The following is a 211,250-nucleotide window of genomic DNA, read 5'->3' as shown; positions in this document are numbered from 1 at the left end:
GCACAACGACGCGGAGGACGGCGTGGACTCCGTCCTGCGCGTCGTTGTGCGTGGCGCCGCCCCGGGCGGTCAGCCCGCCTGGGCTCCCGTGTGCAGTGCCAGCGCACCGCGGGCAGGCACCTCGGCCTGGACGGTGCCGTCGTCGCCGACCGTCACCGTGTTGCCGTCGCAGTCGTCCGGCGAGGCCTCGGCGACGTTGCAGTAGGTACCGCCGGGCAGGGACGTCGTGAACGACTCCGTCAGAGCGTCGTCCCCGTCGTTCAGTGCGACGAATCCCTTGTCGCCACGGCCGAACGCGATGGCGCTGCCGCCGTTGTCCCACCAGTCGGTCAGCTCGGCCGAGCCCACCTCGTTGCGGAAGCCGACCAGTCCGGTGATCACCTGCTGGGTGTGGGTGTTCGTCCAGCCGTCGCCGCCGCTCGGCGGGCCGGCGTCCGCGTCCGACCACTCGTAGCCGGAGTACACGTTCGGCGAACCGTACGGCGAGGCCAGCATGAAGACGTTCGCGAGGGAGTACACCGCGCCGTCCTTGTAGGACAGGGTGGAGCCGTTGCGTTCGGTGTCCCAGTTGTCGACGAACGTCCGCGCGGAGCCGCTGTCCAGCTTGCCGTCCGCGATGGACTTCAGCTGGGCGATGCTGCCGCCCTCGAAGGCGCTCTTGAGGTGGCCGCCGTAGCGGAATTCGTCCACGTCACCGACTTCGGTGTACTCCTCGGGCTGTACGGCTTCGCCGCCTCCCTGGATGACCTCCGAGACCCAGAAGCCCGGATCGCTCATCTTCCCCTTGATCGCGGCGACATCGTCGGCGGCGATGTGCTTGGCCGCGTCGATGCGGAAGCCGTCGGCCCCCAGGGACCGCAAGTTGTCGAGGTAGGCGGCGATGGTCGAGCGGACCCCGTCGCTGCCCGTGTCGAGATCGGACAGTCCCACCAGTTCGCAGTTCTGTACGTCGTCGCGGTCCGTGTAGTCCGAGATGTCGCTCCGGCAGGTGTGGAAGTCGGCGTCCCCGAAGTATCCGGGGTAGTCGTACTTCGTGTAGGCCGTCCCACCCGTGCCCGTCCCGGACCCGGCTGCCATGTGGTTGATGACGGCGTCGGCGATGACCTTGACGCCCGCGGTGTGACAGGCGTCCACCATGGCGGCGAAAGCGTCGCTGTCGCCGAGCCGTCCGGCGATCTTGTAGCTGACCGGCTGGTAGGACGTCCACCACTGGTCGCCCGCGATGTGCTCGCTGGCGGGTGACACCTCCACGTAGCCGTAACCGGCAGGGCCGAGCTGGTCGGTACAGGCGGTCGCCACATCCGCGAACGGCCGCTCGAACATGGTGACGGTGACGTCCTTCTCACCGGGCGGCGTCGCCTGCGACTGCCAGGGTGCGAGCGCGGCGAGACCGGCAACGGTCATGACTCCGGCGAGCGTTCCGCCGATCAGGCGGAATCGGTGCTGCATGTGCGGCTCCTTCGGCAACAGGGCACGGCTGTGCCCTCGAAGGCAGCCACGCGCCAGGCTGCCGTGGGGGGAACGAATGGGAGCCTGCCGCTCCGCCCGTACCGCCGTCAAGGACTTCTGCAAGTTCTTTCAGATTCTTGCGCAACCCCATCGGCCCCTCGGCTACCGTCAGTTCGCCCGCCCGGGTGGCCCGGGTCACGAGGACGGCGGCGGAAGGAGCCCGGCCGCCCGCCGCAACGACACCGCGTGCCGGGCCAGTTCGGGTTCGCTCCCGCGGTCCGCCGGCATCGACGCCATCAGGGCGAGCCGGTCGCGCCAGGTGCTTCCGGCCAGCGGCACGGCCACGGCGTGCATTCCGCACACCGACTCACCGGCACTGTCGGCGCGGCCGTCGGCGCGGATCCCGGCCAGCTCGGAGAGCAGGGCGGTACGGGAGACCAGGGTACGTCCCGTGACACCGGGCAGCCGCTCATCCGGGTAGAGAGCACAGACCTGTTCGCCGGTCAGCTGGGCGAGCAGCACCTTGCCCGCCGAGGTGGCGTGTGCGGGATGGACGCGTCCGGTCTCCAGGACGGCACGCACGGGGTGCGACGATTCCCGGCCATCGGTGATGATGACTTGGTCGCCGATCAGGGCGGCGGTACTGATCGTCTCCCCCGTGGCGGTGGCCGCCGCGTCCAGCACCACCTGCAGGCGCGTCCGGATCCCGGGGCCGTAACCCGCCGGGCGGCCCAGAGTGACCAGTTCGGGTCCCGCGGAGTAGCCGCGACCCGAGGTGTCACGGGTGGCGAAGCCGCGCGATTCGAGGGTGCTGAGCACGCGGTGCGCCGTGGAGCGGGCCACGTCCAGCTCCCTGGCCGCGTCGGTGACCGACAGGGTGTCGTGGGTCAGGAAGAGACGCATCAGGCGCAGCCCGGTGTCCAACGACTCGATGATGTAGCTCCTGGGGTCGGCCATGGGGTCCTCTCGGTCGTGTCACGGGCCGTGTTCCGACGCGGCGTCGGCCCCCATGATTCCGGGTCGGTGCCGTCACTGTCCGTCCGACCGTCCTGACCGGACTTCGGCCGTGCCGTTTGGATCGGCCTGAGCAGGGTGGACGTACGACCCGACGGCTCGGGCTGCCCCGCTCGTCCGGGACGACGCCCTGCGCTCGGCCGCCGTACCGAAGCTGTCGACGGCCGACCTCGCTCGCCGCCTTCCTCGCCCTCCACCGGCGGCCCTGACGGCCACCTGATCAAGACCGACACCTCTTCTTAGGTTAGGCTAAGCTTCCCGCGCCCGGGTTGGCCCAGGGTGTGCCATCAACGGAGGGACCTGATCCATGGACGTGGTCGTCGTCAAGTTCGGCGGCCACGCCATGGTCGACGCGGGCCTTCAACGCTCCTTCGCACTCGACGTGGTGGAGCTGTGGCGTGCCGGTCTGCGCCCGGTCGTGGTGCACGGGGGCGGGCCGCAGATCAACGCGATGCTCGATCGACTCAGCCTCGAAACCCGCTTCGAGGCGGGGATGCGGGTGACCACCCCGGAGATCATGGAGGTGGTGCGCATGGTGCTGACGGGGCAGGTCCAGCGAGACCTGGTCGGCCACATCAATGCCCATGGGCCCTTCGCCGTCGGCATGACGGGTGAGGACGCGCACACGATGACGGCCGTCCGGCGGCCGGTCTGGGTCGACGGCCGCCCCGTGGACATCGGCCTGGTCGGCGACATCGTGCACGTGAACCCGGCCATGCCGCGCCTGCTCCTGGAGCAGGGCAGCATTCCGGTGGTCTCCCCCGTGGCGCGCGGCGAGGACGGGCAGGTCTACAACGTCAACGCCGATCTCGCGGCGTCGGCCCTGGCCGTGGCACTCGACGCCGAGCGACTGGTCATGCTCACCGATGTGGAGGGCCTGTACGCGAATTGGCCGGACAGCACCGATGTGATCGAGCGGGTGACCGCCGAGGCACTGGACGATCTGCTGCCGGGGCTGACGAGCGGGATGCTGCCCAAGATGGAGGGCTGCCTGCGGGCCGTCCGAGGCGGCGTCCGCAGGGCGCACGTGCTCGACGGGCGCGTGCCGCACGCGGTGCTGCGCGGAGTCCTCGACGAGAACAGCCCGGGGACCACCGTGGTGCCCGACAGTGACGGGGGCCGTGGTCCGGGCGGCGTACGACCGCCGTGCACCGCGCGGGCCACACAGACCGCCGGCCGGAGCTGACGGCTCGCTCTCACCGAGTGAGTGCCCGCACCCGCGCGTCGCGCCGGGGGTCCGGGGGCTTCGCCCACGCCCGGGGCGCGCCGCTCACGGCCGCGAATCCGTGCCGCGGGAACAGGCCGCCGTAACCGGTCGTCGCCGTGAAGAGGGCCCCGAGGGACCGGCCGCGCGAACACGCCGGCACGGCGCGCGGGAGCCAGGCCCCCACGCCGCGTCCCTGACTGTGCCCGGCGTGCTCGTGCCGGAGTGGACGTCGGTGCCCGCCCCCGACGCGTCCGCCGCGTCGGACCGCCGGTGATTCAGGCGCCTGAGCTCATCCTCGGGAGCTGTCGATGGCATGCAGAGCGGGCGACATGACACCACTCCCCGTCAACAAGGCGCCGACGGCCCGCGCTCTCGTGTGCGTACCCGCGCCACTCCGGACAGAATTCGGAGGCACGATCCCGTCCGCCCGTCAGAAGGAGTGCACCATGTCCATCCGCCGCGTCATGCCGGACATCCACTCGCAGGACCTGGAGGAGAGTCGCGGCTTCTACGAACTCCTGGGGTTCCAGGAGGTCATGAACCTCGGCTGGGTCATGACGCTCGCCTCTCCCTCCAACCCCACGGCACAGGTCACCTTCATGAGCCGCGACAGGACGGCGCCGGTCATCCCCGACATGAGTGTGGAGGTGGACGATGTGGACGCGGCCTACGCGGTCATGCGGGAGAGCGGCGCGGAGATCGTGCACCCCCTGCGGGACGAGGAGTGGGGCGTGCGCCGGTTCTTCGTCCGCGACCCCGACGGCCACGTGGTCAACGTGGTGGGCCATCTCTGATCCCCCGCCCGTTGCTCCCCGTCGCCCGTACCCCCGGGCGTGCGCCGTTCGTGCGAAAGAGCCCGCCGGCCCGCGCGTCCGGAGCGGGAGGAGGAGGACTTCACCACCGGATGCGCGACTGTGGTGCCCGGAGCGAGCCGGATCCCCGGCTCCGGGTCCCAGAGCGTCCGGAGGTGTCGTGTGGCCGGCCTTCAGCTGTCGGTCGTCGTGCCCTGCTTCAACGAGGCGGAGGGCATCACCTCCTTCCACAGGGCACTGACCGCCGTCCTGGAAGGACTCGATGAGACCTTCGAGATCTGCTACGTCGACGACGGCAGCAACGACCGCACACGGCTGCTGATCGGCGCGTTCGCCGCGCGGGACGAACGGACCCGCTACACGGCGTTCAGCCGGAACTTCGGCAAGGAGGCCGCCATGCTCGCCGGTCTCCGCATGGCGCGGGGCGCCGCCGTGGTGATCATGGACGCCGATCTCCAGCACCCGCCCGAACTCGTCCCGCGCATGCTCGAACTGCACCGGCACGGCTACGACCAGGTCATCCCGCGTCGTGACCGAACCGGTGAGGGCATGGCCCGCAGCGCTCTCAGCCGTGCCTACTACGCCGTCGTACGCCGCTGTGTGGACGTGGAGCTCCTGGACGGAACCGGGGACTTCCGGCTGCTGTCCCGACGAGCGGTGGCGAGCGTCCTGTCCATGCCGGAGAGCAACCGCTTCTCGAAGGGGATCTTCTCCTGGATCGGCTTCGACACGGTCAGCTTCCGCTACCGGAACAGCGAGCGCGTGGCGGGCCGCTCGAAATGGGGAAGCCGGCGCCTGCTGAACTACGGCATCGATGGTCTCCTGTCCTTCAACAACCGCCCGCTACGACTCGCCATCTACACCGGCTTCTGGGTCTTCCTCTCGGCACTGGCGTACGCGGTGTGGACGGTGGTGACCGTCGTGCTGCACGGCGCCGACACCCCCGGATACGCCACCCTGCTCACCGCGGTGGTGGCTCTCAGCGGCATCCAGCTGGTCACCCTCGGGGTGATCGGCGAGTACGTGGGCCGCATCTATCACGAGGCGAAGCACCGTCCGCCCTACGTCGTGCGGGAGACCGACGAGAGCGGTCCCGTGCTGTCGGACCGCCCGCCGCCCCAGGTGAGCGACGGGCTGGACGCACTCGTCCCGCCCCGGACCCGCACCGCCCGCCAGTTCGGCAGTTTCGTCCTGGTGGGGTGCGTCAACACAGCGGTCTATCTGGGTGTCTACGCCGTCCTGAACCGATGGATCCCCTATCTGGCCGCCCATGTCATCGGCTACGCGGTCAGCATCGTGTGCTCGTTCCTGCTCAACTCCTATGTCACCTGCCGGACGAGACCTACGTGGCGTGCCTTCGTGCGCTATCCCGTGTCGAGCGCAGTCAATCTCGTGGCGTCGGGCGCTCTGCTCTACGGCGCCGTCACCGGTCTCGGCCTGGACAAGAATCTGGCCGCGCTCGTCGCCGGTGTCCTGGTCACCCCGGTCTCCTTCCTGCTGGCCCGGTGGGCGATCATGTCGGGCCGCCGGGAGGGCATGCCCCCAGGTGTACGGCCGCAGGAACAGCAGGTGGGCGCGCGGGACGGTGCCCTGGACGCCCCGGCCTCCGATCTCCCCCTCCACGCCACCGAGGACCGGTGAACACCGATGTCCGACAGCACTCCGGAATCCGCGGCACCTGACCGGCCGGACGCCACCGGGCGGCTGGATCTGCGGGACCCACGAGGCGTTGCGGGACGGCCGCGGCGCACCCTTGGGCCAGATGCGCGGACCTCGATCTGGGTGACCGCACTCGCGCTCCCGCCGCTCGCACTGCTCGCAGCCGCCGCCTGGTTCGGGCGGTCGGTGCGGCCGGGCGCGGACGACTGGTGCTTCCTGCCCGTCGTGCGGGACCACGGGGTCACGGGTCTCGTCGGAAAGTTCTACTTCGAGGACAACGGGCGGGTCGTCAACGCCGTGCTGGTCGGCGCCTATGCGAAATTTCAGGTCGCGGGCCACCAGTGGTTCGGCCTGGTCAGCGGTGTACTGACACTCACGGTGCTGTGGGCGGCGACCGTGCTCGCGCTGCGGCGACTGCGGCTCACCGTGCCGCGCGGACTGCCGCTGCTGGTCTCGGCGATGGCGACCGCGCTGTTCCTGTTCGTCACGCCCAACACCTACAAGACGTTCTACTGGCCGGCCGCGTCGGTCTCCCACACGATGCCACCGGTGCTGGCCTGCGCCGCGCTGCTCCCGTTCCTGGTGGCGCGATCGCGCCGGGGCAAGAGCGTTGCTCTCGCCGTGGCCCTGTGCGCCGGTGCGGTCATCGGCACGCTCTCGGAGGAGACCGCGATCGTCGTGGTGGTGGGGCTGGCCACGGTTTTTCTGCTCAGTTGCCGTGCCACCGCCCGGCCTTCGCGGCGCTTCCTGCGCCTCTGGTGCGCCGCGGGCATCTCCGGGGTCGTCGCCGGGGGCCTCGTCCTGATCGCCTCGCCCGGCTCGAACAGCCGACGGGGCAGGTTCGGGGCGGGTACGACGTCCATGGTCGCGCCCGAATCGCTCGCGTCCTCCCTGCGCGGATTCGGGGAGATCGCCCTGAGCGTCGCCAGCACCTGGCAATACGCCGGGGCGCTCGCGGTGGGGGTGCTCCTGGGGTTGTTGTGCGGACGCCCGGAAGGGAGCCCGCCCCGACCGCCCGCCGGGTGGTTTCTGACGGCCTGTGCCGCGGTGGCCGCGCTCCTGGTGTCGGGCTTCCTCTGCACCGTCATCGCCTACCCGGTGTTCCAGGACAGGGTGGCCGCTCCCAGCGCGGCCCGGCTCTGGAACGACTACCTGCTGGTGTACGTGGCCCTGCTCATCGGCGCCGGTGCGCTGCTGGGGTCGGCGGCCCGCCTGCGCACGCGGCGTACCGGCCCGTTGCAGGCCGTGTGCGCGGTGCTCTGCGTCCTGGTCTGCTTCGCACCCGCTCTCACGCTGCTCGACCTCGACACGGATCTGCGCGCACGGGCCGGGAAGTGGGACGCCCAGGACCGGCGGCTGCGCGAGGGTGCGAGCGCCGGTGCCCGGGTCCTCCCGTACGAGCCTCTGGTGATCAGCCAGATGCTGGAGCCGTTCAGCCGGCGTGGGCGCTCCTACTGGCCCGGTGGATGCGTCGCCGATTACTACCGGATCGACCGCGTCACCGATGCCTCCCGTCCCTCTGCCGGTGACTGACGGATCAGCTCGTCTCCCGGCTACTGCTATTGTTCTACTTGAATGCAAACAAGTAGAGGGGGGAGAAAGATGACTGCCATCAGAAGGAGCACTCTGACGGCCGTTCCGTTCGGCGTCGCCACCGCCGCCTACGCGGGTGTTTTCCTGGCGAACAACGACCGGTTGCCTGACCGGATCGCCACCCACTTCTCGACGGGCGGCGGCGCGGACGACTACATGAGCCGGACCACCGCCCTGTGGTTCGGGTGCGCTCTGCTCGTCGGTCTCGGGCTGCTGTTCGCCGTCCTGCCCCTGGTCTCCAGGGGCAGCGGTGGATCGAAGCTGAATTCCGCGGTCGGGGCCGGCACCGCGGTCACGGTCGGCTATCCGCTGATCCTCACCGTCCTGATCAACAGGGACGTACAGGACCCGTCCGAGGTGCACATGCCCGTGTGGCACATCGCGGTCATGCTCGCCGCGGGGGCGGCCACCGGCGCCCTGGCCTGGCGGCTGATGGGCCCTGAACCGCGCCCCGAGCCCGCACCACCGGCCCGCTCACTGCCGCTGGCCAAGGGGGAAGTGGCCGCCTGGAGCCGCACGGTCGTGTCCCGCGTGATGCTGAGCGTGGCCGGCGTGCTCACGGTCGCCGGGATCTCCGTCCTGACGTTCGGCCCCTTGGGGTCAGGGCTGCCGCCGCTCGTCATCGGCCTCCTCTGCGCCACGTTCACCGGCATCCGGGTCACCGTCGACCGGCGCGGACTCACCGTCGCGTCGACGATCCTGCCCAGGCCACGGCTCGCGCTGCCTCTCGACAGGATCGCCGGCGCCGACAGCGTCCGGATCAACGCGACGGCGGACTTCGGCGGCTGGGGCTACCGGATCCGTCCGAACAGGCGCGGCGTGATACTCCGTTCCGGAGAGGCACTCTCGGTCCGCACGGCACAGGGACGCGAATACGTGGTCACGGTCGACGATTCGGCCACCGCGGCCGCCCTCCTCAACAGCCTGACGGAACGCCACGCAAGGGAGCGGTACTAGTCGTGCTCTTCCGGGTACTCCCCGGCTCACCCGTGCCGCTGGGTGAGCAGATCGCCGCCTGCGTGCGGGGGGCGATCGCCGACGGTTCGGCGGCCCCGGGCGAGCGGCTGCCGTCCGCCCGTGAGGTCGCCGAGTCGTTGGGCGTCAATGTGCACACCGTGCTCCGCGGTTATCAGCGACTGCGCGACGAGAGCCTGATCGAGCTGCGCCGCGGCCGGGGCGCGGTGATCACCGCGGCGCCCGGCGCCGCCGGTCAGGCCAGGCTCACCGATGCGGTGCACGGCCTCATCGCCCAGGCGCGCGAACTCGGCCTCACGGACCAGGAGTTCCTTGCCCTGGTGCGCAGCGGCCTGGCGGGCGCGCCGGCGCCCGCCGCCCTCGGGGTTCACCCCTCGGATCAGTAACACGCGTGACACACGCGCCTGTTGAAGCAGGCCCGGAGTGATCATAGACTTCATCGCCGTCGGCTCCGGTTCTCGTCCGCGCCTGTGATCCAGCTCCGCGGACATGCGTGACCAGCGTGCGCTTCTCACGGCGGCCCGGAGTCCGCTGCTCGTGCCTGCACCACTGCGACACCCCGTATCCACCCAGCCGGGAGAAGCATGTGAGAGCACGTCGTACGGCCCCATGGGCCGCCTCCGCACTCGTCACCGCCCTCGCGCTGACCGGCGTACTCGCCGGCCCAGCGGCCGCCTCCGCGCCCACCGCGGCGCAGGACCGTGCGGGACAGGTCGCCACCGCGACCGGCCCCGTCACACATCAGGACAACGACCGCGTCCCCGAGGGCTCCCTCTGGACGCAGCACTATTTCCCGTCCTCGGACCGCTCGGGCACCGAACTGCACGCCGACGTGCTGCTGCCCGAGGCGCTGCCGAAGAAGGCGAAGGTGCCCGTCATCCTCTCGGTCGGCCCGTACTTCGGTCACTCCGGACAGTCGGACGCCGAAGGATGGACCCACACCGGCCCCTCCGACCGCTTCCAGGACTTCATCGAGGGCACCGACCTGTTCGATCAGGGCTACGCCTTCGTCATGGTGGACCTGCGCGGCTTCGGCGGTTCCACCGGCTGCCTCGACTGGGCCGGGCCCGGCGAGCAGGCGGACGTGAAGGCGGCCATCGACTGGGCGGCGAAACAGCCCTGGTCCACGGGCGCGGTCGGCCTGTACGGAAAGTCCTACGACGCGGTGACGGGCCTCATCGGCAACAATCTGGACCAGGGCGCGCTCAAGGCCGTCGTCGCCCAGGAGCCCGTCTGGGACATGTACCAGTACATCTACTCCAACGGCGTACCCCGTCCGAACGTCACAGGTACCGCCAACGCCTACAACTCCATCGCCACGCTCGGCCAGCTGCCGGACGACGACCCGCACTACCTGGCCAACTCGCGGTACGAGGAGGCTCATCCGGAGTGCCTGACGCAGAACGCGGCGGGGTACCGGATATCCGACCGGAGCGATCCGTTCTGGAAGTCGCGGGACCTGGCGAAGGCCGCCAAGGGCACCGACACCCCGCTCTTCGTGACCCAGGGGTTCATCGAGAACAACACCAAGCCCGAGGAGATGCAGGAGTACCTGGACAACCACAAGGGACCCGAGCGCGGCTGGGTCGGCCAGTGGGAGCACGTACGCGGCGGGGAGCGCACCGCTGACGGGCGGCTGTCCATGGGACGCGAGGGCTGGTACGACGAGACCCTCTCCTTCTACGACCAGTACCTCAAGGGCGTCAGGCCCACGGTCGGCCACCCGGCCTACTCCGTCGAGGACTCCACCGGCGCGTGGCGGGCCCAGAAGACCTGGCCGGTCGTGGACCGCTCCGTCACCCTCCCCGTCGGCGGCGGCTCGTACGTGGACGACGGCGGCCTCTCCTCGCTCGCCGCACTGGCCACGTCCGGCCTTACGGCACTACCGGAACGGCTGAAGGCCTCCGGTGACTGGGACATGGAGAACGCGCCCGCGACCGATCCGGCCGCACCGGAGAAACTGGCCGGCGGAGGGGACCTGCTCCGACAGACCGGCGCGGTCACATCGAGCTTCGTCGTCCGGTCCAAGGCACTCGAGAAGGACGTGCGGATCACCGGCACCCCGCGGATCTCCCTGACCGCGAAGGGACAGGGCAACGTCATGCTCAAGCTGTACGACGTGTCCCCGGACGGCAGCGCCGTGATGTTCGACGAGCAGGTCTCGCTGCTGAGCACCGGCAGGCTCACCGTCGATCTCAAGGCCACCGACTGGAAGCTGGCGGCCGGACATGTCCTGGCGGTGGAGATCGGGTCCATCCGGACGGGCTCATGGCGCGACACGCCTTCCGGCGAGAAGATCACGGTGAAGGGCGCACAGCTGCGACTCGCCCTGGACGACCCCTCCGACGACGTCCCCACCCAGGGAGACCGTTCGCCGTATCTGGACACCTATCTGAGTCAGTACACGGTGGACCTGCCGGCCGGTCCCGCCACGTTCACCGTGCTCCCCGGAGGCCGCCTCTGATCCTCGGCGCGTGTCCGGCGGTCGGGGCGTCGGCTGTAGGGTCGACGCCCCGACCGGCGGAAGGCGGCGGTATCGCATGCGGGTGACGATGACGAGCGCGTCCGCGGCACGGCCCGGCCGTGTGAACGAGGACTTCGCGGGCGCGGTGCCGACAGCGGCCGTGCTGGTCGACGGCGCGGGCATTCCCGGCTCCGGGTGGACCTGTTCGCACGGGGTGGCCTGGTACGCCACCCGCCTGGGAGGCAGCCTCCTCGGCCTCCTGTCACTCGTGCGGGACCGCAGCCTGCCGACGCTGCTCGCCGAGGCGATCGAGCAGGTGACGGACGTTCACCGGGACACCTGTGACGTCGCCGATGTCATCAGCCCGTCGGCGGCCGTGGCCGTCCTGCGTGTGTCCGGCGGCCTCGCCGAGTGTGCGGTCCTCGGCGACGCGACCGTCGTGCTCGACAGGACGGACGACGCTCCGCTCGTCCTCTCCGATCCCCGGGAGGTGGTCATCAGCCGGTCCTACGAATCCGCCCTCGACGCCGCAGCCCGGGGCAGTGACACCTACCTCCGGGTGCTCGGGGACCTGCGCTCCCACCGGAACCGGCCGGGCGGCTTCTGGGTGGCCAAGGACGACCCGCGGGCCGCGGACGAGGCGGTCACCGGAAGCTGCCCGGTCTCCGCACTGTCCGGTGCCGCCCTGCTCAGCAACGGCGCGAGCGGCATCGTGGACCGGTTCCGGCTGTGCGACTGGCCTGAGGTCATGACCGTCCTGGCGTCGGACGGGCCCGCCGAAATCATCCGCCGGGTCCGGCAGGCGGAGGCGCGCCACGCCGCGGCGGCGGACGATGCGACGGTGGCGTACTGCACCGGCCTCGGCGCGCCCTGACACCCGTACACCGGGACACCGGCCCTCACCCCACCGGGGGCAGGTCCAGGTGTTCCCGCAGGGTGGTGCCGGTGTATGCGGTGCGGTAGACGCCCCGTTCCTGGAGTTCGGGGACGAGCTTGTCGACGATGTCCGTGACGGAGGCCGGAAGCAGGTGCGGCAGGAGGTTGAAACCGTCGACGGCGCGGGTGCTGACATAGCGGGTCCACTCGTCGGCGATGGCCGAAGGCGTCCCGACGAACGACGAGTGTCCTGGAGACACCTCCAGCACCAACTCACGTATGGAAAGGCCGCGTTCGGCCGCCTGTTCCCGCCATTTCCGGATCAGGGCGGCCTTGCCGCTGCGGCGTTCGATGGAGATCGTGCCGCGTGAGGGGTCGAGCTCGCTCTCGCTCGGCTCGATGTCGGGCAGCGGACCGTCGGGGTCGTAGGCGGACAGATCGGTGCCCCAGTACTGCTCCAGGAAGGCGATCGCCCGCGGTCCGTTGACCTGCTCACCGCGCACCCAGCGTGCCTTCTCCTCCGCCTCGGCCGCCGTGTCGCCGAGTACGACGCTCGCTCCCGGCAGGATCCGCAGCGAGTCCGGGGTCCGGCCGTGGCGGGCAAGCCGGTCGCGCAGGTCGGCGGCGTAGGCCACAGCCTTGCCGTATTCGGTGTTGGCGGAGAAGACCACATCGGCGTGGCGCGCGGCGAGTTCACGGCCGCCGTCCGAGTCCCCGGCCTGGAACAGCACCGGGCGGCCCTGCCGGCTGCCCGGCACGGTGGCGGTGGCGCGCAGGGCCACGAGGTCGCTGTCGCGCTCCACCGGGCTGATCGAGCCGGGCCTGGCCCAGTTCGCGGCGTCACGGCCCTCGGGCGCGACGGCGTCCGGGTCCCAGGACGCCCACAGCTCCTTGGCCGCATCGACGAACTGCCCCGCGCGCTCGTAGCGGCGTTCGTGCTCCAGCCAGCCTCCGTGCCGGAAGTTGGCTCCGGTCCAGGCGTTGTCCGTGGTGACGATGTTCCAGCCGGCCCGGCCCTCGGACAGCAGGTCGAGGCTGGCCAGCCGACGGGCCAGGTCGGCCGGGTAGTTGTAGGTGGTGTTCTGGGTGGCCACCAGGCCGATCCGCTCGGTCACGGCGGCGAGCGCGGACAACTGCGTGATCGCGTCGGGCCGTCCGGCCACGTCGAGGTCGAAGACCTTGCCGCGGTTCTCGCGTACCCTCAGCCCCTCCCCGAGGAAGAACGCGTCGAACAGGCCTCGTTCCAGGACCTGCACGATCTCGGTGAACGTCTCGAACGCGGTGTGCGAGGGCGCTTGCGGATCCGCCCAGATGAGCTGCGGCCCGACGCCGGTGAAGAACACACCTAGGTGGAGCTGCGGACGGGGGTTCTGTTCGGTCATGACACTCACCTCAGGTGTTCGATGCGGCGGCGGCGAATCGGTTCGCGGGACGGGCAAGGCCGAGCGTGTCGCGCAGGGTGGCGCCTGGCCGGCGGTTCGGCCCTGGCCCGGCCACCCTCGGCAGCACGCGCTCGGCCAGGACGGGCAGGTCGACGGCGAGTACGGCCGGATGCAGCCGCACTCCGTCGACCGAGTCGGCCAGCTCGCGCAACAGCTCCAGCAGCGACTCCGGGGAGCCGGTGTGACGCAGCCTTCCGGACTCCGGCCGGCCGGCTGCGGCGTCCAGTTCGGCGAGCCGGTCCGTGGCCGGGACCGCGGCGTCCAGGACCACTTCCACCTCGGCGAAGACCAGGGGCGCGCCCGCTTCCCTCGCCGTGGCCGCGCGGGCCGCGACCTCGGCGACGCCGGGCCGCCCGACCAGGACCACGTCGGCGCGTGCGTCGGCGTCCAGCGCGTCGGGAACCAGTACGACGATCTGGCCCTGCGGCGGACGCGGGGTGATCAAGGGCCCCTTGACGGTGAAGGACGCGCCTTCGAAGTCGATGTGATGCACCCGTCGCGAGTCCAGGAACCGGCCGCTCGCCACGTCCTTGATGACCGCGTCGTCCTCCCACGAGTCCCACAGGGCGCGGGCGGCGCCGATGACGTCCGCCGTCTCACGGGCCAGCGCGACGGTGGAGAGTGCCGCTCCCCCGACGGTGGCGAGGTCGTCCTCGCCGGCCGCCGCACCGACCACCCAGCCGGCCCTGCCATGGGAGGCGTGGTCCAGGCTCGCCAGCTGGGTGGCGAGATGGAACGGTTCCGTGGTGGCCACGTGCAGGGTGGGCGCGAGGCCGATCCGGCCGGTCAGGGGCGCGACGTAGGAGGCGCGGGTCCCGGCCTCCAGTCGTCCTGCTGCCGCCGGGCCCGCCCCTGGTGGCAGGGGCGAGTCGGCGAAGGTGACGAGGGCGAACCCCGCGTCCTCGGCGGTGGCGACCACATCGCGCAGCGCGCGGGGGCCGAGGACGGCGCCCGGCGGACGTCCCGAGTGGCGCCAGGCGGCGGGATGGGCGCCGTCGCCGTCGGCTTCCAGGGCGATACGCAGGCCGGCGAGCCCGGCTGCTCGGTCAGTCATGGGGTGTACCTCCGGTCGGAGTGGAGCCGTTGACAAGAAAGTGGGCGGGGGCGCGGCAGGCCTGTGCGGCGGAGCTGGGGTGCGCAGGACACGGAGTTGACCGCGAACACCCCGCCGTGCCGATCAGGGTGATCAGCACTCCGGCGATCGCTGGGCCGATCAGCCGGGCCGCGTTCGGGGACAGGAGGTTCAGTCCTGCCGCGTCGGTGATCAGGGATCCGCCGACCAGCTCCGTGACGAAGGAGAGGGCCCACAGCAGCAGGGTGCGTCGGTCGTGCCGGTCTGCGAGCACCCCTCCCCACAGGCCGAACAGCAGAACCGGGGCGAACTGCAGACCGGCCGGCCATCCGACGGCGGTTCCGGTGTCGGAGATCAGCCCGGTGCTCCAGTAGGTCCAGGTAGTCACGCACCCGGAGTGCGGCGAACGCGCCGGGGCGTGCGGTGCTCTTGGGCACCGTGATCCTCTCGGTCAGGTATGCGGGCATGCCGGAAGCACCGGCTGCCGGGCACGGGAACAAGGGAAAGGAGGCGCGCGGGGAGCGCAGCCCGGGTGATCGTGAAACGCGCGTTCAGGGCGCGGTGAGGCCCGGAGCGAACAGCACGTACGCGCTCAGCGGCGCGGGGGCGTCCCCGGACACAGCGCGCTGCTCACCCTGAGCAGGTCGACGTGACGACGGGCGACCAGGAGTCCGAAGACCCCGGCGTGGGTCGGCATGCGGTCGTCGCGCTCGCGGACGGATCGCGCCTGCATGCCGGTCACCTCACAGCCGTGGGGTCGGTCAGCGGCTCGACGGGGGGCCGCTGATGCGTGTGGTCTCCTCACGTTAACCGTTGACCCACGGTTGAACAATGGCGTGCCGGGGGGCAGCCAAGGCCTTCTTCTCATACCGGTGTTCGGGCTGGTACGTTGCGTGGCAATGTCCCTGGTGGAGGATGCCAGGTGTTCGAAAGGACCGCGTTTCTCATGCCGCACCAGCCGACTGCCGCCGGGGCCCTGCCCCCGAGCCGCGTTGCTGGTATGCGCCGCGCGGGATTCTTCCTTCCGCGCCTCGCGGCCCGTCGCCACATCGATCTGCACCGCGTCTCCAGCGCCATCTGTCAGGCCTGACCTCACCCCTGCCTGACCGGCCCGCGTCACGGCCCCCGCCTGCCTCTGCTCACGCCCTTGTCCGAGCAGGTCAACCGCCGTGCCCCGGCATCCTCCCTTTTTCTGGAGAAACACTGATGTCCGGACCACGTCCGCAGCACCGTTCTGCCCTGGCCTCGCTCGCCGCCGTCACCGTCCTGTCGCTCTCGGCCACCGCCTGCTCCTCGTCCACCGCCGACAGTGCCGGCGGCTCCGCCCCGCACTCCGGGGGACAGCTGACCTTCGCCCTGGCATCCGACCCGATCTGCGTCGATCCGCAGCAGGCGGGCAACAACGACGCGATCTATCCGGCCCGCCAGTTGGTGGACTCACTGACCGACCAGGACCCCAGGACGGGGAAGATCGTGCCCTGGCTGGCGAAGTCCTGGGAGGTGAGCAAGGACGCGAAGACCTTCACCTTCCACCTGCGCGACGGGGCGACCTTCAGCGACGGCACCCCGGTGAACGCTGCTTCGGTGAAGAGCAACTTCGACGGCATCATCGAGCTGGGTGCGAAGGCGGTACTCGGCAGCAGCTATCTGGACGGCTACAAGAGCACCACCGTCGTCGACGAACAGACCGCCGAGGTCACCTTCTCCACCCCGAACGCACAGTTCTTGCAGGCCACTTCCACCTTCACACTCGGGCTGCTCGCCGAGTCGACGGTGAAACTGCCCGCCGACGAACGGTGCACGGACAACCTGGTGGGCTCCGGACCGTTCACGCTCACCGACTACACACCGAACAAGTCGGTGGAGGAGCGCCGGCGCTCCGGATACGACTGGGGATCCTCGCTGTGGAGCCGCAAGGGCCCCGCCTACCTGGAGAAGCTGTCCTTCAAGGTGATCCCCGAGTCAGGGGTGCGCACGGGCAGCCTGCAGTCGGGTCAGGTCGACGCGGTCGGCGGAGTGGCGCCGCAGGACGAGGACGGGCTGAAGGGCGCCGGTTTCACCTTGCTGAGCCGGGCGAACCCAGGGCTGCCGTTCGCCCTGTCGGCGAACGTGGCCCGGCCCATCACCAAGGACATCAAGGTCCGCCGGGCGATCCAGAAGGCCGTCGACCGGCAGGAGATCGTCGACACCGTCCTGAGCGGCAGCTACAAGCCGGCCACGAGTGCGCTCGCGAGCACCACCGCCGACTACACCGACCTGGGTGACCGGCTCGGCCATGACGCCGCGGGAGCGGCGAAGCTGCTCGACGAGGCGGGGTGGCGGACCGGCTCGGACGGCATCCGTACGAAGAACGGCAAGAAGCTCTCCCTCAAGGTCGTGTGGGCGTCCAACTTCGGCCCCAACCAGACCGCCCTGGAGCTGATCCAGCTGCAGCTGAAGAAGGTCGGCATCGACATCACCCTGCAGTCCACCACCATCGGGGACTTCGTCTCCCTCCGGCAGAAAGGTGACTACGACTTCTCCTGGGGCAACTCCACTCGGGTGGACCCCGACATCCTTCGTACCGGATTCTCCGGTCAGCTGCTCAACTTCGGCCATCTCTCCGACAGTGAGCTCGACGGCGTCCTGGACCAGCAGGCCGCCGCGAGCGACCCGTCGCAGCGCGGAGCGTACGTCGCTCAGGCCCAGAAGACCGTGCTGGACAAGGCCTACCAGATCCCGGCATTCGAACTGACCACCGTCCTCGGCCTGTCCGAGAAGGTCCACGAACTGGACTTCGAAGCCTCGTCCAGGCTGCAGTTCCACGACACGTGGCTGTCATGAGGAAGTATCTGGCACGACGGCTGGCGCAGTCGGTGTTCGTCCTGTGGGCGGCGTTCACCCTGTCCTTCGCCGTCCTGTACCTGCTGCCCGGCGACCCGGTGTCGATCATGGCGGCGGGCGGTGGTGAGACCAACGACATCGGCCCTGAACAGCTCGCCGAGCTCAGGAAGTCGTACGGGTTCGACAAGCCGGTCGTCGAGCAGTACGGCACGCAGCTCTGGCACGCGCTCCAGGGGGACTTCGGAAGCTCGGTGCAGAGCGGCGACGACGTCGGTCATCTGATCGCCTCGAACCTGCCGGCCACTCTGGAACTCACCTCGGCGGCCCTTCTGCTCGCGCTGGTCCTGGGCGCGGGCGTGGCACTCATCGGTACGTACACCCGGTGGCGCTGGCTGCGACAGGCGCTGCTCTCGCTGCCGGCACTCGGCGTCTCCGCACCGTCGTTCCTGGTGGGCCTGGTCCTGGTGCAGTTCTTCTCGTTCCGCTGGGGACTGCTGCCCGCCATCGGCAACGAGGGCTCCGGCAGCCTGGTCCTGCCGGTGATCACCTTGTCCCTGCCGACCGGCGCGGTGATCGCCCAGGTCTTCGCCAAGAGCCTGCGGACCACTCTCGCCGAGCCCTACGTCGAGACTGCCCTGGCCAAGGGCGCGAGCCGGGGGCGTGTGCACCTGCGGCACGCCGCCCGTAACGCGTCCATCCCACCGCTGACGGTGCTGGGCATACTGACCGGCAATCTGCTGGCGGGCTCGGTGGTCGTGGAGACGGTGTTCTCCCGGACCGGGGTGGGGCGGATCACCGCGACGGCGGTGAGCGCCCAGGACATTCCGGTGGTGCAGGGTCTGGTGGTGTTCGGCGCCCTGGTGTTCGTGCTGGCGAATCTGGCGGTCGACCTCGTCTATCCGCTGCTCGATCCACGGATAACGACGGCCGGGGCGGTGGCGCGATGACCGAGCTCATGACCGCCCGGGCACTGACCGGCGCGGCGCAGGGCACGCGCCCGCCGGCGCCCGACGGCTCCGTCCGCGAGGGGGCAGGGAAACGCGCACGGCGCCTGGCCGGGTTCCTGCTCCGCTCCCCCGGTCTCGTGCTGTCGGTCGTGCTGGTGACGCTGGTGATCGTGTCGGCGTTCTTCCCCGGGGTGTTCACCTCGCAGGACCCGCTCTCCGGGGTGCCACGCGACAGGCTTCGGAGTCCCGGTGCGGCTCATCTCTTCGGCACCGACCAGCTGGGCCGTGATCTGTTCGCCCGGGTGGTCCACGGCGCGGCGCTGTCGCTCCAGGCGACCGTGGTGGCGGTGGCCGTGGGCCTGGTGGTGGGATCGCTGCTGGGACTGCTGGCCGGGTTCATCGGTGGGCGCCTCGACGACATCCTGATGCGCGTGGTGGACGTCCTGCTGGCGATCCCGGGCCTGCTGCTGTCCCTGGCCGTGGTGACCGCGCTGGGATTCGGCACCGTCAAGGTCGCGATCGCGGTGGGCATCGCCAGTGTGGCGAGTTTCGCCCGTGTCATGCGCTCCGAGGTGCTGCGGGTGCGCAGCGCGGTGTACGTGGAGGCGGCACACTCCTCCGGAGCCCGCCACCTCTCGGTGCTGTTCCGTCATGTGCTGCCGAACTCCGCCGGTCCTGTACTGGTGTACGCCGCCGTCGACTTCGGCGCGGTCATCCTGCAGGTGTCCACGCTGAGCTTCCTCGGCTACGGAGCCGTCCCGCCGGCACCCGAATGGGGCTCACTGGTCTCGGGCGGGCGGGACTACCTGGCCACGGCGTGGTGGCTGACCACCCTGCCGGGCCTGACCATCGCGGCCACCGTGCTGGCCGCCAACCGGATCTCCCGGGCGCTCGACGGGGAAGGCAGGGAAAAGCGATGAGCGGCGAACCACTGCTCGACGTACGCGGGCTGCGGGTGTCCTACCGCACTCGTTCGGGCATCGTGCCGGCCGTGCGTGGGATCGATCTGACCGTCGGGGCGGGCGAAGTCGTCGCGGTGGTCGGTGAATCGGGCTCGGGCAAGAGCACGACGGCGCACTCGGTCATCGGGCTGATGCCGGCCGGGGGCGCACTGGAGGGCGGCGAAATCCTCTTCGACGGTGTCGATCTGGCCCGGGTGAAGGACAAGGAGCTCCGGGCGCGGCGCGGCCGGGACATCGGGCTGATCCCGCAGGATCCGATGGTGTCGCTCAACCCCGTGCAGCGCGTCGGGACCCAGGTCGCCGAGGTGCTGCTGATCCACGGGCTCGCCGACCGGGACACCGCGGCGGAGCGCGCTGTGGAGATCCTCGGGCAGGCAGGTCTGCCCGACCCCGGGGTTCGGGCCAGGCAGTATCCTCACGAGCTCTCCGGCGGTATGCGGCAGCGGGTGCTGATCGCCATCGCCGTGGCCGCCAGGCCCCGGCTGGTGATCGCCGACGAGCCGACCAGCGCCCTGGACGTCACGGTGCAACGGCAGATCCTGGACCACATCGGGAGCCTCACCCGGGAGTCGGGCACCGCCGTCCTGCTGATCACCCATGACCTCGGGGTCGCCGCGGACCGGGCTCAGCGCATCGTGGTCATGTCCCAGGGCGAGGCCGTCGAGACCGGCTCCACGGAGCAGGTGCTGAACGACCCGCGGCACGCCTGCACCAGGCGACTGCTGGCCTCAGCACCGAGCCTGGCGGGTGGCCGTCTCGTGGCCGAGCGCAGGGGTGCCACCGCGCCGTCCGGCGCACCCGGTGCATCCGGCGCACCCGGTGCATCCGGTGCACCGTCGGGAGGCGCACGGGAGGATCTGCGCAAGCGTGACGCGGCCACGGATCTCGTCGTCGCCCGGAACCTGGTGAAGGACTTCCCGCTGCCCGGCCGGACGGGTGGGGCCAGGACGCTGCGTGCCGTCGACGACGTCAGCTTCGCCATCGGCCACGGCGAGACGTTCGCGCTGGTCGGGGAGTCGGGCTCCGGCAAGTCCACCACGGCACGCCTGGTGGTGCGGCTGGCGGATCCCTCGCAGGGCGCTGTCACCTTCGACGGACAGGACATCACGGGCCTGCGCGGCGGCGCGTTGCGACGGCTGCGGCGGCGCATGCAGATCGTGTACCAGAGCCCGTACGCGTCCCTGGACCCACGCCAGTCCGTCGCCGAGGTGATCGCCGAGCCGCTGCGGGCGTTCGGTGTCGGCAGCCGCAGGGAACGCACGGAGCGGGCGTCCGACCTGCTGGAACGGGTGGCGCTCCCGGTCTCCGTGCTGCGGCGCAGGCCGTCCGAGCTGTCCGGCGGCCAGCGGCAGCGGGTGGCGATCGCCCGGGCGCTCGCCCTGGAGCCCGACCTGGTCGTGTGCGACGAGCCGGTGTCGGCGCTCGACGTGTCCGCGCAGTCGCAGATACTGGAACTGCTCGTGGATCTCCAGCGCGACCTGGGCCTGAGCTACCTCTTCATCTCCCACGACCTGGCCGTGGTACGCCAGATCGCCGACCGGGTGGGGGTGATGCGGCACGGTCGTCTGGTCGAGACGGGCACGACCGACGACATCTTCGCGGCGCCTGCCGATCCGTACACGAAGGAGCTGCTCGCCGCCATCCCCGGCGGCCTGCAGGTGGCCGCCGCCACCTGAATCCCGCACAGCCCCGCTCGACGCAAGGAGCACCGCATTGGACGTCCACGCATCGCTGACCGACGTGGTCGGCAACACGCCGCTGGTGCGGCTCAACCGCGTCACGGGCACGGTGTCCGTACCCGTCTACGCCAAACTGGAGTACGTCAATCCGGGCGGCAGTGTGAAGGACCGTATCGCTCTGTCGATGGTGGAGGCGGCCGAGGAGGCCGGGCTGCTCCTGCCGGGCGGCACCATCGTCGAGGGCACATCGGGCAATACGGGGGTCGGCCTGGCCATGGTCGCCGCGCAGCGCGGCTACCGCTGTGTCTTCGCGATCCCGGAGAAGAGCAGCACCGAGAAGATCGCCGTACTGCGCGCCTACGGTGCCGAGGTCATCGTCTGCCCCAGCGATGTGCCGCGCGAGGACCCCTCCCATGTGCACTCCGTGGCCGGCCGTGTGGCCGCCGAGACACCGGGCGGCTGGCTGGCCGACCAGTACGACAATCCGGCCAACCCTCTGGCCCACCACCGCACCACGGGGCCGGAGATCTGGCGGCAGACCGACGGGCGCATCACGCATCTGGTGTCCGGGATCGGCACGGGCGGCACCATCACCGGGACCGGCGGGTATCTCAGGGAGGTGAGCGGTGGCCGGGTGACGGTCGTGGGCGCCGACCCCGAGGCCTCGCTCTACTCCGGCGGCGACGGCAGCCCGTACGACGTGGAGAGCATCGGCCGGTTCCGCCACCCCGAGACGGTGGACGACACCTGGCCGCAGTCCTACGACCCGGGGGTCGTGGACCGGTTCGAGCGGATCAGTGACCGCGACTCCCTGCTGACCGCCCGGCGTCTGGCCCGGGAGGAGGGGCTGCTCGTCGGCGGCTCCGCGGGCACGGCGGTTGCGGCCGCCCTGCGGGTGGCGGCCGAACTGGGCCCGGACGACCTCGTGGTGGTGCTGCTGCCGGACTCCGGCCGCAACTATCTGTCCAAGGTCTTCGACGACGACTGGCTGCGCGGTCTCGGCCTGCTGGAGGACGACGACCCCGCCGGGGCCACGGAGACCGCTGGGACCGCCGGCCCGTCGGAGACCGCAGACTCGGCGGACGACCGGATCACGGACGGTGCCAGGTGAGCGCGGAGCAGTCATTCGACACGGACGTCCTGTCGTCGGGCGAGGGCACCGTGCGGTGGGTTGCCGCCGACTGGGACCACCCCGACGCGCTGGCCCTGCGCAACCGGATGGACACCGAACTGCGGCCTCGTTACGCCCCCTTCGACGCCGAACGTGCGGGCCGTCGGCCGGCGCCGCCGAGCGCGGCTGAGATAGCCGTCACCTGGCTCGCGTACAAGGGTGCGAGGCCGCTGGCGACGGCCTCCCTGAGGCTGCTGCGCCGGCGCGACGGTGCGGACCTCTACGAGGTCAAGCGCGTCTACGTGCACGACGAGCACCGCGGGCGGGGCCTTGCGAGCGCGGCGCTCGACGCCGTGGAGAACAGCGCCCGCGCGCTCGGCGCCGACCGGCTCCACCTGCAGACCGGGAAGCTCCAGCCGGAGGCCATGGGGCTCTACGAACGGCAGGGCTGGCACCGCGTCCCCTGCTATCCGCCCTACGACACCGACCCGTTCAGCGTCTGCTTCGGCAAGCACCTGTGACACGGCCGGGGCGGCCCACCAGCAACCACCTGAAGGAGCGAGGATGACAGTCAACGACGTCGACCAGGGCAATTTCGTCCAGGAATGGGAGCAGTGGCACCGTGAGCACGAGGAAGTGCTCTCCGCACCGCACGGGTTTCTCGCCATCACGAGCCTGCACTGGCTGAGCGCCGAACCGACCCGCTTCGAGGACGCACCCGGGACGTGGTCCAGCACGCCGGACGGGGTGGTGGTCGAGCTGGCGGAGGGCGAGGAACTCACCGTCGACGGCGTCGCGGTCCACGGCCGGCACGACTTCGGCATCATCGGTGAGCGGGACAGTCTGTTCCCCGGCTCCGGGGACGCGGTCATCGAGGTCGCCAAGCGTGGCGGACACGACATCCTGCGCCCGCGCCACCCCGAGAACGCGCTGCGCACCTCGTTCACCCGGACCCCCGCTTACGCGCCCGACCCCCGGTGGATCCGTTCCGGCCGCTTCGTTCCGTTCGATCCGCCGCGCCCGGTGACCGTCGGCGCGTCGGTCGAGGGCCTGGAGCATGTGTACGACTCCCCCGGCCAGGTCGAGTTCGAACTGGCCGGTGAGGTCCACCGGCTGACGGCGTTCAACGGCAAGCGCGCCGGCAGTCTGACGGTGCTGTTCACGGACAAGACGTCGGGGGTGACCACCTATGCGGCGAACCGCTCCCTCCAGGTCGCGCCGCCCGACGCCGAAGGGCGGGTGAGCATCGACCTCAATCGCGCCGCGAATCTTCCCTGTGCCTACACCGATCTGGCGACCTGCCCTCTGCCCCCGGCGGAGAACCGTCTGCCGGTCGCGGTAGAGACGGGCGAGAGGATCCCGCTGGAGCGCGGCGGACAGCCCTGATCCTGTCCGGCTGGCAGCCCGCTCGCCCTCGGCGCCACCCAGGACCTGCCCTCGGGCGATCCCGGCTCGGGCAATCACTGGATCAACGACGACGGCCGCTCCAGCGGATCGGGCAGCGTGACCTACGGCGGCGCCTGGAACTCCGGCACGGGCTGCGCGGCCCAGTGCTTCTGGGGCGACGACCACTGGAGCGACAGCACGGACGCCTCGGCCTCGTTCTCCTTCACCGGCACCCGTATCGTCCTGCTGTCCGTCAAGGACACGGGCAACGGCTACGCGGACATCAGTATCGACGGCGGAGCGGAACAGACGGTGGACTTCCACGGCCCCCTCCGCATCGGGGAGGCCGTGCAGTACAGGAGCCCGCGACTCGAGTCCGGGGCCCACACCCTCCGCGTGCGGGTGACCGGTCAGCACAACTCCGACTCCCAGGGGTCCTTCGTGAGCGTCGACCGTGCCGAGGTCTATGCCGACTGAGGCGGTCGGTCGGCCGGGGTGTGCGGATCCGGTCGGGACAACGTCTCGGACAGTGGCAGTCCGTCCCGCGCTGCGGCGAGCTCCACGCGCCCGCAGTGCGGCGCGCGTCCGCGGACGGTAGCCGGGCTCCCTGCCGCATCCGCACGCCGACCGGCCTTCGTAGCGCAGTCCTTCGCCGAGCAACGCCGTCACCACCGACCGAGCCCCGGCATCGCGCCTCGGCGGAGGAGCGAAATCATGACCGGCGCGGAGGAGAGGTCGGGCACAGTCCGGGCAGGGGTGCTCCCGGCTCGGATCCGGGTGCTGCTTGAAGCTGACACGGCATGAGACACATGCGAGTGCAGCTTTGTAGGAGGTCTCGGCGTAGAAGCGCACACGGTCGCCCTACCGAGCGGAAGCCACAGCCGTCCGAAGGTGCGCCGGACCGGAGCCGCACACGGGACCGTCAGGAGAAGTCCAGCACCAGGCGGCCGCGCAGCCCGCCGGCTTCCAGCCGGCGGTGGGCCTCGGCAGCGTGGTCGGCGGGCAGCACCTCGGCGACGCGCAGTGTCAGGATGCCTTCCTCGGCCTGACGGCTCAGCGTGCGCAGCCGCTCGGTGTCGGTCAGCGCGGTGGCCACCAGCACCGGATGCACTCGGATGCCGCGCCCCGACAGGGGCTCCGACGAGTCTGACCAGCCCCGCAGTTCGGCCAGTGCCCCGCCGTCGGCGACGGCGGGCAGGACTTCGGTGGTCTGTATCGAACCGTCCACGAGGCCGGCGACACCGTCGGGGGCCAACGCGCGGATGCGGGCGGCGACTCCGGCGCCGCGCTCGACGACGTGGTCGGCGCCCGTATCGCGCACCAGGTCGGTGTCCTTCGGGGCGGCGTCCGCGACGACCGTCAGCCCGTCGGCCTTGGCCAGCTCGATCGCGTACCCGCCGACGGCACCGGCCGCGCCGGTCACCGCCACGGTTCCGCCGGGCGGTACGGCCAGCGCGTCCAGAGCCATACGGGCGGTCAGGGCGTTCATCAGCAGGGTGCTCGCGGCGGGGAAGTCCGCGCCGTCGGGGGCCGGAACCACCGATGCGGCGGGTACCACGATCTGTTCGGCGTACGCCCCGCCGTGCGGGCCGGTGGGCAGCACCACTGCGACGACCCGCTGACCCACGGCGAGCCGGTCGTCGCTCCCGGGGCCGAGCTGATCGATCACACCCGCGGCGTCCATGCCGGGGACGTACGGGGGCCGGCTGTCCGGCGCCATATGCTCGGCGTACACACCGCTCCGCACCGCGATGTCCGTCGGGTTCACCGCGGCTGCCCGCACGCGGATGCGTACCTCGCCGGGACCTGCATGCGGCGCGGGCAGTTCAAGGACCTGCAGCGCTTCGGGACCGCCGAATTCGTACACGCCTATGCTCTTCATACCGGGGTGCAACCAGCCCCGCCCGCACGGCATTCCATGGAACCTGCCCCGTTTCCGGCGTCCGTGACGGCCGGGAACGGGGCAGGTGCGGGTCTACGGACGGTCAGGAGGCGACGAAGTTCGCGACCTGGCCCAGCACGACGGTGTCCGCCAGGTACCCGATGTGCGTCTGGCAGACGACGTTGTTGTTCGTCGCGCCGTCCAGCCGGGTGCTGGTGTACGGAAGGATGATGCCGTCGCAGGCCGAGTACCACGTCGCGTACTTGGTGTCACCCGGCGTTTCGTCACCCGAGGTGATCTGGGAGATGAACGAGGAGCCCGGGTACATCTGCTGGCAGGTCGTGTAGACGAGGCAGGCGCCGGCGTACGTGGTCCCGTGGTTCGCGCCCGCGATCGACGCGAGGTGGCTGACGCTGGTGTCACCGCCCAGCACCTTCAGGTAGTACTGGCTGACCAGGCCGCCCATCGAGTGGTTGACGATGGCGACCTTGCTCGCGCCGGTCCTGGACTTCACGTCATCGACGAAGGTGGCCAGGCCCTGGGCGTTGCTGATGTTGTTGCCGTAGGAGTTGTACTCGTAGGCGAAGAGGTCGGAGCTGGACCAGCCCTTGAGCTGGAAGACGCTTCTCGCGGTGACCCAGTTCGAGGCGTTGCCGGTGTACCCGTGGACGAAGACGACCGGCGTGCTGGTCGACAGCGGCCGGGCCGCGGCCTCGGTGGTCCGTGCTGCCGAGGTTGACGTGGCGTCCGCGGCAGGGGCCGCGCCGGCCGTCGGGGCCGAGGAGAACAGGGTGAACGCGACCGTGGCGGCCGCGAGGAAGCCGAGTAGCCGGCGGGGCGAACGACGCATGGAGCACTCCTGACGGGGATGCGGGTGCCTGACCCGACAAGAGTCGGGGCCCGCGGCGTCGGCGCCATCGGTGAAATCACCGGCGTTCGCCGGCGGCGCCCGGGGCTCCTGGACTTCTCGTCCTCGCCGGTGCGCGCAACGGCCCTTTTGCCGTCTCGGCGAGGACGTGGACACTGGGAGGAGCGAGGCGCCGGCCGCCGGATCGGAGGCAGAGGCCCCCTCTCCGCCCTCGGGGCCGGAGCATGGTCTGGAGGCCGGAGCATGGCCCGGAAGGCCGTGAGCGCCTGGAAGGCTGTGAGCGCATGTCCGCGATCGGGAGCCGACGGTGGCGTACGAATCCGCTGCGCCGGGGAATCGATGTCCTCGAGGCACGGCTGTTCCTTCTCCTGTGCGCCCTGGTTCTCGTATGCGCTTCGGCGATCGGCATGGCACAGGGCTGGGGCGCCCTCGACGAGGGGCGGTCGGTCGCCGCCGAACAGCGCGCGGACCGGCACCCCGTGCGCGCCGTGGTCCTGCGCGACGCCGCCAGGTCCGGCCCGTGGGCGGACGAGTCGGGGCGTTCCGAACGCGTCTCGGTGCCGGTTCGCTGGGCCTCCTCCCCCGGTGGCGACTCCACCGGGGGGAACGCGCTGGTCGCCCCGGGGACCAAGCGCGGGGAGAGCACGAAGGTCTGGCTGGACAGCCAGGGCCGCCACACCTCCGCCCCTCTCGGGGACAGCGACGTGTGGGCGGACGCGCTGCTGGAGGGCGGGGGCGGCGCGGCCGTCACCATCGGCGTCGGCGTACTGACCGGGCTCGGGATCCGGGTGGTGTGCAACCGGCGGCGGGCGGCCGGCTGGGAGACGGAATGGAGCAGGGTGGAACCGCAGTGGAGCCGACGTGTCTGAACCCCGACGCGTGATTCAACCTCTCCCGTTCATCCCCTGTCCCTCGCCCTGCGCGGCTCGCCGGGCACGGTGATCACCGGGCATTCCGCGGATCTGCCCGTATCCACCTTCGCGGAGACGGCCGTCCCGGGAAACGCCGCGCGGTCCCGCTCCTCTGATCTGAGCCTGCCGCGCCGCGGCTTCCAGCCAGTCCTCATCGGTGTCGCACCGAACGGCCGCCGTCACCTCAAGACCCACGGAACCGACCATGATCGCGCCGGATCCGCCGCGTCCACGGTTACCCACGACGATGGAGTCGTGGGGGCCGGTCGCTTCGTGCAGGGCCGGGACCGGCTCCCTGCGACTGAGCCGCAGGCATGCGTCTTCCCTGGCGGGCCACGCTCAGTGGCCGCGGACGACGATGCGCCGCCCCGTCACCCTGTCGGGTGTCACCACGATCCATTGATCCCGCTGCCCACCGGCCCACGGAGAGGAGGTGTGTGCGGCCGTCTCGAGCCGCTGGACGGCCTCCGGCTCGGTGACGGCCCGTGCCTCACCGACGATCAGCACACTCCATCCCCGGCTGAAGGCGTCGTCGATGTGGTCCACCTCGAAGGCGGTCTCGTGCCCGGCCGCCTCCACCGGGCCGGAGTCGGGTGAGGTCCGGTAGGCGACCTCTTTCCGGGTCGCGACGTAGTTGACGGGGAAGACGGCGGGGCCTCGCTCGTCGCCGACCACCACGCGCCCCACACCGTGGGTCCCGAGCAGTTCCCAGCACTCCTCCTGGTCCAGCTCCACCAGCTCCGGGTGGTAGGCCGCCCGGCCCACACCCGGTGGCAGGCCGACCGTGCCCCCGGTGAGCTCGTCCACCGTCGTCTCGAGCGCATTGGCCAGCCGCACCATGAAGCCCATCCCGTGGGCTCCGGGCTGGGTCTCCACGTACTCGATGTATCCGGGTGCGGAGGCGGTACGGAGCGCGAGCTCCCTCCGGGACAGCCCCAGATACTCGCGCCGCGCCGCCACACGTCTGCCGATGTCGCCCACTGCCGGTGCACCGGGCCCGTGCGGGGCCTTCTGCGATCGGTCGGCCATGACGCTTCACCTTCCTGCGGTCGGACGGCGGAGCGGGCGCCGCGCCCGCCCACGACGAGCCGGCGGCGCGACCGCCGTCAGTTCACGCTAGGCACGGATGCACGTCACCGCACCACGGCCGAGGACGTGACGCCGCCCCCGTCCCCGCTGGCGCGCCACCCGGAGCCCGGGCACTGTGGACGGAGAAGGACTCGGACGAGCGATGAGGCGGTCATGGACAGCGATACGGAAACTCCCCGCGTCGTGGTCGGTGTCGACGGATCCACCCCGTCCCAGGAAGCCCTGCGATGGGCGGCTCAGCATGCCCAGCTCACGGGTGCTGTCGTCGAGGCCGTGTGCGCCTGGGACACCCCGTCGGAGATCGGCTGGGCAGGACCTGCCACGGAGGCCGGCTTCGACCTGGAGCAGGCGCGGCTCCGCTTCACCGAGGGGATCCGCTCGGTCTTCAGTGAGGTCAAGCCCGCCGAGGTACGCGAGATGCTCGTCCGCGGAGACCCTTCCGAAGTGCTGGTGCGGGCCTCGGAAGGGGCGGAGCTGCTCGTGGTCGGCGACAGCGGACGGGGCGGTTTCGCCCGGGCCATGCTGGGCTCCGTGAGCCAGCGCTGCGCACAGCACGCCAAGTGCCCCGTGGTCGTGGTCCGGGCCAACGGGGACAGAACCTAGAGGACCTTGGCCAGGAAGGCCTTGATCCGGTCGTTGTCGTTGCCGGGTGAGAAGAACTCCTCGGGCGGCAGGTCCGCGGCTATCCGGCCGCCGTCGATGAAGACGACGCGGTCCGCGACCTTCCGGGCGAATCCCATCTCGTGGGTGACCACGACCATCGTCATGCCGTCCTTGGCCAGACCGCTCATGACCTCGAGGACGTCATGGACCACCTCGGGGTCCAGCGCGGACGTGGGTTCGTCGAAGAGCATCAGCTGCGGGTCCATGGCCACGGCCCGCGCGATGGCGACGCGCTGCTTCTGGCCTCCGGAGAGCCGGTTGGGGAAGATGTCCGCCCGGTGGCTCATGCCCACCCGGCCGAGCAACGCACGGCCTCGTTCCTCGGCCTCCTCACGGCTGCGCCCCAGCACGTTCATCTGCGGCAGCACGACGTTGCGCAGCGCGGTCATGTGGGGGAACAGGTTGAACTGCTGGAAGACCATGCCCATACGGGAGCGCAGCTGGTTGAGGTCGGACCGCGTCGCGCTGAGCTCCTCCCCCGCGAACACGACATGGCCGGTGGTCGGTGTCTCAAGCAGGTTGAGACAGCGCAGGAAGGTCGACTTGCCTCCTCCGCTGGGCCCGATGACGGCGACGACCTGGCCCGGCTCGACGGTGAAGTCGATGCCGCGCAGCACTTCGTGGTCGCCGTACGCCTTGGTGACGCCGTGGGTTTCGAGGAGTGCCATCAGACATACACCGCCATCTTCTTTTCGATCGCCTGGGTCGCGGATCCGATGAGGTTGGTCAGGACGTAGTAGAGGAAGCCGATGAACAGATAGACGGTCAGTGCGTCGAACGTGCGGGAGATGATCGTCTGGCCGACGAGGAAGAGTTCACCGATGGTGATGAAGGAGACCAGTGCGGAGTTCTTCGTCAGCGACACGAACTCGTTGCCCAGCGGGGGCAGCATGCGCAGGAACGCCTGGGGCACCACGACATGGCGCATGGCCGCGCCGTGCGACATGCCGCAGGAACGGGCGGCCTCGATCTGGCCACGGTCCACCGCCTGTACGGCGCCGCGGAAGATCTCGGTGACGTAGGAGCCGCTGTAGAGGCCGAGGGCGAGCACCCCGGCGACCATGGGCGACAGTTGCAGTCCGAGCTGCGGCAGACCGAAGTAGATGAAGAACAGCTGGACGACGAACGGGGTTCCGCGGATCACCGAGACGTAGGCGTTGCCCAGCCAGCGCACCGGAAGGACCTTGCTGAGCTTGGCGAAGCCGCCGAGCATGCCGAGGATGAGGCTGAGGCAGAGCGACAGGAGGATGACCATGACGCTGACCAGCAGACCGTGCCAGATCTGGTCCCAGGAGTCCACGATCGTCGACGGGTTGAGGAGAGGCTGGTCCTTATCGGACTTGGCCGTGTCCTTGGCGGCGAACCACTTGTCGGTCAGCTTCGCGTACGAGCCGTCGGACTTCATGTTCTTGAGTGCGGAGTCGAACGCAGCGGTCACCGCGGTATCCGACTTCGGGAAGGCGTAGCCGTAGTTCTCACCGGTCAACCGCTTGCCGACCTGCTTCAGGCCGCCTTGCTGGGCGATGAAGTACTGACCGCCGGGCGCTCCAGTGACGACGGCGTCGGCCTGGCCGAGCTTCACCGAGGAGAACATCTGCTCGTTGGTCTGCACGGTCACGGGCTGGGCGCGGGGCTGGTGCTCCTTGAGCCACTCCACGGACTTGGTGCCGACCTGCACCGCGACCTTCTTACCCGCCAGGTCGTCCAGTACGTGCACGGAGTCGTCGTCATCGGGGACGAACATCGCGAGCCCACCGGGATAGTAGACATCGGTGAAGTCCACGGCCTTGGAGCGGGCGTCACTGATGTAGATCGCCGAGGCGCCGACGTCCATCTGGTGGGCCTGCAGCGCCGGGACGATGTTTCCGAACGGCATCTGCGTGAACGTGACCTTCTTGATGCCCGCTCGCTCGGCCAGTGCCCGGACCAGCTCGACATCGAAACCGGTCTTGCCGCCCCCGGCCTCGGTGAACTCGAAGGGCGGGAACGTCGCGTCGGTACCCACGCGCAAGGTCGCCTTGCCCGAGCGGAGCCGGTCGAGCTTCTGGGCACCCTTCTCCTGGCTTCCCTCGCCTGCCTGGTCGGCGAGGGCGGGCGAGGCGCCGGCCAGCAGGAGGACCGACGCGAGGAGCCCGGCCAGGACGGCCGCGGCCCTTCGTCCTATGCGTGCTTTTACCATGTTCAACTCCATTCGGACCGTGTGTGGCGCGGACGTGACGCCCGGTGGCCACCGACGGGACGGGGGCGTGGTCAGCCGACGGGGGCGGTGGCCGTGCCGGTGGGCGCGGTGGCACGGCCGCGGGCTCGGTGGGCGCCGACCGTGAGGGTGTGGGCGAGCCGGGCCGCCAGCCCGGCGGTGCGGTGGTCGATGTCGTAGGCGGGATTCAGCTCGACGATGTCCGCGAGCGTGAGTTTCGGGTCGGCTGCGATCGCCTTGCAGATCTCGACGATGACCGTCGGTGGGACGCCGACCGCGGCGGGCGCGCTGACACCGGGGGCGGACGCGGCGGGCAGCACATCGAGATCGATGGTCAGGTACAGCACGTCGACGGATTCCACGAATCGCGCCACGAAGTCGAGCACCTCGGGAAGATGCCGCTCCTGGCACTCCTCGTCCGTCCGGTACCGGACGTTCAGGGCGTTCGCGGTGTCGAAGAGGGCTGTGGTGTTGCTCGGCTCGCTGATGCCCACGACCGCGTAGGTGAAGGGCGCGCCGCGGTCGGCCTCCAGGTCGGCGATCTGCCGGAAGGGGGTGCCCGATGTCGCCCGCGTCGCCTCGCGCAGATCGAAGTGCGCATCGAGGTTGAGGATGCCGAGCCGCCGCCCGTCCAGGGCGCCTCCGGCGGCGAGCCCCTGGTAGGAGCCGTACGCGGTCTCGTGACCGCCGCCGAGCACCAGGGGGAGATGGCCGGCGCGGACCAGCGAGGAGACGGCGGCCGCGAGCCGGTCGTGGCCGTCCTCCAGGTCCTCCGCCACCACCGTGACGTCGCCCATGTCGTGGACGACGATGCCGGCGTCCAGGGCCTTGGACGCCAGGGCCCGGCGGATCTCACCCGGGCCGTCGGCCGCTCCCCGGCGCCCGCCGTTGCGGCGTACGCCTTCGTCGCTGCGGAAGCCGATCACGGCCGTGCCCGGGGTGGTGGCATCGTCCGCGTTGACCGCGGAATGCCAGCGTCTGTGCGCCGCGCCCTGACCGTCGACACGCCCGGTCCAGGCGGGGCGGGCGTTGGCGTCGGGGGTGGTGACAGGGCTGGGGGGCGTGTTCATGTGCAGTCCGAATTCATGGCAGTGATGTGGCCGAGGCGTCATGACAGGGGTTCGTCGAAGCGACTGATGTCCTGAGCCGCGGCGTGGGTGAGGGTGAGCAGGGCCTGATGGCTGCGACGCACCCGGAATTCGGGTGCCATGGTGCTGACGGTGCCGTTGACCTGGCCGAGCCGGTCGAAGACGGGCACGCTGACTCCCCATACGCCTTCGTCGACGGCCCCGGTGCTCACCGCGTATCCGCGGTCGCGGACACGCCTCAGTTCCAGGTGGAGTGCCGCGACGCGTTCGGCGGTGAGCTGGTGGGCCTCGCTGACCTCGGCGATGCGCTCGGCGGGAAGGTGGGCGAGTATCGCCTGCGCGCTGGCTCCGAAGGTCAACGGCTTGGTCAGGCCAGGAGAGAAGCTGCACTTGATCACCCGCGCTCCCTCGGCGGCCTCGACGCACAGCACGTGGTGACCGCTGGGAATCAGGAAGGCGGCCAGCTCCTGGGTGTCGGCCGTGAGCTGGGTCAGCCGGCGCTTCACCTCGCCCCCGCTGAGCATCTCGCGACGGTAGTTTTCAGCCATCTGAACGGCGAGCGAGCCGGCGCAGTACCGGCCGCGGGTGCGGGTGTGGCCTGCGAGGCCGAGCTGCACGAGATCGTTCAGGTGCCGGTAGACCGCACTGATGGGGATCCCGGTACGTCGGGACAGATCCTGGGCCGTCACGGTCGTCTGCTCGGCGAGTGCGGCCAGGATCACGCCGGTGCGGTACCCCGGCCCCTGTGGAGTCGTTCTCGATGTCACCCGGTGGACAGTAGGGGTTTGTTTCGGCCATGCGGGATCCGTCCACCCACTGGATGGGAATTTACCTATCGATCAGTGGGAAGTGCCCACGCCCGACGGACTCCCTGGCCCGCCTCGTCCTCGACGTCACCCGATCAGGGGACGAGTTCTGGAGGCCCGTTGTTCGGTGCTTGTTTGTCCGGCGCTCACGCGCGACACCGAACAACCTCCCACCGCTACAAAGAGGCGGTGGCACCGAGCACGGTGCCACCGTCCGGTGCGGTCCGGGAGGGAGAGGGAGATGCTGAAGCACGTACGTCGACGCTGGGCTGTGACCATCGCGGTCGCCGGCTCCCTGTCGGCCGGCCTGCTCGCCACCGGCGGGTGTTCGCAGGGCGACAGCCCTGCCGGGCGGGTCCGCCACGCGGTGCGTGTGACAGGCGAGGCCGCGACCCTCGATGTCGCCGAGCAACTCCTGGAACGTGACTGCATGGAGAAGCAGGGGTTCCGCTTCTGGGTGGTTCCGAAGGCCCCGGCGCGGCGCTCCTTTCCGTACGTCGTCGACGACATCGCCTGGGCCAGGAAGCACGGATACGGCTCCCGGTTGCGGGCGGACCTGGAGAAGGCCGGATCGGCCGATCCCAACCGGACGTACTTCGGGTCGCTCCCTCCTGAGCGCCGGGCAGCTCTGGCCGGCGCGCTCAACGGGCCGCGTCCGACAGGGCTGCGCGCGACCCTGCCCAGCGGCATCGAGGTCAGCCACAGCGATCAGGGGTGCACCGCCGAGGCCGAGCGCCGTCTCTACCACGACCTGGCCGCGTGGTTCCGGGCCACACGGGTCACGGACAACCTGGGCGGGGCCCGGGCGGGGATGGTCGTCCAGGACGAGCGGTACCGGGAGGCGGCCGCCCGGTGGAAGCACTGCATGCGCGGTAAGGGGTACGCCTTCGACACGCCCGCTCAGAGCGCGGAGGGCGCGCTCGATCCGAGCCGCGGATTCACCCACGAGCAGGAGATCCGGCTCGCCGTCACAGAAGCCGGCTGTGCGCACAGCTCAGACCTGTCACGGGTGGCCGCGTCGCTCGACAGGGAGTACGGGGCCCGGCTCCGCGAGCGCTACTCCAAGGAGGTGGGTGACCTGGCCCGCCTCAGGCGCGAGGCGCTGCCTCGTGCCCGCGCGGTGATCGCCCGAGGGTGAGAGACACCGCGCCTCCACAGACAACCGCGGCGATCCCGCCACGGTCGAACCGAGAAGAAGCAGAAGAAAGCATGGGACAAGCATGATGATCAGGCACGTTGTCATCACCGGTGTCGCCACGGCAAGCCTGGCGTTCGCCTTCACACCCGCGGTCGGCGCTCCCACGCAGGGGTCCCACGCGCCGGCCGCCCAGGCCCCGGACGGACTGCTGCACGCCTGGACCGATGCCGGAGGCAGGGGGCATCACTGCACGTGGGGCGGGCCTTCGGACAACTGGGGCACGTGCCGGAACGCGGCCTCCGACATCTGGAACAACGGAACCGCCGTCACTCTGGACGCCGTCGACCTGTACTGGGGCACGAGCGGGACCGGTGCGCACGCGTGCATCAGTCGCGGTGACTCGTGGAACAACCTGCCGGTCGACATCCACAAGTTCACCTACGGCCAGGGTCTCGGCGGCTTCGGTGAGTCCGTCAACGACAACATCTCCTCCCACCGATGGGTGGACTACTGCTCGCAGGGCTGACGTCGAGCCCTGCGGCCGACACCGCCGTTGAGCCCGGTGACACGCCTGTCCGGGCTCAACGTGCGGAAGCGCACGGCACCCGGTAGGGGATGCCGGGCAGGTACTGCCGTGCGTCGGCCGGTGTGAGCGCCTGGTCGCCCGCTGTGCGGCAGATGCGCCGGGCGACACGGTCGGCGTCGACGTCCCAGAGCAGGGCCGTCCAGTCCTCGCTGCCCGTCACGAGGGTGTGGCCGTCCGGGCTGAAGGCGACGGCGTCGACCGACTTGGTGTGTCCGGAGAGGACCGCCAGCTCGTCGGGATGGCGCGGGTCCCTGACGTTCCAGAGTCGTCCGTTGTTCTCCGCGCTGGCCAGGATCCGGCCGTCGGGACTGAACGCCAGGGCCCGGATGCCGTCAGGATGGCTGCCCGGCGTGGCGATCACGCCGGGGGCCAAGCGGTCGGCCACGTCCCACAGCCGGATGGTGCGGTCGTCGCCTGCGGACGCCAGGACGTGGTCGCGGGGGCTGAACGCCAGTGCCTTGACGGCGTCGCGGTGGCCCGTGAGCCTGGCCAGTGGGCGCGGCCGACCGGGTCGTGCGGTGTCCCACAGCCGGATGGTGCGGTCCCTGCTGCCGCTGGCCAGCGTCCGGCCGTCCGGGCTGAAGGCGACCGTCTCCACCTGGTCACGGTGCGCCCGCAGCACGGTGAGGGGCTTGGGGTGCCGTGCGTCGGCCATGTCCCAGAGCCGTACGGTGTGATCGGCGGCCGCGCTGGCGAGGATGTGGCCGTCCGGGCTGAACGCGAGAGCGTTGACGGCCCCTGAGTGGCCGGTGAGACGGGCCAGCGGGCGCGGGTTGCCGGGATCGGTGGTTTCCCAGAGCCGGATCGTGCGGTCGAGGCTCGCCGTGGCGAGCAGCTTCTTCCCGGGCGCGAAGACGACGTCGTTGACCGCGGCGGTATGGCCGGTCAGGACGGAGAGCGGCTTCGGCCGGTAGGGGTCGGCGACGTTCCACAGACGTACGGTGTTGTCGAAACCGCCGGTGGCCACCGTCCGTCCGTCCGGACTGAATCCGGCCGCGTACAGCGAGCTGGTATGGCCGAGCAGCAGTGGCCCAGGCAGCACCCAGAGCCGTGTGGTGTGGTCCTCGCCGGCGCTGGCGAGGGTACGGCCGTCAGGGCTGAACGCGGCGGAAGGGATGCTGCCGATGTGGCCGGTGAGGGTGAGCAGGGCGTCGGGTCGCGCCGGATCCGCCACGTTCCACAGGCGAAGCTTGCCGTCCGCCCCGCCGCTGGCCAGGGTGCGGCCGTCAGGGCTGAAGGTCACCGTCTCGACGATGTCGGTGTGTCCGGTGAGCACGGACAGCGGCCGGTCGGCAGGGCTGCCGGATGTGTTCCAGAGCCGGACCGTGTGATCGGCGCCCGCGGTGGCGAGGGTACGGCCGCCGGGACCGAAGGCCACCGCAAGGCTCGGGTCCGTGCTGATCCTCGTACGGTCCGCGTAGCGCGGGCGTCCCGGGGCGCCGGCTGCGGCGGACCACCGTGAGACGCCGTCAGGCCCCGAGGCCGCGAGGGTGCGGCCGTCAGGACTGAACGCCACGGAATCGAGGCGCTCGTGACGGCCCGCCGCTCCATGGGCGGCCGGCAGGGCGGCGTACGCGGAGGTGTGCCCACGGCTGGTGGTGTGCCACAGCTGTACGGTGCCGTCGGCTCCGGCCGACGCCACCGTACGGCTGTCCGGGCTGAACGCCACGGAGGCCAGGGCAGCTCCCTGTCCACGGCCGGGTGCGGGCACGGGTGTCAGGACTGCCCGTGCCTTCGGTTGCGCGGGGCCGGTCACATCCCACAGACGCACCGTCCCGTCCTCGCCCGCCGAAGCGAGGAGACGGCCGTCCGGGCTGAACGCCGCCGACCGCACGTCGCCCGTGTGCCCCGTGAGCGCGGCGAGCCGCCGTGGACGGTAGGGGTCGGCGACGTTCCACAGACGTACGACATGGTCCTGTCCGGCCGCTGCGAGTATCCGCCCGCCCGGGTGATAGGCGACCGCGTCGAACTGGTCGTCGCCGCTCAGCTGGGTCGCGTACGGGGTGGCGTACGAGCTGAGCACCGTGCCGCGGGCTGCGGTGGTGGGATGGAGGCGGTAGGCGACCAGGCCGAGTTGGAGCGCGCGGGCGGGGTCGGTGGAGCGCAGCGCGGACGACTGGTCCGCGACCTGTTGCGACACCGCGATGTCGCGCTGTCGCGTGGCCTGTTGCTCCGCGCGCCAGGCGAATCCGGTGGCGGCCACCGTACCCGCGAGGAGGACCGCGAGGAGCACGGTCAGATGCCGCAGTCTCCTGGCGCGACGGCCGGCCGTCGCCTCTTCCGACACCTGGGCGGCGATGCTGGTGTGGAGGAACGCCCTCTCCCGGGGACTGAGCTTCCCGGCGTCGCCCCGCTGCGCCCACTGCCGTGTCCTGGCCAGCCGGACTCCCCGGTAGAGGGCGCCCGGGTCCTGCTCGACCGCTTCCCACACCTGGGTGGCCTCGGTGAGCGCACGATGGATCCGCAGGCTCTCCCGGTCCTCCAACAACCAGCTGTGCAGCCGGGGCCAGCAGCGGATCAATGCCTCGTGGGTGATCTCGATGCTGTCGCGGTCGAGAGTGAGCAGCCGGGCTCGCACGAACTGTTCCAGGACCAGAGCGGTGTCGGCCTCATCCAGGTCCAGCTCGGTCCGGCGGATGCGACGTCTGGTGTCCTCGGTGCCCTCGCCCAGGGCCGTCAACCGCAGAAGCAGGTCGCGGGCGGCACGCTGCTGGGCCGGGCTCAGCGTGCTGTACAGCCCCTCCGCGGTGTGCGCCAGGCCCCCGTCGATGCCGCCCGTGGCGTGGAAACCGGTGAGTGTCAGGGTGTTGCCGCGCCGTCGCCTCCAGGTCTCCAGCAGCACATGGGACAGCAACGGCAGAACCGCGGTCTGCCCCTTGGCCGAGCTGACGAGATCGGCCACAAGAGCGCCCTCGACCCGGCATCCGGCCTGTGCCGCGGGTTCGGTGATGGCGCGCCGCAGCTCATCGGTGGTCATGGGCCCCACCAGAACCTGCGCCTCGCTCATGGCGCGCCCCAGCTCGGCGTGGTTCGCACAGTGCGCGTAGAAGTCGGCCCGTACGCCGACGACGACGCGGCACCGGCTGTTCCCGGCGCTGGTGGCGGTCATCAGCGCGTCGATGAATCCGGCCCGCTCCTCGGCGTCCCGGCAGACGGTGAAGACCTCTTCGAACTGGTCGACGACGAGGAGTAGTTCCGCGTCATCCGGAAGCCCCGCGAGCGCCTGCCGTACGACACGGTGCAAGGCCCGCGGGTCGTCGGCGAGATCACGGACGAGCGCACCGGGTGTCGATCCCGTGAGTCCGGCGAACCGGGTCGCGCATTCCTCCCACGGATACGCTCCAGGAGTCAGGAACACGAACGGCGACCCGGGGTGGGACGCCTGCCGGCGTGGGATGAGACCCGCCCTCAGCAGGGACGACTTCCCGGCGCCCGAGGCCCCGACGACGGCGACGAGCCTGTGTTCCCCCAGCCGTCGTGTCACTTCATCGACCAGCCGTTCACGGCCGAAGAATCTGTCGGCGTCCTCCGTCCGGAACACCGACAGGCCTGCGTACGGAGGACGAGCGCTCACCGAGCCCTCGTCCTGTGCCGTGGCGGGCCGCGCTGCCGCTTCCTCCCTGGCGACCTCCGCTGCCACGGCGTGCCAGCGTTTCTCCCAGTCGGCGGGGTCACCACCACAGGCGGCCGCGTAGGCCACGGTCACGGCCAGGCTCGGCAGCCGCCCGCCGGCAGCAGCGGCCGACAGGGTCGCCACCGAGTAGTGGGCGCGCCGGGCGAGTTCCCGGTATGTGGGGCTGCCCGCCCGCTGCCGCAGCAGGCGGAGCTCCGACGCCAGACGGAGCAGCTCGCTGTCCCCCGCGTCGAGCGGACGCTCCCTCCTCGGCACAGCGCTGCTCCCCCTTCCGCCTCGTACATCCCCCGCCGCACGGCACCGCCGCGACCGCCGGGTCTCCCTTATGGCACGCCGGCCCGCGCGATGGCCAGGCAGGAGGGGATTCCTCACCCGGAAGAGGCCGGCGTCGTGAGAAATCCGTGCGCCCGGTGCTCCACGCAATGCACTATTCGTACGCATATGCGAATCTGGAAATGTCCCCTATTGATCCGGACGCTGACAGGAGGCACGATCATGAGCAAGAAGCAGAGCAGACAGAACCGTGGAGCTCGCAGCGGCGGCCACGAGCGCAGCGCCGCCGCGGAGACCAAGGAACAGATGCCGACGTCGACGACGCCGGACGCGGTGCGTGCGATCGGGGAGACCGCTTCGCACAAGAAGGACCGGAAGTTCGGGCACAACTGACCGGCGCCCTCCTGCTCAGGCGGTCCCGCACGGCCGTGCCTGCTCGGACGGTCCTGATCAGGCGGCCGGCCCGATGGTGACGTTGACGTGCTTCATGATCGGCTGGTCGCTCTGGGCGCTGTGGTCGCCGAGTGCGCACAGCACGTTCATCTCGGGCATGTAGCCGGCGGCGCAGCCCCGGGGAATGTCGTACGGGATCGCGAGGTAGCCGTTGAGGAACCGTCGGCTGCCGTCCCTGGCAGTGCTCGTGATGTCCACGGGGCCGAGGTCGGCGATTCCGCGTTCGCGCATGTCGGCCCGGTTCATGAAGACGAGGGTGCGCAGGTTCTTGATGCCGCGGTAGCGGTCGTTGTCGGAGTAGATGGTGGTGTTCCACTGGTCGTGGGACCGCATCGTGCCCAGCGCCAGGGTGCCCGGGGCGGGGATGACGTCGGGCAGGGCGGCGGTGGAGAACTCGGCGCGCCCGGACGGGGTGAGGAAGACCAGTTCGCGGGCGGGCTGCTTGATGCGGAAGCCGAGGGGCAGACGCACCCGGCGGTTGAAGTCCTCGAAGCCGTCGAGGACCTTGGCCATGGTGTCCCGGATCCGGTCGTAGTCCTCGATGTACCACTCCCAGGGCGTGGCGCTGTCGGGCAATGCGGCGCGGGCCATGCCCGCGATGATGGCCGGCTCGGACAGCAGCTGCGGTGAGGCAGGGCGTCTCATGCCGACCGACATGTGAACCATGCTCATCGAGTCCTCGACGGATGTGCTCTGGACACCTCTGCGCTGGTGGTCCTTCTCGGTACGGCCGAGGCAGGGGAGGATGAGTGCCTGGCGGCCGTGGACGAGGTGGCTGCGGTTCAGTTTGGTGCTCACCTGCACCGTGAGGTCGCACGTGCGCAGCGCCGCACAGGTGACCGGGGTGTCGGGCGCGGCGAGGGCGAAGTTGCCGCCCATGCCGACGAACACCTTCACGTCCCCCCGCCGCATCGCCTCGATGGTCCTGACGGTGTCCAGACCGTGCTTGCGGGGCGGCTCGATCGCGCAGGCGTCGGCGAGGCGGTCGAGGAACGCGTCGGCAGGGCGGTGGTCGATACCGCAGGTGCGATTGCCCTGTACGTTGCTGTGCCCTCGCACGGGTGAAGGGCCCGCGCCCTCCCGGCCCAGATTTCCGCGCAGCAGGAGCAGGTTGACGATCTCCCGCACGGTGTCGACGCCGTGCTCGTGCTGACTCACGCCGAGACACCAGCTGATGATGCTCCGGTCGGCCTCTCCGTACACGCGCGCCGCTTTCAGGATGTCGGCACGGCTCAGTGCGGACTGGTTCTCGATCTCCTCCCACGACGTGCCCTCGCACAGCGCCCGGTACGCCTCGAAGCCCGTGGTGTGGCGGTCGATGAACTCCTGGTCCAGGGCCTTGGGGTCGCTCGAAGCCTGTTCCAGAATCGCCTTGGCCATGCCGCGCAGCAGAGCCATGTCGCCGCCGATGCGCGGCTGCAGGTTCAGAGTGCTGGTCCGCGTCGCCTTGAGGACGGCCATGTCCACGAAGTCATGGGGGACGATGGTGCGGGTGGCGGCGGCCTCGACCAGCGGGTTCACATGCACGATCTGGGCACCGCGGTGGAAGGCCTCGGCAAGTGCGGTGAGCATCCGGGGCGCGTTGGAGGCCGCGTTGACTCCCAGGATGAACAGCGCGTCGGCGTGCTCCCAGTCCTTGAGGTCGGCCGTGCCCTTTCCGGTCCCCAGGGCCGCTTGGAGGGCGCGGCCGCTGGCCTCGTGACACATGTTGGAGCAGTCAGGCAGGTTGTTCGTGCCCAGCTCACGGGCCATCAACTGGTAGAGGAACGTGGCCTCGTTGCCGAGGCGGCCCGAGGTGTAGAAGGACGCCTGACCGGGATGGTCCAGCCCGCGCAGGGCACGTCCGACCACCTCGAACGCGTCCTTCCAGGCGATCGGGACGTAGTGGTCCGACTCGGCGTCGTAGACCATCGGCTCGGTCAGTCGCCCCTGGTTCTCGAGGTCGTAGTCGCTCCACCCGGACAGCTCGGTCACCGAGTGGGCGGCGAAGAACTCGGGGCCGACCCGCTTGCGGGTCATCTCCCAGGTGACGTGCTTGATCCCGTTCTCGCAGATGTCCAGATGCAGCCCTTTGGTGTCGTCCGGCCACGCGCATCCGGGACAGTCGAACCCGGTGTTCTCATGGTTCATCCGCATGATCGCCCGTGGGCTGTCCACCGGTGCGCCCTCGCGTACGAGAAAACGGGTCACGCCCTTCGCCGCACCCCAGCCGGCGGCGGGGTGGTGGTAAGGGCGAAACTCCGGATCCCCTTCGGGAACGGGCCCCACCCGGGACTCCGGGCGTTCCCGGCTCTCACTGTCGGCGCTCAAGACTCTCGACCCTTCCACCAGGCGGACACGGGGTGACAAAGCTGTCCTTTCCGGCACGGTACGTCGGCCGGTAAACGCTCGCCATAGGGGGCGCACAGCCGATGGAGCAGCGCTCCGGCCCCTGGACTGCCGCCCCGCCCGGTGCACGGATACCCCGACGACTTCCCTTTTGAGTGCTCCATGCCGCACCTCGATGTGGTGCCCATGAGGTGGACTGACCCACGGGCGCCGCCGGACCGGCTCAGCGGCCGGCTGACATCCCCGATCCGCTCCTGCAACGGCGGCGCCCCGAACCTTCGGACCGGCTACCGCGTCGGGCAGAACTCCGCCTCGGCGACCGCGTCGCTGTCGCCCGACCAGTCACCGTTGAAGTTGAGTGCGAGCGAGTGGCTGCCGTCCGCTGTGGTCAGCGCCAGGGAGGAGGAACCGTGGATGCCGCCGCTGTGGCCCCAGACCTCGCCTCCGCAGGGCAGCTCGTTGCGCATCAGGCCGAGGCCGTAACTCGCGTTCGGGGCTTCGTCGACCGGCACCGTGTCCTTCATCTCCTTGAGCTGGGCGGGCGGCAGCAGCTCTCCGCGCAGGAGGGCACTGTAGAAGTGGTTCAGATCGCCGGAGTCGGAGATCATGTCGCCCGCCGACGAGGCCAGGGACGGGTTCAGCTCCGTGACGTCGTACGTCTTGTCCGCCGGCTTCGGTTCCTGCTCGAGCTTCGAGTACGCGCGTGAGCTCGGCGCAGGCATCGAGGCATCGGTGCCGGGCAGGCTGGTAGCGCGCAGGCCGAGAGGTTCGATGATCCGTCGCTGGATCTCGTCCGCGTAGCCATGGCCCGAGACCTTCTTGATGATCATTCCGGCGAGTACGTAATTGGTGTTGGAGTAGCTCCAGGAGGTGCCCGGCTCGAAGGTGGGTCGGTGCCCCATGGCGATCCTCACCAGGTGCGAGGGCGTCCAGGTGTCGTAGCGGTGCTCCAGGAACCTCTTGGTGAACACCCGCTTCGCGAAGTCGTCGTCCGAGGTGACGTCGAAGATGCCGCTGGTGTGGTTGAGCAGCTGCCGGACGCTGACTCTGCTGCCGTCGTGGCCGTTGCCCTGTACCACCCCGGGCAGCCATTGCTCGACCTTGTCGTCCAGATCGAGCTGCCCCTCGGCCTCCATCTGGAGCAGCACCGTGGAGACGAACGTTTTGGTGATGGAACCGACCCGGTAGCGGTCGTGGGCGCTGCGCGGCCGGCCCGTCTCCAGACTCCCGACGCCCGAAGTCCCTTTCCAGCGACCGTACGTGTCGACGGCCTGACCGGCGACGCCCGGCACTCCGTCCTTGACGGCGGCGTCCATCGCGGCCTGGGTTCCGGCGTGGTCCGATCTCTCCCCTGTGCCTTGGTTCGCGGATTGCGCGGGCGCCGCGAATCCGGTCGCGGCCAGAGCGCCCGCCACCGCGATGCCGATCAGGCCGGTGCGTACTGTGCGTACTGCTGTCATGTGGAATCTCCTCCGACTGACGGTGGTCAGCGGGCAGGACCACGGCCCGGTACACGGGGGTTGACCGGGCCGCCGAGGTTGATCGGTTTCCAGCCCTTTCGCAGCGAGACCGCGGTCAGCCGTTGATCCAGGGTCGGCTCGACCGGTGGATGCCGTTGGTGTCGATCGCCACAGCGACCTCGGCCCCCACGCCCCTCCGGGCCATCGCGAAGGCACGCTGCATGAAGAGGTGTTGCCACGGGTCGGCCAGGGCCGTGTCCTTCACCAGCCGCACCGTCGACGTGGACGACCTCACCCTGCACGCCGTGACCGGCGGGAGCGGCCGGCGCTGCCGTTGCCGGCCGCTTCGGGTGCTTCGCCAGGGGGCCGAGGACATGGGTGGTCGCCTGTACCCAACTCGGCACCGCGACCGAAGGAGAGCGCATGCAGGGAGGCATCTACCGCATCAGCGCACACGCCCTCGCGGCTTCAGTGCCACCGGCGGCAGTGCGGGAGCAGGCAGTCGGCCGCCGTCGTAGCCGTGCACCTCACCGAAGCGGGAGCCCTCCGCCCATGCCCGCCTGGCCTCCTCGATCTCCTCGTGGGACCGGCCCACGAAGTTCCACCACATGATGATCTCCTCCTCGAACGGCTCGCCGCCGAGCAGCATGAGCCCGGCGTCGGAGTCCGCCCGCAGGGGCAGTTCGGTGCGGCCACAGCCGAGGTAGAGCATGGATCCGGGCAGGACCGGGACGCCGTCGACCTGGGCCTCGCCGGACATCGACAGCACGGCGTACTCGAAGTCCGGGTCCAGCGGCAGCCGGGCTTCGGCGCCTTCGGTCAGGGTCAGGTCTGCTCCGACGATCGGGGTGTACGACCTGCCGGGCGACGCGGCACCGTCGAGTTCGCCCAGGATCACAGTGGCGGTGAAGCCCGGGGCCGTGACGGTGGGGAGATCGGTGTGGTGCTGGAAATGCGGTTCGACATGCCGGTCGGCGTCGGGCAGGGCCACCCAGAGCTGCGCGCCGTGCAGAAACCTGGCGTGCGGCTCTGGGCTCTCCTCGGAGTGGCTGATCGCACGGCCGGACGTCATCAGACCCAGCTCGCGCGGCCGGATCTGCTGGAGGCTGCCCAGGCTGTCGCGGTGCAGGACCTCACCGTCGTGCAGCCAACTGACCGTCTGCAGGCCCATGTGCGGGTGCGGCGGCACCTGCATCCCGGGCTCGTCCGCGATGTCGTCGGGGCCGTAGTGATCCACGAACGCCCAGGCGCCGACCATACGGCGCCCCAGGTTGGGCAGCAGTCTGCGCACCTCGGTGGATTCGCCGAGCTGGACGCGGCGGGGAGTGAGGAGTTCACGTACCGGTTCGGCGACGACGAAGCCGCGTCCCCCGCACACGGAGGGAACGGCCTGGCGATCGAGATTGCTCATGGCGCACAACCTAATCCCGTACGGTCATCGAGTGCGGGCCCCCACGCCGAAAATTTAGTGGAATATTCAACCACTCCGCTGGGTTGACGTGACCGGAAGGACTCCCCGAAGGAGGAGAAGTGGACGACACCTACTACGAGTTCGGTACGCCCGCCGATCGCTGGGACCGGGCGCAGCTGTTCTTCGAGGCGAAGGAATACCTGACCGCGGCGCGGATCCTCGGTGGGCTGGTACAGGAGGCGCCGGAGCAGGTGGCGCCCCGGCTGCTCCTGGCGCGTGCGTACTACCACTCGGCCAGGCTCGCCAAGGCCGAGGCGGAGCTGCGCGAGGTACTGGAGCGCAGCCCTGTCGAGGACTATGCGCGGCTGATGCTCGGGCGCACCCTCGAACGCCAGGGCCGGCAGGCGGAGGCGGCCCCGCATCTGCGGATGGCCCGGGCCATGACCGAGGACCTGGGACCCGCGCTCCTCGCACAGGAGCGGAAGAACGACGGATGGCAGAACCCACGGGTGACAGAACCGACGGGTGACAGAACCACGGTTACGCACGCCCCGTGAGCCCGGCATGATCCGGACGGGTGGCCCAGCTCCCGGGGCCGCCCTCCGGCGGGCTCAGCGTTCGGCGTTCGACACCCGGTCGAGCCATTCCGTCATCAGTGCCGCCTCAGCCGTACTGAGACCGGTTCCGTGCGACCGGCGCAACAGGGCTCCCAGGCGGGCCGCCACCGTGGGGACCCCGGTGTCCACCGGCTCGCTCGCGCGCACGTCCGGGGTGAAGACAGCGGCGTGCAGTGCATCGCGCACACGCGCCGAGACTCCGGCGTCCGAGAAGGTCGAGGGCCGGGAGACCAGCATCAGCGCGACCCCCGTCGTGGCCGACATGATCATCTGGGCGGCCACCTCGGGCGCCACGCGTAGCTTCCCCTGCTCGGCCGCCCGGTCCAGGTCCCGCGTCAGGATGCGGTGCGACTCGAGGGCGGCCGCCGGCGGCGTCCTCATCGCCGGGGAGTTCATCAGCCGGTACAGATTCGGGTTCCGAAGAGCGAACTCGACGTGACTGTCCCAGCCGTTACGGAGGTCCTCGACAGGGTCGGTGGTCTCGTCCCGCTGCCGCTTGGTCGCCAGGTAGGCGTCGAAGCCGTGGTCGACGACAGCCGACAGCAGGCCCTCCTTGTCCCCGAAGTGCCTGTAGAGGGCCGGTGCTCCGACCTGCGCCGCCTCGCACACCGCCCGCGTGGAGATGTCCCCGTCCGGCGACTCGGCGACCAGCCGGGCCGCGACTTCGAGGATGCGTGCTCGTGTACTCATCGGGGGACGCTATCAAGTGCCGGACAGGGCGAGCCGGGCGGCGGGAGCGAGGGCACTCGTCCCTTCGCGGCCTGCCTCGCTGTCCGGGCGCTCAGATGATGCCGCCGTTGGCCCGCAGCACCTGCCCGTTGACCCAGCGGGCGGATCCGGCGAGGAAGGAGACGACCTCGGCGATGTCCTGCGGGGCACCGAGCCGTTCGAGGGGAGGCTGCGCGGCCATCCTCGCGACGGTCTCCTCGTCCTTGCCGTCCAGGAACAACGCGGTGGCGGTCGGTCCCGGGGCGACGGCGTTGACCGTGATGTCCCGGCCGCGCAGCTCACGGGCGAGGATGAGCGTCATCGCCTCCACGGCCCCCTTGGTGGCGGCGTAAGCGGTGTATCCGGGTATGGCCAGCCCCAGCACCGAGGTCGAGAAGTTGATGATCGCTCCGCCGGCGCGCAGCCGGCGCGCGGCCTGCTGGTCGACGGCGAAGGTGCCCCGAATGTTGGTGCGGTACATCCGGTCGAGCTCGTCCAGGTCGAGGTCGGCCAGCGGCGACAGCGCCATGACGCCTGCGGCGTGGACGACCACGTCGACTCCCCCGAAGGTCTCCTCGGCGGCATCGAAGAGGGCGGCGACCGCCGCCTCGTCGGCGACGTCCGCCTGGTGGGCGAAGGCCTCGCCGCCCGCGGCGACGACATTCGCCACCGCCGCCTCGGCCTCGGCCCTGTTCCCCGCGTAGTTGATGACGACCGCGAACCCGTCCGCTGCCAGCCGCTCGGCGCTCTCGCGGCCGATGCCTCGCGAACCCCCGGTCACGAGCGCGACCCTGCGTGCGGGCGTGGTGTGCTGCTCGGCCATGACATGCTCCTGTGACAAAGAGGCTGTCGGCGGTTCCAGGAACCAACCCTTGACGGAACAACGCTAACACCATCACGGTAGCGCCGCTACCCCAGGTGGTAACAATGTTAATAGCGTCGCTACCCCGAGCTGGGCAGCAGAAACCGGGGTGCGCCCGCCCATCGCCCGGTGGTAGTCAGGCCTCCATGGACCTGGGCACCCTCATGACCGACCGGCTCGCACTGCATCCACTGACCGCCGCGGAAGCAGCGGCCGTGGAGACAGGTGACACCCGCCGCCCTCCGGACGGCGCGCGATGGGCCCCCGGATATCCCGATGCCGGCGACCGGTCGGGCGCCCGCCGCTTCCTGGCGGCCTGTGTGAGCACGGGCAGCCCTCAGCCTTTCGGCCCGTACGAGATCCGACGCCGTACGGACGGACTGGCTATCGGCGGCGTGGCGTTCCACGGCAGGCCGGATGCCACCGGCCAGGTCACCGTCGGGTACGGCCTCATCAGCTCGGCACGCGGCCAGGGTTACGCATCCGAGGCGCTCAGGGCGCTGCTGACCTTCGCCAGGTCCCAGGGGGTCCGTTCCGTCAAGGGCGACGCCGATCTGGACAACATCGGATCCCACCGCGTCATGGCTTCGGCCGGCATGCGGCTGGTGGCGGTGGACGACCGCCTGAAGCACTACCGCGTCGACTGGCCCGGCACGTCACGGGAGGACCAGGAGCGTCGGTCCTCCCGCGCGGACAGATGAAAGGGAGCGCGCGGAGGTCACACGGTGGAGGCCGCCGGGAGCACGATCGCGGTCACCGCGAAGCCGCCGTCCATCAGCCACTTCCCCTCGTACGTCCGCGGCATCCCGGGCGCCGTCAGCGAGAGCCGCGCGACGAACGATCCTTCGGTGGCGACGTCGGGGCTCGTACGGAAGCTGATGTCCGCCTCGTCGAAGTCGAGTTCGATCCGGGTGAGCGGGAACCATGTCTTGAAAACGCTCTCCTTGGCGCTGAACAGCAGCCGGTCCCAGTGGACCGCCGGATTGTCCACGCTCAGGAGCGCCGCCCTCTCCCGCTCCGGAGGCAGCGAGATCGCCTCCCACACACCGGTCGGAAGCGGTTCGTTCGGCTCGGCGTCGATGCCGATCCCCCGCACCTCGGACGCTCTTGCCAGTACGGCCGCACGATAACCCTCGCAGTGCGTCATGCTGCCGACCGTCCCGTCGGGCCACAAAGGGACGCCGCGATGGCCGGTCAACACGGGCGCCGGTGGCAGCCCGAGGACAGCCATGGCCCGCCGCGCGCACGCGCGGACCGCCGCGAACTCATGTCGGCGCTTGTCCACACTCGCGGTCACCAGCCGCGCCTCCTCCGGATACAGAGTGCCCGGGGGAGCGTCCGTCTCGTGGGTGTCCGCACACGCGACGTACGCGGGGAGAAGCCGTTCGATCACGAGGCGTCGCCCTCGGCGGCCGGGACCCGCTCCAGGGCCTGCTCCCCCGCGTACGGAAGGATCTGCCGCAACAGCCCCCGCGGATGGCCCCGTTTGCGCCATTCCCTCGGGTAGCCGATCGAGACCTCCTCGAACCGTACGCCGTCGTGCCAGGTCGTCCGGGGGATGTGGAGGTGCCCGTAGACGACGGCGGCGACGTTGAAGCGGCGGTGCCAGTCGGCGGTGAGTTCGGTGCCGCACCACTGGGCGAACTCCGGGTACCACATCACGGAGGTGGGTTCGCGCAGCAGAGGCCAGTGCCCGGCGATGACGAGCGGTATGTCCGGATCATGCGCGGCCAGCCGCTGCTCGGTCAGTGCCACCCGTGCCCGGCACCAGTCGTCCCGGGTCTCGTACGGGTCCGGGTGCAGCAGGTACTCGTCGGTGCAGACGACGCCCGCCTCGTGGGCGCGGGCCAGGGACTCCTCCTTCGTCGACGTTCCCGGGGCCCTGAAGGAGTAGTCGTACAGAAGGAACACGGGGGCCACGGCCACAGGTCCTTCGGGCCCCTGCCAGAGCGGGTAGGGGTCCTCGGGCGTGGTCACGCCGAGCTCGCGGCACACCTGGACGAGGTGCTCGTAGCGCGCTTGGCCGCGCAGCCGTACGGGGTCCTTGTCGACCGTCCACAGCTCGTGGTTCCCGGGGGTCCACACCACATGGGCGAAACGGTCAACGAGCACTTGCAGCGCGCGTTCGACCTCTTCCGCCTGTTCGGCCACGTCCCCCGCGACGATGAGCCAGTCCTGGTCGGACGACGGGTGCAGCCGGTCGGCGACGGGGCGGTTGTCGGCGATGCCCACGTGGAGATCGCTGACCGCGAGGAGCCGGCCGCCACCCGTGGGCGGGCGAGGTACTGACTCGGTGGGGGAAGTCATTGTTCGAATTTACCGTCTCGGGGCGTCCGCCGGGGCCGATCCACTCGACATGCCCGCTGTTCATCCGCCCAGGATGATTGACCAGCCGCGTCCGGGGGACGCGGCTCCCTGACGAAAGGACTCACCATGCCCGTCGCCACCTACAGCCTTGTCGCCCTCGACTGCCCCGATCCGAGCTCGCTGGCCGGCTTCTACCAGGCCGTTCTGGGCGGTGAGATCAAGAGGTACAACGAGATCTGGTACGACCTCCATGTCCCGGGCGGCGCACATATCGCGTTCCAGAGGGCAGCCGACCACAGGCCGCCCGAGTGGCCCCGTGGAGACCGTAATTCGCAGCAGGCGCACCTGGACTTCGACGTGTCGGATGTCGAGCGCGCGCAGGAGGAGGTGCTGGCGCTCGGTGCGACACCGCTGGATCTCGACGACCGGGGCGGCGAACGCACGTTCCGCGTGTACGCCGACCCGGCGGGGCATCCGTTCTGTCTCTGCTGGAAGTGAAGCGGCTCCACGCGCACCGCTCGTCGGCCGGCCCTCGATGTCAGGCGGCTGCCGTCCGGTAGGGGCGGAAGAAGGCGCGGAGCTCCTCCGCGTACAGCTCGGGCTCCTCGAACGGGGCGAAGTGCCCGCCGCGCGGGGGCTCGGTCATGCGCACCATGTTCGTCGTGCGCTCCAGCCAGGCCCTCGGCGGGCGGACGATGTCGCCGGAGAAGATCGAGAAACCGGAGGGTACCTCGACCCGCCGGGCGAGCTGGGCGGGCGGGATGGCCGCGTTCGCCCGGTACATGCGCATGGACGACGCGATCGTGCCGGTCAGCCAGTAGAGCGTGATGTTCGTGAGGATCTCGTCCTTGGTGAAGCTCCGCTCGATGTCGCCGCCGCAGTCGCTCCAGGCCCGGAGCTTCTCCACGATCCACGCCGCGAGTCCGGCCGGTGAGTCGTTGAGTCCGAAGGCGGCGGTCTGTGGCTTCGTCCGATGGATCGAGGCGTAAGCCCCCTCCGTACCGCTCCAGGCCGCCACCTCCTCCATCCAGGCCCTCTCCTCCGGCGCGAGGTCCGCCGGGTCGCCGGTCAGGACCGGCAGGCCGCCGTCGGTGCGGTGGACGGCAACGACACGGTCGGGATGGTCGAGACCCAGATAGCGGCTCACATGGCTGCCGACGTCCCCACCCGACGCACCGAACCGCCGGTAGCCGAGGACGGTCATGAGCTCGGCCCACAGGCCCGCTACGGCGATCGAGTCGAGGGGCGGGCCGACAGGCCGGTCGGAGTATCCGAAGCCCGGCATGTCGGGCACGATCACGTCGAACGCGTCGGCGGGATCGCCGCCGTGCGCACCCGGGTCGGTGAGGAGCGGGACGACCTTCGAGTAGCGCCAGAACGAGTCCGGCCATCCATGGCTGAGCACCAGTGGCAGGACCGGCCCGACAGGCGCGACGGCCCGGGCGTGGACGAAGTGGACCCCCAGTCCACCCAACGGAACGCGGAACCGGGGAAGCCGGGCGAGCGCCTCCTCCTGCGCGGTCCAGTCGAAGCCATCCGCCCAGTAGGCGACGAGCTCGCGCAGGTAGTCCAGATCGGTCCCCAGCGACCAACCGGCGTCCTCGGGCGCGTCGGGCCAGCGCGTCGCGCGCAGCCGCGTGCGCAGGTCTTCGAGGGCGGCGGGAGAGGTCTCCCGGGTGAACGGCTCTGGACGGGGCTGTGCGTTGTCCGGCATGGACGCATCCTAGGACCTCTCACGTGGGTCATGCCGGGCTCAGCCCTCGGCGGAACTGCGGCACTGCGCCGTACTCCGCGGGGTCAGCGCGAGTCAGCGCGGTCCCGAAGCGCGCCGTCAGTTCGGTCCCGAACCGCGCCGTCAGTACGGTCCCGAACCGCGCCGTCAGCGCGGTCCCGACTGCGATCTCAGGGCAGTGAGAAGCCAGTCGTGCGCGGTCCCGGGCGTCGGCTCGGGACGGCCGCCCGGTGCGCTGACCAGCTCGGCCGTCAGCTCCCAGTACCGGTCGATGCGCGGATCGGCGGCGAGCTGCTGTGCGAGGGCGCGGCGGAAGTCCGGAGTGTCGGCGGTGTCCCGGGCGCTCGCGTACGCGTCCACGAACCCGTCCAGCGCGTCCCCCGGGCCCGGCTCCCTGTCCTGGCGCATCTCGGTGCCCGCCAGGTCGTACGCCTCGGCCAGGCCCGCGTACAGCACGGCCGACGCACGGGCCCCCGCGGCCTTGTGCGCATGGGGCTGGGTCGGTTCGTCCCCGTCGCAGGGGCGGGTCACCATGGCGCACAGCCCGGCGAAGGCGAGCACCTGGCCGGGGTCGGGGTCATCCGGCGGCTGCGGGACCGCGGCCTCCAGGAACGCGGTGACGGACCCGGCCGGCATCCTCGGCGGCAGCCAGCCGCGCCAGAACCGGGCCAGCGGCGCGGTGCTCGGCGGTGCGGCCACCGCTCCGATCAGGCGCAACCGGCCTGCGCGTTCGGCCGCCGGGCTCTCCTGTACGGAGCGGAGTGCCGCCTCTCTCCAGCGCAGCGCCTTCAGCTGCGAGCCGAGCGTGCGCAACTGTCCCGCGACGGCGTCCTCCAGGGCTCCGCCCGCACGACCCGTGGTGTCGTCCTCGTCCAGGATGCGGCGCACCGAGGAGACGGGCAGATCCATGGTGCGCAGGGAGCGGATCATCCGCAGCCGTTCGAGGGAGCCGGGGCCGTACCTGCGGTGACCGCCCGCGCTGCGGGAGGCCTCGGGCAGCAGACCGTTGTCGGAGTAGAAACGGACCGTCTTGACGCTCACTCCCGCCCGCCCGGCGAGCTCGCCGATGCCGCACAGCCCGTCGTACGACTGGAACACTTGAACCTCCCTCAGGGGGAGTTCCTACGGTACTCGGGAGAGGGACCGGTGAGCCGCCCGGTCCGTGGGCGACGACGTATCGAGGAGAGACCATGACCACGTTCATCCTGGTGTCCGGTGTGTTCACAGGACCGCACGTGTGGGACGGCACGGCCGCTCGGCTGGCATCCGCGGGTGCCGAGGTCCGTGCGGTGGCTCTGACCGGGCTCGGCGGTGGCGGCCCTTCCGACGGTACGGAGACCGACCTGGAGACGCACATCGCGGATGTCGTCGCCGTGATCGACTCGGTGGGACAGGGGGCCGCCGGGGAGGTCGTGCTGGTCGGTCACGACTACGGGATCCATCCGGTCGTGGGCGCCGCCGACCGGCGGGCGGAGGCGGTCGCCCGGATCGTGTATCTGGACTCGGGGCTGCCCCAGGACGGTGTCCCTGCCCTGGCCGCCGTGGCCGACCAGGGTGTGCGCGACGAGGTGCTGCGGGCCGCGGGCGGGACGCCGGGGGCGGGCGCGGTGCTCCCTGCTCCGGCGCGCGACGCGTGGCGGCTCTGGGGCAGCACCGCCGATGTGCCCGACGCGGCGCTCGACCGGCTCACCGCCCTCGCCTCACCGCAGCCCCTGGCCACGCTGCTGCAGCCCCTGAGGCTGACCGGTGCGGCGGCCGCCCTGCCCATGGCCGGAGTGCTGTGCACGGGCAACGGGGCGAGCATCGCCATGGTCCAGGCCCAGGTGAATCTCGGTGAGCCCGGCCTGCAGCCGCTCACCGACCCCCGGGTGACGTTCTTCGAACTGCCCACAGGTCACTGGCCGATGCTGTCCGGCCCCACGGCACTGGCGGTGACACTGCTGAAGGCCGCGGCGGGCGAAGGGCAGCGTCTGACCGCGGTGGACGCCTCCCGGCCGGCGCCACACCTGCGGCCGTTCCTGCTGGACGTGCCCGAGCTGCCGCGTGAGCGGACGGACAACATGGACCTGTACCTGCCGCCGGACGCCCCTAGCCCCCGCCCTGCGGTGGTGTTCGTCCACGGCGGCCCCGTGCCGTCCGGAGCCCGCCCCACCCCCCGCGACTGGCCGACCCTCACGGGATACGCCCGTTACGCCGCGGACCACGGGGTCGTGGGGGTGACCCTGGACCACCGTCTGCACGCACTGACCGACTACGGGCGGGCAGCCGACGACCTTGCGGACACGGTGCGACGCGTCAGGGCCGATCCACGGGTGGACGCGGACCGGATCGCCCTGTGGTTCTTCTCCGGCAGCGGCCCGCTCACCGCGGACTGGCTGGCGAAGCCCCCGCCGTGGCTGCGTTGCCTGGCGGCCGACTACCCCATCATGGCGCCCCTGCCGAACTGGGGGCGGTTCGACAGCCGGTTCCACCCCGCGGACGCGGTCGCCGGGGCGGGATCCCTGCCGCTCGTCCTGGTACGGGCCGGGCTCGAGGCGGACGAGATCGCGGCCACCGTCGAGGAGTTCCTGACGGCTGCCCAGCGGTGCGGTGCGGACATCGAGGTGGTCGACGTGCCGAACGGTCACCACGGGTTCGAGACGATCGACCGGACCGACGCGTCACGCGACGCGGTACACCGCGCGATGGGCACGCTCCTGCGTCATCTGACAGCCTGAGCCGCATCGTGCCGCCCCGGCGGATCATGCGCAGACGGGTCACACGAAGAGACACTCTCCGTGGCGGCTCCTGGCTTCGGCGCCCATAACGTGATCGGGTTGACAACCCGTCAGCCGTACGGGGACGACAGGGCCGAGGGACAGCGATGACGAACGGACCGCACCCGCCGCCGCCCGAGGCCCTTGTCCTGGGCGGCGGCGCCGCAGGACTCTGCCTGGCCCACTGGCTCACCAGGACCGGCACGGGGGTGGTGACCCTGGTCGAGGCCCCCGACGGACCGCTGCGCCCGGCCGAGCGCACCTGGTGCTACTGGGAGGCGGGCACCGGCGAGTTCGATGAGGCTGTCGCCGCCTCCTGGCAGCGGCTGCGGGTGCGGGGCCCGGACGGCGCCGTCATCGAGTCGGAGCCGGCGCCCCTGCGCTATCGCATGGTGCGCTCGGTCCCCTTCGAACGGCTGGTCCTCTCACGTCTGGCCGCCTCCCCCACGGCCCGCGTCCTGCGTGCCACCGCCCACGAGGTGCGCGACACACCGGACGGCGCGGAAGTGCGCTGTACGACGGCCGACGGCCGTCCGCTCACCCTGCGCGGCAGATACGTCTTCGATTCACGGCCCGTGCCCGTCGCGCCACCGCACCGCACACTGCTGCTCCAGCACTTCAAGGGCTGGTACGTACGCACCACTCTCCCGCGCTTCGAGCCCGGCGTCGCGGACCTCATGGACTTCCGGGTCCCGCAGCCCCGTCATGGGCTGGCGTTCGGCTATGTTCTGCCGCTCGCACCGGACCGGGCGCTGGTGGAGTACACCGAGTTCTCCCGTGCCCCGCTCACGACAGACGCGTACGAAGCCGCCCTGCGGCAGTACACAGAGCGCGTCCTGCGGCTCGGCCGGTTCACCGTGGAGTCGGCCGAGCGGGGTGTGATCCCGATGACCGACGCGCGCTTCGCCCGCCGGACAGGCCGCGCCGTCTTCCGTATCGGGGCCGCGGGAGGGGCCACCCGGCCGGCGACCGGCTACACCTTCGCCGCGGTGCAGCGTCAGAGCCGGGCCATCGCCTCCGCGCTGCACCGGGGGGCGCCGGGTGTAGTGCCCCCGCCTCACGGGCGCAGGGCGCTCGCCATGGACGCCGTGCTGCTCCGTGCTCTCGACACGGGGCGTGTGGACGGGCCGCGCTTCTTCACCGAACTCTTCCGCCGCGTCCCCATGGAGCGGCTGCTGCGTTTCCTCGACGGCGGGAGTACGCCGTGGGAGGAGTTCGGGATCGGTCTGCGTACGCCCGTGGGTCCGATGCTCCGCACCGCGGCCGAACTCCCGTTCCTCCCCCGCCGGGCCGGCGGCCTGACCGAAGAGAGCCTGCGATGATCCGGCGTCCCGACCCCGCAAGGCACGGACGCGATCGCCGGGCCGAGGTACTCCTGCCCCGGCCAGGAAGTGGGCGCTTCACCGGCGACGCCCCATCGGCGGCGGTGATCGGCGGTGGCATCGCGGGCCTCGCCGCGGCGACCGGGCTCGCCGAACGCGGAGTCCGCGTGACGCTGTACGAACAGGGCGACGCCCTCGGTGGCCGCCTGGCCGGCCGGCCCGTCCGTCTCGCCGACGGCTCAGGGGCGACGATGAGCCGCGGCTTCCACGCGTTCTTCCGCCAGTACTACAACCTGCGCGGACTGCTGCGTCGTACGGACCCCGGGCTCGCGGCACTCGCCCCGCTGCCGGACTATCCGCTCCGGCACCGCAACGGTATGGCGGACAGTTTCGCCCGGGTGCCGAGGACCCCGCCGTGGAGCGCCCTCGGGTTCGTGGCGCTCAGCCCCTCGTTCGGCTGGCGCGACCTCGCCTCGATGAACCCCCGCGAGGCGCTGCCGCTGCTCGACGTGCGGGTGCCCGAGGTGTACGAGCGGTTCGACGGGGTCAGCGCCGCCGACATCCTGCACCGGATCAACTTCCCCGAAGCGGCCCACCACCTGGCCTTCGAGGTGTTCTCCCGCAGCTTCTTCGCCGACCCGCGCGAGCTGTCCGCCGCCGAGCTGCTGCTGATGTTCCACATCTATTTCCTCGGTTCGTCGGAGGGGCTCCTCTTCGACGTGCCGCGCGAGCCGTTCCCCCAGGCGCTCTGGGAGCCCCTGGCCGGCTATCTGCGGCACCTGGGCGCCGAGGTCCGCACCGGCACCCCGGTCCGGCGCGTCCGCCCGGACTCCGGCGGAGAGCTGGTCGTGCGGACCGACGGGGCGGACGACCGCCACCAGGCCGTGGTCCTCGCCCTGGACACCCATGGTCTGCGCCAGGTCGTGGGCGCCTCGGGCCGGTTGGGGGACGCCTCCTGGCGCGCGGACATCGCGGCCCTGCGCACGGCGCCGCCGTTCCTGGTGTCCCGGCTGTGGCTCGACCGCCCCGTGCGCGCGGACCGTGCGGGGTTCCTCGGCACCAGTGGTTTCGACGGTCTTGACAACGTCAGTGTGCTGGACCGCTGGGAGGGTGAATCGGCCCGCTGGGCCGCGCGGACGGGAGGCTCCGTCGTCGAACTGCACGCCTACGCCGTCGACGGGGCAGCCGAGCCGAAGGAGGTCCAGCGCCGGATGCTCGACCGGCTGCACGAGGTCTACCCCGAGACGGCGGACGCCCGGATCGTCGACGCCCGCCACGAGTGGCGCGCCGACTGTCCCGCCTTCCCGCCGGGCGGCTACCACCGCCGGCCCCCCGTGCGCACGCCTCACCCTCGCGTCGTGCTGGCGGGCGACCTGGTCCGCACCGGCCTCCCCGTCGCTCTGATGGAGCGCGCGGCGACCTCGGGCTTCCTGGCAGCCAACGCGCTCCTCGCCGACTGGGGGATCCGGGGGCAGGTGCTCTGGACCGTTCCGCGTGCCGGGCGCTCCCGCGTCCTGCGAGCCCTCGCGGGCGGGGCCGCCCGGCGGTGATGTTCAGCCGGGGAAGCGCCCGGTGCTCCGCAGCGACCAGCGGCGCTCGGCGTACGCCAGGTCGTCACGCCAGAGCCGGCCCGCCGTCCGGCGCATCAGAGGGCGCAGGGCGGGCGCGACGAGACGGGCCAGGGCGAATCCCCGCCGGTCCGAGGCCGCGACGACGGCCTCGACGACCGCCGTCCTCGGGGCGCTCGCGCCGGGCCCGGTGAGCGGCGTCGCGTGGGTCTCCACCACCGATCCGGCGCCCTCACCGTCGGTGACGCGCATGACCACCGTGCGCGGGCCCGGCGCGGTGAACACCGCACGCACCGGCACCACCAATTGGCCGGCGACCTTGAAGGAGACATCGACGGCGAACGCGTCGTCCCCGCCGTCCCGCGGGGTGCCCGCCACCGTCAGACCGACGAACGCGTAAGGGTGGAACCAGGAGCCGTGCCAGGGGTCGAGCCGGTTGGCGACCACGTCCTCGGGTTCGCACCGGCCCACGGCCGTGAACACCGCGTCCACCGCGTCGCCCCGGACGGGCCTTTCCATGACGGCCGGGCGCTCCAGCGGACTCTCGCCGCCTGCCCGGTCCAGCCTGACCCAGACCAGGACCCCGTCGTCGTACACCGGGTACGGTTCCCACCCGGCGAACGGGCCGCCGTCCAGGGCCAGTCCGTGCCAGTGGCACAGGAGCGTCCCGCACACCACCCGGCTGTCGCGCAGCGGGGCTCCCAGATGTGGGCACTGCCCCGGCCCCGCGCGCAGGGATCCGTCGTCGGAGCGCCACAGGACGACTTCCACCCCGGCGACGGCCCGGCCGTAGGGGCGCTCCCGTACGCCGATGTCCCGGGAGGCGCCGACGACGTACCAGTTGCCCGACGGCCTGGCGGCCGACCGCTTCAGCGCTTCGGCGATCACGGTGGGCTGCGCCTCGCGCCAGGTCGGCGCCTGCCGTTCCCAGCGGGGGGCGCGCCGCACCCGCAGGGGCGATGTCCACGTCCTCGTGGAGTGCCGTCCGTTCATCGCGGTGTGCCCTTCGCTCCGGCGGCCGCTTCCTGCCCCGCCGCGGGCGGCCGGGTCCGCATCCGTGCTCCCAGGATCCGTACGAGTCCGCCGGCGGCGGTGACGGCGCGCCGCCGGCCCGGCACCACGGAGCGCCGGTGCAGCACCCGGTAGCCGTCGGCGGCGATCGTGTCGAGGATCGCCCGGTACAGGGCGAAGGCCGTACGGATACAGGGCCGCACCCGCGGCTCCAGCATGGCGATGCCCGGCTCCGCGTCGCGGTACACGGTCCGCACGAGCCGGTCGGCGTCGGCGAAGGCCGCCCGGAGACGCGGGTCGTGCCGTCCGGTGCGGCGGCTCCACTCAAGCAGGGAGCGGTCGACGCCGTGGGCGCCGAGCAGGTCCGCTGGCAGATAGACGCGCCCCCGGTCCAGGTCCTCGCCCACGTCACGCAGGAAGTTGGTCAGCTGGAAGGCCACGCCGAGCGCGGCGGCGTGCGGTGCCGCCTCCTCGCGGGCCACGACCGTCCCGAGGACGGGCAGCATCTGGAGCCCGATCACCGCTGCCGAACCGTGCATGTAGACCCTCAGGTCCGCGTACGTCGGATAGTCGGTGACCGTCAGGTCGCTGCGCATGGACGCCAGGAAGTCGGCGAACAGGCCGTGGTCGATGGCGTAGCGCCCCGCGGTGTCGGCGACGGCCCTGACCACCGGCTCCTCACCGCCTCCCGTCCGCAGTCCATGGGCCAGGTCGCTCTCCAGCAGACGCAGCAGACGGTCGCGTTCGGCGGGGGGCTGCCTGCGGTCCAGGTCGTCCACGATGTCGTCGGCCCATCGGGCGAAGCCGTAGAGCGCGTGCACGGCGCAGCGGCGTTCGACCGGGAGCAGCCGGGTGGCGAGGAAGTATGTGCGGCCGTGCTGCGCGTTCAGCTGTCGGCACCGGGCGTAGGCGTCGCGCAGGACGGGCCCGGTGATCCCGGCTGCGTCCAGCTCACGGGTGTTCATCGGCGGTGCCCTTCGAGGACGGGGGGACGGCGGTGCGCACCCGTCGCGCGGGGAGTACCTGTGATGCGGGCGGCGGCGAGCTTGCCGCTCACGAGTACGGTCGGGACGCCCACCCCTGGTGTGGTTCCGCATCCGGCGAGGACGACGTTGTCGTATCCGCGTACGAGGTTGCGTGGCCGGAAGGGGCCGGTCTGCGCGAAGGTGTGGGACACGGAGAAGGGGGTGCCGGCCGCGTGGCCGTCGGCCGTCCAGTCGACCGGGGTGACCAGTAGCTCCCGGTCGATGGATGCCTCGAATCCGTCGAGCCCCCTGCGCTCCAGCTCCGCCAGCAGCCCGTCGCGGTAGCGCGGACCGAGGCCGCGCCAGGTGCCCGCCGATGGGCCGGTCGTGGTGTTGGGGCACGGGGCGAGTACGTAGTGCAGATGTCTGCCTTCGGGGGCCAGCGTCGGATCGTGGGTCGTCGGCCGGGTGATCAGCAGTGACGGGTCGCTCATGACCTGACCGGTCCGGGTGAGTTCGTCGAAGGTGCGTTCCCAGGCGGTGCCGAAGGAGAGGGTGTGGTGCGCGAGGTCGGGCCAGGTGCGGTCCGTGCCGGCGTGCAGGACCACGGCCGACGGCGCGTGTCGCAGCGGTACTGCGCGTCGCGGCGCCCGGCCCAGGAGCCGGTGGGCGACGGGCAGATCCGGCGTCAGGACGACCGCGTCGCAGGCGATCCGCTCCCCCGACGCCAGCCGGACGGCTCGCACCCGCCCGGCCGCGGTCTCCAGCCGTGTCACCGCGGCAGACCAGCGGAACTCTCCTCCGGCGTCGGCCGCCGCGTCCGCCATCGCCCGGGGCAGCGCGTACATGCCGCCCTTCGGGAACCAGACGCCCGCGACCGTGTCCATGTAGGCGATGACGGCGTAGGCGGCGAGCGCACGGGCCGGGGCCACTCCCGCGTACAGCGACTGGAAGGAGAACACCCGGCGCAGCCGCGGGTCGGAGAGGAATCTGCCGATCTGCGGGTCGAGCCGGCCGAAGCCGCCCAGGGCCGCCAGCCGGGCGAGGTCGGGGTGCAGGAGCTGGAAGGGTGAGTCGAAGTTGGTGTCGATGAAGCGGCGCATCTGCGCCCGGTACATCCGCTCCAGCCAGTGGCGCAGCCGCCGGTATCCCTCGGCCTCCGAGGCCCCGGCGAACCGGCGGACCTCGTCCTCCATGACGTCACCGTCCGTGTGTACGTCCAGCCGGCTGCCGTCCGCGAAGCGCGCACGGTAGGCCGGGTGCAGGGCGACCAGCTCCACCCGCCGGTGGAGGCTGTCCCCGACGGCCGCGAAGGCCTCGTCGGCCAGGTGGGGCATGGTCAGTACCGTCGGCCCGGTGTCCACCCGGTAGCCGCCGAGTTCCAGCCGTCCCGCACGGCCTCCGGGTGCGGCGTCCCGCTCGACGACGGTCACCCGGCGGCCCGCGCCGAGCAGATGGAGCGTGGCGGCGAGGCCGGACAGGCCGGCGCCGACCACCACCACGTGGTCCGTGGGGCCGGACACGGTCCTCATGGGCGCTCCTCGTTCCGGGCGGTGACCACGGCCCAGGGCCGTTGATCCCCCTATGCCTGCCCGGCATGCGACCCGGTCGGAGCGGAGTTCACCCGGACGGCGGACAGACGCCCCGCACGGTCAGGGCGAGCAGCCGGTCCGCCTCGGCGGCGGGGTCGGGGTGGTGCTCCGTGGCCAGCGCGATGCCGGTGACGAGTGTGATCAGGTCGGTGATGGTCACACCCGGTGCCACCGCGCCGGCCTCGGCAGCACGGCGCAGCAGGGGGTCGGCCGCGCCGGTCAGCTTCGCCGAGCAGGCGTTCACATACTCCGGGCCCTCCGTCTCCGCATGGGTCAGCGTGTCGGCCAGGCCTCGTGCCGAGGTGGCGTAGGAGGTGAGCGCGCCCAGCCAGTCGAGGAGGGCGGACCTGGCGTCGAGGGCGCCGGCCAGCTCCTCGGCACGGGTGCGCAGGGCTTCGATCCGCTCACTGAACACGGCTTGGAGCAGGGCGCCCCGGTTCGGGAAGTGCCGGCGCACGGTGGCCGATCCGACTCCGGCGACACGGGCGATCTGCTCCAGGGATGCCTCGGCGCCGTGCGCGGCGACCTCCTCCTCGGCCACGGCGAGGATCCGCGCGTAGTTGCGCCGGGCGTCGGCACGCTGGGCGGTCATCTCTCATCTCCTGGGCTTGCTAAGTGGCGGGGCCCTCCGTATCGTAACCGAACATAAGTGGCGGACCCCGCCACTTCTCAGAGCGACACCTGCCCGAGGAACACCATGACTTCAGATCCCAAGCCCGTACTGGTCGTCGGCTCCACAGGCCAGCAGGGCGGCGCCACCGCCCGGGCCCTGCTCGCGACGGGGGTGCCGGTCCGGGCACTGGTCCGTGACCCGGCCGCCGCCCGGGCGAAGGCCGTCGAGGCACTCGGCGCCGAGCTGGTCACCGGCGACCTCGACGACCGTGACTCTTTGACCAGGGCCGCCGAAGGAACCCGAGCCGTCTTCTCCGTCCAGATGCCCGATCTGGAGGGCCGCGGCTTCGAGGGCGAGCTCGACCAGGCCATCGGCCTGATCGAGAGCGCGAGGGCCGCCGGCGTGCCTCAGTTCGTCCACACATCCGTCTCGGGGGCCGGGCAGCACACCAGCTGGGTCAAGGACCACTGGAGCTGGATGGAGCCCTACTACACCGCGAAGGCCGGGGTCCAGGACCGGGTACGCGAGGCGGGCTTCACGCACTGGACGCTCATCAAGCCCGGCTACTTCATGGAGAACCTCCTCCCCTCCAAGGAGATCGTGTTTCCCCGTGGAGTGGAGGGCGGCCTGGTGACCCTGCTGAAGCCCACGACCCGGCTGTCCCTCGTGGCTGTCGACGACATCGGCGGGGCGGCTGCGGCCGCCATCGCCGCACCTGAGCGTTTCCACGAGGTCGAGCTGGAGCTGGCGAGTGACTACCTGTCCATGACGGACATCGCCGCGGTCCTCTCGCGCCGTCTCGGTGTCGAGCTGACCGCGCCCGACCTGACCGCGGAGGAGGCAACCGCAGCGGGGATGCCCGACATGGGCTTCGGCCAGTCACACATCAACGAGCACTCCCAGCCCGCCCGGCCGGAATTCGCGCGGGAGCTCGGCATCCCCCTCACCACCTTCGACGAGTGGGCCGGAGCCCATCTGCGGCCGGCCTCGGCCTGAGGTCCACCCCGGGGACCGTGACACCCCGTCAGGCAGGCCGTAGCTCGAACCAGTCGAAGGCCGGCGCGCCCCGGGTCGCGTACATGCCGACCACCCGGCCGGTGAAACCCCCGGCAACCTCGGTGGTGAGGTAGCGCCCGTCGAGTTCGGCGAGTACCTCGAAGTCCCCGTCGGCAGTCTCGTACCCCAGGCGCAGGGTGTCGGGGCCGCCCACCCGGAGGCCGGACACCTCCGCGGTGCCGTCGCCCTCGGGACGTACGGTGACGGTGGGCGGCAGTACACCTGTGGTGGTCACATCGATCCTCAGGACCAAGGGGCCGGTGGGTACCGTCCGTTCGGCCACGGTCCGGCGCAACGGGCCTATGCGTGCGACCGCACGTACCCTGCCGTCCTCGGCCTCCACCTCGTAGTGGTGGGCCTCGTCGAGCCGTACGGCTATCCCGCCCCTGCCTCCTTCACCAGGGTCGGCCAGCACCCGCGCGCTGCAGTCCGGATCACGCTGGCGCCTCCCGACGAACAGTGCGCCCGGCCGGTCCAGGCTGTCCGCGCGGGCGTGCAGCACCAGATGTCCGGGCCGCTCGTCCAGGCGTACGGCGCCGGGGTCCTGCCGGCGCAGCGACACCCAGCAGGGTGCGAGTCCCGCGGAGTCGAAGTCGTCGCGGTGCGGCTCGTCGGGCCAGGGGTGCGGGGGCAGCGCCGGAGCCTCGGCGCGCGGTTCCAGCGGGCCGGGCAGGGGCCATTCGTCCACCCAGCGCACCGGCGCCAGGAACGTCTCCCGGCCCAGACCGTGGTATCCGGGCGTGTCACCACGGGGCCTGGTGCCCAGCAGGACCATCCACCAGGTTCCGTCGTGGGCCTCCACCAGATCCCCATGGCCGGTGTTCTGGACGGGGTGGCCGGTGCTGCGGTGGGACAGCACGGGGTTGTCCGGGTGCGGTTCGAAGGGGCCCGGCAGCGTCCGCGCCCTGGCCACCGACATCGCGTGCCCGCGTTCCGTCCCGCCCTCCGACAGGAGCAGATACCACCAGTCGCCGATCCGGTAGAGGTGCGGTCCCTCGGGATACTGGAGCCCGCTTCCCGACCACATGTCCACCGGCTCACCGAGCAGTTCGCCCGTCTCCGGCTCGATGCGCACCCCACGGATCCCGTCGTGGGAGAACACGCACCAGCAGTCGCCCTCGTCGTCCCAGGCCAGATCGGGGTCGATGCCCGGGATGCCTACCGGCACGGGCTCCGACCACGGACCCGCGGGGTCCTCGGCGGTCACCAGGACGGTGCCCGCACCGGCCACCACGGTCGTGATCATCCAGAAGAGGCCGTCATGATGTCGCAGCGTGGGCGCGTACACCCCGCACGAGGACGGAGCCGTGTCAGGCAGCGCCAACTGCGACGAGCGGTCCAGGACGTGTCCGATCAGCCGCCAGTGCACGAGATCCCTGCTGTGCCACAGCGGCACCCCGGGGACGTACTCGAAGCTGGACGTCGCCACGTAGTAGTCCTCGCCCACACGGCAGATACTCGGATCCGGACTGAAGCCGGGTATCACGGGATTCTCGAAGAGCACCTGGACCGTCCTCGGGTCAGGCCCTGCGTAACAGGGCCATGATCGTTGAAGCGCTTCGAAGATGGCAGCGTCGCATCAGCGTGTCAAGGGACCCGGCAGATCTACGACAGCCTTCGCAAAAACGCGAGTTGGCCGCGTCGAAACGCTTCGACGCCCCTTTACGCAGAGGGCCGAATCATGGGCACCCAAAACCATGTGCGCGACCGTCGGGGCGGGGAGCAGACTGCGGGTATGGACCGAGAAGCTGTCGGATCTTCCGGCGTGAACCCCTCGGCGCGGTAGAACCGCATGCTCGGGTTCCCGTCGGACGCCCGCCTGTTGATCGTCAACTGCGACGACTTCGGCATGTATCCCGCGGTCAACACGGCGGTGATCGAATCGATCGAGCAGGGGATCGCGGGGTCGTGCAGCCTCATGACCGTGTGTCCAGCGGCGCAGGACGCCGTACGGCTGCTGCGGCGACGGCCGGACATCCCGTTCGGGATCCATCTCACCCTGGTGTGCGAGACGCCCCGGCACCCCTGGGGCCCTCTGGCCGCGAAGGAGAAGGTGCCCTCGCTGCTCGACCGGGCGGGCGACTTCTTCGCGCCGACGACCGCCGGACGGGCCGCCCTGCTGGGCCGGGCCCGGCCCGACGAGGTCGAGACCGAATTCCGCGCGCAGTTGGACGCCGTGGCCGACACGGGGCTCACACCCACCCATCTGGACTTCCACTGCCTGGCCGACGGAGGCCGCGACGACATCCTGGACCTGACGGTGGAACTGGCCGGGGAGTACGGCCTCGCCGTCCGTGTATGGCTGGAGCCGGGACTTCTGGCGATGCGGCGACGGGGGCTGCCCGTCGTCGACCATGACTTCCTGGACAGCTTCTCCCTTGCGACCGAGGACAAGGCGGCACGGTATGCCCGGCTGCTCCAGGGGCTGCCGATCGGGCTCAGCGAATGGGCTGTGCGTCCCGGTCTCGGCGGCCGTGAGGCGATGGCCGTCGACAGCGGGTGGCGGGTGCGCCGTGCCGACCACGACTTCCTCACGTCGCCGGAGGCCCGGGAGGCCGTGGCACGGGAGGGCATCACGGTGATCGACCACCGGGCCCTCCAGCGTGTCTGGGCACGCGATGCCGGGGCCGCCGTGAGCCGCCGCCCCGGCCATCCGCATGCTGGACCTGGCTCACCGGATGCCCGGACGGACCCGTAGGCTGGCGGGTGCAGCTGGTTCGCCCCGTCCGCCAGACGGGATGCGTCGCAAGAGGGAACCCGGTGGAATTCCGGGACTGCCCCGCAGCGGTGAGCGGGAACGACCGCCGTCATACGCACTGGGTCCGACGTACCGGGCCTGGGAAGCGACGGCCAATAGGTGTCCTCCTGGAGGGCGTGCCCGCGAGTCCGAAGACCTGCCATCTGCCCGCGTGCGAACGAACCGTGCGCGGACGATCCCGGTGACCTCGTGGGCGGGTCGGCGTACATACCAGGCGGATCACCGCGTCGTCCGGCGCGCCTCCCGTCCGGTACGTCACCCCTTCGCGCTCTCGTCCCGTCTCCGGGATCTCAGGGATTCATCTCGCGAAGGAGATCTCCGTGACCACCGAGCATCCGACCGCAGCGCGGTCCACCGTGTACGGCTACCCCCGGCAGGGACAGAACCGGGAACTGAAGAAGGCCGTCGAGGGCTACTGGAAGGGGCGGGTCACCGCGGACGCCCTCCGCGCCACCGCCGCGGAGCTGCGTCGTTCCACCTGGCAGCAGCTCGGCGCCGCAGGTATCGACGAGGTCCCGACCGGGGACTTCTCGTACTACGACCACGTGCTGGACACCACCGTCATGGTCGGTGCCGTTCCCGCACGCCACCGTGAGGCGGTCGCAGCCGACCCGCTCGACGGCTACTTCGCGATGGCGCGTGGCACGCAGGACGTCGCACCACTCGAGATGACCAAGTGGTTCGACACCAACTACCACTATCTGGTCCCGGAGCTGGGCCCGGACACGGTCTTCACCGCGAACTCGGCCAAGCAGGTGGCCGAGCTCAAGGAGGCCGTCGCGCTCGGGACCGCCGCCCGGCCCGTCCTGGTGGGTCCGGTGACATATCTGCTCCTGGCCAAGCCCGGCCCGGGTGTCGCCGCGGACTTCGACACGCTCACGCTCCTGGACCGTCTGCTGCCGGTGTACGCCGAGGTGCTCGGCGACCTGCGTGCGGCAGGAGCCGAGTGGGTGCAGCTCGACGAACCCGCCCTCGTCCAGGACCGCGGCCAGGCCGAACTGGCCGCCGCCGAGCGCGCCTACCGACTGCTGGGTACGCTCGCCGACCGGCCCAAGCTGCTGGTCGCCTCCTACTTCGGCCGTCTCGGCGAAGCCCTTCCCGTCCTCGCCAAGGCACCGGTGGACGGGCTCGCACTGGACTTCACCGAGGCCGCCGCCGCGAATCTGGACGCTCTGGCCGCGGTCGGCGGGCTTCCCGGCAAGCGCCTGGTCGCCGGGGTCGTCGACGGGCGCAACATCTGGATCAACGACCTGGAGAAGTCGCTCTCCACGCTCGGCACCCTGCTCGGGCTCGCCGGACGGGTCGACGTGGCACCCTCCTGCTCCCTGCTGCACGTCCCCCTCGACACCGCGGCCGAACGGGACATCGACCCGCAGCTCCTGCGCTGGCTGGCCTTCGCCCGGCAGAAGACCGCCGAAGTCGTGACTCTGGCCCGGGGAATCACCCGGGGCACCGGCGCCATCACTGCCGAACTCGCCGCCAACCGGACCGACCTGGCCTCCCGCACGCACTCCCCGGTCACCAGGGACCCCGCTGTGCGCGCCAGGACAGCCGCGGTGACCGAGGACGACGCCCGCCGCTCGCAGCCGTACGGTGAACGAGCCGCTGCCCAGCGTGCGCACCTCGGGCTGCCCCTGCTGCCGACGACCACCATCGGTTCCTTCCCGCAGACCGCCGAGCTGCGCACCGCCCGGGCCGACCTGCGCACCGGACGCATCGACGCGGCCGGCTACGAGGAGCGCATCAAGGCCGAGATCCAGGAGGTGATCTCCTTCCAGGAGGAGACCGGCCTGGACGTCCTGGTGCACGGCGAAGCCGAACGCAACGACATGGTCCAGTACTTCGCGGAGCAGCTGACGGGGTACCTCGCCACCCAGCACGGCTGGGTCCAGTCCTACGGCACCCGCTATGTCCGTCCTCCGGTGCTTGCAGGCGACATCTCCCGCCCCGAGCCGATGACGGTGGGCTGGACGACGTACGCCCGGTCGCTCACCGACCGTCCGGTCAAGGGCATGCTCACGGGCCCTGTCACCATGCTCGCCTGGTCCTTCGTCCGCGACGACCAGCCCCTCGGGGACACCGCACGCCAGGTCGCGCTCGCCCTGCGCGACGAGGTGAAGGATCTGGAGTCGGCGGGGACTTCGGTCATCCAGGTGGACGAGCCCGCACTGCGCGAGACACTGCCGCTGCGCGCCGCCGACCACCGGGCGTATCTGGCCTGGGCGACGGAGTCGTTCCGGCTCACGACCAGCGGGGTGCGGCCGGAGACACAGATCCACACCCATATGTGCTACGCCGAGTTCGGCGACATCGTCCAGGCCATCGACGACCTCGACGCCGACGTCATCAGTCTGGAGGCCGCGCGCTCCCATATGCAGGTCGCCCACGAGCTGGCGGACCACGGATACCCGCGTGAAGCGGGACCCGGCGTGTACGACATCCACTCGCCCCGTGTGCCGAGCCCCGATGAGGCCGCCGAGCTGCTGCGTACCGGCCTGAAGGCGATCCCGGCCGACCGGTTGTGGGTCAATCCGGACTGTGGGCTCAAGACCCGCGGCTGGCCGGAGACCCGCGCGTCGCTGGAGAACCTCGTGGCCGCTGCCCGCACGGTCCGCGGCGAGCTGCCGGCGTCCTGATCATCAGGACCGGCCGGGGCGCGCCCGTGCTCCCCGGCCGGTCCCACCACGCCATACCCCGGGAACACTAATTACCTATTTCAACCTGTTTGCAGGGTTTGATGGCGGGTACCCCACAGAGAGGGCGGAATGAAGCGTTCCGCTGCGGGGCCGTACGGAGCCGCGGGCTGAGCCGTCGTCCGCGTCCACCGGTGCCGCCGCCCCGAAACACCGACGAGAAGGAGTCATCCGTGTCCTCGGTACCCGCCATCACGCTCAACAACGGTGTGGAGATCCCCCAGCTCGGCTTCGGGACCTTCCAGATCCCGCCGGAAGACACCCGCGAAACCACTCTGGCGGCCCTGGAGACCGGCTACCGGCACATCGACACGGCGCAGATGTACGGCAACGAGCAGGAGGTCGGCCAGGCGGTCCGCGACTCGGGTCTCGACCGTTCCGACGTCTTCGTCACCAGCAAGCTGGACAACGACGCCCATCCGTACGACGACGCCCTCAAGGCGTTCGAGCGCACCATGGAGAGGCTCCAGCTGGGCCATCTCGACCTCTTCCTCATCCACTGGCCGCTGCCTGACAAGGGCGACTTCGTGGAGACCTGGAAGGCGCTGGAGGAGATCTACCGCTCAGGTCGCGTCAAGGCCATCGGCGTGTCCAACTTCCAGCCGCACCACCTGCGCCGGCTGCTGGACGGCGGCACCGTGGTGCCCGCTGTCAACCAGATCGAGGTGCATCCCTACCTCACCCAGGACACCGTCAGGTCCTTCGACGCCGAACACGGCATCGCCACCGAGGCCTGGTCGCCGATCGCACAGGGCAAGGTGCTCGACGACCCCACGCTCTCCCGTATCGCGGAGCGGGTCGGCAAGTCGACGGCGCAGGTCACGCTGCGCTGGCATCTGCAGCGCGGGGACATCGTGTTCCCCAAGTCGGTGACTCTGCGGCGTATCCAGCAGAACTTCGACCTCTTCGACTTCGAGCTCACCGAAGGGGACATGGGCGAGATCAGCGCCCTGAACCGCGACGAGCGCACCGGGTTCGACCCGGACCGGTTCAACGGCTGAACGTCTCCACGCAGCGCAGGACCCGCCCCTCCGGGAGGGACGGGTCCTGCGGCACGGAGAGATTCAGCGTGTCACTTCAGGGCGGGCGGTGCCGAGTCCGCCGACGTACCCCACTACGAGGGTTCCGCGCCGACCTCGAAGGACAGGTCGCGGGTGTGGCGGATGTCCTCGGTGGTCAGATACGTCTTGCCGTACGCGGCCCCGTCCGTCCGCGCCGACTGGATGTAGCGCGCCGAGTCGGAGGTGCCCGGAGCCGTCACGGTCAGCCTGCCCTTGGGGTAGTAGCGCCGGTCGAGGGTCAGGTCCACCCTTTCGAAGACAGGGGTCGACAGGCCCCAGGTGTCGGTGCCCGGCTGGACCGGGAAGATCCCGATCGAGGAGAGGACGTTCCAGGCGGACATCGTCCCCAGGTCGTCGTTCCCGGTCATCCCGGTCGGGGTGTCCGTGAAGAGCGTGAGCGCGGCGTGGACCACGTCGGTCGTCTTCCAGGGCTGACCGGTGGAGAGGTAGGTGTACGGGGCGATCAGGTCGGGTTCGTTCTGCGGGTTGTACTTGTCCGCGTTGTAGTAGTCGTACGGTCCGTTCACCCACACCTCGGCTGCGGTCTTCGCGGGGTCCTCCAGCAGCTGCTCGTAGGCGAAGAAGGAGTCGAGCCGTTCGTTGGCGGACGCGGTGCCACCGATCAGGTCGACCATGCCGGGCAGGTCCTGCGGCACGAGCCACTGGTACTGCCAGGACGTGCCCTCGTGGAAGCCCTCGCTCTCCGCCGGGTCCACGGGTCCTGTGAAGTCACCGTTCTCGTCCCGCGCCCGGAAGAAGCCGGTGGAACTGTCGAAGATCTTCCGGTAGTTCTGCGCCCGCTCCGTGTACCGCGCCGCGTCGTCCTCGTGCCCCAGTTCCTTCGCCATCTGCCCGAGCATCGCGTCGGACAGCGCGTACTCCAGGGTCGCCGAGGCACCGTGGTCGTAGTCGGAGTCACCCGGCTTCACATGGGCGCGGTCCTTGATGTACGGCGCGAAGCCGTCGGCGAGGTACTCCTTGTTGGCCTCTCGGCCCACGGGGGCGGAGTCGGCGGGAGGCACGCCGTCGGCGTTCTTCCTCAGCGCGCGGTAGGCCTGTTCCTCGTACCCCTTGAGCAGCCCCTGCTGGTAGGCGTTGGTGAGGAACGGCGTGACCGGGTCACCGGTCATGATGTTCGTCTCGACCGTGCCGTAGCCCCACTTGGGCAGCCAGCCGCTGTCCTCGTCGATCTTGATCACGGAGATGGCCATGTCACGGGACTCGTGCGGTGCGAGCAGCGAAAGGAGCTGGGCCTGGGTCCGGTAGGTGTCCCAGAGCGACCAGTTCTGGTAGTAGGTGAATCCCTTGGCCCGGTGGGTCTTCTGGTCCCAGCCGGTGTAGCGGCCGTCGACGTCGCTGCCGATGTTCGGCGCGAGGAAGGAACGGTAGAGCGACGAGTAGAAGGTCCGCCGCAGGGTCTCACTGCCGCCCTGTGCCCGGACGTCGCCGAGGCGGTCCTCCCAGGCGGCCTGCGCGGCGTGCGCGACACTGTCGTACGAACGGCCGCCTTCGGCGTGGAGGTTGAGTGCGGCACCCTCGGCGTCCACGTAGGAGATCGCGGTGGTCGCCTCGACGGTGCGGTCCTTGGACGTGTCGAACCGCACGAACGCGCCGTTGCGCTCGTCGTCCGCGGCTGACGACGTGGACCCGGGGGTGACCGTGTCACCCTTCCAGGTGCCGGAGGTGGTGAACGGCCGGTCGAAGCGGGTGATCGTGTACACCGTGTACGGCTTGGTGTCCTGGCAGAAGCCACTGCCGGTGATGGCGGTACGCACGGTGCGGTTGTCGAGGATCTCGACGTCGGTGTTCTCGGTCTTGTGCAGCGACTGGCCCGCGTTGATGAGGACGTTGGCCTTGGCCGTGGCGGGGAAGGTGTAGCGCTGCACTCCGGTGCGCTCGGTGGCGCTCAGCTCCGCCTTGATGCCCGTCTTGAGGGCGACCTCGTAGGTGCCGGGGCTCGCCTTCTCGTCGTCATGGCTGAACTCGGCCTCGTACTGCGCGTTGTCCGTCGAGGTGATGTCACCGGTCGTCGGCAGCACCGGGAGGTCACCGCCGAGACCGCAGCCCACACCGGAGATATGGACGGTGGAGAAGCCCCTGATGTGGTTCTCCGAGTAGTCGTAGCCGGTGTTGTGCCCGGTGTCGGGCGAGAACTGCACCATGCCGAAGGGCACCGCGGCACCCGGGTAGGTGTTGCCCTCGTTCTCGGTGCCGATGAAGGGATTGACGAGATCGGTGAGCCGGGCGCGCTGGGCGTGCCGCCCTCCGTCCGCCACGGCAGGTGCGGCGACGGAGCCGCCGATGAGGGCGGCCGTGGCGGCCACCGTCCCCGCACCGCGAATCCAGTGGGTCCATCTCATGGAATGAGCGCCTCTCGGCCGTAGACAACGTTGTCAGCGCACTGCGCGATCATTCTTCGCCGCCTGCGTGTACTCGTCAAGACTCGCGACGGACTGCGAACGCCCGTTCTGCGGCGAGTGGCGGAGAGCGCCCAGCGCGCGATGCTCATCGGGGACGTACGCGACAAGGGGCTGAACTCATTCCCGAGGTCCCTGGCCTGGTGGGCGGCTTCCACGAAGCCGCCCACCACACCCCGTCCCTCGCCGAGCCGGTCCGTCGGCTCGACGAGGTGGTGGGCCGTCACCCCCGGGAGACCGCCGCGGTCAGCGATGACAGTGACGGCGCCCGGGGCGGTGCGACGAGACCGGCCTGCGGGTCCGGGAGCCCGGACCATCCCGGACTCCCCCTGGGGCCGGGCGAATTCGACGCGGCGGGCCGCAGGCCGGCGTGGACAGCCTCGCCGAGACGGTCCATTCCCGTACGGACGGCGTCCTGACCGACGATCTGGCTCTGGTCGCCGTCACCTGTGTCACCTGTGCTGTGTCACCTGTGCGGAGCACGCTCCGCCCCCGGGACGAGCTGCACCGGCGCCCTGGGAGCCGCCGCCCCTCAGCTCAGCTGCGCGTAGACGATGAGGTTGTCCACGGGGTGGCCGTCGGCGTCGAAGTCTCCGTCGCAGGTGACCAGGCGCAGCACCGGCTCGCCCGAGGCGACATAGACCTTCTTCGTGGGGAAGGCCTTCTTGCTCACGCTCTCCGTGCCGGTGACCGTGAAGTGGGACTCTTTCCCGCCCCCGTCGGACACGGCGATGTCCGCGCCCTTGGCGATCGTGTGCAAGTCGTGGAAGACGGCCTTGCCGAACCGTGTGTCGTTGTGGCCGATGAGCACCGCGGCACCGGACTCACCGGGCACGGCACCGCCCGCGTACCAGCCGGCTGTCATGCCCTTGTCCGCCGGCGGGACCTCGACCGTGCCGTCGTCATTGAGTCCCAGCCTGAGGAGCTCGCTGTCTATCCCGAGCGACGGGACGGACAGCCGTGTCGGTGCCGCTGCCTTGGGCGGCGCATCCGATGACGGGGGAGCTTCCGATGACGTGGGCGAGTGCGACGCCATCCGCCCGGACGGCTCGGGCGCGTCCGCCCCGCCGCAGCCGGTGACCGGGGCGAGCAGCAGAGCGGCTGCCGCGACGGACAGGACCGTCCGACGTGACGAGTTCGGTGTAAGGGGCATGAGCACTCCGGTGCGGGGCGGACGAAAGCGGGAAGAGCCTGACGGGGGGAAGCCTGACGGCGGGTGGCGCCGCTCCCCGGGCGGGAAGCGGCGCCACCGTGCGGGATCAGCCGTTGTGCTGTGCGGCGGACCGGCGGCGCATCACGAGGACGCCGGCGCCCGCGAGCAGCACCGCGCCGGCCGCGGAGCCGTACAGCGCGGTGTTGTCGGCTCCTTGGGCCGAGCGCTCCCCCGCGTCGACGCCGCCCCGCGGCGTCATGCGGGCCCGCGCCGAGTCGGCGGGGACGGGGGTCGGCGCCTCGCTGGGCTCGGCACCCTCTCGGGCGGCGCTGGCGCGCTCGCTGCGCTCGGCGGGTACCGGCGTGGGGGTGGCGTCGTCCGCGACGGCAGCGGCGGACGGGAGCAGGACAGCGCCGAGGCCGACAGCGGCGAGGACGGCGGTGCGCAGGGTGGGGCGGTGGGACATGAAGAACTCCGATTCCAGCTCGGCGTTGAAGGTGCCCGCGCACGGATGCGCGTCGGGCGCCGGGCATGCCCACAGACTGGAGGGGAGTTGTGAGGAAGCTGTCAGACCGCTGTGTTCATCGGATCAGGGCCGGCCGGTGGCAGCCGCAGCGTGAACACCGTCCCCTGGTCGACCGTGCTGATCACCCCGGCCGTACCGCCGTGCGCCTCGATGAGTTTGCGGACGATCGCCAGCCCGAGGCCACTGCCTCCGGTACGGCGGCTGCGTGACTTCTCCGCGCGCCAGAACCGGTCGAAGACGTAGGGCAGGTCATCAGGCGCTATGCCGCTGCCGGTGTCGGCGACCTCCAGCACCACTTCCCGGTCGGCTCCCCCGGCCCCGGACAAGGCCCCGGACCCGGACTCCGCTCCGGCCCCGGCCGCGTAGGCCCGCAGTGTCACCCGCCCTCCTGGCGGGGTGTGGCGTACGGCGTTGGAGACCAGGTTGCCGATCGCCTGCCGCAGCCGGACCGGGTCGGCCGTGAGCTCGGGTGCGGGCTCGTCGCCGTCCGGCGCGGCCACGGCGAGGCCGACTCCGGCTGCCTCGGCCTGCGCCTGATGGGCCGCCACCGCGTGGCTGAGCAGGTCCTCGATCCGTACGGGTTCGGGGTGCAGCCGCAGCGCGCCGGCGTCGGCCGCCGACAGGTCCTGGAGGTCGTCGATGATGTGCTGCAACTGCATCGCCTCCTCCAGGAGTGAGGAGACGAGCGTCGCGTCCACTTCCGCTATGCCGTCCTGGGCCCCCTCCAGCCACCCCCGGATGTTGCTCAGCGGGGTGCGCAGTTCGTGCGCGACATCGCTGACCAACGCCTTGCGCTGCTCCTCCAGCCTGGCGCGGTGTGCCGACATGTCGTTGAAGGCGGTGGCCAGGCGGCCGATCTCGTTGTCAGCCGCGACCACCACCTGCGAGGGATCCTCCCCGTCCCGCATGCGCTGGGCCGCTCCCGTGAGCGCGTGCAGCGGCCGCACCAGTCGGACGCCCGCCAGGATCGACGCGCCGACGGTGAGCGCGAGGACGAGCGCTGCGGCCCCGATGACGTTGACCATGTTCGCAGGGGACAGCTCGAAGCCGGGCACGGCGCCGCCGCCCGGGTCGCTGATGAACAGCAGAGCGGGTGAGGCGACGTAGGAACTGAGCTGCTCCTGACGCGCGATGGCGACGCACGAGGCGATGTCCCGGTCGTTCTCGCCGTCCAGGGCGGTAGGCGCCCGCGACGGCGACTCCCGCGGGACGCCGACGTCCGGCATCGCCGTCGGCATGGGGGTCGAGGAGACCGGCTCGGCGCCCGTGTTCCACGAGAGGTCGAGATCGAGTTCCACGGCTTCGCGCCCCTGCCGGTCCAGGCACGCGTTGACCAGTTCGTTGAGCGCGGTGAGCGCCTTGGTCTCCGTTCTGGTGGGGGTGTCCAGGGCGTCCGTCGAACACCGGCTGCCACGCACCCGATCGGGGTCGTTGCCCACGACCTGGATGCGGGGCCTGCCGCTCGGGCCCTCGACGACGTCCGAGGCGATCCCCGAACGGCTGAGGCAGCGCACCGCCTGCTCGGCGGTGCGCGTCAGCGACGTACGTTCCGCCTTGGGCAGCCTGAACGGTCCGACGGCCCGCGGGTCGACCCGGTCGCTGCCGGAGCGCTGCTCCCCGTCCGTACCGGGCGCCGCGACAGTCACCGAACCGGAACCGGAATCCGCTCCCGAGGACGTGGCCGCCACGGACAGCGGATCCACCACGGCCGACGCCTCGGGCGGGAGTGCCGGGGGCGGCGGCGAGGCGGCGGCGGAGTCGGCGAGGATCTCCCGGCTCTGCGTCGTCAGGGTGATCCGCCTGTCGGACGAGTCGGCCAGCTCGGCCACCGTGTCGCCCACGCCGCGCCAGGAGGGGTGTTCGGCCGCGTAGCCGAGCAGGGCGTCGAGGACGCGCGTGTCGGCGGCGAGGTTGCGGCCCTGCTCCTGCTCGATCGCGCCGGATGTGGTCTGCACGGCCAGCCACGCGGTCGCGGCGACCGAGCAGGCCGCGACGAGCGCCGACACCGCCAGCAGCCGGCCGAGGAGGCTCTTGCGCAGGGGGAGCCGCAGGCGCTGCCCGCCGTGCTCAGCGCGCCGGGGCACGGGAGCCCTTCAGCGGGTCCATGAGTTTGTAGCCGACTCCGAAGACGGTGAGCAGCCGTGCCGGGCGCCGGGGCTCGCGCTCGATCTTCTTGCGGAGGTTCATGATGTGCACATCGACGGTACGACTGCTGATGTACCGGTCGAACCCGTGGAGTTCGGCGAGCAGCTGCTCCCGGGTGAATACCCGTTCGGGCTCGGCGGCCATCGCCGAGAGGAGCCGGAACTCCCCCGGTGTGCACTCGACGCCTGTGCCTTCGACCGCCACCTCGTGGCGAACGGGGTCGACGGCGAGTGAGCCCACCCGCAGCACATGCGTCTGTTCGGGGCTACTGTCCCGCCGGGTGCGCCGCAGGAGCGTACGCACGCGCGCCATGAGCTCCCGCGGGCTGTAGGGCTTGGTCATGTAGTCGTCCGCCCCCAGGTCGAGCCCGAGCAGCAGATCGTCCTCCGTGGCGCGGGCGGTCAGCATGAGGACCGCCAGCTCCCGCCCCTCGGCGCGCAGCACACGGACCACGTCGAGGCCGTCGGCACGCGGCATCATCACGTCGAGCACGAGCAGGTCCGGCGCCCCCTGCCGCGCCTGTTCGAGGGCGGAGAGGCCGTCGGACACCAACGTGACGGCATGGCCCTCCCGTTCGAGGTAGCGGCGGACCAGCTCGGCCTGTTTCGCGTCGTCTTCAGCGACTATGACGTTTGCGCACACGCGGACGATCGTAGAGGAGGCCCCGCGGGCCGGCGATCAGCAGACGCCGTCGCCCGGCTTGGGGTTGCCCAGGCCGAACAGGGGGCGCAGCTTGAGGCCGACCCACGTACCCACCAGTGCGACCGCGCCCCACAGCCAGCCGCTGAGGCTGCCCGAGGCGACACCCGCCAGGTAGGCGCCGATGTTGCAGCCTCCGGCCAGTCGTGCGCCCACGCCCATCAGCACTCCGCCGAGCACCGAAGCGACTGCCGTACGCCACGGAATTCCACGGTGCAGGGCCCAGGTGCCGCCGAGCGCCGCGGCGACCGCCGCGCCGATCATGATGCCGATGTCGGTGAGGCTTGTCCTGTCGGCCAGGACCGGGCCCGCCAGCATCTCCTTGTTGCCGGCCTGCTGCCACCAGCTCCAGTTCTCCGGGTGACCGCCGAGTGCTCCCACAAGTTCCGAACCCCACAGGCTGAACGCGCTGGTGACACCCCATGCGCCGCCGGACACCAGCAGCACGCCCGCGCCGAGGACGGCCAGCACCAGGGCGCCCGCGGCCAGCGGCCAGGAGCCACGGAAGGCCCGTACGGCGGCGGTGCGGGCCGAGGGTACGGCGCCGAGTGGAGGGGGGTTGCGGCGGGCCTGCACGCTGCGGGTGACCACGACCACCAGCAGCAGCGCGGCGATCGTCACCGCCCAGGAGCCGAACCACCCGATGTGGTCGGAGAGTACGACCGGTTCCCAGGCGGGCAGGTCCTTCCACAGGTCGAACTGCCAGGCGGCGAGCGTGGCACCCGCGATGAAGCCGCCGAGGGTCAGGAGCACCGACGTCTGTCCCGAGCCGACGGCGAACAGGGTGCCCGAGGCGCAGGCGCCGCCGAGTTGCATCCCGATGGCGAAGAGCAGCGATCCGACGACGAGACCTGCTCCGATCGAACCGGCGGAAGGTGCCGGCTGCGAGCCGAACAGCCCGGTGCTCGTGCCGATGATCAGCGCGAACAGTGTGGCGGTGGTTCCGAGCAGCAGCGCGTGTGCCCGCAGTCCGGCGCCATTACCGACGGCTATGAGCTGGCGCCAGGCGGAGGTGAACCCGAACCGGGAGTGGAAGAGGGCGACGCCCAGACCGAGCCCCAGCAGAAGCAGCACGCCAGGTGCGGCGCCGTGCGCGGACCACACGTACGCGGTCAGAGCGACGGCGAGCAGCCCGGACACGACGAGCGGTGTCCTGCGCACCGGGGGCAGCGGCGGCGCCTCAGGTCGCGGTACCGAGGTGGGAGAAGGAACGAACAGGGCGGGCAGTGCGCGCGGCGGCGCGGCCGGCCCGGCGGGTGGCGCGGTGGTCACGAAGGTCTCCGGAGTGATGCTCGGCGGACAGCGGCGGGTGGCTGTCGACGGCGCGGCACGCGCCGCCGACGCGGGTTCAGCCGCGACAGAGGCCGTCGTCGACACACCACGCCGAGTGCGCGAACAGCGCGAGGCACAGGGGCAGGGCCGATGCAGACATGCGTACGAATATACGGATGGCAGGGCTCCGGATGCCCGGCTGTCTCGGCATGCGGAAGATTCCTCGGACAGCGCGCTCCTCGCCCGGTCGGCCCCGAGGCGCAGCCGTCCGCAGGATCCGCCTCCGGCGCACCGGGCCCGTCGGCGCCCGCCACTCCGGCGCAGCCGTCCGGGGCCGCTCCGTCCACCGTCCCGCTGCCCTTCAGCCCCTCTTCCGGTGCGTCACACACGCCCACCCGGCCCGCCGCGCCGCCCTCCGAGCACGGGACGTCCAAGCCCCGGACCGCCGCACCCGCGTCCGGGGGAACCGAGCGGACCGGTGAGGACGGCGGTTCAGCCGGGACGGCCCCCGCGAAGGAGCCCGCCACTCCTGCACCGGTGGCCGGCGGCGACTCCGGATCCGCACCTCCGGCGGAAAGCGGTGACGACAGCCAGGAGCCGCCTGGAACCGGCGGCGAGGACGCCGATGCCTCGGGAGGCCAGCTGGGCGGTCTGCTGGGAGGGCTGCTCGGCGGGTTGCTGGGGCGGGCCTGACGGCCCGATCACACAGGGGGCCGGGACAACCGGGCTTCGGTGAGCCACAACGATCGGTTGTGGCTGCCTAAGGTGGACCGGTGGACACAGAAGCACTGCGATCGTTCGTCCGGGCTGCCGAGCTCGGACAGCTGGGGCAGGCGGCCGACGAGCTGGACGTGACGCAGCAGGCGGTCTCGAAGCGCATCGCCGCCCTGGAGCGCGAGCTCGAAGTCCGGCTGTTCACGCGTACGGCCCGAGGGGTCGAGCTGACGCTCGACGGCCAGGCGTTCCTTCCGCACGCGCGGAGCGTGGTCGCGGGTGTCGAGCGCGCGGTCACCGCGGTCAGACCGGGCTCCCGGGCCCTTCGTATCGATGTCCTCGGTCTGCGGAGCGCGCAGGCCGTTGTTCTGCACGAGTACTGGCAGTCGCATCCCGGCACCGACCTCGACGTGGTGACCCTTCGGGTCAACGACCCACGCGTGGCGGTCGCCGCCGTCGAGGCGGGCGATGTCGACGCCTCGTTCCGTACGGTCACCGACGCGGCAGCGCTGCCGCCGGACGTACGGATGATCCACGCGTTCGACTCACCGCTGGAACTCCTCGTCGGCCCGGGACATCCGCTCGCGTCGGCACGACAGCTGACGCCGTCGCGGCTGCGCACGCACCGGATCTGGGTGCCGGGCATCGCACCCGGAAGCGAGTGGGCGAATTTCTACGATCAGCTCGCCACCGACTTCGATCTGCGCATCGACGCCGCAGGCCCGCACTTCGGGGACGAAGTACTTCTGGACATCCTCGCCACCTCCACGGATGTGGCCACCCTCGTCGGGGCGCGCAACCGGTACGTCTGGCCGTCGCACCACGACCTGCGCCGCATTCCTGTCGTGAACCCGACGCTCGCCTACCCTCTCTCGCTCCTCCTCCGACGTACACATCCCCATCCAGGGCTTCGCGGAGTCATCGCCCATCTCGGAACCCTGCCCAGGCCCCCTGAGCCGGTCTGGCTCCCCTCCTGGGCCACGACGCCACAGCACGGCAGGCCACGGCAGAAATAACTCGACCGGCTCGTTCCGTGCAGGTCGGCCACCCGTACACCCGAAAGGATCGTGGCATGCCCCGCGACCACCTGATGCGCATCCACAGCCCCGAGTTCCAGGCCATGGCCGAGAGGGTCCTGCGGGCCGGCGAGCTCACTTCCCGTCTGAACGTCCTGCCTTTCGAGGACGAAGCCGGCAAGGCCGAGCTGTTCGAACAGCTCCTCGGCAGGCCGCTGCCGGCGAACGTCACTGTCCACCCGCCCTTCTACACCGACCACGGACTCCGTCTCGAACTCGCCGAGCGCGTGTTCATCAACCAGAACTGCACGTTCCTGGACTACGCGGGCATCCGGCTCGGCGAGCGCGTGATGGTCGGACCGAAGGCCACATTCATCACCGTCGGCCATCCGGTCGCCCCGGCGGAGCGACGGGAATGGCTGAGCGGCGCGCCCATCGACGTGGCGGAGAACGTATGGATCGGAGCCGGTGCCACGATCCTGCCGGGCGTCACCATCGGCCGTGACGCCGTCGTGGCCGCCGGTGCGGTCGTGGCCGAGGACGTTCCACCGGCAAGCCTGGTGACCGGCAGCAAGGCGGCTGTGCGCCGTCAGTGGTGACGAGGCCGGCCCTGACCACGGGCAGAACGGCCGGGCCGGGCCGTGTCCGCACCGAGTGCTCCATTCAACAACGAGACGCTATTGCGCGTGGTTGGCAATAACCCATGTGATGCACATACTGGTCCAGTCGATCAGGAAGGTGCGCCCCATGCCGGTCACCCATACCCGCCGGAGTGTTCTCACCCTGGCTGCGACCGCCGGTGCCGGCCTGCTCGTCGGCTGCTCGTCCGGCGGCCCCGCGTCCTCGTCACCCAAGAAGGGCGGAAGCCTGAGCGCGGCCTTCCCCGGCGCGGGCGTCAAGGAGACGATGGACCCGCACGCGCAACGGCAGTTCGTCGACATCGCGCGCCACAAGGCCGTCTTCGACAAGCTGGTCGACCTGGACACGGAGCTGCGTCCCGTCCCGAGGCTGGCCACGGAGTGGTCGAGTGACACGTCGGCTCGCGTCTGGCGGTTCGACCTGCGGACGGCCCGGTTCCACGACGGGCACGTCCTCGATGCCGACGACGTGCTCTACAGCTTGTCGCGGATCCTCACCCCGAAGGCCGCGGACCACCTGGCGAAGAAGTCCCTCTCCGATGTGGACCTCGCCAACTGCCGTGCGGTGGGCAAGCGAAGCGTGGAGATCAGGCTCACCAGGCCCAACGCGGAGTTCCCCGCACTCCTGGCCATGACCGGCACCGCGATCGTCCGCGACGGCTGGGACGATCCGAAGCGGCCTGTCGGAACCGGTCCGTTCAAGTTCGTCTCCTTCACCGCGGGACGCTCCTTCACCGCCCGTCGCTTCGACGACCACTGGAACGGCGCTCCCCACCTGGACGAGGTGCGCATCCTGTCCGCCGAGAGCGAGGCACGGGCCGCCGCCGTGCGCAGCGGTGAGGTGCACTACGCACACGAGATGACCCCCACCTTCGCCCGGACGGTCGAGCACGACAGCCGGGTCAAGGTGGTGGCCACCCCGCGCAGCGGTGTTCACGGCTTCGCCCTCAAGACGGACCGGGCACCGTTCGACGATCCGGACGCCGCGATGGCCGTCAAGCTCCTCATCGACCGGAAACGGCTGGTGGACGTGGTCTGCGCCGGCCGCGCCGAGGTGGGCAACGACCTCTACGGCGAGGGGTACAGGTACTACCCGGACGGCCTGGAGCAGCGCGAGCAGGATGTGGCCGAAGCGAGACGGCTGCTACGGCGGACCGGGCTTTACAACAAGACGGTGTCCTTCTACACCTCGACCGCTGCGGACGGCTTCCCCCAGGCGGCCCACCTCTTCGCGGAGCAGGCCGGTGAGGCGGGACTGCGGGTGAAGATGAGCAACGGGCCTCCGGAGTCGTACTTCACCGATGCGCTGACCAAGGGGACGGTGATCAACCACCGCTGCGGGTCCATGCCCATCCCCACCTACATCAGCGAACGGCTGATGACCGAATCGCCGCAGAACGCCAGCGCCTGGAAGCATCGTGACTTCGACGAGGCCTTCGCCGCCGCCCGGAGCGTCACGGACGACGAACGGCGGACAGAGCGGTACGGGGCCGTGCAGACGACGATCCGGGACCGCGGGGGGCTTGTCCTGTGGGCGCACCCAGAGTGGCTGAACGCGGTCGCCCACACCGTGCGGGGCGTGAAGGAGGCTCAGCCGAACACCGTGGACTGGGCCAGGTTCGACACGGTGTGGCTGGACTGAGGTGCTGCGCTACGCCCTGCGCCGGAGCGGCTGGACCGTTGTCCAGCTCGCCGTCCTCAGCGTCCTCGTCTTCCTCCTGACCAGCCTGCTGCCGGGCGACGCGGCCACGGTCGACTTCAACGAGCAGGCCGGCCTGGAGCAGGTCGCCCAGCTGCGCGAACAGATGGGGCTCGACCGGCCTCTGGCGGAACGCTTCGTCGACTGGGCGCAGGGTGTGTTCACCGGCGACCTGGGCACCTCGCTGGTCGGCGGCGGACCGGTCGTCGACCTGCTGTCCCGCTCCGTCGGGGCGACCGCCGCTCTCGCCGCCGTCACGATCCTGCTGCTTGTGCCCATGGCCGTCGTCATCGGTCTGGTGTCGGGCCTGCGGGCCGGCGGGCGCACCGACCGTGCGCTGTCCGCCGTGACGTTGACCCTGACGTCCGTACCGGACTTCGTCCTGGCGCTGCTGCTGGTGGCGTTGTTCTCGCTGCGCCTGGGCTGGCTGCCGTCCACCTGGGTGGGGGCCGACGACCTGTGGTGGCAGCGGCCGGAGCTGTTCGTGCTGCCGGTGGCGGTCCTGCTGGCCCGCACGGTCTGTGTGCTGTCCCGGCAGATCCGGGCCGGCACCGTCGCCTCGCTCGGCGCCGGCTACACCGTGCAGGCCCGTCGGCTGGGCGTGCCCGGCTTGCGGCTGGTGCTGCGGCACGTCCTTCCCAACGCCGCCGTCCCCGGGGTGCAGGAACTGGCCCGTACCGGTGACCAGTTGCTGGGAGGCGTCCTCGTGGTCGAGGCGGTGTTCGCCATCCCCGGTACCGCGACGGCGTTGGTGGAGGCCGTGCAGAACCGTGACGTACCCGTGGTCCAGGCGCTCACCCTGACCCTGGCGGCCGTGGCGTGTCTGCTGAACCTGACCGCGGACCTGGTCAGCCAGCGGCTGGCACCCCGTACGGAAGTGCTGCGGTGAAGGCCGGACGACTCGTACGCGGTCGGCGGCGCGCGTGGGGTGGGGCGCTGCTGCTGTTCCTGCCGTGCACCGCTGCCGTGGCCGGCCCCTTCGTGGTGGACGCGGACATTCCGTCCGGCGGCATGCCGTACGCCGGCCCGGGCACGGACGGGCACCCTCTCGGCACGGACGCGCTGGGCCGTGACGTCCTGGCCCTGATCCTGCGTGGGGGTGCCAGCGCGCTGGGTGTGGCATGCGCCGCCGTGGCCCTGGCCATGATGATCGGCGGCGTCCTCGGTCTGACGGCCGCCGCGTCCCGCAGCCGGTGGCTCGACGATCTGCTCATGCGGCCGGTCGAGCTGCTGCTGCCCCTCCCGTCGCTCCTGGTGATCAGTGTCATCGGTGTCGGCTGGCGCGGGCATCCGGTCGCTGTCGCGCTGGCGGTGGCCGCTCTCAGTGTGCCGGCTGTGGCGCGTCTGCTGCGGGCCGCGGCTCTGGACGCGGCCAGCGGACCGGTCGCGGAGGCCATGCGGCTGCAGGGCGAGTCGTCGGCGCGGATCCTGGTCACACACGTGGGGCGCGCGGTGCTGCCGGTGGCGGCGGCCGACGCCGGAACGCGGGTCGGGACGGCGGTCTTCACCGTGGCCGCCGCCAACTTCCTCGGGCTCGGCCTCGATCCGACGTCTCCGGACTGGGGTGTGGTGATCGCGGCGAGCAGGGAGGCGCTCTTCGTGCAGCCGTGGGCGGTCTGCGCACCCGCGCTGATGCTGGTGATGTTCACCGTCGGCGTCAACCTGGTGGCCGACGGTCTGCTGCCGCGCGCGGAACGCACGGAACACAAGGGTCGTACGGACCGCACGGAACACAAGGGTCGTACGGGCCGCACGGAACGTACGGATCGCAAGGAACGCACCGCGAAGACGGACAGCGCACGCAGGAAGGCGACGGCATGGAACCGGTGATCGAGATCCGCGGGCTGACCGCACGGGCAGGGGCTTCCGGCCTGCTGAACGGTGTCGACCTGACCGTCATGCCCGGCGAGGTGACCGCTCTCGTGGGGCCGTCGGGCAGTGGGAAGACCACGGTCGCCCTTGCCTTGCTGGGCGAGTCGGCCCCCGGGGTCCGGCTCACCGGTTCGGTGCAGGTCGTGGGCACCGAGGTGGTGTCCGCCGACGGCCCGGTGCCCGACGCGTCGGGCGTACGTGGCCGACTGGTCTCCTACATGCCGCAACACCCGGCACACGCCCTCAATCCGGCCCGGCGGACAGGGTCCGTCCTCACCGAACTCGCCCGTCTGCACCGGCCGGACGCCGACCGGCGTTCCACTGCCGTGAAGTACGCCGCCCAGGCGTTGCGCACCGCCGGGCTGGCGGACGACAGGGCAACGCTGCGCCGCTTTCCGCACCAGTTCTCCGGCGGGCAGCGGCAGCGGGTGGCACTGGCCCAGGTGCTGGCCTGCGGACCGCGCGTCGTGGTGCTCGACGAGCCCAGTACGGGCCTTGATACCGTGGCGCGCATGCGGCTGGCGGGTGAGCTGACCCGGCTGACCGACGAGGGGATCACCGTCCTGCTGCTCAGCCACGACCACGAGTTCGTACGCGCCGTCGCCACCCGCACGGTGCTCCTGGACCGGGGGCGGGTGACCGCCGCCGGCCTCACTGCGGACCTCCTGCCCGCCCGGCTCCTCCCCGCTCCCCCGCCCCGGCAGGGCGGCCCCTCCCCCGCCGGCAGGACCGCGCTGCAGGTGGAGGGCCTGTCGGCGTGGCTGCGACCGGGGCGCAGGGACCAGGTGCTCCATGACGTCACGGTGCGGGTTCCGGAAGGCGGTTGCACGGCGGTCGTGGGCCCGTCGGGCAGCGGCAAGACGGTCCTCGCCCGGTGTCTCGCCGGACTGCACGAACGCCGTACGGGCCACCTCTCCCTGTTCGGCGATCCCCTGCCGGTCCTGCGGCACCGGACCAGGCGTCAGGTCCGGTCCGTGCAGTACGTATGGCAGGAGGTCCGGAACTCCTTCGACGAGCGGCGCACCGTCCTCGACCAGGTGGCCCGCACAGCGGTACTTCTGCACGGACTCTCCCCGCGGGAGGCCGGACGGCGGGCGATGCTTCTCTGGGAGCGGCTCGGTCTGACCTCCGAGCAGGCCACGCGGCACGCCGGATCGTTGTCCGGCGGGGAGTTGCAACGCGCGGCGCTCGCCCGAGCCCTGCTCGCCGAGCCCGACGTACTGATCTGCGACGAGATCACCACCGCGCTCGACGCGGTGAGCACCGGGCTGGTGACCTCGGAGATCATCAGGATCCGCCAGGAGAGCGGAACAGCTGTGCTGTGGATCAGTCACGATCTCCGGCTGGTCGAGCAGTTGGCCGAGGACCTGGTGGTCCTCGACGCGGGCACCGTCGTGGAGTACGGCGCCCGGGACGCTGTGCTCGCTGCCCCGGGCGCACGAACCACCCGCCTGTTGCTCAGCGCCCGGCACCTGGGCGTCGGCTCCGCGGACCCGTCAGCCCCGCACCTGGTACACGGAAGGGAACAACCTCACTCATGACAGTAACGGCCACCTCCGAATGGCAGCGTTGGCAGACCAGTTGGGACCGTCAGCAGGAGTGGTACATGCCGGACAGGGAGGAGCGCTTCCGGGTCATGCTCGACACGGTCGAGGCCGTGGCGGGCCCCACTCCTCGCGTCCTCGACCTGGCCTGCGGCACCGGCAGCATCTCCGACCGGCTGTTGCGGCGGCTGCCGGGCGCCCGCAGCACCTGCCTCGACATCGATCCGACGCTGCTGACGATCACGCGAGGTCACTTCGCCGACGACGACCGCGTCACCTTCGTTGAGGCCGACCTCACGGACCCCGCCTGGACCGGCCGTCTTCCCCACACGTCCTACGACGCCGTGGTGACGGCCACCGCCCTGCACTGGCTGGACACCGAGCCGCTCCGTCGTCTCTACGGCTCCCTGGCGGGTGTCCTGCGTGAGGGCGGCGTCTTCCTGAACGCCGACCACATGCGTGACGAGTCCGCTCCCCGTATCAACGCGGCCCTGGCCTCCCTGCACGCAGTCCGTCAGGAGCGGGCGCGCGGGCAGGGCGCTGTGGACTGGGCGGACTGGTGGGACGCGGCGGCCCGTGACCCTCTCCTCGCCGAGGCCACGGCCGAGCGCTTCGCGCTGCTGGGCGATCCACGGCAGCCGAAGTCGGACGGCGTCACGCGTGACCGCCCCACGCTCACCAGCTGGCACATCGAGACCTTGCGGGAGCAGGGTTTCGGCGAGGCCCGGCAGGTCTGGTGCTCCGCGAGCGACGCGCTGGTGGCCGCGCTTCGCTGAGCGTGGGGACCGACCTCAATGCCGGCCCTGGCGGGGCGGCTCGATCTCGTCGGGGCCGGGGGCTGCCAGAAGGAACTCGGCGCCGCCTTCGAGCTTGCGGGCCGTGTCCGCCGAACGCGGGAGCATCGACTTCTCGTACAGGTGCACGGCGTCGTCGACGGTGGGGGCACCCACGAGTGCCAGCGCGAGTTCGCTCGCGTCGAGCATGGCGAGGTTGACGCCGACGCCCAGCGGCGGCATGAGGTGTGCGGCGTCTCCCAGGAGTGCCACGGTGGGCGAGTGCTCCCATGTGTGGGGCACGGGCAGGGCGAGGATGGGACGGTCGACATAGAGGCCGTCGTTCTCGGTGATCAGGCGGAGCATCCGAGGTGACCAGGCCGCGTACGTGTCCAGCAGATGTGCGCGGATGCCTTCGGTGTCCTCGGGCCTGAGCCCGCTCGCGGCGAGCCAGTCGGTGGGGACGCGCCGCATGATGTAGACGCGCATGTGGCCGCCGCTGTTCCGCTGGGCGAAGAGGCCCCGCTCGCCGTCGGCGGCGTGGGCGCCGCCCTTCCCCACGAGTTCGCAGAGCTCGGGGTGGGCGGTCTCCATGTCGTCGAACCACGCCTCCAGGAAGCTGACCCCGCTGTAGCGCGGTGTCGCGGACGACACCGCCGGGCGGACGCGGGAGAAGGCGCCGTCCGCACCGATCACGAGATCGGTCTCGACGGTCGTCCCGTCGGTGAACGTCAGTGTGCGCGGCCCTTCGGAGGGTCCGCCGACCGATTCGAGAGCGCGTCCCCACTGGACCGTCCCCGCGGCGAGTGAGCGCACCAGGAGATCACGGAGCTGCCCTCGGTCGATCTCGGGGGCGGCCGTCTCGCCCTCGTCCGGCAGATGGTGGGCGACGACGCGCCCCGACGGGTCGATGTCGCGCATTTCCTGCCCTTCGAGTCTGGCGAGGGCGAAGAACTCAGCCAGCAGACCCGCTTCGCGGAGTGCCAGCTGGCCGTCCTCCTCGTGCAGGTCGAGGGAGCCTCCCTGGTCACGGGCGCCGGCATCCGGATCCCGGTCGTACACCGTCACCGCGATGCCGTGCTTCTGGAGGATGCGTGCGCAGGTGAGGCCGCCGGGGCCGGCGCCGATGATGCTGATCCGCGCGTTCGCGGGCGTCGGGGAGTTCATGGTGGGTTCCGTTCGTCGGTGGAGTACCGGTGGGGTACCTGCACCTCAGCAAAGCAGAAACGAGTCAATAACTGCAACCATTACAGTTTCTGAGTCGTTCCAGCCATGCTGTACAGTGGCCCCATGCCCGAAACTCCGACCGCCGGCCGCCGCGAGCGCAAGAAGGCCGCGACGAGGCAGGCCATCGCCGACGCCGCCCTTGAGCTCTTCCTCGAGCACGGTTTCGACCGCGTGAGCGTCCGCGACATCGCCGAGAGAGCCGACGTGTCTACGACCACGCTCTTCGCGCACTTCCCGGGCAAGGAATCGCTGGTCTTCGACCGTGAGGCGGAGGTCGAGGCGGCCCTGATCGCCGCCGTCCGGGAACGGCCCCCGGGGCAGGACGTGATCGACGCGCTCCGCGCCCACGCGCTGAAATCATGGGTGTCGATCTCATCGGATCCCCGCCGGGACCGCTTCACGGCGCTGGTGGACGAGACGCCGGCGCTCCGCGAGTACGGGGAGCGCATGTGGATGCGGCACGCGGGCGCCCTCGGTGCCGCGATCGCGGAGGCGACCGGTCGGGAGGCGGACGATCTCGCCTGCTCGGCACTGGCCCGGTTCGTCCTGGAGATCCCGGCCCTGGCCAAGGGCGGGCACGATCCGCACACGGTGGTGGACACGGTGTTCGACCTACTGGTCGACGGCTGGCGGTCGCAGCACGGATCGGACGGAACGAGCCGGATGTTCATCTGACCCGCATACCGAACAGCCGCGCCCCGGGATGATCCCGGGGCGCGGCTGTTCGGGCGGAGAAAATCAGATCGTCGCGGCGTCGATCACGAACCGGTACCGCACATCGCTGTTCAGCACGCGCTCGTACGCCTCGTTGACCTCGGAGGCGCCGATCAGTTCGATCTCGGCGCCCAGTCCGTGCTCGGCGCAGAAGTCCAGCATGTCCTGGGTCTCCCGGATGCCGCCGATGCCGGAACCCGACAGGGACTTACGGCCCCCGATCAGGGAGAAGAGGTTGACGGATACCGGCTCCTCGGGCGCGCCGACGTTCACCAGAGCGCCGTCCGTCTTGAGGAGGGAGAGGTAGGCCCCGAAGTCCAGCGGCGCCGACACCGTGGACAGGATGACGTCGAACGTGCCGCGCAGGTCGTCGAAGGTCTTCGGGTCGCTCGTGGCGTAGTAGTGGTCGGCTCCAAGCTTCAGCCCGTCCTCCTGCTTGCGCAGGGACTGAGAGAGTACGGTCACCTCCGCACCGAGGGCGTGCGCGATCTTGACGCCCATGTGTCCGAGGCCTCCCATGCCGAGGACGGCGACCTTCTTGCCGGGCCCGGCGTTCCAGTGCTTCAGCGGGGAGTACGTGGTGATGCCGGCACAGAGCAGGGGCGCGGCCTCGTCCAGCGACAGGCCGTCGGGGATGCGCAGGGTGTAGTTCTCGTCCACGACGATGTGCGTGGAGTAGCCGCCGTAGGTGGGGGCGCCGTTCCTGTCGATGGCGTTGTACGTGCCGGTGTTGCCCTGGGCGCAGTACTGCTCCAGGCCGGCCTTGCAGTTGTCGCACTCACGGCAGGAGTCGACCATGCAGCCGACACCCACGCGGTCACCCACGGCGAACTTGGTGACTCCGGAGCCGGTCTCGGTGACGATTCCGGCGATCTCGTGACCGGGGACCATCGGGAAGATGCCCTCACCCCAGCCGTCACGGGCCTGGTGAATGTCCGAGTGGCAGATACCGGCGAACTTGATGTCGATCAGGACGTCGAACTCACCGACCGCGCGTCGCTCGATGGTGGTGCGCTCCAGCGGAGCCTTCGCGGAAGGGGCGGCGTACGCAGCGACAGTGGTCATGCGGAATTCTCCTAAGGAGTGGTCTGCGCCCGGCAGCTTCCGGTCCGGGCACGCGGTCCAGCCTCCTCCTTCCCACCGCATTCACCCAGGCCACGGTTCTGCCTACGTCCAGTGGTCCTACTACTGACGGGGTCAGGACCGTGGGCGTACGACGGTGGATACTGGATGCATGGAGGAGCAGCCTGTACCCGAGCGGTGGTCCGACGCCGGTCCCGCCACGGAGGCCGGATCCGGTGGTGGCACGGGGCGCGGCCTCGACCGGCGTGCCGAGCTCAGCGAGTTTCTGCGCAGCCGGCGTGCCCGGCTGAAGCCCGAGGATGTGGGTCTGCCCGACTTCGGACGGCACCGTCGGGTCCCGGGGCTGCGCCGCGAGGAGCTGGCGCAGCTGGCCGGAGTGTCCGTGGCCTATTACACACGGCTTGAGCAGGGCAACGGACAGAACGTCTCCGCGGAGGTGCTGGGCGCCATCGCGACCGCGCTGAGGCTGACCAATGCCGAGCAGGCGCATCTCACGCACCTCGCGAAACCCAAGCAGCACAAGAAGAAGCCCTCGACGCGGCAGCAGCGGGTGCGTGCGCCGCTCAGTCAGCTGCTCGACACGATGGACGGCGTTCCCGCGTACGTCATCGGGCGGCGTTCGGAGATCCTGGCCTGGAACCGGATGGCCGCGGCGGTCTTCGGTGACTGGTCACAGCTGCCGGCGCAGGAGCGGAACTGGGCGCGGCTGACATTTTTGAAGCCGGAGTACCGGGACCTGTTCGTCGAGTGGGACCAGAAGGCCTCCGACATCGTCAGCTACCTGCGGATGGACGCGGGCTGCCATCCCGACGACCCGCGCCTTTCCGCGCTCGTCGGTGAACTGTCCGTGAAGAGCGAGGAGTTCCGGAAGCTGTGGGCCAGGCACGACGTCAAGGAGAAGAGCCACGGCGTCAAGCGGCTGCACCATCCACTGGTGGGTGCGCTCACCCTCTCCTACGAGACGTTCGCCCTGCCCGACGACGCGGAACAGTCGATGATCGCCTACCACCCGGAGCCCGGCTCCGCGTCCGCAGACGCACTGCGCCTGCTCGCGAGCTGGGGCGCGGACGCCGCGCGGGCGGGCTCGTCCGTTCCCGGGATGCCCTGACCGGGCGGAAGGACCCGCCTCAGTAACCGCCCGGAATAATGGCTCCATGAAGATCGTGGACGCGAAGGTCATCGTCACCACGCCGACGGCCGTGACATCCCCGAACTCCTCGACTCCGTGCGGGCCCGCCTCGCCAAGGGCTACCCCCGCCGTCCGCGTGCAGTCCGGCATCCCGGAGGCCCCTGGTGGAGGACTGGGACACCGAAGCCGCCTCTTCTGGCTGGAGGACCGCACGCCCGCCGAGGGCCAGGAGGCCCTGCGGGTGGTCCGCCGCACCACCACACCGCTGGCCATCGGTGAAGTCTTCAACTCGGTGCACGACTACCGGCCTGATCACCGAGCAGTTGATCGACTACGTGCGTTCCGCCGTCACGCACTTCGGAGGCGTCACTCCGCTGCGCAAGCTCCTCGAATTCGCCGCTCAGTACCAGATCAGGAGCGCGATCCACGGGCCCGATGACATCTCCCCCGTCGGCATGGCGGCCGCCGTCCACCTCGACCTGGCCGTACACAACTTCGGGATCCAGGAGTACTCGGGTCACAGTGCGCTCACCGAGGAGGTGTTCCCAGGCTGCCTATCTCCCGGTCAACCGGCTGCACGACGGGACCGTCCACGACTGGTGACCGGTCCCGCGTGCTGCGGGCGCCGTGCTAGGCCGAAAGCTCCGTCGACGTCGGCCGGCGCGACGCCTCCATCGCCGCGTCGGGGTCGGTCAGCGGACGCAGCCGGTAGGTGTAGGAGTAGTCCTGGTCGGCGAACAGCTTGAACTCGTCGTGGATGGGTGCGCCCCAGCTGTCGTCGCCGCCCACTCCCATCTGCCGGTGGGTCAGCCGTAGGACGACGTCCTCCCGTGGCGTCAGCTGGAAGTCGTGCCGGGCGCCCGCCGACAGGTCCTCCGGGGTGTAGTGCGAGGCGCTGAACTCGATCAGCGGCTCGCCGGACGCGAGCAGTCCCTTGCCGCTGCTGTCCGTCAGCGCGACCCACCGCACGTCGGTCCTGTTGCCGTTCTCCTGCGGACGCAGGTAGGGGGTCCGACTCCTGGGAACGATGGCCGAGTGGAGCCCCGTCTGCGTGCCGTTGTTACGGTCCCAGTAGTTCTCGTCCGGCCCGCGGCCGTAGTACCGCAGGTGCTCCAGACGCGCGGGCAGGAGGAGCAGTGTGCCGACCTCCGGGATGTACGGAAGGTCCGCTGCGCCCGGGTGCAGGGTGTGGTCGACCTTGATCTCACCGTTGCCGAAGACCGTGTACGTGGTGGTGTACGTGGACTCGGTCGAGGTGGGCAGGGTGCCGCTGACGGAGATCTCGACGGCCCGGTCCCCCACCTCGCGGACCTCGAATCCGGTCACCTCGCGCTCGCTGCCCGCGTAGCGCCAGGTGCCGTTCCGGGCGGGCTGGCCGTTGCCTACATCGTTGTCGGTGGGGGCGCGCCAGAAGTTCGGGGCGGGGCCCGAGGTGATCAGCTGGTCGCCGCCCGCCTCGTAGGAGGTGATGACTCCGCTGCTCCTGTCGACGGTGACGGAGAAGTCCTCGCCGGTGACCTTCACGGACCCGTCGTCGTCCTGGTGGCTCAGCGGGGGCACGGATTCCAGCGGGCCGGGTGCCACGGCGGGGCTGCCTGCGTCGAGGGCGAGTTGCTGCCTGGCCACCTCGAATCCGGCCTTCGCCCACCGCGTGGGCTCCTTGGTGGTGAAGGACAGCTCAAGGAAGTACTCCGCGCCGGGCGCCGGATCGTCGGGCAGCGTGAAGGGTACGGTGATCGCCTTGTGGTCCAGGGGTGCGATGTCCAGCTGCGCCCGGGTGAGCTTTCCGCGCTGCGCCTCCTTGCCGTCGGCCACCAGGGCCCAGCTCCCGTTGAACTCACGCAGGTTGGTGAACAGGTACTCGTTGGTGACGGTGATCCGCCCGGCCGCGACGTCGTCGTCCCCGGCCGTCGCCTGGATCGCCTGGTAGATCTGCTTGATCTCCGTGGCCTTGCCGGTGTGCCCGCGGTCGGCGGTGACGATGCCGTCACCGGAGAAGTTGCCGTCGTTGGGGTTGTCGCCCCAGTCACCGCCGAAGGCGAAGAACGTCCGCTCGGACGGCTTGCGCTCCTTGAAGCCGACGGTGGCGGAGTCGAACCAGAACCGCACGTCGTCGTCGCCCGGGCCCCGGGAGCCCGAGGCCAGCTCGGCGGCGCTCAGGGCGCGGGCGTAGACGCGCGCCCGCCGGACCGTGCCGCTGAACTCCCGGGTCCAGTTGTCCGCGTCGGTGGCGAGCGCCAGCGGTGCGGAGTTGCTGTCGGCGGGTTCGGGGGCGGCACGGGTGGCCTTGACCTCGCCGTCGACGTAGAGGGTCAGTGTGGCCGCCTCGGCGTCGAAGACGCCCGCGATGTGGTGTTCGCTGCCGGTCCAGTCCTCCGGGAGTTCCCAGGTCGCGCTGACCCACTCGCCGTCGGAGTAGATGAAGAAGTCCAGTGCTGCGTCGGTCTGCTTCAGCGCGTACTGAGTGTCACCCTTGGCGAGAATCGGCTGGTGACCGCCCAGCACCTTCGATGTGGCCCAGGCTTCCAAAGTCAGCGAACCCGTGATGTCGAGGCCCGCGTCACGGTCGAAGACCGTGCCCCCGTACACCCCCTTGTCCCGGTCGAAGGTGCCGCTGGGAGCGAGGAGCTGACCGCTCACGGCACCGGGCCCGGCCTCCGTGAAGAGTTTGCGCGTCGGTGTGGGCCAGGTGAGCGCCTGGTCGGCGAAGTCCCAGATCCAGCCGCCCTGCAGGACGTCGAAGCGGCGGATGAGGTCCCAGTACTTCTTGAAGTTGCCGTTCGAGTTGCCCATCGCGTGGGAGTACTCGATCAGGACGAACGGCCGGGTGTCGGCGGTGTCCTCGGCACGCTCCTGGACCTGGGCGGGCCGGGTGTACATCTCCGAGCGGATGTCGCTGACCCCGGGGCTGTCGTCGCCCTCGTACTGGATGACGCGCGTCGTGTCGTAGGAACGGATCCAGTCGTGCATGGCGACGAAGGCGGAGCCGCTGCCCGCCTCGTTGCCGAGCGACCAGATGACTGCGGAGGCGTGGTTCTTGTCGCGGTGGACCATGTTCCTGGCGCGCGCCACACACACCTCGGTCCAGTCCGCGTGGTCTCCCGGGTAGCGGTCGTTGATGCCGTGGGTCTCGAGGTTGGTCTCGGCCACCAGGTACAGGCCGTACGCGTCGGCCAGTTCCAGCCACAGCGGGTTGTTCGGGTAGTGCGAGGTGCGGACGGTGTTCATGTTGAGCCGCTTGACGGTCTCGATGTCCGTGACCATGTCCGCGCGGGTCAGCGCCATGCCCCGCTCGGGGTGCATCTCGTGCCGGTTGGTGCCGCGCAGGGAGACGGGTCTGCCGTTGATGCGCATCAGCCCGTCCACGATGGCGAATTCGCGGAAGCCCACGCGGTGCGACAGCGTCTCGGTCACCCGGCCGGCGGGGTCACGCAGCCGCAGCACGGCGGTGTAGAGATGCGGGTGCTCGGCGGACCACAGGTCCGGCTTCGACACGGCCTTGGCTGACTGTACGGTCACGTCCTTCCCGGCCGGGGCTGAACCGACGTCGGCGGACTGCCGCAGCGGGCGGGCCCAGACCGGATGCCCGTCCGCGTCGTACAGCTGGGTCTCGACGGTGTACTTCCCGCTCCCGGCGGTCTCACCGTACGCGCGCACGGAGGCGGTGACGGACAGTTCGGCGGCCGTGTATCCGTCGCTGAGCGGGGTATCGAGCTTGAAGTCGCGCAGATGCACGGCAGGGGTGGAGAAGAGGTGGACCGAGCGGAAGATCCCGCTCAGCCGGATCATGTCCTGGTCCTCCAACCAGTCGCCGTCGGAGAAGCGGTAGACCTCCACGGCGATCTGGTTGCGGCCCTGTTCGAGATGCGGGGTGATGTCGTACTCGGCGGAGGTGTAGGAGTCCTCGCGGTAGCCCACGGGCTTGCCGTTGATCCATACGTAGTGGGCGGACTTCACGCCCTCGAAGTGCAGGAACACCTGTCGTCCCGCCCAGCCGCGCGGGACGGTGAAGGTGCGGCGGTACTGCCCGACGGGGTTGTAGCGGGTGGGGGCGAAGGGCGGTTGCGCGTCCTCGCCCAGGCCGTTGGCGCCCGCCCAGGGATAGGTGATGTTGGAGTAGATCGGGAAGTCGTATCCGTGCAGCTGCCAGCAGGACGGCACGGGGATGGTGTCCCAGGAGTGATCGTCGAGGTCGGTCCGGTGGAAGTCCGGGTCGCGGTCGTCGGGACGGTCGGCGTAGGCGAACTTCCACGTCCCGTCGAGGTCGAGCCGCCATGGGGAACGTGTCCGGTCGCAGGCCAGGGCCTGGCCGACGTCCGCGTACGGCATGAGCGTGGTGTGGGGAGGCTCCGAACCGACGTCGAAGACCGTGATGTTGTTGTTCCACTCCGGGTAGCCGTTGGCCGGCGGGTCGAAGGCGGCGGGGGCGGCGTCGGCACGTGCGACCGCGCCTGCGGAGAGGGCGGCGGGGAGAGCGGAGAGGGCGAGCGCGCCGAAACCGGCTGCTCCGCCCTCCAGAAGCCGGCGACGGCTGACGCTCCAGGGCCCGGGCCTGCTCCACTGTCCGCCGTCGTGCGTGCTGCTGGCTGTCATGTCGATGCGGCTCCTTGCGGGGGAAGTTGCCTCTTCGTCACGTTCGATATTTCGTTTGGCGTCCGAAATCCTGCCGTGACGGTAGTGACGGGTGGTAAGAGGTGTCAACGGTCGCGCCTGTCACCTACGCGAGTGATCTTGGCGTGATCGTGCGCGGGGAGCGCCACCTCAAGGCCCCACGGAAGTTGTCCGGTTGGGCACACAGCCGGCTGGACGGACAGCCGGACGGACAGACAGGACGTGACGGACTCATGCGGTCGAGGAATCCCCTTCCGGCTCAGCCGGGTGATGCGGCGCTCATGGACATGGCGCCGCTGACCCACGCGGCACAGATGTACCTCTCCACGGCACTGATCCTGGAGGGCGACGCACCGGACGCAGCGGAGGTGGCCGCCTACATCGCACCGCGTGCGGAGCGGGTCCCCGGCCTCCGGCACCGTTATGCCGAGCGCGCGGGACGCCCCGTCTGGCAGCCGCAGCGGGTACGGGTCACCGACCACATCGCGCTGCTCACCCTTGACGCCGACGCCGCGGACGCGGGTGTCGAAGGGCTGATGCGGGAGGCACGCCGACGACCGCCCGTGTCCCCCTCCGGGGCGCCGATGTGGGACGTTCTGATCGTCACCGGCTTCGCGCCTCGGCGCTGGGCGCTCGTCTTTCGCTGCCATCACACGCAGATGGACGGCGGGGCCGTCGTCCACACCCTCGGCCGACTGTTCGGCGACAGTCCGGTGGCCAGGCGCCGTCCCCTGATGAGCCGCGCGGTCGCCTCCGCCCTGCCGCATCTTCCGTCCGCGGCCGCCACCCTGCTGCGGGCGGCCCGGCCCACCGCCCCGTGGCCCGCGCCGGCGGCCACATGCCTGGAGGGCGAGGCGACCTATGCGGTGACCGATCCCGTGGAGGTGGGTGCCGTCAAGCAGCCCGGTGCCAGGCTTTCCCAGGTCTTCACCGCCTGCTTCGCGCTGGCCGCCGACTCCTGGTGGCCGCTTCCCGGTGACCGCCGGGTCCACGTCGTGGTTCCGATGGATCTCAGGGAGGCGGGCGAACACCGGACGCTGGGAAACCACTTCGCGCCGATGCGTCTGGCGCTGCCCACCGGGGACTCGGACCGCGTACTGCGTGAGACCGGTGCGCAGATGGCCGCCTGGCAGACGCCCGGGTTCCGTACGGCACTCGACTTGACGATGCGACGGATCACGCCCTTTCCCGTGGCGCACGCTCTGGGCAGGCGGATGAGTTCGGGAGCGTGCTGCAGAGGGGTGGTCTCCTCGGTCCGCTGCGTGAGCCCCCTGTCCTTCGACGGTTCTCCGGTCGTGGACCTGGTGGCCGCCATGCCCACGTTCCCGGGACATGCGCTGTCGTGCCTCCTTGTGTCGTACCAGGGGCGGGCCCGGGTCTCCTTCGCCTCCCACACCTCCCTGCCGGCGGTCGGCACGCTGCCCCAGGCATGGGAGCAAGCACTCAAATCGATCAAGGCATGAGCACCGCGGGCCTCACCGGTATCCTGGCGGTCCGGCGTCAAGGCCGAGCTGGCCGAGATCAAGGAGAAGGCACACCGATGAGCGAAGATTCCCGGACCGACATAGGCGCCTCCGACCCCTCCGAACCCGAGGAGGCGCACGAGCAGGCCGAGCAGACCGCCGAAGCACTGGCGGCCGAGGCCGACATCAAGGCGCAGGCGAAGGAGAAGGCTGCCGCCGCGCGGGAGCAGGCCTCGGAACGGGTGGCCCTTGCGGCCGACCAGCTCCGCGGCAAGGCGGAGCAGGCCACCCAGCTCGTCAAGGGCAAGACGCCTGACCCAGTCCTGGAGAAGTCCGCCCAAGCCGCGGCCCAGGTACGGCAGACAGCGACCAGGGCGGGGCAGTACGCGGCCGACAAGACTCCCGATCCGCTGGTCGAAACGGCCGGTCGGGCCGCGTCGTTCGCCCGCGCCAACCGTAATCAGCTTCTCGCGGGCGGCACACTGCTGGCCACCGTCCTGCTGGTGCGGCGTGCGCGGGGACGCCGGTAGGTAGTCACCACGTGACCAGTCGCGTCACCTTCATCTCGCCGGCGATGAACGCGTCACTGCGCCGGGCCCGCTTCGACGACGGTGCCTCGATCGACACCGAGGAGGCCGCGCGGGCCCGCGCGGCGGCGGGCGCGCTGCCCACGTCGGTGCGTGTCGCCGTGTCGCCCGTGGTGCGGTGCCGGGAGACGGCGACCGCGCTCGGGATCCACGGGGCGGAGCCAACCGAATTGTCGGCGCTGGACGTGGGCCGCTGGCGTGGCTCGGACCTCGCCGAGGTCGGCGCAGCGGAACCGGAGGCCGTCTCGCGATGGCTCGCGGATCCCGCGTCCGCTCCCCACGGGGGTGAGTCGGTCGAGGACCTGTGCAGGCGCGTGGCGTTCTGGCTCGAGGCGGCGCTGGACACCGAGGGCCGTACCCTCGCGGTCGTGGAACCGGAGGTCGTACGGGCCGCTGTCACGCACGTGCTGGGCACGCCCTCAGCCGCTTTCTGGCGGCTCGACGTGCCCCCACTGACCGCGACCACCCTCAGTGGGCGTGGTGGCCGGTGGAACGTGGGACTCGGACGCCCGCTGGAATCGTCCGGGGCGGTCCCGGAGGACTGAGGGGCGACCTGACTCCTACGACGAGAGGGCCCCCTGGAACCGTCCGGGGGCCCTCTCGTCCGTGTCGGTCGGGTCACCGCGGGGCGGTCACCACCGTGCCCGTGGACACCGCTGCGGGCTTCGGGTCCAGAAGCCGCTCGGCCAGTTCGCCGAAGACGAGGCCGAATCCTCCCCACAGAGTTGCCTGCATGGCCAGGGCGGACAGCCGGAACCGCCACAGCAACGTCGCGGGAAAGTCGTCCGGCACCTCGTTGATCACAGGCAGGAACTCGTAGGCCGTCCCGGCCACCAGGGCGAATCCGAGTACGGCGACGACGGTGGCGTTCCAGGCGCCGACTTTCGGTGCGAGCCGTTTGCCCACGATCACCGCGACGATCGTGAGCAGCACGCTCAGCAGCATCATCAGGACGTAGAGGGTGGTCCGCTTCCCGATGGTGTCGGGGTCACCGACCGCGGGCGGGTTGGCGGGGTACTTCAGGAACGGCACGACGTACACGGCGAGCAGGGCGATTCCCGCGAGCAGCAGCGCCGTGGCCCGCGGGCCGAAGCGGCCCACACGGCCGAGCGCGAAACAGAAGGCGAGGGCCGCGATGCCGCCGAACGCCACTCCGTAGATCAGGATTCCGGTGGCGAGGCCTGCGGTGGACTGCAGGCTGCGGGAGACGAGTTCGACCTCGTGGGAGTGCGCGTGGTGCGCGTGGGATTCCTCGAGGCCGATGGCGCTGTCCACGGAGGGTTCGCCGAGGAAGTAGGCGACGATCAGGGCGATCACGCCGGCCGCGAGGCCGGCGAGCATGCCCCGGACGAGCAGATTTCTCACAGTTGCCGAGTTCATGAGGGTGCTGTGTCCGTCCTCGTCAGTGGCAGGGGAAGCCGAGGAGATGACGGGCATCGTGTACCCACTCGTGGACGCCCTCGCCCGAGACGACAGCTGTGGCGCCCTGCTCCGCGCCGACGAAGTACAGCAGGACAAGCATCAGGATGCCGAAGAAGACCGCCCAGGGGGCTATGTCCTTCAGTGGCAGTTTTACGGGCACGACAGGATCGGTGGCTGTCGGCTGAACGGCGTGCTGGGCCATGGAGTGGCCTCCTCCGGGAGTTCGCGTCCCAAGTCAGTGGTGCACAGGACGACGGCCCCGGGTCTGACTCGCGGCGCTCGCCCCCAGGGGGCTGCGTCGTCCACAGTGGCGCGACCGTGCCGGATTCCCACCGGCTTCCGTGATGCCGTCGTCGATATCAGAGCGACAGTACCGCGTGCCGCTCCGGCGGCCAATACCGCCTCACCTGGCGTGATCCAGGGCGATCCCACTGGTCGGGCCGGTCGCCGGGGGCGGCTCAGTGAGCGCTCGCGGCGGGCGCGCCCTTCTTGCGCGCACGGTAGGCGGCCGCCTTGATCTTGTTGCCGCACGAGTCCATGCCGCACCACTGCCGCCGCATGCCGTGGGAACGGTCGATGTAGACGCGGGTGCACTCCGGGTTGCCGCACTCCTTCATCAAGGGCACCTCGGGCCCGCTGAGCAGCTCGACCGCGAGCCGGGCGACGGTCGACAGGGCCTCGTCCGACGTCGCCTCGGTCCGTCGTCCGGTGCGGGTGAGCTGCGGTGTGGCGCAGGGCCTGCGCGCTGCCGCGTTCACCACGGCGAGCGCGTCCTCGTCGAACCTCTCCCCCAGGCGGCGGGCCGTGACCAGCTCGTAGATCGCCTCCCGCACAGCCCTCGCCTGCCGTACGTCGCTGTCACGAGCAGGGGTGATCGCATCGACAACGCCGGATTCCAGATACCAGGCACCCAGCCGCTCAGGCGTCACGAACATCTCGAAGCGCGCCGAGCGGCGGGCCCGGAGGGTCGCGGCGAAGTCGAGGGCCGGGTTCCCGCAGACGAAGACATGATCGAGGTTCACATCACCATCCTGACAGGTGACGTCCGCAGGCCGCAAGGAACTCCCCCACGGCCGAATTCCTCAGAGACCCAGGTCCAGGGCCAGGCAGGAGAAGTACTTCCACGAACCCTCGGGGTTGCCACGCCCACCAGGACCGCGCTCCGGGGTGGCGCCCTTCTCCTCGATCAGGTGCTCGTACCGGACGCGGTCGGGCAGTTTCCCGAAACGCGTCTGCCGCTCCATCGCCGCGGCACGGTCGCCCCGTACCCCTTCGCTCTTCACAGCCGGTCTCCGCCCATCCGGTGGCGCAGTGCGCCACGGCTTCCGAGTACATCCCCGAGCAACGCCAGAATGCACTCCGATTCGTCACCGGTCAAGCCGGTGACGAACTGCTTTCGCCGCGCCGATCCGCCAAACGTCACCTGCTTGACCGGTGACGATGGCTGTGCCAGGGTCAGCGTGCGGCGGCGGCCGTCGGCAGCACTCGACAGACGAAAGGTCACTCGGATGATCAACAGGCGTGTGTTCGGCAAAGCGGTCGGTGTCGGCACCGGCGCGGCGGCCATGTCACTGGCAGGACTGCGGGACGCCTCCGCCGCCGACCCGGCCGGCGCGCCGTCCCGGCAGGCCGGCCCCACCGGACCCGCGGCCGCCGCCGGCACCCACACCTCGTTCGCCGCCCTGAAGCAGGTGCGGGCGGGTGTGCTGGACGCCGGTTACGCCGAGGCGGGCCCTCAGCACGGCCCCGTGGTGATCTGTCTGCACGGCTGGCCCTACGACATCCACAGCTACGTCGATGTGGTGCCCCTCCTGGCCGAGCAGGGCTACCGGGTGATCGTCCCGTACCTCCGCGGTCACGGCACGACACGCTTCCTGTCCTCCCGCACGGTCCGCAATGCCCAGCAGTCGGCGGTCGCGCTCGACATCATCGCGCTGATGGACGTCCTCAAGATCGAGAAGGCCGTGCTCGCCGGCTTCGACTGGGGATCGCGCACCGCCGACATCATCGCCGCCCTGTGGCCCGAACGCGTCACGGCTCTGGTCTCGGTGAGCGGCTACCTCATCACCGATGTCGAGGCGCAGAAGACGCCGCTGCCCGCGAAGGCCGAGTACAGCTGGTGGTACCAGTACTACTTCTCCACCGAGCGGGGCCGCACCGCCATGGCGACGCCGGACGACCGCGACGCTCTGTGCCGCCTGGTCTGGGAGACCGTCTCGCCGAACTGGCAGTTCGACGACGCCACCTTCGAACGCACCGCCGCCGCCTTCACCAACCCCGACTACGCGGCCGTCGTCATCCACAACTACCGCTGGCGTCTGGGCCTCGCCGACGGCGAACCCCGCTACGACCGCTACGAGAGGCTGCTCGCGGCCCGCCCCCACATCCATACCCCGACCATCACCCTCGACGCGGAGCTCGACCCCTTCACCGTCCCCGACGACGGTGCCTCCTACCGGGACTTCTTCACCGGCCCCTACGACCACCGCACGCTCACCGGCATCGGTCACAATCTGCCCCAGGAGGCCCCGGACGCCTTCGCCCGGGCCGTCGTCGACGCCACCCGCCTCTGAACCCCGGTCAGTCGGCTCGGCCGTCGGGCTTCAGCTGTCGGACGGGGCCGTCGAGTTCACGCCGGTAGAAGTCGATGAAGCCGTCGGGGTCGGGGCCGGCATTCTGCATGACCAGCCGGTCGAATCCCGCGTCGACGAACGTCCGGGCCACCTCGATGTAGCGGGCGGGGTCGGCGCCACAGGCGAACTTCTTCAGCACATCCTCCTCACGCACGGTCGCTGTCGCAGCGTCGAAATTGACCGGGTTGGGCAATTCACTCATGACCTTCCAGCCGGTCAGGGCCCACCGTGAGGTCGCCAGGGCGGCCGCGGCCGCGGTGTGCTCGTCCGGGGCCCAGGCCATCGGCACCTCCGCGTAGCGCGGGCCGCTGCCACCGGCGTCTCGGTAGTGCCGGACGATCTCCGGCTTGTTCTCGGTGGCGAAGAGACCGTCGCCGAGTTCCGCGGCGATACGTGTCGAGTCACGGCCGCTCGCGGCCACCGCGATCAGCGGGAGTTGCTCAGGGAGGTCGAACACCCTGGCGTCGCGCAGCTGCAGGTGCTTGCCCTCGTAGGACCGGTATCCGCCGCTCCAGAGCAGACGGATGATCTCCAGGGCCTCCCGGAGCAGCTCGTGCCGGGTGCTGACCGCGTCGGGGAAGCCACTGCCGACCACGTGCTCGTTCAGGCGCTCGCCCGAGCCCACCCCGAGGACGAAACGCCCTTCCGACAACAGAGCCAGAGTCGCGGCGGCCTGGGCGATGACTGCCGGGTGATAGCGCACCGTCGGGCACGTCACCCCTGTCGCGAGACCGATCCGCGAGGTCTTCGCCGCGATGCTGCCGAGCACCGTCCAGGCGAACGGCGAGTGCCCCTGGTTGTCGAGCCAGGGATGGTAGTGGTCGCTGATCTCGACGAAGTCGAATCCTGCCCGCTCTGCGAGCACCGCCTGCCTCACCAGTTCCGCCGGGCCGAAGGCCTCGGCGGCCAGCTTGTACCCCACGTGCATAGGTTTCTCGTTTCCTGAAGCGTCAAGGGCGTTTTGTCCGCACAGAGGTACCCGCCGACGCCAGGACATAACGCGCTCCGACGATTGCCTCGCCGGAATGCCTCTGCGGAAATGCGGCATCCGCACGGGCCGTCGCCGGAAGGCGCACCGTCCGGTAGGCGCACCACGCCCTACTGCGGCGGTGCCGCGATGGTCGGAGGGTGCTCGGGATCCGGGATCCGGTCGCTCCAGCCGCCGGGGACCGCCCGGCCCTGCTGGTCGCGGAAGCGGACGGGGGCCATGCCGACGCGGCGGGTGAACAGGCGCGAGAAGTAGGCGGGGTCGTCGTAGCCGACGCGGCGGGCGACGGCGGCCACGGGGAGCTCGGTGGCCGCCAGGAGTTCCTTGGCGCGGCCGAGGCGGATTCCGAGGAGGTAGTCCTTGGGACTGCATCCGGCGCCCCGACGCACGGCGGTGCGCAGCTCGGCCGGGGTCATCCCGTGGCGGGAGGCGTGTTCGGCGACGGACAGGGGCTGGAAGGCGTCGCGGGCGAGGGCGTTCAGCACAGGGTCTCCGTCCGCACCGACGTCCGCGCGGGCGCGGCGCAGGGCGACGAGCAGTTCGTGCACGGCGGCGCCGGTCTCCACTTCGAGGAGGGGATTGCCCAGACGGGCGGCGCGGGCGATGCGGCTCACGGCGGCGCGGGCGGACGCGGTGTCCGAGAGGGGGACGACGGGACGGTCGTGTTCGATGTAGCCGAGCTCGGTGTACGGGGCGGTGGCCGGGCCGGTGAAGTCGACGAAACTCTCGTCCCACCCGGTGGCCGGGTCCGGGCCGTAGTGGTGCGGGATGCCCGGCAGGAGCCAGATCAGCGCCGGGGCGGTCACCCGGGTGTGCTTGCCGTCGGGGCAGCGGTACCAGCCGCTGCCCGCGTTGACGACGACGGCGACATGGTGGTCGAGGGTGCGGGGTCCGACGGCGGGCAGTGTGCCGTGCTGGAGGCCGACGCCGAGGCAGACAAGACCCAGCCTGTGGTGGGTGGGGCTGGGCGTGAAATAGCGCATCCAGGTGTGGTACATCCGCTTCCGCTTCCTCCCCGCCCGAACGGCCGACGCGCCGTTGCGTCCAAACAATGCCGATCTTTGTCCATGGACCCGCTCCGCCGCCAGGGGGTGAGGTGGGGTGGTGGAGGAACGAGAGGCGGCGGACCATGGCTGTATTCACGGTTGGTGAGCGGGATTTCGAGCTGGACGGGCGGCCCGTACGGCTGCTGTCGGGCGCACTGCACTATTTCCGGGTGCATGAGGGCCAGTGGGAGCACCGGCTGGCGATGCTGCGTGCCATGGGGCTGAACTGCGTGGAGACGTACGTCCCGTGGAATCTGCACGAGCCGCGGCAGGGGACCTACCGCGATGTGGAGGCGCTGGGGCGCTTCCTGGACGCGGCACATGCGGCGGGGCTGTGGGCGATCGTGCGCCCGGGGCCGTACATCTGCGCGGAGTGGGAGAACGGCGGTCTGCCGCACTGGCTGACGGGGGCGCTCGGCGCCCGGGTGCGGACCCGGGACGCGGAGTACCTCGGGCAGGTGGAGCGGTGGTTCCGGCGGCTGCTGCCCCAGGTGGTGGGGCGGCAGACGGACCGGGGCGGCCCTGTGATCATGGTGCAGGTCGAGAACGAGTACGGCAGTTACGGGTCCGACCAGGTGTATCTGGGCCGTCTGGCGGAGCTGCTGCGCGAACTGGGAGTGACCGTGCCGCTCTTCACCTCCGACGGGCCGGAGGATCACATGCTGACGGGCGGTTCGGTGCCGGGGGTGCTGGCGACGGCGAACTTCGGTTCGGGGGCCGGACAGGGCTTCGAGACGCTGCGGCGGCACCGTCCGGACGGGCCGCTGATGTGCATGGAGTTCTGGTGCGGGTGGTTCGGACACTGGGGTGCGGAGCCGGTGGTACGGGACCCCGCCGACGCGGCTGCCGCACTGGAGGAGATCCTCCGGTGCGGCGCGTCCGTCAACATCTACATGGCGCACGGCGGCACGAACTTCGGCGGCTGGTCAGGGGCGAACCGTGCCGGGGAGCTGCACGACGGCGAGCTTCAGCCGATCATCACGTCGTACGACTACGACTCCCCCATCGACGAGTACGGCCGCCCCACGGAGAAGTTCTGGCTGTTCCGGGAGATCCTCGCGTCTCACCGGGAGGGGGACTCCCCGCTGCCGGACGTACCGGAGGCTCCCGCCACGCTGGCCGGTCCGGCAGACGCGGAGCTCACGGAGTGGGCGCCGTTGGGTGATGTCATGGACGCCCTCGGTGGTCCGGAGACCGAGGGGGCGGTGCCGCCGACGTTCGAGGAGCTCGGGGTGGACCGCGGGGTGGTCCGCTACCGGGTGGGGGTGCCGGGCCCACGTCAGCCGTATCCGCTGGGGGTGACCGGGCTGCGGGACCGGGCGGTGGTGTACGTGGACGGGGTGCGGGCCGGGGCGCTGGAGGGCGGACCGGCCACGGCCGGCTCGTACACGGCGCTGGACGCACCGGTGGCCGGGCCGGCGGCTGTGGAGCTGTGGGTGGAGTCGCTGGGGCGGGTCAACTACGGTCCGCGTCTCGCCGAGCCGAAGGGGATCACGGGCGGCATCCTGCACGAGCGGCAGTTCCTGCACGGTGTGCGGGCACGGGGGCTGGCGCTGGACGCGTTCGAGGACGCGGACGCACTCGGGAGGGTGGCGTTCCGCTCCCCTGAGCCGGGCGCGGCAGGCCTGTTCCGGGGGACGTTCGATGTGCGCGGCGCGGGGGACGCCGGGCTCGCCCTGCCGGGGTGGGAACGAGGCTTCGTCTGGGTGAACGGCTTCTGCCTGGGGCGCTACTGGAGGTGGGGGCCGCAGGACTCGCTGTATGTTCCCGGGCCCCTGCTGCACGAGGGTGTGAACGAGGTGTGGGTCCTGGAGCTGGAACGCTCGGGCGAGCGCCTGCCGACCCTCTGCTGAGGGTACGTCCGCAGGCCCTGGGGGCCGGTCCCGCTGGACCGGCCCCCAGGGCGCCGCTCATGGCCTCACAAGGCCGTCATGCCTCGCGCACTTCGAAGGAGTCGAGGACGAACTCCGCCGTCCCGTCGTCGCCGGTCCTGCGCAGGCCGACCCAGGTCTCGCCCTCGGCGGGCGCGGTGAATTCGTAACTCAGCACGGCCGGTGAGGTGGCGACGGGAAGGTCCCTGCGGTCGAGTTCACGGGATGCCGGCGCGTCGACCCCGGTGATCCACGCGTACTGTCCGGCCTTCTCGTTCTCGTACCGGAAGGAGACCCGATAGCGCTTGCCCGCCTCGAAGCGGACGGTGTGCTGCACGGTGCGGTGGACGAGACCGCTGTTCTCCCCGCGTGACTTGAGCGACTGGGTGCCGTCGACCACGTCGTCGATCGCCTTGCCGTTCCAGCCGCGCTGGGTGAACAGGGCGTGCCGCTGCGCGATGTGGGTGCGCGGGTCCGTCGAGCCGCCGGCGTCGCCCTTGACGAACACGCCCCAGCCCTGGGGCACGTGCTGGAAGTCCTCGAAGGCCACGGCTCCGGCCTTGGTGGTGCGCTGCGCGGCGACGATCCGTACGTTGTCGAAGCGGACCCTGGCGTCCCCCGCCTCGGCCCGCAGGGTGAGGTCCACGGGGCCCGCGCCGTCGGGCACGGTGAAGTAGGTGAACATGCGCTGGAAGCGGGTGTCGTGCTTCCTGTCCGCCGCGACGAGGTTGACGGCGGTGGAGGTGTCCGTCCAGTTCTCGGTGGTGGTTCCGTCGGCGGTACGGACGGTGAGCGCGGCCCGCCGTCGCTCGCCCGCCTCACGGCCCACCTCCACCTGCACGGAGGCGGCGTAGGTGCCCGGCGCGATGCGGGCGAGCCGCTGGCCGACGGCGGCAGCCGCGCCGGCGCCGACGACCAGTTCGTAGTCGCCGAGGTCGCTCAACTCGACCGACGCCGGGCCGCTGACGTTCCAGCCGTCCAGGGACCCTGAGTTGAAGCCGGGGTCGTGGAGCGGTGTCGCCTGTCCCCAGTCCGGGTCCGGGTTCGCGGGCATCCGGGTCCGGTGGACGACGTACGGCTGCTTCGCCTCGGCCTCGATGGTGACGCTGCCCGAGCGTACGGCCACCGCACCGACGTATTCACGTCCCTGGTCGGTGAGCCGGTGGACGGCGACCTTCGACCGGCCGGCCCAGCCGCGCGGCAGCTGCCAGGTGCTGCTGCCGCCCGTCGGGTTGTAGTGGTAGAGCCGGTCCGGGTCGGTCGCCTCGCGCGGCTCCCAGGGCAGCAGATAGCGCCCCCCTTCGTACACGAGGCGCCCGTCCGTGGTGATGCGGCGGGTGCCGTCGGTGTCGTCCACGGACGTCTTCGTCGGGCCGGAGAAGGTGATCGCGTGGTCGCCCCAGGTGCTGACGGGGTACGCCTGGAGGTATTTGGCCGGCAGGCTGTCGGTCCAGATCTGCTGGTAGAAGGTGTTCCAGTCGGTCTTGTTGACCCAGCCCTCGAAGTTGCCGGTGCGCGGTATGCCGAGGAGCGTCGGCCACTTGTCGGCGAAGACGTCCTTCTGGTGGTTGCGGATGAAGCGGATCAGCCGGGAGTTGATGCCCCGGGACGTGTCGGCACCGTAGTCGGTCTCGGTGGCCCAGTGGGACCACAGGGAGGAGCGTTCGAGTCCGTGGCTCCACTCGGTGGTGACCTGCCATCCCTGGTCGCGCAGGGCCCGCTGGAGCCGGTCGGAGTTCCAGCCGGACTCGCGGAACACGTCGATGTAGAGCGTGTTCAGTGCGGGGTCCGTCTCGTCCCTGAGGTCCTTGAACCGCTTGATGATGTCACCGGACACGAGGTCGCGGCGGGGATCGATGCGGTAGCTCTGGTCGAGCCAGTCCCACTGTTCGTCGCTCTTGTCGACGAGGGTCTCGGAGAACGCGTTCGCGACCGGGTAGGACTCGGTGGCGTTCACATGGACGCCGAAGTCGCTGCCCCATCTGCGTCCCTCGCGTACGAGCGTGTTGAGGTCCTTCAGACCGCCCGCACGTTCGTTGTGGTTGCCCGCGTAGTCCGGGTGGGCCGAGTCGTGTCCTTCCGACTGGTAGCCCTTGAGGAGCGTGTACTGGCGCAGGCCGTCCGTCGCCAGGGAGATCCGTTTGACGTTGTCGAGCGTCACGAGGAACGGATTGGTGGCCTGGCTGGCGAAGTTGAACGGGATGTGCGGGACCACCCGCAGGTGCTGCTCGTTCGCGCCCAGCGGGTCGACCATGATGTCGCGGAAGGCGATGGCGGCGTCCTGCCAGTCCACCGCCCCGTCGCCGTTGCGGTCGCCGGTGATGATCACGGTGGCGTACGGGAGCGGCTCGGTGGCGTCCAGGGACGCGGTCGCCGCACGGTGCGTCCACTGCCCGCAGGCGAGCTGCGCCTTGACGTAGCCGTCCCTGCCGACGGTCTGATGCCACAGCCGCCCGTTCTCCCAGGTGACACCGGGCACACTGTCGGGCTTGTCGTACGTGGTGTTGGTCTCCAGCGCGCCGCCAAGACCGTCGTGGGCGAGCACGGCGTACGCGCAGCCCGTCGGCGCGGCGTCGGGCGCGGTGTCGGGCGTGACCTCGACCAGGGTGTCGCCGCTGCCGTCCTTGTCGAGGTCGATCCGTGCGGCGAGGAGCGCGGCGCCCGGCTGATCGCTGCGTACCGAAAGGAACGCCAGCGACGGGATCTGGAGTGTGCCGACGCGCAGAGTGGCGGTGTCGGTGATCCTGGTGATCCGCCATTCGACCCGGCGGCCGGTGACACGGATCTCGGCCCGGATCTCGGTGCCGCCGTCGAAGGCGAGGGTGTACGTCGCCCTGTCACGGGCGGAGCGCGAGGTCACCCGCGGGGTGCGGTCGGTCCCGTCGATCAGCACGGAGGTGACCGGGTCCTCCTGCCCGTGGAGTACGGCGCCGGCGGCGCGGTCGGTGTACGAGATGATGCGCGGGAAGTCGGGATCGACGCGCACTTCGAGGTCATGGGAGCGCAACACGGTCTCCCGCTGCGCCGCGAGCGCGGTGCCGGGGCCCGCGAGGGCCAGTCCGGCCCCCGCCAGCGCGGTGGCGGCCACCACGCTCCTGCGGCTCGGTCCGGGGTCTTGTGCGTGCATGCTCGCTCTCCTGACGCTGGACGGCTTCCCTGCACGCCAAGATGCGTGGCCGGAGGTGAACGCGCCCATGGACAAAGGAGGAGCGGGTGTTGGACTAACGCGTCAGGGCCTGCCCCGTCGGCCCTCCGGAGGCCCCGCCGTGACCCACTTGGTAGCGACTATCGTTTTCAGGTAGCGTTTCGCCCCCGACGACAGAGGTGGTTCCCATGGCAGTCCCGAAGCGGAAGATGTCCCGCAGCAACACCCGTCACCGCCGCGCCCGATGGAAGGCCACGACGCCACAGCTGGTACCCGTCACGATCGACGGCGCCGTCCACCAGGTGCCGCAGCGACTGGTGAAGGCCTACGAGCGCGGACACTCCTGCACCCCGAGGGCTGACCTTCCCCGCACCCGGGTGAACCCCGTCGACCGGACGCCGGTCGACGGGGTTCAGATGTTCGACGTCATCGATGCCGAGGCGTCACCAGGAGGACTTGGTCACTCCGGGCAGGAATCCGGCATGCGCCTGTTCGCGCATCCGCACCCGCGACAGCCCGAACTTCCGCAGGTGACCGCGCGGACGGCCGTCCACGCTGTCCCTGTTCCGCACCCGGGTCGCGCTGGCGTCGCGCGGCTGGCGGCGCAGCTCCCCGACCGCGGCGGCCCGCTCGGCCTCCGCGACGCCCGGCCGACGGATGATCTCCTTCAGCTCCGCGCGCCGCGCGGCGTACCGCTCGACGATCACCTTGCGCTTCTCGTTCTGCGCGATCTTGCTCTTCTTGGCCATCAGACCTTCACTCCCCGCGCCCGGATGCGGGCGACCGCTGCCTCGATACCGATGTTGTCGACCACCTTGATCGCCCGGGCACTCAGCACCAGGCGCACATGCCGCCCCTCACTGGGCAGCCTGTAGCGCTTGCGCTGGATGTTCGGGTCGAACCGGCGCGATGTGCGCCGGTGCGAGTGGGAGATGTTATTGCCGAAGCCCGGCTGTGCGCCGGTCAGTTGGCAGTGGGCGGACACGGAGTTCCCTGCCTCTCGTCGAGTCGGCCCCCATATTGAAAATGGAAACCATTGCCATATAGTAGCGGCATGGCACGCAACGAACTACGCCCGATCATCAAGCTCCGCTCCACCGCGGGCACGGGCTACACCTACGTCACCCGCAAGAACAGGCGGAACAACCCGGACCGGCTGGTGCTGCGCAAGTTCGACCCGCTGGTCCGTCGCCATGTCGACTTCCGCGAAGAGCGCTGACACCACACCACCCCACTCGCCCCACACCGAGGACACCGTGATGAAGCCCGGAATCCACCCCTCCTACGCTCCTGTCGTCTTCCGCGACAAGGCAGCCGACTTCGCCTTCCTGACCCGCTCCACCCTGACCAGCGACCGCACGGTCGAGTGGGAGGACGGCAACACCTACCCCGTCGTCGACGTGGAGATCTCCTCCGCGAGCCACCCCTTCTACACCGGCACCGCCCGCGTCCTCGACACCGCGGGCCGCGTGGAGCGCTTCGAGCGTCGCTACGGCCGACGTGAGGGCCGGTGATGGCGAGCAACAACGCGCTCCCCGTCGTCATCGTCTGCGGTATGCACGCGGATGCACGTCACGAGGTCGTGGAGGGACTGCTGAGGGATGTCTCCCACAGCGTCGCGCTGCACCACGACCTGGCGACGGCGGAGAAGGGGACGGTGCACCGGACCGTACGGGACATCTCAGGGGTGCTCTCCAGCGGCGATGCCCCCCTGGTGAACGACTGCGCCTGCTGTGCCCTGCGCGAGGACCTGATGCCCGAGCTGGAGCGTCTGGCGGCCGACGGAGTGACCAGGACGGCCGTCGTCGAGCTCTGGGACTCCGTCGAGCCCGCAGCGATGGCCGAGTTGATCGCCGCGCACGGCGAGGGCCGGCTCCAGGTGCGCGGTGTCGTCACGGCCGTCGACCCCACCCTCGTACTGCCCTGCCTCACCAACGGCGACGACCTCGCCGAGGCGGGTCTGGCAGCCGCGACCAGGGACCGGCGCACCGTCGGGGACACCTGGGCCCGGCAGTTGGAGTACGCGTCGGCGGTGGCCCTCGTGGACAACGACGCGGCGGACGAGGAGGACCACGCGCTGATCCGTCAGCTGCACCCGACGGCGCCGCTGGCCGCGGCCGGATCACGGGAACTCACGAAGCTGGCTCTCGCGGGGTTCGACGTCGAGGCGGCCGGGGCCGGCCGGCATCCGGCCTGCGCCCTGCTGCCCCAGGAGGCGGAGGAAGTGGGCGTCAGCACACTCGTGTGGCGCAGGCACCGCCCGTTCCACCCCGAGCGCCTGTACGACGCGCTGGAGGAGCTGAGCTGTGCGGCCGCGCGCAGCCGGGGACGCTTCTGGCTCGCCGACCGCCCCGACACCCTGCTGTCGTGGGACGCGGCGGGCGGCGCGCTCTGTGTCGAGGACAACGGCCCCTGGCTCGCGTCCCTGCCGGACGCCGCCTGGGACCTGGTCCCTCCGGTCCGGCGAGCGGCCGCCGCACTGGACTGGCACCCGGAGAACGGCGACTGCTGCCAGCACCTGGTCTTCATCTCCCCCGGTCTCGACCGGGAGGGGCTGATCGCCGTGCTCGATTCCTGCCTGCTGAGCGACGACGAGTACACGGCGGGCCGCACAGCGTGGAAGACCCTGCCGGCCGCGTTCGACGCACTTCTCGACCCGGTCCACTGACCCCCGGAAGGAAGACCCGTGGCACGACGCCAGGAACCCCGCAAGCCGGCCACCCGGCCGAACCCGCTCGACGCGGCGAGGATCACCTACATCGATTACAAGGACACCGATCTGCTGCGGAGGTTCATCTCCGACCGCGGCAAGATCCGCAGCCGCAGGGTCACCCGGATCAGCGCACAGCAGCAACGGCGGATCGCCGCGGCCATCAAGAACGCACGCGAGATGGCGCTGCTGCCCTACTCCGGCTCCAGCACCGGCAGGTGATCCGAACGGCACCAGCCGGCGTGACGGGCGCCGGTGCGGACTCCCGCGCCGGCGCTCTTCGCTCTCCAACATCGGACAGCGGCCAGGCATAGAGGTCAGTCGGCCTGGACATTATGGATATGACAATCATCCCGATGAAGGCGAGTGCCGCTGTTGGCCGCCCCCTTGTTCCTCGACCCGAAGCTCGAACCGCCCCTCACGTCCTTACTGACCTCCGACCGCTTCCTGCACGGCCTCGTGGACGGGCTCGGCTCGCCCCTCAACGTGGTCGTGCCGGAGCGGATCGCGGAGAACGTCGCACGGTTCCGGTCCGTCTACCGCCAGCACCATCTGGAAGGGGAGATCAGTTTCGCCCACAAGGCCAACAGGTCGAGCGCGCTGGTACGCCGGCTGGCGACCACCGAAGCGACGATGGATGTCGCCTCGCTCGACGAACTGCGGCACGCGCTGTCCTGCGGGTTCACCCCGGACCGCATCGGTGCGACCGGACCCAAGGAGCCCGAATTCCTCTGGCTGGCCGCACGCACCGGCGTCACGGTCAACATCGAGGGGCAGGCCGAACTGGAGTCACTGGCCTCGCTGGTGCGCCGCCACGACCTACGCCGGGCGCGTGTGCTGCTGAGGCTCTCGGACTTCTCCGGCACCGCCGTGACGTTCCTGAGCCACCGCAGCAGATTCGGCTCCCCCGCGTCGGAGCTGGACGGTCTCCTGGACACCTGCGAGCGGCTCCACGACACGGTGGAGGTCGTCGGCGTCTCCTACCACCTCGACACCACCAGCCTCGATGAGAAGGCCCTCGCGTTGGAGGGCTGCGTACGCGCCATGGACGCGTGCCGGGCCCGGGGGATGCGTCCGCGCGTGATCGACATCGGTGGCGGATTCGGGACCAGCTACCTCGCCGACGGGGCGCAGTGGGAGCGCTACACCAGCCAGCTGACCCTGGCGGCCATGGGCGGACGCGAGGCACTGGCCTGGCGCAATCACTCGTACGGGCTGAGCAGCGAGGGGGGCACCCTCCGCGGAAGCCTGGAGCTCTACCCCTCCCATCGCCCGGTCGCGGGGGCCGGCTACCTGGACGAGCTGCTGCGCGGCCCGGCCCCCACACTCGGCCTCCCGCTGGCGACCCTGCTCCTGGAGAACCTGTACGACCTCTGTGTCGAGCCCGGCCGGGCGCTGCTGGACCAGTGCGGGCTCACTCTGGCGCGGGTGCTGGAGACGCGGCGTGAGACGGACGGCACGCACACGATTCGCCTGGCGATGAACGCCGACGACTGCGCCCTCGAGGAGCACGGCATCCTCATGGATCCGATCGTCCTGCACCGGGACAGGGCACGGGAGGCGACGACGGCGTCCGTGGATTCCGCTTTCGGCGTCCATCTCCATGGAAACCTGTGTCTCGAATCCGACCTCATCACCCGCAGGCTCGTCTTCCTCCCCCGCCTGCCGGCCCCCGGTGACCTTCTGGCGTTTCCCAACACCGCCGGATACTGCATGGACTTCAACGCCCACCATGCGCAGCAACGACCACTGGCCCGCAAGGTGGCGGTCTATCACGACGCCGACGGCTGGCAGTGGCGACTCGACGATCAGTACTGGCCCATACATTCCGCAGGGGACGTACATGAGGTATGACAGCATCATCGAAACGATCGGCGACACGCCCCTGGTGCGTATCGACCCTCACGTCCACGGTCTGCGGAACATCGATCTCTACGCGAAGCTCGAATTCTGCAATCCCTTCGGTTCACTGAAGGACCGGGCCGCCTGGAACATGGTCCGGCCGGGGCTGTCCTCGGTGGCCGAGCAGGGCGGGCAGATCGTCGAACTGTCCAGCGGGAACACCGCGAAGGCCCTCGCCGCGATAGCCGGAATGCACGGGGTCGGCTTCAAGAGCGTCACCAACCGGATGAAGATTCCGGAGATCAAGGAGCTGCTGCTTCTGCTGGGGGCCGAGATCGAGGAGCTTCCGGGGCAGAGCGAATGCCTCGATCCCACGAACTCGAACGACCCTCTGACGCTGTTCCACCGCAGCCTCGGCGAACCGGGAAGCACCTACCTCCACACCGATCAGTACTACAACGCGCGCAACCCGCAGGCCCATGAATCCGGCACCGGGCCCGAGATCGTGGCCGACCTGGACGGCCGCGCCCCTGACTGGTTCATCTCCGGGGTCGGCACAGCCGGTTCCTCCACCGGAGTGGCGCGGGCGTTACGGGAGAACAATCCGAAGGTCCAGGTGGTCGGACTCGTCGCGGACAAGTCGGATTTCATTCCGGGGATCAGGAACATCGACGAGGTACAGGAGGTCGGGATCTTCGATCCGCTCACCTACGACACCCTGGAGAAGGTCACTTCGTCCGAGGCGATCGACGGGATGATGACGCTCGTCCGGAAATGCGGAATTCTGGCGGGCCCGACGGGCGGGGCGGCGTACTTCGGCGCGGTGCGGCACCTTCGGGAGACAGCGCCGCAGCTCACCGAGCCCGCGACCGCGGTCTTCATCGTGTGCGACCGTGTCGAGAGCTATCTCAGTTACATCAGGAAGCGTCGCCCGGAGCTTCTGGGGCAGCAGCCACGGAACAATTCGGCCGGGTCGGTTTCTCCCGATGAGCTGAGCGCCGCCACCGCGGTGGGCGTCACGGAGGCCCGGAAATGGATGGCCGAGGAGAAGCCCCTCGTCGTGGACATGCGTAGCCCCTACGCCTTCGCCGCCCTGCATATCGCGGGGTCGGTCAATATCGTCGACGAGCTGTTCGAGGACCTCGTGCGGGGCGGGCTGCCCTTCAGCAAGTCCCAGCCGGTACTGCTCGCGTGTCCCGTCGGCGAGAAGTCCTTGAAGTACGCGGCCCTCCTGACCCGGATGGGCCACCCCGATGTCCGCAGTCTTGCCGGGGGTGTCATCGCCTGGCGTGACGCGGGCGCGCCGCTGGTGCGCGAGTGACCCCCGTGGCGCGCGAGCCGCAGGGGGAGGATCTGGATGCCTGGAGCAGCGAGCTGCGCGCACAGTTCCCGATCGTCGCGGGCAATCCCGGTCTGGCGTACCTGGACAGTGCGGCGACCGCGCAGAAGCCCCAGGCGGTACTGGACGTGGTCCAGGAGTACCTGACGACCTCCAACGCGAACGCGGGGCGCGGCACCTATCCATGGGCCAACAGGACCACGAGCCTGATCGAGGAGACCAGGGGGCGGGTCAAGGCCTTCCTCGACGACCCGGATCCGGACACCTCGGCGGTGCATTTCGTCAGCGGCACCACCGAGGGGCTGCGCCGGGTGGCCCTGGACTGGCTCGCCGGTGAACTCCGCGAAGGGGACGAGATCATCGTCCCCTTCGCGGACCACGCGGCGAACGCCTCGCCCTGGCTGGAGGCGGTCGAGTCACTGGCCCGGCAGGGCACCCGTGTCACCGTCCTGGAGATGCCCTACCAGACCGCGTCCCGGGACTACGACACGGAGCGGCTCGGGGAACTCGTCTCCCCTCGCACGCGGTTCGTGGCCGTCACCCACGTCCACCATGTCTACGGCGCCGACATGAACGTGCACCGGGTCCGCCGGGCGGTGGGCGACTCCGTGGTGATCTGCATGGACGCGGCCCAGAGTGTCGGCCATCTCCCCGTCTCCATGACGGCTCTGGACGTCGACTTCGCCGTCTTCTCCGGACACAAGGCACTTGCACTGCCCGGATCCGGGGCCGTCTGGTCCCGGGGGAAGCGCGGGGCTCCCTTCGCCCCGCTCGGCTGGAGCGGCACGCCGAATACCGTGGGCATCGCGAGCCTGGGGGCCGCTCTGGACTGGCTGGACCGGGCCGGGCCCGAGCGCATCGAGCGCTGGACCGTGCGGCTTGCGGCCCGGCTGACGGACGGGCTGCGCACAATGGCGCCGTACAAGGTGCTGGGGTGCCAACTGAGCCTGGCGGAGCAGTCGTCCGTGCAGCAGCGGCACGGCATCGTGACGTTCAGGCACCGGGACATCGACGCGGCGGACCTCGGGTTCATCCTCTTCAGCCACGGTTTCATGGTGCGGGCGGACGGCCTCTGCCAGGGCCGGGGCGGTGAGACCCGCAGCTCCGTCCGGGTCAGCCTGCATGCCTACAGCAGCCGGGACGAGGTAGACCGGTTGTTGGAGGTGCTCGCGGGACTGACGTAGGGCCGGGCGAGAGGCCCGAGTGCTGATGACAATCGTTTTCAAGTGTAGATTCGGGGTCGCTGAACGGAACCGAGCGTGTAGAGGGTGGTACAGCAGGATGAGCGTGAGCATGTCGACGGCCCAGCTGTGGGTGGACCGTTGGGAGCAGCAGCAACAGCGGTACGCGATCGATCGCGAGGAGCGCTTCACCGTGGTCGCGGATGTCGTGGAGCATGTGACGGCCGGCCGCGCGGTCCCCCGTGTGCTGGATCTGGGGTGCGGGCCGGGGTCGCTGCCCGCGCGCCTGATCGAGCGTCTGCCGGGGGCCGAGATCGTCGCCGTCGACATGGACCCGCTGTTGCTGGCCCTCGCCCGCGCCCGTCACCCCGACGCCGCCCGGTACGTCGAGGCCGTCATCGGCGAGAAGGGCTGGACGAACACGCTCGGTCTCCAGGGGCCGGTCGACGCGGTCGTCTCCACCACGGCCCTCCACTATCTCCCCGAGGGGATACTGCGCAGCACCTACGCGGAGCTCACCGCACTGCTACGGCCCGGCGGCGTGCTGATCAACGCGGACCATCTCTCGCAGGACGGAGCCGGGTTCGCCGAGATCGCCGAGTTCGTCGGGGTCCGCAGGGCCGAGCGCCGGCACGCCTTCGACCACGAGGACTGGGATACGTGGTGGTCCGCCGTCGAGAACGAGCCCGAGCTGACGGAGCTGTGCGCGGAGCGCCGTAAGCCGGGCTTCGTCCACGCGGACTGCGCCGTCACGCTCGGCCGGCACGTCGAGCTGCTGGCCGAGGCGGGCTTCGGACCCGCCAGCCCCGTCTGGCAGGTCGGCAACAGCTACGTCCTGGTGGCCATCCGCCAGTAGCGGCGGGCCGCCGCCGGAAAGGGCAGGGGCGGCGCGGAGTCCCGCGCCGCCCCTGCCCTCACCCGACGTACCTGAGGTGGGGAGCGACGCCGCGCAGCTTCTCGCACGTCTCCTCGATCTCCTTCGCGGGCACGGACTGACCAGTGACACCGGCGCCCGCACGGAGCCACGCCCTGTCCCCCTCGTCCAGCGGGGTGCGAAGGACCAGGGCGGCGTCCAGCGAACCGTCCGTGCTGCCTCGGAAGACCGCGCCGCCGTACAGGCCCCGGGGCCCCTCCTCGTACCGTGCGAGTGCCCCGAGGGCGGCGCGCTTCCCCGAGCCCGTGGCGGTGATCGCGGGAACAGCGAAGCGAAGGCGGCCCAGGGCCCGGTACCGGTCCTGAGCCGCCCGTGACGCGCGAGGCGAGGTGCTGCACCGAACCGCGCGGCCTGACGGCCATGAACTCCTCGACCACGACGGAGCCCCGGCGGCAGACTGCCTCCATCTCGCCGCAGGCCAGGCGGGGCGCCTGTCGTCATGCTCGGATGCCTCCCGTGTTCGGTGCTCATGACGCCGCCTCAAGGCGCCATCCGTGGGCGCGGGCGCGCTGCTCCCAGAAGGAGGCATAGGTGCCGCCCGCGGTGACCAGCTCGCTGTGGGTGCCGCGCTCGGTGATCCCGCCGCCCTGAAGGACCAGGATCTGGTCGGCGTGGACGGCGGTGCCGATCCGGTGGGCGATGACCAGCAGAGCCTTCTCGGCGGCCGGCGCGCGGACGGTCCCGCAGAGCCTCGTTCTCCTGGTCCAGCGCGGCTGTGGCCTCGTCGAGGATGAGGATCGGGGCGTCCTTGAGCCCAGGCGGGCTGCCCCATGCGTGAAAGCCCCTGGGAGGAGCGGGAAACGCCCCTCCCAGGGGCTTGGTTCACACGCGCGGGCGGCGGGTCAGACGATCACGACCCGGCGTCCGCGCGTGTGACCGGCCTGGCTGTCGGCGTGGGCGACCGCCGCCTCGGCGAGTGTGTACGACTTCTCGACCGGGATGTGGAGCTTCCCGCGCGAGATGAGACCGGCCGCCTCGGCGAGCGCGTCCGGCACGCTCCCGGCCGCACCGGAGAACCGGACACCGAGAGCGGGCGCGTCCAGATCGGCGATGGTGACCACCTTGCGCGGGTCCCCCGTCAGCTCGACGAGTTCGCGGATCACGCCGGAGCCGGCCAGGTCGAGAGCCGCGTCGATCGTCCCCAACTGCCGGACCCGGCCGGCCCAGCCCTCGTCGTACGTCGTGGCCAGGGCACCCAGGCTCCGCAGATAGTCCTGGTTCGCGGCTCCCGCGGTCCCGATCACCGTGATGCCGCGTTCGCGGGCGATCTGCAGCACCGCCGACCCGACTCCCCCGGACGCACCACTGACCAGCAGCGTCTGCCCGGGCCGCACACCGACCTCACGGATGACGCGCAGCGCGGTCTCCACCACGGAGGGATATCCGGCGGCCTCCTCGAACGTCAGCCCATCGGGCATACGGGCCCAGGCCGACAGCACGGCGAACTCGGCGTAGGTGCTGGACCCTTCACCGAACACCCGGTCGCCGATCTCGACCCCGTCGACGCCCTCGCCGACCTCGTCCACCACCCCGGCAGCGTCCTGCCCCACTCCGGCGGGCAGCACCGTCGGATGGGCACCCAGGACCTGGCCCTCACGGATCCTCCAGTCGACGGGATTCACACCTGCCGCCCGCACGGCAATGCGTATCAGGCCCGGCCCCGCGTGGGGCTCGTCGACGTCCAAGACCCGCAGAACGTCCGGACCGCCGAATTCGGCGAAGCTCACTTTTTTCATACGGCGGACTGTAGCACTAACGGTTAGCGTTTTGAAGCAGCTACGGCTTCGTACCTGATAGTGTGAGGTCATGACCGTGCCGACCGGGCGCCGTGAGCGCAAGAAAGCCGCGACCCGCCAGAAGATCGCCGACACCGCCCTGCGGCTCTTCCTGGACCGCGGGTTCGACGCGGTGGGCATCCGCGAAGTGGCTTCCGAGGCCGACGTGGCCGTGACCACGCTCTTCTCCCACTTCGCCGCCAAAGAGGCGCTCGTGTTCGAGCAGGACGAGGACTTCGAGCAGCGCCTCACACGGGCGGTCACCGGCCGGGCGCCGGACGAGCCGCTCATCCCTCGGCTGCGTCAGGAGATCCACGCCCTGGTACGGCACTGCACGGCGGCCGGCGCCGCCCCGACGTGGCATCTGATCGACGCCTCACCCGCCCTGCGGAGGTATGAGGAGTCGATGAGGCTGCGTCACGCGGAGACGCTGTCGGCGGCCATCGCGGCCGATCCCGGACTGGGCCGGACCGGGACGGCGAGCCGGTCGATCGCGCGGTTCGTGATCGACGCCTATGCGCTGGCCCGTGAGGCGGCCGAGCCGGATGCCGCGGTGGACGAGATCTTCGAGATGATCGAGGCGGCCTGGGAGGTCACCGGCCGTTCTCCAGGTGCGTGAGGAGCGACTCCTCCGGGCGGACCGGCGGCCGGCCGGCGCCGACCGGTTCGCGTGTCACCAGGTGCTCCGGGTGACCGAGGACGCGGTCCGCGGCACCTGACTCGACCACGCGCCCGGCGTCCAGGACGACGACGCGGTCGGCGCAGCGGGCGTCAGCGGCCAGGTCCTGGGTCACCATCACGACGGTCAGCCCCAGCGTCCGCCGCAGGGTGTTGAGCAGGGCCAGGATGCCGCTCCCGGTGTCCTGGTCGAGCTCCGAGGTGATCTCGTCACACACCAGGACACGCGGTCCGGCGGCCAACGCCCTGGCCAGAGCCACCCGTTGACGCTGGCCACCCGACAGTTCGCCCGGCCGGCGCCCCAGCACCTGGGGCTCCAGACCGACCAGGCCGAGCAGCTTGGCGGTCTAGGCCGTCGCCTCCTCGCCGCATTCCCGGCCATGGACTTGTCCAGGCCGAGACGCGTGCGGACCTCGGCGCGTTCCGCCGGGGAGGCGTCCACCCCTGCCACGGCGCTGACCGTGTCCCCCAGGAGCACCGCCGTGATCGTGAAGACCGCCGCCGACACCCGGTTGTCGGCGGACTACGCGAAGTCGGTGCTCGACTTCGACGGCACGGTGCTCATCGAGGACCGGAGCAGAACGACCTGGGAGAACATCACCAACGTGATCCCGCTGCTCGAGGACGTCGACCGCATCAAGATCGCCTCCCGGCCGGCCCACGCCCTCAAGGCCCGGGCGTACTTGCTGCGACAGCGCCCCGACCTCGCCGAGAGGCTCTCGTACGCGCGGACGACTACCGCCCCGGCGAATGGACCTTCGCCAAACCGCTGCTGGCCCTGTACGGAGTCCGGACGCTCCGCGGCCTCACAATCGGGCTCAACCGTGCTGGACGCCGTGGTCGCCGCCCGTGGGAGCCAGCTCCCTGCTGAGCCTGAGGACGTTCTCGGCGGTCCGGGGGTCCGTTGCGCCGCGGAAGAGAGGGACGGGGCGGGCCTCGGGCCCGATGACAAGGCCGGTCCGCCCGTCGAGCGAGACGTCGGTGGCGGCGAAGACGGACGACCGGGCGGCCGTCGACGCGGAGCCGGAGGTGGAGCGCTCGAAGACCCGGCGGACCAGCGGCCACAGCAGGCGCAGCGGCGGGGAGACGATCTTCGGTGAGGTCATGGTGCCGTTCGTCATCCCGGTGGCAGCCCCGCCGGGATCGGCCGCGAAGACCGACACCTCGGTATCGCGGAGGCGTTCGGCCAGGTGAAGGGTGTAGGCGAGGTTGGCGAGCTTGGCCCTGCCGTACCAGTGGAAGCCGTAGTAGCCACCCGGAGGTTCCACGGCGTCGAAGCCGCGCTTGGCAGCCCTGACCGCGGCGGAGCTGACATTGACGATCCGGCTCGGCGCGTCCGCCTGGAGCCGGTCGAGCAGCAGCTCGGTCAGCAGGTACGGCGAGAGGTGATTGACGGCGAACGACGCCTCGACACCGTCGACGGTCCGCTGTCGTTCGGCGAACATCGCGCCGACGTTGTTGACCAGCACCCCCAGCGGCCCTTCGGCCGCCAGTCGCGCGGCCAACGCACGGACATCGCCGAGCGATGCCAGGTCGGCGGCCACGAATCGCGGTGCGCCGCCGTTCGCGACCGCCGATATCTCCCGGACGGCGCTCGCGCCTCGCTCGGGGTTGCGGCCGACCACCGTGACGGCGTAGCCGTGGTGCGCGAGCCCCTTCGCGGTCTCCAGACCGATGCCCCCGGTACCTGCCGTCACTATCGCCCGTCGACTCACTTCGACCCCTTCGCCCACCGCACAATCGGATAACCATCCGTTTCGATGCGGGCACGCTAACACATACGGATAGCTATCCGGTTGGAGTGTGGGTGACGGGATACCGCGGTCAACGCGGCGGGCGCAGCCCTTCCAGCAGAACGTCGAGGTAGAGGTCCCTGACTTCGCCGCCCCCGGAGCGCACCGCGTGTCCCACGCCGCACAGCAGACGGCGTACGTCCTCGGCCCCGAAGACTCCCCGGACGGCGCCGTCCAGGCGGGCGCGGTCCAGCAGGCTCATGACCGTCCGGTCGAGCTCGGCCTTCATCTGCGACGTCCGCACATCGACATCGCCCGCGGACTCCAGCACGGTCGCGAAGTCGGGGTCGTCCAGCATCCGGTCGAGCGTGAAGCGCAGCAGCCGGCGCAGGCCCGTCAGCGGGTCCTCCACGGCGGCCGCCGCCTGTGCCTCTTCGAGCAGCTCCCGGAAGCGTTCCGCCGAGAGCGCCTCCACCAGCGCATGCCGATTGGGGAAGTGCCGGTAGACCGTCCCGACGCCCACTCCGGCGAGCCGTGCGACGGCGTTCAGCTGCAGCGAGTTGTCACCGGCGGTCAACTGCCCGCGGGCGACCTGGAGGATGCGGGCACGATTGCGCGCGGCATCGGCCCTCAGCTCTTTCTCCTGCCCCGCTCGCGGTGTCACCACGCCAGCATAGGCAGCCGCCGCCCCGCGCGTCCTGGGCGACGAGCTGGACAGCGGCGCCACCTCCCGCGTCGGTGCACAAACCCCGTCGCACCCGCCGTCGCGCGTCGGGAGCCGGCTCAGGACCCAGTAATCCGAACCTGCCGTCGGTGTGGACCGCACACGTACACGCAGGTGCCTGACGACGCGGACTCCGTCGTCTCGGAGGGCCGGTCCTCAGCCGCGTCGGTGCGGCCGACAAGGGGTCCTACCCCCTGAAAGCCTCCAGCAGCCGCAGCCACACCTCACTGATCGTCGGGTAGGCGGGCACCGCGTGCCAGAGCCGCTCGATCGGGACCTCGCCTGCGACGGCGATCGTCGCCGAGTGCAGGAGTTCACCGATGCCAGGTCCGACGAAGGTGACACCGAGCAGGATCTCGCGGTCCAGGTCGACGACCATCCGGGCACGTCCCTTGTAGCCCTGCGCGTACAGGCCGGAGCCTGCGACCGCGGCCAGGTCCTGGTCGACGGCGCGCACCCGATGGCCCGCCGCTTCCGCCTCGGCGAGCGTGAGGCCGACCGATGCGGCCTCCGGATCCGTGAAAACGACCTGGGGGACGGCCGCGTGATCGGCGGTGGCCGCGTGCGCGCCCCAGCGGTCCGTCTCCAGCAGCGGGGTCTCCTGCGCTCGGGCCGCCATCGCGGCTCCCGCGATACGGGCCTGGTACTTGCCCTGGTGGGTGAGGAGAGCGCGGTGGTTGACGTCTCCGACCGCGTACAGCCAGTCGCTGCCCTCCACACGGCAGCTGTCGTCGACGTCGAGCCAGGACCCGGGCCTGAGGCCCACCGTGTCGAGGCCGAGGTCGTCGGTGCGTGGGGCGCGGCCGGTGGCGAAGAGGATCTCGTCGGTCTCCAGCCGTTGCCCGTCGTCCAGCTCGACGGTGACCGGCCCGTCGTGTCCTGCCCTGCTCACGCCGGTGGCCGAGACCCCGGTCAGGATCCGCGCCCCGGCCTCGGTCAGCGCCTCCGCGACCAGCTCACCCGCGAAGGGCTCCATCTTGGGGAGCAGCCGGCTGCCACGGATCAGCATCGTCACCTCGGCGCCGAGCCCCTGCCAGACGGTGGCCATCTCCACCCCGACGACTCCCCCTCCCACCACGACGAGCCGGTCCGGGACCTCCTTGGCGCTGGTCGCCTCGCGGCTGGTCCACGGCCGGACGTCCGCGACACCGGGCAGCGCCGGGACCACGGCCCGGCTCCCGGTGCAGACGGCGACGGCGTGCCGGGCGGTGAGGTCCCGCACGGATCCGTCGGCGGCCGTGACGGACACCTGGCGGACGCCGGTCAGCCGACCCACGCCGCGGTAGATGTCCGCGCCGATGCTGTCCAGCCATCCGACCTGGCCGTCGTCCTTCCAGTGCGAGGCCTCGTCGTCACGGTGGGCGAGAACGGCTTCCGCGTGGAGCGGTCCCTGCACCGCGCCGCTGAGTCCGGGTACCCGGCGCGCGTCGGCTCGTGCGACGACCGGGCGGAGCAGCGCCTTGCTGGGCATGCACGCCCAGTACGAACACTCGCCGCCGATGAGCTCGGACTCGATCACCGCGGTGCTCAGCCCGGCGGCCCTGGCACGGTCCGCCACGTTCTCCCCCACGGGGCCCGCCCCGATGACCAGGACGTCGTACTCGCTTTCCCGCACACCATCATCATCAGTCATGCGAACAGTGTGCTCGTGGGTGTGCGCAGCGGCCACATGGGCAGGCGGAATAGCGCAAGTGACGTCACCGTTGTGCCCGACAGGTCCGAACGGTCCCAGGAAGAGGTATCAGAGTATGAGCACCGTAGAGCTCACCAAGGAAAATTTTGATCAGGTCGTGAGCGAGAACGAGTTTCTGCTGATCGACTTCTGGGCTTCCTGGTGTGGTCCGTGCAAGCAGTTCGCCCCGGTCTACGACTCGGCGTCCGAGCGCCACCCCGACCTGGTCTTCGCCAAGGTCGACACGGAGGCGCAGCAGGAGCTGGCAGCCGCCTTCGAGATCCAGTCCATCCCGACGCTGATGATCGTCCGTGACAACGTGGCGGTCTTCTCGCAGCCGGGGGCACTCCCCGAGTCGGCGCTGGAGGACGTCATCGGTCAGGCTCGCAACCTGGACATGGACGAGGTACGCAAGTCCGTCGAGGAGCAGAAGCAGGCACAGCAGGGGCAGGCACAGCAGGAGCAGCAGTAGTCCCTGTCCACGTGCGACAGACGTGATGAAGGCCCGGCCGTTCGAACGGCCGGGCCTTCGTCACGCGGCGGCGGGACGGATTCAGCTGTCCGTCCCGGCCTGCTCCGTATCGGTACGCCCCGTCCCATTCCGCTCCGTCCCGGCCTCCTGCTCCTCCGTACCCCGGATGCGGTCGGCGATCCTGGCCGTCAGCCCGACATCCAGCTCCGCGCCGTCCACCAGCAGCGCTTCCACGGTGTGCGAGGCGGGGTCGATGTCCGCCTCCATGCCGTTCCCGGTGTAGTGCGGATAGCCCGACGCCCCCGTCTCCCCGGTGGCCGCCACGACCGCTGAGCGAATGGCGGTGCCTGGCGCGGGCGCCTCGGTGACGGGCTCCTCCGGTTCCGGGAACAGCAGGATCTCGTAGCTCTGCGGATGGCTCATGCCGTCGACGCTAGACATCCACGGCCACCCGCGCATGTCGCAACGCCGCCCCGCCTGCCCGGTCAGCTGGATTCACGTGGCACCGCCGCGGCACGCAGCAGTTCGTGACGCTCCGGCGCGCCGCGGGGATTCCGTACCAGACGGTCGATCATCTCGGCCGGTGACTGCGCGGTCGCCAGTTCCAGGGTGACGCTGCTGAGCCGGGGCCGCAGAAGCCTGCCGAGCATCAGGTCGTCGGCGCCGACCACCGCCGTCTCGGCGGGTACGTCGATGCCGGCGTCCTGGAGTGCCCGCATCAGCAGCATCGCGTATTCGTCGTTGTACGCGAACACGGCGTCCAGGCCCAGCGTCCGCCAGCGGGCTGCGAGCTCCTCGGCCGACTCCTCCGCGTACCGCAGGGGCAGCGGCAGGACATGGGCGTCCGCCGCCGACTCCTCCACCGCGCGCACCGCTCCGGCCAGCCGTGGTTCGGCGAACAGCGCGAGGCCGGCCTCCTGGGGCATGACCACGCCGATCCTGCGCCGTCCGCGCGCCAGCAGATGCCGCACGGCGCAGCCGCCGACCTCGCGCTGGTCCATGACCAGGGCATGCGCGCCCTCCACCGGTTGCGGGCCCAGCGTGATCACCGCCTTGGCCCCGGAGCGGGTGAGCACCCCGGTGCCGTACGCGGTCAGGGTGATGCTCCCGGGCGACACGACGGCGACGGGGCGCAGTTCCGCCCACGCCCTGGCCGCCTCGTCGGCGTCCAGGCCGGCGCTGCCGTACTGCACGACGACGTAGTCGAGGCGGCGCAGACCCGACTCGAGCCCGGCGAAGAACCGCTGGTAGGCGGGTCCCGCCTGGGCCTGTCCTGCGGGCAGCAGCACCATCCCCGTGTGCCCGGCCCGAAGGCTCCGGGCCGCCGCGTGCGGGACGTAGCCGAGATCCGCCGCGGCCTCTCTGACCCGGCGGCGGGTGGATTCACTGATCCGCACGCTCGTGTTGTTGTTCAGTACGTAGGACACGGTGGCCCGGGACACTCCTGCGAGCCGCGCGACATCGGCGCTGGTCGGTACGGAGACGCCCGCGGGCTGCTCGGATAACTGGCTCATGGCGTGCGGCAGTCTTCCAGACCACTACGCCGTGTCGGCGGGCCGGGGCACCGTTACGCTCCGGCAGCCCGCGTCGGGCAAGGGGTTCGCGGCAGGGACATGCCTGGTGGCCTCCGTCGACCGTGGTCGAGGGGGCCTCTGTTCGCTCGGCACACCACCCTCCGCTCCGGCGCTGCGTGGAACGACCGAGCTCACTCCCCCGTCGATGGTGTTGCCTGCTGCTCCATCCCCCGCTCGTCCTGTACTGATCGCCTGCTTTATCGCGTATGAAGCGCGAAACTGGTCCGAGTCCGGCCCGAGTTGTCGGACCGGCACCGGAGTTCCCCTTGCCCAGCCCCATGCGTGAAGGACCTGAAGGAGTCGACGATGCTCATCGGAGTGCCCCGCGAACCGGCCGGGGAGACGCGGGCAGCCGCGACCCCCGCGACGGTCGGACAGCTGAAGGGCCTGGGCTACGAGGTGGTGGTCGCGGCCGGGGCCGGTGAGCTCTCCGCCTTCGGCGACACGGCGTACGCCGAGGCAGGGGCCCGGATCGGTACCGACGACGAGGCGTGGGCGGCCGATGTCGTCCTCCGCGTCAACGGCCCCTCGCTCGACGAGATCACGCGGCCCAAGGACGGTGCCACGCTGGTATCGACGCTGGCGCCGGCCGCCAACCCCGAACTGATCGACGCACTCGCCTCCCGCAAGATCACGGTGCTCGCCATGGACGCGGTGCCGCGCATCAGCCGCGCACAGTCGCTCGATGTGCTCTCCTCGATGGCCAACATCGCCGGCTATCGCGCGGTCGTCGAGGCGGCCCACCAGTTCCGCCGCTTCTTCACCGGCCAGGTGACGGCCGCGGGCAAGGTGCCGCCGGCGAAGGTGCTCGTCGCCGGTGCCGGGGTCGCGGGTCTGGCCGCGATCGGCGCCGCGTCGTCGCTGGGCGCGATCGTACGAGCCACCGACCCGCGCCCCGAGGTCGCCGACCAGGTGGCATCGCTGGGTGGCGAGTATCTCCCCGTCGTCGTCGCGGAGGAGGCTCAGCAGTCATCGGACGGCTACGCGAAGGCGACGTCCGAGCGCTACAACGAGGCTGCCGCCCGGCTGTACACCGAGCAAGCCGCCGACGTCGACATCGTCATCACCACCGCGCTGGTCCAGGGCCGTCCCGCGCCGCGGCTGATCACCGCCGCCGACGTGGCGTCGATGAAGCCCGGCAGCGTCGTCGTCGACATGGCAGCGGGCATGGGCGGCAACGTCGAGGGGAGCGTCGCGGGCGAGAAGGTCGTCACCTCGGGCGGCGTCACGATCCTGGGTTACACCGATCTCGCCGGCCGTCTCCCCACCCAGGCAAGCCAGTTGTACGGCACCAATCTCGTCAACCTGATGAAGCTGCTGACCCCCGGCAAGGACGGCCGGCTCGTGCTCGACCTCGAAGACGAGGTGCAGCGCGGGATCACCGTCGTACGTGAGGGCGAGAAGCTGTGGCCGCCGCCGCCCGTCCAGGTGTCGGCGGCGGCGGTGGCGTCCCCCACGACCGTGGCAGCCGTTCAGCCGGCCGCGCAGGAGGCGAAGCACCTCTCCCGGGGCGCGAAGCTCGGGCTCGTCCTCGCCGGCCTGGCCGCCTTCTTCCTCGTCAACGCCTTCGCCCCGGCACCCGTCCCCCAGCACTTCACCGTGCTCTCACTCGCGGTCGTCATCGGCTACTACGTCATCGGCAAGGTGGCTCACGCGCTGCACACCCCGCTGATGTCGGTCACCAACGCGATCTCCGGCGTCATCGTCGTCGGAGCGCTCCTCCAGGTCGGCATGGACCACACGCCGATCCAGATCATGGCCGGCATCGCCATCCTGCTCGCCTCCATCAACATCTTCGGCGGCTTCGCCTCCACCCGGCGCATGCTCGCCATGTTCTCGAAGGGTGCCTGACATGTCCGCCGGCTCGATCGCGACCGCGGCCTACCTGGTCGCGGCCCTCCTGTTCGTCCTCAGCCTCGCGGGGCTCTCCAAGAACGAGTCGGCCAGAGGAGGCCTGACCTACGGGGTGGTCGGCATGGCCGTCGCCCTGGCCGCCACCATCGGTCTGTGCCTGCACGACTCGACCGCACGCGGCCGGGTCGTGGTGATCCTGGTGGCCGCCGTCGTCATCGGCGCGGCCATCGGCCTGTGGCGGGCCCGGGTCGTGCGGATGACCGGCATGCCCGAACTGATCGCGCTTCTCCACTCCTTCGTCGGTCTGGCGGCCGTGCTGGTCGGCTGGGCGTCGTACGTCGAGGTCGAACGCGAGGGCCTGGCGACCTTCGCCGGGTCCCTGCTGCGCATCCATCACGCCGAGGTCCTCATCGGCATCTTCATCGGCGCGGTCACCTTCACCGGCTCGATCGTCGCCTACCTCAAGCTCAGCGCGAAGATCAAGTCGGCGCCGCTCGTACTGCCGGGCAAGAACGTGCTCAACCTTGGCGCACTCGTCGCCTTCGCCGCGCTGACCGTGCGCTTCGTGATCTCCCCGGACGCGTGGCCGATCGTCGCGGCCACCGCGATCGCCCTGCTCTTCGGCTGGCACCTGGTCGCCTCCATCGGCGGCGGCGACATGCCGGTCGTGGTCTCGATGCTCAACAGCTACTCCGGCTGGGCGGCAGCGGCCTCGGGCTTCCTGCTCGACAACGACCTGCTGATCGTCACCGGCGCGCTCGTCGGCTCCAGCGGTGCGTATCTGTCGTTCATCATGTGCCGGGCGATGAACCGCTCCTTCCTCTCGGTCATCGCAGGCGGCTTCGGCATCGAGGCCGGCCCGTCGGGCGACGTCGAGCAGGGCGAGCACCGCGAGATCACCGCGGAGGAGACCGCGGAGCTGCTGACCGGTGCCTCGCGAGTCGTGATCACGCCGGGCTACGGCATGGCCGTCGCGCAGGCGCAGTATCCGGTGGCCGACCTCACCCGCACCCTGCGCGAGCGGGGCGTCGACGTCCGATTCGGCATCCACCCGGTCGCCGGCCGCCTGCCGGGCCACATGAACGTGCTCCTGGCCGAGGCGAAGGTGCCCTACGACATCGTGCTCGAGATGGACGAGATCAACGACGACCTGGCCGACACCGACGTCGTCCTGGTCATCGGCGCCAACGACACCGTCAACCCGGCCGCCATGGAGGACCCGGGCAGCCCCATCGCCGGCATGCCCGTCCTGCGCGTGTGGGAGGCGAGGAAGGCCATCGTCTTCAAGCGGTCGATGGCCGTCGGCTACGCGGGCGTGCAGAACCCGCTCTTCTTCCGGGAGAACACGCAGATGCTCTTCGGCAACGCCAGGACGAAGGTGGAGGAGATTCTCCACGCGCTGCAGCGGGTGCCGGTCTGACGGTGTGGTGGTCCCGTGCGGCAGCCACCGCGCGGTACGTTCCGTCGACCCGCTCCACGGATCCGGCCGTACAGGTTCTACGGTGTTCCGATGACGTTCCAGCACACCAATCACAGCAGCGACAGCACGACCGACTTCCCCGGCCGCAGCGGTCCCGCCGCCACCACGGAGGCGGAACCCCTCGACGTGGGGCCCGTCCGCACCTCGTACGCACCCGACCGCGACGGCGATCCGGACCCCGGCGAAATCGTCTGGACCTGGGTGCCGTTCGAGGAGAACGACGGCCGGGGCAAGGACCGGCCGGTTCTCGTCGTGGCCCGGGAGGAGCGGGGCACCCTCCTCGCCGTGCAGCTGTCCAGCAAGCAGCACGATAGCGACCACGAGTGGGTCTCCCTGGGCGCGGGCCCGTGGGACAGCTCGGGACGGCCGTCCTGGGTGGACCTGGACCGGGTCCTGCGGCTGCACGAGGACGGGATGCGACGCGAGGCCTGTGCGCTGGACCGAGGGAGGTTCGACCTGGTCGTGGGGCGGCTGCGGGAGCGCTACGGCTGGAACTGACCGCCGGCCGGGGAGGGGCGGCAGCGGCGCGGCCTGGCGCTCGTGCGGGTGCGCCCGTGTGGTGCATACGGGGCATGCTGGACGCCGTGACGGCATGGGCGCGATCGGTTCAGGGCGCGCAGGGGCACCCTTGTGCGAACTCCCGGTAAGGGTTTGGGTGGGAAGGAAGCACCCGAAGAGGAGGCCCAGCATGCCCCCGGACACTCTCGGTCAGCACGGCCCGCCCGTCGACGCGGCGCCGCTCGGTGAGGAAGAGGCGGAGGATCTGCTCCGCGGCATATGTTTCAAGACCGGGCCGCCCCGGACGGTCGGTGTGGAGCTGGAATGGCTCATCCACGACCGTGAACATCCCGAGGACGCCGTCTCCCCCGACCGGCTCCGCGCCGCGGCCGACGCCGTCCGCGCCACCCCGCTGGACGCCGCCCTGACCTTCGAACCGGGGGGCCAGCTGGAGCTCAGCTCCCAGCCGGCGGAGTCCATGATGGCGTGCGTCGACGCCACGGCCGCCGATCTGACGTCCGTACGCGACACGCTCGACCGGGCCGGGCTGACCCTGGCCGGCCTGGGCGTGGACCCGTGGCATCCGCCGCGCCGGCTGCTCCGGGAGCCACGCTACGACGCCATGGAGGCGGCGCTGGACCGCTCGGGCACCGATGGCCGCGCCATGATGTGCACCTCCGCGTCCGTCCAGGTCTGCCTGGACGCCGGTGAGGAGGAGCCGGGTCCCCTCGGCTACGGGCGGCGCTGGCAGCTCGGGCATCTGCTGGGCGCGGTCCTGGTCGCCGCGTTCGCCAATTCGCCGTACCGGGAGGGCCGGCGGACCGGCTGGCGGTCGACGCGGCAGTCGCTGTGGGCGGGTCTCGATCCGGCCAGGACGCTCGCGCCGCAGGGCCGTCTCGCGCCCCGGGACGCCTGGACCACGCATGTGCTCGCCACGCCGGTGATGTGCGTCAGGAACGAGGACGGCCCCTGGGCCGTACCCGAGGGTCTGACGTTCCGGGACTGGATCCGCGGCGGTGGGCCGAGGCCGCCGGTGCGGGCCGATCTCGACTATCACCTCACCACGCTGTTCCCACCGATGCGCCCGCGCGGGCACCTGGAACTGCGCATGATCGACGCCCAGTCCGGCACCGACGGCTGGCTCGTACCACTGGCCGTCACCACCGCTCTGTTCGACGACCCGGAGGCAACGGAGACCGTGTACCGCACCGTGAAGCCTCTGGCCGAGACCGCGGGGCTGCCGGCCGCGCCCCGCAACCCGCTCTGGACGGCCGCCGCCCGTGACGGCCTCAGCGATCCGGAGCTGGCGGCCGCGGCGCTCGCCTGCTTCACGGCTGCGCTGGAGGCGCTGCCGAGGATCGGGGCGAGCGACCACGTCATCAGGACGGTTGCCGCCTTCCATGACCGCTATGTGGCCCGGGGCCGATGTCCGGCCGACGATTTCCCCGACCCGGCGCAGGTCCCGTACGGAAAGGGCTTGGTCCGATGACTGACACCTCCGCTCCGCACCCCGGCGGGGAACTCGACGCGGAGACGCTCCGCGAGCGGGCCCTGGCCGCGCTTCTCACCGCCCGGGAGCGCACCGCGCTGCTCACCGACAGCGTCGACGATCACGATCTCACCGCGCAGCACTCCCCCCTGATGTCGCCCCTGGTCTGGGACCTGGCGCACATCGGGAACCAGGAGGAGCTGTGGCTGCTGCGGGCCGTGGGCGGCCGCGAGGCGATGCGCCCCGAGATCGACGGGCTGTACGACGCCTTCGAGCACCCCCGGGCCAGCCGGCCCTCACTGCCCCTGCTGGCACCCGCCGAGGCGCGTGTGTACGCCGCCGATGTGCGCGGCAGGGCACTGGACATCCTCGGTGCCGCTCCGCTGCACGGCGGGGGCCGGCCACTGGAGCGGGCAGGGTTCGCCTTCGGCATGGTCGCCCAGCACGAACAGCAGCACGACGAAACGATGTTGATCACTCATCAGCTCCGCTCGGGGCCGGCGGTGCTCAGCGCCCCCGAGCCTCCGGAGCCCGCCGGTCCGGTGACGCTGCCCTCCGAAGTCCTGGTCCCCGGAGGTCCGTTCACCATGGGCACCTCCACCGAGCCCTGGGCCCTGGACAACGAGCGTCCTGCGCACCGACGCGAGGTGGCCGCGTTCCACATCGACACCGCCCCGGTCACCTGCGGTGCCTACCGGCGTTTCATCGAGGACGGCGGGTACACCGAGGAGCGCTGGTGGGCCCCCGAGGGCTGGGCGATGGTGCGTGAACACGAACTGACCGCTCCCCTGTTCTGGCACCGTGACTCCGGGCAGTGGCTGCGGCGGCGCTTCGGTGTGACCGAGGCCGTGCGGGCGGACGAACCGGTGCTCCACGTCAGCTGGTACGAGGCGGACGCGTACGCCCGCTGGGCGGGCCGGCGTCTGCCGACCGAGCCGGAGTGGGAGAAGGCCGCCCGGCACGACCCCGCCTCGGGGCGTTCGCTGCGCTACCCGTGGGGCGATGAGGACCCGACACCCGAGCGGGCCAATCTGGGCCAGCGCCATCTGCGGCCCGCGGCGGCCGGGGCGTACCCGGGCGGCCGGTCGCCTGCGGGCGCGGGCCAGCTGATCGGGGACGTGTGGGAGTGGACGTCGAGCGACTTCCTGCCCTACCCGGGCTTCGCCGCGTTCCCGTACCGCGAGTACTCGGAGGTGTTCTTCGGGCCGGGGCACAAGGTGCTGCGCGGTGGTTCGTTCGCCGTCGACCCGGTGGCCTGCCGGGGCACGTTCCGCAACTGGGACCTTCCCGTACGGCGCCAGATCTTCTCCGGTTTCCGTACGGCGAGGGACGCCTGATGTGCCGTCATATCGCTTATGTGGGGCCCTCGGTGGCGCTGGGCGAGGTACTCTCCTCGCCCTCCCACGGGCTGGTGCGCCAGTCCTGGGAGCCACGGCGTCAGCGGTCGGGCACCGTCAACGCCGACGGGTTCGGTGTCGGCTGGTACGCGGACGGGGACCCGGCGCCCGGCCGCTACCGCCGCGCGGGACCGGTATGGGGCGACGAGACCTTCGCCGATCTGACCCGGGTGGTGCGCAGCACGGCGCTGCTCGCCGCGGTCCGTGACGCGACGTTCGCCGGGGCGGACGGGGAGGCCGCCGCGGCTCCCTTCGCCGATGGGCGGCTGCTGTTCAGCCACAACGGCGCGGTGCGGGGCTGGCCGGGCTCGCTGGCGTCGCTGGCCGGGGAGCTGCCACCCGAGAGGCTGCTGGCCCTGGCGGCACGGAGCGATTCGGCGCTCATCTGGGCGCTGGTGCTCCACCGGGTGGGGCAGGGTGACGAGACAGCGCGGGCGATCGTCGACACGGTGCGTGACATCGGCTCCGCCGCCCCCGGTTCACGCCTCAACCTGCTGCTCACCGACGGCTCCAGGATCGTGGCGACCACCTGGGGCGACTCCCTCTGGTATCTCCACGAGGCGGGCCGCCGCACGGTGGTGGCCTCGGAGCCGTACGACGAAGATCCGCACTGGCGCGAGGTCGCCGACCGCACTCTGCTGACCGCGACGCGCGACGATGTCCTGCTGACCCCGCTCAAGGAGCCCACCGCGTGAGTCCCTTCCTGCTGACCCGCACCCTGCCCGCGGACGCGACGGACGCGGCGCTGCGCGCCGATGTGCTCGGCGGTCTGACGCGGCGCCCGAAGACGCTGCCGCCCAAGTGGTTCTACGACGCGCGCGGCAGTGATCTGTTCGAGGAGATCACCCGGCTGGACGAGTACTACCCGACGCGTGCCGAGCGGGAGATCCTGATCGCCCGCGCCGGGGAGATCGCCGCGGCGTCCGGGGCACGGACCCTGATCGAGCTGGGGTCGGGCTCGTCGGACAAGACGAGGCATCTGCTGGAAGCGCTGCCGGCGCTGGACACGTATGTGCCGGTCGATGTCAGTGAGAGCGCGCTCTCGGGTGCGGCCGACGCGCTGCTCGCCGAGCGTCCCGAGCTCTCCGTGCACGCGCTCGTCGCGGACTTCACGCATGTCCTGGAGCTGCCCGAGAGCCCCGGGCCGCGACTGGTGGTGTTCCTCGGCGGGACGCTGGGCAATCTGCTCCCGGCGGAGCGCGCGGAGTTCCTGCGGTCGGTACGCGCGCGGCTCGCGCCGGGTGACGGGCTGCTACTGGGCACCGACCTGGTCAAGGACGAGGCGACCCTCGTCGCGGCGTACGACGACGCTGCGGGGGTGACGGCCGCGTTCAACAAGAACGTGCTGGCCGTGGTGAACCGCGAGCTGGGGGCGGACTTCCCGCCCGACGACTTCGCTCATGTGGCGCTGTGGGATCCGGACAACGAGTGGATCGAGATGCGGCTGCGTGCCCGCCGGGCGCTGACGGTCAAGATCCGGGAGCTGGATCTGGTGGTGCAGTTCGACGAGGGTGAGGAACTGCGCACGGAGATCTCGGCGAAGTTCCGTGAGGACAGGGTGCGCGACGAGCTGGCGGCGGCGGGCCTGCGGCTGGATCAGTGGTGGACGGACGAGGCGGGCAGGTTCGCGCTGTCGCTGGCGACGGCGGACTGAGCCGCCCGTGCCAGGTCCCGCCGTCCGGTCCCACCGCCGGCCCGGGCGGCGGGGACGGCGGGGACGGCGGGGACCTGAGGCAGGACATGGATCTCGGCGGTGAGCCCCGCGGCGGTCACCACGCGCCACAGCGAGGCGGCCAGCGGGTCGTCCCCGACGAACGCGGCGGCCCCCGCCGCGTTCGTCGTCGCCGTGCGGTAACGGATGCGGACCGGGCGGACGGCGGAGCCGGCGTCGATCGCCGCCTGGAAGGCGGCGGCCCGGAACCGGCCGCCGCCGCTCCGGCCGCACCAGGTGCTGCCCTGCGGGAACACCGCGACCCGTGACCCGGACGCCAGTGCCCCGGCGAGGGCCCGCACCGCGTCCGGCAGGGCCCGCAGGCGGTCCCGCTCGATGAACAGGGTGCCGCCCAGGGCGGCGAGCGGCCCGAGCAGCGGCCAGGTCCGTATCTCGCTCTTGGCGACCATCCGGGCGGGGAACACGCCGGCCACGAGCGGGATGTCCAGCCACGAGACGTGGTTGGCGACGACGAGCTCTCCCGCCGTGGGCCGGGCCCGGCCCACGGGGAGCCCGGTGACCCGTACCCGTACGCCGAAGGCCCGCACCACCGCGCGGGCCCACCGGCGGATCAGCCGGTCGCGCCAGGCCGGCGCCAGGAGCAGCACCGCCGGCACGCTCAGCACCCCGAGGAGGGTGAGGGAGCACCCGGCCAGGAGCAGGGCGACGGCGTGCGGTGTCGCGCGTCGGGCGCCCTCGTGGTGTGCGCAGTCGCGCGGGGTGCAGGGGGCGAGGGGCAGCCAGGCGCTCATCGCAGCGGGGCCAGGGAAAGGAAGTGGCGCAGATAGCGCGGGTCCGTGCGGTGCATCGGGAGCAGGACGTAGAGGTCGGCGACGTCGAAGTCCGGGTCGTGGGCGGGCGCTCCGCAGACCCAGGCGCCGAGGCGGAGATAGCCGCGCAGCAGCGGCGGCAGTCCGGCGCGGCCGCCCGCCCCGCCGCCGGGGTGTCCGGAGGTGTCCCAGAGGCGGTGGGGGGTGACCCAGTACTCCTCGGGGGCGAGGTTGTGGGTCCGCACGGTGTCCCAGCTCCTGGCGGCCAGTGCTCCTCCGTCGGCCAGGGGTATGGAGCAGCAGCCGGCCAGCCAGCTGTGGCCGGTGCGCTCCATGTAGCGGGCCAGGCCCGCCCAGATCAGCGCGATGACGGCACCGTCCCGGTGGGCGGGGTGGACGCAGGACCTGCCCACCTCGACGAGGTCGTCGCGGATCGGGCCGAGCCGGCCGAGGTCGAACTCGCCCTCCGCGTAGAGGCCGCCCGCGAGCCTGGCTCCCTCGGGCGGCAGCAGCCGGTAGGTGGCGACCACCTCCGCCGTGGCCACCTCGCGCACCAGCAGGTGGTCGCAGTACGCGTCGAAGGCGTCGCTGTCCAGACCGGGTTCGGTGCTGTCGAGCCGGGCGCCGAGCTCGCCGGCGAACACGAGGTGCCGCAGGCGCTGAGCGGCACGTACGTCGTCCTCGCAGGTGGCCAGGGAGACCCGGTAGCCCGAGGGGGCGTCGGCGGTGGCCGGACGCCGATCGGGCACGTCGGCGGGGGTGAGGGGTGCGGGGGCTGAGGAGGTGAGCGGCAGCACGGTCATGGCGGTCTCCGGGGGACGGATCAGCGGGGGCCGGCTGCCGCCGCGGGGGTGCGACGGCCCGGCCCCCTACTTCTTCCGTGACCGGCTGGATTCGACATGACCGCCGTGGAGCGAGGGGATGTGCGACGGCTGAATCCCCCGGGTCGCCGGACCTCGACCGGTGCCGGACAGCCGCTCCGTCAGCCGCTCCGTCAGCCGCTCCGTCAGCCGTTCCGTTCAGCCGGTGATCAGCTTGGAGGTGATGCTGTCGGACGCCTTCCTGGCCTCCTCCGCCGGATCTCCGCCCTCCAGCACCGCCGTCATGTACGGCTTGATGGGGTTGTCCTCCTCGACGGCCGGCCAGTAGGGCGAGTTGGGGGTGGCGCGGCCCTCGGTGGCGCCCCGCGCCATCGCCGCGGTCCCTTCCTGGCCTTCGACGGCCTTCGCGAGGGCGGGCTTGTTCGGTACGTAGCTCATGGCGCGGGCGAGTTCGGTCTGCCACTTCTCCCCCGCGAGTGCCTTCACCACGTCGATGCCCTCGCTCCGCCGGTCGGCGCCCTCGGGCACGATCAGGTCGGATCCTCCGGTGAAGACGGCGCCGGGCTTCTTCGCGCTCTTGCCGGGGATGGGGAAGTAGCCGAGTTTCCCCTTGAGTTCGGGGTTCTGCTGTTCGATGAGTGCGGCGCTGCCGGGCACGGCGATGATCTGGGCGACGTTCCCCTCGGCGAACACGTCGGTCTCCGGGGGCGTCTGCTCGTCGGCGTCCTTGGGGCCCGCACCGAGCGCCTGGAGCGTCTTGTAGAAGTCCATGCCGCGCAGTGCGGCCGGCGAGTCCAGCGCGCCCTCCCAGTCGCCGCCGCCCTCGTCGGCGAGCTCACCGCCCTCGTCCCAGATGAACCCGGCGAGTACGTACCAGTTCTGCCCGGCGAGGTAGATGCCCTGCCGGCCCGCTGTGTTCAGCCGCTCACTGATGTCCGCCCATTCCTCACGGGTCCTGGGGGGTTCGGTGATCCCCGCCTCCTCGAAGAGGTCCTTGTTGTAGATCACGACGCGGTTGGCCGCGTACCAGGGGATTCCGTACTGTCCGCCGTTGACCTTGCCCGGGTCGGCGAGCCCCGGCAGCCAGTCGGCCCCGCCCAGGTCACGTATCGACTCCAGGGTGAGATCGCGCAGCTTGCCACTCTGGGCGTACTGGGCGACCTGGGTGTTGCCGACCTCGATGACGTCGGGTGCGTCATCGGCCTCGAGCGCTTCGAGCACCTTCGGGCCGATGCCTCCCCACTCCTGGAGAGCGAACTCCAGTTCGATCGTAGGGTGCTCGGACTCGTACGACTCCTTGAAGCGGTCGAGGAAGTCCGCGGAGGCACTGCCCTTCATCAGCCACACCGTCACCGTGCTGCCGCCCGCGCCCGTGCCGGGCAGGTAGCCGCAGCCGCAGCCGCTCAGCGTGACGACGGAAACGAGCGCTACGGCTCCGGCCAGTTTGCGGATCTTCACGAGGTCACCTTCTGCGGAACGGCACAACGACATGACAGGACCCGGATGGGGGGACTGCGGGCGGCGCTCGCACGGGCGTATGGAGCGGAGTTTGGTATGGACCAATGAGCTGGTCAAGCCCCGCCGACCGTGAATCGCGAGAGCGGACACCTCGCGCGCCACCACGGAGTGAGGCACCGTGGAATCACGAAAGGAGACATTAGATGTCTAATCACACCTACCGGGTCACCGAGATCGTAGGAACCTCCGAGGAGGGCCTGGACGCGGCGATCCGGAACGGCGTCGCAAGAGCCTCCGAAACGTTGCACAATCTCGACTGGTTCGAGATGACGCAGGTCCGGGGCCATATCGAGGACGGTCGCATCGCCCACTACCAGGTAGGACTCAAGGTCGGCTTCCGGCTCGACGAGGGCGCCTGACCCGCCCGAACGATCCTGTCAGGTACGTCCCTCGCGCTCCTGCGCGTCCTTCAGTGAGGGCGAGGCCACGGCCCATCGGGCGCGGACGACCGTGAACCCGGCCTTCTCGGCCGCGTCGCACACCAGCTCGTCGTCGTCGACGAGCACGCGCACGTCGCGCTCCCGGCCCAGTCGTTCAAGAATCTCCAGCTTGGTACGGCGGGCCGGCCGCCGGTCGGCATCGCGCCGCATGTGCACACTGCCCCTCGGCAGACCCTGCCGCTCCAGCCAGGCCAGGGTGTCCCTGCGGCACCTCTCGGGCCTGCCGGTCAGATAGACGACCTCGCACTCATCGGCGCTCGCCAGGGCCAGGCTCACGCCCTCCGCCAGCGGAGGATCGTGGGGTGCGGCCGAGAAGAAACCGTTCCAGTCCCGCCGCGAACCCTCGAGGAAGTGCTGCCGGTGGCCGCTGTCGGCGAGTGTGCCGTCAAGGTCGAATACGGCCAGCGGCCGGGTGTCGTCACTCACGGCACCCAGCTTAGAGAACCCTGAGGTCGCTGCGGGGCGTTCAGCGCCCCAGCTGCGATCTCCTGGGCCCGCTTCGTGGACGTACCGCGCCACCCCGGCACCGGACGGGAGGTCCGCACGGGACACGGCGCTCGAGATGCAGACGGGCCCCGCCGCTGTTTCGCTGAAGGGGTCCGCTCCCCCACAGATCCAGGAGTGATCATGAGCGTTGCAGGTGAGTCAGGCGGCCGTGCCCAGCAGCTGCGTGCCAAGGCCCAGGAACTCAACGAGGCCGCGGAGCGCGCCACCGATCCGGAGCAGCGCCGGCGCCTGCAGGACAAGGCCCGCCGTCTGCGGGAGCAGGGCGAGCAGGAGAGCTCCATGACGGACCGCGGCATGGACCCGATGGTGTAGGTCCGCCCCCCGCGCTGCCGGTGGTGCTTCCGCGTGCGGGAGGATCACCGGCAGAAGCATGCCCCCGCCACCGATCCCCACGGAGCCGTACGCCGATGTCCACCCCTCATGATCCGTACGTCCGGGTACGCGGCGCGCGTGAGCACAATCTGCGCGACGTGGACGTCGACATTCCACGCGACAGCCTCGTGGTCTTCACCGGGGTCTCGGGCTCGGGGAAGTCCTCCCTGGCGTTCGGGACCGTCTACGCGGAGGCCCAGCGCCGGTACTTCGAGTCCGTCGCCCCGTACGCCCGGCGGCTGATCCACCAGGTCGGCGCGCCCGACGTCGGGGAGATCACCGGCCTGCCGCCCGCCGTGTCCCTGGAACAGCGGCGCTCGGCGCCCGGGTCACGCTCCTCGGTGGGCACGGTCACCACGCTGTCCAACTCCCTGCGCATGCTCTTCTCGCGTGCCGGTGACTATCCGCCGGGCGCCGAACGCCTCGACTCGGACTCCTTCTCCCCGAACACGGCTGCCGGCGCGTGCCCCGAGTGCCACGGCCTGGGGCGGATCCACCGCACCACCGAGGAACTGCTCGTCCCCGACCCGTCGTTGTCCGTCCGGGAGGGAGCGATCGCCGCCTGGCCGGGAGCCTGGCAGGGCAAGAACCTGCGCGATGTGCTGGACGCACTCGGATACGACATCGAGCGGCCCTGGCGGGAGCTGGCGCCCGCGGACCGCGAGTGGATCCTGTTCACCGACGAGCAGCCGGTGGTGACGGTCCATCCGGTACGCGACGCGGGCCGCATCCAACGCCCTTACCAGGGTACGTACATGAGCGCGCGCCGCTATGTGATGCACACGTTCGCGGATTCCAGGAGCCGGGCGCTGCGTGCGAAGGCGGAGCGCTTCCTGACGAGCGCGCCGTGTCCGGTGTGCGGGGGCGGCCGGCTGCGGCCGGAGGCCATGGCGGTCACGTTCGCCGGCCGCACGATCGCCGACTTCGTCGCGCTGCCCCTCACCGCCCTCACCGAGGTGCTGCTGGACGCGGGCGGCGGGAGTGACACGGCCCGGGTGCTGACGGCGGACCTGCTGGCCAGGATCGGCCCGGTCACCGAGCTGGGGCTCGGCTATCTCAGCCTCGACCGTACGGCCCCGACGCTGTCCTCGGGTGAGTTGCAGCGGCTGCGGCTCGCCACCCAGCTGCGCTCAGGGCTGTTCGGCGTCGTCTACGTGCTGGACGAGCCGTCGGCCGGCCTCCACCCGGCCGACACGGAGGCACTGCTCGGTGTGCTGGGCAGGCTCAGGCAGGCCGGGAACTCGGTGTTCGTGGTGGAACACCAGATGGACGTGGTGCGGCAGGCCGACTGGCTGGTGGATGTGGGGCCACTGGCCGGCGAGCACGGAGGCCTGGTCCTGCACAGCGGTCCGCCGGCGGATCTCGCCGGGGTCGCCGGATCCGCCACGCGGCGCTTCCTCTTCGACGAGGACCCGGTGCCGGCGCGGGAGCCACGCACCCCGTCGGGGTGGATCACGCTGCGCGGGGTCGACCTGCACAATGTGCACGGCATCGACGCCGCGTTCCCTCTCGGTGTGCTGACGGCGGTCACGGGTGTGTCGGGTTCGGGCAAGTCGACCCTGGTCGGCCAGGTGCTGGCGGGGGTGCTGGCCGACCGGCGGACGGCGGAGACCGGGGAGGATCCTGCCGCGCCGGTGGTGCGGGGGTGCGCGTCGGCGGAGGGCCTGGACGCGGTGGACCGGCTCGTGCAGGTCGACCAGCGGCCCATCGGCCGTACGCCCCGGTCCAACCTGGCCACCTACACCGGGCTGTTCGACGTCGTGCGGAAGCTGTTCGCGGAGACGGAGACCGCGCGCGAGCGGAAGTACCGGGCGGGCCGGTTCTCGTTCAATGTGGCGGGTGGGCGGTGCGAGACCTGTCAGGGCGAGGGGTTCGTCTCGGTCGAACTGCTCTTCCTGCCCAGTACGTACGCGCCCTGCCCGGACTGTCACGGCGCGCGCTACAACCCGCGGACGCTGGAGGTCACCCTGCGCGGTCTCACGATCGCCGAGGTGCTGGACCTGACCGTGGAGGCGGCGGCCGGCTTCCTCGCCGGGACTCCGGCGGCCGAGCGCAGTCTGCGGGCTCTGCTGGACGTGGGGCTCGGCTATCTGCGTCTGGGCCAGCCGGCGACGGAGCTCTCGGGCGGCGAGGCACAGCGGATCAAGCTCGCCACGGAGCTCCAGCGCGCCCGGCGCGGGCACACCCTCTATCTGCTGGACGAGCCGACGACGGGGCTGCATCCGGCCGATGTGGAGGTGCTGATGCGGCAGTTGCACGGTCTGGTGGACGCGGGGAGCACGGTGGTGGTCGTGGAGCACGACATGGCCGTGGTGGCCGGCGCGGACCACGTGATCGACCTGGGCCCCGGGGGCGGTGACCGCGGTGGCCGGATCGTTGCCACCGGCACACCACGGGAGGTCGCCCGCGCGGCGGGGAGCCGTACGGCCGCGTACCTGGCGAAGGCGTTGCGGACCGGCTGACTCCCCGCCGCCGGGTCAGCGGCGCACCGTGCGGTTGGCGCGCAGCCACTCCTTGTTCATCGCCGTGATCGACGGCAGCGGGATGCCCTTGGGGCAGGCCGTGGCGCACTCGCCGGCCAGCGTGCAGCCGCCGAACCCCTCGTCGTCCATGGTGGCGACCATGTCGAGCACCCTGGTCTCCCGCTCGGGCGCGCCCTGCGGGAGCACGTTGAGGTGGTTGATCTTGGCGGAGGTGAAGAGCATCGCCGAGCCGTTCGGGCAGGCGGCGACGCAGGCACCACAGCCGATGCACTCGGCGTGCTCGAAGGCCGAGTCGGCGTCCGGCTTGGGCACCGGAGTGGCGTGCGCGTCGGGTGCGGTGCCGGTGGGCGCCGAGATGTACCCGCCGGCCTGGATGATCCGGTCGAAGGACGAGCGGTCCACGACCAGGTCCTTGACGACCGGGAAGGCCGAGGCGCGCCACGGCTCGATGTCGATGGTGTCGCCGTCGTCGAAGGACCGCATGTGGAGCTGGCAGGTGGTGGTCCGCTCCGGGCCGTGGGCGTCGCCGTTGATGACGAGGCTGCACGCGCCGCAGATGCCCTCACGGCAGTCGTGGTCGAAGGCGACGGGCTCGTCCCCGCCGAGGATGAGCTCCTCGTTGAGGGTGTCGAGCATCTCCAGGAACGACATGTCCCGCGAGATGCCGTCGACTTCGTAGGTGGCCATGGCACCGGGCGCCTCGGCGTTCTGCTGGCGCCAGACGCGCAGGGTGAGCTTCATGCGTAGCTCCGCTGGGTGGGGTGGACGTACTCGAAGACGAGGTCTTCCTTGTGCAGGACGGGGGCGTCGCCGGTGGCGCTGAACTCCCAGGCCGCCGCGTAGGAGAACTCCTCGTCGCGGCGGGCGGCCTCGCCCTCGGGGGTCTGGGACTCCTCACGGAAGTGGCCGCCGCAGGACTCGGCGCGGTGCAAGGCATCGAGGCACATGAGCTCGGCGAGCTCCAGGTAGTCGACGACGCGGTTGGCCTTCTCCAGCGACTGGTTGAACTGTTCGCCGGTTCCGGGAACCTTGATGCGCCGCCAGAACTCCGCCCGGATGCGCGGGATCCGGTCGAGGGCCTTGCGCAGCCCCTCCTCGGTGCGGGCCATCCCGCAGAACTCCCACATGAGTTCGCCGATCTCCCGGTGGAAGGAGTCCGGGGTCCGGTCGCCGTCGACCGCGAGGAGGAGGTTGAGCCGGTCCTCGGTGTCGGCGAGCACCTCGGTGACCGCCGGGTGGCCGGCGTCGATCTCCTCGCTGTGCGGGTTGCGGGCCAGGTAGTCGTTGATGGTCGACGGCAGGACGAAGTAGCCGTCGGCGAGGCCCTGCATCAGCGCGGAGGCACCGAGGCGGTTGGCGCCGTGGTCGGAGAAGTTGGCCTCGCCCACGGCGAAGAGGCCGGGGATCGTGGTCTGCAGGTCGTAGTCGACCCAGAGGCCGCCCATCGTGTAGTGCACGGCGGGGTAGATGCGCATCGGCGTCTCGTACGGGTTCTCCGCGGTGATCCGGGCGTACATGTCGAAGAGGTTGCCGTACTTCTCCTCGACCGCCCTGCGGCCCATGCGTGCGATGGCCTCGGCGAAGTCGAGGTAGACGCCCTGGCCGCCGGGGCCGACGCCGCGCCCCTCGTCGCAGACGTTCTTCGCGGCGCGCGAGGCGATGTCGCGGGGCACGAGGTTGCCGAAGGCCGGGTAGATCCGCTCCAGGTAGTAGTCCCGCTCGTCCTCCGGGATCTGGTTGGCGGGGCGGTCGTCGCCCTTGGCCTTCGGGACCCAGATGCGTCCGTCGTTGCGCAGCGACTCGCTCATCAGGGTGAGCTTCGACTGGTGGTCGCCGGTGCGCGGGATGCAGGTGGGGTGGATCTGGGTGAAGCAGGGGTTCGCGAAGTAGGCGCCTCGGCGGTGGGCGCGCCAGATGGCGGTGGCGTTGGAGTTCATGGCGTTCGTCGACAGGTAGAAGACGTTGCCGTAGCCACCGCTGGCAAGGACGACCGCGTCGGCGAAGTAGGTGTCGGTCTTCCCGGTGACGAGGTCGCGGGCCACGATGCCGCGGGCCTTGCCGTCGACGACGATCAGGTCGAGCATCTCGGTGCGGGAGTGCAGTTCGACGTTGCCTGCGGCGATCTGGCAGGAGAGCGCCTGGTAGGCGCCGAGGAGCAGTTGCTGCCCCGTCTGGCCGCGGGCGTAGAAGGTGCGGGAGACCTGGACGCCGCCGAAGGAGCGGTTGTCGAGGAGGCCTCCGTACTCGCGGGCGAAGGGGACGCCCTGGGCGACGCACTGGTCGATGATCTCCACCGAGATCTCGGCCAGCCGGTGGACGTTGGACTCCCGGGCGCGGAAGTCCCCGCCCTTGACGGTGTCGTAGAAGAGGCGGTGTACGGAGTCGCCGTCGTTGCGGTAGTTCTTGGCCGCGTTGATGCCGCCCTGCGCTGCGACGGAGTGGGCACGCCTGGGCGAGTCCTGGAAGCAGAACTGGACGACGTGGTAGCCCTGTTCGGCGAGGGTCGCACCGGCCGAGCCGCCCGCGAGGCCGGTACCGACGACGATGACGGTGTGCTTGCGTCGGTTGGCCGGGTTGACGAGCTTCGCCTCGAAGCGGCGGGTGTCCCAGCGGTCGGCGACGGGGCCCTCGGGCGCCTTGGTGTCGACGACGGGCTCGCCGGTGCGGTAGTTCGTGTAGTCGCTCATGTCAGCTCACCACTCCGGTCATCACGGCGACGGGCACGGAGACGAAACCCGCCGTCAGTACCACTGCGAAGACATTGGCGAGGGTCTTCAGGACACGGTCACGGGTCGCGCTGCCCACGCCGAGGGTCTGCGCCGCGCTCCAGAATCCGTGCTGGACGTGCAGGCCGAGGGCGAGTACGGCGACGATGTAGATGACGTTGCCGTACCAGGTCGAGAAGGTGTCGAGGACGTTCTGATAGGGGTGTCCGGGCTGGAATCCGCTGTGCACGGTGCCGGTCGTGAGGTCCAGGATGTGCCAGACGATGAACAGCGCGAGAATGACGCCGCCGTAGCGCATGGTGCGCGTGGCGTAGCTGGAGCGCGCCTTCTTGTGGACGTACGCCGTCGGGCGTGCCCTGAGGTCGCGCCGGCTCAGCTGGTACGCCGAGACCGCGTGCAGGACGACGGCCACGACGAGCACCACGCGGATGATCCACAGCGCCCACTCGTAGTGCAGGAAGGGCTCGCCGAGGGTCCTGAGCCAGTGCGCGTAGTGGTTGAACTCGCCGGATCCGAAGAAGATCTTCAGATTGCCCAGCATGTGGACCGCCAGATAACCGAGCATGATCAGGCCGCTCACAGCCATGATCGTCTTCTTGCCGACGGACGAGTCCCAGAGCGTACGCGTCATGGACGGCCGTCGGTCCGTCCGCGTTGCCAATGCCATGGACACGACGCTAGGCCGAAGGGCATCATCAGTCCAAGACATGAAATGACTCATCTCCATAGGCCTGAGCTATGGACTTCGCTATCCTCGGCCGTATGCACTTCCAGCAGCTCGCCTACTTCGTGGCCGTGGCCGAGGCCAGGCACTTCACCCGGGCCGCCGAGGAGGTGCATGTGTCACAGCCCTCCCTCTCCCAGCAGATCAAGGCCCTGGAGAACGAGCTGGGCGCCGAGCTCTTCAGCCGGGCCCGCGGCAACATCGCGCTGACCGACGCGGGTGAGGCACTGCTGCCGCTCGCCCGCAGGATCCTGGCGGACGCGGACACCGCGCGGCACGAGGTGCAGGAACTCGTACAGCTGCGCCGGGGGCGGATCAGGCTCGGCGCCACCCCCAGCGTCTGCACGGGCCTGCTGCCCGAGGTGCTGCGCGCCTTCCACGGCACGCACCCGGGGATCCAGCTCCTGATCGAGGAGGGCGGTTCCCACGACCTCGTACGGCAGCTGGCACGGGGCGCCCTGGATCTCGCACTGCTCGTGCTGCCGCTGCCCGCGGCCTCGCCGGCGCTCACCACGGTGGAGCTGCTCCACGAGGACCTGGTGGTGGTGTCGTCGGCATCCCGGCCCGCGCCGGGACGGAGGGGATCCGTGCACGTGGCCGACCTGGAGAACGAACCCCTTGTGATGTTCCGGCACGGCTACGACCTGAGGGAGCTGACCGTCGCCGCGTGCCGGGCCGAGGGCTTCGAGCCGTCGTTCACGGTGGAGGGCGGCGAGATGGACGCGGTGCTCGGCTTCGTACGGGCGGGGCTGGGGATCGCCGTCGTGCCCCACATGGTCGCCGTGCGGGCAGGCCAGGGCCTGCGGACGACACCGCTGGCATCACCGGGTCTGCGGCGCACCATCGCGCTGGCGCACCGCAGCGACGTCGAGCCGCCGCGGGCTGCGCGCGAGCTCCAGCGGATGCTCCTGGGCGCGGGGCCGCCCGTCGCGTCCTCGGCCACCGCCGGCGGGCCGGGCCCGGGCGGCGGCTGAGGACGGGGCGTCAGACCGCGTCCGCCAGCAGCAGCGAGTGGATCCGGTCCGGGGCGCCCGGACGCGCGTAGTACCAGCCCTGAGCGGTGTCGCAGCCGATCTTCCGCAACTGTTCGGCCTGGGCACCCGTCTCGACCCCCTCCACCGTGACCGCGAGGTCCAGGCTGTGGGCGAGCGACACGATGCCTTCGACGATCTTCAGGTCGACCGGGTCGGCCGGATGCTGCTGCATTCCCTGGGTGAAGGAACGATCCAGCTTGAGGATGCTCACCGGCAGCCGGCGCAGGTTCGCCAGATTCGAGTAGCCGGTGCCGAAGTCGTCGAGCGCGATGTCGACGCCCATCTCCGCCAGCTGGCGCAGCGGCTTGAGCAGGTCGTCGTCCGCCCCGATCAGGGCGGACTCGGTGACCTCCAGACAGAGGGCGCCGGTCTCCAGGCCGGAGCGCTCCAGCACGTCCACGATCTCGGCGACCAGCCTCGGGTGGTGCAGCTGGGTCGGCGAGAGGTTGACGTTGATCCGCAGGGGCCCGCCGTCGGTGTGACGTTCCTGCCAGAAGTTCGCCTGCTTGACGGACTCCTCCAGGACCCAGCGGCCGAGCGGAATGATGAGCCCGGTGTGCTCGGCCAGCGGGATGAACCGGTCCGGGCCCAGCACACCGTGCTGCGGATGGCACCAGCGCACCAACGCCTCGGCACCGTGCACGCTGCCGTCCCCGAGGTGCACCAGCGGCTGGTACTCGATGAAGAACTCGCCGCGGTCCAGGGCCGCCGGCAGCGCCGTGGTCAGCCCGTGCCGGGTGATGGCGCGGGCGTCGGCCTCGGCGTCGGCGAGCGCGAAACGGTTCCCGCCGGCCGCCTTGGCCCGGTACATCGTGATGTCGGCGCTGCGGAGCACCTCGGCCGCGGTGCGTTCGCCCGACGGACCCTCGACGACGCCGATCGATCCCCGCACGGTCAGCTCCCGCCCGTCGAGGCGGACGGGCGTGGCCAGTGCCGAGAGGATGCGCCCGGCCAGCTCGTGCACCTCGTCCTGGGTGCGCGGTCCGGTCGTGAGCGCCACGAACTCGTCACCGCCGAGCCGCGCGACCATCTCGCCGGGAGCGGTCGCACAGCTCTGCAGCCGGTCGGCGATTTCGACCAGGAGACGGTCCCCAGCCGCGTGGCCCAGGCTGTCGTTGATCGCCTTGAAGCCGTCCAGGTCGAGATAGCAGAGCCCGAAGCGCATGGATTCCCTGGGCGCGAGGGCCTTCTCCAGACGCTCGAAGAACAGCGTCCGGTTGGGCAGCCCCGTGAGCGCGTCGTGGGTGGCCTCGTAACGCAGCCGCAGATTGAGCAGCCGCCGCTCGGTGGTGTCCTCCATGAGGGCCAGCTGATACTCCGGCCTGCCCTCCGTGTCGCGCAGCAGCGACACGGTGAGGTTGGTCCACAGGACCGTGCCGTCGTTGCGGTAGTACGCCTTCTCGACGCTGTAGTGCTCGCGCTCGCCCCGCACCAGCTCGTCGTAGTACTTCCATACGTGCGGCGAGTCCTCGGGGTGCACCCATTCGTTCACCTTGTGGCTGCGGACGTGGTTCTCCAGACCGCCGAACATCTGGGTGAGCGTGTCGTTGATCTCCAGGATGTTCCCTTCGAGGTCGGCGATGCTGATCCCGATGGCTGCGTCCCTGAAGACGGCGCGGAAGCGTGCCTCGGTGGCGTGCAGCGCCTGTTCGGCGTCCGAGCGGGCGGTGAGCGCCGAGCGGGCGATCGCCTCCTGCTCGGCCAGGGTCCGCTCACGCAGCGCCTGGGTGAACCCGCCGGCCAGGGCGTGCTGGATCCGCGCGGACCTGGCCCGGCTGTCCTCGGTCGACAGCTCGACCGGGCCGTTGCCGCCGCAGTAGAGGACCAGGTAGGAGTCGATGACACCGAGCGTGGAGCTCAGTGCGTCGGGATCCGTGCAGTGCGCGGCGACCAGCGAGGCTCCGACGCCGTGCGCGGGCGTCGCGTCGAAGATCCGGGTGTGCAGGATGTCGCTGAGCTCCCGGGCGAGCGGGAGCAGATGTTCCTCGAATTCGGCGCGGGACATGGAGGTGGCCGTGGACGGGAAGATCGCCCGGCTCCAGATGGTGGCGAATCTCCGGAGCCGGCCCTCGGGACCGTCGGGTTCCGAGTCCGGCGCGCCTGACGGCTGGGCGGGAATACTCACGCCTTGCGCCCAACCCCGGCGAAGCCCGAGAAGGCGAACGGGTCTTCCTGTGCGAGCGTTCCCGAGGACTCGGGTCGCCACTCGGGCATGGCGACGAGCCCGGGGTCGACCATCTCGTATCCATCGAAGAAGCGGCTGATCTCCGCGGGTGAGCGCATGATCAGCGGATTGCGGATGGTGCGGTAGACACCGACCGTCCCGCCCGCCTCCTCCTGACTGAGCGGAATGCCCTCGTACGAGGCGTGGGTGAGGACCAGCAGGCTGCCGGGAGCCAGCGCGTCGCGCAGCTCGGCGACCGCCGCGTACGGGTCGTCGGCGTCCTCGATGAAGTGGAGCACCGCCACCAGGAGCAGCGCCACCGGCTTTGTCAGGTCGAGGAGTTCGTTGATCTGCGGGTTCGCCAGGATCTCCTGGGGCTTGCGCAGATCCGCCGCGGCGATGACCGCCCGGTCGTTGCCCTCGAGCACCGCCTGGCTGTGTGCGACGGCGACCGAGTCGTGATCGACGTAGACGACCCGCGCCTCGGGGTCGGCTGTCTGGGCGACTTCGTGGACATTGCCGAAGGTCGGTATGCCGGAGCCTATGTCCAGGAACTGATTGACGCCCGAAGTGGTGGCATAGTGCACGGCTCGCCGCATAAAGGCCCGATTGGCCTGCATGACCTTGGGCAGGCCCGGCATGAACTCCATCGCCTTGCGGGCCGCTTCCCTGTCCACCTCGAAATTGTGCGAACCGCCCAGATAGAAGTCGTACATGCGAGACACGCTCGGCACCGAGATGTCAATGCCTTGCGGTGCCCAGGCGGGACGCTCCATCGATGTCTCCAACAAGTCGCCACGGCGATCCGGCCATGTTCATGGTCAGTGTTGACCAGAGGCTACTGATCGACCGCCAAGAGAGCGAGTGGAAACGGAAATTAGAGATCCGTTATTGGTCACACACCGGAGGCATGTGCGGCCTCACCGTCGCTGCCTGTGCGCATTCGGCGACGCAACGGCATCACGAAGGGTCGTACGAGCGCAAATTGGAGTGCGTCCGCCTTCGCGCCGGCGGACCCGGGTGTCATGTGCCGCCGCCGTCCCGGCCGTTGGGCTCCGGGCCTCGCCTCTCCGGTGAATTGGTACGAAGCGTCCGGCGCCCGGATGTTCAACGGGCTTCCGGGAGAGTTCCGGCGGGCGCAAACGCGAATTGCCGAATGTCCCCTCCATCAGGCGAATCGACCCCTCGCCCCGCGTGTCCTGCGGTTCGGCGGAACATGCTCCCGGGCGTGTACGGATCACGCATATGGCGGCTGACAGCCGCCACCCTGCTCCTGCTGCTCGCCGTCCCCCTGCCGGCGGCGGCCGCGGACGACTGTGCGGTCGCCTCCATCGGCCAGGACGGCGGCTCGTCCGTCGCCGTGGGGGGCGAGGGGCGGTGCGGGGCGGTCATCGCGGAGCCCGAGCCGGAGCCTGCGCCACCACCGCCGCCTCCACCACCACCACCACCACCACCACCTCCGCCTCCACCACCACCGCCGCCTCCACCACCACCTCCGCCGCTCCCACCACCTCCACCGCCGCCCCCTCCTGCTCCCGCACCACCCGAGCCCGAGCCCAGCCCGACGCCCACTCCCTCACCTACGCCTACCGTCCGCCCCACACCCGAGGCCCCGGCCCGCGTCGCGCTGCCCTCCTACAGAAGGCCTGCCCGCAAGGAACCCAGGACCGGGCCGTCACTGGTCACGCTCACCCTTCTCATCACCGCGCCCGCCGTTTTCGCCGTGGCCGTGCTGCGGCCCCGCTCGTCCCGCTGACCGAAGAGGGGAACCCATGTCGGAATGGCTTGTTCTGACCATTGCGATGGCGTCGGCATGCGCTGTCGTCCTGACCACCGCCGTTCTCAGCAACCGCCGTATCCCGGAGGACGACGACCCGTCCGAGACCCCTGACGTCATCGAGTACATGACGATGATGATCGGCGTGGTGTACGCGATCGTGCTCGGCCTCGCCATCGCGGGCGTATGGGAGGGCCGTAGCGCCGCCCAGGAGTCGGTGCGTCTGGAGGCCCAGGCCCTGCACGAGGTGAGCGCACGTTCGGCCGTCTATCCGGCCGAGGTACGCGACCGCATCCGGGCCGACGTCGACGCGTACGTGGCTCACGTCATCGGCGACGAATGGAAGTCGATGACGGACCACCAGCGCCTCACCGACGAGGGCACCACGCTCCTGGACCAGGTGCGGGCCGACGTGACGGAGTACGAGCCACGGACGGACCACGAGGGGGAGGCGTACCAGCCGCTGGTGGACGAGGTGGCGGCCGTCGACGACGCACGGACGGCCCGCGCGCAGAACGCGGGCGCGACCATGCCGGGGGTCGTCTGGTTCGGTCTGATCACCGGGGCGGTGGTCACCGTCGGGCTGATCTTCACGCTCCAGATCCGCAGAACCTTCCGTGAACTGCTCCTGGCGGGCCTCTTCAGCGTGCTGATCGCCTTCCTCCTCTTCCTCATCTGGGACTTCGACGCCCCCTTCGGCCGGGGCATCTCGGCGACCACCGCTCCCTTCGTCCATCTGTTCCCGCATGCCACGGGTGGGTAGGAGCACTCCTCCCCGGGGCTCTCCCCCGGCCGGTGAGCCGGCCGGGGGACAAAGCTGCCCCATTCGCCTGACACCGATCGCGGGTGAAATGCGGCACTTCTACGGTTTCGAACATCGAGGTGCATTTTCACGCCTCGCGGAAATCCGTTCCGCGGCTGCTCCTCGGGACCCGGAGGATTCACCATGCGCGCGATACGTGTCGCACCCGTCGCCCTGCTGGGCGCCGCCGCCTGTGTTCTGATGGCACCGGCCGCGTCGGCCGATGTGCTGGGCGGCGGCCCGTCCACCTCGTTCACGCCGAGCATCACCCCGTCGAGCGTCGCGCCGGGGGGACGGGTGACGCTCGGGGCCACGGGATGCACCACCGATGCGACCGCGTTCTCGGGCGTGTTCGACACGGCCACCATCCCGAGCGGAAAGTCGGCCACGGCCACGGTCGACTGGGACGCCAAACGGGGTGCGTCCTACGAGGTGACCTTCCGCTGCGGCACCGCCACCAAGTCCGCCGATCTGACCATCACGAGCGGTGCCACCAGCTCCCCCACGAGCAGCCCCACCACGGCTCCCACGACCAGCTCCACGGCCTCACCCAGCGGTGTGCTGGGCGGTCTGGGCGGCAGCGTCGACACGATGGACCCCGCGGAGATCGCGGCGGGCTCCGCACTGGTGGCGGTCGCGTCGGCCGGTGCCTTCTACGTCCTGCGCAGGCGCCGTACCCACCGTCAGCACTGACAGCTCCTCACCGCACGCAGGCGGACGGCAGTCGCCCCGGGTCCTGATCCAGGACTCGGGGCGACGGGCGTATCGGGCCGGACGGGACGTTCGACGCGTCAGATCGCCGCATTGTTCATCCGACGACGACGGACGATGAAGACCGCTCCACCGATGGCCGCCGCCGCGACGAGGCCACCGCCGACCTGCGTCTCGACGGAGCTGGGACCCATCGAGCCGCCGAGGCCGCCCTGCGAGCCCCGCGAAGGAAGCACGGTGAAGCGTGCCGTCGCGACCGGGTCGCCCTGGTCACCACGGCCACCCTGGCCGCCGTTGCCGCCCTGACCGCCCTCGCCGCGCTGGTCCCCGTTGCCGCCCTGGCCGCCGTTGCCACCCTGGCCGCCGCCACCGTTGCCGCCGCCGAAGTTGTTGTCGCTGTCGTTGCACTTCACGGACAGGCTGTACTGACCGGGCGTCGCGTTGTTCCGGATGTGCGCGGTGGCGTAGCCGACCCGGCCCGGCGAGAGGTTCACCGTCGGGAAGGCGTTCGACCACACCTTTCCGCCGGAGTTGCCGCATCCCTCCGCGCTGACCTTCATCGTGGCGCCCTGGTGCACCGAGGACGGGTTGACCGTGACATTGGTCGGGACGTTGCTCGGGGTGCTGCCCGGCCCGCCTCCGGCGGCGGCCAGCGGGGCAGCGAGCCCGACCGCCGCGAACGCGGTTGCGGTCACCGCGAGAGTGCGTGAAGCACGCATCTTTGAACCTCCAGCGGGAAGCGCCCCGGAGTCCTGTCCTCCGGGAGTCGATGAGAACGCATCCCATGACGAACCCTCACCAGATACCGGAGGAGTCGCATTTCGGCACTGCTCCACCCCGGTGATCCGACACACCGTCAGCCGCGTACGAAACCTGACGGAGCCGCAGGTCACGGACCGTCAGAAGTTTTATCCGGTCATTACTCCGAAGTGAAGAAGTCGTCATGGGCGCACGATCGGCCGCCACCCGTTCGCTCGCCCCTGATCGCCGCCGCTCCGACCCGCGCCTAGCGTGACGATGTCGCGACGAAGGGAGAACCATGGGCCGGGACCAGTGGGGCGCCGGGCGGAGCAGACGCACACCGTGGGGCGCCATCGCCCTGGTGATGCTGACCGGACTCGCTCTCATGCGCAACGGCGTGGAGACGTCCCCCGGGCCGCCGCAACCGGCCGCAGCGGCCTCAGTCGCCGGGCCCCGGGACACCCCGGCGTCCGCCCCGGCCGACGGCGACCCGGTGCAACCGCTCGCGTACGCCCCCGCGGAGCGCATCCAGATTCCGTCGATCGACGTCGACGCGCCCGTCGTCGACGTGAACCTGGACCCGGCCGGCTGGATCGAGGCCCCGCCCGCCCAGGACCCGAACCTCGCCGGCTGGTACCAGAACGGCATCTCCCCCGGCGAGCGCGGCACCTCCGTGGTGGTCGGGCACGTCGACAACCTCGCCGGTCCCGCGGTCTTCTACGGACTGGGCTCTCTCGGCAAGGGGCAGCAGATCGAGGTGTCCCGCTACGACAACCGGGTCGCGGTGTTCGAGATCTACGGCATCGAGGTCTTCGCCAAGAACGACTTCCCCGGGCCCCGGGTGTACGGCGACACCGGTCACGCCGAACTCCGGGTCATCACCTGCGGCGGGGGGTACTCGAAGGCCAACGGCTACGACGGGAACGTCGTGGTCTTCGCCCGGCTGGTCGAGACGCGATAGCCGGCCGGGCGCCCTCCGTCAGCGGCGGTGCGGGACGGTGGGACGGTAGCCCCTCTCGATGAGCGCGGGCAGATACCGGCGCAGTGCGGCCACGCTCTGGGACCGGTTTCCGCCCGCGTCGTGCGACAGCACCACGACGCCGGGCGCCGCGCCCTTCTCGACCCGGCGGACGATGGTGTCGGTGCCCGGCGTGGTCCAGTCCGCCGTGTCGAGGGTCCAGGCCATGGGTTCCATGCCCATCGCGGCACCGATCTCGAAGGAATTGCGGTTCCAGGCGCCGTACGGAGCCCGGTACCAGAGCGGCGGGACGCCCAGCGTCTTCTCGATCACCTCGCTGGTGCTGCCCAGTTCATCGCGGATGGCGCCACGGGAGAGCTTCGGGATGAGGGGGTGCGACCAGGAGTGGTTGCCGACCACATGCCCGTCGTCGGCCATCTCCCGGAGCAGGCCACGGTTGTCGGCCGCCATCTCCCCGCAGACGAAGAACATCGCCCGGACGTCGTATCTGCGCAGCGTCGCGAGGATGTCGGGGGTGTACGCGGGGTCGGGGCCGTCGTCGAAGCTGAGCACCATGGCGTCGCTCCCCAGCTCGGGCAGCTCCTCGAAGGGCCGGGTGCGCACGGGCGGCGCGGCCGGCCGGAAGCGGGGCGGCGTGATCGCCGTCATGGGCCGCAGCCGGTAGGCGCCGGGGCTCGCCCGGGTGTGCGCCGGAGGTCCGGCGGCCGGGGCCGGTGGTTCACCGCCCGGGCGTGTGGGCGTCCCTGCCGGATCCGCCGCGATCGTGTGGACGGCAGTGGCGGCCCCCAGTGCGAGAGCGAGGCGCAGAAAGGTACGGCGTTCCGCCGGAATCTGATCATGTTTCATGACCAACTGCTCGCACGGAGCGACGCCACCGACTGCCGCCGACACCGGAGATGCCATGTTTTGCACCCGATGGATGGAGCCCTCGGGCGGGGAGCTGCCGGGCTCCCCGGAGGCGCCCGGAGGGCCGCAGCCGGCAGCGGCTACTCTCGGGGCCGTGACTGACCAGCAACACCACCGCTTCGAGCGTGGCACGGACGGCCCCAAGGTGATCGTCGCGGGCATCGACGGGTCCGAGTCCTCGATGCGGGCCGCGGCGTACGCGGCGGGCCTCGCCCGTCGGCAGAACGCCATGCTCGCCCTTGTCTACGTCCAGCCAGTGCTGTCGGCCGGAGCCGCCATGGGAGCTCCGGTCGCCGACACGACCAGTGAGGTCGCCGAGGGGTTGGTGACCGAGATCAGGACATCGGCCGAGCGGCTCAAGGACATATGGAATGTCCGGTGGGAGTTCCATACGTTCCACGGGGATCCGTACAACGGGCTCGTGACGGCGTCCGACGAACTGAAGGCGGACGCGGTGATCGTCGGCGCGTCCGAGTCCGCCGGGCACCGCTTCATCGGGTCGGTGGCTGTCCGGCTCGTGAAGGCGGGGCGCTGGCCGGTCACCGTCGTACCGTGACAGCCCGGGGTGTCACTTTCCGGCCACGAGTCCGTCCTTGGCCGCGCCGCGGCTGAGGACGACGGAGTGGATCCGGTCGCGGATCTCGCGCAGCCCGTCGCCGGTCTCCCCCGCCCGGCCTGACACCCCGGGGTCCAGGCTCACGACGCGACCGGCCTCGGGGTCGAACCACTGCGGAATGAATTCGGCCTTCTTGACGGCCCACCGCTGCCCCGGTTTCGCGGGCGGCTCGAAGGTGAAGCGGCCCATCGAGCTCTCGTTGCCGCGCGGGTCCTGCGCCCCCTCCTCGTTGACCATGGATCCGGCGACCTGGTCGCCCATGCCGTAGACGATCCAGGTGCCGTTGACCTTCTCGTACGCCTGGGGGACATGGGCGTGGGTGCCGATGATCAGGTCGATGTCGGGGCGGCCGCCGGTGCTCGACGCGGTGAGTTCGCGGCCGAGCCGGAGCTGGTCCTCGTCGGGGGCGTCCTGCCATTCGGTGCCCCAGTGCATGGAGACGACGACCACGTCGGCGCCCGCCTTGCGGGCCGCCCGGGCGTCCGCGACGATCCGGTCCTCGTCGATCAGGCGGACCGCCCAGGGCTGCCCGTCGGGCAGCGGAATGTCGTTGGTGCCGTAGGTGTAGGCGAGATGGGCGACCTTCGCCGCGTCCTTGCCCTTGCCCGCCCTGAGCAGGGTGGGGCGGGACGCCTCGTCGGCCGAGCGTGCGGATCCGGCGTGGGCCACACCGGCGCTGTCCAGCGCGTCGAGTGTGCGTCCGATCCCCTCGGCCCCGTCGTCCACGGTGTGGTTGGAGGCGGTGGAGCAGGAGTCGAAGCCGGTGGCGCGCAGCGCGCTCGCCACCTGGGGCGGTGACTTGAAGGACGGGTAGCCGGTGTAAGGGCCGCCGGCCTGGCCGTACACCGTCTCCATGTGACAGATGGCGAGATCCGCGCCCGAGACCGCAGGCGCGGCGCCCTTGAGCATCGGGCGGAAGTCGAAGCCCTGTCCGTCGGCGTCCGCTGCGGCCCGGGCGATGATCGAGTCGTGCGGCAGGATGTCGCCCGAGGCCAGCAGCGTGAAGCCACGGGACTCTTGCGCGCCCCCGGCGCCCGCGCCTCCCGCACCCCGCTCTCCCCCGAGGTGTCGGCCGGCGAAACCGGGGGTCAAGGACGGTCCGCCGCCGCAGGCCGTTGCGGTGGCGAGCAGCCCGGCGACGGCGACCGCCGCGCCCAGTCGGATGCGCTTGGTCATCTGCACGACTCCCAGTTCGGATGATTTCGGCCATCCGAATACACATATATTCATACCGACGAGTCAAGAACAAAAGCGACTAAGTACCTGAATCGGCCGTATCGCTCTCTGCCGACCGCTCACCGCACCACTCGCCGCTCCGTGCGACCGCTCGGCGCACACCTCGGTGCACCGGCTGTTCCCCCACGCCCCGATGCGTTCGTATACGCCAGGCGGGAGCGAGGCGTCAGGGGCCTCTTCGGGAAGGGACGTTCACGATGACCACTGCGACAACCGATGAGCGGGCCCTCGCCCAGCTCCAGCGGGAGCACGGGCCCGCGCTGTTCCACTTCCTGCTGGGACTGACGTTCGGCGACCGGCAGCGGGCGGAGGACCTGTTGCAGGAGACGCTCGTACGCGCCTGGCAGCACCCGGAGGCGTTCGACGCCCCCTACGACTCGATGCGCCCCTGGCTCTTCACCGTCGCGCGGCGCCTGGCCATCGACGCCCGCAGGTCACGTCAGGCCCGCCCGGCCGAGGTCAGCGACGCCGTGCTGGAGAGCGCCCCCGCCCAGGACGACACCGCGGACTCGGCGGTCCACGCCCTGGACGTGCGCGAGGCCGTGAGCGCGCTCAGCCCCGAACACCGGGCGGTGCTCGTGCAGATCTACTTCCGGGGGCTCAGTGTGGGCGAGACCGCGCAGGTGCTCGGCATACCCGCGGGCACCGTCAAGTCGCGCTCGTACTACGCGCTACGGCTGCTGAGCCGCAATCTGCCCGGTTATTCCAGCAGGTCGTCCATGTTGAGCAGGGCGAGCAGGGACACCGCCTCCGCGACCTCCACATAGTCCTCGGCGCATGCCTCGCACCTCTGGAGATGCCGGGCGACCGACCGGCACTCGTCCGCTTCCAGAGCATCGAGTACATAGGCGCCCAGCAGCTGCCGTACATGCGGGTCGTCGCCGCGGTCGGCGGTCATCGCACCTCGAATCTCCGGACGGTTCCTGCCCTTCTGCCCACGCGGGGCGCGCGTCCCCGGTTCAATGCTGCGTGTAGCCCGGTGCCGAGTCGAGAGAAGAGGCGAGACGGGATGCGTCCCGAACAACACGAGGGAGCCGGCGGGGGCAGGCTGCTGGTGCCGATGGCATGGATGTACTCGGAGTACATCGCGGACGAGGTCCTGGCGACCGGCGACCTGATGGAGCCGACGACCCTGGAGTACCGCGCGGGGCGCGACGCGCTCGCGCTGACGATCTTCCTCTCCGACGGGGCGGGCGCCGACGAGCTCCCCGCGGCGAGGGTGGACGAGCTGCGGCTGCTCACGGCCTACGGCGCGGCCTGGCGACGCTGGGTCTGCGCACGCCTCGATGCGCTGGAGCGGCCGACCACCCCTGCCCGGCTTCCGGATCCCGACCTCGCACTGGCGCGTGCCGCCTGGCGGTGGCTGGAGGAGACGGAGCTGCTGGCCGCGGACCTCGACGCGATCGGACCGCCCGCGTGGGAGCCGGTGGACGAGGAGACGTACGACGAGACGCCGCGTGACGAGGCGGCCGAGACACGGGTGTGGACGCCGGCGTGGCAGCTGGGGCTGCCGCTGGGCCATCTGGCCGTCCATCTGTACTGAGCGGCGTCCTGGCGGCCGGTCATGAACCGTGGACGCCCGCACGGTACTTGGGAAGCCGCACAGTGATCTTCATGCCCGCTCCGACGCCCGTCTCGATGACGAGGCCGTAGTCGTCCCCGTACACCTGGCGAAGCCGCTCGTCCACATTGAGCAGCCCTATGCCGGTGGAGGTGCCGCCCTCACCGCGCAGGATCTCCCGGAGGCGTTCGGGCTCCATCCCGGTTCCGTCGTCCTCGATGACGACCTCCGCCTCGGCGCCGGCGTCCAGCGCGCTGATCGTGATGCGGATCGGTGCGTCCGCCGGGGCGGCACCCAGAGGCCTGTCCGGGGTGACGGCGCCCTCCAGACCGTGTTTGACGGCGTTCTCGACCAGGGGCTGGAGGCAGAGGAACGGGAGCGAGACGGGAAGCACCTCGGGAGCGACCTGGAGGGTCACGGAGAGCCGCTCACCGAAGCGCGCCCGCACGAGCGCCAGATACTGGTCGATCGAGTGGAGCTCATCGGCCAGCGTGGTGAACTCCCCGTGCCTGCGGAACGAGTAGCGGGTGAAGTCGGCGAATTCCAGCAGCAGTTCACGTGCCCGCTCCGGGTCGGTGCGGACGAACGAAGCGATGGCGGCCAGTGAGTTGAAGATGAAGTGCGGGGAGATCTGCGCTCGCAGCGCCTTGATCTCCGCCTCGATGAGCTGCGTACGGGAGCGGTCGAGCTCGGCGAGCTCCAGCTGTACGCAGACCCAGCGGGCCACCTCTCCCGCCGCCCTGGCGAGCACCGCCGACTCACGAGGGGCGTAGGCGACGAGGGTGCCGAGCACCCGGTGGTCGACCGTCAGCGGGACGGCGACGGCCCAGCGCAGCGGGCAGTCGAGGTCGCCGCAGTCGCTGTGGAAGGCGGTGTCCCTGCCGCTGGCGAGCAGCCCCTCGACCTGGTGCATCACGTCCTCGCCGTGGTGGTCCCCCTCGCCGTCCCACACGAGCACCCGGTCGCGGTCGGTGAGGCACAGGGCGTCGGTGCCGAGCAGCGAGCGCAGACCGCGCGCCGACCTGCGCGCGCTCTCCTCGGTGAGCCCGGCGCGCAGCGGGGGCGCCGCGAGGGAGGCCGTGTGCAGGGTCTCGAAGGTGGCGTGCTCGACGGGTGTACCCACATCGCTGGTGCGTACGGGACGGGCGGTGCGGCCCAGCAGGAAGCCGGCGCCGAACAGCAGCAGGGCGAGCACGGTGATGACGGCGATCCCGGCTGCGGTCATCGCACACGCCCCGAGGTCAGCGCCTCCGGCAGATGGAAGCGGGTCATGGCCGCGTTGGTGCCCGGCGGTATCCGTCCCGGAGTGGCCAGGGACACCAGGATCATCGCGAGGAAGCCGACCGGTACGGACCAGACCGCGGGCCAGGCCAGCAGGGCGTGCGGCCAGCCCGGCGGGCGCACCGCTCCGCTGACGGTGATGGCCACGGACAGCAGGGCGGACCCGCCGCCGAGCAGCAGCCCCGCGATGGCGCCCGGCGGGGTGAGCCGCCGCCACCAGATGCCGAGGACGAGCAACGGGCAGAAGGACGAGGCGGAGACGGCGAAGGCCATGCCGACGGCGTCGGCCACCGGCACCCGGCTGACCACCAGCGAGCCGGCGAGCGGTACGGCGATGGCCAGGACGGTGGCGAGCCTGAACTGGCGTACGCCCCGCGAGGGCAGGACGTCCTGGGTGATCACTCCGGCGACGGCCATGGTGAGCCCGGAGGCCGTGGACAGGAACGCGGCGAAAGCACCGCCCGCGAGGAGCGCGCCGAGCAGATCACCGCCGAGGCCGCCGATCACCCGGGCGGGCAGCAGCAGTACGGCGGCGTCGGCGTCACCGCCGTGCATGAGTTCGGGTGCGTACAGGCGGCCGAGGGCCCCGTACACCGGGGGCAGCAGATAGAACAGGCCGACCAGGGCGAGCACCGCGACGGTGGTGCGGCGGGCGTCGCGGCCGTTGGGGCTGGTGTAGAAGCGGACCACCACATGGGGCAGGCCCATGGTGCCGAGGAAGGTCGCCACGATCAGTCCGTACGTCGAGTAGAGCGGATGGTCGGCGCGGAAGACGGAGAGCTGCTCGTCGAAGCTGACCCGGGGCCGTCCGTCGCCCTGCCAGGCCAGCACCAGGAAGATCGCCGGCACCAGCAGCGCGGTCAGCTTCAGCCAGTACTGGAACACCTGCACGAAGGTGATCGAGCGCATCCCGCCCGCCGCGACGGCGACCACCACGACGGAGGCGACCAGCACATCGCCGAGCCAGCCGGGCGCACCGGTGAGGATCTTCAGGGTGAGTCCCGCACCCTGGAGCTGCGGCACCAGGTACACCCAGCCGGCGCCGACGACGAACACGCTGACCAGCCGGCGCACCTGCCGTGACTCCAGCCGCCCCTCGGCGAAGTCGGGAAGGGTGTACGCCCCCGAGCGGCGCAGCGGAGCGGCGACGAACACCAGCAGCACGAGATATCCGGCGGTGTAGCCGACCGGATACCAGAGCATGTCGGGACCGTGCACCAGCACCAGACCCGCGATGCCGAGGAAGGAGGCGGCCGACAGGTACTCGCCGCTGATCGCCGCGGCGTTGAGCCTCGGCCGTACGGTGCGCGACGCGACGTAGAAGTCGGAGGTGGTGCGGGAGATCCGCAGTCCGAAGCCGCCGACGAGGACGGTGGCCAGGACGACGAGGGCGACCGCCGCCACCGCCGCGGGGTGGCCGGGTGCGCTCACGGTGCGGGGAGGCCTTCCACGAGTCTGGCGAAGTCACGCTCGTTGCGCTCGGCCCTGCGCACGTACCACCAGGCGGTCAGGGTGAGCGGCGGATAGGTGGCGAAGCCGAGCACCGCCCAGACCAGGGCGTTGCTGTGCAGCGCCTCGAAGACCAGGGGAAGAGTTCCGGCGACGAGGGCCAGTACGGCGAAGGCGGTGAGCCCGGCGCGGAGCTGACTGCGCATCAGCGAGCGGACGTAGGCACCGCCGAGCGCGGTCTGCTCGTCGATCTCCGACTGGGCACGGTAGCGGGGCAGTGGACGCACCCGCCGGGGCTCGCCCATGACCACTTCGCGCCGGGGCGTGCTCTCTGCGGACATGGGCCCGGAGTGTAGGCGGCGCAGGGCCGGGCTGGGAAGGGCCGCCCTAACGACCTGATCCGCTCTCTATCGCGCACCAGGTCGTAAGATCGAGCCAGGTCAGCGGCCGGTCTGGCGCATCAGGAGGTCGCGGAGCGCGCGCGTGTGACGTCGGCTGACCGCGAGCTCGGCGGTCCCGATGCGGACGCTCATGCTGCCTGCGTCCAGCCTGAGTTCGTCGATCCGGTTCAGCGCCACGAGGTGGCGGCGGTGGATGCGTACGAATCCCCTGCTGCGCCAGCGCTCCTCCAGGGTGGTGAGCGGAATCCGGACGAGATGGCTCCCGGTCGAGGTGTGCAGCCGGGCGTAGTCGCCCTGGGCCTCGGCGTACGCGATGTCGTCGACCGCTACGAAGCGTATGACCCCGCCCAGCTCCACCGCGACCTGGTCGGCGGCCGCGTCGTGGAGGGACGCGGAGCGCTCACCGACCTGCTCGGCGACCCGGCGGACGGCCTCGGCCAGACGCTCGCGGCGGACGGGCTTGAGTACGTAGTCGACGGCCTTGAGGTCGAAGGCGTGCACGGCGAAGCCTTCGTGGGCGGTGACGAAGACGATCAGCGGAGGCGAGGCGAACCCGGCGAGGAGCTGGGCGACATCGAGGCCCGTGAGCCCCGCCATGTGGATGTCCAGGAACACGACGTCGATCGCCGAGGCGTCTTCGGGCCCCGCGTCGACGGCGCTGCCGATCCGGCGCAGCGCCTCGGTGGCGCCCGTGGCGCCCTCGGCACTCCGGATGCGGGGATCGGCGCGCAGGAGGTAGAGGAGTTCCTCCAGGGCGGGTTCTTCGTCGTCGACGGCGAGTACGCGCAACATGAGGCCGGAGTTTAGGGGGTCAGGCGCCTGGGCGGCGGCGTCGCGGCGCCTTTCCCCGGGATCACTTGAGCAGGCGGGACAGCCGTCGGTCGGCGAGTGGCTTGCCCCCGGTCTGACAGGTGGGGCAGTACTGCAGCGACGAGTCGCTGAACGAGACCTCAAGCACGGTGTCGCCACAGACGGGGCAGGGCTGACCTGTGCGGCCGTGGACGCGCATGCTGCTCTTCTTCTCGGCCTTGAGCCGGCCCGCCGCGACGCCCCGGGAGCGTTCGACCGCGTCCTTCAGCGTGGTGCGCATCGCGTTGTACAGATGGGTGATGTCGTTCTCGCCGAGTGCCGTGGTGAGCTTGAAGGGTGACATCTTCGCGACGTGCAGGATCTCGTCGCTGTAGGCGTTGCCGATGCCCGCGATCAGCGACTGGTCGCGCAGGGCACCCTTGAGCTGCCGGCGCGCCCCGCCGAGCACCATCGCGAACGCCTCCCGGTCGAAGGAGTCAGCCAGCGGATCGGGCCCCAGACGTGCCACCCCGGGCACGTCGGCCGGATCGTGCACCAGGTGGACGGCCAGGCGTTTGGTGGTGCCCATCTCCGTCAGGTCGAAGCCGTCGCCGCCGGTGAGGACCGTCCGCAGGGCGAGCGGTCCCTTGCCGGGCCGGGGCGGGGTCGCGGGGAAGCTGTCCTTCCACCGGAGCCAGCCGGCCCGCGCGAGGTGGATGAGCAGATGGAGCTGCCCGGCCGTGATGTCGAGGAATTTGCCGTGCCGCTCCACCGAGGTCACGGTGGCGCCTTCGAGGGCGGTGGGCGGCGGGTCGTACGTCTTCAGGACGCTGATCGCGAGCGGCAGGACGCGGGCGATCTCCTTGCCGACCAGTTGGTCGTCGAGGAAGTCCCGCAGCGCTTCGACCTCGGGCAGTTCGGGCATGACTCCAGCCTGCCGCAACAGCCCCGTCCGTGCCCACCGGTGTACGGAGCCCGTTCAGACGGCGGGCAGCTTGTAGACCCGCTGCGCGGTGCCCGCGAAGACGGCCCGCCGCGCGTCAGGGCCGAGCGGGCGGGTCAGCTCGCTCGCCGCGTCCAGGACCTCGGTGTAGCCGGCGGCGAGCCGGCACACGGGCCAGTCCGAGCCGAACATCAGCCGGCCGGGTCCGAAGGCCTCGACGAGGATGTCCGTGTACGGGCGCAGGTCCTCCACGGTCCAGGACCGGGGGTCCGCCTCGGTGACCAGGCCGGAGAGCTTGCAGGCGGTGTTGGGCAGCGCGGCGAGCGCCCGCAGACGGCCGGCCCATGGATGGGTCGTGCGCCGGGCCACGGGCGGTTTGCCCGCGTGGTCGAGTACGAAGGTGAGCTCGGGCAGCAGCGCGGCGGCGCGGGCTGCCGCGGGCAGTTGGTGGGGCAGGACGATCAGGTCGTAGACGAGTCCGGCGGCGGCGACGGCCCGCAGCCCGCGCAGGACGTCGGGGCGCAGCAGCCACTCCGGGTCGTCCTCACCCTGGACCTGGTGGCGGATCCCGACGAGCCGCCCGCCGCCGGGCAGGCCGCGAAGGGCGGCGAGGGTGTCGGCGATGTCCGGCGCGGTGAGGTCGCTCCAGCCGACGACACCCGCGACGAGTGTGCTGCGCTCGGCGAGCGCGAGGAGTTCGGGTGTCTCGTCGGCGGCGGTGACCGTCTGGACGAGCACGGTGGCGACGACCCCGGCGGCCCGCGCCTCGGGCTCCAGGTCGGCGAGGGTGAAGGTGCGGCGGATGGGGGCGAGTTCCTCGCCTGTGATCCAGTCCTGGTCGCGCACCGAGAGGTCCCACACGTGGTGGTGGGCGTCGATGACCGGCAGGGGTGTCATGTCACAGCAGCCCTTCCGCGCGCAGGTCGTCCCAGAGCGCGTCCGGTACCGGTGTACGCAGCCGCGCCGCCGCGTCCCTCGCCTCGTCCGGCGAGCGCATCCCGACGAGGGCCCCGGCGACGGCCGGGTGGCGCAGCGGGAAGTGCAGGGCGGCGGCGCGCAGCGGAACGCCGTGTCCTTCGGTGACGGCCCTGATGCGTGCGGCCCGCTCCAGGAGGGGCTCGGGGGCCGTCGCGTAGTCGTACATCGCGCCGGGGCGCGGGTCGACGAGCAGCCCGGAGTTGAAGACACCTCCGACCACCACGCTGCGGCCCCTGGCGAGGGCCTCGGGCAGCAGGGTGTCGAGGGCGCTCCGGTCGAGCAGGGTGAAGCGGCCGGCGCAGAGGACGGCGTCCACGTCGGTCTCGCGCAGGAAGCGGGTGAGCATCGCGGTCTGGTTCATGCCGGCTCCGATGGCGCCGACCATGCCCTCGGCGCGGAGTCTCTCCAGCGCCGGGTAGCCCTCGCGGAACGCCGCTTCCCCGTGGTCGTCGGGGTCGTGCAGATGGACGATGTCGACCCGGTCGAGGCCGAGGCGTTCGAGGCTGTCCTCGACGCTGCGGCGGATGCCGTCGGCGCTGAAGTCCCAGCGGCGCCTGTGGGTGTGCGGTACGGCATATCCGTCGGACAGTCCGTGCAGGCCCGCCGCCCGTCGGGGGGTCAGCGGGTCGAGCAGGCGGCCCGCTTTCGTGGACACCGTGTAGGCGTCCCGGGGCCGGTCGCGCAGGGCCTCGCCCAGGCGTCGTTCGGAGAGTCCGAGGCCGTAGTGCGGTGCGGTGTCGAAGTAGCGGACGCCCTCGTCCCACGCGGCGTCGACTGCGGCTGCGGCCTGCCCGGGATCGACCTCGGTGAAGAGATTGCCGATGGCCGCCGCGCCGAAGCCGAGTTCGGTGATCTCGACCGTGCTGCTTCCGAGTCTGGTGCGCCGCATGCCTCTGCCGCCCTCGCCGGTGATCCCTGATGGTCCGTAGAGGGACTATTCATCGGATCAATCGGCTGCGTCAACAGGTCGGGAGTATCGGCGCTCACGCCGGTGCGGGCACCGTGGGGACGAGTGTGTGCAGGTCGTTCAGCTCCTCGCGGACCGCGCGGGCCAACTGGTCCAGATCGGGCAGCGCCTTCCCGTCGGCGACCAGTCCGACCTGTACCCCTCCGCCGTAGGTCGTCAGGGCGACGGCCAGTGACTGCCCGCGGGCCAGCGGTGCCATGGGGTAAAGGGCGCGCAGGGGGCATCCGGCGAGCGAGAGCGCCGAGCGGGGCAGGGGCACGCTGGTGACCAGGATGTCGAAGAGCATCCGCGCCGCGTTCCCCGCCAGCGGCGCTCCGAACCGGTGGGCCAGCGCGGGCAGCTGGTCGGCCAGTACGGCGACGGCGCCCGCCCCGCGCAGCGGTCCCGCCGCCTTGTTGCGGTCCATGCCCGTCCGTACCAGGCGCAGACGTTCCCGCGGGTCGGGTTCCCCGACGGGCAGCCCGAGCAGATACGCGGAGAGCTTGTTCCCGGTGGCGCCGCCGCCGGGACGCCGCCGGGAGACGGGGACCAGGGCACGGGGGTCGGCGCCGGGGAGCGGCTCGCCGCGTTCGAGCATCCAGCGGCGCAGCGCACCGGCGACCACGGCGAGCAGGACGTCGTTGGCCGTACCGCCCACGGTGCGCCGGATCCGCTGAACCGTTTCGGCGTCCAGCTCGGCGGTGGCCAGCCGGCGCGTGCCGCTGGAGCGCGCGGTCAGCGCCGTCCCGGCGCGCAGATCGAGGCGGCTGGCGCGCACGACGGATGCCCCGACCCCCAGCGCCCGGCCCATCTCCCCGAGGCGGTCCATCGCCATCCCCGCGGCCTCGTAGGGTCCGGGCAGCCAGGAGCGGGGCGGCACGGGCTTCCGGCGGCGCACCGTGCCACGACCCGCACCGGCGGAGGCGATCTGGTCGAAGATCCCGGCTCCGATGGCGACGGCCCGCATCCCGTCGGCGAGCGCGTGGTGCAGCTTGACGAGTACGGCGAACGGGCCGTCACCCGGGCTGTCGAGGAGGAACATCTGCCAGGGCGGCAGGCCCCGCCCGAGCGGCCTCTCCATGAGCTCTCCGGCGAGCCGGGTCGCCTCCGCCATGAAGTCGCCCTCGGGAAGCACCACCCGTGTGACATGGCGCTGCACGTCGAAGTCCTTGTCGGTGAACCAGGCCGCACCGCCGACGGGCAGCAGGACGTCGCGCACGCGCATCCGCAGCCGGGGAATCGCGGCGGCGCGGGCTCCGAGCAGCTCCAGCAGGTCCTGCGGGGCCACGCCGGGTACCGGGTCGAAGACGGCGAGCGCACCGAGGTGCATCGGGTGGGCGTCTGATTCGAGGTGCCAGAAAGCCAGATCAAGGGGTGCCAGGAGCTCGGTACTCAACGGGGCCTCGCGTCGTCGGCAGCGGAACGGCGGGATCGCAGTCAATCCCGCACGGTCGATTACGGTCAAGCACGGACATGTTACGTACTGTTACAGTCTCGCGCTGTCGCGGCAGCCGCGCTACCGGCGCTCCGGGATGCGGAACTCGCACCACACGCACTTGCCGTTGCCCCGGGACTCCACTCCCCAGATGTCGGCCATCCGGTCGACGAGCATGAGCCCGCGGCCCGATACACCCGACTCCCCCGCGTCCCTGCGGCGAGGCAGTGCGCTTGAGCGGTCCTCGACGTCGACCCTGAGGCGGCGATCGGGTCCGGTGAGCATCCGGATGGTGACGATGGCGCCGCCGTCGGTGTGCATCAGCGCGTTGGTGATCAGTTCGTCGGCCGCGAGCTCGACCTCGTCCGCCCGGCCCTTGGCGCCCCAGGCACGCACCGCCGCCCTGATCATGTGGCGGGCGGACGTCAGCGCCTCCGGGTCGTTCTGCGCGACATGCTGCTGGAGCCGGCCGCCAGGATGCGGTGCGTGGGCCGCGTTACGGCGCAGCAGGAGCAGCGCCATGTCGTCCCCGCCGCCACGCTCGTCGACGACCTCGCAGAGCCGGTCGGCGAGGTTCTGGAGGTCCTGCGGACCGTCACGGACCGTGGAGGCCAGCAGGCGCATGCCTTCGTCGAGGTCGGTGCCGGGCAGCTCCACCATCCCGTCGGTGTAGAGGATCATCGTCTGGCCCGGGTCCAGGTCGACGGTGCTGACCGGGTATTCGAGCTGCCCGAACTCCGCGGAGAGGCCCAGTGGCATGCCACCGTCGACCGGGAGCTTGCGGCAGCTCCCGTCGACGTCCCGCAGGACCGGATCGACGTGCCCCGCCCTGACCAGCTGCACCACGCCCGTCGTCAGATCGGCTTCGGCGTAGGTACAGGTGGCGAAGCGGTCGGTGTCGAGCTCATGGAGGAAGACCGACGCCCTGGCCATGACCGTGGGCGGGCTGTGCCCTTCGGCCGCGTAGGCGCGCAGCACGATCCGGAGCTGCCCCATGACGGCCGCCGCGTGCGTGTCGTGCCCCTGTACGTCGCCGATGACGGCGCCGACCCGGCCGCCGGGCAGCGGGATGATGTCGTACCAGTCGCCACCGATGTCCTGGCCGAGCCGCGCGGAGCGGTAGCGGACGGCGACCTGGGCCCCGGCCACCTCGGGGATCCGGCGCGGCAGCATCGCCTGCTGGAGCCCTTCGGCGAGGTCGTGCTCCTGTTCGTAGAGCATCGCCCGCTGGAGGCTCTGGGCGATCGAGCTGCCGAGGGCGACCAGCAGGTTCCGCTCGTCGCCCGTGAAGCCGGCCTTGTTGCCGTAGAGGAGCCCCAGTGCGCCGATCGGGCGTGCCTGGGCGATGAGCGGCAGGTAGGCGGCGGCTGTGATGCCGAGGTGGCTGATGTGCGGCCACAGGATGGGGTACGAGGCCGCGAAGTCCTCGGGCGTCTCGATGAAACGGGGCGTGAGCGTGCGGATGACCTCACTCATCGGGTAGGGCTCGTCCGTGCGGGTGTAGCGGGTGCCCTGCACGAACGCCCCCTCAGGTCCGTCCGCCACCAGATGGATGCGCCCGGACTCCAGGAGCCCCATGACGAGGCTGGTGGCACCGAGGTCGGCCAGGCCACGGGAGCTCTTCAGCACATCGCTGACGTCCTTGACCGTCCGGGCGTGGGCCAGGGCCGCGGTGGTGCCCTCCACCAGGCTCGTACGGCGGCGGCGCTCCTCGTCGACGGTCCGGCGGGCGGTGGATTCGGCCAGTTCCTGCGTGGCGTCGCGGACGATCCCGATGATGCGGCGGGGCCGCCCGGTGCCGTCACGACGGATGAACCCCTGGGTGTGGGTCCAGGACAGGGCGCCGTCGCGCTGCATCCTGCGGAAGTACGCGCCGTAGTTGCTGCGGCCGCTCTTGAGGGCCTGCGAGACCATCGAGTCGAGCCGGGTCGCCTCATCGGCGGGCACGCGCCTGGCGAGCCCCGCCGGGTGCCCGTCGTACTCGTCGGGGCGCAGGTCGAACACTTCGAGCGCGGGCTCGTCCATGTGCATGAGGCCGCTGTCCAGATCCCAGTCGAAGCTGCCCATTCGGTTCAGGGCGAGACTGAGGTCCGGGTGGGCGGGCCAGTCGTCCGGGAGTGACAGGGCACCCGCTACCCGATCATCCATGTGCGACACTCTGCCATCATTTGTCCGATTCCTCGACTGAACTGCGCCTCATCTCCGCCGTGAACTCCATCAAGGCGGTCCCGGGTACGTCCGATGGCTCGATCTCGCACCGCGACGGGCCGTGTCAGCCGTCCGCAGGCCCGGACTTGCGGATACCGGGAGTGATGGAGTGGTTCACCGCAGACGGCTACCGGCTGAGCTGCTGGGCCAGAACCCGTTTCCCGACGGCCCGCCCGCCCATGTCCGGGCAAGGGTCTTCCACTAGCGGTACACGGACCGGCAGGAGCTGCGGGCCACCGGATGCTGGCGGGACCGCGCCTACGTACGGGATTTCATGAGGCCGGTGGCCCGGCCCTTGGACACACCGCCGCCCCCGTCCGGGGGCGGGGGCGGGGGCGGCAGCTGAGGCGCCGTTCGAACAGACAGGCCTGGATCAGTCGATTCCGGGCAGGATGTGCGGCTCGGCGAGATCGTCCTCGTAGCCGGCCAGCCTGATCGGTGCCGACCTCGCCCAGACCTCGATGTTCCGGAGCTTCTCGGGCCCGTGGCCCCGTTCTCCGGTCGGCTCGGTCCGGCGCGTCTCGGTCTTCGTCATGTCAGGTGTCACCGCGGACTCCTTTGTGTCGCGTTACCCCGGGCGGTGGCGACGCTGCGGCTGTGAGAACCGTGTCGACCGCCCTCTGCGGGGCAGGGGCAGAAACAGTTCGGTCGCGGTGGCGCCGGTACGGGGTGGGACGGCAGACTGCTTACAGACCTGTCCCAGGACGGCCGAGGAAGCTTCGTGGATCCCTTGGTGGCGTCCGTTCACCTCAGACTAACCAAATGAGCGCCGTCCCGCTCGACAGAACGTGTGGCCTGGGTCACTTTCAGCCAACAGAAGGAGCCGCGGTCACCAGGCAGCGGGGGCGTAGTCCTTCAGGAAGCAGCCGTAGAGCTCCTCGCCCGCCTCGCCGCGCACGATCGGGTCGTAGACCCGGGCGGCGCCGTCGACGAGGTCCAGGGGGGCGTGAAAACCCTCCTCCGCGAGACGGATCTTGTCGGGGTGCGGCCGCTCGTCGGTGATCCAGCCGGTGTCGACGGCCGTCATGAGGATGTGGTCCTTCTCGAACATCTCCTGGGCGCTGGTGCGGGTCAGCATGTTCAGCGCGGCCTTGGCCATGTTGGTGTGCGGGTGCCCCGCGCCCTTGTAGCCGCGGCCGAACACGCCCTCCATCGCGGAGACGTTCACGACGTAGGCACGCTCGGACGCGGCCCTGGACATCGCGGGGCGCAGCCGGCTGATCAGGATGAAGGGTGCCGTGGAGTTGCAGAGCTGGACCTCGAGGAGCTCGATCGGCTCGACCTCGTCGACGGTCTGGATCCAGCTGTTCGTGTCGTGCAGGTCGGGGACGAGCCCGCCTGCGTCGATGGCGGTGCCCGCGGCGATACGGGCGGGCGAAGCGGACCCCGTCACCAGGGCGAGATCCGTGACGTCCTGTGCGCTCAGGCCCCGCCCCTCCTTGCGGGCGGCGGGCAGCGCGGCGACCCGGTCGACGGTGCCGCTGCCGAAGGTGCCGATGACCTCGGCCGCCGGAAGCTCACCCGCGGGCAGCGGGGAGGACTCGGCGGTGAGCAGCTCGCTGTAGGCGCCCGGGGAGCGGCGGACGGTCTGCGCGGCGTTGTTGATCAGGATGTCCAGCGGTCCCTCGGCGGCGACCGAATCGGCGAGCGCGACGACCTGGGCGGGGTCACGCAGGTCGATGCCGACGATCTTCAGCCGGTGGATCCACTCGTCGCTGTCCGGCATCGCCTTGAAGCGACGGATGGCGTCGTTGGGGAAGCGGGTGGTGATGGTGGTGTGCGCGCCGTCGCGCAGCAGCCGCAGCGCGATGTACATGCCGATCTTCGCGCGGCCACCGGTGAGCAGGGCGCGGCGTCCGGTGAGGTCGGCGCGCGCGTCGCGGCGGCTGCGGTTCTCCTTGGCGCACGGCGGGCAGAGCTGGTGGTAGAAGGCGTCGACCTCGACGTAGCGGGTCTTGCAGATGTAGCAGGACCTGGGGCGCTGGAGTATGCCCGCGATCTCGGCGGCGGCCGACGAGGACGGGAGGACGCCCTGCGTCTCGTCGTCGATGCGCTCGGCCGAGCCGGTCGCCGTGGCTTCGGTGACGGCCTTGTCGTGCGCGGTCTTGGCGGCGCGGCGCTCCTGGCGGCGGCGCTGCTTCACCGTGCGGTAGATGCCCGCGGTGGCCCTGCGTACGGCGATGGCGTCCGGGTGGTCGACCTCGATGGTGTCCAGCTCGTCGAGCACGCTCAGGCAGACGGCAAGCCGCTCCGGGTCGATACCGGGACCGAACGCGTCGACACCGGGAGCGAACTCCTGGCTGTCCTCTGTCACCGTCATTTGCCGTTCCTCTGTCACTCGTCGCTCATGCCGCTGCCGGGGCTTCGGTGGGCAGTGGTCCGGCCGGGAGCCGACGAGGGCGGGCGCGCACGGGCGGAATGCCCCGGTCAAGTCTGCCATGAGCCGGACGCCGCCCGGTTCGGAGACGGAAGGCACTCGAACCCTCACGGACCGTCACATTCAAAGGCGCCATTCGGCCTTGTCTTGCGTTTCCGGGAAAAACTTCGGCCCTCGGTGGCATTACTTCCTGTTCTCCGGGCATGCGCCCCGTCAGTGCATCGGACACCAGGGAGGGTGACACCATGACGACCATGTCAGTGCGGACCACCGAAGCGATCGGCACAGCGGAGACGCGGTGCGACGAGGCGGGGGCGGTTCCCGACGTGGCGGCGCTGCCCTGGATCGAGGACGCGGGCAAGGTGGCCCCGCAGGACGCGCGGACCATGTCGAAGCTCTTCTTCGACCGGCTCCAGGTCCTCGAGGAGGGGACCCATGAGTACCAGTACGCGCGCAACACGCTGATCGAGATGAATCTCTCGCTGGTGCGCTTCGCCGCCTCACGGTTCCGTAACAGGGGCGGCGACGACACCGAGGACATCATCCAGGTGGGCACGATCGGCCTGATCAAGGCCATCGACCGGTTCGACCTGTCGCGCGAGGTCGAGTTCGCGACCTTCGCGGTGCCCTACATCGTCGGCGAGATCAAGCGGTTCTTCCGCGACACGACCTGGTCCGTGCATGTGCCGCGACGCCTGCAGGAGCTGCGGGTCGAGCTGGCGAAGGCCAAGGAGCAGCTGTCGGCCGAGCTCGACCGCGACCCGACGGTCGCGGAGCTCGCCGCGCACCTCGATCTCCCGGAGGAGGAGATCATCGAGGGCCTCGTCGCCGCCAACGGCTACTCGGCGGGCTCGCTGGACACCCCGAACGCCGACAGCGAATCGGGCAGCGACCAGCGCGCGTACGCCGATCTCCTGGGCGACGACGACCCGGGGATGGAGAACGTCGAGAACCTGCACACCCTGGCTCCGCTGCTGCGGCAGCTGGACGACCGGGAGCGGAAGATCGTCCGTATGCGCTTCGGGCAGGAGATGACCCAGGCGCAGATCGGCGAGGAGCTGGGTGTCTCGCAGATGCATGTGTCACGCCTGCTCAGCAGGATCGTCCAGCGTCTGCGCACGGGCATGAGCGTCGAGGTCTGAACCACGGCGTACACACGGAAAATCTGAGGCCCGGCCGCGTGCCGGGCCTCAGTCGCGTCACATATGCTTCCTGCCGATACGGCCGTGGGTGTCCCGTGCCGTCCGTCAAAGGGGGTGGAGTGTGGCCGACATGCCGTTGGGCACCTCTGCGCGTGCGAAGCAGCCCGGCGTGTTCCCGGAACAGCAGAGGCCACCGGCCGGTGCCGACGCGTCCGTCTGGGACGTCGACGCGGTCCTGCTCCTGGTCGAGGACGACTCCGGAGACGCGCTCCTGGTCGAGGAGATGCTCACCGACAGCGAGCTGGACGCCCCGCTCACCTGGTGCAAGACGCTGGCCGAGGCGCGGCGGTTCCTGCTGGAGTCGCGTACGTCGGTCTGCGTCCTGCTGGATCTGCACCTGCCCGACGTGAACGGCCTCGACGCCGTCCGCCAGCTCGTCGAGTCCGCCCCCGACGCGGCCGTCATCGTGCTGACGGGCCTCGACGAGTCGGAGACGGGGCTGTCATCGGTGGCGCAGGGCGCCCAGGACTACCTCGTCAAGGGCCGGATCGATCCGCACGTGCTGGGCCGGGCGGTCCGTTACGCCCTCCAGCGCAAGCACGCCGAGCGGTCGGCCTCCGCGATGCGCGCCAGCCGTCTGATCGCCCAGGAGAACGCCCGCCTCGAACGCGCGCTGCTGCCGATTCCGCTGCTGCGGGACGACAGCTTCCAGGTCGCGGCGCGCTACGAGGCCGGGCGCGCCCACGGGCTGCTGAGCGGCGACTTCTACGACGTGGTGCAGACCGCCGACGGTGCGGTGCACGCGGTGATCGGCGATGTGTCGGGGCACGGTGCCGCTGAGGCCGCCCTGGGGGTCTGTCTGCGGGTCGCCTGGCGTACGGCTGTGCTGACCGGTGTCACACAGCTGGAGAAGATCGGCCTGCTGGAGCGGATACTCGTCGCCGAGCGGTCCGATCCCCATGTGTTCGCCACGCTGACCTCGCTCGTCTTCCCGCCCGGCCGGGACAAGGTGCTCATCGCACGGGCCGGGCATCCCGGGCTGCTGACACGGCGCGGCACGGATGTCGCCTGGGTCGAGCCGGACGCGGGCATGGCCCTCGGGCTGCTCCCCGGCACCGGCCGCTGGACGACCACGGAGCTGGAGCTCTTGCCCGACAGCGAACTCGTCCTGTTCACCGACGGTCTGTTCGAGGGGCGTACGGGGCCCAGCACCCGGCTGGGCGAGGACGGTCTGCTGGCGATGGCGGGCAAGTACGGAGGGCTCGGACGCCGCGCGTTCGTCGACGCGCTGGTCGCCGAGGCCACCGAGAGCGCCGCCCCGTACGGCGGTCTCGCCGACGACGTCGCCGTCCTGCACCTGGGCTGGAAGGCGCGGGCATGAGCCCGGAGGAACCATCGGCCGGGCGGCCCGGCCCGATAGCCCGGCTGTCGGTGCAGAACTGGGTGCATCTGATCCTGGCCGGCTTCGTGCTGGTGGTCTGCGGATGCCTGGTCGTCGGAGGGCTCGTCCTGTCCCGTATCTCCGACCGGACCATCGATCTGGTGGACCGCATCCAGCCCGCCCGCTCCGCGTCGTTCCAGCTGCAGAACGCGCTCCTCGACCAGGAGGGCGGGGTACGGGGCTACGCGCTCACCGGTGACACCTCGTTCCTGGCGCCCTACCGGGAGGGCACGCGGACCGAGCGGGAGCGGCTGGCCCGGGTGCGCGCACTGGTCGGGGGCGAGCAGCCGTTCGCCGAGGACCTGGACCGGATCGCGCACGCGTCCCAGCAGTGGCGGACGCTGCGGGCCGAGCCGCTGATCGCGGCGGTGCGCACGGGCGGGCCCACGGCCGACACCTCGGCCCCGGTCCTGCGGAGCAAGGCGGAGTTCGACGCGATGCGCGCCCTGTACACCGCGCAACAGCACCATCTGGACGACGCACGTGACACGGCCCGCGCCGATCTGGGTGAGGCACGCGCCACCCGCGACCGGGTGCTCATCGCCCTGATGATCGGCTTCGTGCTGGCCGTCGTCTCCCTGAGTCTGCTGCTGCACCGCATGGTGGGCCGGCCCCTGGCCTCGCTGACCGCGGCGTCCAACAAGGTGCGGTCGGGCGCCTTCACCAGCAGGATCGAGGTCCGCGGCCCGTCGGACGTCAGAGCGGTGGCCGCGGCGGCCGAGGACATGCGCCGGCGCCTGGCCGCCGAGCTGGCCGAGTCGAAGGAGCGCGAGACGCTGCTGGCCGAGCAGACCGCGGAGCTGCGCCGGTCCAATTCCGAACTGGAACAGTTCGCCTACGTGGCCTCGCACGACCTCCAGGAACCGCTGCGGAAGGTGGCGTCCTTCTGCCGGCTGCTGGACAAGCGCTACGGCGCGGAGCTGGACGAACGCGGACGCCAGTACATCGACTTCGCCGTCGACGGCGCCAAGCGGATGCAGGTACTCATCAACGACCTGCTGACGTTCTCCCGGGTGGGCCGGGTGCAGCAGGTCTGGAAGCCCGTGGACCTCGACGCCGCCCTGGACCGCGCCCTGTCCAACCTCACCCTGGTCGTCGAGGAGTCCGAGGCCGTCGTCGTACGCGAGGATCCGCTGCCCGAGCTGCTCGGTGACTCGACGTCGCTCACCATGGTGTGGCAGAACCTGATCGGCAACGCGGTCAAGTTCCGCCGGCCCGACGTGCCCTGCCGGATCACCGTCGGGTGTGTACGGGAGGACGGCGACTGGCATCTGACGGTCGCCGACAACGGCATCGGGATCGCGCCGGAGTTCGCCGACAAGGTGTTCGTCATCTTCCAGCGTCTGCACGCCCGTGACGAGTACGAGGGAACCGGGATCGGGCTCTCCCTCTGCCGCAAGATCATCGAATTCCACGGTGGCCTGATCTGGCTGGACCCCGGACCCGCCGAGGGCACACTGATCCACTTCACCCTGCCCGTACTCCCCGAGGCCCCCACGCACACCACGGCGGAGCTTCTCGCCCCCGCCCCGCTCACCCCCCGGTCGGGAGACCACCTGTGAACGACGTCGTCCAGCCCATCGAGGTCCTGCTCGTCGAGGACGACCCCGGCGACGAGCTGATGACCCGTGAGGCCTTCGAGGACAACAAGATCCGCAACACCCTCCATGTCGTACGCGACGGCCAGGAGGCGCTGGACTTCCTCTACCGCCGGGGTGAGCACACCGAAGCGCCGCGGCCAGATCTGGTCCTTCTCGATCTGAATCTGCCGAAGTACGACGGCAGGCAGGTGCTGGAGCGGATCAAGACCGACCCGGAACTGGCGCTGATCCCGGTCGTGGTGCTCACCACGTCCTCGGCCGAGGAGGACATCCTGCGCAGCTACAAACTGCACGCCAACGCCTACGTCACCAAGCCCGTGGACCTGGAGCAGTTCATCGGCGCGGTGCGCCAGATCGACGACTTCTTCGTGAGCGTGGTCCGGCTGCCTCCGCGTGCGTAAGATCTGCGGGGATCCCCCGGAGTGGGATCTCTCGGCGCGGGTAGACGAACGGCGAGAAGAGGTCGACGACCTCCCCTGCGGCGCCCCTGGCTGGAGCACATGAACGAACAGGCCACCTCCCGGCCGGACGACTCCTTGCCCGAGCCCACGTCCACGGAGGTTCTGCTCACCGCCGAGGTGTTCGACGGCGAGCCCGGATGCATCGCGCAGGCCCGTGCCCTCGCCGACCGTTTCCTCGCCCGGCTGGTGGCCGAGTGGCTGGCGGTCCTCCGCGAGCACACCCGCAGCGATCTGATGCTGGCGGTCAGCGAGCTCATCACCAACGCGGACCGCTACAGCCACGGCCCGTATCTGCTGGAGCTGGAGGGCGACGCCCGACGGATCAGCGTCACCGTCTACGACAGCAGCACGGCGCTCCCGGTGCTCTACTCCCCCGACCCCGCCCGCCTCGGCGGTCACGGCATGGAGATCGTGGTCGCGCTCTGCGACCGGCTCACGGCCGAGCGGGTGCCCGTCGGCAAACGCATCCGCGCCGAGTTCATGCTCAGCACCTGACCCGCCCGGCACGTTTCGGACACCCGGTGCGGTCGGGCGGCGGCGTGACGTCACCTCCCCGGCGAACTTCTGAGCCCTCGGGCGAGGAGGTCTACCGTCGGAAGAGGGACCCTGGAGGGATGGACGTACTACTGGAGCAGTACGCCGGATCGCCGCCTCAGGGACGACGACGCGGCGCCTGCGACGCGACATCGTGGTGTATATGAGTTCCCTTGCGCTTTCCGTGCTGCTGTCACTGGTCTCCGCGGTCGCTTACGCGGCCGGGGCGATCGTCCAGGAGCGCGTGGCCGCGACCGGCGACAGCCGCCCGTACGCACCGCTGCGTAACGGCGTCTGGTGGGTGGCGGTGGCGCTGAACGGCGTGGGCGCGGTGCTCCACGTAGTGGCCCTGGCGTACGGGCCGCTCAGCCTCGTACAGCCGCTCGGGGCTCTGACGATCGTCTTCGCGCTGCCGATGGCGGCGCTGTTCGTGCGCCGCAGGGCGGGGCGGACGGCCTGGCGTGGCGCGCTGATGGCCACGGTCGGCCTCGCCGGGCTGCTGGCGCTCACGGGGAACGCCGGATCCCACACGCTGGCGGGGCCGGAACAGCTGGTGCTGGCGACCGGGACCTTCGGTGGCGTGGCGGCCGTCCTGATCCTCTCCAAGGGGCTTCACCGGCCGATGCTGCGCAGCGTGGTGCTGGCCACCGGCGCCGGTGGCGCCTTCGGCATGGCGTCGGTGTTCACCAAGACGGTAGCGGTGGAGTGGACCTCTGGCTCGGTGACCTCGGGGCTGCCGACCCTCCTGGTGATCGCGGCGCTGGCAGCCGCGGGGCTGCTGATCTCGCAGGCCGCGTACCGGGGCGCGGGGCTGACGGCGCCGCTCGCCACGGTCACGGTGGTCAACCCGGTGGTCGCGGCCGCCGTGGGCATCACGATGTTCGGGGAGCAGTTCCGCTACGGCCTGACGGGCACGCTGCTCGCCCTGGGCTGCGGAGCACTGGCGGCGGCGGGTCTCGTGCTGCTGACCACCGAGCGGGTGGGGGCGGAGAGGCGCAGGGCGGAGTCGTCCGAGGACGCTCCGGCGGACTCCTCCGGCGGCCCTGAGGCGCATCGCACGGTGGTACTGCCCGGTCCGGCTGAGCCGGCGACCGTCCCGAAGTCCGCGACCGTCCGGAGGGGGACGGTGTTGCCCGACCCTTTCCCGGCGCCCACGGGTCTCTCCCTCCCGCTGACCCTGCCGCCGGACCACCGGGGCGGACGCGTGGAGTTCGCCGGAAGGCTGCCTGCCGCCGGTTCTGCCCGCCGGGGTGACTTGGACCGTCCGGCCTCAGGGTCCCTGGAGACCGGTGATCAGATGCTGACGCCGCCGGCCCTCAGGTAGGCGAGGGGGTCGACGTCGGATCCGTAACCGGGGCCCGTGCGGATCTCGAAGTGCAGGTGCGGGCCGGTGCTGTTGCCCGTCGTTCCCGAGCGGGCGATCCGCTGGCCGCTGCCCACCTGCTGGCCGGCGCGCACATGGAGTGCGGAGAGATGGGCGTACTGGCTGTACTTTCCGTCGCCGTGCCGGATAACGACCTCGTAGCCGTACGCGCCCGCCCAGCCGGCCGAGACGACCTTCCCGGACGCCACGGCCTTGACGGAGGTGCCGGTGGGTACCGGGAAGTCGACCCCCGTGTGGTAGCCGCTGGACCATGACCCGGCCTGGTGGTACGGGGTCCCGGTCCGGGCGGACACGGGCGCGACGACGGCAGAGCGTGGCTTGGGCGCCTTCTTCGCGGCCGGGGCGGCGGGCTTGGTGGTCTTCTTGGGGGCGGCCTTCTCCGTGGCCTTGGGAGCGGCCTTCTCCGTGGGCTTCGGTGTGGCCTTGGGGGTCGGCTTCGACGTGGCCTTGGGCGTGGGGGTGGCCTTCGGTGCGGCCTTCCGCTCGGCCTCGGGTGCGGCCTTCGGCTTCGGGGCGGTCTTCGTCGTCCCTGCCACGTCGAGGGTGAGCCGCTGGCCCGGGAGGATCAGGTCGGGGTCGGCGCCCACCACTCCGCGGTTGGCCGTGTACAGCCGCTGCCAGCCACCCTTGACCCGCTCGGCGGACGCGATCCCGGAGAGGGAGTCGCCGCGTGCGACCGTGTACGACTCGCGCTTGCCCGGCACCACCGTCGGTGACGCCTTCGCGGCAGCGGTCTCCAGAGCTGTCTTCCTGACCGTCCTCCCGGCCGTACCCGTCGCCGGGCGGGAGTCCGTCACACTGTCCCGCGCGGCCTTCGTGGCCGTGGGCCCGGCGTCGACGGCGGCCGCGTCGCCGCCCTGCTTCAGCCCGGCACGCACGGAGCACGACGGCCAGGCTCCCGGGCCCTGCCCGTCGAGCACCTTCTCGGCGACGGCCATCTGCTGGTCCCTGGTCGCCAGGTCGGCCCGTGCCGCGTAGGCCGTGCCCCCGTAGGCGGCCCAGGTCGACCGGGTGAACTGCAGGCCCCCGTAGTAGCCGTTACCCGTGTTGATGTGCCAGTCGCCCGTCGATTCGCAGGCGGCGACCTTCTCCCACACATCGGCCGACGCGGCGCCCGCCGAGGCAGCGGTGAGCAGGGGAAGCGCGATTCCCGCACCTCCCGCCGTCACCGTGAGCGAGGCACGGTTGATCCGGCTGGGCTGATATCTGCGGTGCCGTCCGTTAGCGGCCATGATCAGGCTCCCCCACTGGCAGTAGGACACGTCGCAAGCGGCCAACTTATGGGCAGACAAAGGGTGGTGACAAGTGAACAGTGGATACGCGCCACCCACGCGCCCGGCGCACCACCCCGGCGGGCCGGGCGGTGGCTGCCCGATGAGCTCCTGCGGCCGGGCTGGGAGAGCGCTCTATCCCAGCGCTTTCCTGATGCTATAAAGGCCCACATGACGGATGCTCTGCGACCACCCGGCACGACCCCCACCCTGGAGGACGTGGCGCGGGCGGCCGGTGTCTCGCGCGCGACGGTCTCCCGGGTCATCAACGGGATTCGTAACGTCGACCCGGCGATCCAGGAGGCCGTACGGCAGGCGGTGTCGGTCACCGGCTACACGCCCAATCGCGCCGCCCGCTCGCTCGTCACCCGCCGCACGGACGCCATCGCGCTGGTGGTGTCGGGCGCCGGCGTGGAGCCGGAGGGGGAGGGCTCAGCCGATGAGGGGTCCTTCACCGCCCAGGTCTTCGCCGACCCGTTCTTCGGCCGCGTGGTGACCGGGGTGGTCAACTTTCTCCGGCCACGGGGGATGCATCCGGTGCTGATGTTCGCCGAGACCTCGCGGGCCCGGGAGGACGTGGTGGCGTATCTGCGCCAGGGCAGCGCCGACGGTGCGCTGATCGTGTCGACCCACGCGCAGGACCCGCTGCCCGGCCTGCTCACGGACGCCGGGCTGCCCGCCGTGCTGTACGCACGCCCCACCCGCCCCGTACGGATCAGCTACGTCGATCTGGCCCACCGGGACGGGGCGCGGCTGGCCGCGGACCATCTGCTGGCACGCGGCTGCCGCCGGATCGCCACGATCAGCGGACCGCTGGACGTACCCGCGGGGCAGGAGAGACTCGCGGGGTTCCAGGCCGCGATGGAACGGCACGGGTACCCGGACGTCCCGGTCGCGGAGGGGCAGTTCACCCAGGAGAGCGGCGAGGCCGCGATGGAGCGACTGCTCGCGGAACACCCCGGGCTGGACGGGGTGTTCGCGGGAAACGACCTGATGGCGACGGGTGCGTGCCATGTGCTGCGGGAGCACGGCAGGCGGGTTCCTGAGGACGTCGCGGTGATCGGCTTCGACGACAGCAGCGCCGCGTCGGCCTGCCGTCCGCCGCTCACGACGGTGCGGCAGCCGGTGGAGGACATGTCGGCGGAAATGGCGGGTCTGCTGCTCGACCGGCTGGCCACGCCGACGAAGCCGGCGACGTCGGTGATCTTCGAACCGGTGCTGGTCGTCAGGGATTCCGCGTAATACGCACAGCTCGCAGGTCCAGGAGGACGGCACCGGGCACCACCGGAGCGCGATCCGACGTGGGAGGTCCGGCGCTTATGCTCGCCGTATGGATCAGAGCGAAGTCCTCAAGCGAGTGATCGGCATCCTCACGGAGGCGGGCGAGATGCAGCGCCACGCCGAGGAGGACATCGATGGCGACCTGGACGCGGGCGAGAACATGGTGACGACCCTCCTCAACGAGACGATGCCGCACATCGCGATCCCCTCCGACGCCACCGTCGAGGAGATGGCCGCTCTGGTGGGGCGCGAGGTCGGCGGCGCCGTCGAACAGCTGGTCGGCGCGTTCACCCTGGCCTTCATCGCGCTGGCCCAGATCCATGACTCCGGGCAGGAGGACGTGACCTCCACCGATGTGCTCCAGGATCTGGCCCTGCGGGCGGAGGAGCTGAGCTCGGGCGAGGAGGGGCCGGATGAGCCTCTCTAGGCTCACCGCCCACCGCCCACCGCGCACGCTCACCGCTCACCGCGCACCGCTCGACCGCACCGCCCGACCGCTCGGCGCGCATCGCACTCCGCCCGCCGCGTACGGCGTACCGCGCACGTTCGACGGAGGGCTGAGGCAGGTCCGCGGCGGGCCACGGGGTTCCGTGGCCCGCCGCGGACTTTCCGGTCGCACCGACGGCGGGGCACGGGACGGTGCGGCGGGTCCATTTGGCGGTCAGCTCCGGTACACACCGAATTCGTAGAGCGAGTAGCCCCACGGCGTGCCGCGCTCGGTGGCACTCACCCGTACGTAGCGCGCCTCGCCCGTGATGTCGATGTCGTCGATACCGCCGTTGCCGTCGGTGACGGTCTCCAGGGTGGTCCAGTTCTCGCCGTCGTCCGAGGTCTCAAGGGTGTACCCCTTGGCGTACGCGGCCTCCCAGGCGAGCTGCACATGGTCGAACGCGGTCTTCTCGCCGAGGTCCACCCGCAGCCACTGCTGGTCCTCCCAGTCACTGGCCCACCGGGTGTCGAAGGATCCGTCGACCGCGTTGCCCGCGGGGCAGGGGCAGCCGGTGCTGTCCGGCTGGAAGGTGGACGCGGTCGCCTCCTTGCCCTCCGCCACGTTCGTACCGCTGACCTCCGGCGCGATGACCCGGAAGGACTTCGTCTCGATCCCGACGTTGCCGTTGCCGTCCGAGCTCTTGATGTAGACCTTCCACAAACCGAGGCGGTCGGGGGCGGTGACCTCGAAGGTGCCGTCGCCGTTGTCCGTGAACTCCGCGTCCACGAGCTGCTCGTTCTCGTCCACGTACTTGCTGTTCAGCAGGACCTCGTTCGTGAGCGCGTCACCGTCGGGGTCGGAGATCGAGGCCTTCACGGTGAACGGCTTGCCCGCCTGGACGGCCGAGTCGTTGTCCACCGTCAGGTCGGTGATCACGGGCGGCGTGTTGTCGCCCGACGTGTCGGCGCCGTACGCCTCCTTCACCGCGTAGTACGAGAGCCGCTTCTGGTCCGCCGGCAGCAGGTTGAACCAGACACCGCCGAAGTCGTACTCGGTGCCGTAGTGGAACAGCGTCGCGCCGAGCGCCACTCCGGTGTGGTCCGTGACGCACTGCCACGCCTTGCCGTACCCCTCGGCCTTCGCGACGTCGGTCGGCTCGTCCGGTATGCCGTTGGCGTCGTCGGGCACCTCCCACTCGCCCGCGGGGCCGCCCTCCGTGACGATGTAGGGCTTGTCGAAGCCTCCCTCCTCCCAGGTCTGCTTGATGTCGCAGACGGCGTCGTAGGAGTTCACGGCGTACAGGTCGAGATCCGGCGCGTTCTTCTTGTAGTACGGCCAGGCCCCGGTCCACGCGTCGGTCGATGTGACCGGGTGGTCGGGGTCCACCTCGTGGATCTTCTTGGTGATGTCGTTGACGAACGTCGTGTAGGCGTCGCGCTGCTGTTCGAGGACATCACCGCTGTAACAGTTCTGCAGGCCCAGCACGGATTCGTTGCCCACGTTCCACATGAGGACGCCCGGGTGGTCCTTGTAGGCGTCCACCCACTTGGGGAACTCGGCGAGCATGTCGTTCTTGTAATCGGTGTCGGTCAGGTAGTCGACACACCCGCCGCTGCCGGGACCGCCGCCGGGCTGGAGCCAGAAGCCGGCGACGACCTTGATGCCGTTCTCGGCCGCGCTGTCCAGCAGCGGTTCCGTCGTGGCGTCCGTGCCCCAGGTCCGGATGGTGTTGACGCCCATCGACTTGACGTCCGGCATGTACTTCCCGGCGTCGGCGACGTCAGGACCCCAGGTGAGTCCCTTCACGGTGTATGGCGAACCGTCGACGGTCAGGCTCCAGGCGCCCTGCGAGCCCTCGACCTTCACCACACTGCCGGCCGCCTGCGCGGCGGGCAGGGGCAGGGCGGCCGCTCCCGCGGCGACCAGGGCGGCGACGGCGAGACGCGCCGTCGTACGTCTGCGGCCGTGGGCCGTGGGGGTGAGACGTGGCAGTTTCATCAGGAGAGAGCTCCTCGTGGGGGAATGAGTAGGAGAGCGCTCTCCCTCAGGGGCGCGGTGCACCCATAAGGGAGAGCGGGGGCGGTCAGGTCAGGGAAGTTCGTAGTTCTCGTCCAGGGCGGCCCCCTCGTCGGGGTTGGTCTCGTCGTAGCCCCGGGCGTCGCACTGCAGGCCGCCCACGATGCAGTGGTCGACCAGCGTGTCCAGGGTCGCGTCGTCCCAGGCGTTGAAGAAGTCGTAGTGGAAGGAGTGCCCCGTGCCGCTGGCCAGCCTCACCTGCGACATATCGCCGTTGACCGGCCAGGCCATCTTGAACTCGATCATCGGCAGGGCGACGGGGTGGCTCTCCGGGCAGACGTTCTGGTTGGCACCCATCTGGATCGGATAGGCCATGTGGGCCTGGTGGTCGGGGGTGTCCAGGTGCTGGCCGTCCCAGCAACTGGGCGCCTGCATACGCAGGTTCAGCTGCGTGTCCTGGCTCGTCGGGCAGGTCTCCGGGAACTCGTAGTTGAAGTAGTCCTCACCGCACTCGTACCCCTCGACCATGCCCGGGTGGTTGCGGAACTCGTCGGCGGTCTGCATCGGGTTACCGACGACGAAGCGCAGCCCCTTGGGGAACGGCCGCACGGTGCGGTAGTCGGTGACGCCCGCCTTGTAGTAGATGGTCTGCGGACCGACCGGGCGCACCTCGTCGTCCCCGTCGTACAGGGTCGGCATCCAGTACGCGGAGAGGTCGCCGGGCGCCTTGCAGGCCGTGCCACCCTCACCGAGCGAGGCCGTGGTGCTGTTCTCGTCGGTGGAGTCGTTCCCCATGAACGTGTGGTTGTGGGACTTGTCGGTCGCACCGGGGAAGACGATCGGGTCGACCGAACCGGTGTGGGTGACCGAGCAGTTCGCCTGGAACTCGTGGAAGTACCGGTGGGGCGGGATCTCGGTGGACGGCTCCACCCCGGTGACCGGCGGATCTGCCGGAATGTACCCGTCGCCGTCGGGATCGTCTCCCGAAGGAACGGGGTCGGCCGCCGCCATGACGTGGCCCTGCTGCATCCCCTTCATGACGTGTGACGCCGCGGCCGGCTCACCGGCTGCCTTCGAGGCCGCCTCGGCCGTCGGGACACCGGCGCGAGTGATCGCCGTGAGCCCCATGACGACCAGGGCGAGCGCGGTCGCCACGACGAGGGTGGACACCAGGGTGGTTCTGCTGAATCGTTCGGCCATGCGGACCTCCATGCCGCTCTGCGTCCGCACACATCGGGTGCGCGGTGGGGGGAGAGTGGAGCTGGATGGTGCATTGTGCGAAACCTTGGGAGAGCGCTCTCCCAAGGCGGTGCCAGTGTTATGCCGCAGATGCGAACATGTCAAGAGTGCGTGAACGGTGCGCAGTGCAACGGAAGTTGCCGCGAAAGGCATCAGGCCCTTGTCCCGAAGAGCTCTTCGGGACAAGGGCCTGATGCCCTCGACCACGGTTCAGCGGTCACACGGATCACGCAGGCGCGTCCTCCAGGTCGCCGATGACGAGGTCCGCCGTGCGGACGGCGTACCAGACGTCCTGGCTCCCGCCGCTCGCCCAGTTCTCGGTCAGCACCACGGTGGCGTGTCCTGCACCGCTGCCCGCGTAACGCAGCGACCGGCTCGCCGGCACGTTCTGCGCGCGGAAGACGGGATCCGCGTCGTGCTGATCCGCCCACGCGTCCAGCCGCGCGTCCAGCTCGGGAGCGAGGTACCGGGCGCGCACCTGCTCGGGGGTCAGGTCGCCCTGGCCGAGCACTGCCTGGCGGTAGGCCTGGAAGAAGGCGTCGACCTGGGCCTCGGCCCGGGTCTCCCGGAGGAACGTGGCGGCGCCGGGCGGCGAGACGGCTTCGTGGGCGGTCGCCTGCCCGGCGGGAGCGGTGACAAGGACGACGGCCGCGGCCGCGAGGGCGGCCAGGACGGGGCGCAGCTTCACGTGACTCTCCAGGATCGGGGAACACTTCCGCCGCCCAGGCAACACCACGAGGTCACGGCGGGGACGTTCCGACGCAGCCCTTCACCCGCACGGCGCCGCCACCCGCACGGGAGCCCGGATCTGCTGCGGCAGGGAGCCACACTCCGCCGCAGCAGACCGGTCATGTCCCGCCGGGCGGAACCCGGCGGGACGGCTGTCAGGCCGTGTGGAGGGTCAGCCCGTAGGTGTTGAGGATCTCGTTGATGGGCTGGTGCCAGGTCTCACCACCGCCGCTGCAGTCGCCCCAGCCGCCCGAGGTGACGCCCTGCGCCTGGTCGCCGCTGATGAACGAGCCGCCCGAGTCGCCCGGTTCGGCGCAGACGCTGGTCTTGGTCATCTCGTGGACAGCGCCCTCGCTGTAGTTCACGGTCTCGTTGGTGGCGAGGACGTTGCCGCAGTGCCAGCCGCTGGTGGAGCCGGAGCGGCAGATCGAGGCGCCGATCGGGGCCTCGGCCGAGCCGCGTACCAGCTGGTCGGAGATGGTGCCCCAGCCCAGGACCACGGGCTCGGTCCACCAGCCGTTGCCCACGCTCACCCAGGCGTAGTCGTTGTCGGGGAAGGACGAGCCCTGGAAGGAGCCGATGTCCGAGCCGTCCCAGCCCCTGACCCCTCCGCCCGCCTGGCCGCAGTGGCCCGCCGTGACGAAGCCGCCCTGCACCGAGAAGCCTATGGAGCAGCGGACGTTGCCGGTGTAGTACGGGTCGCCGCCGACCGTTCCCGCGGCGAAGGTCCGGGGGGCCTCGGCCGTCTTCTTCACCGTGACGGGGCCGGCCTCGCGCGCCTTCGCGACGAACGCGCGGACATCGTTGTCACCCTGCTCGGATGCGACGACGTTCACCACGACGCTGTTGGCCCGGGGATCGACGTGCCAGCTGCTGACGCCGCCGGGTGCGGGCAGCGCGTCCAGCTGCTCCTTGACGGCGTCGAGCTCGCGCGCCGTGTGGTCGACGACCCGGACCTCGGCGCCGGTCGCCCGGACGTCGCCGGTCCTGGCGCTGTCCGTGACGGCGACCGTCAGCCGGCCACTGTCCGCGTCGTACCACGAGCCGCCGAACGAGCTTCCGGCAGCGCTCCGCGCCGTACCCTGCAGAGCCGTTGCCGCGTTTTCCGAGGTGAGCCGCGCCTTTGCCTGAGTCTGCGTCAGTCCGAGGTCGCGCTGCATGGCCGTGATGAGTCCGGCCGATGCCTGAGGCGCGGCGGCGGAGTCGGTGTCCGCCGCGGAGGCCTGGGCCAGGCCGGCGGTCGCACAGGTGCCGATGATGAGCAGTGCGGAGAGACCGGTCCGCACCAGCGTCGTCTGTCTCAAGGGAGTGCCCCTTCTGTTGTTCCAGCTTCGTGGGGGTGGAACAGAAAGCATCCGAGAGCGAGCTGAGAGCGCTCTCAGCTGTGCCACTACGGACTGTAGTCCAGTTCGATAGGCAGGTCCATGCCAATGACAACGCTGTCGGTCAACCAGGTCACCGAGGTGAATCGGCGGGGACCCACGGCCTGTCGGTCCGGCACCGGACCACGGAGCACCGATCCTGGACGCACCTTCCCGACCCGCCGCACAGGAAGCTCGGTGAGAGCATGACAGCAGGCCCGTCCCCGGCAGCCGGCGTGCACGTACCGGATACGAAGCTCGCGGCCGAGGCCACCGCGCTCGTACGTGACACGACCGACGACCTCGTCTACCACCACTCGCACCGGGTCTTCCTCTTCGGCGCGCTCCAGGGGCGCCGGCGCGATCTCTCCTTCGATCCGGAGCTGCTGTACATCGGCGCCCTGTTCCACGACCTGGGACTGGGCGAACGCTTCCGTGACAGCGGCCGGCGCTTCGAGGTGGACAGTGCGGACGAGGCACGTCGTTTCCTGCGGTCCCACGGGGTGCCGGAGGACAGCGTGCGGCGGGTATGGACGGCCATCGCCCTGCACACCACCCCGGGCATCCCGCAGTTCATGGAACCCGAGGTGGCGCTGGTGACCGCCGGCGTGGAGTACGACGTACTCGGCATCGGGTACGAGCACGTCTCCGACACCGACAGGGCCGCGATCGTCGCGCTCCATCCACGGCCGGACTTCAAGCGGCGGATCCTCGCCGCGTTCACCGAGGGCATCCGCCCGAAACCGGAGACGACGTTCGGCAACGTGAAGGCCGATGTCCTCCAGCACTGTGTTCCCGGCTTCGAGCGCGGGGACTTCGTACGCACCATTCTCGAATCGCCCTGGCCCGAGTGAGGCGCGTGGCTTCGCTCCCGCCTATCGCAGAGCGGGCTGACTCCGCAGCACGGGGATGTCGGCGAGTTCCCGCACGGTGGCCATGTCGCTGAAGGGCAGCAGCGAGTCGCCGACGATCTGGTAGGGCTCGCTGCCCTTGCCCGCGATCAGGACGATGTCCTCGGGCCCGGCCTCCGACAGGGCGAAGGCGATGGCCCCGCGGCGGTCGGCCAGGCGTTCGTACGGGGTCGCGGTGTCCTCGATGCCAGGGACGACCTGGTCCGCGATGGCCTCGGGGTCCTCGTTGCGCGGGTTGTCCGAGGTGAGGACGCACAGGTCGGAGTAGGTCCCGGCGATCGTGCCCATCTCGGCCCGCTTGGTGGTGTCCCGGTCCCCGCCGCAGCCGAAGACGGTGATGACCCTGGCCCGGGCGAAGCCGCGGATGGTGCCGAGCACCTTGTTCAGCGAGTCCGGGGAGTGCGCGTAGTCCACGATCACCGAGGTGCCGCCGGAAGTCGTGACGCGTTCGAAGCGGCCGGGGATCTGCGGCATCCGTTCGAGCGCGGCGACCAGCCCGGCGAGGTCGTGCCCCAGGGTGTGGCAGGCCGCCACCGTGGCAAGCGCGTTGGAGACGGAGAACCTGCCGGGGGCGGGGATCGCGGCCGGGTACTTCCGGCCGTCGTGATGGAGCGTGAAGCGGGTTCCCGAGGCGTCGACGACCAGATCGGTGGCCCGGTAGTCGGCGTCGGTGTCGAGGGCGTACGTGGTCACCCGGCCCGGCATCAGCGTTCCGATGCGCGCGCCCACCGGGTCGTCCGCGTTGACCACGGCGTGCTTGCACAGCCCTTGGAAGAGCCGGAGTTTGGCGTCCCGGTAGTTGTCCATCGTGCCGTGGTCGTCGAGGTGGTCCTGGCTCAGGTTGGTGAAGACCCCCACGTCGACGAACGTACGGTCGACCCGGTGCGTCAGCAGGCCCATGGACGTGGCCTCCAGCACCACGGTCCCGACCCCGCGGTCACGCATGCACCCCAACAGGTACTGCAGGTCGGGGGATTCCGGGGTGGTCAGCACCGACCGAGGCATCGGGATCAGCTCGTCGCCGATGCGGCTTCCCGCGGTGCCGATGACCCCGGCCCTGGCCCCCTCGGAGATCCGCAGCACCGACTCGACCATGTACGAGACCGAGGTCTTGCCGTTGGTGCCGGTGATCGCCACCATGTCCATCTCCCGCCCCGGCTCGCCGTAGTACCGGGAGGCGGTGACAGCTGCTGCGGTCCGGGTGTCCGGCACCTGTACGACACAGACGTCCCCCGCCATCGCGGGCGGTGCGCAGCCGTCCTCCACCAGGACCGCGACCGCGCCCCGGGCGAGGGCGGGGGCGACCGCTCCGGGGCCGCCCTCCAGGTGCCCGGGCACCGCGATGAAGAGCGATCCCGGCGCCACCCGGTCCGCGTCGAACGCGGTCCCCGCGGTGATCTGTGCCTTCTCCGGGTCGCCCTGGAGGATGTGGTGGTTCTGTCCGGCCAGCAGCTCGCTCAGCTTCAAGGTGATCCCTTCGAGGGGTGGCGGGGCCGGGGTGCGGCCCTCGCCGGAACGCAGCGACGGCGGTGCGCCGAAGCTGCGGTGGTGAAGTGGAGCGCGTACGAGGTGGAAGCGGGGCGCACGGGGCGCGGGCACGGCTGACGGGCGTCGCGCCGGGCGGTGACAGAACCGCTGAAGGTCGCTAGCCGTGTCCGTGCAGGGCGTAGCCGTGTCCGTGCAGAGCGGGACGACAGCTCGCGGGCACACCGGGGGCGGCCTGGTGCAGGCACTTCCCTGTGACGTCGGTGTAACCCATGGGGCGAGTGTACGTCCGCGGGGAGAGCCGGGGAACGGGGCCGTGCGCAGGGGTGATCTCGGGTGATCCCGCCGCCGACCAGCGCCCCTGCCGTACCGGGAGCGCCCGTCGCTGGTCGCGTCGGCGCCGCCCGGGATCGCCTTCCGTTGCGTCCCCGCCCGGACCGGAGTGGAATTGCGTACAGGGGGACCCGGAGGAAGGGGTACGCCATGACCGACAGCGACCGGGGGGACGACGTCTACCAGCCGCAGGAGCCGGAGGCCTCGGACCCCGATGACCTGCTGGACATCGAGGACACCCTGGACACGACCGGGATCACCGACGTCCTGGACGAGGGGTACTCCCCGCCCGAGCGGCCGTGGGCGGTCCAGGACAAGGGCACCACCGCCTCGGAGCAGCACACGGGCGAGTCCCTCGACAGCCGCTTGACCAGAGAGGTTCCCGAGGACATCGACCCTGCCCAGGACGGCCCCGGGGATCTGGCCGACGGGGACGGGGAGCTCTACGACACCGAGGTGGGTACGGACCGCGCGGGCAGGCTCACTCAGGAGGGTGACGGTCATGTGCCGTCCACCCTCACCGCACAGGACGTCGGCATCGATGGTGCGGCGGCGTCCGCCGAGGAGGCCGCGATGCACCTGGTCCCTGAGGAGCGGGACCTGTTCGGTTAGCGCCCTTCGGGGCGCGGCCGACTGCTGACGCCGGTCCGCGTGACCGGGCCCGGGGCGCCGCTGTCCTGGGCGGCCAGGATCTGCTGGAGGTTGTTGCCGGCGAAGGCGCTCACGCGGGATGCCGCACAGTCCTACCGCGCCGCAGGGATGCCCACGCGGCCGACCGAGCGGTCGAAGGCGGTCAACAGGAGGTAGAGCACGCCGGCGCCGAGCATGACCCAGGCGAGCTGATGCATTCCGCCGGTGTCCGCGCGCTGCCCGAAGGAAGCGGCGGCTGTGGCGGAGGCGACCATCGAGCCCATGTAGGCGAAGGTGCGCAGCAGGCCGGCCGAGGAGGCGGTGCGCTCGGGATCGGCCTGGAAGTAGACGGAGTTCTGCAGGGCCAGGTTGTTCAGCCCCTGCGGGACTCCGAAGATCAGGGCGACCAGGATCAGCATCCATACGGGGCTCTCGCCGGTGAGCGTCAGCATGACCACGCACGCGACGATCTGCCCGGCCGCGCCGACGAGCAGCTTGCCGCGCACGCCCTTGCGCCGCCCGGAGAGGACCGAGACACCGATGGCCAGCAGGAACATGGGGATCTGCACCAGTCCCGCGTGGAAGGGCGAGAGCCCGAAGCCCTCCTCCGTCCACTGCGTGAACCCGTAGAGGAAGGAGTAGGCGACGACGTAGGCGACCAGCGCGCGGCCGTAGGTGACCAGCAGCGGGGTGTTGCCTCCCAGGACGCGCAGGTCGATGAACGGGGTGGCGGCCCGCAGCTCCCGCACCGCGAAGGCGGCGCCCATGACGACGGCGATCACCAGCAGATACCAGTCGCGCAGATGCAGGTTCATCAGGAAGAGCAGCAGCGAGATGAGCATCACCGCGAACAGGCCCATGCCCGGCAGGTCGAGCTGGGCGCTCAGCCGCCCACGCTGTCGGGAAACGCCCGTACCCGCCGCCTTGGGCAGCCGCAGGAACCCCAGCAGCACGGCGGCGGCGGCCAGCGGCACATTCAGCGCGAAGGTGGCGCGCCAGCCGCCCAGCCCGATCAGCAGGCCGCCCAGCAGCGGGCCGATGACGGCGATGGTCTGGTTGGCGACCGCCAGGGCGGTCAGCACTCCCCCGGGGCTGTCCCGTCCGGTGCGCTCGGCCTCGCTCCGCACCAGCGCCATCGCGGCGGGATAGCCGGCGCAGGTGCCGAAACCGAGCAGGACGCGCGCGCCGATCAGCACTCCCAGATTCGGTGCCAGGGTGCCTACGACGCCGGCGAGGCCGACGAGGCCGGTGCTGAGGAGGAAGAGCCTGCGCGGCCCGAAGATGTCGATGAGCCGTCCCACGACCGGCTGCCCTATGGCGGTGGCCAGATAGAGGGCGGAGACCAGCCACGCGGTCTGCGAGACGGGCGCTCCCAGGGCCCTGCCGATGGGCACGAGGGCGACGGCGATGATCGTCGAGTTGATCGGGTTCAGGACCGAGCCCAGCATCATCGGCGGCAGGAGCCGCCGGTCGAATCCCGGCTTGTCCGACTCCTCGGCGTCCTGCGTCCTGGCGTCAGTCATGGGTCAGCCGCTCCAGTACGGACATGGCGGCGATCACGGTCCTGCGTTCCTCTTCCGTGCACTTGTCCTGCAACTGTCCGGCCAGCCATTCGGTCCTGGCCTGCCGCCCCTCCTCCACCCGTCGGCGCCCCTCCGCGGTCAGCGCGATCAGCAGGCGTCGCCCGTCCTCCGGATCGGGGCTCCGCTCCACCAGTCCCCTGGCGGCGAGCGAGGCGACCGTCGACGTCATCGACTGGTGCCGCACCCCCTCGGCGGAGGCCAGCTCACTGGCCGTGACGCCCTCCTTGCCCGACAGACGGGCCATGACGGATGCCTGGCCCAGGGTGATGTCCTCGACCTCGGAGGCGTTCAGGATGCGGCGCCGCAGGCGGCTGATGACGGCGCGGACCTCACGCGACGCCTGGATCGCCGAGGGCGGCAGGCCGGGATTCTCGCTCATATCCTCCACGCTAACGCCTACAGGATCACTTGTACAGTTTCACCTGTACAGAATGAACTGGGTATTTTCCGGCCTCCGGCAAGCTCCTCCGACCGGCCGAAAGCCGCCGCTGGACCGCCCGGAGCCCCGAAAACGCTTGGACGCCGACAGCCCGCCCACGGGAGACTCCTCTTCCCCCGGATCTCTCGCCCCGTAGCAACTGGCCGCGAAACGACATGAGGACGGCATGGGATCGCAGCAGTCTCACAACACCGGACCCGGCAAGGGTCCGGTCCGGCTCGCACTCCGTCACTACCTTCGGGAGCTGTCCCGCCAGCGCCGGCTCTCCGTTCCCGCGCTCGCACTCCCCGCCCTCGGCAACATCGGCATCACCTACATCGCGCCCCTGGTCGTGGCCAAACTCGTCGGCCGGATCGCCGAGGGCGGGGCCATCGGCGTCCGCGAGGCACTCCCCTACGTCGGCGTCTTCGCCGGAGTGCTGCTCCTGGCGGAAGCCATGTGGCGGGTGGGTCTGCACTGCCTCAACCGCGTCGACGCCCGCGGTATCGAGCACCTGTATGTCACCGGCATGGACGAACTGTTCGCCAAGGACGCCTCGTTCTACCAGGACAACTTCGCGGGATCGCTGACCAAGAGGGTGCTGAGCTTCGCCTCCCGCTTCGAGGAGTTCATCGACACCCTCACGTTCAACGTGGTCGGCAGCCTGGCACCGCTGCTGTTCGGCACGGTGATCCTCTGGAGCTACGATCCCCTGCTGGTGGCGGGCCTGCTGACGATGATCGCGCTGACCGCCGTGTGCGCCGCACCGCTCATCCGACGCCGCCAGAGGCTGGTCAACCGGCGCGAGGAGGCGATCGCCCGGGTCGCGGGCCATGTGTCCGACGCGCTGATGAACATGGACACCGTGCGCGCGTTCGCGGCCGAGGAACGCGAGGCGGCCGAACACCGGGCACGCGTCGCCGAGTCCCGGCGGCTGATGCTGCGCTCGTGGGACTACGGCAATCTCCGTATCGACACCCTCGTCGCGCCGATGTCCGTACTCACCAACGGACTCGGCCTGCTTCTCGCCGTGGGGATCGGGGCCGGCACCGGCAGTGTGGAGGCGATCGTCGTCGCCTTCACGTACTACACGGGGTCGACCCGCATCATGTTCGAGTTCAACCAGATCTACCGCCGCATCGAGAGCTCGATGACCGAGGCAGCCCAGTTCACCGAGCTGCTCCTCGTCCCGCCCACCGTGCTCGACCCCGAGACACCCGAGCCGTTGGCCCAGAACGCCGCGGACGTCCGCTTCGAGAACGTCACCTTCGCCCATGACGGAGGCAGGCCGATCTTCGACGGACTGGAACTGGACGTGCACAGCGGGGCGAGAATCGGCCTCGTCGGGCGGTCCGGCGGTGGCAAGACCACGCTCACCCGGCTCCTGCTCCGGATGGCCGATGTACGGTCAGGGCGCATCCTGATCGGCGGTCAGGACATCAGCAGGCTGCGCCAGTCCGACCTGCGGAGCCTGATCGCGTACGTCCCGCAGGAACCTGCCATGTTCCACCGCACCCTGCGCGAGAACATCCACTTCGCCCGCCCCGGAGCGACGGACGCCGAGATCCGCGCAGCCGCCGACGCCGCTCATGTCACCGAGTTCGCCGACCAGCTCCCGGCGGGCTTCGACACGATGGTCGGGGAGCGCGGCGTCAAGCTCTCCGGCGGGCAGCGCCAACGGGTCGCCCTCGCGCGGGCGATCCTGCGCGACGCGCCGATCCTGCTGCTGGACGAGGCGACCAGCGCGCTGGACTCCGAGAGCGAGACCCTCGTACAGCAGGCGCTGTGGCAGCTGATGGAGGGCCGGACCGCGCTGGTCGTGGCACACCGCCTGAGTACGGTCGCCGCGATGGACCAGCTCATCGTGCTCGACCAGGGCCGCATCGTCGAACAGGGCACGCATCACGAGCTCCTGCTCACCGACGGTGCCTACGCCAAGCTGTGGCACCACCAGTCCGGCGGATTCCTCATGGACACCGCCAACGGGGCGCCGGGGTGACGACACCACGACCGGCTGGAGGTCCATCGAGTACTCGACGGACCTCGCCCGCACGGCGGAGGCACGTTCCAGCCCCGGATACCGGCAGCTTGACCGGCGGGACGGGGGGCTGGGCAAGGCGGGACCGCGGCGGGGCCGGGCGAAGAAGAACGGTGTGTTGCACGAGGCCGCATTCCCTGGACGCCGACATGTGCGTCTGCAAGGCTCCGGGCGTCCCCGTGCCCACCCCCGGAAAGGGAGCAGAACCTTGACGACCTACCGGTCCCTCGGCCGTACGGGCGTGAAAGTCAGCCCGCTGACACTCGGCGCCATGAACTTCGGCGCCTGGGCCAACCCCGACCACGACGACGCCGTCAAGATCATTCACCAGGCACTGGACGCGGGTGTCAACGTCATCGACACCGCGGACGTCTACTCGCGGGGCGAGAACGAGGAGATCGTCGGCAAGGCACTCGCGGACGGCCGCCGCGACGACGTGTTCCTCGCGACCAAGTTCCACGGCCGGGTCGACGACAACCCGCACCATCAGGGCAACTCACGGCGCTGGATCCTCAAGGCCGTCGAGAACAGCCTGCGGCGCCTGGGCACCGACCACATCGACCTGTACCAGGTCCACCGGCCCGATCCCTCCACCGACTTCGAGGAGACCCTTGGAGCCCTGGACGATCTCGTGCACCAGGGAAAGATCCGCTACTTCGGCACGACGACCTTCGAGCCACATCAGATCGTCGAGGGGCAGTGGGCCTCCGAGCGTCTGCGTCTGCGACGCCCCGTCACCGAGCAGCCCCCGTACTCCCTCCTGGCCCGGGCGGCCGAGCGCGCTGTGCTCCCCGTCGCCGAGCGGTACGGGCTGGGCGTCCTGCCCTGGAGTCCGCTGGCCGGCGGCTGGCTGTCCGGCCGCTACCGCAAGGGGGACCCGGCGCACGCCGAGTCCAGCCGCCTGGAGCGCCAGCCGCACCGTCACGACCCCGCGCTGGAGGCGAACCGGCGCAAGCGCGAGGCGGCGGAACAGCTCGGGGAGCTCGCCGACGAGGCGGGGCTGTCCCTGATCCACCTGGCGCTGGCCTTCGTCCTTGAGCACCCGGCCGTGTCCACGGTGATCATCGGTCCGCGCACCCAGGAGCATCTGGCGAGCCAGCTCGGCGCCGCGGATGTGCGCCTTTCGGGGGATGTGCTGGACCGGATCGACGAGATCGTGGCCCCCGGGGTCACGATCAGTGCGGCCGACGAGGGCTACCGGCCGCCGTCCCTGACCGATGCGTCCGCGCGTCGCCGCGGAGCGGCCGGCCACTGATCACGCCCGCCGGGCTGTCCCCTCCCCTCCAGGAGAGGGGACCCCGGCCCACTCCCCCGCGTCCGACGTCGTCACCTGTACCGGGCATGCGAACATGGCCGGGCTGCGTACGGATACCCGCCCGGGCGCCGCCCGTCCGCCCCGGCTCGGGCCCGCCCGGCGACAGAGCTCGTCGACCGCAAGGAGTGGAGCACCGCATGCCCACCAGCCCTTCGTCCGGACCCACCGCGCAGATCGGCGTCACCGGACTCGCCGTCATGGGCAGTAATCTCGCCCGCAACTTCGCCCGTCACGGCCACAGCGTGGCCGTCCACAACCGCACGGCGGCCCGCACTCGGGCTCTCGTCGACGCGCACGGCTCCGAGGGGAACTTCGTCCCCGCCGAGACCGCCGAGGAGTTCGTCGCCTCGCTCGAGAAGCCGCGCCGCATCGTGATCATGGTCAAGGCCGGTGAGGCGACCGACGCCGTCATCGAGGAGTTCGCCGCTCTGCTGGAGGACGGCGACGTCCTCATCGACGGCGGCAACGCGCACTTCGAGGACACACGGCGCCGTGAGAAGGCCATGCGGGAGCGGGGCATCCACTTCGTCGGCACCGGCATCTCCGGGGGCGAGGAGGGCGCGCTGAACGGGCCGAGCATGATGCCCGGCGGATCGGTGGAGTCCTACGCCTCGCTCGGGCCGCTCCTCGAAAGCATCGCCGCCAAGGCCGACGACGGAACGCCCTGCTGTACGCACATCGGTCCTGACGGTGCCGGGCACTTCGTCAAGATGGTGCACAACGGCATCGAGTACGCGGACATGCAGCTCATCGCGGAGGCGTACCAGCTGCTCCGCGACGTGGCGGGGTACTCCCCCGCGCAGATCGCGGACATCTTCCGCACCTGGAACACCGGGCGGCTGGACTCCTACCTCATCGAGATCACCGCGGAAGTGCTCTCGCACGTCGATGCGGCGACCGGGAAGCCCTTCGTGGACGTCGTGCTCGACCAGGCGGAGCAGAAGGGCACCGGCCGCTGGACCGTGCAGATCGCCCTCGACCTCGGTGTTCCTGTCTCCGGCATCGCCGAGGCCGTCTTCGCCCGCTCCGTCTCCGGCCACGCCGCCCTCCGCGAGGCCTCACGCCACCTCGCAGGACCAACGGCCGACAAGCTCGGCAAGGACGAGGCGGCGGCCTTCGCCGACCAGGTCGAGCAGGCGCTGTACGCCTCGAAGATCGTCGCCTACACGCAGGGCTTCCACGAGATCGCGGCAGGCAGCGAGCAGTACGACTGGAACGTCGACCTCGGCAAGGTCGCCGCGATCTGGCGCGGCGGATGCATCATCCGGGCCGCGTTCCTCGACAGGATCACCGGCGCCTACGAGGCCCAGCCGCAGCTACCGAGCCTCCTCGCGGCCAAGGGCTTCGCCGAGGAGATCGCCGCCGCACAGGACGACTGGCGCACCGTGATCGCCACCGCCGTCACCCAGGGCGTCCCCACCCCCGCCTTCGCCGCCACCCTCGCCTACTACGACTCCCTGCGCGCCGAACGCCTGCCGGCCGCACTCACCCAGGGTCAGCGCGACTACTTCGGCGCACACACCTACCACCGCACCGACCGCCAGGGCACCTTCCACACCCTCTGGGGCGGCGACAAGGCCGAGGTCGAGAGCTGACCGAGACCCTTCGGCGCAACGGAACCGGACCGGCCGCGTGGGACCGGGCTCTCGCGGCCGGCCGGCCCTTCAGGGCTGACTTCGCCGCGCGGTCGGCCTTTCCGCTTCGGGCATCTGCCAGCAGGAGTTACACGCGAGAGGTGCGCTCGGATCGCGAGCGTCCGGCTTTGCGCGTGTGATGGGGGTAGCCGTGCGTTGTCGCGAGTCGTGGGTGGCTCGTCGGCCCGAGCGAGAGAAGGAGAATGCCATGCCCGCAGGATCCGGCCCCAAGCGTGAGCGCCAGTACGAGCACATCAAGGAAGGCGCCGAGAGGCGCGGCACCTCCGAGGAGCGGGCGAAGGAGATCGCCGCCCGCACGGTCAACAAGGAACGGGCCCGATCAGGAGAGTCGGACTCGGCGAGCAAGACGTCGACGCGCGACCCCAAATCAGCTCCTCAGCGTGGCGGGCAGCGCTCACACACCGGCCCCGGAGGGCCGACCAGGGACCAGCTCTACGCGGAGGCCAGGAAGAAGAACATCGACGGCCGCTCATCAATGACCAAGGACCAGCTGAGCAAGGCGCTGGGCCGCTGAGCCCGCCCTCAGGTATCCGGTCCGCACCGGTGGTTCTTGGGTGGCATCGGAGCGGCCTGCCCGGCTCACGGGCTTCGCCCCGGCCCCGGACGGCCGGGAGTCGGTTCGGACGTCGCCATCCGGTCGGGCGGCCGTCGGGTCCATCCGTCGATGCCCGTGGCCGAGTGCTCGGGTGACGCGTTTCAGACGGTCGGAGTGGGAGGACCGAAGGCTCCGTGCCCGTAGCTTGCGCTGAATCACGCCGGCCGGCGGGCGGAAGGAGAAGCGCTGTGCCTCGATCAGACCGATGGTCTCCGCGATGAACTCGTGGAGGGGCATGGCGAGTTCGTTCCTGGCGGTGTTCGCCGCGGCCGACGCGCCGCTATGGGCGCGGCAGGTATGCGAGGCGATGGGTTGCCGGGCGGCTACGGCCGTGGCTGGGTGAACAAGCCCTGCTCGGTCTCGGTCAGGATTCCGCGCTCGGTCAGCCGCTTGAGTTTGAGGCGGGTGTTGTTGATGTTGTTGGGCGCGATCTCCAGGAATCCCGTGGCCAGCCCGCTTGCCCCTCCCGAAAGGAAGAAGCGGCCATCAGCTCACGTACCGCCCGCTCAGAAGAGCGAGAGCCTCCGCGTGACGCGATTGTTGGCGGCGCGGTGTACAGCACGAGATGCTGGTCGCGCTCGGTGAGCGCCAGGGAGTCGCCGACCGCTGATTGACCGATCAGTGAGGGGAGCCCGGAGTCGGGTCTTCCCTGGCTGGGAACATGAGGCATGCCGACCTGGCCGAGGCCAGGAGCTACCCCGCCGTGGCCGGGGCCGCTTCGGGCATCAGATGTGTGGCGAACCAGCGGGTGCCGGCCTCCATCGACTCCTCGAATCCCCTGCCGGGCATGTAGAGGCTGTGGTGTTCCGCGTCGATGACCGTGAGCTGCTTGGGTCCGATCACCGCGTCGTAGAACTCCTGGACCAGCTCGGCCGGGATCAGGCTGTCGCGGGAACCGGTGATCATCAGCAGCGGGGTTGTGCCGATCCGTCCGGCGTACGGACGTACGTCGAACTCCACCGCGTGCTCGAGCGAGCGCGTCGTGAACGAGTTCATCCAGGCCTTCGGCAGCCCGGCCGGCCCGCTGATCATGTAGTCGTAGCCTTCCTGGGTGTCGACGAGCGCGAACACACCTGCCGCCGCGTCGGGGTGGCGCACGACGGGAGACAGCGACGGCCGTCCTCCTGCGAGCAGGGTCCGGCGCTCGACGTTGAACACCTCCCGGAAGGCAGCCAGGCCCTCCGAACCCAGGATGTGACGGGCGATCTCGGTCCCCGCGATCCAGGGAGCCTGCGAGACGACGGCTCTGACGCGGGTGTCGATTGCGGCGACGGCCAGCACGTGGCCACCACTGAAACTCGTCCCCCACAGCGCCACGCGGTCGGGATCGAAGGCGGTGTAGGACTGCGCGAACGTGATCGCCATCTGCATGTCCCGACATTGGGTGATCGGGTCGAACTCCTGGCGCGGCTCACCGTCGCTCGGCCCGAAGCCGCGGTGGTCATACAGAATCACACCGAAACCGTTGTCGGCCAGCCACTGGGCTGCCGGGGACAACCGGTCGGCGGAGTCGGCCATGCCGTGGGACATGATGACCACGGGCACCGGACCGCTCATCTGGTCAGGTACGTAGGCGGTGCCTCGCAGCGTGAGGGCGCCCTCGTACGAAGGGAACTCGATCTCTGTGTTCATGGTTGGTTCTCCTAGGGGTGCAGGGGCGGGCGACCGGTGACCTCACTGACCGCCGGAGCGGGCCAGGGCCCAGTCGTTGTAGTCCTTCTCGGAGGTCTCGCGCCGCATCCGGGCGGAGGTCTCGACGTCTTCGCCGACCAGGTACCGAAGCTGCGTGCTGTCGTCGCCGGCCACAGTGACGACGGCTTCGGCCACCGTCTGAGGGGTCGCGAGCCGGTGGGGCCACTCCTGCTCGAACGCACACCGCTCCCCATTTCGAGCGACGGCCTGGACGTGACCGTCCTCCACGACGATCCCCGGGCGCTCCTCGTGCCCGCCCTCCACCGCCTCGCAGGCAAGGAGTCGGTCACCGCGGCCGACTTCGCCGACGAACCCCTCGTGGCCTGCGCGGGGATGGCCGAGCTCTGGACCGGTTTCTGGCGGCTCGAACCCGGCCCGGACGGCAGCCCGGCTCCGCTCGGTCCCATGCTCGCCGACACCTTCGTGGACAAGCTCGAAGTGGTCGCCGAGGGCCGTGCCATCGCCCTCGTGCCCGCTGACGACCGACGCTGAGCACTCCGCGAGGACCTCGTCACCATCCCCGTCGAGGGGGTCGAACCCTGCCAGGTGGTGGTCGCCACCCGCTCTGCCGACGCCAACCCGCTCGTCGCCCACTTCCGTGAATCCGCGAAGAGCCTGCTCGTCCGCGAAGCCTGAGGCACCGGTCGGTCCTCGAAGCCCGAGGCGCCGGTTCAGTCCGCGAAGGCGGCCACGTACGACGCCACGCACGGCTGCGGGGTGGCCAGTGAGGTGACGATGTGGCCGTCGACGGTCACCGGCGGGTCCAGCGGCATCCGAAGCAGCCGCTCGGAGCGGGAGCGGGACTCGTCGAGCTGCTCGGCGGGTACCAGCGTCCAGCCCTCGGGGTCCCGGCCCACCTCGAACAGCACGTTGAGCAGGTCCCCGGTGGGCGTGCGCAGCGGGGTGACGGGCAGGGCGGCGAGGATCGCGTCATGCAGCGGCGCGTCACTGTCGCGGGCGGGGAGCCGCAGGCCGCGCGGATCGAGGTCGTGCAGGCTGACCGCGGACTTGCGGGCGGCGGGGTGCTCATGCGCGAGCACCGCGTGCAGCGGCTCGGACCAGGCGCGCACCACCGCCACCGCCGATGAGGTGAGCGCTCCGCGCACCAGCGCGAGGTCCAGCTCGCCGTCGCGGACGGCGTCGAGTCGCGCGGCTACCGGCAGGTCGACCAGTTTCGGCTCTGCGGGGCGTTCGCCGTCGCTCAGGCGGCCCACCGCCCGGTCGAGCCTGCGGGTGACACAGGACGCCACCCCGATCCGAAGCACGGCCGCCGGTTCTCCGGCGACCACCCGCACCCGGGCCGCCGCGGCAAGGGTCTTGCGGGACGCGGCGAGCACTCGTTCGCCGGCCGGGGTGAGCCGCACCCTGCGCGAGGTGCGGTCGAGCAGGCGCACGCCGAGCTCGCGTTCGAGCCGGGCGATCTGCTGGCTCACCGCCGGCTGCACTATGCCCAGTCGTTGCGCCGCGCGCCCGAAGTGCAGCTCCTCGGCAACGGTCACGAAGTACTGCAGCGCTCTCAGTTCCATCCCTCTGATCTATCACAGGATGTGATTGCTGCCGAGGGATTCTGGTCATTGTTCGCGCAGGTCACACGAGCTGTGATGGATGTGAACCCGCCGGAGCGGTCCTACCCACCGGGTGCTGCGACGCGGGAAATTGCGAACGGAGAACAAAGTGAGCACAACAACGCTCGGCGTCATCGGGACCGGCATGGTCGGTCTCGGGGCCGCCCGCCGCGCCGTCGACGCCGGCCTGAACGTCGTTCTGAGCAACTCCCGCGGCCCCGGGACCTTGTCCGATCTCGTCGCACAGCTCGGCGCGCGGGCCCGTGCGGCCACCCCGGCCGAAGCGGCGAGCGCCGGTGCTCTGGTCATCGCGGCAGTGCCGCTGGCCGCCCACGAGCGGCTGCCCCGGGCGGAGCTCGCCGGCAAGACGGTGATCGACCCGATGAACTACGCACCACATTCCGGCTTCGCCCTGCCGGAACTCGACAGCGACGAGCTGACATCGAGCGAACTGGTGCAGCGCCATCTCACGGATTCCCAGGTCGTGAAGGCCCTGCACAACATCGGCCCCAAGCAGTTGCTGGAGCTGTTCCGCCCGGCCGGAGCCCCCGGCCGCACAGCGCTGCCGCTGTCCGGCGACGACCCGCACGCCAAGGAGGAGGTGGCCGAACTGCTGGACGTACTCGGCTTCGACACGGTGGACCTCGGCGCACTGGCCGACAGCTGGCGCAGCGAACCCAACTCCCCGCTGTACGCCCTCCCGTACGTGGGCCAGCCGCCGGCCGGCCTCACCGTCACGGAATTCGTGTCCTGGGTCCAGCAGGCGACCGCCGTGCCCGTAACGGCGGCCCGGGTCAAGGAGCTCGCCGCCGCCGCGGTGCGGGGGCCCGCGGGTTTCCGGATGTAGCAGCCGGGTCGGCCGCGTCAGGGCCGGGGGGTGAGCTCGTCCTCCAACGCTGCCCGCGCGCCGCGCAGAGCGAGACGGAGCTGGTCCGGTGTCCGGCGGATCTGGGCCAGCAGGAGGCCGCCCTGGATGGCGGCCATGGTGAGGTCGGCCAGCTCCGTCACGTCCGTGTCCTGGCGCAGTTCACCGGAATCCTGCATCCGGTGCAGGCCATCGATGAGAGGTGCCTCCCAGCGCGCGAAGGCGTCCACGAAGGCCTGACGGGTCAGTTCGTCCCGCCCGCCCAGCTGGCTGGCCAATGAGCCGATCGCGCAGCCACCCACCGCGTCCTGCCGCGTCCCGTTGGCCACGATCGCGTCGAACCAGCGGTCGATGCCGGCCAGTGAGTCGATCTTCAGGAGCAGCGGTTCCTGCGCGGCCAGCACCGTGTCCACGGTGGAATGGACCACCGAGCGGATGAGGTCTTCCCGGTCGTCGAAGTAGTGGTAGAGCTGGCTGCGGCCGACCCCAGCGGCGCGTTCGACGTCGTCCAGCGTCACCGCTGCGACGCCGCGCTGCTGGATGAGGTCTGCCGCCGAATCAAGGATGCGCGCCCGAGTCGCGCGACCCCGCGTGGTGGTCGGCATGTGACCCATGAAGCCTCCCCCGCTCTCTGTATCTCACAGTACAGAAGTTCTGTACTTGCTGATACAGTCTGCCGCAGATTTTCTGTACTGGGCAATACAGTCCCGTGGGAGGCAACCGGGCGCCCCTCATGCCCTGGGCCCCTGCCCGGAGCCCTCCTGCCCGGGACCACCTGCCCAGGGCCCTCCTCATCGCACGGCCGAAAGGAATCCCGTGTTCCCTCACCGACCCACCGGGCTGCGGCGGCGCGCCGCCACGCTCGGCCTCACCACGCTGCTCGCTGCCGCCGTCACGGTCCCGGCGGCCCTCGCGGCCCCGACTCCGGCCGCCCCGGCCGGCACCACCGCGACACACCCCGACCACGCCACCGGCACCCGCCTCGGCAACGTACGCGTGCTCGCCCACTTCGACCGGGCTGCCGGCCAGGTCGCCGAGAGTATGGCGCTGGAGCCCGACGGCAGCGTGATCGTCGGCATGATCCCCGCCCGCCAGGTGGTGCGGGTGGCGCCGGACGGGGCCGTCCAAGTGCTGGCCACCATGCCGCTGCCCCCGGACGGCGGCACCACCACCCCCGTCGTCGGGAGCGCCCAGGTCACCGGGGTGGCCCGGTCCGACAGCGGCGACGTGTACTTCCTCTACCCCTCCGGGCAGGGCGGGCTGAACGGCATCTGGCAGCTCCGTCCTTCCGGGGAGACCCGGCTCGTCGTGCCGCTGCCTGCCGACACCTTCCCGAACGCACTGGCCATCGACAGCGAGCGGGGCCGCTTCCTGGTCACCGACTCCACCGGTGGGCGCATCTGGCAGGCACCTCTGCGCGGCGGCGAAGCCTCCGTATGGTCGGCGGACCCCGCCCTGGCGCCCGACGGCTTCTTCGGGGCCAACGGCATGAAGATCCATGACGGCGCCGTGTGGGCGAGCAACTCCGACCGCGGCACCGTCGTCCGCATCCCTCTCACCAGGAACGGCGGCTCCGGCCGCGCCGAGATACGGGCCACGGACCTGGAGGGAATCGACGACTTCGACTTCACCGGCCGGGGCACCGAGATCCTCGCCGCGATCAACGAGAGCAGCAAGGTCGTGCGAGTGGGCGCGGACGGTGCCCGGAGGACCCTGCTGGACGCCGAGGACGGATTGCAGGGGACCACGGGCGTCACCGTCCGAGGACATCGGGCCTATGTCACCAATGGCGCCAACCTGGCCGGAGACGATCCGACCCTGATGCTCGCGGACCTGCACCGGCGCTGACGCGCCCCTCGGGCTCATCCGGACGCCTGTGACCGGGTGATGCCGCACCCACCGTCGAGCCGATGCCCGGCCGGGTGGACAGGGCGATACTGGTCGTGACGGTCGCCCTGCCGCCGGGCCGACATCGGGCGTGGGCCGGCCGGCAGGGACCGCAACCGCACCTTGTCGATGTCTCCGAGGGGAGCCGTTCATGACCACGGCGAAGGACCTGTTCATCATCGCCATGGACCCGGAGCGTTCCGTGGGACAGGGTGACCTGTCGCTCGCGCTCGCGGGGGCCGAGCTGATCGATCTCATCGGCGCGGGGGCGGTTGCCCTGGACGGCGACCGCATCGTGCCGGGCGGACCGGCGACGCCTGACGACCGGCTCATGGGCGAGGCTGCGGCAGGGCTGACTCGGCAGGCACCCTACGAGCGCATCGACGACTGGCTCTGGCGCCGGGGCAGGGACCTCTCGTCCACCTATCAGGCAGCACTTGAGCAGGACGGTGAGCTGACACGGAAGCGAAGCGGCCACTCGCCCTTCGGCTCGGAGCGATTGGAACCGGCCGATACGTCCGCGCACCGCCTGGCCGCCGACCGTGGGAGGGAGGAACCCGTCCTGGCTGCTCTCGCCTCGATCATGGGCATCGGCGGCGAACGGTCCGACGATGACGATGACGAGCCCGGCCTCGATGACGACGCGGTGACGACCGTGGTGGCCGCTGTGCACGACGCGGTGATGGAGCTGGAGGCGGTACGGCAGCGGCGGTCCATCGAGAAGGCGGCCTTCGCCAACGTCTGGCGCGGGCCGTGAGCCTGGCCGGGGCAGCGGCCCGAGGCTCCTTCCTTCCCGTTGTCAGTGGGTGGGTCTAGCGTTCGTGGTGACAGGGGTCCATCGCGAGCGCAAGGGGAGACCATGACCACTCTCGAGAACCGGCCGAACACCGCACTCCTCGTCGTCGACGTGCAGAACGACGTCGTCGAGGGGGCCCACGAGCGCGACACGATCGTCGCGAACATCGGCAGCCTGGTCGAGAGAGCGCGGCGGGAACGCGTCCCCGTCGTCTGGGTTCAGCACTCGGACGAGGGGCTCGCGAAGGGCAGCGACGGCTGGCGGATCGTTCCCGAGCTGACTCCGGGCGACACCGAGACGCTCGTCGGGAAGAACTACGGCGACTCCTTCGAGGACACCGACCTCGAGACCGTGCTGTCGGGCCTGGGAGTCGGGCGACTCGTCGTCGCCGGAGCCGAGACGGATGCGTGTATCCGGTCGACGCTCCACGGCGCCTTCACCAGGGGGTACAACGCCACTCTCGTGAGCGATGCCCACACCGCGAGCGACAGGTCGGCATGGGGCGCACCGCCGGTGGAGCAGGTCATCGCGCACGCGAACCTGTGCTGGTCCCACCAGGCGGCGCCGGGGCGGACAGCCGGGGTGGAGTCGACCAAGGAGGTCACATTCGGCGCCGCGTCCTGACGTCGGTGTGACCGGTACGCTGCGTCCGGTGCGACCACTGCTCCCGGACGCGGCGTCCGGTGTGACGTGACGTGGACGCCGCGCGGCACGGCGTGTCACAGATGACGGCCTGCCCTTCACAGTTGGAGCCTGACACGGTGAACGACGCCCCCAAGGACAGCCCTTCGGCCCGCGACCCCTATCCCGCGTATGCCGCCATGCGCTCCGAATGCCCAGTACAGGCCATGGCGTCAGGTTCCAGCGGACGCCACAGCTACGTGGTCACCGGATATACGGAAGCCCGGCAGGCTCTCGGCGACGGGCGGCTTTCCAAGGACACCGCCGCGTTCTTCGCCGGCAAGGACTCGACGCGGCGGCTGCACCCCGCCATCGCGCACACCATGCTGGCCGGCGACCCGCCTCAGCACACCCGGCTCCGTAAGCTGGTCACCGGCGCCTTCACGAGCGCCGCCGTCGCCGGACTCCGTCCCTTCATCACCCGGCTGACCGGCGAACTGCTGAACCGGTGGCCCGCCGGCGGGCCCGTCGATCTCGTCGCCGGCCTCGCTGTTCCTCTTCCGGTCATGGTGATCTGCGAGCTGCTGGGTGTTCCCGAGGACGACCGGTCCCGGATCAAGGGCTGGTCCGCCGAATTGTTCGCCGCCGGAGAGCCCGCCCGCGCAGACGTCGCCTCGCACGCCCTCGCTGATTACATGACCGGACTCATCGCGTCGAAGCGCCTTCGCCCAGGCGATTCACTCCTGGACCGTCTCATCTCCGCGCGCGACGGCGAAGACCGGCTCGCCGAAGAGGAGTTGGTCTCCCTGGCTGTGCTGCTGCTCATCGCCGGCCACGAGACCACGACCCACTTCCTGGGCAACGCCCTCCTGGCCCTGCTCCGGCATCCGGCCGAGCTGGGGCGCCTGCGCGACAACCCGGAGACCGTCCCGCACGCACTGGACGAACTTCTGCGCTTCGACGCACCGGTCAGCACCTCCACCTTCCGGTTCACCACGGAAGCCATCACCCTGGGCGGGACCGAGATCCCCGAGGGCGTCCCGGTCCTCGTCGCCCTCGGAGCAGCCAACCGTGACCCGGAACGCTTCCCGGCTCCGGACCGACTCGACCTGGACCGGGACGCGACCGGTCATCTCAGCTTCGGCCACGGCATCCACCGCTGCGTCGGTGCGCCCCTCGCGAAAGCCGAGGTCGGCATCGCCCTTCGCGTGATTCTGGCCCGCTTCCCCGACATCCGGCTCGCCGTCCCGGTGGACCAGCTGGAATGGCGCAGGACCCGGCTCGTCCGCGGGCTGGATTCTCTTCCCGTCCTGCTCTGAGCATCCGCCACCACCACGCCGGACCGGCGCCTCACCCCGGGCCTGCGCCGCACTCCGGGCCGGCGCGACGGCTTCGGCGCGGGCGTGGTCAGTCGGCCGTGACCTTCAGGAGCACCGTGCCATGCGCAGGCACCGTCGCTTCGAGCGTGCCCGAACTCGTCCCGTCCTCCTGCTGCCACAGGTCCCGGGTCCGGTACGTATCAGCGTCAGGCACTCCCGCCTCGTCCGCCGTGGTGCTGATGGTCTGCTCGTCGTCGCTCTCGTTGAACAGGGCCACCGCTCGGCTGCCGTCGGCGAGTTCCTTGCTGATGACCCAACGGCCGTCCTCCTCCGACACGACTTCGCCCTGCCGGCCGAGCGAGTCCTGGTCCACTGCGATGACCTCCTTGTTCTCGAGGATCTCCATCGTGGCGTCATCCGCCTCACGCAGGTCGGTACCGATCAGCAGCGGGGCCGCCATGATCGACCAGAGCGAGAAGTGGGAGCGGTATTCGATGTCGGACATTCCTCCGTTGCCGACCTCCAGCATGTCGGGGTCGTTCCAGTGCCCGGGCTTGGCGTACTCGGCGAGGGGAAGGTTCTCCTTGAGATTCTCGGTCATCTTCTCCCAGGTGTCGTTGATGTCCCCCGTGGTCCGCCAGAGCTCGGCCATGTCGGGGGCCCACTTCCACGGCTGGTTCGACCCCCACTCACAGATGCTGTAGACGATGTCCCGTCCGGTCGCGTCGAGAGCGTCGCGCATGGTGGCGTACCGCTCCTGGGCGGGCCGGCCCTCGTTGTTGCAGTTGTCGTACTTCAGGTAGTCGACGCCCCAGTCGGCGAACTGCTGCGCATCGCTCTCCTCATGGTCGAGGGCGCCGGGTATCCCGACGTCGTCGCAGGTCCGGGTTCCCGCACTGGTGTAGATGCCGAGCTTGAGGCCCCTCTCGTGCACATAGTCGGCGACGGCTTTGATCCCTTCCGGGAACCGCTCCTTGTGCGGGACGAGCTTGCCGTCGTCGCCACGCTCGGGCTCGGCCCAGCAGTCGTCGAGGTTGATGTACTCGTACCCGGCGTCCTTGAGACCTCTCTCCAGGAAGATGTCAGCCGTCTCCTTGACCATCTCCTCGTTGAACTCCGGTCCGCACCCTGTGGTGTTCCAGTTGTTGAATCCCATCGGCGGGGTGGGCGCGAGCCCCTCGCCAGGGGCCTGCCCGACCGCGGGCGCGGCCTGGACCGCGGCCGCCGGGGCGGCGAGTCCGGCGGTACAGAGCAGCCCGGCGGTGGTGATGCCGAGCAACCTCTGGCGGGCGGTGCGCTGTTGTGGACGATGCATCATCGCGTTCCTCCATCCTGTGTCGGCCCATCATCAAAGACGTACGGCAAAGCACTGACTGAACCATCCAGGGGCCGATGGAGCCCGTGGATGGCAGGAGGGGTGGGTGGGTCCGATCTGGCTTCGCTGCCGCGTGGCACAACTGGGCTGCTGCGAGCGGCAGTTGACTACCCTTCATCTGCGCCCGACGGTCATGGAGGCGCTCTTCGGTCGATGAAGTGACGTTGGCCAGTGTGCTGTTGTGTTTCTTTTCGAGTCAAGACCCAAGATAAAGAAACAGTTCGACACACACCCAACCCGAGCAACAACCCGCAGGCCGGACGCCTTTCACCCACGGAGAGAGGCACGAGCATTCATCCACATGAACGAACCGGCGAGACCCAGGCCGGTACCGGTGACACCTTCTGACACGTGCACCAGGGTTGACCCCTGAACAGCTCTGGACCTAGCGTCATCACCTACCCGGTTCATATTGCAGTCCCTTGTTCATATACCTGACCAGCGCCGTGCACGTTCCGCCCTGGCGTGGCAGTCACCGGGGCACCCCTGGGCCGCTTGTTCGACGGCCCCTTTCCCGGCTCCCCGGATGCGCAAGAACGTTGCTCCGTTCCTGATGGCCCCACGCATTGGAGACACCATGAAACGCCAACAGATCAAGCGCAGAACCCTGCTCTCGACGGCCGCTGGCGTACTGGTGGCAAGCGCCGTCACCGCCGTACCCCGACGCGCACTCGCGGCGGAGGACGAGCAGGAACAACTCGCCGACTACGACACACACTCCACCGAGGAGCACAGCACCACCGTCACCAGTGCGACCGGGCAGCAACTGCGTCTCACGGCGTACGGGGACCACATGGTCAGGGTGTCCGCGACCCGCGCCGGGGAGAGCTTCTTCTCCGACACCCGCTACGAGATGGTGCGACCCGAGAACCACACCGCGCTGCGCGGCGGCCTGAGCGTCACGGACAAGGGGGACGCCCTCGAGTTCAGGACCGCCGCGGACGACGGGCTGCGCATCGTCCTGCACAAGACCCCGCTACGGCTGGAGTTCTTCGCCCGGGACACCGGCACCCTGCTGGCCAAGGAGGACGCCACCCACGGCATCACCTGGAGCGGTTCGGATCACTCCATCGCCACCGAGTCGTTCGTACCGCCGTCCTCCGAGGAGCGCTTCCTCAAGGCGGGGCACGGCGTACTGGGCCGCGTACCGCGCCTCGACCGTACGGGCGACACGGTCTCCCACAACTACGCCGACGCGGACGCCGCCGCCGACAACCCCAACAACCAGGCACCGGGAATCGTGCCGTTCTTCCTCTCCAGCAAGGGTTACGGGGTCTTCTTCAACACCACGTTCGACACGACCTTCAGCTTCGGCGGAGACAACGGGTACACGTTCTCCGCCGACGCGCACGATGCAGCCGGTGAACGCCCCCAGATGGACTACTTCCTGATCAACGGCCCCCGGTTCTCGCAGCTCATCGACCGCTACACCGAGCTCACCGGACGCCCGCGACTGCCTCAGCTGTCCATCTTCGGGCTCCATATGTCCGACAAGAGCTTCGCCGACGTCAGTGATCAGAACTGGTGGCGCGAGAAGATCACCCAGCACCGCGCCGCGGGCTTCCCCTTCGACCACCAGGTCAACGACAACCGCTGGCGCGCCGGTTCCGGCTCCTGGTCGGGGTCGTGGTTCGAGTTCAGCCCCGATCGCTGGCCCGACCCCGCCGGGTATCAGAAGTGGGCCGCCGACAGCGGTGTCACCGTGACCCTGGACTACAACCGCAACAACACCAATGAGATGGCGGACTGGGTCGACGGCCCACCGCCCGGCTACAGCTTCGAGGAGGCCGATCTCAAGAACGTCAAGGAGAGCAACGCCGTCCCCGACTGGAGCAACCCGGACGCCCGCGCCTGGGTGTGGAAGGTCTTCTGGGACAAGGCCCTCGACCCGGGCCTCGGGTTTCCCGGCGACGGGCTGTGGATCGACGAGACCGACGACCTCGGCGCGATCCCGTACACGGCGCCTACGGCCGACGGCCGTACCTGGGCCGAGGACCGCAACGCCTACTTCCTCAATCTGCACAAGGGGGTCGGGGAGGAGGGCTGGGACCCCGACGGGGACGGGCACATCGGATCCGCCAAGCGGCCATGGACCTGGAGTCGCGGTGCCACCGCCGGCCAGCAGCGCTACGGGCACTACTGGACGGGCGACATCCGCCAGACCTACGACGAGATGCGGTCCCAGATCCGGGGCATGCAGACGGCCGGCCTCGGAGGCTTCCCCTTCGCCAACATCGACGGCGGTGGCTTCGGTGAGGGCGGCACCGTGTCCGACGCCTACTACCGCAACTGGCCCGTCGCCTGGTCCAGCCTGTCCCCGATCTGGCGCCCCCACACCACCGCGTCGACCAAGGACCACGGCAAGAAGGCATCGCGCTGGCCGCTCGACCAGAGCGCGCAGGCCCAGGCGGACTTCGCCAAGTACGGTCAGCTGCGGTACAGCCTGATGCCGTACATCTACACACTCGCCCATCAGGCCGCCGCCACCGGCATGCCCATGGCGAGGGCCATGGTGATCGACTACCAGGACCGGTCCCAGGCCTACAGCCACGACCTGCAGTACCTGTGGGGCCCTTCGCTCCTCGTCGCCCCGTTGACCTCCGACGGGGGCGACGTCCAGAACATCTGGCTGCCCGCGGGAAGCGACTGGTACGACTTCTGGACGGACGCCACGCACACCGGGTCCGACACCCAGGACCTCGCCCACAGGACCCGTACCGGTGAGGCACCGTTGTTCGTCAGGGCCGGGGCGATTCTGCCCAGGTACCCGTACGCGCAGAGCACCGCCTACCTCACCAAGCGGCAGCTCGAGACGGACGTCTACACGGGGGCCGACGGTGTCTTCGAGCTCGTCGAGGACGACGGGCTGACCGAGGCGTATCTGACCGGGTCGGGGACGAGCGTCACCCGCCTCACCTTCACCGACGCCTCCACCCGCGTCGTCATCGCGCAGCCCGAAGGGACCTACGAGGGCGCGCCCGACGCACGCCGTTACCTCGTCCGCTTCCACGGCCTGGACAGCCCGGTGGGCATGGGGGTCGACGGCGGCGCCACCCTGCCCGCCTTCACCAGCGAGGCCGCCGCTCTCCTCAGCGAACAGGGCACCGGCTGTGTCTGGGACGCGGAGGCGAAGGTTCTCAGTGTCATCACCTCGGAGATTCCCGTGACCGGGGGTGGCGGCGATGCCGCCACGGTCGAACCCAGCGGTGATCCCTTCCCCGAGGTCGGCGGCGGCACGGTGTACCAGGCCGAGAGCGCGCGGCTCGACAGCGCCTTCGTCATCGACACCCGCCACCCCGGCTACACGGGATCCGGATACGCCGACTTCACCGGAACGTCCGCCGAAGGCTCCACCCTCGCCTGGACGGTCACCGTCGCCACAGCCGGGACCAGGGAAGTCCTCGTGCGCTATGCCAACGGAGGTGACACGGACCGCCCCCTGGTCATCGATGTCGACGGCACGAAACGCGCCACCCTCGCCATGCCGCCCACAGGCGGCTGGGACACCTGGGCGACGACCTCGTTCAGCGCGGACCTCCCGCAGGGCGACAGCGTCTCCGTACGTGCGACCCTCTCTCAGCCCAGCAGCGCCAACATCGACAGCCTGACCCTGCTGTAGCCGGCGCCGCCCCGGCCGGCCAGGCGGCGGGCCGGGCCGGGCCGCCGGGGTTACGCGGTCCTGACGGGAAGCCGCAGGTACGACGCGCGGTCGCCACCGGTGTGGATGATGTGCTGTCCGCCGTTGGCGGGGACGTACTCACGGTTTCCGGGCATCATCGTGCCCAGGAGCGAACGGCTGCTGACGACGAAGCGGAGCTGTTCGCCCGGGTGGAAGGTGAGCCCCACCGGAAGCAGATCGACCTCGATGTCGACGACTTCGCCGGGTGAGAGCTTCTCGACCCGGTCGAAGCTGTGGGCGGGGACGTCCTCCGTGGACAGCGCCTTGTCCAGGTGCCGCAGCGAGACGCGCAGTCGTCCGTCGGAGCCCTTGTACCGCAGGATCGAGGCGCCGCGCTCGGTGACGTCCTGGATCAGTGCGCCCTGGTTGGGCACGGTGAACTGCTGCAGCGGTGTGCCGTACGCGTCGAGCTTCTGGACGAGGAGGAACAGGTCCATGTCGTCGGAACCCTGCGCCTCGACCCAGAGGTGCGCCTTCGGGTATCCGACCAGCACGGTCTCCTGCTCGAAGCGCGTCACGAACGACACGGTGTCCGGGTTGGCACCGGCGGTGTAGGCCGCCGTCGCCTCGGCGGCGGGTGCCTCTGTCGCCAGTGTCCGTGAACGGGCGTCGAAGTAGTACTTCGTCGGTGTGACGTCGGCCGGCGGGAACGCGTCGGCCGGGATGTTCACCCGGTCGCCGCCTTCGAGGTCCAGCAGGGAGTAGCGCACACGTGGCGTCTGCTCCCAGCCGTTGTCCTCGCCCTTGAGGAAGCGGTCGAAGAACCGGCGCAGATCCTCGGTGTTCGCCTCGTCGTAGTAGTCGGGCCACTCCTGGCTGTTGTGGACGCGGAGCCACTTCTGCTCGGACCCCATCCGGCGCCAGGCGCGGAAGGTGCCGGCCGTGTGCAGCGTGTTGGAGTAACTGGCGACGACGTACGCGGGAACGGTGATCCTGTCGAACTGCGGGATCTTGTTCTCCCACACGTCGCTGATCAGCGGGTGCTGCTCGGCCTCGGTGAGGATGTCCTCCTTCTGGCCGTTGCCCCAGAAGCTGCCCTCCTGGAGCTGCTGGGCGAACCCGGTGTCGGGCATGCCGCCACGCATCACCAGGTCGCGGTAGACGTCGCTCACGCCCTCCCACGGGTTGATCGCGGCCAGGTGCGGCGGCTGCTCGGCCGCGGTGAACCACTGCGAGACCGCGAGGTAGGACGTTCCGCTCATCGCGACCTTGCCGGTGCACCAGTCCTGGACACCGAGCCATTCGATGAGGTCGTAGCAGTCCCGGCCCTCCTGGCGGTCCCAGAGCACGCTGTCGCCTTCGGAGTGGGCCACGCCCCGGATGTCCGGGTTGCAGATCGCGTAGCCCCGCGCACACCAGTACGCCGGGTCCGGCCCCTCGAACTTCTCCAGGCCCGAGACGATCTTGTTGTCCAGCCCGATCATGCCGAAGATGCCCATCACACTTGCGGACGCCCCCTGGCCCTTTCCGTACGGGCTCCACGCAACGATGACCGGCACTTCCTCCGCCCCGACGGGACGGAAGACGTCGACATGAATGGTGACGCCGTCACGCAGGGTGACGGGAACGTCCTTCTCGAAGACGATGTCGACGGGCAGCGGCTTGAACGGCGGAGCGATCCGGAAACCGGCCTCCAACGTCCGGGTCCCGGGCTCGAACCCGCTCAGGACGCCGTATCGGGCAGAACCCGGCTCCATCGGCTGGGACGGTGTGAATACCTTCTGGTCATCGCTCATGGGTGAGCTCCTCACATCTTGTTCGTCCACCGAACGCGCTCTGGCAACGATTCGGGCGTACGGCTGGGAGTCCCATAACTCAACCCGCGTTGAGATTCGTGTCGACCAGGTAGTTTGGGACCATGACCGCGCACACGACTCCCGCAACCGCCGCGCGCCGCGGACGCCGGCCGGGGGCGAACACCACCCGGCAGGCCGTCCTCGACGCGGCCCGCACCCGATTCGCGACCGACGGCTTCACCGGGACCACGATCCGGCGCGTGGCAGCCGACGCCGGGGTGGACGCGTCGCTGGTGATGCAGTTCTTCCGGTCGAAGGACGAGCTGTTCGCCGCCGTCATGTCCGTCCCCGCGGACGCGTTGACGCGCTTCAGCGCCGCGTTCGAGGGGACCGACGAGCTTCTCGGCGAGCGCGTGGTGCGCGCCTTCATCGAGGTATGGGAAGTCGACGCCCGGACTTCGGAGCCGCTCATGGCGATGCTCCGGGGCGCCATCGTCAACGATCAGGCGAACAAGCAGTTGCGCGAGTTCCTCCAGGAACGCCTGCTCGTCGACGCTATCGCGTCACGCGCCGTCGATAACGCGACGCTCCGGGCGGGCATCGTGTCGTCGATGCTCGTCGGGCTCATGGTGGGACGAGGCGTCGTCGGTGTCCCGACGCTCACGGAGGCCGAGCGTGAGACGCTGGTCGCGCTCGTCGGGCCCGCCGTGCAGAGTGTGCTGGCCCCGGCAACGCCGGCCACCGACGGCAAGGAGTAAGGCCGATGACGGCGATCGACGGCCGTATCTACGTCGAGGGGCACCCCACAGCCTGCCCGCCCGACCTGCAGGACGCGACCGACGACCTGGAGCGGTCGGGGGGCGTGGCCTGGATCGGGCTGATGGACCCCGACCCGGACGGTCTCGAGACAGCCGCGGCCCGGTTCGGTCTGCACCCACTGGCCGTCGAGGACGCGCACAAGGGGCATCAGCGCGCGAAGCTCGAGCGGTACGGCGACACGATGTTCGTCGTACTGCGTCCCGCTTCGTACGACGACCGGCTGGAGCGCGTCGACTTCGGTGAGGTTCACCTGTTCGTCGGCCGTCAGTTCGTCATCACCGTCCGGCACGGCGCCGTGCCCGATCTGTCGGCGGCCCGCGATGCCCTGGAGGCCGAGCCGGAGTTCCTCGGCACGGGGCCCGAGGCGATGCTCACGGCGTTCCTCGACATCATCGTCGACGGCTACGCACCTGTGGTGGCCGGGCTGGTGAACGACATCGACGAGGTCGAGGACAGCCTGTTCGGGGAGGGAAACGCCGATCCCGCGCTCTCGGAGCGGATCTACCGGCTGCTTTCGCAGGTGATCGCGCTCCAGCGTGCGATCGGACCGCTCCCTGACATGGTGCAGGGCCTGCTCCGTGGCGCCGGCAGGTACGGCACCGGCGACGAGGTGCAGAACCGGCTGCGCAACGTGCTCGACCACACGATCCGGGTCACGGAACGGGTCGACGGGTCCAGGTCCCTGCTCGAGAACGCACTGACCGTCCACTCCACCCTGGTGACGGTCGAACAGAACGAGGCCATGCGGCGCATGTCGAGCGCGAGCCTCGCCCAGGGCGAGGAGAGCCGTCGCCTCGCGGAGGAGACCATCGAGCAGGGGGAGCAGGTGAAGAAGATTTCGTCGTGGGCGGCGATCCTGTTCACACCGACCCTGGTCGCCTCCATCTACGGCATGAACTTCGACCACATGCCGGAGCTCCACTGGGTGGGGGGATACCCGTTCGCCGTCGCTCTCATGATCGGCTTCGGCGTCGGGCTCTGGGGTGTTTTCAAATGGCACCGCTGGCTTTGAGCGACTGTCGCCGACAGGACGGCCCCGGCCCTGCGGGGGCGCTTTCTAGGGGTCATCGCAACACGTGGTCGTGTTGATCAGGCCGCGAGCAGTTTATGCAGGCGCTCGGCTGGGGTTTCCCAGTCGAGCGTTTTGCGTGGGCGGCCGTTGAGTTCCGCGGCGACTGTGTCGAGGTGCTCGCGGCTGTGGGCCGCAAGGTCGGTGCCCTTCGGGAAGTATTGCCGCAGCAGACCGTTGGTGTTCTCGTTGGAGCCGCGTTGCCAGGGGCTGGCGGGGTCGCAGAAGTAGACGGGGATGTCGGTGGCGAGGGTGAAGGCGCCGTGGGAGGCCATTTCGCTGCCCTGGTCCCAGGTCAGCGAGCGTGTCAGGTGGCTGGGCAGGGTCTGGACGGTTTGCACCAGGGCATCACGCATGTGTTCCGCGCTGCGGCCGTCGGGGAGGTGCACCAGCATCACGTAGCGGGTGGCGCGCTCGACCAGGGTGCCGATCGCTGAGGCGCCGTCCTTGCCGATGATCAGGTCGCCCTCCCAGTGACCGGGGACGGCCCGGTCTTCCGCCTCGGCGGGACGTTCGCTGATCATGACCATCGGGGTGGAGAACCTCGGCTGACGCTGCTGGGCCTGGCGTCGCGGTTTGCGGCGGACGCGTCCGGAACGCAGCGCGCGGGCCAGTTCACGGCGGAGTTCGCCCCGACCCTGGACGTAGAGGGCCTGGTAGACCGTCTCGTGGACCACGTGCATCTCCGGCCGGTCGGGGAAGTTGGCCCGTAGAGCCTGGCAGATCTGCTCCGGGCTCCACCGTATGTCCAGGCGGTCCTGGATGAAGTCCCGCAGAGCGGGGTTCTGGCCGATCTTCCCGGGCTTGGGGCGGGGCCGGCGGGCATCCGCACGGGACTGGGCTGCGTAGGGCCGGTACTGGCCGTTGACCGGGTGCCGGTTGCGGCGGACCTCCCGGCTGATGGTGGACGGGCTGCGGTCCAGTTCGGCGGCGATGGCGCGGATGGTGGC

At 70.6% G+C, this 211,250-nt stretch carries 187 protein-coding genes, 11 pseudogenes and 2 riboswitches; of the genes and pseudogenes, 101 read left to right on the top strand and 97 right to left on the bottom strand.

Going from position 1 to position 211,250, the window contains the following annotated elements; translation table 11 throughout:
• Positions 1–69: 69 nt before the first annotated feature.
• Entirely contained in the window at positions 70–1,449 is a 1,380-nt protein-coding gene (locus AB0C75_RS16275) for an alpha-amylase family protein (RefSeq protein WP_362891194.1), read from the bottom strand.
• A gap of 195 nt (positions 1,450–1,644) precedes the next feature.
• Positions 1,645–2,406, bottom strand: coding sequence for an IclR family transcriptional regulator (locus tag AB0C75_RS16270; protein ID WP_362891192.1), 762 nt, complete (start codon positions 2,404–2,406; stop codon positions 1,645–1,647).
• Positions 2,407–2,770: 364 nt separating this feature from the next.
• On the opposite strand from AB0C75_RS16270, the gene argB reads away from it, so the two are divergent.
• The 8 genes from argB (at position 2,771) to AB0C75_RS16230 (ending at position 12,047) form a co-directional block, all read left to right on the top strand.
• Positions 2,771–3,649 carry an acetylglutamate kinase gene (gene argB, locus AB0C75_RS16265; RefSeq protein ID WP_362891190.1) on the top strand — a complete coding sequence of 293 codons (879 nt, stop codon included), beginning with the start codon at positions 2,771–2,773 and terminating at the stop codon, positions 3,647–3,649.
• A 467-nt stretch (positions 3,650–4,116) separates the two neighbouring features.
• Positions 4,117–4,464: a VOC family protein gene (locus AB0C75_RS16260; protein WP_362891188.1), complete on the top strand. Its 348-nt coding sequence runs from the start codon at positions 4,117–4,119 to the stop codon at positions 4,462–4,464.
• Between the two features lie 180 nt (positions 4,465–4,644).
• Positions 4,645–6,123 (top strand): glycosyltransferase, encoded by a 1,479-nt coding sequence (locus AB0C75_RS16255; protein ID WP_362891186.1) that lies wholly within the window; start codon positions 4,645–4,647, stop codon positions 6,121–6,123.
• Between the two features lie 6 nt (positions 6,124–6,129).
• Positions 6,130–7,674 carry a DUF6056 family protein gene (locus tag AB0C75_RS16250; RefSeq protein WP_362891185.1) on the top strand — a complete coding sequence of 515 codons (1,545 nt, stop codon included), beginning with the start codon at positions 6,130–6,132 and terminating at the stop codon, positions 7,672–7,674.
• A 69-nt stretch (positions 7,675–7,743) separates the two neighbouring features.
• Positions 7,744–8,691, top strand: a complete 948-nt coding sequence (locus tag AB0C75_RS16245) for a DUF1648 domain-containing protein (protein WP_362891183.1) — start codon at positions 7,744–7,746, stop codon at positions 8,689–8,691.
• A 2-nt stretch (positions 8,692–8,693) separates the two neighbouring features.
• Complete coding sequence (locus AB0C75_RS16240; RefSeq protein WP_362891181.1) at positions 8,694–9,095, top strand: GntR family transcriptional regulator; 402 nt, start codon at positions 8,694–8,696, stop codon at positions 9,093–9,095.
• Positions 9,096–9,295: 200 nt separating this feature from the next.
• Entirely contained in the window at positions 9,296–11,173 is a 1,878-nt protein-coding gene (locus tag AB0C75_RS16235; protein WP_362891179.1) for a CocE/NonD family hydrolase, read from the top strand.
• Positions 11,174–11,249: 76 nt separating this feature from the next.
• The gene (locus AB0C75_RS16230; protein WP_362891177.1) at positions 11,250–12,047 is read left to right on the top strand and encodes an integrase; all 798 of its coding nucleotides are present in this window, start codon (positions 11,250–11,252) and stop codon (positions 12,045–12,047) included.
• A 25-nt stretch (positions 12,048–12,072) separates the two neighbouring features.
• On the opposite strand, the gene AB0C75_RS16225 is transcribed toward AB0C75_RS16230, so the two are convergent.
• From AB0C75_RS16225 to AB0C75_RS16210, 4 genes are all read right to left on the bottom strand, one after another.
• Entirely contained in the window at positions 12,073–13,431 is a 1,359-nt protein-coding gene (locus AB0C75_RS16225) for an NtaA/DmoA family FMN-dependent monooxygenase (protein ID WP_362891175.1), read from the bottom strand.
• Between the two features lie 10 nt (positions 13,432–13,441).
• The gene (locus AB0C75_RS16220; protein ID WP_362891173.1) at positions 13,442–14,545 is read right to left on the bottom strand and encodes an LLM class flavin-dependent oxidoreductase; all 1,104 of its coding nucleotides are present in this window, start codon (positions 14,543–14,545) and stop codon (positions 13,442–13,444) included.
• Positions 14,538–14,951: a hypothetical protein gene (locus AB0C75_RS16215; protein WP_362891171.1), complete on the bottom strand. Its 414-nt coding sequence runs from the start codon at positions 14,949–14,951 to the stop codon at positions 14,538–14,540. The genes AB0C75_RS16220 and AB0C75_RS16215 overlap by 8 nt, the downstream gene beginning before the upstream one ends.
• A 204-nt stretch (positions 14,952–15,155) precedes the next feature.
• Positions 15,156–15,296: a putative leader peptide gene (locus AB0C75_RS16210; protein ID WP_362891169.1), complete on the bottom strand. Its 141-nt coding sequence runs from the start codon at positions 15,294–15,296 to the stop codon at positions 15,156–15,158.
• Between the two features lie 213 nt (positions 15,297–15,509).
• Here AB0C75_RS16210 and AB0C75_RS16205 point away from each other — a divergent pair, with 213 nt between their 5' ends.
• The 9 genes and pseudogenes from AB0C75_RS16205 to AB0C75_RS16165 all read left to right on the top strand — a co-directional run.
• Positions 15,510–15,653 (top strand): putative leader peptide, encoded by a 144-nt coding sequence (locus AB0C75_RS16205; protein ID WP_362891206.1) that lies wholly within the window; start codon positions 15,510–15,512, stop codon positions 15,651–15,653.
• A 116-nt stretch (positions 15,654–15,769) separates the two neighbouring features.
• On the top strand, positions 15,770–17,386 hold the full coding sequence (locus AB0C75_RS16200) for an ABC transporter substrate-binding protein (protein WP_362891167.1): 1,617 nt from the start codon (positions 15,770–15,772) through the stop codon (positions 17,384–17,386).
• Positions 17,383–18,333 (top strand): ABC transporter permease, encoded by a 951-nt coding sequence (locus tag AB0C75_RS16195; protein WP_362891165.1) that lies wholly within the window; start codon positions 17,383–17,385, stop codon positions 18,331–18,333. Before AB0C75_RS16200 ends, AB0C75_RS16195 begins: the two co-directional genes overlap by 4 nt.
• A complete protein-coding gene (locus AB0C75_RS16190) occupies positions 18,330–19,253 on the top strand; it encodes an ABC transporter permease (protein WP_362891163.1) in 924 nt (307 codons plus the stop codon). Before AB0C75_RS16195 ends, AB0C75_RS16190 begins: the two co-directional genes overlap by 4 nt.
• Positions 19,250–20,971, top strand: coding sequence for an ABC transporter ATP-binding protein (locus tag AB0C75_RS16185; protein ID WP_362891161.1), 1,722 nt, complete (start codon positions 19,250–19,252; stop codon positions 20,969–20,971). The genes AB0C75_RS16190 and AB0C75_RS16185 overlap by 4 nt, the downstream gene beginning before the upstream one ends.
• Before the next feature lie 37 nt (positions 20,972–21,008).
• A pseudogene (locus AB0C75_RS16180) lies at positions 21,009–22,001 on the top strand (pyridoxal-phosphate dependent enzyme); the annotation flags it as partial.
• Positions 22,002–22,081: 80 nt separating this feature from the next.
• Positions 22,082–22,606 (top strand): GNAT family N-acetyltransferase, encoded by a 525-nt coding sequence (locus AB0C75_RS16175; RefSeq protein ID WP_362891159.1) that lies wholly within the window; start codon positions 22,082–22,084, stop codon positions 22,604–22,606.
• A gap of 43 nt (positions 22,607–22,649) precedes the next feature.
• On the top strand, positions 22,650–23,471 hold the full coding sequence (locus tag AB0C75_RS16170; protein ID WP_362891157.1) for a DUF1684 domain-containing protein: 822 nt from the start codon (positions 22,650–22,652) through the stop codon (positions 23,469–23,471).
• Between the two features lie 18 nt (positions 23,472–23,489).
• A pseudogene (locus AB0C75_RS16165) lies at positions 23,490–23,948 on the top strand (hydrolase); the annotation flags it as partial.
• 445 nt (positions 23,949–24,393) lie between these two features.
• On the opposite strand, the gene AB0C75_RS16160 reads toward AB0C75_RS16165, so the two are convergent.
• Together AB0C75_RS16160 and AB0C75_RS16155 are read right to left on the bottom strand one after the other, a co-directional pair.
• Positions 24,394–25,353: an NADP-dependent oxidoreductase gene (locus tag AB0C75_RS16160; protein WP_362891156.1), complete on the bottom strand. Its 960-nt coding sequence runs from the start codon at positions 25,351–25,353 to the stop codon at positions 24,394–24,396.
• A gap of 103 nt (positions 25,354–25,456) precedes the next feature.
• On the bottom strand, positions 25,457–26,203 hold the full coding sequence (locus AB0C75_RS16155) for an alpha/beta fold hydrolase (RefSeq protein ID WP_362891154.1): 747 nt from the start codon (positions 26,201–26,203) through the stop codon (positions 25,457–25,459).
• Positions 26,204–26,505: 302 nt separating this feature from the next.
• On the opposite strand from AB0C75_RS16155, the gene AB0C75_RS16150 reads away from it, so the two are divergent.
• Positions 26,506–27,090, top strand: coding sequence for a hypothetical protein (locus AB0C75_RS16150; RefSeq protein WP_362891152.1), 585 nt, complete (start codon positions 26,506–26,508; stop codon positions 27,088–27,090).
• Positions 27,091–27,471: 381 nt separating this feature from the next.
• Here AB0C75_RS16150 and AB0C75_RS16145 read toward each other — a convergent pair whose 3' ends face one another.
• Positions 27,472–28,161, bottom strand: coding sequence for a pyridoxamine 5'-phosphate oxidase family protein (locus AB0C75_RS16145; protein WP_362891150.1), 690 nt, complete (start codon positions 28,159–28,161; stop codon positions 27,472–27,474).
• Between the two features lie 213 nt (positions 28,162–28,374).
• Between AB0C75_RS16145 and AB0C75_RS16140 the strand changes: the two genes are divergently transcribed.
• Positions 28,375–28,824, top strand: coding sequence for a universal stress protein (locus tag AB0C75_RS16140; protein WP_362891148.1), 450 nt, complete (start codon positions 28,375–28,377; stop codon positions 28,822–28,824).
• Here AB0C75_RS16140 and AB0C75_RS16135 read toward each other — a convergent pair.
• The 4 genes from AB0C75_RS16135 to AB0C75_RS16120 all read right to left on the bottom strand — a co-directional run bounded on the left by AB0C75_RS16135 (position 28,821) and on the right by AB0C75_RS16120 (position 32,936).
• Positions 28,821–29,552 carry an amino acid ABC transporter ATP-binding protein gene (locus AB0C75_RS16135; RefSeq protein WP_362891146.1) on the bottom strand — a complete coding sequence of 244 codons (732 nt, stop codon included), beginning with the start codon at positions 29,550–29,552 and terminating at the stop codon, positions 28,821–28,823. The genes AB0C75_RS16140 and AB0C75_RS16135 overlap by 4 nt on opposite strands.
• Positions 29,552–31,063 carry an ABC transporter substrate-binding protein/permease gene (locus AB0C75_RS16130; protein WP_362891144.1) on the bottom strand — a complete coding sequence of 504 codons (1,512 nt, stop codon included), beginning with the start codon at positions 31,061–31,063 and terminating at the stop codon, positions 29,552–29,554. The genes AB0C75_RS16135 and AB0C75_RS16130 overlap by 1 nt, the downstream gene beginning before the upstream one ends.
• Before the next feature lie 71 nt (positions 31,064–31,134).
• On the bottom strand, positions 31,135–32,151 hold the full coding sequence (hutG, locus tag AB0C75_RS16125; RefSeq protein ID WP_362891142.1) for a formimidoylglutamase: 1,017 nt from the start codon (positions 32,149–32,151) through the stop codon (positions 31,135–31,137).
• A gap of 38 nt (positions 32,152–32,189) precedes the next feature.
• On the bottom strand, positions 32,190–32,936 hold the full coding sequence (locus tag AB0C75_RS16120; RefSeq protein WP_362891140.1) for an IclR family transcriptional regulator: 747 nt from the start codon (positions 32,934–32,936) through the stop codon (positions 32,190–32,192).
• A 280-nt stretch (positions 32,937–33,216) separates the two neighbouring features.
• Between AB0C75_RS16120 and AB0C75_RS16115 the strand changes: the two genes are divergently transcribed.
• Both AB0C75_RS16115 and AB0C75_RS16110 read left to right on the top strand, forming a co-directional pair.
• Complete coding sequence (locus AB0C75_RS16115) at positions 33,217–34,113, top strand: hypothetical protein (protein WP_362891139.1); 897 nt, start codon at positions 33,217–33,219, stop codon at positions 34,111–34,113.
• A gap of 82 nt (positions 34,114–34,195) precedes the next feature.
• Positions 34,196–34,639 carry a hypothetical protein gene (locus tag AB0C75_RS16110; protein WP_362891137.1) on the top strand — a complete coding sequence of 148 codons (444 nt, stop codon included), beginning with the start codon at positions 34,196–34,198 and terminating at the stop codon, positions 34,637–34,639.
• 55 nt (positions 34,640–34,694) lie between these two features.
• Here the strand turns inward: AB0C75_RS16110 and AB0C75_RS16105 are convergent, their stop codons facing one another.
• The gene (locus AB0C75_RS16105; protein WP_362891135.1) at positions 34,695–38,588 is read right to left on the bottom strand and encodes an XRE family transcriptional regulator; all 3,894 of its coding nucleotides are present in this window, start codon (positions 38,586–38,588) and stop codon (positions 34,695–34,697) included.
• A gap of 240 nt (positions 38,589–38,828) precedes the next feature.
• On the opposite strand from AB0C75_RS16105, the gene AB0C75_RS16100 reads away from it, so the two are divergent.
• Positions 38,829–38,999: a hypothetical protein gene (locus AB0C75_RS16100; RefSeq protein ID WP_362891133.1), complete on the top strand. Its 171-nt coding sequence runs from the start codon at positions 38,829–38,831 to the stop codon at positions 38,997–38,999.
• Positions 39,000–39,056: 57 nt separating this feature from the next.
• Here the strand turns inward: AB0C75_RS16100 and AB0C75_RS16095 are convergent, their stop codons facing one another.
• The 4 genes from AB0C75_RS16095 to AB0C75_RS16080 form a co-directional block, all read right to left on the bottom strand.
• Positions 39,057–41,369, bottom strand: coding sequence for an FdhF/YdeP family oxidoreductase (locus AB0C75_RS16095; protein WP_362891132.1), 2,313 nt, complete (start codon positions 41,367–41,369; stop codon positions 39,057–39,059).
• A 305-nt stretch (positions 41,370–41,674) separates the two neighbouring features.
• Entirely contained in the window at positions 41,675–42,847 is a 1,173-nt protein-coding gene (locus tag AB0C75_RS16090; protein WP_362891130.1) for a serine hydrolase domain-containing protein, read from the bottom strand.
• Positions 42,848–42,962: 115 nt separating this feature from the next.
• Positions 42,963–43,112: a hypothetical protein gene (locus tag AB0C75_RS16085; RefSeq protein ID WP_362891128.1), complete on the bottom strand. Its 150-nt coding sequence runs from the start codon at positions 43,110–43,112 to the stop codon at positions 42,963–42,965.
• Positions 43,113–43,292: 180 nt separating this feature from the next.
• A complete protein-coding gene (locus AB0C75_RS16080; RefSeq protein ID WP_362891126.1) occupies positions 43,293–44,258 on the bottom strand; it encodes a pirin family protein in 966 nt (321 codons plus the stop codon).
• 119 nt (positions 44,259–44,377) lie between these two features.
• Here AB0C75_RS16080 and AB0C75_RS16075 point away from each other — a divergent pair.
• Positions 44,378–44,719 (top strand): annotated as a pseudogene (locus tag AB0C75_RS16075) (tetratricopeptide repeat protein); the annotation flags it as partial.
• Positions 44,720–44,869: 150 nt separating this feature from the next.
• Here the strand turns inward: AB0C75_RS16075 and AB0C75_RS16070 are convergent.
• Both AB0C75_RS16070 and AB0C75_RS16065 read right to left on the bottom strand, forming a co-directional pair.
• Positions 44,870–45,565, bottom strand: coding sequence for a TetR/AcrR family transcriptional regulator (locus tag AB0C75_RS16070; RefSeq protein WP_362891124.1), 696 nt, complete (start codon positions 45,563–45,565; stop codon positions 44,870–44,872).
• A gap of 91 nt (positions 45,566–45,656) precedes the next feature.
• Positions 45,657–46,406, bottom strand: coding sequence for an SDR family oxidoreductase (locus AB0C75_RS16065; RefSeq protein WP_362891122.1), 750 nt, complete (start codon positions 46,404–46,406; stop codon positions 45,657–45,659).
• A 191-nt stretch (positions 46,407–46,597) separates the two neighbouring features.
• Between AB0C75_RS16065 and AB0C75_RS16060 the strand changes: the two genes are divergently transcribed.
• On the top strand, positions 46,598–47,146 hold the full coding sequence (locus AB0C75_RS16060; RefSeq protein ID WP_362891204.1) for a GNAT family N-acetyltransferase: 549 nt from the start codon (positions 46,598–46,600) through the stop codon (positions 47,144–47,146).
• A gap of 17 nt (positions 47,147–47,163) precedes the next feature.
• On the opposite strand, the gene AB0C75_RS16055 is transcribed toward AB0C75_RS16060, so the two are convergent.
• Positions 47,164–47,838 (bottom strand): 4'-phosphopantetheinyl transferase superfamily protein, encoded by a 675-nt coding sequence (locus AB0C75_RS16055; RefSeq protein WP_362891120.1) that lies wholly within the window; start codon positions 47,836–47,838, stop codon positions 47,164–47,166.
• The gene (locus AB0C75_RS16050) at positions 47,835–48,752 is read right to left on the bottom strand and encodes a metallophosphoesterase (RefSeq protein ID WP_362891118.1); all 918 of its coding nucleotides are present in this window, start codon (positions 48,750–48,752) and stop codon (positions 47,835–47,837) included. The genes AB0C75_RS16055 and AB0C75_RS16050 overlap by 4 nt, the downstream gene beginning before the upstream one ends.
• Positions 48,753–48,878: 126 nt before the next feature.
• On the opposite strand from AB0C75_RS16050, the gene AB0C75_RS16045 reads away from it, so the two are divergent.
• Positions 48,879–49,250 (top strand): VOC family protein, encoded by a 372-nt coding sequence (locus AB0C75_RS16045; RefSeq protein WP_362891116.1) that lies wholly within the window; start codon positions 48,879–48,881, stop codon positions 49,248–49,250.
• 40 nt (positions 49,251–49,290) lie between these two features.
• Here the strand turns inward: AB0C75_RS16045 and AB0C75_RS16040 are convergent, their stop codons facing one another.
• Entirely contained in the window at positions 49,291–50,466 is a 1,176-nt protein-coding gene (locus tag AB0C75_RS16040; protein ID WP_362891114.1) for an epoxide hydrolase family protein, read from the bottom strand.
• Between the two features lie 165 nt (positions 50,467–50,631).
• Positions 50,632–51,582 carry a MerR family transcriptional regulator gene (locus AB0C75_RS16035; protein WP_362891112.1) on the bottom strand — a complete coding sequence of 317 codons (951 nt, stop codon included), beginning with the start codon at positions 51,580–51,582 and terminating at the stop codon, positions 50,632–50,634.
• Between the two features lie 92 nt (positions 51,583–51,674).
• Here AB0C75_RS16035 and AB0C75_RS16030 point away from each other — a divergent pair, with 92 nt between their 5' ends.
• From AB0C75_RS16030 to AB0C75_RS16020, 3 genes are all read left to right on the top strand, one after another.
• Positions 51,675–53,201, top strand: a complete 1,527-nt coding sequence (locus AB0C75_RS16030) for an alpha/beta hydrolase (RefSeq protein WP_362891110.1) — start codon at positions 51,675–51,677, stop codon at positions 53,199–53,201.
• A gap of 146 nt (positions 53,202–53,347) precedes the next feature.
• Entirely contained in the window at positions 53,348–54,562 is a 1,215-nt protein-coding gene (locus AB0C75_RS16025; RefSeq protein WP_362891108.1) for a lycopene cyclase family protein, read from the top strand.
• A complete protein-coding gene (locus tag AB0C75_RS16020; protein WP_362891106.1) occupies positions 54,559–56,112 on the top strand; it encodes an FAD-dependent oxidoreductase in 1,554 nt (517 codons plus the stop codon). Before AB0C75_RS16025 ends, AB0C75_RS16020 begins: the two co-directional genes overlap by 4 nt.
• 3 nt (positions 56,113–56,115) lie before the next feature.
• Here the strand turns inward: AB0C75_RS16020 and AB0C75_RS16015 are convergent, their stop codons facing one another.
• The 4 genes from AB0C75_RS16015 to AB0C75_RS16000 form a co-directional block, all read right to left on the bottom strand.
• The gene (locus AB0C75_RS16015; RefSeq protein WP_362891104.1) at positions 56,116–57,123 is read right to left on the bottom strand and encodes a DUF5914 domain-containing protein; all 1,008 of its coding nucleotides are present in this window, start codon (positions 57,121–57,123) and stop codon (positions 56,116–56,118) included.
• The gene (locus AB0C75_RS16010) at positions 57,120–58,106 is read right to left on the bottom strand and encodes a phytoene/squalene synthase family protein (protein ID WP_362891102.1); all 987 of its coding nucleotides are present in this window, start codon (positions 58,104–58,106) and stop codon (positions 57,120–57,122) included. Before AB0C75_RS16010 ends, AB0C75_RS16015 begins: the two co-directional genes overlap by 4 nt.
• The gene (gene crtI, locus AB0C75_RS16005) at positions 58,103–59,638 is read right to left on the bottom strand and encodes a phytoene desaturase family protein (RefSeq protein WP_362891100.1); all 1,536 of its coding nucleotides are present in this window, start codon (positions 59,636–59,638) and stop codon (positions 58,103–58,105) included. Before crtI ends, AB0C75_RS16010 begins: the two co-directional genes overlap by 4 nt.
• A gap of 88 nt (positions 59,639–59,726) precedes the next feature.
• Positions 59,727–60,290: a TetR/AcrR family transcriptional regulator gene (locus tag AB0C75_RS16000; protein ID WP_362891099.1), complete on the bottom strand. Its 564-nt coding sequence runs from the start codon at positions 60,288–60,290 to the stop codon at positions 59,727–59,729.
• A gap of 105 nt (positions 60,291–60,395) precedes the next feature.
• Here AB0C75_RS16000 and AB0C75_RS15995 point away from each other — a divergent pair, with 105 nt between their 5' ends.
• Positions 60,396–61,307: an NmrA family NAD(P)-binding protein gene (locus AB0C75_RS15995; RefSeq protein WP_362891097.1), complete on the top strand. Its 912-nt coding sequence runs from the start codon at positions 60,396–60,398 to the stop codon at positions 61,305–61,307.
• Positions 61,308–61,335: 28 nt separating this feature from the next.
• Here AB0C75_RS15995 and AB0C75_RS15990 read toward each other — a convergent pair whose 3' ends face one another.
• Entirely contained in the window at positions 61,336–62,871 is a 1,536-nt protein-coding gene (locus AB0C75_RS15990; RefSeq protein ID WP_362891095.1) for a glycoside hydrolase family 43 protein, read from the bottom strand.
• 288 nt (positions 62,872–63,159) lie between these two features.
• Here AB0C75_RS15990 and AB0C75_RS15985 point away from each other — a divergent pair, with 288 nt between their 5' ends.
• From AB0C75_RS15985 to AB0C75_RS15975, 3 genes are all read left to right on the top strand, one after another.
• On the top strand, positions 63,160–64,065 hold the full coding sequence (locus tag AB0C75_RS15985) for a polysaccharide deacetylase family protein (protein ID WP_362891093.1): 906 nt from the start codon (positions 63,160–63,162) through the stop codon (positions 64,063–64,065).
• Positions 64,064–64,284, top strand: a riboswitch (cobalamin riboswitch). (Overlaps the previous gene by 2 nt.)
• 161 nt (positions 64,285–64,445) lie before the next feature.
• A complete protein-coding gene (metE, locus tag AB0C75_RS15980) occupies positions 64,446–66,761 on the top strand; it encodes a 5-methyltetrahydropteroyltriglutamate--homocysteine S-methyltransferase (protein WP_362891091.1) in 2,316 nt (771 codons plus the stop codon).
• A 230-nt stretch (positions 66,762–66,991) separates the two neighbouring features.
• The gene (locus AB0C75_RS15975; protein ID WP_362891089.1) at positions 66,992–67,819 is read left to right on the top strand and encodes an aldo/keto reductase; all 828 of its coding nucleotides are present in this window, start codon (positions 66,992–66,994) and stop codon (positions 67,817–67,819) included.
• A gap of 113 nt (positions 67,820–67,932) precedes the next feature.
• On the opposite strand, the gene AB0C75_RS15970 is transcribed toward AB0C75_RS15975, so the two are convergent.
• From AB0C75_RS15970 to AB0C75_RS15945, 6 genes are all read right to left on the bottom strand, one after another.
• Complete coding sequence (locus AB0C75_RS15970) at positions 67,933–70,239, bottom strand: GH92 family glycosyl hydrolase (protein ID WP_362891087.1); 2,307 nt, start codon at positions 70,237–70,239, stop codon at positions 67,933–67,935.
• A gap of 589 nt (positions 70,240–70,828) precedes the next feature.
• Complete coding sequence (locus AB0C75_RS15965) at positions 70,829–71,449, bottom strand: class F sortase (RefSeq protein WP_362891085.1); 621 nt, start codon at positions 71,447–71,449, stop codon at positions 70,829–70,831.
• A 106-nt stretch (positions 71,450–71,555) separates the two neighbouring features.
• Entirely contained in the window at positions 71,556–71,915 is a 360-nt protein-coding gene (locus AB0C75_RS15960) for a hypothetical protein (protein WP_362891083.1), read from the bottom strand.
• Positions 71,916–72,016: 101 nt separating this feature from the next.
• Positions 72,017–74,059, bottom strand: a complete 2,043-nt coding sequence (locus AB0C75_RS15955; protein WP_362891081.1) for a HAMP domain-containing sensor histidine kinase — start codon at positions 74,057–74,059, stop codon at positions 72,017–72,019.
• Positions 74,043–74,762: a response regulator transcription factor gene (locus AB0C75_RS15950; RefSeq protein ID WP_362891079.1), complete on the bottom strand. Its 720-nt coding sequence runs from the start codon at positions 74,760–74,762 to the stop codon at positions 74,043–74,045. Before AB0C75_RS15950 ends, AB0C75_RS15955 begins: the two co-directional genes overlap by 17 nt.
• Positions 74,763–74,798: 36 nt before the next feature.
• Positions 74,799–76,091: a YeeE/YedE family protein gene (locus tag AB0C75_RS15945; RefSeq protein ID WP_362891078.1), complete on the bottom strand. Its 1,293-nt coding sequence runs from the start codon at positions 76,089–76,091 to the stop codon at positions 74,799–74,801.
• Between the two features lie 537 nt (positions 76,092–76,628).
• On the opposite strand from AB0C75_RS15945, the gene AB0C75_RS15940 reads away from it, so the two are divergent.
• From AB0C75_RS15940 to AB0C75_RS15905, 8 genes are all read left to right on the top strand, one after another.
• The gene (locus tag AB0C75_RS15940; RefSeq protein WP_362891076.1) at positions 76,629–76,784 is read left to right on the top strand and encodes a hypothetical protein; all 156 of its coding nucleotides are present in this window, start codon (positions 76,629–76,631) and stop codon (positions 76,782–76,784) included.
• A gap of 80 nt (positions 76,785–76,864) precedes the next feature.
• A complete protein-coding gene (locus AB0C75_RS15935; protein WP_362891074.1) occupies positions 76,865–77,821 on the top strand; it encodes a LysR family transcriptional regulator in 957 nt (318 codons plus the stop codon).
• A 56-nt stretch (positions 77,822–77,877) separates the two neighbouring features.
• Complete coding sequence (locus AB0C75_RS15930) at positions 77,878–78,420, top strand: DapH/DapD/GlmU-related protein (RefSeq protein WP_362891072.1); 543 nt, start codon at positions 77,878–77,880, stop codon at positions 78,418–78,420.
• Positions 78,421–78,568: 148 nt separating this feature from the next.
• The gene (locus AB0C75_RS15925; protein ID WP_362891070.1) at positions 78,569–80,101 is read left to right on the top strand and encodes an ABC transporter substrate-binding protein; all 1,533 of its coding nucleotides are present in this window, start codon (positions 78,569–78,571) and stop codon (positions 80,099–80,101) included.
• A 1-nt stretch (position 80,102) separates the two neighbouring features.
• Complete coding sequence (locus tag AB0C75_RS15920; RefSeq protein WP_362891068.1) at positions 80,103–81,047, top strand: ABC transporter permease; 945 nt, start codon at positions 80,103–80,105, stop codon at positions 81,045–81,047.
• Positions 81,044–81,988 carry an ABC transporter permease subunit gene (locus AB0C75_RS15915; protein WP_362891066.1) on the top strand — a complete coding sequence of 315 codons (945 nt, stop codon included), beginning with the start codon at positions 81,044–81,046 and terminating at the stop codon, positions 81,986–81,988. Before AB0C75_RS15920 ends, AB0C75_RS15915 begins: the two co-directional genes overlap by 4 nt.
• Positions 81,976–83,571, top strand: coding sequence for an ATP-binding cassette domain-containing protein (locus AB0C75_RS15910; RefSeq protein WP_362891064.1), 1,596 nt, complete (start codon positions 81,976–81,978; stop codon positions 83,569–83,571). Before AB0C75_RS15915 ends, AB0C75_RS15910 begins: the two co-directional genes overlap by 13 nt.
• The gene (locus AB0C75_RS15905; protein ID WP_362891062.1) at positions 83,568–84,350 is read left to right on the top strand and encodes a class I SAM-dependent methyltransferase; all 783 of its coding nucleotides are present in this window, start codon (positions 83,568–83,570) and stop codon (positions 84,348–84,350) included. The genes AB0C75_RS15910 and AB0C75_RS15905 overlap by 4 nt, the downstream gene beginning before the upstream one ends.
• Positions 84,351–84,365: 15 nt before the next feature.
• On the opposite strand, the gene AB0C75_RS15900 is transcribed toward AB0C75_RS15905, so the two are convergent.
• Complete coding sequence (locus AB0C75_RS15900) at positions 84,366–85,514, bottom strand: NAD(P)/FAD-dependent oxidoreductase (RefSeq protein WP_362891060.1); 1,149 nt, start codon at positions 85,512–85,514, stop codon at positions 84,366–84,368.
• A gap of 123 nt (positions 85,515–85,637) precedes the next feature.
• On the opposite strand from AB0C75_RS15900, the gene AB0C75_RS15895 reads away from it, so the two are divergent.
• Positions 85,638–86,249, top strand: a complete 612-nt coding sequence (locus AB0C75_RS15895; protein WP_362891059.1) for a TetR/AcrR family transcriptional regulator — start codon at positions 85,638–85,640, stop codon at positions 86,247–86,249.
• 63 nt (positions 86,250–86,312) lie between these two features.
• On the opposite strand, the gene AB0C75_RS15890 is transcribed toward AB0C75_RS15895, so the two are convergent.
• Entirely contained in the window at positions 86,313–87,353 is a 1,041-nt protein-coding gene (locus AB0C75_RS15890) for an NAD(P)-dependent alcohol dehydrogenase (protein WP_362891057.1), read from the bottom strand.
• A 169-nt stretch (positions 87,354–87,522) separates the two neighbouring features.
• On the opposite strand from AB0C75_RS15890, the gene AB0C75_RS15885 reads away from it, so the two are divergent.
• Entirely contained in the window at positions 87,523–88,479 is a 957-nt protein-coding gene (locus AB0C75_RS15885; protein ID WP_362891055.1) for a helix-turn-helix transcriptional regulator, read from the top strand.
• A 78-nt stretch (positions 88,480–88,557) separates the two neighbouring features.
• Positions 88,558–89,103 (top strand): annotated as a pseudogene (locus AB0C75_RS15880) (enolase C-terminal domain-like protein); the annotation flags it as partial.
• Between the two features lie 27 nt (positions 89,104–89,130).
• Here the strand turns inward: AB0C75_RS15880 and AB0C75_RS15875 are convergent.
• On the bottom strand, positions 89,131–93,093 hold the full coding sequence (locus AB0C75_RS15875) for a glycoside hydrolase family 2 TIM barrel-domain containing protein (RefSeq protein ID WP_362891053.1): 3,963 nt from the start codon (positions 93,091–93,093) through the stop codon (positions 89,131–89,133).
• Positions 93,094–93,392: 299 nt separating this feature from the next.
• On the opposite strand from AB0C75_RS15875, the gene AB0C75_RS15870 reads away from it, so the two are divergent.
• The 3 genes from AB0C75_RS15870 to AB0C75_RS15860 all read left to right on the top strand — a co-directional run bounded on the left by AB0C75_RS15870 (position 93,393) and on the right by AB0C75_RS15860 (position 95,706).
• Entirely contained in the window at positions 93,393–94,574 is a 1,182-nt protein-coding gene (locus tag AB0C75_RS15870) for a wax ester/triacylglycerol synthase domain-containing protein (RefSeq protein WP_362891051.1), read from the top strand.
• 77 nt (positions 94,575–94,651) lie between these two features.
• Positions 94,652–95,104: a hypothetical protein gene (locus AB0C75_RS15865; protein ID WP_362891049.1), complete on the top strand. Its 453-nt coding sequence runs from the start codon at positions 94,652–94,654 to the stop codon at positions 95,102–95,104.
• 11 nt (positions 95,105–95,115) lie between these two features.
• Positions 95,116–95,706, top strand: a complete 591-nt coding sequence (locus AB0C75_RS15860) for a histidine phosphatase family protein (RefSeq protein ID WP_362891047.1) — start codon at positions 95,116–95,118, stop codon at positions 95,704–95,706.
• A gap of 73 nt (positions 95,707–95,779) precedes the next feature.
• On the opposite strand, the gene AB0C75_RS15855 is transcribed toward AB0C75_RS15860, so the two are convergent.
• The 5 genes from AB0C75_RS15855 to AB0C75_RS15835 form a co-directional block, all read right to left on the bottom strand.
• Positions 95,780–96,541 (bottom strand): CbtA family protein, encoded by a 762-nt coding sequence (locus tag AB0C75_RS15855; RefSeq protein ID WP_362891046.1) that lies wholly within the window; start codon positions 96,539–96,541, stop codon positions 95,780–95,782.
• A 22-nt stretch (positions 96,542–96,563) separates the two neighbouring features.
• The gene (locus tag AB0C75_RS15850; RefSeq protein ID WP_362891044.1) at positions 96,564–96,785 is read right to left on the bottom strand and encodes a CbtB-domain containing protein; all 222 of its coding nucleotides are present in this window, start codon (positions 96,783–96,785) and stop codon (positions 96,564–96,566) included.
• A 61-nt stretch (positions 96,786–96,846) separates the two neighbouring features.
• Positions 96,847–96,924: riboswitch (cobalamin riboswitch) on the bottom strand.
• Positions 96,925–97,041: 117 nt separating this feature from the next.
• Positions 97,042–97,605 (bottom strand): CGNR zinc finger domain-containing protein, encoded by a 564-nt coding sequence (locus AB0C75_RS15845; protein ID WP_362891042.1) that lies wholly within the window; start codon positions 97,603–97,605, stop codon positions 97,042–97,044.
• 60 nt (positions 97,606–97,665) lie between these two features.
• A complete protein-coding gene (locus tag AB0C75_RS15840) occupies positions 97,666–97,866 on the bottom strand; it encodes a hypothetical protein (RefSeq protein WP_362891040.1) in 201 nt (66 codons plus the stop codon).
• Positions 97,863–98,087: a hypothetical protein gene (locus AB0C75_RS15835; RefSeq protein ID WP_362891038.1), complete on the bottom strand. Its 225-nt coding sequence runs from the start codon at positions 98,085–98,087 to the stop codon at positions 97,863–97,865. The genes AB0C75_RS15840 and AB0C75_RS15835 overlap by 4 nt, the downstream gene beginning before the upstream one ends.
• Positions 98,088–98,091: 4 nt before the next feature.
• Here AB0C75_RS15835 and AB0C75_RS15830 point away from each other — a divergent pair, with 4 nt between their 5' ends.
• Complete coding sequence (locus AB0C75_RS15830) at positions 98,092–99,156, top strand: alpha/beta hydrolase (RefSeq protein WP_362891036.1); 1,065 nt, start codon at positions 98,092–98,094, stop codon at positions 99,154–99,156.
• A gap of 7 nt (positions 99,157–99,163) precedes the next feature.
• On the opposite strand, the gene AB0C75_RS15825 is transcribed toward AB0C75_RS15830, so the two are convergent.
• Entirely contained in the window at positions 99,164–100,144 is a 981-nt protein-coding gene (locus AB0C75_RS15825) for a TIGR03557 family F420-dependent LLM class oxidoreductase (protein ID WP_362891034.1), read from the bottom strand.
• A gap of 170 nt (positions 100,145–100,314) precedes the next feature.
• Positions 100,315–101,202: an AraC family transcriptional regulator gene (locus AB0C75_RS15820; RefSeq protein ID WP_362891032.1), complete on the bottom strand. Its 888-nt coding sequence runs from the start codon at positions 101,200–101,202 to the stop codon at positions 100,315–100,317.
• A gap of 131 nt (positions 101,203–101,333) precedes the next feature.
• Here AB0C75_RS15820 and AB0C75_RS15815 point away from each other — a divergent pair, with 131 nt between their 5' ends.
• Positions 101,334–103,103 carry a beta-galactosidase family protein gene (locus tag AB0C75_RS15815; protein WP_362891030.1) on the top strand — a complete coding sequence of 590 codons (1,770 nt, stop codon included), beginning with the start codon at positions 101,334–101,336 and terminating at the stop codon, positions 103,101–103,103.
• A gap of 76 nt (positions 103,104–103,179) precedes the next feature.
• On the opposite strand, the gene AB0C75_RS15810 is transcribed toward AB0C75_RS15815, so the two are convergent.
• A complete protein-coding gene (locus AB0C75_RS15810; RefSeq protein WP_362891028.1) occupies positions 103,180–106,248 on the bottom strand; it encodes an endo-alpha-N-acetylgalactosaminidase family protein in 3,069 nt (1,022 codons plus the stop codon).
• 206 nt (positions 106,249–106,454) lie between these two features.
• Between AB0C75_RS15810 and rpmF the strand changes: the two are divergent.
• Positions 106,455–106,627 (top strand): annotated as a pseudogene (rpmF, locus tag AB0C75_RS15805) (50S ribosomal protein L32).
• A gap of 82 nt (positions 106,628–106,709) precedes the next feature.
• Here the strand turns inward: rpmF and rpsN are convergent.
• Both rpsN and rpmB read right to left on the bottom strand, forming a co-directional pair.
• Positions 106,710–107,015 carry a 30S ribosomal protein S14 gene (rpsN, locus tag AB0C75_RS15800; protein WP_362891026.1) on the bottom strand — a complete coding sequence of 102 codons (306 nt, stop codon included), beginning with the start codon at positions 107,013–107,015 and terminating at the stop codon, positions 106,710–106,712.
• Positions 107,015–107,251 carry a 50S ribosomal protein L28 gene (gene rpmB / locus AB0C75_RS15795; RefSeq protein ID WP_362891024.1) on the bottom strand — a complete coding sequence of 79 codons (237 nt, stop codon included), beginning with the start codon at positions 107,249–107,251 and terminating at the stop codon, positions 107,015–107,017. The genes rpsN and rpmB overlap by 1 nt, the downstream gene beginning before the upstream one ends.
• A 69-nt stretch (positions 107,252–107,320) precedes the next feature.
• Here rpmB and rpmG point away from each other — a divergent pair, with 69 nt between their 5' ends.
• From rpmG to AB0C75_RS15755, 8 genes are all read left to right on the top strand, one after another.
• Complete coding sequence (gene rpmG, locus AB0C75_RS15790) at positions 107,321–107,485, top strand: 50S ribosomal protein L33 (protein ID WP_203183923.1); 165 nt, start codon at positions 107,321–107,323, stop codon at positions 107,483–107,485.
• 40 nt (positions 107,486–107,525) lie between these two features.
• A complete protein-coding gene (locus AB0C75_RS15785) occupies positions 107,526–107,780 on the top strand; it encodes a type B 50S ribosomal protein L31 (protein WP_362891022.1) in 255 nt (84 codons plus the stop codon).
• Entirely contained in the window at positions 107,780–108,934 is a 1,155-nt protein-coding gene (locus AB0C75_RS15780; RefSeq protein ID WP_362891020.1) for a GTP-binding protein, read from the top strand. The genes AB0C75_RS15785 and AB0C75_RS15780 overlap by 1 nt, the downstream gene beginning before the upstream one ends.
• An 18-nt stretch (positions 108,935–108,952) precedes the next feature.
• Positions 108,953–109,198, top strand: coding sequence for a 30S ribosomal protein S18 (rpsR, locus tag AB0C75_RS15775; RefSeq protein WP_362891018.1), 246 nt, complete (start codon positions 108,953–108,955; stop codon positions 109,196–109,198).
• A gap of 150 nt (positions 109,199–109,348) precedes the next feature.
• Positions 109,349–110,830: a Y4yA family PLP-dependent enzyme gene (locus AB0C75_RS15770; RefSeq protein ID WP_362891202.1), complete on the top strand. Its 1,482-nt coding sequence runs from the start codon at positions 109,349–109,351 to the stop codon at positions 110,828–110,830.
• Entirely contained in the window at positions 110,820–112,139 is a 1,320-nt protein-coding gene (locus AB0C75_RS15765; RefSeq protein WP_362891016.1) for a pyridoxal-phosphate dependent enzyme, read from the top strand. The genes AB0C75_RS15770 and AB0C75_RS15765 overlap by 11 nt, the downstream gene beginning before the upstream one ends.
• Positions 112,136–113,341: an aminotransferase class V-fold PLP-dependent enzyme gene (locus AB0C75_RS15760; RefSeq protein ID WP_362891014.1), complete on the top strand. Its 1,206-nt coding sequence runs from the start codon at positions 112,136–112,138 to the stop codon at positions 113,339–113,341. The genes AB0C75_RS15765 and AB0C75_RS15760 overlap by 4 nt, the downstream gene beginning before the upstream one ends.
• A gap of 97 nt (positions 113,342–113,438) precedes the next feature.
• Positions 113,439–114,194: a class I SAM-dependent methyltransferase gene (locus tag AB0C75_RS15755; protein WP_362891012.1), complete on the top strand. Its 756-nt coding sequence runs from the start codon at positions 113,439–113,441 to the stop codon at positions 114,192–114,194.
• Between the two features lie 58 nt (positions 114,195–114,252).
• Here the strand turns inward: AB0C75_RS15755 and AB0C75_RS15750 are convergent.
• From AB0C75_RS15750 to AB0C75_RS15740, 3 genes and pseudogenes are all read right to left on the bottom strand, one after another.
• Positions 114,253–114,703: pseudogene (locus AB0C75_RS15750) on the bottom strand (chorismate-binding protein); the annotation flags it as partial.
• Between the two features lie 36 nt (positions 114,704–114,739).
• Positions 114,740–115,025: pseudogene (locus AB0C75_RS15745) on the bottom strand (ABC transporter ATP-binding protein); the annotation flags it as partial.
• 89 nt (positions 115,026–115,114) lie between these two features.
• Complete coding sequence (locus AB0C75_RS15740; RefSeq protein ID WP_362891010.1) at positions 115,115–116,008, bottom strand: NADP-dependent oxidoreductase; 894 nt, start codon at positions 116,006–116,008, stop codon at positions 115,115–115,117.
• 70 nt (positions 116,009–116,078) lie between these two features.
• Between AB0C75_RS15740 and AB0C75_RS15735 the strand changes: the two genes are divergently transcribed.
• Positions 116,079–116,666 (top strand): helix-turn-helix domain-containing protein, encoded by a 588-nt coding sequence (locus tag AB0C75_RS15735; protein ID WP_362891008.1) that lies wholly within the window; start codon positions 116,079–116,081, stop codon positions 116,664–116,666.
• Here AB0C75_RS15735 and AB0C75_RS15730 read toward each other — a convergent pair.
• Positions 116,641–117,069 (bottom strand): annotated as a pseudogene (locus tag AB0C75_RS15730) (ATP-binding cassette domain-containing protein); the annotation flags it as partial. The gene AB0C75_RS15735 and the pseudogene AB0C75_RS15730 sit on opposite strands and share 26 nt — an antisense overlap.
• Before the next feature lie 159 nt (positions 117,070–117,228).
• Between AB0C75_RS15730 and AB0C75_RS15725 the strand changes: the two are divergent.
• Positions 117,229–117,596, top strand: a pseudogene (locus tag AB0C75_RS15725) (ElyC/SanA/YdcF family protein); the annotation flags it as partial.
• Here the strand turns inward: AB0C75_RS15725 and AB0C75_RS15720 are convergent.
• From AB0C75_RS15720 to AB0C75_RS15710, 3 genes are all read right to left on the bottom strand, one after another.
• Positions 117,544–118,440 (bottom strand): SDR family NAD(P)-dependent oxidoreductase, encoded by an 897-nt coding sequence (locus AB0C75_RS15720; protein WP_362891006.1) that lies wholly within the window; start codon positions 118,438–118,440, stop codon positions 117,544–117,546. The pseudogene AB0C75_RS15725 and the gene AB0C75_RS15720 overlap by 53 nt on opposite strands.
• A gap of 109 nt (positions 118,441–118,549) precedes the next feature.
• The gene (locus tag AB0C75_RS15715) at positions 118,550–119,122 is read right to left on the bottom strand and encodes a TetR family transcriptional regulator (protein ID WP_362891004.1); all 573 of its coding nucleotides are present in this window, start codon (positions 119,120–119,122) and stop codon (positions 118,550–118,552) included.
• 247 nt (positions 119,123–119,369) lie between these two features.
• On the bottom strand, positions 119,370–120,815 hold the full coding sequence (locus AB0C75_RS15710; protein WP_362891002.1) for an NAD(P)/FAD-dependent oxidoreductase: 1,446 nt from the start codon (positions 120,813–120,815) through the stop codon (positions 119,370–119,372).
• Positions 120,816–120,930: 115 nt separating this feature from the next.
• Between AB0C75_RS15710 and trxA the strand changes: the two genes are divergently transcribed.
• Complete coding sequence (gene trxA / locus AB0C75_RS15705) at positions 120,931–121,326, top strand: thioredoxin (RefSeq protein WP_362891000.1); 396 nt, start codon at positions 120,931–120,933, stop codon at positions 121,324–121,326.
• 81 nt (positions 121,327–121,407) lie between these two features.
• Here trxA and AB0C75_RS15700 read toward each other — a convergent pair whose 3' ends face one another.
• Both AB0C75_RS15700 and AB0C75_RS15695 read right to left on the bottom strand, forming a co-directional pair.
• The gene (locus AB0C75_RS15700; protein ID WP_362890998.1) at positions 121,408–121,749 is read right to left on the bottom strand and encodes a hypothetical protein; all 342 of its coding nucleotides are present in this window, start codon (positions 121,747–121,749) and stop codon (positions 121,408–121,410) included.
• Positions 121,750–121,811: 62 nt separating this feature from the next.
• A complete protein-coding gene (locus AB0C75_RS15695; protein WP_362890996.1) occupies positions 121,812–122,840 on the bottom strand; it encodes a LacI family DNA-binding transcriptional regulator in 1,029 nt (342 codons plus the stop codon).
• Positions 122,841–123,206: 366 nt separating this feature from the next.
• Between AB0C75_RS15695 and AB0C75_RS15690 the strand changes: the two genes are divergently transcribed.
• From AB0C75_RS15690 to egtD, 7 genes are all read left to right on the top strand, one after another.
• The gene (locus AB0C75_RS15690; protein ID WP_362890994.1) at positions 123,207–124,751 is read left to right on the top strand and encodes a Re/Si-specific NAD(P)(+) transhydrogenase subunit alpha; all 1,545 of its coding nucleotides are present in this window, start codon (positions 123,207–123,209) and stop codon (positions 124,749–124,751) included.
• Position 124,752: 1 nt separating this feature from the next.
• Positions 124,753–126,174, top strand: coding sequence for a Re/Si-specific NAD(P)(+) transhydrogenase subunit beta (gene pntB, locus AB0C75_RS15685; RefSeq protein WP_362890992.1), 1,422 nt, complete (start codon positions 124,753–124,755; stop codon positions 126,172–126,174).
• A gap of 90 nt (positions 126,175–126,264) precedes the next feature.
• On the top strand, positions 126,265–126,732 hold the full coding sequence (locus AB0C75_RS15680; protein ID WP_362890990.1) for a type II toxin-antitoxin system PemK/MazF family toxin: 468 nt from the start codon (positions 126,265–126,267) through the stop codon (positions 126,730–126,732).
• A gap of 190 nt (positions 126,733–126,922) precedes the next feature.
• Complete coding sequence (gene egtA / locus AB0C75_RS15675; RefSeq protein WP_362890988.1) at positions 126,923–128,221, top strand: ergothioneine biosynthesis glutamate--cysteine ligase EgtA; 1,299 nt, start codon at positions 126,923–126,925, stop codon at positions 128,219–128,221.
• Complete coding sequence (gene egtB / locus AB0C75_RS15670) at positions 128,218–129,558, top strand: ergothioneine biosynthesis protein EgtB (RefSeq protein WP_362890986.1); 1,341 nt, start codon at positions 128,218–128,220, stop codon at positions 129,556–129,558. The genes egtA and egtB overlap by 4 nt, the downstream gene beginning before the upstream one ends.
• Complete coding sequence (gene egtC, locus AB0C75_RS15665) at positions 129,558–130,313, top strand: ergothioneine biosynthesis protein EgtC (RefSeq protein WP_362890982.1); 756 nt, start codon at positions 129,558–129,560, stop codon at positions 130,311–130,313. The genes egtB and egtC overlap by 1 nt, the downstream gene beginning before the upstream one ends.
• Positions 130,310–131,272 carry an L-histidine N(alpha)-methyltransferase gene (gene egtD / locus AB0C75_RS15660; protein WP_362890980.1) on the top strand — a complete coding sequence of 321 codons (963 nt, stop codon included), beginning with the start codon at positions 130,310–130,312 and terminating at the stop codon, positions 131,270–131,272. Before egtC ends, egtD begins: the two co-directional genes overlap by 4 nt.
• Here the strand turns inward: egtD and AB0C75_RS15655 are convergent.
• The 3 genes from AB0C75_RS15655 to AB0C75_RS15645 form a co-directional block, all read right to left on the bottom strand.
• Positions 131,215–132,081 carry a lysophospholipid acyltransferase family protein gene (locus tag AB0C75_RS15655; protein ID WP_362890978.1) on the bottom strand — a complete coding sequence of 289 codons (867 nt, stop codon included), beginning with the start codon at positions 132,079–132,081 and terminating at the stop codon, positions 131,215–131,217. The two genes, egtD and AB0C75_RS15655, sit on opposite strands and share 58 nt — an antisense overlap.
• Complete coding sequence (locus AB0C75_RS15650; protein WP_362890976.1) at positions 132,078–132,902, bottom strand: GNAT family N-acyltransferase; 825 nt, start codon at positions 132,900–132,902, stop codon at positions 132,078–132,080. The genes AB0C75_RS15655 and AB0C75_RS15650 overlap by 4 nt, the downstream gene beginning before the upstream one ends.
• Positions 132,903–133,118: 216 nt before the next feature.
• Positions 133,119–134,378 carry an extracellular solute-binding protein gene (locus AB0C75_RS15645; protein ID WP_362890974.1) on the bottom strand — a complete coding sequence of 420 codons (1,260 nt, stop codon included), beginning with the start codon at positions 134,376–134,378 and terminating at the stop codon, positions 133,119–133,121.
• A gap of 203 nt (positions 134,379–134,581) precedes the next feature.
• Here AB0C75_RS15645 and AB0C75_RS15640 point away from each other — a divergent pair, with 203 nt between their 5' ends.
• Entirely contained in the window at positions 134,582–134,797 is a 216-nt protein-coding gene (locus AB0C75_RS15640) for a dodecin (RefSeq protein ID WP_362890972.1), read from the top strand.
• Positions 134,798–134,815: 18 nt separating this feature from the next.
• Here AB0C75_RS15640 and AB0C75_RS15635 read toward each other — a convergent pair whose 3' ends face one another.
• Positions 134,816–135,304 (bottom strand): hypothetical protein, encoded by a 489-nt coding sequence (locus AB0C75_RS15635; protein ID WP_362890970.1) that lies wholly within the window; start codon positions 135,302–135,304, stop codon positions 134,816–134,818.
• Between the two features lie 201 nt (positions 135,305–135,505).
• On the opposite strand from AB0C75_RS15635, the gene AB0C75_RS15630 reads away from it, so the two are divergent.
• Positions 135,506–135,697 (top strand): DUF6381 family protein, encoded by a 192-nt coding sequence (locus AB0C75_RS15630; protein ID WP_362890968.1) that lies wholly within the window; start codon positions 135,506–135,508, stop codon positions 135,695–135,697.
• A gap of 95 nt (positions 135,698–135,792) precedes the next feature.
• Entirely contained in the window at positions 135,793–138,219 is a 2,427-nt protein-coding gene (locus tag AB0C75_RS15625; protein ID WP_362890967.1) for an excinuclease ABC subunit UvrA, read from the top strand.
• 15 nt (positions 138,220–138,234) lie between these two features.
• Here AB0C75_RS15625 and AB0C75_RS15620 read toward each other — a convergent pair whose 3' ends face one another.
• From AB0C75_RS15620 to AB0C75_RS15610, 3 genes are read right to left on the bottom strand one after another with little or no spacing between them, the layout of a single operon-like run.
• A complete protein-coding gene (locus AB0C75_RS15620) occupies positions 138,235–138,981 on the bottom strand; it encodes a succinate dehydrogenase/fumarate reductase iron-sulfur subunit (RefSeq protein WP_362890965.1) in 747 nt (248 codons plus the stop codon).
• Complete coding sequence (locus AB0C75_RS15615; RefSeq protein ID WP_362890963.1) at positions 138,978–140,927, bottom strand: fumarate reductase/succinate dehydrogenase flavoprotein subunit; 1,950 nt, start codon at positions 140,925–140,927, stop codon at positions 138,978–138,980. The genes AB0C75_RS15620 and AB0C75_RS15615 overlap by 4 nt, the downstream gene beginning before the upstream one ends.
• A gap of 1 nt (position 140,928) precedes the next feature.
• Positions 140,929–141,633: a succinate dehydrogenase gene (locus AB0C75_RS15610; protein WP_362890961.1), complete on the bottom strand. Its 705-nt coding sequence runs from the start codon at positions 141,631–141,633 to the stop codon at positions 140,929–140,931.
• 95 nt (positions 141,634–141,728) lie between these two features.
• Here AB0C75_RS15610 and AB0C75_RS15605 point away from each other — a divergent pair, with 95 nt between their 5' ends.
• Positions 141,729–142,664 carry a LysR substrate-binding domain-containing protein gene (locus tag AB0C75_RS15605; RefSeq protein WP_362891200.1) on the top strand — a complete coding sequence of 312 codons (936 nt, stop codon included), beginning with the start codon at positions 141,729–141,731 and terminating at the stop codon, positions 142,662–142,664.
• 10 nt (positions 142,665–142,674) lie between these two features.
• Here the strand turns inward: AB0C75_RS15605 and AB0C75_RS15600 are convergent, their stop codons facing one another.
• The 3 genes from AB0C75_RS15600 to AB0C75_RS15590 form a co-directional block, all read right to left on the bottom strand.
• Positions 142,675–144,849 carry an EAL domain-containing protein gene (locus tag AB0C75_RS15600; protein ID WP_362890959.1) on the bottom strand — a complete coding sequence of 725 codons (2,175 nt, stop codon included), beginning with the start codon at positions 144,847–144,849 and terminating at the stop codon, positions 142,675–142,677.
• Positions 144,846–145,664, bottom strand: a complete 819-nt coding sequence (locus AB0C75_RS15595) for an SAM-dependent methyltransferase (RefSeq protein ID WP_362890957.1) — start codon at positions 145,662–145,664, stop codon at positions 144,846–144,848. The genes AB0C75_RS15600 and AB0C75_RS15595 overlap by 4 nt, the downstream gene beginning before the upstream one ends.
• 612 nt (positions 145,665–146,276) lie before the next feature.
• A complete protein-coding gene (locus AB0C75_RS15590) occupies positions 146,277–146,468 on the bottom strand; it encodes a hypothetical protein (RefSeq protein ID WP_362891209.1) in 192 nt (63 codons plus the stop codon).
• Positions 146,469–146,660: 192 nt separating this feature from the next.
• Here AB0C75_RS15590 and AB0C75_RS15585 point away from each other — a divergent pair, with 192 nt between their 5' ends.
• Positions 146,661–147,428 (top strand): DUF4239 domain-containing protein, encoded by a 768-nt coding sequence (locus AB0C75_RS15585; RefSeq protein ID WP_362890955.1) that lies wholly within the window; start codon positions 146,661–146,663, stop codon positions 147,426–147,428.
• Between the two features lie 183 nt (positions 147,429–147,611).
• The gene (locus tag AB0C75_RS15580; RefSeq protein ID WP_362890953.1) at positions 147,612–148,160 is read left to right on the top strand and encodes a hypothetical protein; all 549 of its coding nucleotides are present in this window, start codon (positions 147,612–147,614) and stop codon (positions 148,158–148,160) included.
• A 98-nt stretch (positions 148,161–148,258) separates the two neighbouring features.
• Here the strand turns inward: AB0C75_RS15580 and AB0C75_RS15575 are convergent, their stop codons facing one another.
• Positions 148,259–148,897: a hypothetical protein gene (locus tag AB0C75_RS15575; RefSeq protein ID WP_362890951.1), complete on the bottom strand. Its 639-nt coding sequence runs from the start codon at positions 148,895–148,897 to the stop codon at positions 148,259–148,261.
• A gap of 320 nt (positions 148,898–149,217) precedes the next feature.
• Between AB0C75_RS15575 and AB0C75_RS15570 the strand changes: the two genes are divergently transcribed.
• Entirely contained in the window at positions 149,218–149,880 is a 663-nt protein-coding gene (locus AB0C75_RS15570; RefSeq protein WP_362890949.1) for a class F sortase, read from the top strand.
• A gap of 18 nt (positions 149,881–149,898) precedes the next feature.
• Here the strand turns inward: AB0C75_RS15570 and AB0C75_RS15565 are convergent, their stop codons facing one another.
• Positions 149,899–150,744 carry a polysaccharide deacetylase family protein gene (locus AB0C75_RS15565; protein ID WP_362890947.1) on the bottom strand — a complete coding sequence of 282 codons (846 nt, stop codon included), beginning with the start codon at positions 150,742–150,744 and terminating at the stop codon, positions 149,899–149,901.
• Between the two features lie 154 nt (positions 150,745–150,898).
• On the opposite strand from AB0C75_RS15565, the gene AB0C75_RS15560 reads away from it, so the two are divergent.
• Positions 150,899–151,360, top strand: a complete 462-nt coding sequence (locus AB0C75_RS15560) for a universal stress protein (protein WP_362890945.1) — start codon at positions 150,899–150,901, stop codon at positions 151,358–151,360.
• A 12-nt stretch (positions 151,361–151,372) separates the two neighbouring features.
• Here the strand turns inward: AB0C75_RS15560 and AB0C75_RS15555 are convergent, their stop codons facing one another.
• The gene (locus AB0C75_RS15555) at positions 151,373–152,596 is read right to left on the bottom strand and encodes a CapA family protein (RefSeq protein ID WP_362890943.1); all 1,224 of its coding nucleotides are present in this window, start codon (positions 152,594–152,596) and stop codon (positions 151,373–151,375) included.
• Positions 152,597–152,853: 257 nt separating this feature from the next.
• Between AB0C75_RS15555 and AB0C75_RS15550 the strand changes: the two genes are divergently transcribed.
• Entirely contained in the window at positions 152,854–153,423 is a 570-nt protein-coding gene (locus AB0C75_RS15550) for a sigma-70 family RNA polymerase sigma factor (protein WP_362890941.1), read from the top strand.
• Here AB0C75_RS15550 and AB0C75_RS15545 read toward each other — a convergent pair.
• Positions 153,357–153,554: a zf-HC2 domain-containing protein gene (locus tag AB0C75_RS15545; RefSeq protein ID WP_362890939.1), complete on the bottom strand. Its 198-nt coding sequence runs from the start codon at positions 153,552–153,554 to the stop codon at positions 153,357–153,359. The genes AB0C75_RS15550 and AB0C75_RS15545 overlap by 67 nt on opposite strands.
• A 111-nt stretch (positions 153,555–153,665) precedes the next feature.
• On the opposite strand from AB0C75_RS15545, the gene AB0C75_RS15540 reads away from it, so the two are divergent.
• On the top strand, positions 153,666–154,199 hold the full coding sequence (locus AB0C75_RS15540) for a hypothetical protein (protein ID WP_362890937.1): 534 nt from the start codon (positions 153,666–153,668) through the stop codon (positions 154,197–154,199).
• A 19-nt stretch (positions 154,200–154,218) separates the two neighbouring features.
• Here the strand turns inward: AB0C75_RS15540 and AB0C75_RS15535 are convergent, their stop codons facing one another.
• The 9 genes from AB0C75_RS15535 to AB0C75_RS15495 form a co-directional block, all read right to left on the bottom strand.
• Positions 154,219–155,442, bottom strand: a complete 1,224-nt coding sequence (locus AB0C75_RS15535; RefSeq protein ID WP_362890935.1) for a histidine kinase — start codon at positions 155,440–155,442, stop codon at positions 154,219–154,221.
• Entirely contained in the window at positions 155,439–156,929 is a 1,491-nt protein-coding gene (locus tag AB0C75_RS15530; RefSeq protein ID WP_362890933.1) for a cation acetate symporter, read from the bottom strand. The genes AB0C75_RS15535 and AB0C75_RS15530 overlap by 4 nt, the downstream gene beginning before the upstream one ends.
• A complete protein-coding gene (locus tag AB0C75_RS15525) occupies positions 156,926–157,288 on the bottom strand; it encodes a hypothetical protein (RefSeq protein ID WP_362890931.1) in 363 nt (120 codons plus the stop codon). Before AB0C75_RS15525 ends, AB0C75_RS15530 begins: the two co-directional genes overlap by 4 nt.
• Positions 157,289–157,387: 99 nt before the next feature.
• The gene (locus AB0C75_RS15520) at positions 157,388–158,140 is read right to left on the bottom strand and encodes a LytTR family DNA-binding domain-containing protein (protein WP_362890928.1); all 753 of its coding nucleotides are present in this window, start codon (positions 158,138–158,140) and stop codon (positions 157,388–157,390) included.
• A 61-nt stretch (positions 158,141–158,201) separates the two neighbouring features.
• On the bottom strand, positions 158,202–159,062 hold the full coding sequence (locus AB0C75_RS15515; protein ID WP_362890926.1) for a DNA-formamidopyrimidine glycosylase family protein: 861 nt from the start codon (positions 159,060–159,062) through the stop codon (positions 158,202–158,204).
• 54 nt (positions 159,063–159,116) lie between these two features.
• Positions 159,117–159,977, bottom strand: a complete 861-nt coding sequence (locus tag AB0C75_RS15510; RefSeq protein WP_362890924.1) for an amidohydrolase family protein — start codon at positions 159,975–159,977, stop codon at positions 159,117–159,119.
• Position 159,978: 1 nt separating this feature from the next.
• The gene (locus AB0C75_RS15505; protein ID WP_362890922.1) at positions 159,979–160,947 is read right to left on the bottom strand and encodes an aldo/keto reductase; all 969 of its coding nucleotides are present in this window, start codon (positions 160,945–160,947) and stop codon (positions 159,979–159,981) included.
• A 94-nt stretch (positions 160,948–161,041) separates the two neighbouring features.
• On the bottom strand, positions 161,042–162,400 hold the full coding sequence (locus AB0C75_RS15500) for a wax ester/triacylglycerol synthase family O-acyltransferase (RefSeq protein WP_362890920.1): 1,359 nt from the start codon (positions 162,398–162,400) through the stop codon (positions 161,042–161,044).
• Between the two features lie 120 nt (positions 162,401–162,520).
• Entirely contained in the window at positions 162,521–164,587 is a 2,067-nt protein-coding gene (locus tag AB0C75_RS15495; RefSeq protein ID WP_362890917.1) for a SpoIIE family protein phosphatase, read from the bottom strand.
• A gap of 199 nt (positions 164,588–164,786) precedes the next feature.
• Between AB0C75_RS15495 and AB0C75_RS15490 the strand changes: the two are divergent.
• A pseudogene (locus tag AB0C75_RS15490) lies at positions 164,787–164,993 on the top strand (lipase maturation factor family protein); the annotation flags it as partial.
• A 27-nt stretch (positions 164,994–165,020) separates the two neighbouring features.
• Here the strand turns inward: AB0C75_RS15490 and AB0C75_RS15485 are convergent.
• Both AB0C75_RS15485 and AB0C75_RS15480 read right to left on the bottom strand, forming a co-directional pair.
• On the bottom strand, positions 165,021–165,194 hold the full coding sequence (locus AB0C75_RS15485; protein WP_362891207.1) for a hypothetical protein: 174 nt from the start codon (positions 165,192–165,194) through the stop codon (positions 165,021–165,023).
• A gap of 282 nt (positions 165,195–165,476) precedes the next feature.
• The gene (locus AB0C75_RS15480) at positions 165,477–166,967 is read right to left on the bottom strand and encodes an SDR family NAD(P)-dependent oxidoreductase (protein ID WP_362890915.1); all 1,491 of its coding nucleotides are present in this window, start codon (positions 166,965–166,967) and stop codon (positions 165,477–165,479) included.
• A 302-nt stretch (positions 166,968–167,269) separates the two neighbouring features.
• On the opposite strand from AB0C75_RS15480, the gene AB0C75_RS15475 reads away from it, so the two are divergent.
• From AB0C75_RS15475 to AB0C75_RS15450, 6 genes are all read left to right on the top strand, one after another.
• The gene (locus tag AB0C75_RS15475; RefSeq protein ID WP_362890913.1) at positions 167,270–168,166 is read left to right on the top strand and encodes an RNA polymerase sigma factor SigF; all 897 of its coding nucleotides are present in this window, start codon (positions 167,270–167,272) and stop codon (positions 168,164–168,166) included.
• Between the two features lie 130 nt (positions 168,167–168,296).
• On the top strand, positions 168,297–169,547 hold the full coding sequence (locus AB0C75_RS15470) for a fused response regulator/phosphatase (RefSeq protein ID WP_362890911.1): 1,251 nt from the start codon (positions 168,297–168,299) through the stop codon (positions 169,545–169,547).
• Entirely contained in the window at positions 169,544–171,169 is a 1,626-nt protein-coding gene (locus tag AB0C75_RS15465) for a CHASE3 domain-containing protein (protein ID WP_362890909.1), read from the top strand. Before AB0C75_RS15470 ends, AB0C75_RS15465 begins: the two co-directional genes overlap by 4 nt.
• Entirely contained in the window at positions 171,166–171,609 is a 444-nt protein-coding gene (locus tag AB0C75_RS15460) for a response regulator (protein WP_362890907.1), read from the top strand. The genes AB0C75_RS15465 and AB0C75_RS15460 overlap by 4 nt, the downstream gene beginning before the upstream one ends.
• A 99-nt stretch (positions 171,610–171,708) precedes the next feature.
• Positions 171,709–172,164, top strand: coding sequence for an ATP-binding protein (locus tag AB0C75_RS15455; protein ID WP_362890905.1), 456 nt, complete (start codon positions 171,709–171,711; stop codon positions 172,162–172,164).
• Between the two features lie 202 nt (positions 172,165–172,366).
• Positions 172,367–173,527 (top strand): DMT family transporter, encoded by a 1,161-nt coding sequence (locus tag AB0C75_RS15450; protein ID WP_362890903.1) that lies wholly within the window; start codon positions 172,367–172,369, stop codon positions 173,525–173,527.
• Here AB0C75_RS15450 and AB0C75_RS15445 read toward each other — a convergent pair.
• Positions 173,497–174,819 carry a transglycosylase family protein gene (locus AB0C75_RS15445; protein ID WP_362890901.1) on the bottom strand — a complete coding sequence of 441 codons (1,323 nt, stop codon included), beginning with the start codon at positions 174,817–174,819 and terminating at the stop codon, positions 173,497–173,499. The genes AB0C75_RS15450 and AB0C75_RS15445 overlap by 31 nt on opposite strands.
• A 210-nt stretch (positions 174,820–175,029) precedes the next feature.
• Between AB0C75_RS15445 and AB0C75_RS15440 the strand changes: the two genes are divergently transcribed.
• Both AB0C75_RS15440 and AB0C75_RS15435 read left to right on the top strand, forming a co-directional pair.
• Positions 175,030–176,100, top strand: coding sequence for a LacI family DNA-binding transcriptional regulator (locus tag AB0C75_RS15440; RefSeq protein ID WP_362890900.1), 1,071 nt, complete (start codon positions 175,030–175,032; stop codon positions 176,098–176,100).
• A gap of 88 nt (positions 176,101–176,188) precedes the next feature.
• Positions 176,189–176,566, top strand: a complete 378-nt coding sequence (locus AB0C75_RS15435) for a hypothetical protein (protein WP_362890899.1) — start codon at positions 176,189–176,191, stop codon at positions 176,564–176,566.
• A gap of 234 nt (positions 176,567–176,800) precedes the next feature.
• Here the strand turns inward: AB0C75_RS15435 and AB0C75_RS15430 are convergent, their stop codons facing one another.
• From AB0C75_RS15430 to AB0C75_RS15415, 4 genes are all read right to left on the bottom strand, one after another.
• Complete coding sequence (locus AB0C75_RS15430; RefSeq protein WP_362890897.1) at positions 176,801–178,567, bottom strand: discoidin domain-containing protein; 1,767 nt, start codon at positions 178,565–178,567, stop codon at positions 176,801–176,803.
• 90 nt (positions 178,568–178,657) lie between these two features.
• A complete protein-coding gene (locus AB0C75_RS15425) occupies positions 178,658–179,785 on the bottom strand; it encodes a DUF1996 domain-containing protein (RefSeq protein ID WP_362890895.1) in 1,128 nt (375 codons plus the stop codon).
• 265 nt (positions 179,786–180,050) lie between these two features.
• The gene (locus AB0C75_RS15420) at positions 180,051–180,512 is read right to left on the bottom strand and encodes a hypothetical protein (RefSeq protein WP_362890893.1); all 462 of its coding nucleotides are present in this window, start codon (positions 180,510–180,512) and stop codon (positions 180,051–180,053) included.
• A 196-nt stretch (positions 180,513–180,708) separates the two neighbouring features.
• Positions 180,709–181,857 carry a S1 family peptidase gene (locus AB0C75_RS15415; RefSeq protein ID WP_362890891.1) on the bottom strand — a complete coding sequence of 383 codons (1,149 nt, stop codon included), beginning with the start codon at positions 181,855–181,857 and terminating at the stop codon, positions 180,709–180,711.
• A gap of 263 nt (positions 181,858–182,120) precedes the next feature.
• On the opposite strand from AB0C75_RS15415, the gene AB0C75_RS15410 reads away from it, so the two are divergent.
• Positions 182,121–182,768, top strand: coding sequence for an HD domain-containing protein (locus AB0C75_RS15410; RefSeq protein WP_362890889.1), 648 nt, complete (start codon positions 182,121–182,123; stop codon positions 182,766–182,768).
• Positions 182,769–182,789: 21 nt separating this feature from the next.
• On the opposite strand, the gene AB0C75_RS15405 is transcribed toward AB0C75_RS15410, so the two are convergent.
• Positions 182,790–184,292 carry a UDP-N-acetylmuramoyl-L-alanyl-D-glutamate--2,6-diaminopimelate ligase gene (locus AB0C75_RS15405; protein ID WP_362891198.1) on the bottom strand — a complete coding sequence of 501 codons (1,503 nt, stop codon included), beginning with the start codon at positions 184,290–184,292 and terminating at the stop codon, positions 182,790–182,792.
• A 501-nt stretch (positions 184,293–184,793) separates the two neighbouring features.
• Between AB0C75_RS15405 and AB0C75_RS15400 the strand changes: the two genes are divergently transcribed.
• A complete protein-coding gene (locus tag AB0C75_RS15400) occupies positions 184,794–185,255 on the top strand; it encodes a DUF5709 domain-containing protein (RefSeq protein WP_362890887.1) in 462 nt (153 codons plus the stop codon).
• A 131-nt stretch (positions 185,256–185,386) separates the two neighbouring features.
• Here the strand turns inward: AB0C75_RS15400 and AB0C75_RS15395 are convergent, their stop codons facing one another.
• Positions 185,387–186,796, bottom strand: coding sequence for an MFS transporter (locus AB0C75_RS15395; protein ID WP_362890885.1), 1,410 nt, complete (start codon positions 186,794–186,796; stop codon positions 185,387–185,389).
• Positions 186,789–187,235, bottom strand: coding sequence for a MarR family transcriptional regulator (locus AB0C75_RS15390; RefSeq protein ID WP_362890883.1), 447 nt, complete (start codon positions 187,233–187,235; stop codon positions 186,789–186,791). The genes AB0C75_RS15395 and AB0C75_RS15390 overlap by 8 nt, the downstream gene beginning before the upstream one ends.
• A gap of 226 nt (positions 187,236–187,461) precedes the next feature.
• Here AB0C75_RS15390 and AB0C75_RS15385 point away from each other — a divergent pair, with 226 nt between their 5' ends.
• The 4 genes from AB0C75_RS15385 to AB0C75_RS15370 all read left to right on the top strand — a co-directional run bounded on the left by AB0C75_RS15385 (position 187,462) and on the right by AB0C75_RS15370 (position 192,796).
• The gene (locus AB0C75_RS15385; RefSeq protein WP_362890881.1) at positions 187,462–189,273 is read left to right on the top strand and encodes an ABC transporter ATP-binding protein; all 1,812 of its coding nucleotides are present in this window, start codon (positions 187,462–187,464) and stop codon (positions 189,271–189,273) included.
• Positions 189,274–189,520: 247 nt separating this feature from the next.
• Positions 189,521–190,567, top strand: coding sequence for an aldo/keto reductase (locus AB0C75_RS15380; RefSeq protein WP_362890879.1), 1,047 nt, complete (start codon positions 189,521–189,523; stop codon positions 190,565–190,567).
• Between the two features lie 197 nt (positions 190,568–190,764).
• Entirely contained in the window at positions 190,765–192,222 is a 1,458-nt protein-coding gene (gene gndA, locus AB0C75_RS15375) for an NADP-dependent phosphogluconate dehydrogenase (protein WP_362890877.1), read from the top strand.
• A gap of 247 nt (positions 192,223–192,469) precedes the next feature.
• A complete protein-coding gene (locus AB0C75_RS15370; RefSeq protein WP_362890875.1) occupies positions 192,470–192,796 on the top strand; it encodes a plasmid stabilization protein in 327 nt (108 codons plus the stop codon).
• A 774-nt stretch (positions 192,797–193,570) separates the two neighbouring features.
• On the opposite strand, the gene AB0C75_RS15365 is transcribed toward AB0C75_RS15370, so the two are convergent.
• A complete protein-coding gene (locus tag AB0C75_RS15365; RefSeq protein ID WP_362890873.1) occupies positions 193,571–194,509 on the bottom strand; it encodes an alpha/beta fold hydrolase in 939 nt (312 codons plus the stop codon).
• Between the two features lie 42 nt (positions 194,510–194,551).
• On the bottom strand, positions 194,552–194,704 hold the full coding sequence (locus AB0C75_RS15360; RefSeq protein WP_362890871.1) for a hypothetical protein: 153 nt from the start codon (positions 194,702–194,704) through the stop codon (positions 194,552–194,554).
• 21 nt (positions 194,705–194,725) lie between these two features.
• On the opposite strand from AB0C75_RS15360, the gene AB0C75_RS15355 reads away from it, so the two are divergent.
• On the top strand, positions 194,726–195,061 hold the full coding sequence (locus tag AB0C75_RS15355; protein WP_362890869.1) for a LysR family transcriptional regulator substrate-binding protein: 336 nt from the start codon (positions 194,726–194,728) through the stop codon (positions 195,059–195,061).
• A gap of 179 nt (positions 195,062–195,240) precedes the next feature.
• Here AB0C75_RS15355 and AB0C75_RS15350 read toward each other — a convergent pair whose 3' ends face one another.
• Positions 195,241–196,095, bottom strand: coding sequence for a LysR family transcriptional regulator (locus AB0C75_RS15350; RefSeq protein WP_362890867.1), 855 nt, complete (start codon positions 196,093–196,095; stop codon positions 195,241–195,243).
• 148 nt (positions 196,096–196,243) lie between these two features.
• Here AB0C75_RS15350 and AB0C75_RS15345 point away from each other — a divergent pair, with 148 nt between their 5' ends.
• Complete coding sequence (locus AB0C75_RS15345; protein WP_362890865.1) at positions 196,244–196,981, top strand: NAD(P)-binding domain-containing protein; 738 nt, start codon at positions 196,244–196,246, stop codon at positions 196,979–196,981.
• Between the two features lie 17 nt (positions 196,982–196,998).
• Here the strand turns inward: AB0C75_RS15345 and AB0C75_RS15340 are convergent, their stop codons facing one another.
• Positions 196,999–197,604, bottom strand: coding sequence for a TetR/AcrR family transcriptional regulator (locus tag AB0C75_RS15340; RefSeq protein ID WP_362890863.1), 606 nt, complete (start codon positions 197,602–197,604; stop codon positions 196,999–197,001).
• A gap of 211 nt (positions 197,605–197,815) precedes the next feature.
• Here AB0C75_RS15340 and AB0C75_RS15335 point away from each other — a divergent pair, with 211 nt between their 5' ends.
• The 4 genes from AB0C75_RS15335 to AB0C75_RS15320 all read left to right on the top strand — a co-directional run bounded on the left by AB0C75_RS15335 (position 197,816) and on the right by AB0C75_RS15320 (position 201,622).
• Positions 197,816–198,847, top strand: coding sequence for a hypothetical protein (locus AB0C75_RS15335; RefSeq protein ID WP_362890862.1), 1,032 nt, complete (start codon positions 197,816–197,818; stop codon positions 198,845–198,847).
• Positions 198,848–199,037: 190 nt separating this feature from the next.
• On the top strand, positions 199,038–199,643 hold the full coding sequence (locus AB0C75_RS15330; RefSeq protein ID WP_362890860.1) for a GPP34 family phosphoprotein: 606 nt from the start codon (positions 199,038–199,040) through the stop codon (positions 199,641–199,643).
• 102 nt (positions 199,644–199,745) lie between these two features.
• A complete protein-coding gene (locus AB0C75_RS15325) occupies positions 199,746–200,306 on the top strand; it encodes an isochorismatase family protein (RefSeq protein ID WP_362890858.1) in 561 nt (186 codons plus the stop codon).
• 197 nt (positions 200,307–200,503) lie between these two features.
• Positions 200,504–201,622, top strand: a complete 1,119-nt coding sequence (locus AB0C75_RS15320) for a cytochrome P450 (protein WP_362891196.1) — start codon at positions 200,504–200,506, stop codon at positions 201,620–201,622.
• Positions 201,623–201,713: 91 nt separating this feature from the next.
• Here the strand turns inward: AB0C75_RS15320 and AB0C75_RS15315 are convergent.
• Positions 201,714–202,940: pseudogene (locus AB0C75_RS15315) on the bottom strand (glycoside hydrolase family 27 protein); the annotation flags it as partial.
• Positions 202,941–203,574: 634 nt separating this feature from the next.
• Between AB0C75_RS15315 and AB0C75_RS15310 the strand changes: the two are divergent.
• Positions 203,575–206,616, top strand: a complete 3,042-nt coding sequence (locus AB0C75_RS15310; protein ID WP_362890856.1) for a TIM-barrel domain-containing protein — start codon at positions 203,575–203,577, stop codon at positions 206,614–206,616.
• Positions 206,617–206,666: 50 nt separating this feature from the next.
• Here AB0C75_RS15310 and AB0C75_RS15305 read toward each other — a convergent pair whose 3' ends face one another.
• Positions 206,667–208,412: a CocE/NonD family hydrolase gene (locus AB0C75_RS15305; protein WP_362890854.1), complete on the bottom strand. Its 1,746-nt coding sequence runs from the start codon at positions 208,410–208,412 to the stop codon at positions 206,667–206,669.
• 122 nt (positions 208,413–208,534) lie between these two features.
• On the opposite strand from AB0C75_RS15305, the gene AB0C75_RS15300 reads away from it, so the two are divergent.
• Positions 208,535–209,170 (top strand): TetR family transcriptional regulator, encoded by a 636-nt coding sequence (locus tag AB0C75_RS15300; RefSeq protein WP_362890852.1) that lies wholly within the window; start codon positions 208,535–208,537, stop codon positions 209,168–209,170.
• A 5-nt stretch (positions 209,171–209,175) separates the two neighbouring features.
• Positions 209,176–210,243, top strand: a complete 1,068-nt coding sequence (locus AB0C75_RS15295) for a magnesium and cobalt transport protein CorA (RefSeq protein WP_362890850.1) — start codon at positions 209,176–209,178, stop codon at positions 210,241–210,243.
• Between the two features lie 77 nt (positions 210,244–210,320).
• Here AB0C75_RS15295 and AB0C75_RS15290 read toward each other — a convergent pair.
• Positions 210,321–211,250: IS30 family transposase (locus AB0C75_RS15290; protein WP_362890848.1), on the bottom strand; the 930-nt coding region annotated here is incomplete at its 5' end.

It is taken from the genome of Streptomyces sp. NPDC048565, assembly GCF_040650935.1.
GTDB lineage: Bacteria > Actinomycetota > Actinomycetes > Streptomycetales > Streptomycetaceae > Streptomyces.
This window is presented reverse-complemented; position numbering and strand designations above follow the sequence as displayed.

Coding starts and splice junctions, on each gene's coding strand:
- AB0C75_RS16275 (WP_362891194.1), bottom strand. CDS start 1,449: ATGCAGCACCGATTCCGCCTGATCGGCGGAACGCTCGCCGGAGTCATG.
- AB0C75_RS16270 (WP_362891192.1), bottom strand. CDS start 2,406: ATGGCCGACCCCAGGAGCTACATCATCGAGTCGTTGGACACCGGGCTG.
- argB (WP_362891190.1), top strand. CDS start 2,771: ATGGACGTGGTCGTCGTCAAGTTCGGCGGCCACGCCATGGTCGACGCG.
- AB0C75_RS16260 (WP_362891188.1), top strand. CDS start 4,117: ATGTCCATCCGCCGCGTCATGCCGGACATCCACTCGCAGGACCTGGAG.
- AB0C75_RS16250 (WP_362891185.1), top strand. CDS start 6,130: ATGTCCGACAGCACTCCGGAATCCGCGGCACCTGACCGGCCGGACGCC.
- AB0C75_RS16245 (WP_362891183.1), top strand. CDS start 7,744: ATGACTGCCATCAGAAGGAGCACTCTGACGGCCGTTCCGTTCGGCGTC.
- AB0C75_RS16230 (WP_362891177.1), top strand. CDS start 11,250: ATGCGGGTGACGATGACGAGCGCGTCCGCGGCACGGCCCGGCCGTGTG.
- AB0C75_RS16225 (WP_362891175.1), bottom strand. CDS start 13,431: ATGACCGAACAGAACCCCCGTCCGCAGCTCCACCTAGGTGTGTTCTTC.
- AB0C75_RS16220 (WP_362891173.1), bottom strand. CDS start 14,545: ATGACTGACCGAGCAGCCGGGCTCGCCGGCCTGCGTATCGCCCTGGAA.
- AB0C75_RS16210 (WP_362891169.1), bottom strand. CDS start 15,296: ATGCAGGCGCGATCCGTCCGCGAGCGCGACGACCGCATGCCGACCCAC.
- AB0C75_RS16205 (WP_362891206.1), top strand. CDS start 15,510: ATGCCGCACCAGCCGACTGCCGCCGGGGCCCTGCCCCCGAGCCGCGTT.
- AB0C75_RS16200 (WP_362891167.1), top strand. CDS start 15,770: ATGTCCGGACCACGTCCGCAGCACCGTTCTGCCCTGGCCTCGCTCGCC.
- AB0C75_RS16195 (WP_362891165.1), top strand. CDS start 17,383: ATGAGGAAGTATCTGGCACGACGGCTGGCGCAGTCGGTGTTCGTCCTG.
- AB0C75_RS16190 (WP_362891163.1), top strand. CDS start 18,330: ATGACCGAGCTCATGACCGCCCGGGCACTGACCGGCGCGGCGCAGGGC.
- AB0C75_RS16185 (WP_362891161.1), top strand. CDS start 19,250: ATGAGCGGCGAACCACTGCTCGACGTACGCGGGCTGCGGGTGTCCTAC.
- AB0C75_RS16170 (WP_362891157.1), top strand. CDS start 22,650: ATGACAGTCAACGACGTCGACCAGGGCAATTTCGTCCAGGAATGGGAG.
- AB0C75_RS16160 (WP_362891156.1), bottom strand. CDS start 25,353: ATGAAGAGCATAGGCGTGTACGAATTCGGCGGTCCCGAAGCGCTGCAG.
- AB0C75_RS16155 (WP_362891154.1), bottom strand. CDS start 26,203: ATGCGTCGTTCGCCCCGCCGGCTACTCGGCTTCCTCGCGGCCGCCACG.
- AB0C75_RS16150 (WP_362891152.1), top strand. CDS start 26,506: ATGTCCGCGATCGGGAGCCGACGGTGGCGTACGAATCCGCTGCGCCGG.
- AB0C75_RS16145 (WP_362891150.1), bottom strand. CDS start 28,161: ATGGCCGACCGATCGCAGAAGGCCCCGCACGGGCCCGGTGCACCGGCA.
- AB0C75_RS16140 (WP_362891148.1), top strand. CDS start 28,375: ATGGACAGCGATACGGAAACTCCCCGCGTCGTGGTCGGTGTCGACGGA.
- AB0C75_RS16135 (WP_362891146.1), bottom strand. CDS start 29,552: ATGGCACTCCTCGAAACCCACGGCGTCACCAAGGCGTACGGCGACCAC.
- AB0C75_RS16130 (WP_362891144.1), bottom strand. CDS start 31,063: ATGGTAAAAGCACGCATAGGACGAAGGGCCGCGGCCGTCCTGGCCGGG.
- hutG (WP_362891142.1), bottom strand. CDS start 32,151: ATGAACACGCCCCCCAGCCCTGTCACCACCCCCGACGCCAACGCCCGC.
- AB0C75_RS16115 (WP_362891139.1), top strand. CDS start 33,217: ATGCTGAAGCACGTACGTCGACGCTGGGCTGTGACCATCGCGGTCGCC.
- AB0C75_RS16110 (WP_362891137.1), top strand. CDS start 34,196: ATGATGATCAGGCACGTTGTCATCACCGGTGTCGCCACGGCAAGCCTG.
- AB0C75_RS16100 (WP_362891133.1), top strand. CDS start 38,829: ATGAGCAAGAAGCAGAGCAGACAGAACCGTGGAGCTCGCAGCGGCGGC.
- AB0C75_RS16090 (WP_362891130.1), bottom strand. CDS start 42,847: ATGACAGCAGTACGCACAGTACGCACCGGCCTGATCGGCATCGCGGTG.
- AB0C75_RS16080 (WP_362891126.1), bottom strand. CDS start 44,258: ATGAGCAATCTCGATCGCCAGGCCGTTCCCTCCGTGTGCGGGGGACGC.
- AB0C75_RS16070 (WP_362891124.1), bottom strand. CDS start 45,565: ATGAGTACACGAGCACGCATCCTCGAAGTCGCGGCCCGGCTGGTCGCC.
- AB0C75_RS16065 (WP_362891122.1), bottom strand. CDS start 46,406: ATGGCCGAGCAGCACACCACGCCCGCACGCAGGGTCGCGCTCGTGACC.
- AB0C75_RS16050 (WP_362891118.1), bottom strand. CDS start 48,752: ATGACTTCCCCCACCGAGTCAGTACCTCGCCCGCCCACGGGTGGCGGC.
- AB0C75_RS16045 (WP_362891116.1), top strand. CDS start 48,879: ATGCCCGTCGCCACCTACAGCCTTGTCGCCCTCGACTGCCCCGATCCG.
- AB0C75_RS16040 (WP_362891114.1), bottom strand. CDS start 50,466: ATGCCGGACAACGCACAGCCCCGTCCAGAGCCGTTCACCCGGGAGACC.
- AB0C75_RS16030 (WP_362891110.1), top strand. CDS start 51,675: ATGACCACGTTCATCCTGGTGTCCGGTGTGTTCACAGGACCGCACGTG.
- AB0C75_RS16025 (WP_362891108.1), top strand. CDS start 53,348: ATGACGAACGGACCGCACCCGCCGCCGCCCGAGGCCCTTGTCCTGGGC.
- AB0C75_RS16020 (WP_362891106.1), top strand. CDS start 54,559: ATGATCCGGCGTCCCGACCCCGCAAGGCACGGACGCGATCGCCGGGCC.
- AB0C75_RS16015 (WP_362891104.1), bottom strand. CDS start 57,123: ATGAACGGACGGCACTCCACGAGGACGTGGACATCGCCCCTGCGGGTG.
- AB0C75_RS16010 (WP_362891102.1), bottom strand. CDS start 58,106: ATGAACACCCGTGAGCTGGACGCAGCCGGGATCACCGGGCCCGTCCTG.
- crtI (WP_362891100.1), bottom strand. CDS start 59,638: ATGAGGACCGTGTCCGGCCCCACGGACCACGTGGTGGTGGTCGGCGCC.
- AB0C75_RS16000 (WP_362891099.1), bottom strand. CDS start 60,290: ATGACCGCCCAGCGTGCCGACGCCCGGCGCAACTACGCGCGGATCCTC.
- AB0C75_RS15995 (WP_362891097.1), top strand. CDS start 60,396: ATGACTTCAGATCCCAAGCCCGTACTGGTCGTCGGCTCCACAGGCCAG.
- AB0C75_RS15985 (WP_362891093.1), top strand. CDS start 63,160: ATGCTCGGGTTCCCGTCGGACGCCCGCCTGTTGATCGTCAACTGCGAC.
- AB0C75_RS15970 (WP_362891087.1), bottom strand. CDS start 70,239: ATGAGATGGACCCACTGGATTCGCGGTGCGGGGACGGTGGCCGCCACG.
- AB0C75_RS15965 (WP_362891085.1), bottom strand. CDS start 71,449: ATGCCCCTTACACCGAACTCGTCACGTCGGACGGTCCTGTCCGTCGCG.
- AB0C75_RS15960 (WP_362891083.1), bottom strand. CDS start 71,915: ATGTCCCACCGCCCCACCCTGCGCACCGCCGTCCTCGCCGCTGTCGGC.
- AB0C75_RS15930 (WP_362891072.1), top strand. CDS start 77,878: ATGCCCCGCGACCACCTGATGCGCATCCACAGCCCCGAGTTCCAGGCC.
- AB0C75_RS15925 (WP_362891070.1), top strand. CDS start 78,569: ATGCCGGTCACCCATACCCGCCGGAGTGTTCTCACCCTGGCTGCGACC.
- AB0C75_RS15910 (WP_362891064.1), top strand. CDS start 81,976: ATGGAACCGGTGATCGAGATCCGCGGGCTGACCGCACGGGCAGGGGCT.
- AB0C75_RS15905 (WP_362891062.1), top strand. CDS start 83,568: ATGACAGTAACGGCCACCTCCGAATGGCAGCGTTGGCAGACCAGTTGG.
- AB0C75_RS15900 (WP_362891060.1), bottom strand. CDS start 85,514: ATGAACTCCCCGACGCCCGCGAACGCGCGGATCAGCATCATCGGCGCC.
- AB0C75_RS15895 (WP_362891059.1), top strand. CDS start 85,638: ATGCCCGAAACTCCGACCGCCGGCCGCCGCGAGCGCAAGAAGGCCGCG.
- AB0C75_RS15890 (WP_362891057.1), bottom strand. CDS start 87,353: ATGACCACTGTCGCTGCGTACGCCGCCCCTTCCGCGAAGGCTCCGCTG.
- AB0C75_RS15885 (WP_362891055.1), top strand. CDS start 87,523: ATGGAGGAGCAGCCTGTACCCGAGCGGTGGTCCGACGCCGGTCCCGCC.
- AB0C75_RS15875 (WP_362891053.1), bottom strand. CDS start 93,093: ATGACAGCCAGCAGCACGCACGACGGCGGACAGTGGAGCAGGCCCGGG.
- AB0C75_RS15870 (WP_362891051.1), top strand. CDS start 93,393: ATGGACATGGCGCCGCTGACCCACGCGGCACAGATGTACCTCTCCACG.
- AB0C75_RS15865 (WP_362891049.1), top strand. CDS start 94,652: ATGAGCGAAGATTCCCGGACCGACATAGGCGCCTCCGACCCCTCCGAA.
- AB0C75_RS15855 (WP_362891046.1), bottom strand. CDS start 96,541: ATGAACTCGGCAACTGTGAGAAATCTGCTCGTCCGGGGCATGCTCGCC.
- AB0C75_RS15850 (WP_362891044.1), bottom strand. CDS start 96,785: ATGGCCCAGCACGCCGTTCAGCCGACAGCCACCGATCCTGTCGTGCCC.
- AB0C75_RS15830 (WP_362891036.1), top strand. CDS start 98,092: ATGATCAACAGGCGTGTGTTCGGCAAAGCGGTCGGTGTCGGCACCGGC.
- AB0C75_RS15825 (WP_362891034.1), bottom strand. CDS start 100,144: ATGCACGTGGGGTACAAGCTGGCCGCCGAGGCCTTCGGCCCGGCGGAA.
- AB0C75_RS15820 (WP_362891032.1), bottom strand. CDS start 101,202: ATGTACCACACCTGGATGCGCTATTTCACGCCCAGCCCCACCCACCAC.
- AB0C75_RS15815 (WP_362891030.1), top strand. CDS start 101,334: ATGGCTGTATTCACGGTTGGTGAGCGGGATTTCGAGCTGGACGGGCGG.
- AB0C75_RS15810 (WP_362891028.1), bottom strand. CDS start 106,248: ATGCACGCACAAGACCCCGGACCGAGCCGCAGGAGCGTGGTGGCCGCC.
- rpsN (WP_362891026.1), bottom strand. CDS start 107,015: ATGGCCAAGAAGAGCAAGATCGCGCAGAACGAGAAGCGCAAGGTGATC.
- rpmG (WP_203183923.1), top strand. CDS start 107,321: ATGGCACGCAACGAACTACGCCCGATCATCAAGCTCCGCTCCACCGCG.
- AB0C75_RS15785 (WP_362891022.1), top strand. CDS start 107,526: ATGAAGCCCGGAATCCACCCCTCCTACGCTCCTGTCGTCTTCCGCGAC.
- AB0C75_RS15780 (WP_362891020.1), top strand. CDS start 107,780: ATGGCGAGCAACAACGCGCTCCCCGTCGTCATCGTCTGCGGTATGCAC.
- AB0C75_RS15765 (WP_362891016.1), top strand. CDS start 110,820: ATGAGGTATGACAGCATCATCGAAACGATCGGCGACACGCCCCTGGTG.
- AB0C75_RS15755 (WP_362891012.1), top strand. CDS start 113,439: ATGAGCGTGAGCATGTCGACGGCCCAGCTGTGGGTGGACCGTTGGGAG.
- AB0C75_RS15740 (WP_362891010.1), bottom strand. CDS start 116,008: ATGAAAAAAGTGAGCTTCGCCGAATTCGGCGGTCCGGACGTTCTGCGG.
- AB0C75_RS15735 (WP_362891008.1), top strand. CDS start 116,079: ATGACCGTGCCGACCGGGCGCCGTGAGCGCAAGAAAGCCGCGACCCGC.
- AB0C75_RS15710 (WP_362891002.1), bottom strand. CDS start 120,815: ATGACTGATGATGATGGTGTGCGGGAAAGCGAGTACGACGTCCTGGTC.
- trxA (WP_362891000.1), top strand. CDS start 120,931: ATGAGCACCGTAGAGCTCACCAAGGAAAATTTTGATCAGGTCGTGAGC.
- AB0C75_RS15700 (WP_362890998.1), bottom strand. CDS start 121,749: ATGAGCCATCCGCAGAGCTACGAGATCCTGCTGTTCCCGGAACCGGAG.
- AB0C75_RS15695 (WP_362890996.1), bottom strand. CDS start 122,840: ATGAGCCAGTTATCCGAGCAGCCCGCGGGCGTCTCCGTACCGACCAGC.
- AB0C75_RS15690 (WP_362890994.1), top strand. CDS start 123,207: ATGCTCATCGGAGTGCCCCGCGAACCGGCCGGGGAGACGCGGGCAGCC.
- pntB (WP_362890992.1), top strand. CDS start 124,753: ATGTCCGCCGGCTCGATCGCGACCGCGGCCTACCTGGTCGCGGCCCTC.
- AB0C75_RS15680 (WP_362890990.1), top strand. CDS start 126,265: ATGACGTTCCAGCACACCAATCACAGCAGCGACAGCACGACCGACTTC.
- egtA (WP_362890988.1), top strand. CDS start 126,923: ATGCCCCCGGACACTCTCGGTCAGCACGGCCCGCCCGTCGACGCGGCG.
- egtB (WP_362890986.1), top strand. CDS start 128,218: ATGACTGACACCTCCGCTCCGCACCCCGGCGGGGAACTCGACGCGGAG.
- egtC (WP_362890982.1), top strand. CDS start 129,558: ATGTGCCGTCATATCGCTTATGTGGGGCCCTCGGTGGCGCTGGGCGAG.
- AB0C75_RS15655 (WP_362890978.1), bottom strand. CDS start 132,081: ATGAGCGCCTGGCTGCCCCTCGCCCCCTGCACCCCGCGCGACTGCGCA.
- AB0C75_RS15650 (WP_362890976.1), bottom strand. CDS start 132,902: ATGACCGTGCTGCCGCTCACCTCCTCAGCCCCCGCACCCCTCACCCCC.
- AB0C75_RS15640 (WP_362890972.1), top strand. CDS start 134,582: ATGTCTAATCACACCTACCGGGTCACCGAGATCGTAGGAACCTCCGAG.
- AB0C75_RS15630 (WP_362890968.1), top strand. CDS start 135,506: ATGAGCGTTGCAGGTGAGTCAGGCGGCCGTGCCCAGCAGCTGCGTGCC.
- AB0C75_RS15625 (WP_362890967.1), top strand. CDS start 135,793: ATGTCCACCCCTCATGATCCGTACGTCCGGGTACGCGGCGCGCGTGAG.
- AB0C75_RS15620 (WP_362890965.1), bottom strand. CDS start 138,981: ATGAAGCTCACCCTGCGCGTCTGGCGCCAGCAGAACGCCGAGGCGCCC.
- AB0C75_RS15615 (WP_362890963.1), bottom strand. CDS start 140,927: ATGAGCGACTACACGAACTACCGCACCGGCGAGCCCGTCGTCGACACC.
- AB0C75_RS15610 (WP_362890961.1), bottom strand. CDS start 141,633: ATGGCATTGGCAACGCGGACGGACCGACGGCCGTCCATGACGCGTACG.
- AB0C75_RS15605 (WP_362891200.1), top strand. CDS start 141,729: ATGCACTTCCAGCAGCTCGCCTACTTCGTGGCCGTGGCCGAGGCCAGG.
- AB0C75_RS15595 (WP_362890957.1), bottom strand. CDS start 145,664: ATGGAGCGTCCCGCCTGGGCACCGCAAGGCATTGACATCTCGGTGCCG.
- AB0C75_RS15585 (WP_362890955.1), top strand. CDS start 146,661: ATGTCGGAATGGCTTGTTCTGACCATTGCGATGGCGTCGGCATGCGCT.
- AB0C75_RS15580 (WP_362890953.1), top strand. CDS start 147,612: ATGCGCGCGATACGTGTCGCACCCGTCGCCCTGCTGGGCGCCGCCGCC.
- AB0C75_RS15575 (WP_362890951.1), bottom strand. CDS start 148,897: ATGCGTGCTTCACGCACTCTCGCGGTGACCGCAACCGCGTTCGCGGCG.
- AB0C75_RS15570 (WP_362890949.1), top strand. CDS start 149,218: ATGGGCCGGGACCAGTGGGGCGCCGGGCGGAGCAGACGCACACCGTGG.
- AB0C75_RS15565 (WP_362890947.1), bottom strand. CDS start 150,744: ATGAAACATGATCAGATTCCGGCGGAACGCCGTACCTTTCTGCGCCTC.
- AB0C75_RS15555 (WP_362890943.1), bottom strand. CDS start 152,596: ATGACCAAGCGCATCCGACTGGGCGCGGCGGTCGCCGTCGCCGGGCTG.
- AB0C75_RS15550 (WP_362890941.1), top strand. CDS start 152,854: ATGACCACTGCGACAACCGATGAGCGGGCCCTCGCCCAGCTCCAGCGG.
- AB0C75_RS15545 (WP_362890939.1), bottom strand. CDS start 153,554: ATGACCGCCGACCGCGGCGACGACCCGCATGTACGGCAGCTGCTGGGC.
- AB0C75_RS15540 (WP_362890937.1), top strand. CDS start 153,666: ATGCGTCCCGAACAACACGAGGGAGCCGGCGGGGGCAGGCTGCTGGTG.
- AB0C75_RS15535 (WP_362890935.1), bottom strand. CDS start 155,442: ATGACCGCAGCCGGGATCGCCGTCATCACCGTGCTCGCCCTGCTGCTG.
- AB0C75_RS15525 (WP_362890931.1), bottom strand. CDS start 157,288: ATGTCCGCAGAGAGCACGCCCCGGCGCGAAGTGGTCATGGGCGAGCCC.
- AB0C75_RS15520 (WP_362890928.1), bottom strand. CDS start 158,140: ATGTTGCGCGTACTCGCCGTCGACGACGAAGAACCCGCCCTGGAGGAA.
- AB0C75_RS15515 (WP_362890926.1), bottom strand. CDS start 159,062: ATGCCCGAACTGCCCGAGGTCGAAGCGCTGCGGGACTTCCTCGACGAC.
- AB0C75_RS15510 (WP_362890924.1), bottom strand. CDS start 159,977: ATGACACCCCTGCCGGTCATCGACGCCCACCACCACGTGTGGGACCTC.
- AB0C75_RS15505 (WP_362890922.1), bottom strand. CDS start 160,947: ATGCGGCGCACCAGACTCGGAAGCAGCACGGTCGAGATCACCGAACTC.
- AB0C75_RS15495 (WP_362890917.1), bottom strand. CDS start 164,587: ATGGATGATCGGGTAGCGGGTGCCCTGTCACTCCCGGACGACTGGCCC.
- AB0C75_RS15480 (WP_362890915.1), bottom strand. CDS start 166,967: ATGACGGTGACAGAGGACAGCCAGGAGTTCGCTCCCGGTGTCGACGCG.
- AB0C75_RS15475 (WP_362890913.1), top strand. CDS start 167,270: ATGACGACCATGTCAGTGCGGACCACCGAAGCGATCGGCACAGCGGAG.
- AB0C75_RS15470 (WP_362890911.1), top strand. CDS start 168,297: ATGCCGTTGGGCACCTCTGCGCGTGCGAAGCAGCCCGGCGTGTTCCCG.
- AB0C75_RS15465 (WP_362890909.1), top strand. CDS start 169,544: ATGAGCCCGGAGGAACCATCGGCCGGGCGGCCCGGCCCGATAGCCCGG.
- AB0C75_RS15455 (WP_362890905.1), top strand. CDS start 171,709: ATGAACGAACAGGCCACCTCCCGGCCGGACGACTCCTTGCCCGAGCCC.
- AB0C75_RS15450 (WP_362890903.1), top strand. CDS start 172,367: ATGAGTTCCCTTGCGCTTTCCGTGCTGCTGTCACTGGTCTCCGCGGTC.
- AB0C75_RS15445 (WP_362890901.1), bottom strand. CDS start 174,819: ATGGCCGCTAACGGACGGCACCGCAGATATCAGCCCAGCCGGATCAAC.
- AB0C75_RS15440 (WP_362890900.1), top strand. CDS start 175,030: ATGACGGATGCTCTGCGACCACCCGGCACGACCCCCACCCTGGAGGAC.
- AB0C75_RS15435 (WP_362890899.1), top strand. CDS start 176,189: ATGGATCAGAGCGAAGTCCTCAAGCGAGTGATCGGCATCCTCACGGAG.
- AB0C75_RS15430 (WP_362890897.1), bottom strand. CDS start 178,567: ATGAAACTGCCACGTCTCACCCCCACGGCCCACGGCCGCAGACGTACG.
- AB0C75_RS15425 (WP_362890895.1), bottom strand. CDS start 179,785: ATGGCCGAACGATTCAGCAGAACCACCCTGGTGTCCACCCTCGTCGTG.
- AB0C75_RS15410 (WP_362890889.1), top strand. CDS start 182,121: ATGACAGCAGGCCCGTCCCCGGCAGCCGGCGTGCACGTACCGGATACG.
- AB0C75_RS15400 (WP_362890887.1), top strand. CDS start 184,794: ATGACCGACAGCGACCGGGGGGACGACGTCTACCAGCCGCAGGAGCCG.
- AB0C75_RS15395 (WP_362890885.1), bottom strand. CDS start 186,796: ATGACTGACGCCAGGACGCAGGACGCCGAGGAGTCGGACAAGCCGGGA.
- AB0C75_RS15390 (WP_362890883.1), bottom strand. CDS start 187,235: ATGAGCGAGAATCCCGGCCTGCCGCCCTCGGCGATCCAGGCGTCGCGT.
- AB0C75_RS15385 (WP_362890881.1), top strand. CDS start 187,462: ATGGGATCGCAGCAGTCTCACAACACCGGACCCGGCAAGGGTCCGGTC.
- gndA (WP_362890877.1), top strand. CDS start 190,765: ATGCCCACCAGCCCTTCGTCCGGACCCACCGCGCAGATCGGCGTCACC.
- AB0C75_RS15370 (WP_362890875.1), top strand. CDS start 192,470: ATGCCCGCAGGATCCGGCCCCAAGCGTGAGCGCCAGTACGAGCACATC.
- AB0C75_RS15365 (WP_362890873.1), bottom strand. CDS start 194,509: ATGAACACAGAGATCGAGTTCCCTTCGTACGAGGGCGCCCTCACGCTG.
- AB0C75_RS15350 (WP_362890867.1), bottom strand. CDS start 196,095: ATGGAACTGAGAGCGCTGCAGTACTTCGTGACCGTTGCCGAGGAGCTG.
- AB0C75_RS15340 (WP_362890863.1), bottom strand. CDS start 197,604: ATGCCGACCACCACGCGGGGTCGCGCGACTCGGGCGCGCATCCTTGAT.
- AB0C75_RS15330 (WP_362890860.1), top strand. CDS start 199,038: ATGACCACGGCGAAGGACCTGTTCATCATCGCCATGGACCCGGAGCGT.
- AB0C75_RS15325 (WP_362890858.1), top strand. CDS start 199,746: ATGACCACTCTCGAGAACCGGCCGAACACCGCACTCCTCGTCGTCGAC.
- AB0C75_RS15320 (WP_362891196.1), top strand. CDS start 200,504: ATGCGCTCCGAATGCCCAGTACAGGCCATGGCGTCAGGTTCCAGCGGA.
- AB0C75_RS15310 (WP_362890856.1), top strand. CDS start 203,575: ATGAAACGCCAACAGATCAAGCGCAGAACCCTGCTCTCGACGGCCGCT.
- AB0C75_RS15305 (WP_362890854.1), bottom strand. CDS start 208,412: ATGAGCGATGACCAGAAGGTATTCACACCGTCCCAGCCGATGGAGCCG.
- AB0C75_RS15300 (WP_362890852.1), top strand. CDS start 208,535: ATGACCGCGCACACGACTCCCGCAACCGCCGCGCGCCGCGGACGCCGG.
- AB0C75_RS15295 (WP_362890850.1), top strand. CDS start 209,176: ATGACGGCGATCGACGGCCGTATCTACGTCGAGGGGCACCCCACAGCC.